Source organism: Pseudoblastomonas marina (assembly GCF_014641655.1).
Lineage (GTDB): Bacteria > Pseudomonadota > Alphaproteobacteria > Sphingomonadales > Sphingomonadaceae > Alteriqipengyuania_A > Alteriqipengyuania_A marina.
The window spans coordinates 673,408-897,839 of the sequence record NZ_BMID01000001.1; the positions used below are offsets into that span (position 1 = coordinate 673,408).

Annotated in this window: 216 protein-coding genes, 3 tRNA genes, 2 pseudogenes and 1 riboswitch (2 of these 222 only partly in view); of the genes and pseudogenes, 104 read left to right on the forward strand and 117 right to left on the reverse strand. The window is 65.2% G+C overall.

All coding sequences use genetic code 11. From position 1 onward, the window contains the following. Positions 1 to 123 carry the beginning of a queuosine precursor transporter gene (locus IEW49_RS03220; protein WP_188641327.1) on the reverse strand. Its footprint begins 609 nt before the window's first position, so 123 of the gene's 732 nt are visible here — the first part of the coding sequence; the start codon lies at positions 121 to 123; its stop codon lies off the left edge, out of view. 61 nt (positions 124 to 184) lie between these two features. On the opposite strand from IEW49_RS03220, the gene IEW49_RS03225 reads away from it, so the two are divergent. Beyond that, a tRNA-Arg gene (locus IEW49_RS03225) sits at positions 185 to 261 on the forward strand. A gap of 11 nt (positions 262 to 272) precedes the next feature. Here the strand turns inward: IEW49_RS03225 and IEW49_RS03230 are convergent. Then, on the reverse strand, positions 273 to 1,244 hold the full coding sequence (locus IEW49_RS03230; protein WP_188641328.1) for an HWE histidine kinase domain-containing protein: 972 nt from the start codon (positions 1,242 to 1,244) through the stop codon (positions 273 to 275). A gap of 188 nt (positions 1,245 to 1,432) precedes the next feature. Between IEW49_RS03230 and IEW49_RS03235 the strand changes: the two genes are divergently transcribed. Beyond that, a complete protein-coding gene (locus tag IEW49_RS03235) occupies positions 1,433 to 2,431 on the forward strand; it encodes an amidohydrolase family protein (protein ID WP_188641329.1) in 999 nt (332 codons plus the stop codon). 137 nt (positions 2,432 to 2,568) lie between these two features. Here IEW49_RS03235 and IEW49_RS03240 read toward each other — a convergent pair whose 3' ends face one another. Then, positions 2,569 to 3,870, reverse strand: a complete 1,302-nt coding sequence (locus tag IEW49_RS03240; protein WP_188641330.1) for a phospholipid carrier-dependent glycosyltransferase — start codon at positions 3,868 to 3,870, stop codon at positions 2,569 to 2,571. 68 nt (positions 3,871 to 3,938) lie between these two features. Between IEW49_RS03240 and IEW49_RS03245 the strand changes: the two genes are divergently transcribed. Next, a complete protein-coding gene (locus tag IEW49_RS03245) occupies positions 3,939 to 6,044 on the forward strand; it encodes an alpha/beta hydrolase family protein (protein ID WP_188641331.1) in 2,106 nt (701 codons plus the stop codon). Positions 6,045 to 6,047: 3 nt separating this feature from the next. Here IEW49_RS03245 and IEW49_RS03250 read toward each other — a convergent pair whose 3' ends face one another. Both IEW49_RS03250 and apaG read right to left on the reverse strand, forming a co-directional pair. Continuing rightward, on the reverse strand, positions 6,048 to 6,806 hold the full coding sequence (locus IEW49_RS03250) for a hypothetical protein (protein WP_188641332.1): 759 nt from the start codon (positions 6,804 to 6,806) through the stop codon (positions 6,048 to 6,050). After that, entirely contained in the window at positions 6,803 to 7,216 is a 414-nt protein-coding gene (gene apaG, locus IEW49_RS03255; protein WP_188641333.1) for a Co2+/Mg2+ efflux facilitator ApaG/CorD, read from the reverse strand. Before apaG ends, IEW49_RS03250 begins: the two co-directional genes overlap by 4 nt. A gap of 150 nt (positions 7,217 to 7,366) precedes the next feature. Here apaG and IEW49_RS03260 point away from each other — a divergent pair, with 150 nt between their 5' ends. From IEW49_RS03260 to IEW49_RS03270, 3 genes are all read left to right on the forward strand, one after another. After that, complete coding sequence (locus tag IEW49_RS03260) at positions 7,367 to 8,029, forward strand: permease (RefSeq protein ID WP_188641334.1); 663 nt, start codon at positions 7,367 to 7,369, stop codon at positions 8,027 to 8,029. Between the two features lie 700 nt (positions 8,030 to 8,729). Next, positions 8,730 to 9,467 carry a hypothetical protein gene (locus tag IEW49_RS03265; protein ID WP_229658061.1) on the forward strand — a complete coding sequence of 246 codons (738 nt, stop codon included), beginning with the start codon at positions 8,730 to 8,732 and terminating at the stop codon, positions 9,465 to 9,467. After that, the gene (locus IEW49_RS03270) at positions 9,464 to 10,171 is read left to right on the forward strand and encodes a hypothetical protein (RefSeq protein WP_229658062.1); all 708 of its coding nucleotides are present in this window, start codon (positions 9,464 to 9,466) and stop codon (positions 10,169 to 10,171) included. Before IEW49_RS03265 ends, IEW49_RS03270 begins: the two co-directional genes overlap by 4 nt. A 10-nt stretch (positions 10,172 to 10,181) precedes the next feature. On the opposite strand, the gene IEW49_RS03275 is transcribed toward IEW49_RS03270, so the two are convergent. Then, positions 10,182 to 10,418, reverse strand: coding sequence for a hypothetical protein (locus IEW49_RS03275; protein ID WP_188641337.1), 237 nt, complete (start codon positions 10,416 to 10,418; stop codon positions 10,182 to 10,184). A gap of 283 nt (positions 10,419 to 10,701) precedes the next feature. On the opposite strand from IEW49_RS03275, the gene IEW49_RS03280 reads away from it, so the two are divergent. From IEW49_RS03280 to IEW49_RS03450, 35 genes and pseudogenes are all read left to right on the forward strand, one after another. Further along, the gene (locus IEW49_RS03280) at positions 10,702 to 10,980 is read left to right on the forward strand and encodes a cold-shock protein (protein ID WP_188641338.1); all 279 of its coding nucleotides are present in this window, start codon (positions 10,702 to 10,704) and stop codon (positions 10,978 to 10,980) included. A gap of 101 nt (positions 10,981 to 11,081) precedes the next feature. After that, complete coding sequence (locus tag IEW49_RS03285; protein WP_188641339.1) at positions 11,082 to 11,594, forward strand: hypothetical protein; 513 nt, start codon at positions 11,082 to 11,084, stop codon at positions 11,592 to 11,594. Positions 11,595 to 11,938: 344 nt separating this feature from the next. Further along, positions 11,939 to 12,310 (forward strand): 30S ribosomal protein S12, encoded by a 372-nt coding sequence (rpsL, locus tag IEW49_RS03290; RefSeq protein ID WP_188641340.1) that lies wholly within the window; start codon positions 11,939 to 11,941, stop codon positions 12,308 to 12,310. 152 nt (positions 12,311 to 12,462) lie between these two features. After that, the gene (gene rpsG / locus IEW49_RS03295; RefSeq protein ID WP_188641341.1) at positions 12,463 to 12,933 is read left to right on the forward strand and encodes a 30S ribosomal protein S7; all 471 of its coding nucleotides are present in this window, start codon (positions 12,463 to 12,465) and stop codon (positions 12,931 to 12,933) included. Between the two features lie 122 nt (positions 12,934 to 13,055). Then, entirely contained in the window at positions 13,056 to 15,152 is a 2,097-nt protein-coding gene (fusA, locus tag IEW49_RS03300) for an elongation factor G (protein WP_188641342.1), read from the forward strand. A gap of 92 nt (positions 15,153 to 15,244) precedes the next feature. After that, complete coding sequence (tuf, locus tag IEW49_RS03305) at positions 15,245 to 16,420, forward strand: elongation factor Tu (RefSeq protein ID WP_188641343.1); 1,176 nt, start codon at positions 15,245 to 15,247, stop codon at positions 16,418 to 16,420. A 146-nt stretch (positions 16,421 to 16,566) separates the two neighbouring features. Next, on the forward strand, positions 16,567 to 16,878 hold the full coding sequence (rpsJ, locus tag IEW49_RS03310; RefSeq protein ID WP_160616657.1) for a 30S ribosomal protein S10: 312 nt from the start codon (positions 16,567 to 16,569) through the stop codon (positions 16,876 to 16,878). Between the two features lie 298 nt (positions 16,879 to 17,176). Next, positions 17,177 to 18,061, forward strand: a complete 885-nt coding sequence (gene rplC / locus IEW49_RS03315; RefSeq protein WP_188641344.1) for a 50S ribosomal protein L3 — start codon at positions 17,177 to 17,179, stop codon at positions 18,059 to 18,061. Between the two features lie 2 nt (positions 18,062 to 18,063). Continuing rightward, complete coding sequence (gene rplD / locus IEW49_RS03320; protein ID WP_188641345.1) at positions 18,064 to 18,690, forward strand: 50S ribosomal protein L4; 627 nt, start codon at positions 18,064 to 18,066, stop codon at positions 18,688 to 18,690. Then, entirely contained in the window at positions 18,683 to 18,994 is a 312-nt protein-coding gene (locus IEW49_RS03325) for a 50S ribosomal protein L23 (protein WP_188641346.1), read from the forward strand. The genes rplD and IEW49_RS03325 overlap by 8 nt, the downstream gene beginning before the upstream one ends. Positions 18,995 to 19,008: 14 nt before the next feature. Continuing rightward, complete coding sequence (gene rplB / locus IEW49_RS03330; protein WP_188641347.1) at positions 19,009 to 19,845, forward strand: 50S ribosomal protein L2; 837 nt, start codon at positions 19,009 to 19,011, stop codon at positions 19,843 to 19,845. Positions 19,846 to 19,848: 3 nt separating this feature from the next. Then, entirely contained in the window at positions 19,849 to 20,127 is a 279-nt protein-coding gene (gene rpsS / locus IEW49_RS03335; protein ID WP_188641348.1) for a 30S ribosomal protein S19, read from the forward strand. Further along, positions 20,127 to 20,504 (forward strand): 50S ribosomal protein L22, encoded by a 378-nt coding sequence (gene rplV / locus IEW49_RS03340; RefSeq protein WP_188641349.1) that lies wholly within the window; start codon positions 20,127 to 20,129, stop codon positions 20,502 to 20,504. Before rpsS ends, rplV begins: the two co-directional genes overlap by 1 nt. A 1-nt stretch (position 20,505) precedes the next feature. After that, complete coding sequence (rpsC, locus tag IEW49_RS03345; protein WP_188641350.1) at positions 20,506 to 21,201, forward strand: 30S ribosomal protein S3; 696 nt, start codon at positions 20,506 to 20,508, stop codon at positions 21,199 to 21,201. Positions 21,202 to 21,215: 14 nt separating this feature from the next. Then, the gene (gene rplP, locus IEW49_RS03350) at positions 21,216 to 21,650 is read left to right on the forward strand and encodes a 50S ribosomal protein L16 (protein WP_188641351.1); all 435 of its coding nucleotides are present in this window, start codon (positions 21,216 to 21,218) and stop codon (positions 21,648 to 21,650) included. Further along, the gene (gene rpmC / locus IEW49_RS03355) at positions 21,650 to 21,862 is read left to right on the forward strand and encodes a 50S ribosomal protein L29 (RefSeq protein ID WP_188641352.1); all 213 of its coding nucleotides are present in this window, start codon (positions 21,650 to 21,652) and stop codon (positions 21,860 to 21,862) included. The genes rplP and rpmC overlap by 1 nt, the downstream gene beginning before the upstream one ends. 9 nt (positions 21,863 to 21,871) lie before the next feature. Beyond that, positions 21,872 to 22,153: pseudogene (gene rpsQ / locus IEW49_RS03360) on the forward strand (30S ribosomal protein S17); the annotation flags it as partial. Positions 22,154 to 22,320: 167 nt separating this feature from the next. Continuing rightward, positions 22,321 to 22,689, forward strand: a complete 369-nt coding sequence (rplN, locus tag IEW49_RS03365; protein ID WP_188641354.1) for a 50S ribosomal protein L14 — start codon at positions 22,321 to 22,323, stop codon at positions 22,687 to 22,689. Beyond that, on the forward strand, positions 22,689 to 23,009 hold the full coding sequence (gene rplX, locus IEW49_RS03370) for a 50S ribosomal protein L24 (RefSeq protein WP_188641355.1): 321 nt from the start codon (positions 22,689 to 22,691) through the stop codon (positions 23,007 to 23,009). The genes rplN and rplX overlap by 1 nt, the downstream gene beginning before the upstream one ends. Beyond that, a complete protein-coding gene (gene rplE / locus IEW49_RS03375) occupies positions 23,002 to 23,583 on the forward strand; it encodes a 50S ribosomal protein L5 (protein ID WP_188641356.1) in 582 nt (193 codons plus the stop codon). Before rplX ends, rplE begins: the two co-directional genes overlap by 8 nt. A gap of 43 nt (positions 23,584 to 23,626) precedes the next feature. After that, complete coding sequence (gene rpsN, locus IEW49_RS03380) at positions 23,627 to 23,932, forward strand: 30S ribosomal protein S14 (RefSeq protein ID WP_160616643.1); 306 nt, start codon at positions 23,627 to 23,629, stop codon at positions 23,930 to 23,932. Between the two features lie 11 nt (positions 23,933 to 23,943). After that, on the forward strand, positions 23,944 to 24,339 hold the full coding sequence (gene rpsH / locus IEW49_RS03385; RefSeq protein ID WP_188641357.1) for a 30S ribosomal protein S8: 396 nt from the start codon (positions 23,944 to 23,946) through the stop codon (positions 24,337 to 24,339). Further along, positions 24,339 to 24,872, forward strand: a complete 534-nt coding sequence (gene rplF, locus IEW49_RS03390) for a 50S ribosomal protein L6 (RefSeq protein WP_188641358.1) — start codon at positions 24,339 to 24,341, stop codon at positions 24,870 to 24,872. Before rpsH ends, rplF begins: the two co-directional genes overlap by 1 nt. Position 24,873: 1 nt before the next feature. Continuing rightward, complete coding sequence (rplR, locus tag IEW49_RS03395; RefSeq protein WP_188641359.1) at positions 24,874 to 25,218, forward strand: 50S ribosomal protein L18; 345 nt, start codon at positions 24,874 to 24,876, stop codon at positions 25,216 to 25,218. A gap of 1 nt (position 25,219) precedes the next feature. After that, on the forward strand, positions 25,220 to 26,059 hold the full coding sequence (rpsE, locus tag IEW49_RS03400) for a 30S ribosomal protein S5 (RefSeq protein WP_229658063.1): 840 nt from the start codon (positions 25,220 to 25,222) through the stop codon (positions 26,057 to 26,059). Positions 26,060 to 26,064: 5 nt separating this feature from the next. After that, positions 26,065 to 26,250: a 50S ribosomal protein L30 gene (gene rpmD / locus IEW49_RS03405; RefSeq protein WP_188641360.1), complete on the forward strand. Its 186-nt coding sequence runs from the start codon at positions 26,065 to 26,067 to the stop codon at positions 26,248 to 26,250. Between the two features lie 72 nt (positions 26,251 to 26,322). Then, positions 26,323 to 26,811: a 50S ribosomal protein L15 gene (gene rplO, locus IEW49_RS03410; RefSeq protein ID WP_188641361.1), complete on the forward strand. Its 489-nt coding sequence runs from the start codon at positions 26,323 to 26,325 to the stop codon at positions 26,809 to 26,811. A 186-nt stretch (positions 26,812 to 26,997) separates the two neighbouring features. After that, positions 26,998 to 28,365, forward strand: a complete 1,368-nt coding sequence (gene secY / locus IEW49_RS03415; RefSeq protein ID WP_188641362.1) for a preprotein translocase subunit SecY — start codon at positions 26,998 to 27,000, stop codon at positions 28,363 to 28,365. Positions 28,366 to 28,396: 31 nt separating this feature from the next. Then, entirely contained in the window at positions 28,397 to 29,047 is a 651-nt protein-coding gene (locus IEW49_RS03420) for an adenylate kinase (RefSeq protein ID WP_188641363.1), read from the forward strand. Between the two features lie 57 nt (positions 29,048 to 29,104). After that, positions 29,105 to 29,755 carry an SRPBCC family protein gene (locus IEW49_RS03425; RefSeq protein WP_188641364.1) on the forward strand — a complete coding sequence of 217 codons (651 nt, stop codon included), beginning with the start codon at positions 29,105 to 29,107 and terminating at the stop codon, positions 29,753 to 29,755. Positions 29,756 to 30,075: 320 nt separating this feature from the next. Then, positions 30,076 to 30,444, forward strand: coding sequence for a 30S ribosomal protein S13 (gene rpsM, locus IEW49_RS03430; RefSeq protein ID WP_188641365.1), 369 nt, complete (start codon positions 30,076 to 30,078; stop codon positions 30,442 to 30,444). Between the two features lie 68 nt (positions 30,445 to 30,512). Continuing rightward, positions 30,513 to 30,902: a 30S ribosomal protein S11 gene (gene rpsK, locus IEW49_RS03435; protein WP_160616633.1), complete on the forward strand. Its 390-nt coding sequence runs from the start codon at positions 30,513 to 30,515 to the stop codon at positions 30,900 to 30,902. 109 nt (positions 30,903 to 31,011) lie between these two features. After that, positions 31,012 to 32,067, forward strand: a complete 1,056-nt coding sequence (locus IEW49_RS03440; protein ID WP_188641366.1) for a DNA-directed RNA polymerase subunit alpha — start codon at positions 31,012 to 31,014, stop codon at positions 32,065 to 32,067. Between the two features lie 99 nt (positions 32,068 to 32,166). After that, positions 32,167 to 32,589: a 50S ribosomal protein L17 gene (gene rplQ, locus IEW49_RS03445; protein ID WP_188641367.1), complete on the forward strand. Its 423-nt coding sequence runs from the start codon at positions 32,167 to 32,169 to the stop codon at positions 32,587 to 32,589. A 93-nt stretch (positions 32,590 to 32,682) separates the two neighbouring features. Then, on the forward strand, positions 32,683 to 34,041 hold the full coding sequence (locus tag IEW49_RS03450) for a serine hydrolase domain-containing protein (RefSeq protein ID WP_188641368.1): 1,359 nt from the start codon (positions 32,683 to 32,685) through the stop codon (positions 34,039 to 34,041). 66 nt (positions 34,042 to 34,107) lie between these two features. Here the strand turns inward: IEW49_RS03450 and IEW49_RS03455 are convergent, their stop codons facing one another. After that, positions 34,108 to 36,264: a sodium-translocating pyrophosphatase gene (locus tag IEW49_RS03455; protein WP_188641369.1), complete on the reverse strand. Its 2,157-nt coding sequence runs from the start codon at positions 36,262 to 36,264 to the stop codon at positions 34,108 to 34,110. 209 nt (positions 36,265 to 36,473) lie between these two features. On the opposite strand from IEW49_RS03455, the gene IEW49_RS03460 reads away from it, so the two are divergent. After that, a complete protein-coding gene (locus IEW49_RS03460) occupies positions 36,474 to 36,668 on the forward strand; it encodes a hypothetical protein (RefSeq protein WP_188641370.1) in 195 nt (64 codons plus the stop codon). Next, positions 36,668 to 37,666 carry a fatty acid desaturase gene (locus tag IEW49_RS03465; RefSeq protein WP_188641371.1) on the forward strand — a complete coding sequence of 333 codons (999 nt, stop codon included), beginning with the start codon at positions 36,668 to 36,670 and terminating at the stop codon, positions 37,664 to 37,666. Before IEW49_RS03460 ends, IEW49_RS03465 begins: the two co-directional genes overlap by 1 nt. A gap of 3 nt (positions 37,667 to 37,669) precedes the next feature. Here the strand turns inward: IEW49_RS03465 and thiL are convergent, their stop codons facing one another. Both thiL and nusB read right to left on the reverse strand, forming a co-directional pair. Next, complete coding sequence (gene thiL, locus IEW49_RS03470) at positions 37,670 to 38,545, reverse strand: thiamine-phosphate kinase (protein WP_188643071.1); 876 nt, start codon at positions 38,543 to 38,545, stop codon at positions 37,670 to 37,672. After that, the gene (nusB, locus tag IEW49_RS03475; RefSeq protein ID WP_188641372.1) at positions 38,542 to 39,000 is read right to left on the reverse strand and encodes a transcription antitermination factor NusB; all 459 of its coding nucleotides are present in this window, start codon (positions 38,998 to 39,000) and stop codon (positions 38,542 to 38,544) included. The genes thiL and nusB overlap by 4 nt, the downstream gene beginning before the upstream one ends. 94 nt (positions 39,001 to 39,094) lie before the next feature. On the opposite strand from nusB, the gene IEW49_RS03480 reads away from it, so the two are divergent. Next, positions 39,095 to 40,180: a DUF2332 domain-containing protein gene (locus IEW49_RS03480; protein ID WP_188641373.1), complete on the forward strand. Its 1,086-nt coding sequence runs from the start codon at positions 39,095 to 39,097 to the stop codon at positions 40,178 to 40,180. Positions 40,181 to 40,183: 3 nt separating this feature from the next. On the opposite strand, the gene IEW49_RS03485 is transcribed toward IEW49_RS03480, so the two are convergent. From IEW49_RS03485 to IEW49_RS03500, 4 genes are read right to left on the reverse strand one after another with little or no spacing between them, the layout of a single operon-like run. Then, positions 40,184 to 41,086: an alpha/beta fold hydrolase gene (locus IEW49_RS03485; RefSeq protein ID WP_188641374.1), complete on the reverse strand. Its 903-nt coding sequence runs from the start codon at positions 41,084 to 41,086 to the stop codon at positions 40,184 to 40,186. Beyond that, positions 41,083 to 41,922: an SDR family NAD(P)-dependent oxidoreductase gene (locus IEW49_RS03490; RefSeq protein WP_188641375.1), complete on the reverse strand. Its 840-nt coding sequence runs from the start codon at positions 41,920 to 41,922 to the stop codon at positions 41,083 to 41,085. The genes IEW49_RS03485 and IEW49_RS03490 overlap by 4 nt, the downstream gene beginning before the upstream one ends. Next, a complete protein-coding gene (locus IEW49_RS03495) occupies positions 41,919 to 42,812 on the reverse strand; it encodes a pirin family protein (RefSeq protein ID WP_188641376.1) in 894 nt (297 codons plus the stop codon). Before IEW49_RS03495 ends, IEW49_RS03490 begins: the two co-directional genes overlap by 4 nt. Continuing rightward, complete coding sequence (locus IEW49_RS03500; RefSeq protein WP_188641377.1) at positions 42,809 to 43,093, reverse strand: BolA family protein; 285 nt, start codon at positions 43,091 to 43,093, stop codon at positions 42,809 to 42,811. Before IEW49_RS03500 ends, IEW49_RS03495 begins: the two co-directional genes overlap by 4 nt. A 53-nt stretch (positions 43,094 to 43,146) precedes the next feature. On the opposite strand from IEW49_RS03500, the gene IEW49_RS03505 reads away from it, so the two are divergent. After that, positions 43,147 to 43,740: a J domain-containing protein gene (locus tag IEW49_RS03505; protein WP_188641378.1), complete on the forward strand. Its 594-nt coding sequence runs from the start codon at positions 43,147 to 43,149 to the stop codon at positions 43,738 to 43,740. A gap of 9 nt (positions 43,741 to 43,749) precedes the next feature. Here the strand turns inward: IEW49_RS03505 and IEW49_RS03510 are convergent, their stop codons facing one another. The 6 genes from IEW49_RS03510 to IEW49_RS03535 all read right to left on the reverse strand — a co-directional run bounded on the left by IEW49_RS03510 (position 43,750) and on the right by IEW49_RS03535 (position 47,181). After that, positions 43,750 to 44,142: a DUF302 domain-containing protein gene (locus IEW49_RS03510; RefSeq protein WP_188641379.1), complete on the reverse strand. Its 393-nt coding sequence runs from the start codon at positions 44,140 to 44,142 to the stop codon at positions 43,750 to 43,752. 94 nt (positions 44,143 to 44,236) lie between these two features. Continuing rightward, complete coding sequence (locus IEW49_RS03515; RefSeq protein WP_188641380.1) at positions 44,237 to 44,911, reverse strand: dihydrofolate reductase family protein; 675 nt, start codon at positions 44,909 to 44,911, stop codon at positions 44,237 to 44,239. A gap of 3 nt (positions 44,912 to 44,914) precedes the next feature. Further along, a complete protein-coding gene (locus IEW49_RS03520) occupies positions 44,915 to 45,400 on the reverse strand; it encodes a VOC family protein (protein ID WP_188641381.1) in 486 nt (161 codons plus the stop codon). After that, on the reverse strand, positions 45,393 to 46,022 hold the full coding sequence (locus IEW49_RS03525; protein ID WP_188641382.1) for a glutathione S-transferase family protein: 630 nt from the start codon (positions 46,020 to 46,022) through the stop codon (positions 45,393 to 45,395). The genes IEW49_RS03520 and IEW49_RS03525 overlap by 8 nt, the downstream gene beginning before the upstream one ends. Positions 46,023 to 46,026: 4 nt before the next feature. After that, a complete protein-coding gene (locus tag IEW49_RS03530) occupies positions 46,027 to 46,806 on the reverse strand; it encodes a VOC family protein (RefSeq protein WP_188641383.1) in 780 nt (259 codons plus the stop codon). 3 nt (positions 46,807 to 46,809) lie between these two features. Beyond that, positions 46,810 to 47,181 (reverse strand): DUF1428 domain-containing protein, encoded by a 372-nt coding sequence (locus IEW49_RS03535; RefSeq protein ID WP_188641384.1) that lies wholly within the window; start codon positions 47,179 to 47,181, stop codon positions 46,810 to 46,812. A gap of 65 nt (positions 47,182 to 47,246) precedes the next feature. Here IEW49_RS03535 and IEW49_RS03540 point away from each other — a divergent pair, with 65 nt between their 5' ends. Further along, positions 47,247 to 47,930, forward strand: a complete 684-nt coding sequence (locus IEW49_RS03540; RefSeq protein ID WP_188641385.1) for a winged helix-turn-helix transcriptional regulator — start codon at positions 47,247 to 47,249, stop codon at positions 47,928 to 47,930. On the opposite strand, the gene IEW49_RS03545 is transcribed toward IEW49_RS03540, so the two are convergent. Beyond that, a complete protein-coding gene (locus IEW49_RS03545) occupies positions 47,927 to 48,805 on the reverse strand; it encodes an oxygenase MpaB family protein (protein ID WP_188641386.1) in 879 nt (292 codons plus the stop codon). The genes IEW49_RS03540 and IEW49_RS03545 overlap by 4 nt on opposite strands. An 86-nt stretch (positions 48,806 to 48,891) precedes the next feature. On the opposite strand from IEW49_RS03545, the gene cobS reads away from it, so the two are divergent. Continuing rightward, the gene (gene cobS, locus IEW49_RS03550; protein WP_188641387.1) at positions 48,892 to 49,884 is read left to right on the forward strand and encodes a cobaltochelatase subunit CobS; all 993 of its coding nucleotides are present in this window, start codon (positions 48,892 to 48,894) and stop codon (positions 49,882 to 49,884) included. A gap of 39 nt (positions 49,885 to 49,923) precedes the next feature. Beyond that, positions 49,924 to 52,035 carry a transglycosylase domain-containing protein gene (locus tag IEW49_RS03555; RefSeq protein WP_188641388.1) on the forward strand — a complete coding sequence of 704 codons (2,112 nt, stop codon included), beginning with the start codon at positions 49,924 to 49,926 and terminating at the stop codon, positions 52,033 to 52,035. Positions 52,036 to 52,110: 75 nt separating this feature from the next. Here the strand turns inward: IEW49_RS03555 and IEW49_RS03560 are convergent, their stop codons facing one another. From IEW49_RS03560 to fmt, 3 genes are read right to left on the reverse strand one after another with little or no spacing between them, the layout of a single operon-like run. Next, positions 52,111 to 53,223 carry a zinc-binding dehydrogenase gene (locus tag IEW49_RS03560; protein WP_188641389.1) on the reverse strand — a complete coding sequence of 371 codons (1,113 nt, stop codon included), beginning with the start codon at positions 53,221 to 53,223 and terminating at the stop codon, positions 52,111 to 52,113. 55 nt (positions 53,224 to 53,278) lie between these two features. Further along, a complete protein-coding gene (gene truA / locus IEW49_RS03565) occupies positions 53,279 to 54,019 on the reverse strand; it encodes a tRNA pseudouridine(38-40) synthase TruA (protein WP_188641390.1) in 741 nt (246 codons plus the stop codon). Then, entirely contained in the window at positions 54,016 to 54,921 is a 906-nt protein-coding gene (gene fmt / locus IEW49_RS03570) for a methionyl-tRNA formyltransferase (protein ID WP_188641391.1), read from the reverse strand. Before fmt ends, truA begins: the two co-directional genes overlap by 4 nt. Before the next feature lie 52 nt (positions 54,922 to 54,973). Between fmt and recR the strand changes: the two genes are divergently transcribed. From recR to IEW49_RS03590, 4 genes are all read left to right on the forward strand, one after another. Further along, complete coding sequence (recR, locus tag IEW49_RS03575; RefSeq protein ID WP_188641392.1) at positions 54,974 to 55,570, forward strand: recombination mediator RecR; 597 nt, start codon at positions 54,974 to 54,976, stop codon at positions 55,568 to 55,570. A gap of 31 nt (positions 55,571 to 55,601) precedes the next feature. Beyond that, positions 55,602 to 56,171 (forward strand): peptide deformylase, encoded by a 570-nt coding sequence (locus IEW49_RS03580; protein WP_188641393.1) that lies wholly within the window; start codon positions 55,602 to 55,604, stop codon positions 56,169 to 56,171. A gap of 142 nt (positions 56,172 to 56,313) precedes the next feature. Further along, on the forward strand, positions 56,314 to 57,672 hold the full coding sequence (locus IEW49_RS03585) for a DNA recombination protein RmuC (protein WP_188641394.1): 1,359 nt from the start codon (positions 56,314 to 56,316) through the stop codon (positions 57,670 to 57,672). Positions 57,673 to 57,716: 44 nt separating this feature from the next. Then, entirely contained in the window at positions 57,717 to 58,352 is a 636-nt protein-coding gene (locus IEW49_RS03590) for a hypothetical protein (protein ID WP_188641395.1), read from the forward strand. Positions 58,353 to 58,374: 22 nt separating this feature from the next. Here IEW49_RS03590 and IEW49_RS03595 read toward each other — a convergent pair whose 3' ends face one another. The 8 genes from IEW49_RS03595 to IEW49_RS03630 all read right to left on the reverse strand — a co-directional run bounded on the left by IEW49_RS03595 (position 58,375) and on the right by IEW49_RS03630 (position 64,304). After that, a complete protein-coding gene (locus tag IEW49_RS03595) occupies positions 58,375 to 58,923 on the reverse strand; it encodes a PilZ domain-containing protein (RefSeq protein WP_188641396.1) in 549 nt (182 codons plus the stop codon). A gap of 123 nt (positions 58,924 to 59,046) precedes the next feature. After that, positions 59,047 to 59,862 (reverse strand): TrmH family RNA methyltransferase, encoded by an 816-nt coding sequence (locus IEW49_RS03600; RefSeq protein WP_229658064.1) that lies wholly within the window; start codon positions 59,860 to 59,862, stop codon positions 59,047 to 59,049. 7 nt (positions 59,863 to 59,869) lie between these two features. Continuing rightward, a complete protein-coding gene (locus IEW49_RS03605; RefSeq protein ID WP_188641397.1) occupies positions 59,870 to 60,142 on the reverse strand; it encodes an HPr family phosphocarrier protein in 273 nt (90 codons plus the stop codon). Between the two features lie 6 nt (positions 60,143 to 60,148). Beyond that, the gene (locus IEW49_RS03610) at positions 60,149 to 60,553 is read right to left on the reverse strand and encodes a PTS sugar transporter subunit IIA (protein ID WP_188641398.1); all 405 of its coding nucleotides are present in this window, start codon (positions 60,551 to 60,553) and stop codon (positions 60,149 to 60,151) included. A 78-nt stretch (positions 60,554 to 60,631) separates the two neighbouring features. Further along, positions 60,632 to 61,549 (reverse strand): RNase adapter RapZ, encoded by a 918-nt coding sequence (gene rapZ, locus IEW49_RS03615; RefSeq protein ID WP_188641399.1) that lies wholly within the window; start codon positions 61,547 to 61,549, stop codon positions 60,632 to 60,634. 40 nt (positions 61,550 to 61,589) lie between these two features. Then, positions 61,590 to 62,009 carry an HPr kinase/phosphorylase gene (locus IEW49_RS03620; RefSeq protein ID WP_188641400.1) on the reverse strand — a complete coding sequence of 140 codons (420 nt, stop codon included), beginning with the start codon at positions 62,007 to 62,009 and terminating at the stop codon, positions 61,590 to 61,592. After that, complete coding sequence (locus tag IEW49_RS03625) at positions 62,006 to 63,601, reverse strand: stimulus-sensing domain-containing protein (RefSeq protein ID WP_229658065.1); 1,596 nt, start codon at positions 63,599 to 63,601, stop codon at positions 62,006 to 62,008. The genes IEW49_RS03620 and IEW49_RS03625 overlap by 4 nt, the downstream gene beginning before the upstream one ends. After that, the gene (locus IEW49_RS03630) at positions 63,588 to 64,304 is read right to left on the reverse strand and encodes a response regulator transcription factor (RefSeq protein ID WP_229658205.1); all 717 of its coding nucleotides are present in this window, start codon (positions 64,302 to 64,304) and stop codon (positions 63,588 to 63,590) included. Before IEW49_RS03630 ends, IEW49_RS03625 begins: the two co-directional genes overlap by 14 nt. Positions 64,305 to 64,600: 296 nt before the next feature. Here IEW49_RS03630 and IEW49_RS03635 point away from each other — a divergent pair, with 296 nt between their 5' ends. Then, positions 64,601 to 66,190, forward strand: a complete 1,590-nt coding sequence (locus IEW49_RS03635) for a phosphoenolpyruvate carboxykinase (RefSeq protein ID WP_188641403.1) — start codon at positions 64,601 to 64,603, stop codon at positions 66,188 to 66,190. Positions 66,191 to 66,260: 70 nt separating this feature from the next. Here the strand turns inward: IEW49_RS03635 and IEW49_RS03640 are convergent, their stop codons facing one another. Further along, on the reverse strand, positions 66,261 to 68,096 hold the full coding sequence (locus tag IEW49_RS03640) for a DUF885 domain-containing protein (RefSeq protein ID WP_229658066.1): 1,836 nt from the start codon (positions 68,094 to 68,096) through the stop codon (positions 66,261 to 66,263). Positions 68,097 to 68,175: 79 nt separating this feature from the next. Between IEW49_RS03640 and IEW49_RS03645 the strand changes: the two genes are divergently transcribed. Beyond that, positions 68,176 to 68,370, forward strand: a complete 195-nt coding sequence (locus IEW49_RS03645; RefSeq protein ID WP_188641404.1) for a hypothetical protein — start codon at positions 68,176 to 68,178, stop codon at positions 68,368 to 68,370. 6 nt (positions 68,371 to 68,376) lie between these two features. Here IEW49_RS03645 and IEW49_RS03650 read toward each other — a convergent pair whose 3' ends face one another. Continuing rightward, a complete protein-coding gene (locus tag IEW49_RS03650; RefSeq protein WP_188641405.1) occupies positions 68,377 to 69,033 on the reverse strand; it encodes an alpha/beta hydrolase in 657 nt (218 codons plus the stop codon). Between the two features lie 100 nt (positions 69,034 to 69,133). Here IEW49_RS03650 and IEW49_RS03655 point away from each other — a divergent pair, with 100 nt between their 5' ends. From IEW49_RS03655 to IEW49_RS03665, 3 genes are read left to right on the forward strand one after another with little or no spacing between them, the layout of a single operon-like run. Beyond that, positions 69,134 to 70,183 (forward strand): cysteine desulfurase family protein, encoded by a 1,050-nt coding sequence (locus tag IEW49_RS03655; RefSeq protein WP_188641406.1) that lies wholly within the window; start codon positions 69,134 to 69,136, stop codon positions 70,181 to 70,183. Next, positions 70,180 to 71,265, forward strand: coding sequence for a cysteine desulfurase family protein (locus IEW49_RS03660; protein ID WP_188641407.1), 1,086 nt, complete (start codon positions 70,180 to 70,182; stop codon positions 71,263 to 71,265). Before IEW49_RS03655 ends, IEW49_RS03660 begins: the two co-directional genes overlap by 4 nt. Continuing rightward, positions 71,265 to 71,594: a 2Fe-2S iron-sulfur cluster-binding protein gene (locus IEW49_RS03665; protein ID WP_188641408.1), complete on the forward strand. Its 330-nt coding sequence runs from the start codon at positions 71,265 to 71,267 to the stop codon at positions 71,592 to 71,594. The genes IEW49_RS03660 and IEW49_RS03665 overlap by 1 nt, the downstream gene beginning before the upstream one ends. 57 nt (positions 71,595 to 71,651) lie before the next feature. On the opposite strand, the gene IEW49_RS03670 is transcribed toward IEW49_RS03665, so the two are convergent. The 3 genes from IEW49_RS03670 to IEW49_RS03680 all read right to left on the reverse strand — a co-directional run bounded on the left by IEW49_RS03670 (position 71,652) and on the right by IEW49_RS03680 (position 74,809). Further along, entirely contained in the window at positions 71,652 to 72,269 is a 618-nt protein-coding gene (locus IEW49_RS03670) for an outer membrane protein (RefSeq protein WP_188641409.1), read from the reverse strand. Positions 72,270 to 72,509: 240 nt separating this feature from the next. Next, positions 72,510 to 73,055: a type 1 glutamine amidotransferase domain-containing protein gene (locus IEW49_RS03675; protein WP_188641410.1), complete on the reverse strand. Its 546-nt coding sequence runs from the start codon at positions 73,053 to 73,055 to the stop codon at positions 72,510 to 72,512. Positions 73,056 to 73,153: 98 nt separating this feature from the next. Next, a complete protein-coding gene (locus IEW49_RS03680; RefSeq protein ID WP_188641411.1) occupies positions 73,154 to 74,809 on the reverse strand; it encodes a tetratricopeptide repeat protein in 1,656 nt (551 codons plus the stop codon). A 219-nt stretch (positions 74,810 to 75,028) separates the two neighbouring features. Between IEW49_RS03680 and parC the strand changes: the two genes are divergently transcribed. Then, complete coding sequence (gene parC, locus IEW49_RS03685; protein ID WP_188641412.1) at positions 75,029 to 77,320, forward strand: DNA topoisomerase IV subunit A; 2,292 nt, start codon at positions 75,029 to 75,031, stop codon at positions 77,318 to 77,320. Positions 77,321 to 77,383: 63 nt separating this feature from the next. Here the strand turns inward: parC and IEW49_RS03690 are convergent, their stop codons facing one another. The 6 genes from IEW49_RS03690 to IEW49_RS03715 all read right to left on the reverse strand — a co-directional run bounded on the left by IEW49_RS03690 (position 77,384) and on the right by IEW49_RS03715 (position 84,481). Further along, positions 77,384 to 77,938, reverse strand: a complete 555-nt coding sequence (locus tag IEW49_RS03690) for a hypothetical protein (protein ID WP_188641413.1) — start codon at positions 77,936 to 77,938, stop codon at positions 77,384 to 77,386. Between the two features lie 207 nt (positions 77,939 to 78,145). After that, positions 78,146 to 78,790 carry a retropepsin-like aspartic protease family protein gene (locus IEW49_RS03695; RefSeq protein ID WP_188641414.1) on the reverse strand — a complete coding sequence of 215 codons (645 nt, stop codon included), beginning with the start codon at positions 78,788 to 78,790 and terminating at the stop codon, positions 78,146 to 78,148. A gap of 29 nt (positions 78,791 to 78,819) precedes the next feature. After that, entirely contained in the window at positions 78,820 to 79,638 is an 819-nt protein-coding gene (gene rsmA, locus IEW49_RS03700) for a 16S rRNA (adenine(1518)-N(6)/adenine(1519)-N(6))-dimethyltransferase RsmA (protein ID WP_188641415.1), read from the reverse strand. Continuing rightward, positions 79,635 to 80,636: a 4-hydroxythreonine-4-phosphate dehydrogenase PdxA gene (gene pdxA, locus IEW49_RS03705; RefSeq protein ID WP_188641416.1), complete on the reverse strand. Its 1,002-nt coding sequence runs from the start codon at positions 80,634 to 80,636 to the stop codon at positions 79,635 to 79,637. Before pdxA ends, rsmA begins: the two co-directional genes overlap by 4 nt. 4 nt (positions 80,637 to 80,640) lie before the next feature. Next, positions 80,641 to 82,005: a peptidylprolyl isomerase gene (locus IEW49_RS03710; RefSeq protein WP_188641417.1), complete on the reverse strand. Its 1,365-nt coding sequence runs from the start codon at positions 82,003 to 82,005 to the stop codon at positions 80,641 to 80,643. A gap of 142 nt (positions 82,006 to 82,147) precedes the next feature. After that, positions 82,148 to 84,481: an LPS-assembly protein LptD gene (locus IEW49_RS03715; RefSeq protein ID WP_188641418.1), complete on the reverse strand. Its 2,334-nt coding sequence runs from the start codon at positions 84,479 to 84,481 to the stop codon at positions 82,148 to 82,150. Positions 84,482 to 84,579: 98 nt separating this feature from the next. Here IEW49_RS03715 and IEW49_RS03720 point away from each other — a divergent pair, with 98 nt between their 5' ends. The 6 genes from IEW49_RS03720 (at position 84,580) to IEW49_RS03745 (ending at position 88,568) form a co-directional block, all read left to right on the forward strand. Beyond that, on the forward strand, positions 84,580 to 86,019 hold the full coding sequence (locus IEW49_RS03720) for a leucyl aminopeptidase (protein WP_188641419.1): 1,440 nt from the start codon (positions 84,580 to 84,582) through the stop codon (positions 86,017 to 86,019). A gap of 55 nt (positions 86,020 to 86,074) precedes the next feature. Further along, complete coding sequence (locus IEW49_RS03725) at positions 86,075 to 86,494, forward strand: DNA polymerase III subunit chi (RefSeq protein WP_188641420.1); 420 nt, start codon at positions 86,075 to 86,077, stop codon at positions 86,492 to 86,494. Between the two features lie 31 nt (positions 86,495 to 86,525). Beyond that, on the forward strand, positions 86,526 to 87,014 hold the full coding sequence (locus IEW49_RS03730; protein ID WP_188641421.1) for a hypothetical protein: 489 nt from the start codon (positions 86,526 to 86,528) through the stop codon (positions 87,012 to 87,014). A gap of 115 nt (positions 87,015 to 87,129) precedes the next feature. Next, positions 87,130 to 87,552 (forward strand): nucleoside-diphosphate kinase, encoded by a 423-nt coding sequence (ndk, locus tag IEW49_RS03735; RefSeq protein WP_188641422.1) that lies wholly within the window; start codon positions 87,130 to 87,132, stop codon positions 87,550 to 87,552. Between the two features lie 90 nt (positions 87,553 to 87,642). Next, on the forward strand, positions 87,643 to 88,035 hold the full coding sequence (locus IEW49_RS03740; protein WP_188641423.1) for a VOC family protein: 393 nt from the start codon (positions 87,643 to 87,645) through the stop codon (positions 88,033 to 88,035). A 95-nt stretch (positions 88,036 to 88,130) separates the two neighbouring features. Then, the gene (locus IEW49_RS03745) at positions 88,131 to 88,568 is read left to right on the forward strand and encodes a nuclear transport factor 2 family protein (protein WP_188641424.1); all 438 of its coding nucleotides are present in this window, start codon (positions 88,131 to 88,133) and stop codon (positions 88,566 to 88,568) included. Here the strand turns inward: IEW49_RS03745 and purN are convergent. Next, positions 88,565 to 89,530 (reverse strand): phosphoribosylglycinamide formyltransferase, encoded by a 966-nt coding sequence (gene purN, locus IEW49_RS03750; protein ID WP_188641425.1) that lies wholly within the window; start codon positions 89,528 to 89,530, stop codon positions 88,565 to 88,567. The genes IEW49_RS03745 and purN overlap by 4 nt on opposite strands. Further along, the gene (gene purM / locus IEW49_RS03755) at positions 89,520 to 90,617 is read right to left on the reverse strand and encodes a phosphoribosylformylglycinamidine cyclo-ligase (RefSeq protein WP_188641426.1); all 1,098 of its coding nucleotides are present in this window, start codon (positions 90,615 to 90,617) and stop codon (positions 89,520 to 89,522) included. Before purM ends, purN begins: the two co-directional genes overlap by 11 nt. A gap of 65 nt (positions 90,618 to 90,682) precedes the next feature. Here purM and IEW49_RS03760 point away from each other — a divergent pair, with 65 nt between their 5' ends. Genes IEW49_RS03760 through IEW49_RS03775 form a run of 4 tightly spaced genes read left to right on the forward strand, consistent with a single transcriptional unit; the run spans position 90,683 to position 93,632 of the window. Further along, the gene (locus IEW49_RS03760) at positions 90,683 to 91,942 is read left to right on the forward strand and encodes a heavy-metal-associated domain-containing protein (RefSeq protein WP_188641427.1); all 1,260 of its coding nucleotides are present in this window, start codon (positions 90,683 to 90,685) and stop codon (positions 91,940 to 91,942) included. Beyond that, positions 91,939 to 92,574, forward strand: a complete 636-nt coding sequence (locus tag IEW49_RS03765) for an HdaA/DnaA family protein (protein ID WP_188641428.1) — start codon at positions 91,939 to 91,941, stop codon at positions 92,572 to 92,574. The genes IEW49_RS03760 and IEW49_RS03765 overlap by 4 nt, the downstream gene beginning before the upstream one ends. A gap of 15 nt (positions 92,575 to 92,589) precedes the next feature. After that, on the forward strand, positions 92,590 to 93,288 hold the full coding sequence (gene epsC / locus IEW49_RS03770; RefSeq protein WP_188641429.1) for a serine O-acetyltransferase EpsC: 699 nt from the start codon (positions 92,590 to 92,592) through the stop codon (positions 93,286 to 93,288). Then, positions 93,285 to 93,632 (forward strand): DUF2794 domain-containing protein, encoded by a 348-nt coding sequence (locus tag IEW49_RS03775; RefSeq protein ID WP_188641430.1) that lies wholly within the window; start codon positions 93,285 to 93,287, stop codon positions 93,630 to 93,632. Before epsC ends, IEW49_RS03775 begins: the two co-directional genes overlap by 4 nt. Here the strand turns inward: IEW49_RS03775 and IEW49_RS03780 are convergent. The 3 genes from IEW49_RS03780 to IEW49_RS03790 all read right to left on the reverse strand — a co-directional run bounded on the left by IEW49_RS03780 (position 93,629) and on the right by IEW49_RS03790 (position 96,226). After that, entirely contained in the window at positions 93,629 to 93,967 is a 339-nt protein-coding gene (locus tag IEW49_RS03780) for a hypothetical protein (RefSeq protein WP_188641431.1), read from the reverse strand. The genes IEW49_RS03775 and IEW49_RS03780 overlap by 4 nt on opposite strands. 150 nt (positions 93,968 to 94,117) lie before the next feature. After that, the gene (locus IEW49_RS03785) at positions 94,118 to 95,209 is read right to left on the reverse strand and encodes a hypothetical protein (RefSeq protein ID WP_188641432.1); all 1,092 of its coding nucleotides are present in this window, start codon (positions 95,207 to 95,209) and stop codon (positions 94,118 to 94,120) included. 108 nt (positions 95,210 to 95,317) lie between these two features. After that, positions 95,318 to 96,226 carry an SDR family NAD(P)-dependent oxidoreductase gene (locus IEW49_RS03790; RefSeq protein ID WP_188641433.1) on the reverse strand — a complete coding sequence of 303 codons (909 nt, stop codon included), beginning with the start codon at positions 96,224 to 96,226 and terminating at the stop codon, positions 95,318 to 95,320. A 188-nt stretch (positions 96,227 to 96,414) separates the two neighbouring features. Between IEW49_RS03790 and glmU the strand changes: the two genes are divergently transcribed. The 6 genes from glmU to IEW49_RS03820 all read left to right on the forward strand — a co-directional run bounded on the left by glmU (position 96,415) and on the right by IEW49_RS03820 (position 103,312). Beyond that, entirely contained in the window at positions 96,415 to 97,782 is a 1,368-nt protein-coding gene (glmU, locus tag IEW49_RS03795; protein WP_188641434.1) for a bifunctional UDP-N-acetylglucosamine diphosphorylase/glucosamine-1-phosphate N-acetyltransferase GlmU, read from the forward strand. A 107-nt stretch (positions 97,783 to 97,889) separates the two neighbouring features. Beyond that, on the forward strand, positions 97,890 to 98,396 hold the full coding sequence (locus IEW49_RS03800; protein WP_188641435.1) for a hypothetical protein: 507 nt from the start codon (positions 97,890 to 97,892) through the stop codon (positions 98,394 to 98,396). A 31-nt stretch (positions 98,397 to 98,427) separates the two neighbouring features. Continuing rightward, positions 98,428 to 98,655, forward strand: coding sequence for a ribbon-helix-helix domain-containing protein (locus IEW49_RS03805; RefSeq protein WP_188641436.1), 228 nt, complete (start codon positions 98,428 to 98,430; stop codon positions 98,653 to 98,655). After that, a complete protein-coding gene (locus IEW49_RS03810) occupies positions 98,652 to 99,017 on the forward strand; it encodes a PIN domain-containing protein (RefSeq protein ID WP_188641437.1) in 366 nt (121 codons plus the stop codon). Before IEW49_RS03805 ends, IEW49_RS03810 begins: the two co-directional genes overlap by 4 nt. 14 nt (positions 99,018 to 99,031) lie before the next feature. Continuing rightward, complete coding sequence (gene glmS, locus IEW49_RS03815) at positions 99,032 to 100,855, forward strand: glutamine--fructose-6-phosphate transaminase (isomerizing) (RefSeq protein WP_188641438.1); 1,824 nt, start codon at positions 99,032 to 99,034, stop codon at positions 100,853 to 100,855. A gap of 93 nt (positions 100,856 to 100,948) precedes the next feature. Beyond that, positions 100,949 to 103,312: a putative bifunctional diguanylate cyclase/phosphodiesterase gene (locus IEW49_RS03820; protein WP_229658067.1), complete on the forward strand. Its 2,364-nt coding sequence runs from the start codon at positions 100,949 to 100,951 to the stop codon at positions 103,310 to 103,312. A 274-nt stretch (positions 103,313 to 103,586) separates the two neighbouring features. Here IEW49_RS03820 and purQ read toward each other — a convergent pair whose 3' ends face one another. From purQ to hmgA, 6 genes are all read right to left on the reverse strand, one after another. Then, the gene (purQ, locus tag IEW49_RS03825; RefSeq protein ID WP_188641439.1) at positions 103,587 to 104,264 is read right to left on the reverse strand and encodes a phosphoribosylformylglycinamidine synthase subunit PurQ; all 678 of its coding nucleotides are present in this window, start codon (positions 104,262 to 104,264) and stop codon (positions 103,587 to 103,589) included. Then, the gene (gene purS / locus IEW49_RS03830) at positions 104,264 to 104,497 is read right to left on the reverse strand and encodes a phosphoribosylformylglycinamidine synthase subunit PurS (RefSeq protein WP_188641440.1); all 234 of its coding nucleotides are present in this window, start codon (positions 104,495 to 104,497) and stop codon (positions 104,264 to 104,266) included. Before purS ends, purQ begins: the two co-directional genes overlap by 1 nt. 99 nt (positions 104,498 to 104,596) lie before the next feature. Then, positions 104,597 to 107,470 (reverse strand): M16 family metallopeptidase, encoded by a 2,874-nt coding sequence (locus tag IEW49_RS03835; protein ID WP_188641441.1) that lies wholly within the window; start codon positions 107,468 to 107,470, stop codon positions 104,597 to 104,599. A gap of 73 nt (positions 107,471 to 107,543) precedes the next feature. After that, positions 107,544 to 108,338, reverse strand: a complete 795-nt coding sequence (gene purC, locus IEW49_RS03840) for a phosphoribosylaminoimidazolesuccinocarboxamide synthase (protein WP_188641442.1) — start codon at positions 108,336 to 108,338, stop codon at positions 107,544 to 107,546. Between the two features lie 115 nt (positions 108,339 to 108,453). Beyond that, the gene (fahA, locus tag IEW49_RS03845) at positions 108,454 to 109,761 is read right to left on the reverse strand and encodes a fumarylacetoacetase (protein ID WP_188641443.1); all 1,308 of its coding nucleotides are present in this window, start codon (positions 109,759 to 109,761) and stop codon (positions 108,454 to 108,456) included. Then, positions 109,758 to 111,044, reverse strand: a complete 1,287-nt coding sequence (gene hmgA, locus IEW49_RS03850; protein WP_188641444.1) for a homogentisate 1,2-dioxygenase — start codon at positions 111,042 to 111,044, stop codon at positions 109,758 to 109,760. The genes fahA and hmgA overlap by 4 nt, the downstream gene beginning before the upstream one ends. 271 nt (positions 111,045 to 111,315) lie before the next feature. Here hmgA and IEW49_RS03855 point away from each other — a divergent pair, with 271 nt between their 5' ends. Then, positions 111,316 to 113,409 carry a TonB-dependent receptor plug domain-containing protein gene (locus IEW49_RS03855; RefSeq protein WP_188641445.1) on the forward strand — a complete coding sequence of 698 codons (2,094 nt, stop codon included), beginning with the start codon at positions 111,316 to 111,318 and terminating at the stop codon, positions 113,407 to 113,409. Between the two features lie 16 nt (positions 113,410 to 113,425). Here IEW49_RS03855 and IEW49_RS03860 read toward each other — a convergent pair whose 3' ends face one another. The 12 genes from IEW49_RS03860 to IEW49_RS03915 form a co-directional block, all read right to left on the reverse strand. Continuing rightward, entirely contained in the window at positions 113,426 to 115,810 is a 2,385-nt protein-coding gene (locus IEW49_RS03860; protein WP_188641446.1) for a caspase family protein, read from the reverse strand. Positions 115,811 to 115,820: 10 nt separating this feature from the next. Next, positions 115,821 to 116,528, reverse strand: a complete 708-nt coding sequence (locus tag IEW49_RS03865) for a hypothetical protein (RefSeq protein WP_188641447.1) — start codon at positions 116,526 to 116,528, stop codon at positions 115,821 to 115,823. Positions 116,529 to 116,587: 59 nt separating this feature from the next. After that, positions 116,588 to 118,219, reverse strand: coding sequence for a tetratricopeptide repeat protein (locus IEW49_RS03870; protein WP_188641448.1), 1,632 nt, complete (start codon positions 118,217 to 118,219; stop codon positions 116,588 to 116,590). A gap of 64 nt (positions 118,220 to 118,283) precedes the next feature. Further along, positions 118,284 to 120,053, reverse strand: a complete 1,770-nt coding sequence (locus IEW49_RS03875; protein WP_188641449.1) for a tetratricopeptide repeat protein — start codon at positions 120,051 to 120,053, stop codon at positions 118,284 to 118,286. Beyond that, complete coding sequence (locus IEW49_RS03880) at positions 120,053 to 122,644, reverse strand: tetratricopeptide repeat protein (RefSeq protein ID WP_188641450.1); 2,592 nt, start codon at positions 122,642 to 122,644, stop codon at positions 120,053 to 120,055. Before IEW49_RS03880 ends, IEW49_RS03875 begins: the two co-directional genes overlap by 1 nt. Next, a complete protein-coding gene (locus IEW49_RS03885) occupies positions 122,641 to 124,224 on the reverse strand; it encodes a hypothetical protein (RefSeq protein ID WP_188641451.1) in 1,584 nt (527 codons plus the stop codon). Before IEW49_RS03885 ends, IEW49_RS03880 begins: the two co-directional genes overlap by 4 nt. A 1-nt stretch (position 124,225) precedes the next feature. Continuing rightward, positions 124,226 to 125,992, reverse strand: coding sequence for a CHAT domain-containing protein (locus tag IEW49_RS03890; protein ID WP_188641452.1), 1,767 nt, complete (start codon positions 125,990 to 125,992; stop codon positions 124,226 to 124,228). A 103-nt stretch (positions 125,993 to 126,095) separates the two neighbouring features. Further along, on the reverse strand, positions 126,096 to 126,803 hold the full coding sequence (locus tag IEW49_RS03895; protein ID WP_188641453.1) for a hypothetical protein: 708 nt from the start codon (positions 126,801 to 126,803) through the stop codon (positions 126,096 to 126,098). A gap of 183 nt (positions 126,804 to 126,986) precedes the next feature. After that, a complete protein-coding gene (locus IEW49_RS03900; RefSeq protein WP_188641454.1) occupies positions 126,987 to 128,339 on the reverse strand; it encodes a trypsin-like peptidase domain-containing protein in 1,353 nt (450 codons plus the stop codon). Continuing rightward, on the reverse strand, positions 128,336 to 129,775 hold the full coding sequence (locus IEW49_RS03905; RefSeq protein ID WP_188641455.1) for a sensor histidine kinase: 1,440 nt from the start codon (positions 129,773 to 129,775) through the stop codon (positions 128,336 to 128,338). Before IEW49_RS03905 ends, IEW49_RS03900 begins: the two co-directional genes overlap by 4 nt. Further along, positions 129,759 to 130,589: a response regulator transcription factor gene (locus IEW49_RS03910; RefSeq protein WP_188641456.1), complete on the reverse strand. Its 831-nt coding sequence runs from the start codon at positions 130,587 to 130,589 to the stop codon at positions 129,759 to 129,761. Before IEW49_RS03910 ends, IEW49_RS03905 begins: the two co-directional genes overlap by 17 nt. After that, positions 130,586 to 131,959 (reverse strand): trypsin-like peptidase domain-containing protein, encoded by a 1,374-nt coding sequence (locus IEW49_RS03915; protein ID WP_188641457.1) that lies wholly within the window; start codon positions 131,957 to 131,959, stop codon positions 130,586 to 130,588. The genes IEW49_RS03910 and IEW49_RS03915 overlap by 4 nt, the downstream gene beginning before the upstream one ends. Positions 131,960 to 132,103: 144 nt before the next feature. Between IEW49_RS03915 and IEW49_RS03920 the strand changes: the two genes are divergently transcribed. The 3 genes from IEW49_RS03920 to IEW49_RS03930 all read left to right on the forward strand — a co-directional run bounded on the left by IEW49_RS03920 (position 132,104) and on the right by IEW49_RS03930 (position 138,342). Then, on the forward strand, positions 132,104 to 133,024 hold the full coding sequence (locus tag IEW49_RS03920; protein WP_188641458.1) for a hypothetical protein: 921 nt from the start codon (positions 132,104 to 132,106) through the stop codon (positions 133,022 to 133,024). A gap of 99 nt (positions 133,025 to 133,123) precedes the next feature. Next, entirely contained in the window at positions 133,124 to 134,590 is a 1,467-nt protein-coding gene (locus tag IEW49_RS03925; protein WP_188641459.1) for a metallophosphoesterase family protein, read from the forward strand. Next, the gene (locus IEW49_RS03930) at positions 134,587 to 138,342 is read left to right on the forward strand and encodes an alpha/beta fold hydrolase (RefSeq protein WP_188641460.1); all 3,756 of its coding nucleotides are present in this window, start codon (positions 134,587 to 134,589) and stop codon (positions 138,340 to 138,342) included. Before IEW49_RS03925 ends, IEW49_RS03930 begins: the two co-directional genes overlap by 4 nt. 7 nt (positions 138,343 to 138,349) lie before the next feature. Here IEW49_RS03930 and IEW49_RS03935 read toward each other — a convergent pair. The 5 genes from IEW49_RS03935 to infA form a co-directional block, all read right to left on the reverse strand. After that, positions 138,350 to 138,424 (reverse strand) — tRNA-Phe (locus IEW49_RS03935). A gap of 76 nt (positions 138,425 to 138,500) precedes the next feature. After that, positions 138,501 to 138,692 (reverse strand): DNA gyrase inhibitor YacG, encoded by a 192-nt coding sequence (locus tag IEW49_RS03940; protein ID WP_188641461.1) that lies wholly within the window; start codon positions 138,690 to 138,692, stop codon positions 138,501 to 138,503. Beyond that, on the reverse strand, positions 138,689 to 139,660 hold the full coding sequence (locus IEW49_RS03945) for a ribonuclease E/G (protein WP_188641462.1): 972 nt from the start codon (positions 139,658 to 139,660) through the stop codon (positions 138,689 to 138,691). Before IEW49_RS03945 ends, IEW49_RS03940 begins: the two co-directional genes overlap by 4 nt. Then, positions 139,653 to 140,228, reverse strand: coding sequence for a Maf family protein (locus IEW49_RS03950; RefSeq protein ID WP_188641463.1), 576 nt, complete (start codon positions 140,226 to 140,228; stop codon positions 139,653 to 139,655). Before IEW49_RS03950 ends, IEW49_RS03945 begins: the two co-directional genes overlap by 8 nt. Before the next feature lie 12 nt (positions 140,229 to 140,240). After that, positions 140,241 to 140,486 carry a translation initiation factor IF-1 gene (gene infA, locus IEW49_RS03955; RefSeq protein ID WP_160616537.1) on the reverse strand — a complete coding sequence of 82 codons (246 nt, stop codon included), beginning with the start codon at positions 140,484 to 140,486 and terminating at the stop codon, positions 140,241 to 140,243. 188 nt (positions 140,487 to 140,674) lie between these two features. Between infA and IEW49_RS03960 the strand changes: the two genes are divergently transcribed. Next, on the forward strand, positions 140,675 to 143,725 hold the full coding sequence (locus IEW49_RS03960; RefSeq protein WP_188641464.1) for a TonB-dependent receptor plug domain-containing protein: 3,051 nt from the start codon (positions 140,675 to 140,677) through the stop codon (positions 143,723 to 143,725). Positions 143,726 to 143,731: 6 nt separating this feature from the next. Here IEW49_RS03960 and IEW49_RS03965 read toward each other — a convergent pair whose 3' ends face one another. From IEW49_RS03965 to IEW49_RS03975, 3 genes are all read right to left on the reverse strand, one after another. Further along, positions 143,732 to 144,178: a hypothetical protein gene (locus tag IEW49_RS03965; protein WP_188641465.1), complete on the reverse strand. Its 447-nt coding sequence runs from the start codon at positions 144,176 to 144,178 to the stop codon at positions 143,732 to 143,734. 162 nt (positions 144,179 to 144,340) lie between these two features. Further along, positions 144,341 to 145,513: a BaiN/RdsA family NAD(P)/FAD-dependent oxidoreductase gene (locus IEW49_RS03970; protein ID WP_188641466.1), complete on the reverse strand. Its 1,173-nt coding sequence runs from the start codon at positions 145,511 to 145,513 to the stop codon at positions 144,341 to 144,343. Beyond that, complete coding sequence (locus tag IEW49_RS03975) at positions 145,510 to 146,493, reverse strand: LLM class flavin-dependent oxidoreductase (protein WP_188643075.1); 984 nt, start codon at positions 146,491 to 146,493, stop codon at positions 145,510 to 145,512. Before IEW49_RS03975 ends, IEW49_RS03970 begins: the two co-directional genes overlap by 4 nt. A 57-nt stretch (positions 146,494 to 146,550) precedes the next feature. Here IEW49_RS03975 and uvrC point away from each other — a divergent pair, with 57 nt between their 5' ends. Both uvrC and IEW49_RS03985 read left to right on the forward strand, forming a co-directional pair. Then, complete coding sequence (gene uvrC, locus IEW49_RS03980) at positions 146,551 to 148,512, forward strand: excinuclease ABC subunit UvrC (protein WP_188641467.1); 1,962 nt, start codon at positions 146,551 to 146,553, stop codon at positions 148,510 to 148,512. A 150-nt stretch (positions 148,513 to 148,662) separates the two neighbouring features. After that, entirely contained in the window at positions 148,663 to 148,917 is a 255-nt protein-coding gene (locus IEW49_RS03985; protein WP_268235612.1) for an energy transducer TonB, read from the forward strand. An 11-nt stretch (positions 148,918 to 148,928) separates the two neighbouring features. Here the strand turns inward: IEW49_RS03985 and IEW49_RS03990 are convergent, their stop codons facing one another. The 5 genes from IEW49_RS03990 to IEW49_RS04010 all read right to left on the reverse strand — a co-directional run bounded on the left by IEW49_RS03990 (position 148,929) and on the right by IEW49_RS04010 (position 154,458). Next, complete coding sequence (locus tag IEW49_RS03990) at positions 148,929 to 150,779, reverse strand: DEAD/DEAH box helicase (protein WP_188641469.1); 1,851 nt, start codon at positions 150,777 to 150,779, stop codon at positions 148,929 to 148,931. A 257-nt stretch (positions 150,780 to 151,036) separates the two neighbouring features. After that, positions 151,037 to 151,312, reverse strand: a complete 276-nt coding sequence (locus tag IEW49_RS03995) for a hypothetical protein (RefSeq protein ID WP_188641470.1) — start codon at positions 151,310 to 151,312, stop codon at positions 151,037 to 151,039. A 224-nt stretch (positions 151,313 to 151,536) separates the two neighbouring features. Beyond that, positions 151,537 to 152,448, reverse strand: a complete 912-nt coding sequence (locus IEW49_RS04000) for an acyl-CoA thioesterase (RefSeq protein WP_188641471.1) — start codon at positions 152,446 to 152,448, stop codon at positions 151,537 to 151,539. 31 nt (positions 152,449 to 152,479) lie between these two features. Continuing rightward, the gene (locus tag IEW49_RS04005; protein WP_188641472.1) at positions 152,480 to 153,322 is read right to left on the reverse strand and encodes a cupin domain-containing protein; all 843 of its coding nucleotides are present in this window, start codon (positions 153,320 to 153,322) and stop codon (positions 152,480 to 152,482) included. After that, positions 153,319 to 154,458, reverse strand: a complete 1,140-nt coding sequence (locus tag IEW49_RS04010; RefSeq protein WP_229658068.1) for a GNAT family N-acetyltransferase — start codon at positions 154,456 to 154,458, stop codon at positions 153,319 to 153,321. The genes IEW49_RS04005 and IEW49_RS04010 overlap by 4 nt, the downstream gene beginning before the upstream one ends. A 195-nt stretch (positions 154,459 to 154,653) precedes the next feature. On the opposite strand from IEW49_RS04010, the gene IEW49_RS04015 reads away from it, so the two are divergent. Further along, positions 154,654 to 155,193, forward strand: a complete 540-nt coding sequence (locus tag IEW49_RS04015) for a hypothetical protein (RefSeq protein ID WP_188641473.1) — start codon at positions 154,654 to 154,656, stop codon at positions 155,191 to 155,193. A gap of 105 nt (positions 155,194 to 155,298) precedes the next feature. After that, positions 155,299 to 156,021: a hypothetical protein gene (locus IEW49_RS04020; protein ID WP_188641474.1), complete on the forward strand. Its 723-nt coding sequence runs from the start codon at positions 155,299 to 155,301 to the stop codon at positions 156,019 to 156,021. Here IEW49_RS04020 and IEW49_RS04025 read toward each other — a convergent pair. Beyond that, positions 156,018 to 156,662 (reverse strand): trimeric intracellular cation channel family protein, encoded by a 645-nt coding sequence (locus IEW49_RS04025; RefSeq protein ID WP_188641475.1) that lies wholly within the window; start codon positions 156,660 to 156,662, stop codon positions 156,018 to 156,020. The two genes, IEW49_RS04020 and IEW49_RS04025, sit on opposite strands and share 4 nt — an antisense overlap. 9 nt (positions 156,663 to 156,671) lie before the next feature. Further along, entirely contained in the window at positions 156,672 to 157,373 is a 702-nt protein-coding gene (locus tag IEW49_RS04030) for a PepSY domain-containing protein (protein WP_188641476.1), read from the reverse strand. A gap of 73 nt (positions 157,374 to 157,446) precedes the next feature. Here IEW49_RS04030 and IEW49_RS04035 point away from each other — a divergent pair, with 73 nt between their 5' ends. Further along, positions 157,447 to 159,129, forward strand: a complete 1,683-nt coding sequence (locus IEW49_RS04035; RefSeq protein WP_188641477.1) for a DUF8614 domain-containing protein — start codon at positions 157,447 to 157,449, stop codon at positions 159,127 to 159,129. On the opposite strand, the gene IEW49_RS04040 is transcribed toward IEW49_RS04035, so the two are convergent. From IEW49_RS04040 to IEW49_RS04090, 11 genes are all read right to left on the reverse strand, one after another. Further along, positions 159,111 to 159,887 (reverse strand): hypothetical protein, encoded by a 777-nt coding sequence (locus IEW49_RS04040; RefSeq protein WP_188641478.1) that lies wholly within the window; start codon positions 159,885 to 159,887, stop codon positions 159,111 to 159,113. The two genes, IEW49_RS04035 and IEW49_RS04040, sit on opposite strands and share 19 nt — an antisense overlap. 61 nt (positions 159,888 to 159,948) lie before the next feature. Beyond that, complete coding sequence (locus IEW49_RS04045) at positions 159,949 to 161,301, reverse strand: serine hydrolase (protein WP_188641479.1); 1,353 nt, start codon at positions 161,299 to 161,301, stop codon at positions 159,949 to 159,951. A 111-nt stretch (positions 161,302 to 161,412) separates the two neighbouring features. Continuing rightward, a complete protein-coding gene (gene lpdA, locus IEW49_RS04050) occupies positions 161,413 to 162,831 on the reverse strand; it encodes a dihydrolipoyl dehydrogenase (RefSeq protein WP_188641480.1) in 1,419 nt (472 codons plus the stop codon). 10 nt (positions 162,832 to 162,841) lie between these two features. Further along, complete coding sequence (gene odhB / locus IEW49_RS04055; RefSeq protein WP_188641481.1) at positions 162,842 to 164,098, reverse strand: 2-oxoglutarate dehydrogenase complex dihydrolipoyllysine-residue succinyltransferase; 1,257 nt, start codon at positions 164,096 to 164,098, stop codon at positions 162,842 to 162,844. 14 nt (positions 164,099 to 164,112) lie between these two features. Continuing rightward, a complete protein-coding gene (locus tag IEW49_RS04060) occupies positions 164,113 to 166,980 on the reverse strand; it encodes a 2-oxoglutarate dehydrogenase E1 component (protein WP_188641482.1) in 2,868 nt (955 codons plus the stop codon). 28 nt (positions 166,981 to 167,008) lie between these two features. Next, positions 167,009 to 167,899 carry a succinate--CoA ligase subunit alpha gene (gene sucD / locus IEW49_RS04065; protein ID WP_188641483.1) on the reverse strand — a complete coding sequence of 297 codons (891 nt, stop codon included), beginning with the start codon at positions 167,897 to 167,899 and terminating at the stop codon, positions 167,009 to 167,011. Beyond that, a complete protein-coding gene (locus tag IEW49_RS04070) occupies positions 167,899 to 168,357 on the reverse strand; it encodes a hypothetical protein (protein ID WP_188641484.1) in 459 nt (152 codons plus the stop codon). The genes sucD and IEW49_RS04070 overlap by 1 nt, the downstream gene beginning before the upstream one ends. Before the next feature lie 22 nt (positions 168,358 to 168,379). Continuing rightward, a complete protein-coding gene (gene mdh / locus IEW49_RS04075; protein WP_188641485.1) occupies positions 168,380 to 169,342 on the reverse strand; it encodes a malate dehydrogenase in 963 nt (320 codons plus the stop codon). A gap of 272 nt (positions 169,343 to 169,614) precedes the next feature. Next, positions 169,615 to 171,564: a putative bifunctional diguanylate cyclase/phosphodiesterase gene (locus IEW49_RS04080; protein WP_188641486.1), complete on the reverse strand. Its 1,950-nt coding sequence runs from the start codon at positions 171,562 to 171,564 to the stop codon at positions 169,615 to 169,617. 132 nt (positions 171,565 to 171,696) lie between these two features. Beyond that, on the reverse strand, positions 171,697 to 172,011 hold the full coding sequence (locus IEW49_RS04085; protein ID WP_188641487.1) for a hypothetical protein: 315 nt from the start codon (positions 172,009 to 172,011) through the stop codon (positions 171,697 to 171,699). Positions 172,012 to 172,141: 130 nt separating this feature from the next. Then, on the reverse strand, positions 172,142 to 173,245 hold the full coding sequence (locus IEW49_RS04090) for a cell wall hydrolase (RefSeq protein WP_229658069.1): 1,104 nt from the start codon (positions 173,243 to 173,245) through the stop codon (positions 172,142 to 172,144). Positions 173,246 to 173,312: 67 nt separating this feature from the next. Then, a riboswitch (cobalamin riboswitch) is annotated at positions 173,313 to 173,523 on the forward strand. 92 nt (positions 173,524 to 173,615) lie between these two features. Between IEW49_RS04090 and IEW49_RS04095 the strand changes: the two genes are divergently transcribed. From IEW49_RS04095 to IEW49_RS04110, 4 genes are all read left to right on the forward strand, one after another. After that, positions 173,616 to 175,523, forward strand: coding sequence for a TonB-dependent receptor plug domain-containing protein (locus IEW49_RS04095; protein ID WP_188641488.1), 1,908 nt, complete (start codon positions 173,616 to 173,618; stop codon positions 175,521 to 175,523). 95 nt (positions 175,524 to 175,618) lie between these two features. Beyond that, positions 175,619 to 176,395: a helical backbone metal receptor gene (locus IEW49_RS04100; RefSeq protein ID WP_188643078.1), complete on the forward strand. Its 777-nt coding sequence runs from the start codon at positions 175,619 to 175,621 to the stop codon at positions 176,393 to 176,395. After that, complete coding sequence (locus IEW49_RS04105) at positions 176,396 to 177,349, forward strand: FecCD family ABC transporter permease (protein WP_188641489.1); 954 nt, start codon at positions 176,396 to 176,398, stop codon at positions 177,347 to 177,349. After that, complete coding sequence (locus IEW49_RS04110; protein ID WP_188641490.1) at positions 177,349 to 178,107, forward strand: ABC transporter ATP-binding protein; 759 nt, start codon at positions 177,349 to 177,351, stop codon at positions 178,105 to 178,107. The genes IEW49_RS04105 and IEW49_RS04110 overlap by 1 nt, the downstream gene beginning before the upstream one ends. Before the next feature lie 53 nt (positions 178,108 to 178,160). On the opposite strand, the gene IEW49_RS04115 is transcribed toward IEW49_RS04110, so the two are convergent. From IEW49_RS04115 to thpR, 4 genes are all read right to left on the reverse strand, one after another. After that, positions 178,161 to 180,332: a M3 family metallopeptidase gene (locus IEW49_RS04115; protein ID WP_373282518.1), complete on the reverse strand. Its 2,172-nt coding sequence runs from the start codon at positions 180,330 to 180,332 to the stop codon at positions 178,161 to 178,163. Between the two features lie 215 nt (positions 180,333 to 180,547). After that, positions 180,548 to 181,258 carry a hypothetical protein gene (locus IEW49_RS04120; protein WP_229658071.1) on the reverse strand — a complete coding sequence of 237 codons (711 nt, stop codon included), beginning with the start codon at positions 181,256 to 181,258 and terminating at the stop codon, positions 180,548 to 180,550. After that, on the reverse strand, positions 181,233 to 182,216 hold the full coding sequence (locus tag IEW49_RS13100) for a lysozyme (protein WP_229658072.1): 984 nt from the start codon (positions 182,214 to 182,216) through the stop codon (positions 181,233 to 181,235). The genes IEW49_RS04120 and IEW49_RS13100 overlap by 26 nt, the downstream gene beginning before the upstream one ends. Before the next feature lie 199 nt (positions 182,217 to 182,415). Beyond that, complete coding sequence (gene thpR, locus IEW49_RS04130; RefSeq protein ID WP_188643081.1) at positions 182,416 to 182,952, reverse strand: RNA 2',3'-cyclic phosphodiesterase; 537 nt, start codon at positions 182,950 to 182,952, stop codon at positions 182,416 to 182,418. A 160-nt stretch (positions 182,953 to 183,112) separates the two neighbouring features. Here thpR and IEW49_RS13105 point away from each other — a divergent pair, with 160 nt between their 5' ends. Further along, positions 183,113 to 183,688, forward strand: coding sequence for a hypothetical protein (locus IEW49_RS13105; protein WP_229658073.1), 576 nt, complete (start codon positions 183,113 to 183,115; stop codon positions 183,686 to 183,688). 66 nt (positions 183,689 to 183,754) lie between these two features. Here the strand turns inward: IEW49_RS13105 and IEW49_RS13215 are convergent, their stop codons facing one another. The 3 genes and pseudogenes from IEW49_RS13215 to IEW49_RS04140 form a co-directional block, all read right to left on the reverse strand. Continuing rightward, on the reverse strand, positions 183,755 to 183,880 hold the full coding sequence (locus IEW49_RS13215; protein ID WP_268235613.1) for a hypothetical protein: 126 nt from the start codon (positions 183,878 to 183,880) through the stop codon (positions 183,755 to 183,757). After that, positions 183,861 to 184,004 (reverse strand): annotated as a pseudogene (locus IEW49_RS13110) (2'-5' RNA ligase family protein); the annotation flags it as partial. The gene IEW49_RS13215 and the pseudogene IEW49_RS13110, both read right to left, overlap by 20 nt. 116 nt (positions 184,005 to 184,120) lie before the next feature. Next, positions 184,121 to 184,705 carry an Hsp20/alpha crystallin family protein gene (locus IEW49_RS04140; RefSeq protein WP_188641492.1) on the reverse strand — a complete coding sequence of 195 codons (585 nt, stop codon included), beginning with the start codon at positions 184,703 to 184,705 and terminating at the stop codon, positions 184,121 to 184,123. 258 nt (positions 184,706 to 184,963) lie between these two features. On the opposite strand from IEW49_RS04140, the gene uvrA reads away from it, so the two are divergent. Then, positions 184,964 to 187,900, forward strand: coding sequence for an excinuclease ABC subunit UvrA (gene uvrA / locus IEW49_RS04145; protein WP_188641493.1), 2,937 nt, complete (start codon positions 184,964 to 184,966; stop codon positions 187,898 to 187,900). Here uvrA and IEW49_RS04150 read toward each other — a convergent pair. The 3 genes from IEW49_RS04150 to IEW49_RS04160 are packed head-to-tail and all read right to left on the reverse strand — an operon-like array spanning position 187,897 to position 191,060. After that, on the reverse strand, positions 187,897 to 188,892 hold the full coding sequence (locus tag IEW49_RS04150; protein ID WP_188641494.1) for an O-methyltransferase: 996 nt from the start codon (positions 188,890 to 188,892) through the stop codon (positions 187,897 to 187,899). The genes uvrA and IEW49_RS04150 overlap by 4 nt on opposite strands. Further along, entirely contained in the window at positions 188,837 to 190,177 is a 1,341-nt protein-coding gene (locus IEW49_RS04155) for an ATP-binding protein (RefSeq protein ID WP_188641495.1), read from the reverse strand. Before IEW49_RS04155 ends, IEW49_RS04150 begins: the two co-directional genes overlap by 56 nt. Then, positions 190,170 to 191,060 carry a DNA-methyltransferase gene (locus tag IEW49_RS04160; protein WP_229658074.1) on the reverse strand — a complete coding sequence of 297 codons (891 nt, stop codon included), beginning with the start codon at positions 191,058 to 191,060 and terminating at the stop codon, positions 190,170 to 190,172. Before IEW49_RS04160 ends, IEW49_RS04155 begins: the two co-directional genes overlap by 8 nt. A gap of 110 nt (positions 191,061 to 191,170) precedes the next feature. Between IEW49_RS04160 and IEW49_RS04165 the strand changes: the two genes are divergently transcribed. Together IEW49_RS04165 and IEW49_RS04170 are read left to right on the forward strand one after the other, a co-directional pair. Next, on the forward strand, positions 191,171 to 192,226 hold the full coding sequence (locus IEW49_RS04165; RefSeq protein WP_188641496.1) for a hypothetical protein: 1,056 nt from the start codon (positions 191,171 to 191,173) through the stop codon (positions 192,224 to 192,226). 43 nt (positions 192,227 to 192,269) lie between these two features. Further along, positions 192,270 to 192,890 carry a TIGR02466 family protein gene (locus IEW49_RS04170; protein WP_188641497.1) on the forward strand — a complete coding sequence of 207 codons (621 nt, stop codon included), beginning with the start codon at positions 192,270 to 192,272 and terminating at the stop codon, positions 192,888 to 192,890. A gap of 46 nt (positions 192,891 to 192,936) precedes the next feature. On the opposite strand, the gene IEW49_RS04175 is transcribed toward IEW49_RS04170, so the two are convergent. The 3 genes from IEW49_RS04175 to IEW49_RS04185 all read right to left on the reverse strand — a co-directional run bounded on the left by IEW49_RS04175 (position 192,937) and on the right by IEW49_RS04185 (position 197,026). After that, the gene (locus IEW49_RS04175) at positions 192,937 to 193,425 is read right to left on the reverse strand and encodes a septal ring lytic transglycosylase RlpA family protein (protein ID WP_229658075.1); all 489 of its coding nucleotides are present in this window, start codon (positions 193,423 to 193,425) and stop codon (positions 192,937 to 192,939) included. A 985-nt stretch (positions 193,426 to 194,410) separates the two neighbouring features. After that, complete coding sequence (locus IEW49_RS04180; RefSeq protein WP_188641499.1) at positions 194,411 to 195,640, reverse strand: argininosuccinate synthase; 1,230 nt, start codon at positions 195,638 to 195,640, stop codon at positions 194,411 to 194,413. Positions 195,641 to 195,733: 93 nt separating this feature from the next. Continuing rightward, positions 195,734 to 197,026 carry an SAM-dependent methyltransferase gene (locus IEW49_RS04185; RefSeq protein WP_188641500.1) on the reverse strand — a complete coding sequence of 431 codons (1,293 nt, stop codon included), beginning with the start codon at positions 197,024 to 197,026 and terminating at the stop codon, positions 195,734 to 195,736. 86 nt (positions 197,027 to 197,112) lie between these two features. Between IEW49_RS04185 and IEW49_RS04190 the strand changes: the two genes are divergently transcribed. Continuing rightward, the gene (locus tag IEW49_RS04190) at positions 197,113 to 197,550 is read left to right on the forward strand and encodes a DUF1801 domain-containing protein (RefSeq protein ID WP_188641501.1); all 438 of its coding nucleotides are present in this window, start codon (positions 197,113 to 197,115) and stop codon (positions 197,548 to 197,550) included. Here the strand turns inward: IEW49_RS04190 and IEW49_RS04195 are convergent. The 6 genes from IEW49_RS04195 to IEW49_RS04220 are packed head-to-tail and all read right to left on the reverse strand — an operon-like array spanning position 197,535 to position 203,192. Continuing rightward, positions 197,535 to 198,314: an SDR family oxidoreductase gene (locus IEW49_RS04195; protein ID WP_188641502.1), complete on the reverse strand. Its 780-nt coding sequence runs from the start codon at positions 198,312 to 198,314 to the stop codon at positions 197,535 to 197,537. The two genes, IEW49_RS04190 and IEW49_RS04195, sit on opposite strands and share 16 nt — an antisense overlap. Positions 198,315 to 198,361: 47 nt before the next feature. Then, positions 198,362 to 198,952, reverse strand: coding sequence for a class I SAM-dependent methyltransferase (locus tag IEW49_RS04200; RefSeq protein WP_188641503.1), 591 nt, complete (start codon positions 198,950 to 198,952; stop codon positions 198,362 to 198,364). Then, on the reverse strand, positions 198,949 to 200,187 hold the full coding sequence (gene rlmN, locus IEW49_RS04205) for a dual-specificity RNA methyltransferase RlmN (RefSeq protein WP_188641504.1): 1,239 nt from the start codon (positions 200,185 to 200,187) through the stop codon (positions 198,949 to 198,951). Before rlmN ends, IEW49_RS04200 begins: the two co-directional genes overlap by 4 nt. A 47-nt stretch (positions 200,188 to 200,234) precedes the next feature. Then, positions 200,235 to 200,723 carry a hypothetical protein gene (locus IEW49_RS04210; protein WP_188641505.1) on the reverse strand — a complete coding sequence of 163 codons (489 nt, stop codon included), beginning with the start codon at positions 200,721 to 200,723 and terminating at the stop codon, positions 200,235 to 200,237. After that, positions 200,720 to 201,217: a transcription elongation factor GreB gene (gene greB, locus IEW49_RS04215; protein ID WP_188641506.1), complete on the reverse strand. Its 498-nt coding sequence runs from the start codon at positions 201,215 to 201,217 to the stop codon at positions 200,720 to 200,722. Before greB ends, IEW49_RS04210 begins: the two co-directional genes overlap by 4 nt. 10 nt (positions 201,218 to 201,227) lie before the next feature. Next, positions 201,228 to 203,192 carry a lytic transglycosylase domain-containing protein gene (locus IEW49_RS04220; protein WP_229658076.1) on the reverse strand — a complete coding sequence of 655 codons (1,965 nt, stop codon included), beginning with the start codon at positions 203,190 to 203,192 and terminating at the stop codon, positions 201,228 to 201,230. An 85-nt stretch (positions 203,193 to 203,277) separates the two neighbouring features. On the opposite strand from IEW49_RS04220, the gene dapA reads away from it, so the two are divergent. Continuing rightward, positions 203,278 to 204,159, forward strand: a complete 882-nt coding sequence (gene dapA, locus IEW49_RS04225; protein ID WP_188641508.1) for a 4-hydroxy-tetrahydrodipicolinate synthase — start codon at positions 203,278 to 203,280, stop codon at positions 204,157 to 204,159. On the opposite strand, the gene IEW49_RS04230 is transcribed toward dapA, so the two are convergent. After that, positions 204,156 to 205,232 carry a succinylglutamate desuccinylase/aspartoacylase family protein gene (locus tag IEW49_RS04230; protein WP_188641509.1) on the reverse strand — a complete coding sequence of 359 codons (1,077 nt, stop codon included), beginning with the start codon at positions 205,230 to 205,232 and terminating at the stop codon, positions 204,156 to 204,158. The two genes, dapA and IEW49_RS04230, sit on opposite strands and share 4 nt — an antisense overlap. An 89-nt stretch (positions 205,233 to 205,321) precedes the next feature. On the opposite strand from IEW49_RS04230, the gene smpB reads away from it, so the two are divergent. The 8 genes from smpB (at position 205,322) to alaS (ending at position 217,046) form a co-directional block, all read left to right on the forward strand. Beyond that, entirely contained in the window at positions 205,322 to 205,804 is a 483-nt protein-coding gene (gene smpB / locus IEW49_RS04235) for an SsrA-binding protein SmpB (protein WP_188641510.1), read from the forward strand. A gap of 127 nt (positions 205,805 to 205,931) precedes the next feature. Further along, positions 205,932 to 206,495, forward strand: coding sequence for a DUF2062 domain-containing protein (locus IEW49_RS04240; protein WP_188641511.1), 564 nt, complete (start codon positions 205,932 to 205,934; stop codon positions 206,493 to 206,495). After that, on the forward strand, positions 206,492 to 208,927 hold the full coding sequence (locus IEW49_RS04245) for an ATP-binding protein (protein ID WP_373282468.1): 2,436 nt from the start codon (positions 206,492 to 206,494) through the stop codon (positions 208,925 to 208,927). Before IEW49_RS04240 ends, IEW49_RS04245 begins: the two co-directional genes overlap by 4 nt. A gap of 91 nt (positions 208,928 to 209,018) precedes the next feature. Then, the gene (locus tag IEW49_RS04250; protein ID WP_188641513.1) at positions 209,019 to 210,512 is read left to right on the forward strand and encodes a DUF4139 domain-containing protein; all 1,494 of its coding nucleotides are present in this window, start codon (positions 209,019 to 209,021) and stop codon (positions 210,510 to 210,512) included. A gap of 11 nt (positions 210,513 to 210,523) precedes the next feature. Continuing rightward, positions 210,524 to 212,152: a DUF4139 domain-containing protein gene (locus IEW49_RS04255; protein ID WP_188641514.1), complete on the forward strand. Its 1,629-nt coding sequence runs from the start codon at positions 210,524 to 210,526 to the stop codon at positions 212,150 to 212,152. A gap of 154 nt (positions 212,153 to 212,306) precedes the next feature. Next, positions 212,307 to 213,374 carry a recombinase RecA gene (gene recA, locus IEW49_RS04260; RefSeq protein WP_188641515.1) on the forward strand — a complete coding sequence of 356 codons (1,068 nt, stop codon included), beginning with the start codon at positions 212,307 to 212,309 and terminating at the stop codon, positions 213,372 to 213,374. Positions 213,375 to 213,486: 112 nt separating this feature from the next. Continuing rightward, positions 213,487 to 214,302: a class I SAM-dependent methyltransferase gene (locus IEW49_RS04265; protein WP_188641516.1), complete on the forward strand. Its 816-nt coding sequence runs from the start codon at positions 213,487 to 213,489 to the stop codon at positions 214,300 to 214,302. 83 nt (positions 214,303 to 214,385) lie between these two features. After that, positions 214,386 to 217,046, forward strand: a complete 2,661-nt coding sequence (gene alaS, locus IEW49_RS04270) for an alanine--tRNA ligase (protein WP_188641517.1) — start codon at positions 214,386 to 214,388, stop codon at positions 217,044 to 217,046. A 3-nt stretch (positions 217,047 to 217,049) separates the two neighbouring features. Here alaS and IEW49_RS04275 read toward each other — a convergent pair whose 3' ends face one another. The 4 genes from IEW49_RS04275 to IEW49_RS04290 form a co-directional block, all read right to left on the reverse strand. Beyond that, positions 217,050 to 217,244, reverse strand: a complete 195-nt coding sequence (locus IEW49_RS04275) for a hypothetical protein (RefSeq protein WP_188641518.1) — start codon at positions 217,242 to 217,244, stop codon at positions 217,050 to 217,052. A 51-nt stretch (positions 217,245 to 217,295) separates the two neighbouring features. Continuing rightward, complete coding sequence (locus tag IEW49_RS04280; protein WP_188641519.1) at positions 217,296 to 219,071, reverse strand: cation:proton antiporter domain-containing protein; 1,776 nt, start codon at positions 219,069 to 219,071, stop codon at positions 217,296 to 217,298. Positions 219,072 to 219,121: 50 nt separating this feature from the next. After that, positions 219,122 to 220,777 carry a bifunctional GNAT family N-acetyltransferase/carbon-nitrogen hydrolase family protein gene (locus IEW49_RS04285; protein WP_188641520.1) on the reverse strand — a complete coding sequence of 552 codons (1,656 nt, stop codon included), beginning with the start codon at positions 220,775 to 220,777 and terminating at the stop codon, positions 219,122 to 219,124. 106 nt (positions 220,778 to 220,883) lie between these two features. Next, positions 220,884 to 222,104 carry an NADP-dependent isocitrate dehydrogenase gene (locus IEW49_RS04290; protein ID WP_188641521.1) on the reverse strand — a complete coding sequence of 407 codons (1,221 nt, stop codon included), beginning with the start codon at positions 222,102 to 222,104 and terminating at the stop codon, positions 220,884 to 220,886. Positions 222,105 to 222,263: 159 nt separating this feature from the next. On the opposite strand from IEW49_RS04290, the gene IEW49_RS04295 reads away from it, so the two are divergent. Then, complete coding sequence (locus tag IEW49_RS04295) at positions 222,264 to 223,025, forward strand: crotonase/enoyl-CoA hydratase family protein (protein WP_188641522.1); 762 nt, start codon at positions 222,264 to 222,266, stop codon at positions 223,023 to 223,025. A 49-nt stretch (positions 223,026 to 223,074) separates the two neighbouring features. On the opposite strand, the gene IEW49_RS04300 is transcribed toward IEW49_RS04295, so the two are convergent. Further along, positions 223,075 to 223,149: transfer RNA gene (locus IEW49_RS04300), tRNA-Val, on the reverse strand. A 77-nt stretch (positions 223,150 to 223,226) separates the two neighbouring features. After that, entirely contained in the window at positions 223,227 to 223,607 is a 381-nt protein-coding gene (cpdR, locus tag IEW49_RS04305; protein WP_188641523.1) for a cell cycle two-component system response regulator CpdR, read from the reverse strand. 132 nt (positions 223,608 to 223,739) lie between these two features. Here cpdR and IEW49_RS04310 point away from each other — a divergent pair, with 132 nt between their 5' ends. Further along, on the forward strand, positions 223,740 to 224,432 hold the 5' portion of the coding sequence (locus IEW49_RS04310) for an N-formylglutamate amidohydrolase (protein WP_188641524.1). 213 nt of this gene lie beyond the right edge of the window; 693 of the gene's 906 nt are visible here — the first part of the coding sequence; the start codon lies at positions 223,740 to 223,742; its stop codon lies beyond the right edge, outside the window.

The following is a 224,432-nucleotide window of genomic DNA, read 5'->3' on the forward strand; positions in this document are numbered from 1 at the left end:
CGGCTTGGCCGCGCCGATCAGGTTCGACAGCAGCAGGATCGCGACGAACGCCGCCATCACATAGGGAAAATAGCGAAATCCGCGCGCACTCTTGGCGTCGATCCGTCGGGGCGTCGTGTCCATAGCTGCGTTAGCTATCGCGGTTTGTGCCCGCGCGAAAGCGCGCTATTGGCGAGGGCGGCGCGCGCCCGTAGCTCATCTGGATAGAGCGCGAGACTTCTAATCTTGAGGCAGCAGGTTCGAGTCCTGCCGGGCGCGCCAGCTTTTCAGGGTCAGGTCACGTCGAGCTCGATACGGCACTCGACCCCTTCGGGCGGGAATTCGAGGCTGGTCGAGGCCTGCGAGGCGAACACGCGCGAGATCAGCACTGTCCCGAAGCCCTCGCCCTTGGTGCCGTCGAGCCGCGGGCCGCCCTGTTCCTTCCACCGGATCGAGGCCGCGCGTTCGGTCCCCTCGATCGTCACCTCGACATGGCCCTCGTCGTTCGAGAGCGCGCCGTATTTGAGCGCGTTGGTGAGCAGCTCGTGGAACACCAGCGCGAGGCCCTGACCGGCCGAATCGCGCAGCACCGGCTCGTTCGAAGCCGCGATCTTCACACGGTCGTCGAGACCCGGGAAGGCGGACAATTCCGCCTCGAGGATGGTGCTGGGCCGGATCGCGGCGTCGGACTCGGCGACCAGCAGCTGGTGGCTTCGCGCGAGCGTCCTGACCCGCCCCTCGAGCGCTTCGGCGAAAGACGGGATGTCGTCGGCCTTCTTCGCCGAAAAGCGCACCATCGACTTGATCGTGGCGAGCATGTTGCGCACGCGGTGGTTGAGTTCCTCGGTGATGAGCCGGAGCCGGGCTTCGTTCTGCTTGGTGTCGGTGATGTCGATCACGTTGCCGATCAGTTTCACCGTCTTCCCGGCATCGTCCTGCAGCGGCCGGCCCGAAGCCCGGATCCAGCGTATCTCGCCGTTCGCGGTCGCGATCCGGCATTCGAACGACCATTCGCGGTTCTCCGCGATCGCTGCTTTCTGCAGCCGGTCGACCCTTGCCCGGTCCTCCTCGACGATGTGATCGAGGAACATGTCGTAGGTCCATTCCGCCAATGTTTCGGAATAGCCGAAGATGCGGTCGTGGACATGGTTGCGGACGGCGCGGCCCGAGCCGAGATCGAGCTCCCACACGCCGATGTCGCTCGCTTCTATCACGAGGCGGAGGTGGTCGGCACTTCGTTCTTCGAACGGTCTGAGGTCGGGCATGGCGGGGTTTCTAATTCAGGCCGATTTGTCTGTCACCATCGGACGAAATGATCTCCTTCGCGACCCGCGACCACCCCCGCCCGGTCGCCAGCCGGATCGGGCATCACAACCGGACCGACCGCTAACGACCCGATTGCAGACAAATCCTTATAGGGTTGATATAGCTTCTGCGCTCAAAGGGGAGTGCCATGAAAGCCTTTATCCCTCTCGCAACACTATGCCTCGCCGGGCCTGCTCTTGCTCAGCAAGCTCCCGTAATCGATATGCATATGCATGTTGAGCCTGTCGGCGATGACCCTCTAGTGAAATATTGTCTGCCACTGCAAGCGGTTGAACCACCGCTTGATCATACCAGGCCCGTTGTAGATCAATATTTCCGAAGTTGGCTCAATCCCACTTGCGAGGAGTTTCTAGAGCCGGTTGCGAGCGACGAAGAGTTGCTGACGACAACGCTGCTTCGGATGAGAGCCAACAATACGATTGCTGTTCTCCAAGGCGAAGCGGATCGAGTGCGTGAATGGATGGAGGCCGCTCCGGGACGCTTTATCCCGAGTCTCAAATTCAGTGTCGGACGCGATAATCATGAAGACGTCTCCTGGGTCAGGGAGGCCTTCGCTAATGGCGGTTTCATAATGCTCGGCGAGGTTGGGAATCAATATCGCGGGGTTGCTCCTAACGATCCAAGAATGGACGCAATATGGGCGATGGCTGCTGAGCTTGATGTTCCGGTCGGGTATCATAGTGGGCTTGGACCGCCGGGAATCACACCGACCCTCTACCCAAACTTTTCAGTAGCTGCCGGAAATCCATTGCTTTTCGACGATGTCCTGAAGCGACATCCAAACCTGCGGATATCAATCCAACACATGGCGATGGGTTTTCATGACGAGCTGAAAATGATGATGTGGACCTATCCGACGCTATACGTTGAATTAAGCGGGCCGATAACCGGATCGGAGGACTTCCACTCCTACCTGAAGGACCTCATCGACGCTCGGCTGGAGAACCGAATCCTATTCGGTGTTGATGCTATGTTTTGGCCTGATCTGCTCGACCAGGCCATCGCGGAAATTGAGAATGCAGAGTATCTCAGCGAAGATCAGAAGAGGAAAATCTTGTTTGAGAACGCGGTAAGGTTCCTGAACCTCAACCGCAACGATGCACTCGAGAGGGCCGTGAATAATTAGCTGACTCAATACCCATGGCTATGTCCGCCAACCACCCATAGTCGGACATTTCGAAGAGGCAGGTGCCCGTTGAAGCGGACTGTCCGTTCAGCACAGGCGCGGGAGCATGGAAACACGGTCGCGCCGCGCCTCCGCCCCTACCGCCACCCGCTCCACCACGCCCAGCGCAGGAAATCCTGGTTGTCGGCCAGCGCGCCCGCGCTCAGCACCGGCCAGAAATAGGCACAGGCGAGCACCGCGCCGATCGTCGCGGCATAGGCGGGCCAGCGCCTGCCTTCGTCCCACCACCGCCCGGTCACCAGCGCGAGCGCGGCCATCAGCGCGAGCGCGGGCAGCAGGTAGTGGAAATAGAACTGGACCGGCTTTTCGGCGATCACCCACAGCCCCATCAGCGCGGCCCAGGCGAGCGGCGGAGCGAGCCACAGCATCTCGCCCGAGCGCACCCAGCGCCAGCCGCACAATGCCAGCGCGGCGAGGCCGAGATACATCGTCACCGGGTTGCCGATCAGCATTATCCCGCGCTGCGCACCGTCGACGACCTCGTAGAGATACCAGATCCCGCGCAGGTTGAAGATCCATTGCCACCACACGCTCTGGTAGGGGTGCTCCTCGACCACGCTCGCCTGCAGCCAGATCATCCGCTGGTGGTGGCCGATCACGTCGAAGGGCGAGAGCGGATCGGTGGCGTAGAAGAAGGCCGGGGCGAAGGTCAGCCAGTAGGCGGCGAGCGGCAGCAGGCCGAGCCACAGCGCGGCTTCGGCGAGCCGCATGCCGGGAACCGCACCGCCTTCCTTCGTCACCAGCCCGCGCGCGCCTTCATCGCGCAGCTTGGCCCACAGGAAGGCCAGCCCGGGCAGCACGAGCAGCGGGGCGACGCTCCACTTGGTGCCGAGCGCCAACCCCATCAGCACGCCCGCCAGCCCGAATTGCCAGCGCGCGCGTGTCGGCTCCCGTAGTCCTCGCACGAAGGCCCATGCGGCGAGCAGCGCGAACCCCGCCATCGGCCCGTCGAGCATGGCGTGGCGGGCATGGACGATCCACAGGAAGCTCGTCGCGAGCAACACGCCCGCGATCACGGTCGTCGCGCGCGAAAAGCTCGCCCACCACAGCAACCGCATGAAGCCGAACAGGCCGAGCACGCCCGAGGCCCACGGCACGATCCGCCAGCCGATCGGCCCATCGCCGAACAGCGCCATGCCGCCCGCGAACAACGCCTTGCCGAGCAGCGGGTGCTCGACATTGGCGGGGGCGACGAGATCGGCCAGCGTGCGCGCGGCGGGGATGTAATGGACCTCGTCGAAATAGGGTTTCGACGGAATGCCGAGCCGGATCGCGGCGAGCACCGCGAAGCCGAAGGCGATGCCCACGCACCACCAGAGCGGATCGGACTGTCGGCGTGCGGGCTGCTCCATCGCGGCCTGCCTATGCAATCGCGCCATGGCTCACAAGCATCTTGGCAAACGGGACCAAGGGGTTATCGTGGCGCGCAGGGGAAGGGGGTCGCAGCATGATCGACAGCGAACGAATCCGGGCGGCTTTCGCCGCGCTTGCGCTCGGGCTCTGCGTCGGGCTCGGCTGGACCGCGCCGGCGCTGGGCCAGCAAGCCGTGGCGGCGGAGACACCGCCGGCGGCAAGCGCTGCGGCGGAGGATGGTGTCGCGCCGTCGCCACCGCGAGCGGTCGACGCGGTCGCGCTGATTCCGACGGCCGATTTCGTCGGGCGCGTGCCGTTCACAAGCCCGACCCTGTCGCCCGACGGAAGCCGGTTCGCGCTGTTCATCGAGGAAGACGAGCGCAACAAGCTGGTGATCTACGACGCGGCGACGCGCCGGCCCAGCCGCGCGATCCTGCTGCCCGAAAACCTGCATCCCTCGCGCCTGCGCTGGGCCGGGCCCGACAAGATCCTCGTCAGCGTCCGCGCGATCACGATCGTCTACGGGGTGTTCCCGGTCCCCGTGTCGCGCCTGTTCGCGTTCGATCTCGCCAGCGGGAAGACCTTCTTCGTCGGGCGCGAGAAGCAGGGGCTGACCGGCGACGACGTGATCTACACCGACCCGGCGGGCGAATTCATCCTGCTGTCTTCCTCGAGCAAGCTGTTCGCTGATGCCGAGGTGCACAAGGTGTTCCTCGACGGGAGCGAGTTCGACGATACCGCCGTGCGGGTGCAGAAGCGCAAGGGCGATTCGGATACCTGGTTCGCCGACAATGAGGGCGTCGTCCGGCTCGGCATTCATTTCAACGGCAAGCGGCGCCGGATCTGGTACCGCTCGAGCGCCGACGACGACTGGGACAAGGTCGCGAGCTTCAAGTATTACGACGATGCGGCCGAATACTGGAACGTCATCTCGATCTCGGCGGGCTCCGATATCGGCTACATCATGGCGAAGGGCGACGGGGGCCGGATCGCGGTCCGCGAATTCGATTTCCGCACCGGCGAGCCCGGGCGGACGGTCTACGAGCACGCCGATTGGGATCTCGAATCCGCCGCGGTCGACAGCGTGCACGGCCTGCTCGCGGTCAGCTACACCGACGATCGCGAGCGGACCGAGTGGCTCCATCCCGAACTGGCGAAATGGCAGGGCGTGCTCGAGGAGGCGCTGGGCGGGGCCCAGGTGACGATCCGCCAGTGGTCGGCGGGGCTCGAACGGATGGTGGTGTGGACCGGGAGCGAGGCCGATCCGGGCGCGCTCTACATCTTCACCCCGGCCGAGATGAAGCTCGACCTGTTCACCAACCTCCTGCCGACGCTCGACCATACCCAGCTGGCGAGGTCGAAGGCGGTGACCTATGCCGCGCGCGACGGGACGAAGTTGCGCGCCTATCTGACCCTGCCGCGCGGGCTCGAGGCGAAGAACCTGCCGCTGATCGTGCTGCCGCATGGCGGCCCGTTCCACGTCCGCGACATGCTGGCCTACCATCCCGAGGTGCAATTGCTCGCCAATCGCGGCTACGCCGTGCTGCAGCCCAATTTCCGCGGCTCCTCGGGCTATGGCGAGGCGTTCGAGAAGCTCGGTTACGGCGAGATCGGGCGCGGCATGCAGGACGATCTCGACGATGCCCGGGCCTGGGCGATCGCGCAGGGCTATGCCGATCCCGCGCGCGTTTGCATGGTTGGCGGATCGTATGGCGGATACGCCGCGGTCTGGTCGGTGGTGCGCAATCCCGATCTCTACGTCTGCGCCGCGAGCTGGGCCGGGGTGACCGACTGGAAGGACATGCTCGATTACGACAAGGACTTCCTCGACCGCCGGGACGGCAAGCGCTGGACGATGATGGTCGAGGGCGAGGTGCGCAAGGGCGACCTCGACGAGGTCTCGCCGCGCGAATTCGCGCGCCGGATCGGCCGCCCGCTGCTGCTCGCGCACGGCAAGAAGGACGACAACGTGCCGTTCAAGCAGCATATCCAGATGATGAAGGCGGTCGACGGCGCGCCGCATGTCGAGGAACTGGTGCTCGACAAGGCGGGGCACTCGCTGGTGCGCCCCGAGGACGAGCAGGCATGGTACGACCGGCTGCTCGCGTTCCTCGCCAGGCACAACCCCTCGGCGCGCAATCCCGCGCCCGTCCCGGAGACCCAGCCCGACGCCGAGGCCGAGCTCGCTAGCGCACCCTGAGGATCAGCTCCCGAACAGCGTGAACGGTTCGCGGCAGAAGCCGCGGCCGTCGGGTGCCGAGCCGAGCGAGCCCGAGACGATGTGGAGCGTATCGCCCTCGCGCCGCACGGTCAGCGGGGCGCGGTCGTCGGGGAGGTAGTTGGAGCTCTCGACCTCGAGCGCGAGCGCGCCGCTCGCAGGATCGTATTCGTAGCTCCCGGCATAATCGCGGCGCGAGCCCATCGGCAGCCAGGTGACGTAGAAGCGCCCGCCCGCCGCGAGCCTGAAATCCACCACCGGCGCGGTGTCGACGGGGCAATCGGCGCGCTCCTGCGTCCACAGCCCGACCAGCGGATCGGCCGCGGCGGAGAACACGGTGATCGGCGCGGGGGCGATCTCGCGCCCGTCGAAAGTCGCGCGCAGCACGATCGCGGTGCCCGAGGGCGCGTCCTTGGCGAGCGTCGCGGTGACGGTCCCGTCGTCGCGCCGCGCGAAGCGGACGAGATCGGGCCGGTCGGCGCTGACCGCGTCGATACAGCCCGGCGGCAGCGGGTCGAAATTGGAGGGGTAGGCGCTCTGCCCGGGCCGCAGTTCGATCGTCTCGCCGGCCTCGACCGAGCGCGGGTTGAGCCACAATATGATCCCCCCGCCATCCGGGTCGGTCGCGCAGGCCTCGGCGCCCGAAAGCGGCGCGGGCGGGAGCGATTGGGGCGTGACCATCGCGGCGGGACAGCCGCCGAGCAGCAGGAGCGCGGACCCGGCGAGCGCCGCGCGGGCGATCACTGCGCGGTTTCTCCGGCTTCGAGCGGGAAGAACGGGATCGCCGCCTCGAACCGCTGTCCGGTCTTCTCCCCGTCGACCACGACGAATGTATATCGCCCCTCCATTGAGCCCCATGGCGTCGGCAGCGGGCAGCCCGAGACGTAATCGTGGCTCTCGCCCGGGCGCAGCACCGGCTGTTCGCCGACCACGCCTTCGCCCTCGACGAGGTTCACCCCGCCGCCCGCATCGGTGATCCGCCAATGCCGCGTGAGCAGCTGCACCGCGCGGTCCGAGTGGTTCTCGACCCGCACGTGATAGGCCCAGAACCAGCGCGCTTCCTCGGGCGCGGACTGTTCGGGCAGGTAGCTGACGGAGACCCGCACGGTAATCCCGTCGGTCATCGCGGCGTGGTCGAAGAAGGAATCGAGCATGGCGCGAAGGTAGCGGGAGAGGGGCGTCGGGGGCAAGGGTGGGAAGCGGGCCGCGCCTCGCCCGCGCGATTTGCCAGCGCCGCGCCTGCGCGCAATAAGAGCACTGCGCCCGCGCGCAACGAGGCGGGATCGCGAAGCGGGAGGGCGGAAATGGACTTCATGAAGATCCTCAAGAGCCTCGAACAGGCGCTCTACGAGGTGATGGTGTGGCTGGTGTTCTACCCGCTCACCATGTGGCGCGTGATCACCCGCCCGGGCGAGATGATGGCCTATGCCGACGACGAGCTCGACGACGAGGACGAGGACCGGTACTCGGACAAGCTCAGCCCGCCGATCTTCCTCGCGATCACGCTCGCGCTGTCGCACCTGCTCGAAATCGCCACCGGCCAGTTCACCCGGCAGGAGGGCTTCCTTGGCGACGAGCGCAACCTGCTCGCCTTCCGCATGATCGTGTTCAGCGTGTTCCCGCTGGTGCTGTCGGTGCGGTTGCTGCGGCGCCAGGGCATCGCGCTCGATCGCAAGACGCTGCGCCCGCCCTTCTACGCCCAGTGCTACGTCGCCGCGCCGTGGGCGTTGGTGAGCGGTTCGGCGGTGCTCGTCGCCGTTTCGCTGCGGGGCGAGACGGTCGAAGCGCTCGGCATCGCGCTCGCCGCGATCGCGGCCGCCTGCGTGTGGTACCTCGCGCTGCAGGCGCGCTGGTTCGCCCGGATGCTCTCGATCGGCATCTGGCGCGGCTTCGGCCTCGCCGTCCTCACCTTCGTCCAGGCGACCGTGCTGGTGCTGCTGCTGGGAACGCTGGTCACCGAGATCTGAGCGGAATTATTTGTTTTCGACCCTCAGACGCCGGGCGGCGGACATCCGTCCGCCTTGACTTCGGCCTGACCGGCCGGCGTGCGGTCGCACGCGTGCGCGCTATCGCGCGCAAATTCTGGACGGACATTGCGAGATAGCGCCAAGCGGACACGACCAAGGCGGTCGCCCGCAGGCCGACCAGGCCAAGGCAAGCCCGACCGGGCGCCCGCAGGTGCCTCGGAGCGTAGCGGAGAGAATAGCACCGAGGATGGACCCGCGGATGCGGGTCCGGAACCAAAAAGACTCTCCCCCACGCCGCGCACCCCCTCGGGCGTTTTCGATCTACCCTCTGTGATGTCGCTGCGGCTGCTGCGGCGCAAACGCGTGAGGTTGAACCGCAATACGCTCAGGTCACCGTTTTAGCTGCAGAGCTTTCCGGTAGCGGCCTTTGCGTTCGTCATCAGCGTGATGCCGCTTCTGGTCGCCGAAACGATGCCGGTTACCTCGGGATCTCTCGGGGTAATGCTGTCGATCATGCTGGCGGTGACGATCTGGTAGCTCGTCTAGGAGGCGCGATGGGTTTCGCACCCCGCCGGCGGGGCTTTTCAAAAATGGATAAGAATATAAGAATATTTCGCATCGACCGATTCGTTCGATCGGGGGAGATGGTTTTATGCATCGATTTGGGAAGATTGTTTCATCTTTCGCATGCGCGGCCTTGGTGGCCGCGCCGCTCGCGGCGGAAGATGCCAGCCAGCTGGTCGACATCAACGGATCGCTTGGCCGGGACGCGGAGCGCGCACTGCAGGATCGCGGCTTCGCGCATATTTCCACGCACAAGAACTCGATGGGCTACATCTACAGCTACTGGTGGGACGAGGCCGATGGCGATTGCGTCCAGGTCGAAGTGTATGATGGCCGCGTGGAATCCATCACCGACGCTTCCGACGAGGATTGCGGCAAGCACGAGGGATCTGATGCCGGAGCAGCCGTGGCGGTGGTTGCTGGCGTTGCGATCCTCGGCGCGCTGCTGGCGCACAAGTCGCACCATCATGACGACGGCAAGCACGCAGAGGATGCGCAGGCGGAATCCGCATACGAGCGCGGTTACAATGACGGGCTCCACAACGCGCCCTATCACAACGCCGCGCGCTCCGATGCCTACTCCAGCGGCTACCAGGCAGGCGTGGACGAACGCAGTGCCAATTTGCGCTATCATTCCGGACGTGGCGGCTATGCGCAGACGGCCCAGTTCGAGGATCTGAGGGATGCCCGGGCCGCGGGCGGAATGTCCGAACTCGAACGGCGCGGATTCCGCCAGGTCGATAATTTCACGTCCGGCAACGCGCGCTATTCGATCCAGTGGCAACCGCAAACGCGCCAGTGCGTCCAGGTGACGATCGCCGATGGCCGGCTGTACGACCTGCGCGATATCCAGCAGCATCCCAAATGTCGGTGAGCGTGAAGATCCGGGCGCACCTGCCGTTCACGGCGCTGGCGGGCGTCGCGGTATTCGCCATGGCGGCGTGTTCCGAACCCGCCGCGGAAGGCGCGGCTCAGGATGCGGCAGCGGGCCGTCAGGCCGCCGCCATTCCCGACAGCCTCGCGCCTTTCGGCGACGGCTATCCCGCGGCCGGGGATCCGTGCCGCCAGCTGGGCGAGAGCGCGGCAACCTCCAACTATCTCGACGACAGCGCGCTGCTGGTCGGCTGCCCGACGCAAGAATCCGCCGAGGCCCTGGGCGGATCGGTGGTCGCGACGATCGACGGGGTCCGGCTGGTCTCGGTGCCTGCGGCGATGGGCGAGAACGGCCCGCCGCCGCCGCCCGACGAACCGGGCGACGCGCTGGTGGAAGGCACGGACTACAACGCCACGACCCAGCTCCCCTGCGGGTTCGGCGGCGCGGAGCCGAACGAGAGCTGCTTCGCCGGCGTCAAGCGCCGATGGGCGGAGGACGGCACCACGCTGGTCGAGGTGAAGAAGCCCGACGGGCGCACCCGCGCTATCTTCGTGCGGGGCACGACCCCCTATGGCGCCGACAGCGCCCAGTCCGACGGCTCGGCGGGATGGGATTTCGCGGTCGCCCGCTCCGGGGACCGGACCACGGTGACGTTCGGCCCGGAGACCTACGTGCTGGTCGACGCCTTCCTCGAAGGCGGCTGACGCGCGAAACTCAGCGCTTCCACAGCCAGTAGAGGATCGCCAGGTTGATCGCCGGGGCGAGGATCGCCGACGCCGGTCCGCCCAGGCCGATCTTGTCGGCGAGGAGGTTCCAGGGCAGGCCCAGCGGGATCAGGAACAAGCCGGAGAGCGGGTCCTGTTCCTGTCCGAACCAGCCGAAGGTGCCCACTGCCAGCAAGGCCAGCGCGATGGCGTAGAGGGCGGCGAACAGAATGACGACGATTTTCACGGTGTGATCCCCCACTGTGGAACGCCCGGGATAGGACCGGGCGGCCCGGGCTGCAATCGAATGGTGGCCCGCAAGCTCGCGGGCAGCTGCCCCAGCGCCCCCCCGAATATACCCCCGCGCCCTCCTTGTATCCCCGTGCGCGCACCCCATCTAAGGTGTAGCTACCAGTCGCGATCGACGGTCCCGAGGGCCAGTTGCCCTCCCTTCTTTCCATTTCGCCTTCTAGCCACCGCGCACAAGCGGTCGCTTCCGGGCGCCTGCGCGAAATCGAAGGAATTTTTCCATGACCGATTTTGGCAAGATCAAGAATTACGACCGCAACAAGGGTTCGGGCACGATCGCCCCCGAAAAGGGCGGCGAGACGCTGTCCTTCGGCAAGGGCGACCTCCAGCAGGAAGCCGCCGAGCCCAGGCAGGGCCAGCGCTACGGCTACGACACCCGCAAGGCCGATGACGGCAAGATGCAGGCGACCAACCTGCACCAGCCCGAACAGGCGCAGCAGGGCAAGGTGCCGTCCGGCCAGGACAGCAAGGACGCCGAGCCCAGCCAGCAGCAGGGCTGATCCGTGACAGGGGGACGGGCGCGCCGCGAGGTGCGCCCGGACTTCCTCGACCGCCTTCACCCCGCCTTTTCGACCCGCCCGCCGACCGCAGGAGACGCGCCATGGACCTCAATGAAATGCTCCACGCCCACCAGGTCGCGGTGATGAAGGCCAGCGCGGCCGGCGACGACCGGGGCCGCGACGATCACTTCGCGAGGGTGGCCGAATATGCCGAGCAGATCCGCCGATTGCGCGGCGTGGCGATGACGAGTGCACCTCAGAAGGGCGCACCGGCGACGGGCGTGCACGTGTCGAGCCCGCAAGTGACGGGCATCGTGCCGTCGCGCGCCGATGGCCCGCCAGACATCATCTACGGGACCTATGCCAGCGAGACCTCCGCATCGTCTTCGAACGCGCAGGACAATGCGTGGGAGAACGAGGGCGGGGCCGTGATCCCGCCGGCCCGCGACGACCCGCCCGAAGCCGGACCGGCCGAGCCCGAACTGCCCGCAGGGGTGACGACGCGGCTCGTGCGCCACTACACTGTCGGGCCCTACGTCTATACCGATCTCGACCTCGCGCTGGCCGAACACATGCGCCGGCTTTCGGATGCGGGCGAAGACGGCGAGGCTTGACCGCGCGGCCTGCTGCGACTAAAGGCCCGCCCATCCGGAGCAGCGTTCGCGCCGCGCCGGTCAGATAGAGCTGAACATTGCCGGTCATGTCCCGGGGCTCCTTGCGCAATGCCAGGGGCTCTTTTCTATTGGGGCGCATCTCCTTCGGGAGCCGCGTTTCGGGGCAGCCGTCAAAGTAACCCGGTGGCCGTGTGGGCCTTGGGTGGAGAGATTCAGCTTGCCGGCCCCGCGTGCCCGCCCGTCGCCTCGTCGACCGGCCCTGCGCGAACGGGTGTCCGAGCAGGCCTTTCTCTCTTCCCGCTGCCCGCTAGTCGCCGCCCTCATACGGTGAAGAGAAAGAATCTATGCCGACGATCAACCAGCTGGTCCGCAAGGGCCGCGAACCGCAGAAGACCAAGTCGAAGGTCCCTGCGATGGAAGCGAACCCGCAGAAGCGCGGCGTTTGCACCCGCGTCTATACGACGACCCCGAAGAAGCCGAACTCGGCGCTGCGCAAGGTTGCGAAGGTTCGCCTGACCAACGGCCGCGAAGTCATCAGCTACATCCCGGGCGAAGGCCACAACCTGCAGGAACACAGCGTCGTGCTGATCCGCGGCGGCCGTGTGCGCGACCTTCCGGGCGTGCGCTACCACGTGCTGCGCGGCGTGCTCGACACGCAGGGCGTCAAGGACCGCAAGCAGAGCCGTTCGAAGTACGGCGCCAAGCGTCCGAAGTAAGGTTTAGGCGCGGCGGCGGCTCTCTCCTCCACCCGGGCACCTTGGCGAAGGTAGCCCCGGGTGGCCGGGTGGGGGAGAGGGCCGGTGCCGCAGGGCGCTCACGCCAAGGTTTTTAGGTCAAGTGAGCGACCACTCCGAAGGAGTTTAGAGATATGTCACGTCGTCGTCGTCCCGAGAAACGGGAAATCCTGCCCGATCCTAAGTTCGGGGATCTGGTGCTTTCGAAGTTCATGAACAACCTGATGCTGGACGGGAAGAAGTCCACCGCCGAGCGGATCGTCTATTCCGCGCTCGACACCGTCGAGGCCAAGGCGAAGGCCGATCCGATCCAGATGTTCCATGACGCGCTGAACAACATCAAGCCGCAGGTCGAGGTCCGCAGCCGCCGTGTCGGTGGTGCGACCTACCAGGTGCCGGTCGAAGTGCGCCCCGAGCGTGCCCAGGCGCTGGCGATCCGCTGGCTGATCTCGGCCGCGCGCGGTCGTGCCGAGACCACCATGAGCGCGCGCCTTTCGGGCGAGCTGATGGATGCGGCGAACAATCGCGGCAACGCGGTCAAGAAGCGTGAAGACGCGCATCGCATGGCCGACGCCAACCGCGCGTTCAGCCACTACCGCTGGTAATACGAAGGCAGGGCGGGGCCGCGCTGCGGTGACGCGAGCGGCCCCCCGTCTTCAAAACGCAACAAAATTTCCCACATGGGAAGGGCCCCGCAAGGCCCATCTCGAGACCAAGGAATTCCATAATGGCCCGCGACTATCCGCTGGAGCGTTATCGCAATATCGGCATCATGGCGCACATCGATGCCGGCAAGACCACCACGACCGAGCGTATCCTCTATTACACCGGCAAGTCCTACAAGATCGGCGAAGTCCACGACGGCGCCGCGACCATGGACTGGATGGAGCAGGAGCAGGAACGCGGCATCACCATCACCTCGGCGGCGACGACCACCTTCTGGTCGGCCGAGGACGGTGAAGGTCCCAAGCACCGCATCAACATCATCGACACCCCCGGCCACGTCGACTTCACGATCGAAGTCGAGCGTTCGCTGCGCGTGCTCGACGGCGCGGTCGCCGTGTTCGACGGCGTCGCGGGCGTCGAACCGCAGTCCGAAACCGTGTGGCGCCAGGCCGACAAGTACGGCGTTCCGCGGATGTGCTTCATCAACAAGCTCGACCGCACCGGTGCCGATTTCTATTACTGCGTCCAGTCGATCATCGATCGTCTCGGTGCGACCCCGCTGGTGCTGTATCTCCCGATCGGCGCCGAAAGCGACCTGCAGGGCGTGGTCGACCTCGTGAACAATCGCGGCATCGTCTGGGAGAATGACGGTTTGGGCGCGACGTTCAATTATGTCGACATCCCCGCCGACCTCGCAGACAAGGCCGCCGAATATCGCGAGAAGCTCATCGAAACAGCCGTCGAGCAAGACGACGATGCGATGGAAGCCTATCTCGAAACCGGCGATGCGCCCGATGCCGCAACGCTCAAGAAGCTGATCCGCAAGGGCACCATGAACCGCGACTTCGTGCCGGTGCTGTGTGGCTCGGCGTTCAAGAACAAGGGCGTCCAGCCCCTGCTCGACGCGGTGGTCGACTACATGCCATCCCCGCTCGACGTGCCGGCGATCAAGGGCGTCAAGCCCGACAGCGACGAGGAAGAGTCGCGTCCGTCGAGCGACGATGCGCCGTTCTCTGCACTCGCCTTCAAGATCATGAACGATCCGTTCGTGGGTTCGCTCACCTTCACTCGCATCTATTCGGGCAAGCTCTCCAAGGGCCAGGTCCTGAACTCGGTGAAGGACAAGAAGGAAAAGATCGGCCGCATGCTGCTGATGCATTCCAACAACCGCGAGGACATCGAAGAAGCGTTCGCTGGCGACATCGTCGCGATCGCGGGCATGAAGGACACGACGACCGGCGACACGCTGTGCGATCCGGCCAATCCGATCATCCTTGAACGGATGGAATTTCCCGATCCGGTCATCGAGCTGTCGGTGGAACCCAAGACCAAGGCCGACCAGGAAAAGATGGGCGTCGCGCTCAACCGCCTGGCTGCCGAGGATCCGTCCTTCCGCGTCACGACCGACCACGAATCGGGCCAGACGATCATCAAGGGCATGGGCGAGCTTCACCTCGACATCCTGGTCGATCGCATGAAGCGCGAGTTCAAGGTCGAAGCGAATGTCGGTGCGCCGCAGGTGGCGTATCGCGAATCGCTCGCCCGCGAAGTCGAGGTGACCTACACCCACAAGAAGCAGTCGGGTGGTTCGGGTCAGTTCGGTGAAGCCAAGGTCGTGGTCACCCCGGGTGAACGCGGCCAGGGCATCATCTTCGAAGACGAGATCAAGGGCGGTAACATTCCGCGCGAATACATCCCGTCGGTCGAGAAGGGCATGCGCGAGCAGGCCGAAACCGGTCACCTGATCGGCTTCCCGATCATCGACTTCACGATCCGCCTGATCGACGGCAAGTACCACGATGTCGACTCCTCGACCGTGGCGTTCGAAATCACCGGTCGCGGTGCGATGCGCGAAGCCTGCCAGAAGGCCGGCATCAAGCTGCTCGAGCCGATGATGAAGGTCGAAGTCGTGACGCCCGAGGATTACCTCGGCGACGTGATCGGCGACTTGAACTCGCGCCGTGGCCAGATTCAGGGCACCGAGTCGCGCGGCAACGCGCAGGCGGTCGAGGCCATGGTCCCGCTGGCGAACATGTTCGGCTACGTGAACGAGTTGCGTTCGTTCACGCAGGGCCGTGCGCAGTACACGATGCAGTTCGCGCATTACGAGGAAGTCCCGAGCAACGTGGCCGAAGAGGTCCGCGAGAAGCTTGCGTAACTAGAAACTAGGGTCTAGGGGCGGCGCCTGATTCAGCGGGCGCCGTTTCCTCCCCGCAGAACTCCCAAATTCAAGACAGAGGTTATTGGAAAATGGCGAAGGAAAAATTCGAGCGTAACAAGCCGCACGTCAACGTCGGCACCATCGGTCACGTCGACCACGGCAAGACCACGCTGACCGCGGCGATCACCAAGGTCCTCGACGCGCCGGTCGACTTCTCGAACATCGACAAGGCGCCCGAAGAGCGCGAGCGTGGCATCACCATCTCGACCGCCCACGTCGAATACGAAACCGACAACCGCCACTATGCGCACGTCGACTGCCCGGGCCACGCCGACTACGTGAAGAACATGATCACCGGTGCCGCCCAGATGGACGGCGCGATCCTGGTCGTGAATGCCGCCGACGGCCCCATGCCGCAGACCCGCGAGCACATCCTGCTCGCCCGTCAGGTCGGCGTCCCGGCGCTGGTCGTGTTCCTCAACAAGGTCGACCAGGTCGACGACGAGGAACTGCTCGAGCTCGTCGAACTCGAAGTTCGCGAACTGCTCAGCGAATACGGCTTCGACGGTGACGACATTCCGATCGTCGCCGGCTCGGCGCTCGCCGCCCTCGAAGGTCGCGACGACAACATCGGCAAGGAGAAGGTTCTCGAGCTGATGAAGGCTGTCGACGAGTACATCCCGCAGCCCGACCGTCCGGTCGACAAGGACTTCCTGATGCCGATCGAAGACGTGTTCTCGATCTCGGGTCGTGGTACCGTCGTCACCGGCCGTATCGAAACCGGCGTCGTGAACGTTGGCGACGAAGTCGAAATCGTCGGCATCAAGGACACCACCAAGACGACCGTGACCGGCGTCGAAATGTTCCGCAAGCTGCTCGATCGCGGCGAAGCCGGCGACAACATCGGCGCCCTGATCCGTGGTGTCGCCCGTGAAGACGTCGAGCGTGGCCAGGTTCTGGCGAAGCCGGGTTCGGTTACCCCGCACACCGAGTTCAGCGCCGAAGTCTATGTCCTGTCGAAGGACGAAGGCGGCCGTCACACGCCGTTCTTCGCGAACTATCGTCCGCAGTTCTACTTCCGCACGACGGACGTGACCGGCGAAGTGATCCTTCCCGAAGGCACCGAAATGGTGATGCCGGGCGACAACGTGACGATCGACGTCAAGCTGATCGCCCCGATCGCCATGGACGAAGGTCTGCGCTTCGCCATCCGTGAAGGCGGTCGTACCGTCGGTTCGGGGGTTGTCAGCAAGATCACGAAGTAATATAGGCCCGCGCGAGCGACGGGGATTCGTCTCCGTCTCGCCGGAATTGCTTCGGTAAAAATTTGAATCGGCAGCCCCGCTCTCCTCCCGAGACGGGAGAGGGCGGGGCCGCTTTATTGTTTGCTCTTTCTCATCGGTAGTTGGACATGGAAGCCCAGAACATTCGCATTCGCCTGAAGGCGTTCGATCATCGCGTACTCGACCAGGCCACCGGCGAAATCGCCGAAACCGCCCGTCGCACCGGCGCCCTGATTCGTGGCCCCATTCCCCTGCCGACGAGAATTGAAAAATTCACCGTGAACCGCGGTCCGCACATCGACAAGAAGTCGCGTGAGCAGTTCGAGGTTCGTACGTTCAAGCGGCTGCTCGACATTGTTCAGCCGAACGCCCAGACGGTCGACGCGCTGATGAAGCTCGATCTCGCCGCGGGTGTGAACGTCGAAATCAAGTTGGCTTGATTTCACGTCTCCGGCGCAGGCCGGAAAGCATGGTCCCCCTGGTCGGACCCTAAACGGACCGGGAAAGTTTCGTAGGTCGCGGTCGCGACCTCAAAGGCCCCCGCCTCGGCGTGGGCCCGGACAACGAGATACCGCCGGATTTATCCGGGCTGCGTCTCCCGTCTCGCTCCACCGCCGATCCCGGCGCGCGAGCACCTAGCCCGGACGGGGCGACGCATCACAATTCGGGCTTTGGGGCCGCAAGGTTCCGCACGCACCTCGGATGGGCCGGGGTGCCTCTGTCAAGGAGACAAGCATCATGCGTACAGGCGTGATCGCGAAAAAGGTTGGGATGACCCGCCTCTTCCAGGAGGATGGCCGGCACGTGCCCGTGACCGTTCTCGCGCTGGAAGGGTGCCAGGTCGTTTCGCACCGCACCTCCGACCGCGATGGCTATTTCGCCCTCCAGGTCGGTTCGGGTGAAGCGAAGCAGAAGAACGTTGCCAAGCCGCAGCGCGAGCATTTCGCGAAGGCCGAAGTCGGCCTGAAGATGCGCGTTGCCGAATTCCGTGTCGAGAGCGAGGAGGGCCTCCTTCCCGTCGGCGCGACCATCACTGCCGATCACTTCGTCGCCGGCCAGAAGGTCGACGTCACCGGTCACACCCAGGGTAAGGGTTTTGCCGGTGCGATGAAGCGTTGGGGCTTCGGTGGTCTGCGCGCCACGCACGGCGTTTCGATCTCGCACCGTTCGCACGGTTCGACGGGTAACCGCCAGGATCCGGGCCGCGTCTTCAAGAACAAGAAGATGGCCGGCCACATGGGTGATCGCCAGCGCACGCAGCAGAACCTCGAAGTGGTTCGCACCGATGCGGAGCGCGGCCTGATTTTCGTTCGCGGCTCGGTGCCGGGTTCGAAGAACAGCTGGATGGTCGTGCGTGACGCCGTCAAGGTGCCGCTGCCCGAAACCGCCCCGTTCCCGGGTGCCATGCGTCGCAACGCCGATGAAACCGCTTCGGAAGAGGCCGATGCCGGCCTGATCGAAAGCGCGGCCGAGCACGAGGTGAACCCCGAAGTCTCCGCCGAGCAGCAGGAAAAGCTGATGCAGCAGCAGGATGCTGGTGCGGATGCCGAAACCGGCGCTGCCGACGACAATTCCACCACGCCGAGCGTCGATAAGGACGCTGGCGCAGGCAAGGAGTCCTGATCGTGAAGGTCAAGATCCAGAAACTGGACGGCGGCAAGGCGTCCGGCGATGTCGAGCTCAACGATGCCGTGTTCGGCGTCGAGCCGCGCGCCGACATCCTGCACCGCGTCGTGACATGGCAGCTCGAAAAGCGCCGCGCCACCGCCCGTCCGACCCGCGAGCGCAGCGATGTCGCCCGCACCGGCAAGAAGTTCGGTCGCCAGAAGGGCGGCGGTGTTGCGCGTCACGGTGACCGCAAGGCCCCGATCTTCATTGGTGGCGGCAAGGCGCACGGTGCCCGCAAGCGCGATTTCGATCCCTCGCTGAACAAGAAGATCCGTTCGCTCGGCCTGCGCATGGCGCTGTCGAGCAAGGCGAAGGACGGCCTCGTGGTCGTCGACAGCCTCGAACTCAAGGATGCCAAGACGAAGGCGCTCAAGGGCCACTTCGACAAGGCCGGGTTCAGCGGGAAGGTGCTGTTCATCGACGGCGAGAGCGTGAACGAAGGTTTCGCGCGCGCCGCCGGCAACCTGCCGGGCGTGAACGTGATGCCGGCGATCGGTGCCAACGTCTACGACATCCTGAAGCACGACACGCTGGTCCTCACCAAGGACGCGGTCGAAAAGCTGGAGGCGCGTTTCAATGGCTAAGAAGCAGGACATCAACGCGCGCCACTACGACGTGATCGTGGCGCCGCACATCACCGAGAAGTCGACGTTGCTCTCCGAGAACAACGCGGTCGTCTTCAAGGTGGCCAACGACGCCACCAAGCCGCAGATCAAGGAAGCGGTCGAGGCGATCTATTCGACCAAGGTGGCGAGCGTGAACACGATCGTGACCAAGGGCAAGAGCAAGCGCTGGAAGGGCAAGCCCTACAAGCGCTCCGACGTGAAGAAGGCGATCGTGCGCCTGGCCGACGGCCAGGACCCGATCGACATCACGAGCGGTATCTGAGGGGCTAGGAAACAATGGCACTCAAGAACTATAACCCGACGAGCCCCGCACGCCGCGGCTTGATCCTCGTGGACAAGTCGCAGCTCTACAAGGGCAAGCCCGTGAAGGGGCTGACCGAGGGCAAGCGCAAGACCGGTGGCCGCAACAACAAGGGTCACGTGACCTCGCGCGGCATCGGTGGTGGCCACAAGCAGAAGTACCGCTTCATCGACTTCAAGCGTCGCAAGTGGGACGTCGAAGGCACCGTCGAGCGGATCGAATACGATCCCAACCGCACGGCCTATATCGCGCTGGTGAAGTATGATGACGGCGAACTCGCCTACATCATCGCGCCGCAGCGTCTGGCCGTCGGTGACAAGGTGATCGCCGCCAAGAAGACCGATACCAAGCCGGGCAACGCAATGCTGCTCAGCGAGATGCCGGTCGGCACGATCTGCCACAACATCGAGATGAAGCCGGGCAAGGGCGGCCAGATCGCCCGTTCGGCAGGCACCTATGTCCAACTCGTCGGTCGCGACCGCGGGATGGTCATCGTGCGCCTCAACTCGGGTGAGCAGCGTTACATCCGCGGCGAGTGCATGGGCACGGTCGGCGCGGTGTCGAACCCCGACAACGCCAACACCAATCTCGCCAAGGCCGGCCGCAATCGCTGGCGTGGCAAGCGTCCGCTTACGCGCGGCGTTGCGAAGAACCCGGTCGATCACCCGCACGGCGGTGGTGAAGGCCGCACCAGCGGTGGCCGTCATCCGGTGACCCCGTGGGGCAAGCCGACCAAGGGTGCTCGTACCCGCAAGAACAAGCAGACGGACAAGATGATCATCCGTTCGCGTCACGCGAAGAAGAAGAGGTAAGCAATGGCTCGTTCCCTACGGAAAGGCCCCTTTTTCGACCTGCATTTGCTGGCGAAGGCGGAAGCCGCGCAGGATGCCGGTTCGCGTGCGGGCCCCATCAAGACCTGGTCGCGTCGTTCGACCATCCTCCCGCAGTTCGTCGGGCTGACGTTCAATGTCTACAACGGTCACAAGTTCATTCCGGTGTCCGTGAGCGAGGAAATGGTCGGTCACAAGCTGGGTGAATTCGCGCCGACGCGCACGTTCCCCGGCCATGCGTCCGACAAGAAGGGTAAGCGCTAATGGGCAAGGCAAAGTCCCCCCGTCGCGTCGCCGATAACGAGGCGCTGGCAACCGGCACCACGATCCGTGGTTCGGCGCAGAAGCTCAACCTCGTTGCCGAGCTGATCCGCGGCAAGAAGGCCGAAGAGGCCCTCAACATCCTCGCCTTCTCGAAGAAGGCGATGGCGAAGGACGCCAGCAAGGTGCTCGCTTCGGCGATCGCCAATGCGGAGAACAACCACAACCTGGACGTCGACGCGCTCGTCGTGGCGGAAGCCTCGGTCGGCAAGTCGATCACGATGAAGCGGTTCCACACCCGCGGTCGCGGCAAGAGCACGCGCATCCTGAAGCCGTTCAGCAAGCTGCGGATCGTCGTCCGCGAGCAGGAAGAGGCGTAAGATGGGTCAGAAGAGCAATCCGATCGGTCTGCGCCTGCAGATCAACCGCACCTGGGACAGCCGCTGGTACGCCGAAGGGCGCGACTATGCGAAGCTGCTCGCGGAAGACATCGAGATACGCAAGCACATCGTGAACTCGCTGCCGCAGGCCGCGATCTCGAAGGTCGTGATCGAGCGTCCGGCCAAGCTGTGCCGCATCTCGGTCTACGCCGCCCGCCCGGGCGTCATCATCGGCAAGAAGGGCGCGGACATCGAGAAGCTGCGCTCGACGCTGGCGAAGATGACCGAAAGCGAGATCAAGCTGAACATCGTCGAAATCCGCAAGCCGGAAGTCGATGCCAAGCTCGTCGCGCAGGGCATCGCCGACCAGCTGATCCGCCGCGTGGCGTTCCGCCGGGCGATGAAGCGCGCGATGCAGTCCGCCATGCGTCTGGGTGCCGAAGGCATCAAGATCGTCTGCGGCGGCCGTCTCGGCGGTGCGGAAATCGCCCGTGTCGAACAGTATCGCGAAGGTCGCGTTCCGCTGCACACGCTGCGTGCGAACATCGATTACGCCGAAGCCGAAGCGCTCACCGCGTACGGCATCATCGGCATCAAGGTCTGGATCTTCAAAGGCGAAATCCTGGGCCACGATCCGATGGCGCACGATCGTCTCATGATGGAAGCCCAGACGTCCGGCGTCCGGCCGGCTCGCTGAGGTAGGTAAGAGCAATGCTGCAACCGAAAAAAACCAAGTACCGCAAGGCGTTCAAGGGCAAGATCCATGGCAACGCCAAGGGCGGCACCACGCTGAACTTCGGGTCGTATGGCCTGAAGGCGATGGAGCCCGAGCGGATCACCTCGCGCCAGATCGAGGCGGCTCGCCGCGCGATCACGCGTCACATCAAGCGCCAGGGTCGTCTCTGGATCCGCGTCTTCCCGGACGTGCCGGTGTCGAAGAAGCCGGCCGAAGTCCGTCAGGGTAAGGGCAAGGGTTCGGTGGAGTACTGGGCCGCTCGCGTGAAGCCGGGCCGGATCCTGTTCGAGCTCGACGGCGTGCCCGGCCCGCTGGCTGCGGTCGCGTTCCAGCGCGCCGCGATGAAGCTGCCGATCAAGACCAAGGTCGTGGCCCGCCTGGGCGACGATTCGCACCTGGGAGCGTCGTAATGGCCAACGCAAAGATCGAAGACCTGCGCACCAAGACCGACGACCAGCTCTCCGAAGAGCTCGTCGAGCTGAAGCGTGAAGCGTACAACCTGCGGTTCCAGTCGGCCACCGGCCAGCTCGAACGTCCTGCGCGCATCAAGGAAGTGCGCCGCGAGATCGCCCGCATCAAGACCCTTCAGGGCGAGCGTACGCGCTCGGCCGAGAAGGCTTAAGGAGGCATCATGCCCAAGCGTATCCTCATCGGTACCGTCGTTTCCGACAAGACCGACAAGACCGTGACCGTCAAGGTCGAGCGCAAGGTGAAGCACCCGCTGTACGGGAAGATCATCCGGCGCACGAAGAACTACAACGCGCACGACGCGAACAACGAATATGTCCCCGGCGACGTCGTCCGGATCGAGGAGACCAAGCCGATCTCCAAGACCAAGACGTGGGCGGTGATCGATCGGGTCCAGGCGTCCAAGGGTGTCGAGATCGAAGCCGATCTCGATGTCAAGGAAGCCAAGCCGACCGGCGCGCCGGAAGACAAGACGACCCATGACAAGCCTGCCGCCGAAAAGGACGAGCAGGACGACGCCAAGGCGGACGCCGAGGCCTGATTTAGACGTAGGAACTGCCGGGCACCTGAATTCATGGGCGTCCCGGCAAGCCAAGAGAAGGAACCGGATCGATGATCCAGATGCAATCCAATCTCGACGTCGCGGACAACAGCGGCGCCAAGCGCGTCCAGTGCATCAAGGTGCTGGGCGGCTCGAAGCGCCGGTTCGCAAGCGTCGGGGACGTGATCGTAGTCTCCGTCAAGGAGGCGCAGCCGCGTGCCAAGGTCAAGAAGGGCGACGTTCACCGTGCGGTGATCGTGCGCACGAAGAAGGACGTCCGCCGCCCCGATGGCAGCGTGATCCGTTTCGACAGCAACGCCGCGGTCCTCATCAACAAGAGCGAGGAGCCGATCGGCACCCGTATCTTCGGCCCGGTGGTGCGCGAACTGCGCGGCCGCGGCTTCATGAAGATCATCTCGCTTGCTCCGGAGGTGCTGTAATGGCTGCCGCGAAGATCAAGAAGGGCGACGAAGTCGTCGTGCTCTCGGGCAAGGACAAGGGCCGCACCGGCACCGTGTCCAAGGTCCTGCCGAAGGAAGGCAAGATCGTGGTCGAGGGCGTGAACGTCGCCACCCGTCACCGCAAGCCCACCCAGGCGAACCCGCAGGGTGGCATCGAGCGCCGCGAGGCCCCGATGCACATCGCGAAGGTCGCTGTGGCCGATCCCAAGGACGGCAAGCCGACCCGCGTCCGCTTCGAAGAGCGCGACGGCAAGAAGGTCCGTGTCGCCGTCAAGTCCGGGGAGACCATCGATGGTTGATTACACTCCGCGCATGAAGCAGCGCTACGACGACCAGATCGTCAAGGCGATGACCGAGAAGTTCGGTTACAAGAACCGGATGGAAGTGCCGAAGATCGACAAGATCACGCTCAACATGGGCGTCGGCGAGGCGAGCCAGGACAAGAAGAAGGTCCAGAACGCTGCCGAGGAAATGGCGCTGATCGCCGGCCAGAAGCCGGTCATCACCAAGGCCAAGAAATCGATCGCCCAGTTCAAGCTGCGCGAAGGCATGCCGATCGGTGCGAAGGTGACCCTTCGTCGCGAGCGCATGTACGAATTCCTCGACCGCCTCGTGACGATCGCGATGCCCCGCATCCGCGACTTCCGTGGCCTGAACCCGAAATCGTTCGACGGTCGCGGCAATTACTCGATGGGTCTCAAGGAGCAGATCATCTTTCCGGAGATCAGCTACGACAAGATCGAACAGGTGCGTGGCATGGACGTGATCGTCACCACCACCGCCAAAACCGATGAGGAAGCGCGCGAACTGCTCAAGCTGTTCGGCTTCCCGTTCCCGGCCGATGAAAAGGCCGACGAGAAGGAAGCCGCGTGAGCGGTTTCCCGAACACTAGCAACGCAAAGAGAGCTTAAGTCCAATGGCGAAACTGAGTTCCATCAACAAGAACGAGCGTCGCAAGAAGCTCGTGAAGAAGTACGCCGCGAAGTACGCGAAGCTTAAGGCGCAGGCCGAAGATGAATCGCTCGACGAAACCGAGCGCCTGATCGCCCGCCTCAAGATGGCCGAGATTCCGCGCAATGCGAATCCGACCCGCGTGCGCAATCGCTGCGCCACCACCGGCCGCCCGCGCGGCTATTACCGCAAGTTCGGCATCAACCGTATCGAACTGCGCGACCTCGGCAACAAGGGCCTGATTCCGGGCCTGACCAAGTCGAGCTGGTGAGGAATCGATAGATGGCTATGACCGATCCCCTGGGTGATATGCTCACCCGCATCCGCAACGGCCAGCAGGCGAAGAAGGACTCCGTCCTCTCGCCCGCCTCGACGCTGCGTGCCAATGTCCTCGAAGTCCTTCAGCGCGAAGGCTTCATCCGCGGCTATGCGGAAGACGACAGCGGCCAGCACAAGGCGCTGCGGATCGAACTGAAGTATTTCGAAGGCGAGCCCGCGATCAAGTATGTCGCGCGCGTCTCCAAGCCCGGTCGTCGGGTGTATTCGGGCAGCAAGGATCTGCCCCGGGTGCGCAACGGCCTGGGCATCACCATCGTCTCGACGCCGCGTGGCGTGCTCTCGGATGCCGAAGCACGCGACCAGAATGTCGGCGGCGAAGTGCTGGCGGAGGTGTTCTGATGAGCCGCATCGGCAAACGTCCGGTTGCGATCCCGAGCGGGGTCGAAGCCAAGATCGACAACGGCACGCTGACCGTGAAGGGCCCCAAGGGCACCCTTTCCATGGGTCTGTCCGACCTCATCGACTACAAGGTCGAAGGCGAGGAGATCCAGGTCAACCCGGCGAACGACACGCAGAAGGCCCGTGCCTTCTGGGGCATGCATCGCACGCTCGTGTCGAACCTCGTCGAAGGCGTGACCGAAGGCTACACCAAGACGCTCGAGATCAGCGGCGTCGGCTATCGTGCTTCTGCGCAGGGCAAGAAGCTCAAGCTTCAGCTCGGCTATTCGCACGACGTCGACCTCGACGTGCCCGAGGGCATCGAGGTGAAGACCCCCGACCAGACCACGGTCGAAATCAGCGGTGCCGACAAGCAGAAGGTCGGCCAGTTCGCGGCGGAAATCCGCGAATGGCGCAAGCCCGAACCCTACAAGGGCAAGGGTATCAAGTATCGTGGCGAGTACATCTTCCGCAAGGAAGGGAAGAAGAAGTAAGATGGCAAAGCTTTCCCCCTTCGAACGCCGCCGCCAGCGTGTCCGTAACGCGCTGCGCAAGAACGGCGGAGGCCGTCCGCGCCTGTCGGTGCACCGCACCGGTATGCACATCTACGCGCAGATCATCGACGACAAGGCCGGCAAGACCGTCGCCGCGGCGTCGACGCTCGGAGCGAAGAAGTCCGGCGCGAATGTCGATGCCGCCACCCAGGTCGGCAAGGATATCGCCGCCGCCGCCAAGAAGGCCGGCGTCACTTCCGTCGTGTTCGATCGCGGCGGGTTCCTGTTCCATGGTCGCGTGAAAGCGCTGGCCGACGCCGCCCGCGAAGGCGGGCTGGAGTTCTAAGATGGCTGACGAAAAAAAGACCGAAGAAAACAAGGCTCCCGAGGGTCCCAAGGACACTCCTGAAGTCGCGCAGGCGAAAGCCAATGCCGGCGTCGTCGAGGCCGAGACCGAGCATGCGGTGAAGAAGGAAGAACCGGCCGTGGCCGATACGCCTTCCGAAGCTGCCGACAACCAGTCGGCCGCACAGGGTGCCGAAGGTCGTCCGCGTGGTCGTGGCGGTCGTGGCGGCAACGATAATCGCGGCGGTGGCCGCGGTCGTGGCGGTCGTGACAACAACCGTCGTGGCGGCCGCGACGAGCCGGATGACGGCATCGTCGAGAAGCTCGTGCACATCAACCGCGTCTCGAAGACGGTCAAGGGCGGTAAGCGCTTCGGCTTCGCCGCGCTGATGGTCGTCGGCGACGGCCAGGGTCGCGTCGGCTTCGGACACGGCAAGGCACGCGAAGTGCCGGAAGCGATCACCAAGGCGACCGCTGCCGCACGCAAGAAGATGATCCGCGTCTCGCTCAAGGAAGGCCGCACGCTGCACCATGACGGCAAGGGTCGTTTCGGTGCGGGCAAGGTCACCGTTCGTTCGGCGCCCGCCGGTACCGGCATCATCGCCGGTGGTCCGATGCGTGCCGTGTTCGAGAGCCTTGGCGTCGCCGACGTCGTGACCAAGTCGGTCGGCACTTCTAACCCGTACAACATGATCCGGGCGACGTTCGACGCGCTGCAGAACCAGAGCTCGCCGAAGTCGGTCGCCCAGCGTCGCGGCAAGAAGGTCGCCGATCTCATGGGCCGTGCCGCCGGTGCGACCAAGGAAGAGGCCGAGGCTGACGCCGCGGCTGTCGTGGAGTAAGATCGATGGCTGCCAAGAAAACCGTCAAGATCAAGCAGATCGGCTCGCCGATCCGCCGTCCCGAAAGCCAGCAGAAGATCCTGCGCGGCCTCGGGCTCGGCAAGATGCACAAGGTGGTCGAACGCCAGGACACCCCCGAGGTGCGCGGCGCGATCGCCAAGATCCCCCACCTCGTCGAGGTGGTGGACTAACCATTCAAGGCGGCCCGGCTATGCCCGGGCCGTTTCCTTCAGCGCGAGACAAGCGAAAGCGAGTGCAGAATTATGAAACTCAACGATCTTCGTGACAACAAGGGTGCCCGCAAGGGCCGGATGCGGGTCGGCCGCGGTATCGGCTCGGGCAAGGGCAAGACCGCCGCGCGCGGCCAGAAGGGCCAGAAGAGCCGTTCGGGCGTCAGCGTGAACGGTTTCGAGGGCGGCCAGATGCCGCTCCACATGCGCCTGCCAAAGCGTGGTTTCAACAACCCGTTCGGCAAGGACTTCGCCGAGGTGAACATTGGCATGGTCCAGAAGTTCATCGACGCCAAGAAGCTCGACGCCAAGAAGGCGATCGACCACGAAGCGCTCAAGGCCGCCGGCCTTGCGCGCGGCGGCAAGGACGGTGTCCGACTGCTCGGCAAGGGCGAACTGACAAGCAAGGTCCAGTTCAAGGTCGCCGGCGCGTCGAAGGGCGCGATCGAAGCGGTCGAGAAGGCCGGCGGTTCGGTCGAGGTGACCGCGCCGAAGAAGGCCGAAAAGGCCGACGCCGAATAAGCATTGCGCATCCCGGGCCTGGTCCGGGATCTCTTCCCCTCGCGCCGCCGCGCCTGTGGATAGAGATCCGGGTTCGAGGCCCGGGATGACGCTTTTTCCCGGGGTAGGGTTCGACAACCGCGACACGGCTCCCTATCTCTCCTGTCCACGCCGGGAGGGCCGGCGAAAATCAGGACCAGATTTCCCATGGCATCACGCGCCGACAACATGGCCAGCGGCCTCAGCCTCGCCAATTTTTCGAAGGCGACCGAACTCAAGCAACGCATCTGGTTCACGATCGGTGCGCTGGTCGTGTTCCGCTTCCTGAGCTTCGTTCCGCTGCCGGGGGTCAACCCGCTCGCGCTCGCCAATCTGTACGAGAACGCCCAGGGCGGCATCCTCGACATCTTCAACACCTTTTCGGGCGGCAGCCTCGAGCGCATGAGCCTCATCGCGCTCGGCGTCATGCCCTACATCACCGCGTCGATCGTCATCCAGATGGCCGCTGCGCTGCATCCGTCGCTGATGGCGCTCAAGAAAGAGGGCGAAGCGGGCCGCAAGAAGCTCAACCAGTACACCCGGTATGGCACGGTCTTCCTGTGCGCGATCCAAGGGTGGTTCATCGCCGCCGGTCTCGAAGCCTTTGCTGCATCGAACGGAATCCAGGCGGTGGTCAATCCGGGCTACATGTTCCGCATCGGTGCGGTCATCTCACTGATCGGCGGCACGATGTTCCTGCTGTGGCTGGGCGAGCAGATCACCTCTCGCGGGATCGGCAACGGCGTCTCGCTGATCATCATGGCAGGCATCGTCGCCCAGATGCCGCAATTCGTCGGCAACATGCTCGAAGGCGCGCGCTCGGGTTCGATCTCGTCCTTCCTGATCATCGGCCTGATCGTGATGATCGTGGTGTTGATCCTCGGCATCTGCTTCATGGAGCGCGCCCAGCGTCGCCTGCTGATCCAGTATCCCAAGCGCGCAAACCAACGCGGGATGATGCAGGCCGACCGTTCGCACCTGCCCTTGAAGCTCAACACCGCTGGCGTGATCCCGCCGATCTTTGCGAGTTCGCTGCTGCTCTTGCCGCTGACGATTACGCAGTTCGCGGGCAACCAGCTCGATGCCGAAAGCGGCGTCGGCGGAGCGCTCGGTACGGTGCTGCTATACCTGCAGCACGGTCAGCCGCTCTACATGCTGCTCTATGCCGCGCTGATCGTGTTCTTCACCTTCTTCTACACTGCGGTGGTGTTCAATCCGGAAGAGACGGCTGACAACCTGAAGCGCAATGGCGGCTTCATCCCCGGCATTCGTCCGGGTAAGCGGACCGCCGACTATCTCGACTACGTGCTGACGCGCATCACGGTGGTCGGCGCGATCTACCTGACGCTGGTCTGCACCGTGCCCGAATACGTCATCGCGCAGACCGGGCTGCCGCTGTTCTTCCTCGGCGGTACCAGCCTACTGATCGTCGTGAACGTCACGGTAGACACGGTCAGCCAGATCCAGTCGCACTTGCTGGCGCATCAGTATGGCGACCTCATCAAGAAAGCGAAATTGAAGGGCCGCCTGCGCTGATGCCGGCGCCGAGACGGAGAGCTTGAGACCGATGGACATCATCCTTCTTGGACCTCCCGGCGCGGGCAAGGGTACCCAGTCGCACCGCCTGGTCGAACGCCACGGCATGGCGCAGCTGTCGACCGGCGACATGCTGCGCGCCGCGGTCAAGGCGCAGACCCCGGTCGGCGTCGAAGCGAAAAAGGTCATGGACCGCGGCGAGCTCGTGTCCGATGCGATCGTTTCCGCGTTGATCGGCGAGGCCCTCGACGCGATGCCAGAAGGGCAGGGCGCGATCTTCGACGGATTCCCGCGCACCGCCGAACAGGCCGACGCGCTCGATTTCCTGCTTGCCGAGCGCGACCGCAAGCTCGACCACGTGATCGAACTCGAGGTGGACGAAGACGCGCTCGTGCGTCGGATCGTGGGCCGCTTCGCCTGTGCCGAATGCGGGACGTTGTATCACGATACGGCCAACCCGCCGAAGGTCGACGGCGTGTGCGACAAGTGCGGCAGCACCGAGTTCAAACGCCGTCCCGACGACAACGAGGAAACCGTGCGCACCCGGATGGCGGAATATCGTGCCAAGACGCAGCCGATCCTCGCTCCTTACGAGAAGCGCGGCATCGTCAGCCGGGTCGACGGCATGGGCGGGATCGACGAGGTCACCCAGGCGATCGAAGCGATCCTGCACGGCGAATGACGCTTTGCCGCGCGTTCGCACGCGGCTAGGCTTGCTCTGACATCACAGGAGAATCGCATGCGTCCCATGATCGCAGCCGTGGCACTCGCCGTCGCTGGCGCCGGTATCGCCGTTCCGACGGCTTCGGCCGCCAATATCGTCCAGCAGGACGAGCGCGGCTTCCGCATCATCCACATCGTCGAGACCGACGCGTCCCCCGCAGCGGTCTGGCGCACACTGGTGGATCCGGCGAAGTTCTGGAACCCGGAGCACTCGTTTTCGGGCGATGCCGCCAATCTTTCGCTAGAGGCTGCACCCGGGGGATGCTTTTGCGAAATCGCCGACCACCTTGGCGTCGAGCACGCCCGGGTGGTCTACATCGAACCGGGCGTCCGGCTCCGCCTGCGCGGCTCGTTGGGGCCGCTCCAGCAGGACGCGGTGACCGGAATCCTGACCTTCGTGCTGCGCGAGCGCGCGACCGGCGGGACGACGATCAGCGTCGAGTATTCGGTCAGTGGCAATTTCCGCGGCGCGCTTCCGCGGCTCGCCGCTGCGGTCGATGCCGTGATTGCCGAGCAGGGCAATCGGCTCGGCGCCGCAGCGCTCGGCAAGGCACCGGCCAAACGCGAAACGAGCGATGCCGAATCCGCACAACCTGACGATGCGGGCGACGAACAGGACGATGATTTCGGCGCCGCCTTCGGCGATACTCCCGAACCGCAGCGCTGAACGACACCGCAGTCGGGACAGGTCGTTTTGACCGGTGCCTTCCTGCGCGATATAAACCGTCCATCGACCGGGAGGCGGCGTTCGCGCCGTCCGGTTGTCGCGCGCCGACGCGCGGCGTTGACAGCGCGCGCGAATCGCACTAAGCGCGCCCTTCACACCGACAGGTTTTCAAAAATGTCCGGCTGGCCCCACCGATTGGTGCCATTGTCGGGCTTTTTCATTTGCGACCGGTCGGTTGTGCGAAAGAGCGTTGAGATAGGGGGCTCGCCAGCCTGAGATAACCTTTGGCGGCCAAACCCCTGTGGAGCATGGAGAAGTAAGTGGCTCGTATTGCCGGGGTCAACATCCCCACCAACAAGCGCGTGATCATCGCGCTGACCTACATCCACGGGATCGGTCGCACGACCGCCGTGGAAATCGCCGACAAGCTGGGTATCGACCGCACCGCGCGTGTGCAGGACCTGACCGATCAGGAAATCCTGCAGATCCGTGAAACGATCGATGCGGACTACACCGTCGAGGGCGATCTTCGTCGTAACACCGCGATGAACATCAAGCGCCTGATGGACCTCCGCAGCTATCGTGGCCTGCGCCATCGCGCCGGCCTGCCGACCCGTGGCCAGCGCACGCACACCAATGCGCGCACCCGCAAGGGCAAGGCCAAGCCGATCGCCGGCAAGAAGAAGTAAGCGCCTCGCCGTCGGCATTGCTGGCGGCAGCAGCTTTCCTTCCTATCTAAGAGACACAGGAACCACACATGGCACGCGAACCAGGACGCATTAAGCGCCGCGAGCGGAAAAACATCTCCAGCGGCGTCGCGCACGTAAACGCCAGCTTCAACAACACGATGATCACGATCACCGATGCCCAGGGCAACGCGATCAGCTGGTCGTCGGCCGGCATGATGGGCTTCAAGGGCAGCCGGAAGTCGACGCCCTATGCCGCGCAGGTCGCCGCAGACGACGCGGGCAAGAAGGCCGCCGAACACGGTGTCCGCACGCTCGAAGTCGAAATCAAGGGCCCGGGCTCGGGTCGCGAAAGTGCGCTCCGCGCACTGCAGGCGGTGGGCTTCACCATCACCTCGATCCGCGACGTGACGCCGATCCCGCACAACGGGGTTCGGCCGTCCAAGCGCCGCCGCGTCTGACCTGAGTTACCGGCGGGCATGCGCCCGTCGATCGAATTCGGATCGGCCGCGGCTCGTATAGAGCCCTGCGGCCGTTTCCACGCCAGAACCAACTCCCAAGGGGAACCCGATGTCCGTCAACACCAAGAACTGGCAGGAACTCAAGAAGCCCGGCAAACTCGACGTCAAGGAAGGCGGCGACAAGAAGCGCAAGGCGACCTTCATCGCCGAACCGCTCGAGCGCGGCTTCGGCCTGACGCTCGGCAATGCGCTGCGCCGCGTGCTGCTTTCGAGCCTGCAGGGTGCCGCGATCACCTCGATCAAGATCGAGAACGTGCTGCACGAATTCTCCTCGCTCGCGGGCGTGCGCGAAGATGTCACCGACATCGTGCTCAACGTGAAGCAGATCGCGCTCAAGATGGAAGGCGAAGGCGCCAAGCGGCTACAGCTCTCCGCCACCGGTCCGGGTGAAGTGAAGGCCGGCGACATCGCGGTTTCGGGCGATATCGAGATCATGAACAAGGATCTCGTGCTCTGTCACCTCGACGATGGCGCGACCCTCAACATGGAACTCACCGCCGACACCGGCAAGGGCTACAAGCCTGCCGTTGCCAACCGTCCGGCCGATGCGCCGATCGGCCTGATCCCGGTCGACTCGCTGTATTCGCCGATCCGCCAGGTGAGCTACAAGGTCGAGAACGCCCGCGTCGGGCAGGAACTCGATTTCGACAAGCTGAGCCTCACGATCGAGACCGACGGCACCGTCACGCCCGAAGATGCGATCGCCTATGCCGCGCGCATCCTTCAGGACCAGCTGACGCTGTTCGTCCACTTCGAAGACGGCATCCCGCAGCCGCAGCCGGGCATGATCGGCCAGGCCGCGCAGCCGGAAGAGAGCGACACCAACCAGCTCAACCGTTACCTCCTCAAGAAGGTCGACGAGCTCGAACTGTCGGTGCGTTCGGCCAATTGCCTCAAGAACGACAACATCATCTATATCGGCGACCTGGTCCAGAAGACCGAAGCCGAGATGCTGCGCACGCCGAATTTCGGCCGCAAGTCGCTCAACGAGATCAAGGAAGTGCTCAGCTCGATGGGTCTGCGCCTCGGCATGGACATCCCCGGCTGGCCGCCGGAAAACATCGAGGAAATGGCCAAGAAGCTCGAACAGGAGCTGCTGGGCTAAACCCTCGCACAGAACCGTCATCGGGCATGGGCCGGACCCGTCAATCCGGCCCGTATCGGGCTACCTCGTACGGGCCCTCTACGAACGAAGGAATGAAATATGCGTCACGGAATTTCGCAGCGTAAGCTTTCGCGCAAGTCGGGCCACCGCAAGGCCCTTTTCCGCAACATGGCGGCCGCGCTGATCAAGCACGAACAGATCACCACCACGCTGCCCAAGGCGAAGGAACTGCGTCCCTACGTCGAGAAGCTGATCACGCTGGCCAAGCGTGGCGGCCTTTCGAACCGTCGTCTCGCGCAGGCTCGCCTGCTCGACGAGACGCAGCTCAAGAAGCTGTTCGACGTGCTGGCCGATCGTTATTCGGACCGTGAGGGCGGCTACACCCGCATCGTGAAGGCCGGCTATCGCGCAAGCGACGCTGCACAGCTCGCGATCATCGAATTCGTCGACCGCGACGAAGATGCCAAGGGCCAGGACAGCGGCCCGGCGATGACCGAAGAAACCGATTTCGAAGACGCGTAAGTCGCGCTTCGCTTGAACAACGGGAAGGGCCGGGCGGAAACGTCCGGCCCTTTTTCTTTGCGCGTGTCGAGCGATCACGTCACAGAGCCTGACATGAAGACCAAAGCTCTCGCATTCGCCCTCATCGCCAGCTCTTCGCTGGTCGCACTGCCGGTCCAGGCCCAATCCCAGCAGGATCAGCTCGACGCTCGATACGACCGCGCGCTGGCCGCGGGCTACAAGGCGCTGTTCCTGTGCAGCGCGATCGCCAATGCCGAACGAAACGGCGCGACGCGCGACGCGCAAAGCGTGCTCGATTGGGAGCTTACGGGTGTACAGCCTCCGCTCGACACGCTGATGGCGGACATGAATTACAACGTTATCCGCGAGATGGGCACGCCGATCTACAAGGTCGAGGTCGAATGGAGCGACGATATGGCGCCACGCGTCGCCGCGCACCGGACGGGCAAGGGCTGCTCGCTGATGCCGATCGGCTACGACAAGCCGATCCCGGTCAATCCCCCGAGCGATTTGGCACCGACCGACATGGTAGTGGCTGCATTTACCGACGATGCGCTGATCGCGGCGGCCGATAGCGCGTTCGCACAGGTTGGTCCGCGTACTACCGCGGTGCTGGTCAGGCAGGGCGGAAGGCTGCTGGGCGAACGCTATGCGGAGGATTTCGGCCCGGCCGTGCCGCAGCGGACATGGTCGGTCGCCAAGAGCATCGCCGCGACACTGATCGGTGCGGCGGAGCACCGCATGGACACATGGCGGAATGCCAGTGCCGGGTTGGGAGCAGAAACCGGCGACCCGCGCGCGACGATCACGATCGACCACCTGCTGCGCATGGCTTCGGGCCGCTTTTCCGATACGCCGGGCAATCGGACCGATCCGCTCTATTACGGCGGCTCGACGGTCGAAGACACCGCGAGCGGATGGCCGCTGGTGCACGAGCCGGGCTCCGTCTTCCGCTATGCCAACAACGACACGCTGATGGCGGTGAGGGCGATCGCGGAGGCGTTTGACACGCATCCGCCGGCCGAGTTCTTCGCCAAGGTGGGAATGGATCACACGGTCGCGGAAACCGACTGGAGAGGCGAATACATCCTGTCTTCGCAGGTCTGGGCGACCGCGCGCGATCTGGCGAAGTTGGGGCAGCTCTATCTCGACGATGGTGTGCTGCCCTCGGGCGAGCGCGTGCTGCCCGAGGACTGGGTCGAATACGTATCCAGCCCCGCCGGACCGCAGCCCGAAGGACGCAGCTGGGGCTATGGCGCCGGATTCTGGCTGTTCAATAACCACGAAGGCATCCCGGTGGACACCTTCTTCATGGCGGGCAATCGCGGCCAATATGTCGTGATCGTGCCGAGCCGCGACATGGTTATCGTCCGGCGCGGGGAGGACCCGACGGGATCGGGTTTCGACATCGAGGCCTTCACGCGCGACGTTCTCGCCGCGCTGGCGGAATGAAAAACCCCGCCGGATCGCTCCGGCGGGGTCCTTCCTGACCGGTCAAGCGGTCGCTGGTTCGATCGATCAACCGGCCGCGAGCGCCGCGAGCAGCAGCAGCGCGACGATGTTGGTGATCTTGATCATCGGATTCACGGCCGGGCCGGCGGTGTCCTTGTAGGGATCGCCCACCGTGTCGCCGGTCACCGCGGCCTTGTGGGCCTCGGAGCCCTTGCCGCCGTGATTGCCGTCCTCGATGTACTTCTTCGCATTGTCCCACGCGCCGCCACCGGCAGTCATCGAAAGCGCCACGAAGATCCCGCCGACGATCACGCCGAGCAGCAATGCCCCGACGGCCGCGAACGCGTTTTCCTGGCCCGCGATCAGGTCGATCGCGAAATAGACCACGATCGGCGCCAGTAGCGGCAGCATCGACGGCACGATCATTTCCTTGATCGCAGCCTTGGTCACCAGGTCGACCGTCTTGGCGTAGTTCGGCTTGCTGGTGCCTTCCATAATGCCCGGATCGTTCGCGAACTGGTCGCGAACGTCGACCACCACGTCACCGGCGGCGCGGCCGACGGCGGTCATGCCCATTGCACCGAACAGGTACGGCAGCAGTGCGCCGAGCAGCAGGCCGACGATGACGTAGGGGTTCTCGAGGCTGAAATCGACGTCAGCTTCCGGGAACAGCTTGGCCAGGTCGGTGGTGTAGGCGGCGAACAGCACCAGCGCGCCGAGTCCCGCCGAACCGATCGCATAGCCCTTGGTCACGGCCTTGGTGGTGTTGCCCACCGCGTCGAGCATGTCGGTCTTTTCCCGCACGCTCTCGTCGAGGCCCGCCATTTCGGCAATGCCACCGGCATTGTCGGTAACGGGGCCGTAGGCGTCGAGCGCGACCACCATCCCGGCCAGCGCCAGCATCGCGGTGGCGGCATAGGCGATGCCCATGAGGCCGGCGAGCTGGAAGGTCGCGATGATGCCCGCCACGATCACGAGCGTGGGCAGGGCGGTCGATTCGAGGCTGATGGCGAGGCCCTGGATCACGTTGGTGCCGTGGCCCGTCTCGGAGCTCTTGGCGATCGAGCGCACCGGGCGATAGTTGGTGCCCGTGTAGTACTCGGTGATCCAGATGATCAGGCCGGTGATGGTGAGGCCGATGACCGAGCACCAGAACAGGTCCCAGCCAGTGAACGCGACGATCTGTTCCGCCGTGCCTTCTTCGGCCAGCGGAGCACCGGGATCGACACCCGAGGCAGCCGCACCGATTTCGGTGCCGATACCGCCGAGCGCGTAGTCGATCACGAACCAGATCAGCGGCACGGCGAGGACCGCGGAAATGACGAAGCCCTTGTACATCGCGCCCATCACGTTCGTGCCGCCCTTGCCGAGCTTCACGAAATAGGTGCCGATGATGCTGGTTACGATGCAGGCACCGCCGATCAGCAGCGGGAGCGCCATCATCGGGGTCAGCAGGTCGCCCAGGATATCGCCGAACAGCAACGCGGTCAGCACCATGGTGACGCCGACGGTCACGACATAGGTCTCGAACAGGTCCGCCGCCATGCCCGCGCAGTCGCCGACATTGTCGCCGACATTGTCGGCGATCACGGCCGGGTTGCGGGGGTCGTCTTCGGGGATGCCGGCTTCGACCTTCCCGACGAGGTCGGCACCGACGTCGGCGGCCTTGGTGAAGATGCCGCCGCCGAGGCGCGCGAAGATCGAGATCAACGAGGCACCGAATGCGAGCCCGACCAGGCCGTAGACGACTGCGTCGCTATCGGCAGCATGACCGCCGGGACCGGTCAGGTACCAGTAGAACACCGCGATCGCGAGGAGCGCGAGGCCCGCCACGAGCATGCCGGTGATCGCACCCGCGCGGAAGGCGAGGGTCAGGCCCTGCTGCAGCCCGCTTTGCGCGGCTGCGGCGGTGCGAACGTTGGCGCGCACCGAGATGTTCATCCCGATGAAGCCCGCTACGCCCGAAAGGATCGCACCGACCACGAAGCCGGTCGTCGGGATCGGTCCGAGAAATACGAAGACCACCCCGGCCACAACCACGCCGACCATGGCGATCGTGGTGTATTGTCGTTTCAGGTAGGCCTGCGCGCCTTCCTGAATCGCCCCGGCGATCTCCTGCATTTTCTCATTGCCGGCACCTGCGCCTAGCACCTGGCGACTGGTGACGAAGCCGTAAACGACCGCCAGCAGACCCAGCACGATGGAAATTTGTACCAATGTCACGAGATTGCGCTCCCCCTTGGAAAACTGTTGCGCATGAAAAATCGGCTCTGCCTTCCCCGACAGAGCCAATCCGAAGTTTGAAACTATATCGGCCAAAAGAGGGAGGGCAAGCCCCATGCGTTGCGCTTTTGCCCCGTTTTGACGCAGCATTTGGCAAGCAACCGCAAGGAATCTTGCTCAATTTCATGGTTTATAATACGTTAAGCGCCATGCAGTCCTTTCTCAAAAAGCTGTTCTTCGTGATGCCGTTCCTGTTCGGGATCGGCTTCATTGCGCCCCTCATTGCGCAGAGCATGGCCGAATTCGGCTGGGAGGCGCCGTGGGGCCTCTCGCTGATCGCGTTCGGTTTGCTGATCGGCGCGCCTTGGGGCCTTTATGCGACCGTGCGGGGAAGGTGGGTCTGATGGACCGTATCGACGATATCGGTATGCGCACCGGTGAGACCGCGCTGTACGATCCGGTACGCGACGATGCCGAGACGCGCCTGGCGATCCCGCTGCGTGCCGGCGACGGGCTCGACAAGCACACGCGCCTGCAATTGCGCAAGGAAGAGCAGCGCATCGCAAAGAAATATATGTCGACCCCGCAGCAGATGCGGATCTACACCGTGATCACGGTCGGTTGCTTCCTGGCGTGGCTCAGCTTCTTCCCGCTGACGATGCTAGATATCTTGCCGGTGTGGCCGTGCTTCATCGCCAGCTGCGTGTTCGCTGCGGGCGGCTACATCACCAGCCACGAGGCGATGCACGACAATATCGGGCGGCGTGGGACCAAGTACCGGTTCTGGAACGAGCTGGTCGGCGAAATCAGCACGATCATCCTGATCTTTCCGTTCTCGATGGCGCGGATGATGCACCTGCATCACCACTATCACTGCAACCATCCCGAGAACGATCCCGACTATACCGACGAAGCGCCGAGCGCGTTCAAGGCCTGGATCAAGACATGGCTCAACCGCCAGCCCGGCGCCGACGGATCGATCCATCATTACAAGCGCGTGCTCGAACGGATCGGGACCAAGGGCGCGCAGAAGGCACTGCGCGACACGATGATGCTGCAGCTGTTTTCGATGGCGGTGTTCTTCACCATGGCGTGGAGCGGCTTTGCGATCGAGGCGGCGCTGCTGTGGTGGCTCCCGCGCCATATCGGCCTCAGTTACATCCGTTTCTGGCTCAGCTGGGCCCCGCACCACCCGCGCGACGGCCATGGCCGCTACGAGAACACGCGCGTGTTCCGGACCTGGTTCGGCAAGACCTGGGTAGGCCACTGGATGTCGATGGGCATGCAGTACCACATCGTTCACCACCTCTATCCGGGCATCCCGAACCACCGAACGAAATACGCCTATTACGAGCTCAAGCCCGTGCTGGAAAAGCGCGGAGTGGATTGCTCGGCGCTCTAGGCCTCAGTGCTGATAGCCGAGGCCTCCGGGTCCCGCATATTCCTCGCCATCTAGTTTCAATGGCACTTCCCCGGCTTCGACGGTGCCGATGCGATGGACTTCGCAGGGTAGCTTCGCCTCGTTCGGCGCTGTGAAGAGCAGTTCGTAATCGTCGCCCCAGCGCATCGCATCGCTGCGGCGATTTTCCGGCGCCGCGATCGGCACGGCCGTGCTGTCTATCGCCAGCGTTGCACCACTCGCAGCGCCCATTCGCCAGGCATCGAGCAGCAAGCCGTCGGAGATATCCATCATCGCGGTGACGATCGGCGCCAGCGCCCGGCCTTCGGATAGCTGCGGCAGTGGCCGACGATAGCTGGTGCTGTCGGCACCCGTCCCTTCACGCAGCTTCTCGAAGCCCATCATCGCCGCGCCAAGCGGTCCGGTGACATAGATCGCATCTCCCGCCTGCGCCCCACTGCGCGATGGGACAGGCGTATGGGTGGCTCGCCCGATTGCGGTCAGCGTCCAGCTACGAGGGGCTCCCTGCGGCATGCTCACCGTGTCGCCACCGAGCAATGGCGTGTCGAACCGCTCGATCGCTTCCCGCAAGCCCGCCAGGAAGCGCTCGTCGTCTTTACCAAGCGCATGGCTGAGCAGGAGCCCGACCGGTGCGGCCCCCTTGGCAGCCAGATCGGATAGGTTCACCGCGACCAGTTTCCACGCAATATCTGCAGGATCCTGCGAAGAAAGCGCATGCACCCCTTCGACCATCGTGTCCTGCGTCAGGACGAGTGTTTCGTTTCCGATTTCGAGGACCGCGGCGTCGTCGTCCAATCCGCGTGCGGCGGGATCGGTCGCGATCGCACGCAACCCCGCAATAAAGTCGAACTCGCCGCTCAGTTGCGTACGTCCTTGGCCACCGCGTCGAGCACGCCGTTGACGAACTTCGCTTCGCGGTCGTCGAAGAACGCCTTGGCCACGTCGATATATTCGCCGATCGCCGCGCCGGTGGGGACGTCGGGGCGGGCCATCAGTTCGTAGGCGCCGCAGCGCAGGATCTGCACCATCGTCTTGTCGAGGCGCGCGATGGTCCAGCCTTCGGCGAGCTTCTCGACCAGCTTGGCGTCGATCTCGTCCTTGCGCGCGATCACTCCGGCCACCAGGTCGTCGAAGAAATCGACGTCGGCTTCGGCATATTCCTCTTCCTCGATCACCTTGCCGAGGCGGTGATGGTGGAATTCGTCGAGCAGCTTGGCCTGCGCGGTGCCCTCCATCTGGTGCTGGTAAAGCGCCTGGACCGCGCCGAGGCGGGCGGCGGAACGGGCGGTGGCGCGCTTGTTGGCGGGGGCATTCATGCTGGAACCTCGATAATCCGGGAGCGCTACCCTATAGGAGCGCGGCAGTTTCGGGCCATGTAGGCCAGCCAGTGGCACGCGACAAGGAGAGTGGATGGACGCCGAGTACAAAGCCATCGATATCGACGCGACCGGGGCAGAAGCGGTGGCGACCGCATTCGAGAACCAGGTCGCCTATTGTCGCTCGAACGGGGCCGACATTACCGCCTGCGTTTGCGAGGGGGTGTACGGCCTGCTCGAAACCTCGCGCGGGGGGATGATGATGGAGCGGGTCCGGCGCTGGGCCGGGCCGCCGCTGGCCGATGCGTTGCCCTTGCGCGTGGCGGGCGGATTGCACGCCCTGCACCTGTCGGGCGAAGAACCGGATCTGAGGCCGCTCTATACCGGCAAGCGCGTGTCGGACGTCACGGAACTGCTGGCCGACGTGATCGAGCGCCACGAGGCGGTGCTGATGCCGTGGCTCGATACCCCGCCGCAGACCAACGAGATCGGACGATCGGCGAATTTCATTGCCGCCATGCTCTGGCTCGCCGAACGGGGGCTGCCCGCGACCTTTGCGCCGTTCGAAATCGGCTCGAGCGCGGGGGCGAACCTCATGCTTCGGCGCTTCGCCTACGATCTGGGCGGAGTGCGCGTGGGCAAGCGCAATCCGGTGGTGGAACTGGCGCCCGAATGGCGTGGGTCTCCGCCGCCCGATCGCGAGATCAGGTTGCGTCGCTCGATCGGGTGCGACATCGCACCGATCGATCTCACCGATCCGGCCGAACAGGCGCGCCTGAAAGCCTATGTCTGGCCCGAATTTACCGAACGGCTGATGCGGATCGACCGCGTGATCGCGAGCGCGATGGAAAGCCCGCCGGGGCTGGTGCAGGCGGACGCCGCCGACTTCGTCGAGGCGCAGCTTGCCGAACCGCGCCGGGAGGGGGAGACGCAGGTGCTGATGCACTCGGTTATCTGGCAATACCTGCCCGACGACAAGAAGGCCCGGATCACCGCGGCGATGGAGGCGGCCGGCGCGAAAGCGACCAAAGATGCGCCGTTGGCCTGGATCGCGGTCGAGGCGAACCGCGATACGCACAAGCATGAGTGCCGCGTGCGCTACTGGCCCGGCGGCGAACAGGAAGTGCAGCTCACCAACGCGCACCCGCACGGTGCGTGGATCGAGTGGGTGGCGCCCTAGTGGTCAGGCCGAAGCGCGGCCCAGAAACGATTCCATCGCCTCGTTGACCGCCTCCGGCGCTTCCCACGGGACGAAGTGCCCGCAATCGGGCACTTGCGCTATGGTAAGGTTGTCGATCACCTCTTCGAGCCCCTCGATGTTCTGCGGAGGGAGGGCGAGATCGTCCATTGCCCAGATCACCAGCGTCGGGATCGCCAGCTTGGGTAGCGGCGGCGGGTTGTAGCTTTCGGGAATCTCGAACGGGGCGTCCATCGGGGGGACGTCGATCGGGCTCGCGCGATACCAGTTGAGCATGCCGAAGGCGGCGTCGCGATCCTGCCAGTCCCGCATCAGCGCGTCGCGCTCTTCCTGCTCCATCGCGGAGGGACGATCCCACTTCACTTCCTTCATCAGGATGCCGACGAGCCCGTGTTCGCGCACCAGCTCGTCGTTGGCGGTGTCGCGGAAGCCGCGCATGTACTGGCTAGAGCGGCGCTGGCCCTCGTCGAGATAGAGCAGCCGCTGGAAAACCGCCGGATGGGGGGCGTTGGCGATCACGGCGCGGGTCACGCGGCCATTCATCTGCCCGCCCAGCGCCACGCCCCAGGCGATCGCGCCCCCCCAATCGTGGCCGACCACGGTGAAACTCTCGACCTCGAGCGCGTCGGCCAGGAGGAAGACATCGCCGATCAGCTTGTCGGGCGTGTAGGCCTCGACCTCCTGCGGCTTCGACGATCCGCGATAGCCGCGCTGGTCGGGTGCGATGCAGCGATATTGTTTCGAGAAATGCGCGATCTGGTGACGCCAGGTGCGGTGGCTCTCGGGAAAACCGTGGAGGAAGATCAGGACCTCGCCATCGCGCGGGCCCTCGTCGACCACGTCGAGTTCGATCCCGTTGGCGAGTTTGACCCGTTGCTGGTGCATCATTTCCCTCCGCTTGCGCCGAGCTTCTCGGCATAGCCCTCTTCCATCAGCGCGGCCATGCGGTCGAAGACCTCGTCCTGGGTCTTGCGCAGTTCCCCCATCCGGCGCTCGGCACCGTCGGATACGATCACCTCGCGCTCACCGGCGGTCACCGCATCGACGATCTCGCGCGCGGCCTTGCCCACCGGCATACCGTTGTCGATTGCTTCGTCGCTGAAGCCGCGCGGCTTGGCATCGGCACCGAGCGCGTTCTTCGAAACGTCGGTCGCGACCGAGCCAGGCGCGATCACGTGGACGTCGATCCCGTGCTGTTTCACCTCGGCCCGCAAGGCATCGGCATAGCCGATCAGCCCGAACTTCGCAGCGGAATAGGCGGTGCGGAGCGGCACGCCGACCTTTCCCGCGATCGAAGAGATGAAGACCAGCTTGCCGCCGCACTGTGAGACCATTTTCGGCAAAATCGCCTGCGTCAGTTCGATCTGCGAGACGAGGTCGATATCGATGATCTGCCGATAGACCTCCATCGAGGTTTCGAGCGCGAGGCTACGCTGCGAGATCCCGGCATTGTTGACCAGCACGTCGATCCGTCCGGCCCAGGCGAGCGCGCGTTCGACGCTGCGCTGCATTGCCTCGCTGTCGCGCACGTCGAACGGAACCGTGATGGTCTCCGCGCCGGTGCGGTCGGCGACTGCGGACAGGCGCTGCAAATCGCGTCCCGACAGGATCAGCTTTGCACCGCGTGCGCCCCATTCATGCGCCAGCGCGCGGCCGATGCCCGAGGAGGCCCCGGTGATCCAGACGACCTGCCCCTCGGCGGTCTTCGCGGGCGTTTCGTTCATGGGTAACTTACCGTCTTGGGTTGGCCGTCGGGGATGGGGATGCGCTCCTCGCTGTCGCCGGGGACGAGAGGGAACCGCTCCTTGCGCCAGTCCTCCCTGGCCTGATGGATGCGCTCGCGGCTGGAGCTGACGAAGTTCCACCACACGTGGCGTTCGCTGTCGAATGCCTCGCCCCCCAGCAGCATGATCTTCGCCCCGGTTGCCGATGCCAGCGCGATGTCGCGCCCCGGTGCGAGGACGTAGAGCCGATAGCGTTCGAGCTCGACGCCATCGGCCTTGGCCGCGCCGTCGACCAGCATCACCGCGCGTTCGTCGGCCTCGCTGTCGACCGGGATGGTGCCGCCGGGCGCGAGATTGATTTCGGCATAGATCGTTTCCGCATGGGTCGTGGTCGGCGCGCTTTCGTCCCACAGCTCGCCCATGATGACTCGCGCGCTCGCCCGGCCATCCTCGATCAGGGGCAGGGCGTCATGCGTTTCGAAGGCGGGGTCGATCTCTTCCTTGCGATCGGGCAGCGCGAGCCAGGTCTGCATCCCGAACAGGCGCGGGCCGCCGTCGCGTTCGTCCTGCGGGCTGCGTTCGGAATGGACGATGCCCTTGCCCGCGGTCATCAGGTTCACCGCGCCGGGGCGGATGGTGGAGAAGGTGCCGAGGCTGTCGCGGTGGTCGATCGCGCCCTCGAACAGCCAGGTGACGGTGGCCAGGTTGATATGCGGGTGCGGGCGCACGTCCATGCCCGATCCCTGGTCGAGCTGCGCGGGTCCGAATTCGTCGACGAAGATGAAGGGACCGACCATGGTCCGTGCCCGCGAGGGCAGCACGCGCCGGACCTCGAACTGGCCGAGATCGTGGGTGACCGGCTCGATCGTCTGGGTGATTGGCATGGTCATGCGCTTTCGCCCGGCGCCAGCGCCTTGACCGACAGCGCGTGGATGCGCTGGCCGGGCAGGTCGCCGAGCACCCGGTTGACGAGCCGCTGGCGTTCTAGCCGAGTCAGGCCTTCGAAGCGGTCGCTTTCGACCAGGATCGAGAAATGCGATTCGCCGCTGCCGTCGTCACCGGCGTGGCCGTGATGCTTTGCGCTGTCATTGGCGATTTCGAGCCGTTCCGGCGCAAGTTCGCGTTCCAGCATGGCGCGCAATTCGCGTTCGATCGGGCCGGTTTGTGTCATGCTTCGTCCTTCAAGGGGTTTTCATTGCACGGAGCGATACCAGATAAAAGGGCGTGCGACGCGACAGGTTCCATGGACGGCATGAAGGTGCCGAGCGGGTGTGCGAGCATCCGACCTGCCGCGAAGCGGGTGAATTTCGCGCTCCCGGCTGGCGCGGATCCAATTTCGACGGACCGGGCGAATATCGCTGGTTCTGCCTCGATCATGTGCGCGAGTTCAACGCCGGTTACGATTTCTTCGAAGGCCTGAGCGCGGAGGAAATCCTTGCCGCGCAATCTCCCTCGGCGGGCTGGGCGACCGGCAGCCGTGCCTTTACTTCGACTGCGGGAGTGGACGGGCTCCCGCGCTGGGCCGATTTCGACGATCCGCTCGACGCGATCGGCGCGCGTGCCCACGGCATCAAGAGCCGGTCCCGGCGCGAGGCAGAAATGGCGCAGGACGGGCGCTTCACCAAGGAAGAGGCCAAGGCGCTCGACGCGATGGGGCTCGGTCTCGATGTCGACCGCCATCGCCTGCGCCGCCGTTATTCCGAGCTCGTTCGGCGTTATCACCCTGACCGCAATGGCGGAGATCGCCGCCACGAGGCGCGATTGGGTCGCGTAGTCGAAGCCTACCAGTTGCTCAGGAAATCCTCCGCGATCGGGTGACGGCCAAGTTCATCCGCCAAGTGCACGGATCACCCTCGAAAGCTTGGTCCGGATATCCTCCGCTGCGGCTTTGAGTTTCCCGTTGTCGATCGCCTGCATCGATGCGAGCGGATCGATTGCCGCCACTTCGACCTCATTTTCGCCCTGCTGCTGAACCACGACATTGCACGGCAGCATCGTCCCGACCTTGTCTTCGATCTGGAGCGCCTCGTACGCAGCTCGGGGATTGCAGGCGCCGAGGATGGTGTAGGCGCGGAAATCCACCCCGAGCTTCTGCTTCAGGGTCTCACGCATGTCGATTCGCGTCACCACCCCGAAACCTTCTTCGGAAAGCGCCTGTTCGGTCCTTGCCAGGGCATCTTCGAACGAAGCCTGGAGCGTGGTGGAAATGTAATATGTCACTGCGTGCCTCCTTGCCCTCCCAATCACCGATCGGCCGGAGTGGTTCCGGTTCGATCGGCGAGCCGGTCAGATCAAGGCCGAAACCCGCCGTGCCTTACCAGCGACCCTCCTTCATCCTTTGCTGGCGTACCGCTTCGGCCTCGCTTTCGATCGGGTCGGGGGCCGTGTCGGGATAGGGCGGGAGTTCGCCGCCCGGGCGATAGGTCGCGATGGTGGTGCCCCGGGGCGTGACCGTATGCGCGGTCATTTCGAGCCGATCGACGGGCGTCCCGGTGCCGAACAGGCGCTTGCCCTGGCCGAGCGTGAGCGGGAAGATCATCAGGATGAGTTCGTCGATCAGCCCGGCGGCGAGGAGGTCGGGGTAGATCGTGCTCGACCCCTGGATCACGAGGCGCGGACCATCGCCTGCCTTGAGCTGCGCGACATTGTCCACCCCAGCCAGCCGGTGGCTGTTCTGCCATTCGAGCTCCGTCTTGTCGCGGGTCAACACGTATTTGTTCGCGCGATCGAAGGCTTCGCCCATCGGCTTGTTCTCGCCTTCGACATACGGCCAATAGGCTGCGAAGATATCGTAGGTCCGCCGACCCAGCAAAAGGTCGTATTCGCCCGAGAACAGCGCGCCGAGCGTTGGCTCGAGCCCTTCGTCCCAGAGCTTGAAGACCCAGCCTCCCTCGTCGAAGCCGCCGGTCGGGTCTTCGTCCGGGCCACCGGGTGACTGCACGATACCGTCGAGCGAGATGAAGGCGGCGCCGGTAATCTTGCGGGGCATGGCCTATTCTCCCGCGATCGCGGCTTCGATCGCCGCATGGTCGATCTTCACCATTTGTTGCATGGCCGCGAAGACCCTCGCGCGCACCTCGGGGTCTTCGTGATCGAGCCCGTCCATCAGCCCGCGCGGAATTACCTGCCAGCGCATGCCGAAGCGGTCGGTGAGCCAGCTGCAGGCCATTGGTGTGCCGTTGTCGCCGAGCAATGCGTCCCAGTAGCGGTCGGTTTCCTCCTGCCTCTCGGTGAAGACCTGCAGCGACATCGCATTGCTGAACGTATCGTCGGTATTGCCGTTCATCGCCATCGCGCGCAGGCCGAGCAGGGTGAGGCCGATCGTCAGGACGTCGCCCGCCTTGCCGCCGGGCCAGTCGCTCGGCGATCTATTGACCGCGTGTACCTCGCTGTCGGGGAACAGGTCGCAATAGAACCGCGCGGCCTCTTCGGCGCCGCTCTCGAACCACAGGCAGAGGGCGACATTCTCGTCAGCCATTGGTCATCTCCGCGTGAAGTTTCGCATCGGCGGCGCGCGCTGCCTTGTAGGCGGCACGGGCCTGGATGCGCTGCTGGTATGCCTTGAAGCCGTCGCGTTCGGGGATTGAGCCGAACATCAGTCCCCAATCGACCTGGCTACCGACATAGACATCGGCCATGGTGAAGCGATCACCGCAGACGAAATCATGATCCGACAGCCACTCGTCGAGCGTGTCGACGACGAGGTCGTAGGTGCCGAACCCCGCCATCGCGCGCTTCTCTTCGTCGACTTCCCAACCCATCGCCTTGGCCGTGACCGCCGCTTCGACCGGCCCGGCAGCGAAGAACAGCCAGCGGAAATAGCTCGCCGCCTCGTGGTCGTTGGGCAGCAGGCCTGAATCGGGGTGAGTATGCGCGAGATAGTGGCAGATCGCTGCCGCCTCGGTCACCACGTGATCGTGGTCGCCGTGATGGTGGACGAGGGTCGGGACCTTGCCCATCGGATTGGCCTTGGTGAGACCCGCCGGTTTTGCGCCCCACTCGACCAGCACGGTTTCGAAATCCGCGCCCGCTTCGATAAGCGCCCAATGAGCGATCGCGCCCCGGCTCATCGGGTTGTGATAGAATGTGAATTGCGCCATCCGCCTAGCTCCCTTTCTTGCCGATCAATGCGAAGAACGCGCCCTGCGGGTCCATGCCGTTGATGATAAATTCGCCCCCGGGAATCTCCATCGGCCCGGTCATGACCTGCCCGCCATGCGCCGTCACGTATTCGGCCGCAGCGTCGATCTCGGGCACTCGCAGGTAATAGACCCATGCCGAAAACGGCATCATGTCCGGCTTCTTCATGATCGCGCCGAGCGTGTAGCCGTTGACCGAGAACATTTCGTAGAGGCCCATCTCGCCCATATCCATCTCGTCGACCTTCTCCCATCCGAACAGGTCGGTGTAGAACGCCTTGGCGGCGGCGGGATCGGCGGTGACGAGCTCGTTCCAGGCGCAATGGCCTTCGCGCGGTTCGTGCTTGGCAAAGCTCTCGCTCACCGCGCCCTCGCTCGTCATCAGGTAGATCGGCACCCCCTGCGGATCCATGATCATCGCGAAGCGTCCGACATCGGGAATGTCGCTCGGCGCCATCAGCACCGAAGCTCCTTTCGCCGTGGCCTGCTCGGCGGCCTTGTCGACATCGTCGACAGCGACATAGCCGGCCCACATCGGCTGGGCCCCGCCGGCGGTCATCTCTGCTGTCAGAGGCATGATCCCGCCGACTTCGACGCCGTCCTTGGTGATGAGGTGGTACTCCATGTCCGGCATGTCGGCGCGGGCGAATTCCCAGCCCAGCAGCGGCCCGTAAAAGGATTTCGCGCCTTCGGCATCGCCGGTCAGCAGCTCGTACCAGATGAAATCGCCATGCTTGTCGTTCATCGCTCAGTCTCCCCCGAGTTCGACGACCGGGGCGAAGCCGCCATAGATCAGCCGCGCACCGTCGAACGGCATCGGGTTCTTCTCCATGTCCATGCGCGGATCGTCGAAATCCTCCGACATCATCTTTTCCATTGCCGCATCGCGAGTCGCCTTGTCGGGCCATTCGATCCAGCTGAACACCACGCTCTCGTTCTCCTCGGCTTTCACCGCCATGCGGAAATCGGTGGTCTTGCCGTCCTTCACGTCGTCGGCCCAGCACTCGACGATGCGGGTCGCGCCCATGTCGACAAAGGCGCTGTCCGCGTATTTCGCATGGTCGATGAATTTCTGCTTGTTGGCGGTGGGGACCGCGATCACGAACCCGTCGATATACATTTGCTCTCTCCCTTTTCCGACTCGCGACTTGCGAAGAATGACCCGCTCAGTTACATAAATCAACAATGAAGTTACAAAAAGAAACTACACTGCACGGCAAGTGGTATGACGACGCGTGCGGAACGGCTTTCGGCATGGAGGTGATCGGTGAGCGCTGGGCGCTGCTGGTCGTCCGCGAGCTGATGTTCGGGCCACGTCGATTTTCCGACCTGCGCGCGAGCCTGCCGGGGATTTCGGCCAAGGTTCTCACCGAGCGACTGGCAAGCCTCGAAGGCGTGGGCGTCGTCGAACGGATCGAGGTGCCACCCCCGACGCCGGCGCGGCTCTACGGGCTGACGGACTGGGGGCAGTGCGCGGAGCCCCTGATCCAGGAGGTGGGGCGCTGGGCCGCGCGTTCTTCGCGGCACGACCCGACATTGCCGCTGTCGCCTGTCTCGTTGATGCTGTCGTTCCGCACCATGCTGGTACGTGAGCGGCTCGCGCCGCTGGAAGGCTCGGTCGGCTTCGATATCGGGGGCGAGACCTTCGTCGCCTCGCTCACCGGGGATCTCCCGATTGTTCGCGGACAAATCGATGGATGCAATGCGATCATTCGCGCCCCTGCGGCAACCATCATTGCCGCGCATGTCTATGGCGACGTCCCACTAGACGAACTCGAGCGCGACGCGGAATTGACGATCGCAGGAGACCGCACGCTGGCGGAACGACTGCTCGCCTGCTTCGAACTCCCGCCCAAGGCCGACGCCTAGTCCGGGTTGCGATACCCGCCGTTCTGTCGGAACGCCCAGCGCAACGTGCGGCCCATCGCCTGCGTGGCCAAGCGGGCAGGCAGGGCGCCGATCCCGGGGCGCTCGAGGCCGAGCATGGCGCGGGCGAAGGGCGGCAGTCGTTCGACAGCAGCAGTCGCGATGGCGCGCTGGACCGCTGCCGGGGCCCTTTCGGGCTTGGCGGCGAGCACCAATTGCGCGACCTCGCGAGCCTGCGCGGAGCCCTCCAGTTCGCGCCGGAAGTCCCGGAACAGCTGTTCGGCTTCGTAACGGCTTTCGGGAACCGGATCGGCATCGAGCATTCGCGCGACGACCGCGAACTGGCGGAAATACTCGTCCTGCGCGGCGCGCGGCATGTCGGGGCGGACGAAGGCGCGATAGGCATCGAGGAAGCTCAGCGCTTCGGCCAGATGGACCCAGGCGAGCGTGCGCGGATTCCGCGCCGAGTAGGGCGTGCCGTCAGGCAACCTGCCGCTGACTTGGCCGTGTATTCGATTGACCCGCGCGATGGCATTCATCGCCTCGTCGCGATGGCCGAAAGTGGTCACTGCGATGAAGCGCGCGGTGCGGCGTAACCGGCCGTGCATGTCGGCCCGGAAGTCCGAATGATCGAGCACGCCCTGCAATGCGTGCGGATGGAGCATCTGCAGCAGCAGTCCGCGCACGCCGCCGACCATCATTCCGACGACATCGGCATGGACCATGCGGATCGGCGAATCGCGCTCGAACAGCGCCTCGTCGGAAGGCGGGACCGGTTGCTGGCCGCCCTCGACGTCATTGAAGGTCGCGCGCACCTGAGACACCAGGCGGCTACGGAACGCTTCGGTCGCGCGGTCGAAGGGGGAAGGACGGGTCATTGAGGCACACAATGCGCGGGTCGAACATTGCTGTCGAGCGGGGATAGCTATTGCGGCCCGCCCCGCGCTTCCCTAACTCGCCCGCCATGACCGAGAGCACCGATAGCAAGCCGACCTCCATGGAAACCACCATTCTCGCCGCTCCCGACACCGAAGTCGACGTGCGCGAAACCTTCGGTATCGATCTCGACTGGAAGGTCCCGGCCTTTTCCAAGGCCGACCAGCGCGTGCCCGATCTCGACGAGGATTACGTCTTCGATCCGCAGACCACCAAGGCGGTGCTCGCCGGCTTCGCGCATGATCGCCGGGTGATGATCCAGGGCTATCACGGTACCGGCAAGTCGACCCATATCGAACAGGTCGCCGCGCGGCTCAATTGGCCGACCGTGCGCATCAATCTCGACGCGCATATCAGCCGGATCGACCTGATCGGTCGCGACGCGATCGTGCTCCGCGACGGGCTGCAGGTCACCGAATTTCGCGAAGGCCTGCTGCCGTGGGCGCTCCAGCACCCGGTGGCGCTGGTGTTCGACGAATACGACGCCGGTCGCCCCGACGTGATGTTCGTGATCCAGCGGGTGCTCGAGCAACAGGGCAAGCTGACCCTGCTCGACCAGAACCGCGTGATCCGCCCCGATCCGTATTTCCGCCTGTTCGCCACTGCCAACACGGTGGGCCTCGGCGACACGAGCGGGCTCTATCACGGTACGCAGGCGATCAACCAGGGCCAGATGGACCGTTGGAACATCGTCGTCGGATTGAACTATCTCCCGCAGGACACCGAGGTCGAGATCGTCTCGGCCAAGGCGCAGGGCGTCGACGAAAAGACCGTCACCGCGATGGTCAAGGTCGCCGACCTCACCCGCCAGGGCTTCATCAACGGCGACATCTCGACCGTGATGAGCCCGCGCACCGTGCTCACCTGGGCGCAGAATACCGCGATCTTCGACGATATCGGTTTCGCCTTCCGCCTCTCGTTCCTCAATAAGTGCGACGAGACCGAACGCATGCTTGTGGCCGAATATTACCAGCGCGTTTTCGGCGAGGAATTGCCCGAAAGCGCCGTCGGCGCAGGTTAAGCTTGGCGAAGGCTGTCTTAAGCTGTTAACACAGCAGTGATGCACGGTTCGACCTACACCGAATCCGGATGGAGACGCTTCTGGCCGTTCGGGCGCCGCCAGCGCGAAGAGCGTGCGCAGTTCGAAGCGCGGCTGTCCGATTACGATCGGCGACTGGCCGAACTCGAGACCGATCTCGAAGGCGGGGCGGGCGGTGCGGCGGGCAAGCTCGCTCCTGCCGGGGGTCACTCATGGGGCTGGTGGATCAAGCGTGGGCTGCTCGCTTGCCTCGCGATCTTCGTGCTGCTCGTCGCCTATCTTGCCATCACTGCGCCACTATCGAAGTCGCTGCAGCCGATCGCTGCGCCGCAGATCACCTTGCTCGCCGCCGACGGCACGCCGATCGCGCGCAACGGGGCGATGGTGGCCGAGCCGGTCAAGGTCGCCGAGCTACCCGAGCACGTCATCCAGCCCTTCCTCGCGATCGAGGACCGGCGGTTCTACGATCATTGGGGCGTCGATCCGCGCGGGATCGGGCGCGCGGTCTTCACCGGCGTGGGCGGGGGCAGCACGATCACCCAGCAGCTCGCCAAGTTCACCTTCCTCACCCCCGAGCGGACGCTCACGCGCAAGGCGCGCGAGGCGCTGATCGCGTTCTGGCTCGAAGCGCGACTGACCAAGGACGAGATCCTCGAACGCTACCTCTCGAACGCCTATTTCGGCGACAACATGTACGGGCTGCGTGCGGCTTCGATGCATTATTTCTACCGCAAGCCGGAGAACCTGAAGCCCGAACAGGCGGCGATGCTGGCAGGGCTGCTCAAAGCACCCTCGCGGCTTGCGCCGACCAAGAATTACGACCTCGCCAAGGAGCGTTTCAAGCTGGTCGTGGGCTCGATGGTCGAGGCAGGCTTCCTGACCGAAGCGCAGGCCGCCGCAATGCGCCCGCCGGCGCTCGACGTCCGGACCGAGCGCGACCTGCCGACCGGCACCTATTTCGCCGACTGGGCGCTGCCCGAGGCGCGGAAATTGTCCGAGGTCGGTTATAATCGCGCGACGATCACGACTACGCTCGATGCGCGGTTGCAGGCGGCCGCCAGGCGAGCGGTCGAACGCGCACCGGGCGGGGCGCAGGTCGCGCTGGTGGCGATGCGTCCCAACGGCGAAGTCGTCGCGATGGTCGGGGGGCGCGACTATTCGCAAAGCGCGTTCAATCGCGTGACGCAGGCCAAGCGGCAGCCCGGCTCGACCTTCAAGCTGTTCGTCTACCTCGCCGCGCTCGAGGCGGGGATGCGACCCACCGACACGATCGACAACCGCCCGATCACCGAGGGTTCGTACCGCCCGCAGAACTCGGGCGAGCGCTATTCGGACGCGATCACGCTCGAAGAGGCGTTCGCGCGCTCTTCGAACGTCGCGGCGGTGCGGCTGTGGCAGAAAGTCGGCGACGACGCGGTGATCGATGTCGCGCGGCGGCTGGGTGTGAGCTCGTCGATCACGCCGGGCGATCCGAGCGTCGCGCTCGGCACCTCGACGATGACGCTGATGGAACTCACCGCGGCCTACGCTGCGGTCGCGGCGGGCGAATACCCGGTCGAACCGCGCGCCTTCCCGGCCGAGGAGAAGAGCTGGTTCGAGCAGTTGACCAGCGGCGGCGGCTTCTCGCGCCGGGTGCAGGACGACATGCAGACGCTGCTGCGTGCAGCGATCAACAAGGGCACCGGGCGTGCGGCGATGCTGCGGGTGCCCAATTTCGGCAAGACCGGCACGACGCAGGACAATCGCGATGCGCTGTTCGTTGGCTTTGCGGGAGACCTCGTAGTCGGCGTGTGGGTCGGCAACGACGACAATTCGCCGCTCGGCAATGTTTCGGGAGGCACCGTGCCGGCGCGTATCTGGCGTGACTTCATGACCGCGGCGCTCGGCGGTCGGGTCGCGCTCCCGTCGCCTTCGCCGGCCCCGGCGGAGGACCCCGGCACCCCGATCGAGCCGCAGGACGTGCCCGATATCGAGGATATCCCGCTCGGCGAGAACGGAGCTCGAATGCGGATCCGCGACGGCGAGGTCGTGATCGAGGGGGATGCCGACGTGCCGATCGATTTCCGCATCGACGAGGACGGGATCCGTGTCGAACCGCGGCGGCGCGAGGAAGAGGCCGCACCCGAACAGTAAAAAGGGCCCCGATCTCTCGGAGCCCATTTTCACCTGTTGCGGTTTTTACGGCCTGCTCTCGTGCAGGACCGGCGGTCAGCCATTGGGTGTGACGAGGTATTTCTCGCCTGTCGCCATCTTGCGATAATCGAGGATCGCATCCTTGGTCAGCATTTCCTCGAGCCCGACCTTCTTCTTGTAGCTGCTGGCGAAGGTCGTGGTGAGGTTGTCGAGCACGCGCTGGCGCATCCGCATGACCGTTTCCATCCCGGCGTTCTGGAGGAACGGCGTCAGCAGCCAGCCCGACAGCGTCCAGCCAAAACCATAGGACGGCGTGAGGGTGGTCGGCCCGAAGTCGAGCCGGCCGTAGATGAACATGCGCTTCGCCTGGTTCGAGCCGTAGCGCGAATATTCGTCCATCTTCGCGACCGCGACCTGCTCCATCGCCTTGAAGCAATGGTCGACCATCTGGCCGCCACCGATCGGATCGAAGCCGTAGAACGCGCCGGTCGCATCGATCGCCTTGCGCAGCTGGTCCATGAAATCGTCGTCGGAGGAATTGACCACCCATTCGGCGCCCTGCGACTTGAGCAGTTCGGCCTGCTCGTCCTTGCGCACGATATTGACCAGCGCGATCCCGTCTTCCTGGCAGATGCGGTTGAGCATTTGGCCGAGATTGGAGGCGCCGACCGTGTGGAGGATTGCGCCCTGGCCATCGGCCTTGGCGTTCTCGACGAAGCCGAGCGCGGTCATCGGATTGACGAAGCTCGATGCGCCTTCCTCGGCGCTGTGATCGCCCAGCGGCAGGCACATCGTGGCGTCGGCGATCGCATATTGGCTGAACGCGGTGCCGGGCACGCAGGCGACACGTTGCCCGACCAGCGCTTGCGCCATCTCGCCGTCGCCCGCAGCGACGACGGTGCCCGCGCCTTCGTTGCCCGCGGGGAGGCGCTGGCCGTGACGCGCCTTCGAACCGGTGTTGAACGGTTCGGGCATGTTGGCGACCACCTTGCCCGGTGAATACTCGGCGTTCTCGAAATCAGCCGCCCCGGTCAGGATCGCGAGATCGGATGGGTTGATCGGCGCGGCCTCCATCTTGACCAGAACCTGATTGTCCTTCGGATCGGGGAAGGTGCTCTCGGCGATTTCGAGGGTGAGGGTACCGTCGCTTTCGAGCGTGGTGAAGAGCTGCTTGCCGGTGGTGGTCATTGGGTTCTCCTTTGCAACTTATGTTAAGGTGCGGTGGGACCGAATACAACCGCAGTCAGGGATATGCGGCCTCGACGAAATACAGCCCCTCGGGCGGTGCATTCAGCCCCAGCGCCTGCCGATCGCGCGCTTCGAGCGCATGGCGCAAATCCTGCGCCGTCCATTGTCCCTTTCCGACCAGCGAGAGACACCCGACCATCGAGCGGACCTGGTGATGGAGGAAGCTGCGTGCCGCGGCGTGGATGTGAACTTCGTTGCCGTGGCGTTCGACGTCGAGGCGGTCGAGCGTCTTCACCGGGCTGTCCGACTGGCAATGGACCGAGCGGAAGGTCGTGAAATCGTGACGGCCGACGAGCGATTGCGCGGCCTCGTGCATCGCTGCCGCGTCGAGTTCGGTCGCGACATGCCAGACGCGGCCGCGATCGAGCGTCGGGCGCGCGCGGCGGTTGAGGATGCGGTAGAGATAGCTTCGCTCCACGCACGAAAAGCGCGCGTGCCAATCATCGTCGACCGTCTCGCACGCGATCACCACGATCGGATCGGGCCGCAGATGCGCGTTGATCGCCTCCATCAGCCGGAACGGCGCGATCTCCTTCGCGATATCGGCATGGACGCGCATGCCGAGCGCATGGACGCCGGCATCGGTGCGACCGGCGGCGTGGACGCGCACCTCTTCGCCGGTGACGCCGTGGATCGCCTCTTCGAGCGATTGCTGCACGCTCGGCCCGTCCTTCTGGCGCTGGAGCCCGAAAAACGGTCCGCCGTCGAATTCGATGGTGAGCGCGAACCGGGTCAAGCGAGCCGGGTCCCTTCGGGGAGGGCATAACCGCGCAGCAGGTCGGCCGTATCCATCGCCGGCTTGCCCGCGCGCTGGATCCGGGTCGGGCGCAGCGCACCGTAACCGCAGGCGATCGTCAGCTCGTCGTCGAGGACCTTGCCGGGGATGCCTTCATGCCCGTGTACCTCCGCGGCGAGGACCTTGAAGCGCTCGCCCTCGTGCTCGAACCATGCGCCGGGGAAGGGTGCGAAGGCGCGGACCTTGCGCTCGAGCGCGACCGCGCCCTCGGACCAGTCGAGCCGCGCCTCGCGCTTGTCGATCTTCTTGGCGTAGGTCGCTTCCTTGTCATCCTGCTCGATCGGCTGGTGCAGGTCGAGGTCGCGCAGCGTGCCGACCATCAGTTGCGCGCCGATCTCGGCCAGTTCCTCGGTCAGCGCTCCGGCGGTCTTGTTTTCGATCGGCACGCGCGCGGTCGCGAGCATCGGCCCAGTATCGAGCCCGGCCTCCATCTGCATGATGGTGATCCCGGTCACGCTGTCGCCGGCAAGAATCGCCCGCTGGATCGGTGCAGCACCACGCCATTTGGGCAGAAGCGAGGCATGGACGTTGAGTGCGCCCTTCGTGGGGATGTCGAGCACCGCCTGCGGCAGGATCAACCCGTAAGCCGCGACCACCAGCAGGTCGGGCTCGAGCTCTGCCAATCGCGCTTGTTCGGCGACATCGCGCAGGCTTTCCGGATGCCGCACCTCGATATGGCGCGTTTCCGCCTCTTCATGCACGGGCGTGCGCTGAAGTTTCTTGCCGCGCCCGGCCTTCCTCGGCGGCTGGGTGTAGGCCGCCGGGATCGTGTGCCCCGCCTCGTCGAGCGCGGCGAGCGTCGGCACCGCGAAATCGGGCGTTCCCATGAAGACGATGCGCATAGCTTTCCCGCGATCCTTTCGCATTGCGTGATCGCGCCCTATCTGTGCCCCCATGGCATCGCAAGAGATCGAAGCGCTGGCCTCGGCCCTGGCGCGGCTGCCCGGCCTCGGCCCGCGTTCGGCGCGGCGCGCAGTGCTGTGGCTGGTCAAGAACCGCGAGCGCGCGCTGCCGCAGCTGGTCGAGACGCTGGCGGCGGTGCAGGACACGCTGGTCGAATGCGAGACCTGCTTCAACGTCGATACCCGCAACCCTTGCGGAATCTGCGCCGATCCCCGCCGCGATGCGAAGTCGATCTGCGTGGTAGAGGACGTCTCGGACCTGTGGGCACTCGATCGCGCGCGGCTGTTCCAAGGTACCTATCATGTGCTCGGCGGGCGGCTATCGGCCCTCGACGGTGTGCGGCCCGAGGACCTCACGGTGGGCGAGCTCCTCCAACGGGTCGAAGCGGGGGGCGTGGACGAGGTGGTTCTCGCCATGAACGCCACGCTCGAAGGCCAGACCACCGCGCATTACCTCGCCGAGCGGCTCGAGGCATTCCCGGTCAAGGTCACGCAATTGGCGCATGGCCTGCCGGTGGGCGGGGAACTGGATTACCTCGACGAAGGCACTCTGGCACAGGCGCTGCGCGCGCGGCGTCCGGTGGATTGAAAGCGCGCCTAAGTGCGACTAAATAGCATCCATGGCTATCCGTGAAATCCTCGAAGTGCCGGATCCCCGGCTCAAGACCGTGTCGACTCCCGTCGAGAAGGACGAGTTCGACGACGATCTGCGCACCCTCGTCGACGACATGTTCGAGACGATGTACGCCGCGCCGGGCATCGGCCTCGCCGCGATCCAGGTCGGCGTGCCCAAGCGCGTGCTCGTGATCGACCTGCAGGAGCCCGACGAAAGCGCTGATGCCGAAGATTGCGGCGACGACGAATGCGGCCACGACCACCGCCCGGTGGTCCGCAACCCTCGCACCTTCATCAATCCCGAAATCCTTGACCCGGCCGAGGAACTGGCGACCTACCAGGAAGGTTGCCTGTCGGTGCCTGACATCTACGCCGACGTCGATCGTCCCGCGACCTGCCGCGTCCGCTACCAGGACCTCGATGGCAATGTGCACGAGGAAGACATGACGGGCCTGATGGCGACCTGCATCCAGCACGAGATGGACCACCTCGAAGGCATCCTGTTCATCGACCACCTCTCGCGCCTCAAGCGCAACATGGCGCTGAAGAAGCTCAGGAAGCTGCAGGCGGCTTGATTCTTTTGGTCATCCCCGGCGCAGGCGGGGATCCAGAGTGAGGTCGTGCCAGGTCGCCGTGGCTTCTCGCCTTCGCGGGAATGACGGGGAAGAGAGTATCGATCCTCTGGCGTTCCGTTTCCGTTCCGCGTAACGTCGGCGCATGGATCCGACCGTTCTCGCTATCATCGCACTTGTTATCGGCCTCGCTCTTGGCGGCGGTGTTGGCTGGTATATCGGCTCGCGCCCGGCCTCCGACCTCAAGGCCAAGCTGGCCGAGAGCGAAGCTACGGGCGCAGCGCGCGAGGAGGAATTCAAGCGGGCAACCAAGGAATTGGGTGAGGCGCAGATCAGAATCGCGACGCTCGAAGCCAACGCCGCCAATTTCGACAAGCAGTTGGAACAGATGCGTGAGGCGCGCGAAGCGCTGGTCGACCAGTTCAAGGCGACCAGCGGCGAGGTCCTGTCGAAGGCGCAGGAGGAATTCCTCAAGCGCGCCGACGAAAAATTCGGCTCGGCAGAGAAGGCCAACAAGGAAGCGGTCGCTTCGCTGTTGAAGCCGGTCAGCGAGCGGCTCAAGGCCTATGAGGAGCAGGTCGGCAGCCTGGAGAAACAGCGCGCCGACGCGTTCAGCGGGCTTCGGACGCAGATCGAGGAAATGCGGAAGGGCCAGGAAGAGGTCCGGCGCGAGGCGCAGCGGCTTGGCAATTCGCTCACCAATGCGCCCAAGGCGCGTGGGCGCTGGGGCGAACGTGCACTGCAGAACGTGCTCGAGCAATGCGGCCTGTCCGAGCACACCGATTTCGACCTCGAACATTCGCTCGATACCGACGAGGGCCGGTTGCGACCCGATGCAATCGTACACGTGCCCGGCCAGAAGAAGCTGGTGATCGACGCCAAGGTGTCGTTGAACGCCTACCAGGCAGCATTCGAGGCCGAGGGCGACGAGGAGCGCGTGCGCCATCTCGACCTGCATGCCAAGTCGATGCGCAGCCACGTCCAGACGCTCGGTTCGAAAAGCTATCAGAGCCAGTTCGACGATTCGCCCGACTATGTCGTGATGTTCGTCCCCGGCGAGCATTTCGTCGCCGCCGCGCTCGAACACGACCCCGAGCTGTGGGATTTCGCATTCCGCAACAAGGTTTTGCTCGCAACTCCTACGAACCTGGTGGCGATCGCGCGCACGGTAGCGCAGGTCTGGCGGCAGGACACGATAGCGCGCGAAGCGGTCGAGATCGGCAAGATGGGCGCCGAGCTCTACGACCGGCTCGCCATCGCCGCCGAGCACATGAAGCGCGTCGGTGGCGGGCTCGAAAGCGCGGTCAAGAATTACAACAAGTTCGTCGGTTCATTTGAGAGGAATGTTCTCTCCGCCGGGCGTCGCTTGCAGGACAAGGGGATCGAGATCGGCAAGCGCGAGATCGAGGAAATTCCCCAGATCGCCGAGACTCCTACCTACACCGCCGAAGACGCCGCGCAGATCGAGGACGGCACCAACGAGGGTCGCGAGGCGGGGGAGTAGTTGCTACCAAGCTCGGGGGGCGCGCAAATCGGGGGAGGTTTTCCGTGAAATCCCTGTGTCTTTCCGCTGTCTTCTCGATGGCGGCGCTTTCCACGCCCATCTCCGCCCAGCAGAGCTATCCGCCGCGCGACGATTGTCGCGGCGATGTGGCGGCGCAGGCTTTTCGCCACACGCTCACCACCGCGGTCGCCAACCGCAATGCGGCGATGCTGCGCCCGCTGGTCGCGCCGGAGGTCGAACTCGATTTCGGAGGGGGCTCGGGCTGGGAAACCTTCGCCGCGCGGCTCGACGATCCTGGTTATGCGCTGTGGGAAGAACTCGATCGCGTGCTGCTGCTCGGCTGCGCGGTCATGAAAGGCGGCGAGCTCACGTTGCCGTGGCACTGGGCGCAGGACTTCGGCGACATCGACTATTTCGAGGCGATGCTGGTGACCGGCAGCGACGTGCCGCTCCGCGCCGCGGCCGCCCCCGAAGCGCTGGTGCGTGCGCGGATCGACTGGGGACTGGTGACGCTGGTCGAGGGCTGGGACCCGGAGGCCGAATATCTCGAGGTCCGCGATGGCCGACAACGCACGGGCTTCATTCGCAGCGATCGATTGCGATCGATGGTCGATTATCGCTTGCTCGCGCGGCCCGGCCCCGAAGGCTACCGGATCGTCGCCTTCATCGCCGGCGACTGAGGCGGCACTGGACTGCTCGGCTTCAGCCCAGCGCGCGCAGTTTCTGAGAGGCGAGGTCGAGCACCTGCAACTGGTTCATGTAGCGCGCGATCACCTCCGGATCGTTGCTCAGGAGATCGGCCAGCTTGTCCAGCTTGTCGGCGATCTGGTGAAGATCGTTGCGCTCCCCGACGGTCGATTTCAGCGTATGGCTGGCGATATGCGCCTTGTCTGCCACCGGGTACACATGTTTCGCCTGCTGGACGATGCGATCGACCTGCTGTTGGTGCTCATGCCCGCTCTTCATCCATGAATCGACCGCGACGCGCCGTTCGAACTGGAAACCGATGTTCTTCTCGCTACGCCGCGTGACCTTGCCCGGGACCGAGAGGTTTCCACGGATAAGCCGACAGGTAGCGCCGGCATCGGGCAAATTGTTGGCTTCGATCAGAGCCCCGCTTTCGGACAGGTTGCGAACCCTCACCGCACCCGACATCGTGTCGGACACCAGCGTTGCCATGACGAAGAGGTTGGTGCGCGGAGCGGCCCGCCGACACATGTCGGGGCGTTCGTACGTGGCAGCGTTATCCATGGGGAGCCTGTTGAGGTTTAGGAATTAAGGTCACCTAGTAACATATCATGTATTTTGCACTAACTCGCCGCAAGGCCCGTTCCCGACTTCTCCTGAACGGTGTCGCGCAAGGCAAATTTAGCGTTATTCGAACGTGTCGAGCACCTCATAGGCGAGCACTGCGGCGGCGATCGCGGCGTTGAGGCTGTCGGCGCGGCCCTTCATCGGCATCGTCACGCGCAGGTCGCAGGCGGCTTCGTAGGCTTCGGGCAGTCCGCGCGATTCGTTGCCGACCATGACGAAGCAGGGTGCGGTAAAAGGAGCGCCGCGATACGGCACGGCGTCGCGCAGCGACGCTGCAACCAGTTGGCCCCCGGTTTCCCCCTCGCCCTGTCGCAACCAGGCGTGGAATTCCTCCCACGGGGCACGCGCGATTCTCTGGGTGAACAGCGCCCCCATACTCGCACGGACGGCCTCGACCGAGAACGGGTCGGCACAATCGTCGACCAGGATCAACCCGCCGGCGCCCACCGCGTCGCCAGTGCGTAGCATGGTTCCGAGATTGCCCGGGTCGCGCAGTGCCTGCGCCACCAGCCAGATATTGGCCGAGGATCGATCGAGCGTGTCGAGCGTCGTGTCAAATTCGGCGAACACCCCGGCGACCGCCTGGGGGTTGTCCTTCCCGGTGACCTTGGCGAGCAGCGCCGGCTCCATCTCGAGCACTTCGCCACCGGCATCCCCTACCGCCGCTTCGAGCGCATCGAGCAGGGGATGGGGTTCGCGACCGGTTGCCAGCGCCAGCAATTCGGGCACGTGGCCGGTCTCGCGCGCATCGGTCAGCAGGCGCAAACCTTCGGCCAGGAACCTGCCCTCGCGCTTGCGCTGCTTCTTTTCGCGCAGCGAGCGCATGAACTTGACGGTGGGATTAGAGAACCCGGTGATGGTGCGCCGCTCGGCCAACGCTGCCTCAGTCCTCGCCGAAGCCGTCTTTGACGAGCCCCACCAGCTTGGCGAGCGCAGCGTCGGAATTCTCGCCGTCGACGCAGATCTCGATCGTGTCGCCGCGCGCCGCGCCGAGCATCATCAGGCCGAGGATCGAACCGCCGCCCGCGCGGGTGCCATCCTTGCCGACTTGCACGTCGAGCCCGTCCGCCAGCTGGCTGACCATGCCGACGAATTTCGCGCTGGCTCGCGCGTGCAGGCCCTTTTCGTTGACGATGGTGACGGTTTCGCAGGGCACTCGGGTTCAGGCTTCCTGCGCGAGGAATTCGCTCGCCACGGTGATGTAATTGCGCCCCGCCTCGCGGGCGGCGGTTACCGCGTCGCCCAATGCCATCGCCTTGCGCGCACCGGCCAGGCGGATCAGCATCGGCAGGTTGGTCCCGGCGATTACCTCGACCTCGCCTTCGCGCATCAGCGAGATGGCAAGGTTGGAGGGGGTGCCGCCGAACAGGTCGGTGAGAATGACGACTCCGGCACCGTCGTTCACGTCCTTCACGCCCTTGGCGATTTCGCGCCGGCGCGCTTCCATGTCGTCGTTCGGTCCGATGCAGACCGTCGCGACGCCTTTCTGGGTGCCGACCACGTGCTCCATCGCCTCGACGAAAGTCTCGGCGAGTTGGCCGTGCGTAACGAGTACGATACCGATCATCAGTGCGTAATTGCTCTAATCCAATGCGTAGGACAGCGGCCCTTAGACCTTTACGGATGTTATGTCAGCCCGGATGTATCAAGGCTGTGGCTGAGTGCCTTCAACCAGCTCTGCGCCGCGCGATTTTAGCGTCCGATGAATGAGTGTCGGGCTGCGTCCGGTGGCGCGAAGCCGCTCGGTCAGCTTGCGCGCGGTGAACACCGAACGGTGGCGTCCGCCGGTGCACCCGAACGCAATCGTGAGGTAGCCGCGCCCTTGCGCCTCGTAGCGTGGCAGCAAAGTCAGGATCAGGTCCTCGATCTGGCCATAGGCGTCGGCGAAAGCCGGGTCGTTCTCGATATGCCGCGCCACCGCCTCATCCTCGCCGGTGAGCGGGCGCAGCTTCTCGTCCCAATGCGGATTGTCGAGAAAGCGCATGTCGAAAACGAGGTCGGCAACCGGCGGTATCCCTCTCGCAAAGCCGAAACTCATCACGCTCAGCGCCATCCGCCGCTCGCTCTTGGGGGAGAAATGCTCGCGGATCGATTGCTGGAGGTCGTGCGGGGTGAACTTGGTCGTGTCGATCACGAAGTCGGCGCGCTCGCGCAGCCGGGCGAGCAGTTCGCGCTCGGCCGCGAGCGCCTCGTGCACGGGGCGCCCCTGCGCCAGCGGGTGCGGTCGTCGAGTCTCGTTATAGCGGCGCTCGAGCTCCTGGCCGGCGCAATCGACGAACAGGAGGGTGACCGAGACGTCGTCGCGCGCTTCGAGAAGGGCGAGGTATTCGAGGAATTTGCGCGGCACGAATTCGCGCGTCCGGGCATCGAACCCGATCGCGACGGCGGAGCTTCCCGGACCTTCGGCGAGCAGATCCTGCACCTGACGCTTGAGGAAACGGAGCGGGAAATTGTCGATCATTTCCCAGCCGAGGTCTTCGAGCTGGCGCAATGCGGTGGTCTTGCCGGCTCCGAGCAGCCCGGTGACCAGCAGCAATTCCAGCTTGTCGTGCGTTTCGCTCATCTTCGCGGGGTGTGGACCTTCGGCGGTGCGATGTGAAGGCCTATCGATCGAGCCCGAACATATCGAGCGCCGCCTCGACCCGCAGCGCGAGCGCGAGCTTGGAAGGATAGAGCCGAATCTCGGGAACGGTGCAGCCGGCGACCCTGCGCTGTTCCGGTCCGAGCGGCAGGCGCGGGGGATCCTTGGCGAGCGTGATCCACAGGCAGGCGGGCGCCCCGACCGGTTCCATCTCGACGATCCCGACATTGCGGATCTCGATCAAGCCTTCGGTTTCGACCGGCGGCGCAGCGTGCAGCCGCCCGTCTTCGGGCGAGACGACCACGCCATCGTCGCCGATCAGCCGCGCACCCCGGTCGATCAGTTCGAGCGCGAGGCTCGACTTGCCGCTGCCCGATGGTCCGGCGATCAAAACCCCGCGCCCGTCGATCGCGACACCGGTGACGTTGGGCAGCTTCTTCATTTGGCCGGAATCCTGAGAACGAAGCGCGCGCCGTTCTCTCCGTCGAGCCGTGCGCCCACTTCGAGCGTGCCGTCATGGGCCCGAGCGATGGTGCGCGCGATGGCGAGGCCAAGCCCGCTGTGACGACCGAAGCCGTCGGGCTCGGGCCGCTGGGTGTAGAAGCGCTCGAATACCTTCTCGCGCAATTCCTCGGCGATCCCGGGGCCGCGATCGCTGACCGCTAGCTGGACCTTGCGATCCTGGCGCGCAACCGTGATCGAGACCGGCGCTCCGCGCGGGGAAAAGGACTGGGCGTTGTCGATGAGATTTTCGATCACCCGTTCGAGCTGGCTCTCGTCGCCCCGGACGGTGAACGGGCCCGGAGTCGAGGCAACCAGCTCGAGCCAGTTCTCGCTGTCGCTCTCGGGCCGGCGGCGCGCCTCCACGATGCGCTCGGCCAAAGCGTGGAGATCGATCACTTCGAACTCGGTGCGGCTGATCTCCGCATCGATCCGGCTGAGGTCGGAAATCTCGGTCACGAGCCGGTCGATGCGGCGCACGTCGGCGCCGATGATGTCGAGCAGCTGGGTGCGCAATTCGGGCTGCTCGACCCGTTCGAGCGATTCCATCGCGCTGCGCATCGAGGCGAGCGGGTTCTTGAGTTCGTGCGCGACATCGGCGGCGAAGCTTTCGACCGCGTCGATCCGGTTGCGCAAGGCCTCGGCCATGTCGGAAACCGCGCGCGCCAGCTGACCGATCTCGTCGCCACGTTCGGGGAGGCGGGGGACGACCACTTCGCGCTCGCGCCCCATCCGCACCCGGCTGGCGGCCGAGGCGAGGTCCTTCAACGGGGTCACGATCGTCCGCGCGAGGAACAGCGCAAGCTGGATCGAAGCGGCCAGCGCGACGAGGATGATCAGTGCGAGTGTCCCGCGCGCATCGCGCACGCTTTGCGTAATGTCGCGTGGATTGGCCGATACGAGCACTGCTTCGCCCGAAAAACCGATCGGGGCCGCGGCCGTGATCACGGGGGTGCGATCCGGTGCGTAGCGCTGGAACACGACGGTGCGTCCAGTCGCGAGTGCGGCGGCGATCTCGTTCCACTGGCTCGCGCTTTCGCGCTGCGGGTCGCGATAGGGGGGGACGGGCTGGGCGCCGAGCAGCGCGTCGGTCGCGCGATCAAGGTAGCCGGGCAGGCGCCTGAAGAAATTGCCGCTATCCGGCGGGCCGAGTGTATAGCCCGGCTCGGCGAGATCGAAGCTATCGGCCACGAGGCGCCCCCGCGGATCGTAGGTGCGGATGCGGGAACGCTGGTCGCGCGCAATTTCGACGATCAGCCGCTCGCGGGCTTCGGCATCGGGGAGCGCTACCAGCGCATCGGACACGATCTCCGCCTCGCTGCGTGCGGTCTCGAACCGTTCGACCAGCAATTGGTTGCGGTAGGAATCGAGATAGAACAGGCTGCCCGCGAACAACGCCAGCGCGAAAATGTTGACGAACAGGATCCGCGCGGTGAGCGGAATGCTGCGCGTCCAGAATAGCGGATCGCGCAGCGGCGCGGCGGGTGCGCCGACCGGCCCGTTCCCGTCCGCTGCTGGGTCAGGCTTCGCCAAAGGAATAGCCCGCCCCGTAGAGCGTTTCGATGGCCCCGAATTCACCGTCGACCTTGCGGAACTTGCGACGCATCCGCTTGATGTGGCTGTCGATCGTGCGGTCATCCACGAACACGTCGTCGCTATAGGCTGCGTCCATCAGCTGGTTGCGCGTCTTGATCAGGCCTGGGCGGGTGGCCAGCGCCTCGAGGATGAGGAACTCGGTCACCGTGAGCGACACGGGCTCACCGTCCCAGGTCACGCGATGGCGATCGGGATCCATGCACAGTCTGCCGCGACGCATCACGCCGTCCTGCTCGGGACGGTCGTGTTCTTCGGGCTGGCCCATGTCGGGTGCCGGTGCGGCGAAATCGGCGCGCCGCAGGATCGCGCGGGCGCGCGCGATCAGCAACCGCTGGCTGAAGGGCTTCGCGATGTAATCGTCTGCCCCCAGTGACAAGCCGAGCGCCTCGTCGCTTTCTTCGTCCTTCGAGGTGAGGAAAATGACCGGCAGGTCGGAACTCTTGCGCAGCTCGCGCAGCAATTCGAGCCCGTCCATCTGCGGCATCTTTATGTCGAGAATGGCGAGGTCGGGCGGATTGCTCCGCAGCGCCTTCAGGGCGCTCGCCCCGTCCGAATAGACGCGCGTGGCGAAGCCCTCGGACTGCAGGGCGATCGAGACGCTGGTGAGGATGTTGCGATCGTCGTCGACCAGCGCGATCACCTTGCGGCCATCGTCGCCATCGGGATTGTCGGGCGTGTCGCTGGCGGTCTCGGTTTCCAAGCGGAAGACATCCTTTTACGTATCTGTTTGGCACAGCCCTAGCGAGGGGGTGTGGAACAGACAATATTCGGGCCTGACTTGTGAGCGTTCACAATGATCCAAGCTGTTGATTCATCGTCCTAACCATCTGGCAATAGGCGCGAATTGACGGAATCACGGGGGTTCTCTATCTGCGCTGGAGACAGTTTCGGCACTACCATGCGCCGGCCGCCTCCAGTCGTTTCGGGAGAATATCCGTGAGTTCGCCTCTTTCCACGCCCCTGTCCGCCCAGGGGATAGTTACCGATGCAACGATCCACGCCAATCTGGACAGCGCCGCGCTGACCCAGCACGCGCTCGACAATGGCGAGGGCAAGCGCGCCAAGCACGGCCCGCTGGTTGTCGAGACCGGCAAGCACACCGGCCGCAGTGCGAAGGACAAGTTCATCGTCCGCAATGCCGAGACCGAAGAGACAGTCTGGTGGGACAACAACGCCTCGATGACGCCGGAACACTTCGCCGCGCTGAAGGAGGATTTCCTCGCCGCGCTGAAGGACAAGGACACGCTCTACGTCGCCGACCTGTTCGGAGGTTCGCAGCCCGAGCACCGCGTCAACGTTCGCGTGGTCAACGAACTCGCTTGGCACAACCAGTTCATCCGCACGCTGCTGGTGCGCCCGACCGCGAGCGAACTCGAAGGCTTCGTGCCCGAGTACACGATCATCGACCTGCCGACCTTCCGCGCCGACCCGGCACGACACGGTACCCGCAGTGAAACGGTGATCGCGGTCAATCTCGAGGAAAAGCTGATCCTGATCGGCGGCACCAAATATGCCGGCGAGATGAAGAAGAGCGTCTTCGGCATCCTCAACTACCTGCTGCCGCCCAAGGGCGTGATGCCGATGCATTGCTCGGCCAATATCGGCCCCGATGGCAAGAGCGCGGTGTTCTTCGGCCTGTCGGGCACCGGCAAGACCACGCTTTCGGCCGATGCGAGCCGCACGCTGATCGGTGACGACGAGCACGGCTGGTCTGACACCGCGGTCTTCAACTTCGAAGGCGGCTGCTACGCCAAGATGATCCGCCTCGATCCCGAATCCGAGCCGGAAATCTACGCCACCACGCGGATGGAGGGCACGGTCCTCGAAAACGTGGTGATGGACGAGAACGGAGAGATCGATCTCGACGACGCCACGCTGGCCGAGAACACCCGCGGTGCCTATCCGCTGTCCTCGATCCCGAACACGTCGGCCGACAATCTCGGCCCGCCCCCGTCGAACGTGATCATGCTGACCGCCGATGCGTTCGGCGTGCTGCCTCCGATCGCGCGTCTCACACCCGACCAGGCGATGTATCACTTCCTGTCGGGCTACACCGCCAAGGTCGCGGGCACCGAGATCGGCGTGACCGAGCCGACCGCTACCTTCTCGACCTGTTTCGGCGCGCCCTTCATGCCGCGCCACCCGAGCGTCTACGGCAACCTGCTCAAGAAGCGTATCGCCGAAGGCGGCGCGCAGTGCTGGCTGGTGAACACCGGCTGGACGGGCGGCAAGTACGGCGAAGGCCATCGCATGCCGATCAAGGCCACCCGCGCGCTGCTCAACGCCGCGCTCGACGGTTCGCTCAACGATGCCGAGTTCCGCAAGGACGAGAATTTCGGCTTCGAGGTGCCGGTCAGCGTGCCGGGCGTCGACAGTGCGATCCTCGATCCGCGTTCGACCTGGGACAATCCGGAAGAATACGACGTGACCGCGCGCAAGCTGGTCCAGCTCTTCGTCGACAATTTCGAACCCTTCGCGGCGCATGTCGACCAGGGCGTTCGCGACGCGGCTCCCGCCGCGGCGTAACGCTTCTCACAAGTTGTGGAGAGGAGGGCCCCGTCGCGGCAACGCGGCGGGGCCCTTTGCATTTCCTTTTTTAGCGTCCGGCGCGTTCGATATAACGCCCGACATTGCGTTCGAGCACATCCATCGGCGCATTGCCGCCAAGCACGACCGCGTCGTTGAAGGCCTTGAAGTCATAGGCATCGCCGAGCGCCGTCCGCGCGCGTTCTCGCTGGTCGACGATGCGGCTGTGGCCGAGCTTGTAGCCGGTCGCCTGGCCGGGCCAACTGCAATAGCGATTGACTTCGCTTTCGACTTCGGCGCGCTTGGAGCCGTTGCGTTCGACGAAGAAGCGTACCGCGCGGTCGCGGCTCCAACCCTTCGCGTGGAGCCCGGTGTCGACCACCATGCGGCAGGCGCGGAAGGCGAGGCTCTGGAGGTATCCGAGCCGCCCGACCTTGAAATCGTCATAGGCACCAAGCTCGTCGGCCAGTTGCTCGCCATAGAGTGCCCAGCCTTCGCTGAACGGGTTGAAGGCGAGGATCGAGCGGATCAGCGGCAGGCGATTCGAATATTCGCCCTCCCAAACATGGCCCGGGATCGTTTCGTGGAAGGTGAGGTCGGCGAGGTCGTATTTGCGGTGCAGGTCGGTGGTGCGGAGGTTGATCCAGAACCGCCCCGGGATCGTGCCGTCCTTGCTGCCCGCCCCGCCGTAGGCGCCGGGCGCGCCGACTTCCTCGGCCGGAGGGATGCGGCGGACTTCGAGGTTGGGATCGACCAGGGTGTTGAAGGCGCGCGGCATCTGCGCCTTGATCCAGTCGATCCGGTCTTCGATGAACGCCATGATCTCGGCACGGCCCGGATCGCCCTCGGCGAATTTGTAGCGCGGGTCCTCGCTCAGGCGCTGCATCCGCTCGCCGACGCTGCCGGTGGTGAAGCCGATTTCGCGCAGGATCGGGTCCATCCGCGCGTGGAGCGCTTCGAGTTCCTCGAGCCCTTGCCGGTGGATCTGGTCGGCCGAAAGGTCGGTGGTCGTGCTCGAGCGCAGTGCCCAGGCGTAGAATTCCTCTCCGCGTGGACGCGAGGAGATGCCTGGCGTCGAGGTGGCTACCGCACTCTCGGCGCGCAATTCCTCGAGCTGCCGCGACAACGCCTCGGCGATCGGTCCGCTTTCGAGGGCCAGCGCCCGATCGGCGTAACCTTCGGCGAGGCCGGCGTTCGCCAGCTTGGGTCGCAGCGTTTCCGCGAACAGCTCGCCCTTGCCGGCGCTGGCGATAGTCTGTTCCATCTGGCCCATCGCCTTGTCGAGCAGGAAGCTCGGCGGGGTGACGCCCATGCCGCGCGCGTCTCGAATGCGCGCCAGTTCGCCATCGAGCACGGTGGGCATCTGCTGAAGCCGCTCGATATAGGCGTCGGCGTCCTGCGCGCTTTCGACCTTGTGGTTCGCATCCATGAAGCGCGGCATGTCGAGATAGGTCCCGACGTTCTGGATCACGACATAGGGCGCGGTCCGCCAGCTGCCGACCGGCACGTCGCCATAGGGCAACGCAAGACCCTGCAGCGCAATGTCGTAAGCGCTGCCGACGACTTCGAGATTGGTGAGCGTTTCGGTGTCGAGCCCGGCCTTGGGAAAGGCGCGGACCCGGTCGAGATCGCTTTTCAGTGTCGCTGCCAACGCATCCTGCCCGGCAGGCGACTGGTCTTCGAGACGACCGCGCAGATAGGCATAGGGTCCCGTGTCGACGCCGAGCGACGTGGCGCGTTCGGGCTCGTGTTCGAGCAGATTGTAGGCGATGTCCTCGAGCAGCGCATCGGCGGAGCCGGGCATGCCGGCGACGAGCGAGCGCGCGCATCCGGGGAGGGTGGCAAGAGCGGTGCCGGCGCCGAGCACGCCAAGCGCCTGGCGGCGGTTCATGTTGGTCATATCCATCGGGCGAGGATGGAACGGCGGCGGCGGCGCGTCAATCGTGGCGGCTTGTTCCGCGCGACGGACGCGCTAAACCTTGCCCATGTCGATCGTGCTTTCAATCGTGATGCTCGCCGCCTTCGCGCTCCTCCTCGCCGCATTCATCGCATGGCGGAAGGGATTGCCCAGGAAGCAGATCGGCCTGCTCCTCCTGCTTGCGCTGGTGATGGCGGTGAACGTCGCGATCTGGACGGTGCCCGATAGCGAGGGCACCGCGCCGATCGACAAGGTCGACTGAGACTTTTTACTTGATCGGGCAATCGGGCGCGAGGCGCATGTCGAGATAGTTGTCGACCGAACGCATCATTTCGTCGAACTCGTTCTCGAAGAAGTGGTTCGCGCGCGGGATCTCGTCGTGATGGATCGTGATGTGCTTCTGCGTGCGGAGCTTGTCGACCAGCTTCTGGACGGCCGAGGGCGTGACCACGGTATCCTGCGCGCCCTGCACGAAGATGCCCGAGGCGGGGCAGGGGGCGAGGAACGAGAAATCGTACATGTTGGCCGGGGCCGCGATCGAAATGAAGCCGCGGATCTCGGGGCGGCGCATCATCAGCTGCATGCCGATCAGCGCGCCGAAGCCGAACCCGGCGACCCAGGTCGTCGAGGCTTCGGGGTGGATCTGCTGAACCCAGTCGAGCGCCGCGGCGGCATCGGACAGTTCGCCGATCCCGTTGTCGAAGCTGCCCTGGCTGCGACCGACGCCGCGCGAATTGAAGCGCAAGGTGGCGAACCCGCGCGCGGCGAAGTCCTTGTACAGTGCCATCGTGATGCGGTCGTTCATCGTCCCGCCCGCTTCAGGGTGCGGATGAAGGATCATCGCCACCGGCGCGCGCGGGCGCGGGGCAGGCTGGAAACGACCCTCGAGACGGCCTTCAGGTCCGGGGAAAATCACGCTGGGCATTGGCAAATCCGGTGCAAAGAGCCTCAGTCGCCGCCGCCCGATCGGACGATTGCGGACAAAAGAGGGTAGGAATGGAAGATGGGCGCTATATAGGTTTTGCATGGCCGAAAGCAATAATAACGACACCGCCGTCTACCTCGACTACGCGGCGACATGCCCGCCACTTCCCGAAGCCGTCGCCGCGATGTGCGAAGGGCTCGCCGGGTGGGCGAATCCCTCGAGCCCCTATGCCTGCGGGCGGGCCGCGAAAGCCGAGCTCGAGGACGCGCGCGCGCGGATCAAGTCTGCGCTGGGATGGGATGGAGAGCTGATATTCACCAGCGGTGCGACCGAGGCGATCGCGATTGTTCTCCAGCGCACCAAAACTCCCCTGACTGCGGTCAGCCCGGTCGAACACGCTGCCGTGTGGCGCTGGTGCAAGGAAGCGAATTATTTGCCCGTCGATGCCCATGGCATCGTCGACCTCGACGGAGCCGACCTGTCCGGCCTGGTCGCGATCCAGCACGTCAACAACGAGACCGGGGTGGTCCAGCCCGTCGCGCGGATCGCGGCAGCGGTGCGCGAGGCGGGCGGGGTGTTATTCTGCGACTGCGCGCAAAGCGCGGGAAAGCTCGCACTGCCCGACGCCGACATGATCGCGATCAGCGCGCACAAGTTCGGTGGCCCGGTCGGGTTCGGTGCGCTGTTGCTCAAGGATTACGGCCTGCTGCACGCGGTCGGCGGACAGGAGCACGGCTATCGACCCGGTACCGAGAATCTCCCGGCAGCCAGGGCGATGGCGGTGGCACTCGAAGCGGGTAATGACTGGCTCCGCGAAGCCGCGAAGCTGCGAGCCAGGCTTGAGGCGGCAATAGAAGATACGGGGGGCGAAATCGTCGCCAAGGCGAGCAAGCGTAGCCCCGCGATCGGTGCCTATCGCATGCCAGGTGTCAGCGCTGCCTCGCAGCTTATCCGCTTCGATTCGAACGGCTTCGCGATCTCCTCGGGCAGCGCCTGCTCTTCCGGCTCGCTCAAGCCTAGCCATGTGCTCGAGGCAATGGGCTACGAGCATTCGCGCGAGGTGATCCGCGTCAGCATCGGTCGCAAGACCACGGAACGCGAGATCGACGCCTTCGTTGAAGCGTGGAAGGCCATGGCCCAGACCACGTGATATATCTCGATTACCAGGCGACCACCCCGCTCGCGCCCGAGGCGCGCGACGCGATGCTGCAATGGCTCGACGGGCCGGGTGGCAGCGGCTTCGGCAACCCGCACAGCCCGCACAAGATGGGACGCGCCGCCGCCGCGGCGGTCGAGTTTGCGCGCGAACAGGTCGCCGCGCTGTTGCCCTCGGGTGGCCGGGTGATCTTCACCAGCGGCGCGACCGAGGCGATCAACCTTGCGATCCGCGGCGCGCTGTCGGCGAAGCAGGGCAGTATCTCGGCCTCGGCGATCGAACATGCCGCGGTGCTCGACACCGCCCGCGCGCTCGGATCGTGCCACATCCTCAACGTCGCCAAGAACGGCCAGTGCAACACCAAGCAGGACCTGCCGCAGGATACGCGGCTGGTCTGCCTGATGCAGGTCAACAACGAGATCGGCACCATCCAGCCCACGGTCGACTGGCATCGCAAGGCCAAGTCGGCGAACGCGCTGTATCTGTGCGACGCGGTGCAGGCCTACGGTAAGATCGAGGTAACCGGGGCCGACATGATCGCGATCAGCGCGCACAAGATCTACGGCCCCAAGGGGATCGGCGCGTTGTGGGTGCGCGACAATATCGACCTGGGCGAGGTGCAGACCGGCGGCGGGCAGGAATACGGCCTGCGTTCGGGCACGCTCAGCCCGTCGCTGTGCGCCGGCTTCGGCGCAGCAGCGGCCGAGGCGAAGGATCGGATGGCGCAGGATGCCGACCACGTCGAAAAGCTCTGGACGATCGTCGCGCAGGCATTCGACAGCTGGCGGCTCAATGGCAGTGCCGAAGCGCGCTGGCATGGCAACGCCAACCTCCAGCACAACGGGATCGACGTCGCCCGCCTGATGTCGGATTGCCGCGAGGTGATGTTCTCCGCCGGTTCGGCCTGCGCGAGCGGTTCGGGCCGGCCCAGCCACGTATTGAAAGCGCTGGGCCTTAGCGACAAGCAGGCTAAGAGTTCGATCCGCCTCGGCTGGGGGCGATACACCGAGGCTGAAGAGCTTGAGCGGGCCTGTGACACGCTGCTCAAGGCCGCGCGCAAACAGGGGATCACCTGATGGTCCGGCTGCGCTTCAAAGAGGGCGACAAGCTCACCGAATATGACGGCGAAAGCGGTCTCACGCTGCTCGATGCGGCGCAGGCGGCGGGCATGCCGCTCGAAGGGACCTGCGAAGGCCAGATGGCCTGTTCGACCTGCCATGTCCTCGTCGCGCGCGAGTGGTTCGCTCGGCTCCCCGAAGCGAGCGAAGAGGAAGAGGACCTGCTCGACCTCGCGGCCTGCGTCGGCCCGACCTCGCGCCTCGCCTGCCAGATCGTGCTGGGCGAAGACCTCGACGGGCTAGAAGTCGCGATCCCCGATGAAAGCCAAGACATGCGCGCCGGTTAGCAAAAAGGCCCGGCGGATTGCTCCCCCGGGCCTCCTGTCTGGCGTCTGCGCCAACTATCAGAAACGATAGGCGACCGTGGCCATGCCTTGGTGGCGTTCGAGGTCCACGCCGAGCGCGGTGCCGTCGAATTCGAGTTCGCCATAATTCGAATAGCGATACTCGACGCGCGCGGTCAGGTTGTCGGCGAGGCGGAATTCGCCGCCCGCGCCGACGCGGAAACCGTCGGCATTCGAGCTGTCCGAGAGCGCGACGCCCGGTGCGGTGTAGTCGAGGTCGAACTTCTGGTTGGTGTAGCCGCCCTTGACGTAGAGGAAGCCGTTGTCGCTGGCGAAGATGCCGGCACGCGCGCCGACATAGATGTCGCGCCCGGCAGTGAACGATGCGGTGTCGCCGGCCACGAGAACATTGGTGTCGTCGACGCCGATGCTGCTTTCGCTCAGTTCGGCCTCGACGCCGAACACGGCGTTGTCGGTCGCGAAATCGTAACCGAGGATGGTGCCGTAGGCGACGCCTTCCTCGCTTTCGCTGTCGGTGCCGTCATCGACCTGGATGCTGTCGACGCCGACGGTGGCGCCGAGATAGGGGCCGGTGAAGGCTTCGCTGCGGTCCTGCGCCAGGGAGGGAGTGGCGGCGAGGGCGGCAACGAGGGCTGCGGCGGAAATATAGGTCTTCATTGGTTACTCCAGTTCTTGTTCTGATTCTCGCGGGGGGGGGGAGGGGGAAGCGAGAACCGTCCCGAAACGACCTTCGAACTGTCGCGCGAATGAACGGAAAAACGATTTGCCGACCAATGGCGCGACCCTGTCGACGAGCGTCTCGAACCAGCGGGACGAACGAGACCGGGAATGGGTTCCACACAAAAAGGGCCGACGCGGCTGAAATGCCGCGCCGGCCCTGATTCATCGGCGAAATTTTCAGGCGTTTTCGGGGACGCGACCCTTCACCCGGGCGATCAGCGCGTCGCTGAAGGCGGGGATATCGTCGGGATTGCGCGAGGTGATCAGGTTGCCGTCTTCGGCGACCTCCTGGTCCACGACATTCGCCCCGGCATTGGCGAGGTCGGTCCGGATCGACGGCCAGCTGGTCACGGTCTTGCCCTTCACCAAGTCCGCTTCGGCAAGCAGCCACGGCGCGTGGCAGATTGCGGCGATCGGCTTGTTCGACATGCCGAATTCGCGGACGATCGCGACGGCGCGTTCGTTCATGCGAAGGATATCGGGGTTGATCTGGCCGCCCGGCAGCAAGAGCGCATCGAAATCGTCACACGACGAAATTTCGTCGACCGTCTTGTCGACCGCGACGCTTTCGCCCCAGTTCTTGTCGTTCCAGCCCGTGATCGAGCCGGCTTCGAGACTGACGACGGTGGTTTCGATTCCGGCATCTTCGAGATTGGCCTTCGGCTTCATCAGCTCGGACTGTTCGAAGCCGTTGGTGGCGAGGATCATTACGCGTTGGGTCATGGAGGTGCTCCTTATGTGCTTTCACCTTCCCAACGGCTGGGGAACACTCGACGTTCCGGCTATGATGCGAGCCGTGTAAGGATTGCGATCGAACCGGTTCACTCTGCCAGCACTGCGGTCTCCCCCAGTGCCCAGCTATTCTTGACGTGGTTGACGAAGAGCGGCCGATGGTTGCGGAAATCGGCTTGGGCATCCGCGCCGAAGTCGCCCGCAGCCGTACGCTGAACTATTCCGGCGATCGCCTTGCGATATAGGGTGCGCGCATAAGGCCCGTTTGCGAAATCGCCTGTTCGGGCGAAGTTGGCGGCGTACCACAGGATCTTTATCCGTTCGGGCAGGTCGGCCTGGAATGTAGCGTCCACCAGCGCCGCGATGCTGCGATAAAGCGTGGCGGCTTCGTCCTTCTTCCCGTTTACGGACATGGCATCTGCGAGGTTCGCAGAGGCGATGGCATAGAGAAGGGATCGCTCTCCGAACGCGGCACGTCTGATCTCCGCGACCCGCAAAAGCCGGCGTTCGGCTTCGCCCGTCTGCTCCAGTTCGGAGAGGGCGACGGCAAGGTTCATTTCGATCGTGGCGCAATCGGGATGGTCTGGTCCAAGGTTCGACTGGCAGATCTCCAACGCGCCCGCATAAGTATCGCGGGCCTCCGCATATTTTTGCGTAGTGAAATAGAGCGCCCCGAGATTGTTGAGGCGGAACGCGACGTAGTAATCGTTTTCGCCCAACACCCGCATAGCCTGGTCCACCGCTGCGCGAAAATAGCGCTCGGCTTCTCCATAGCGGTAGCGGTCCTGCATTATCGTGCCCAGGCCATCGAGGATCACCGCGTAGATGTATTCGGCAGAATTTGCCGCCGCCATCGCTTCATCAGCAGTACCAATCACTTGCGCTTTCTGAACCAGGGCTCTTTCGATCTCGTCGAGAGCCTCCAGCAGCAATTGTTCCTTACGCAGCAGGTCGTTCTTTTCTCCTACGATGATCGCCAATTGTTGCAGCGCAGAACCGATAGAGCGGTGATCCTCCGGACTATTGGCACGAAACAGAGTGATGCTGCGGGAAAGAACCTTCTCGGCTTCGTCATATCTTTCGAGTGCGCCAAGCAGCGTTGCCAGAAGCATGAGCGCCTCGGCAGTTTCCAGACTGGTTGTCCCGAATTTTTCCATCGCGAGGGCGAGCGTTTGACGGGCGATCGGCTCGGCTTCACGAAAAACACCCGCATTGAGCAAGCTATTGGTGGTCTCGATGCCGAGGGTATAGAGTTTCCCCGGATCCGCGTCAGCCATCGATTTCTGGAGGTCGATCATCTGCGCAAAAAGATCCGGATTGCGCGACGTGACGAAACTTTGACGCAGATTGCGTTCGAGATTGACCGTGACCAGGCGCGTGAACGGGTCGGACGGGCCAAGAATGGCAGAATATGTACCGATCGCAGCGCGATACAACGCGCGCGCCTCGTCAAATCGCTGCTGCTGGTCCAGGGTCTGAGCGAGATTGTTCTGCATCCCGGCCTGGGCAAGCGTGGGCTCGGCCGAAAGCTTTTGGGCCAGGGCAAGGCCGCGCCTCGCCACAGCTTCTCCTTCGGGCAAGCGGTTCGGTGCGCGCAGCGAGAACTCGGAGGTCGCCAGGAAAAGATCGAAACACGCTTCTCCCAACGGCGCCTTCTGTTCGCATTCGAAAAGCAGGGGGAGGGTCATGGCAAACGCCGCTTCGCCGTCGCCGCTGGCGAACAGGGCGTCGGCCTCTGCTGGCACGGACCAGCGTTCCTGTGCGTGTATGTTGGTTGGCCCGAAAAGGAGGGATATTGCCCCGAGAGCGAAGATATACCTCATGGCCAGACGTTATCATTCCCGATGAGCAAAGACATCAGACAAAAACTTTCCACGGCTTGCGGACACGGATGTGAACCATTTTCCCCTGTTAGTCTGGTCGAGCAACTTCTTCGGCCCGGACGCAGGGGCTAGGGAATTCCGATGTCTGCTACCGACACCACCGATTCCGATCCGTTCGATGCGATCGTCGACGCGCCGTTCGATAGCGCGCTGTCCGAACGTTACCTCGTCTATGCGTTGTCGACGATCACCGCGCGTTCGCTGCCCGACCTGCGCGACGGCTTGAAGCCCGTGCATCGCCGCCTGCTGTGGGCGATGCGGCAATTGCGGCTCAATCCCGACAGCGCGTTCAAGAAATCCGCGCGCGTAGTCGGCGACGTGATCGGCAAGTACCACCCTCATGGCGATGCCAGCGTCTACGATGCGATGGTCCGCCTCGCGCAGGATTTCGCGCTGCGCTATCCACTGGTCGAGGGGCAGGGCAATTTCGGCAATGTCGACGGCGATAACGCCGCTGCCTACCGCTACACCGAGGCCCGCCTGACCAAGACGGCGATGCGCCTGATGGCCGGGCTCGACGAGGGCACGGTCGAATTCATCCCGACCTACAATGGCGAGGAGCAGGAGCCGGAGATCTTCCCCGGCCTGTTCCCCAATTTGCTGGCCAACGGCGCGAGCGGGATCGCGGTCGGGATGGCAACCAATATTCCGTCGCACAACGTCGCCGAGGTGATCGACGCGACGCTCGAGCTGATCGATAATCCGCATGTTGAGCACGCGCGGCTGATGGAGTTGATGCCGGGGCCCGATTTCGCCACCGGCGGGGTGCTCGCCGAGAGCGCCGAGGCGATCAGCAACGCCTATGAGACCGGCCGTGGCTCGCTGCGCGTCCGCGGGCGCTTCTTCGCCGAAGAGGCGGACAGCGCCGATGATCGCGAGGCGGGGCTCGAGCGCCAGAAGGGCGGCGGCTACCAGCTTGTCATCTCCGAAATCCCCTATCAGGTCGCCAAGGGCAAGCTGATCGAGCAGATCGCACAGGCGATCGCCGACAAGAAGCTGCCGATCCTCGAGGACGTTCGCGACGAGAGCGACGAGAAGATCCGCATCGTGCTGGTGCCCAAGTCGCGAAATGTCGATCCCGACCTGCTCAAGGAAGGGCTCTACAAGCTCACCGACCTCGAGACCCGGTTCGGGCTCAACATGAACGTGCTCGATGCGAGCCGCACGCCGATGGTGATGGGGCTGAAGGAACTGCTCTCGAACTGGATTACGAGCCAGATCGAGATCCTGCAGCGCCGCAGCCAACACCGGCTCGACCAGATCGCCGGGCGGCTGGAGCTGGTCGAAGGCTATATCATCGCATTCCTCAACCTCGACCGGGTGATCGAGATCATCCGCACCGAGGACGAACCCAAGCCTGTGATGATGGCGGAGTTCAAGCTCACCGACCGCCAGGCCGAGGCGATCCTCAACATGCGGCTGCGGTCCTTGCGCAAGCTGGAGGAAATGCAGCTGCGGCAGGAAAAGGACGACCTCCTGGCCGAACGCGAAGAACTCGAGAAGCTGCTCGGCTCGCCCGCCCGCCAGCGCACGCGGCTGAAGCGCGACCTCAAGGCGCTGCAGAAGGAATACGGGCTCGATACCGATCTCGGTGCGCGGCGCACGCTGATCGCCGAGCCCGCCGCCGCGACCGAGTTCAGCATGGACGCGATGATCGAGAAGGAGCCGGTGACGGTGATCCTGTCGCAGAAGGGCTGGATCCGCGGGGCCAAGGGACACCTCCCGCTCGACCAGGAGTTCAAGTACAAGGAGGGCGACGGCCCGGCCTTCCTCCTCCATGCGCAGACGACCGACAAGCTGTTGCTGGTGGCCGACAATGGCCGCTTCTTCACGCTCGGCGCGGACAAGCTCCCGGGCGCGCGCGGCTTCGGCGAGCCGGTGCGCAACACGCTCGATATCGAGACCGAGGCCGATATAGCCGCGCTGATCGTGAGCGATCCGAAAGGCAAGCTGCTGCTGGCCTCGAGCACCGGCAAGGGATTCCAGGCTCCGATGTCAGACCTCGTCTCCGAGACGCGCAAGGGCAAGCAGGTCGTCAATGTCGGCAAGGACGGGAAGCTGGTTGTCGTGCGGCGGATCGAGCCCGATCACGATCACGTCGCGGTGGTTGGCGACAACCGCAAGCTGGTCGTGTTCCATCTCGACGAGTTGAAGGAGCTGTCGCGCGGGCAGGGGGTCAAGCTACAGGGCTACCGCGATGGCGGGCTGGCCGATGCGACCACCTTCAAGCTCGAGGATGGTCTCAGCTGGACGATGGGCGGCAAGGGTGACCGCACCCGGACCGAGACCGAGATCTGGCAATGGAAGGTCGCACGCGGCGGGGCAGGGCGCTTGCCGCCCCAGGGTTTCCCGCGCGACAACAAGTTCGGATAGAAAAGGGGCCGGAGGATTGCTCCTCCGGCCCCTTTCGATTTTCCAGCTAGAAGCGGGTGTCGCTTACTGGCCGCCTTCGGCGGTCATCGTGCCGGTGGTGCCCTGGGCTTCCATCGCGGCCATGATGTCGGCCATCGCGACGAGCGCGACGAGCTTCTGGTCGACCACCGCGAACTGTTCGCGGGTCAGCGCGACCGCGCCTTCGCCGTGGCTGACGACGATGTTGTCGCCTTCGACGCTCTTGATCGCGCCGATCGGCATACCCTTGACGGTGGCGACGTCGGCACCGACGACGAGCGCGGCGTCACGAGCGGCATCGGCCTGCTGCTTGGCAGCCTGGAGCATGCCGACGATCTGCGCCTTGGTGGCGTTGACCGTGGGGCCGTTGTCGCCAGCGCCGAACGCGGCGGTGGGAACGGGAGCCTTCATGCCGTCGACAACGAGGATGGCGGTTTCGCCTTCGACGCTTTCGATTGTGCCGATTTCCATGCCGTCATTGCCGTAGACGGTCGCACCGGCGGTGGCGGTGACGGTCGCACCGGCGTCCTGCGCAAGCGCGGCGCCCGGGACGGCGGCGATGGCAAGAGCGGCGGCAGCGGCCAGCTTGTTGAATTTCATGTCGGATCCCTTCCGTTTGTCAGAACTCTGCCCTTCCCCAGGCACCGAGGGGGGTACGTGGCAATGGGCATGATATGATTGTTGCACCTTCGTCGAGGCACCTTCGCAGCCGAAGCGCGAAAGCCCTATATGTAGGGAGCTTTCCCATGTTGCAACTGCGAGATAGGTTATAGCGGATCGAAACTGAAGCTGGCCTGAAGCGCGCGGTCAGGATTCGGGCACCAGAATCAACACGTCGTCCTCCACCCTCCAGCTGTCGAGGCGCGAGAGGAAATTCATTCCAAGCACGTTGACGTTGCCGATCGCGGGCGAGACCACGACATCGAGATCGCGCGCGGTCACGCTGCCCGCCTCGAGGATATCGATCGTGGCGAGCTGTGCAGGGGCGTTGCCGTTGGCGGTGCGCATGATCACGGGCTGGCGATAAGGGATCGGCTCGACCCGCCCTGCGGCGGCGGCCGCGGTCGAAAGGGCAGTAAGCGTCGCCCCGGTATCGATCAGGAACCGCGCCTGCGCGCCGTTGACCTGGCCTTCGACCCAAAAATGCCCGTCGCGCGACAAAGGGATGCGGGTCTCGCTGCCTTCGACGATTTGCTCGGGCATGCCGATCTGCGGCATCGCGAGGTCGAGATCGGGGTTGAGACGCGCGGCGTTGACGATCGTCAGCACCAGCGCCGCGGCGATCCCGAGATGACCGACCGTGCGCATTGCCGCGCCCCCGCGCCGGGTCGCGAGGCCGAACAGGTTGCCGCCGACCACCAGCAGGATCGAGACAAGTGCCAGCGCGAGCAAGGGCTGCGAGAGCAGGAAATCGCCGGCCGAGGGGAGCGTGATGTCGGAGGGTCCGCGCATGGAGGACAATATAGGCATGCCCGCGCCGATCACGAGAGCTCTTTCGCAAGCGCAACATAATCGGCGACGGAGAGGGTTTCGGCACGACGCGTAGGCTCGATCCCGATCGCCTCGAGTGCGGCGATCGCGCCGGGTACCGATTTGAGCGACTGGCGCAGCATCTTGCGCCGCTGGCCGAAGGCCGCTTCGGTCAGCCGCGAAAGGATCGTCGGGCTTACCTTTTCGGGCATGGTTGTGGGCTCGATATGGACGATCGCGCTCATGACCTTGGGCGGGGGCGTGAAGGCGCTGCGGTGGACCTTCATCGCCAGCGACGCGCGCGAGCGCCACTGCGCGAGCACGGCGAGCCGGCCATAGGTGCCGGAACCTTCCTTCGCGACGATCCGATCGGCGACCTCGCGCTGGAACATTAGTGTGAGCGAGGTCCATGCAGGCGGCCATGCCTTGGCCGACAGCCAGTCGACCAGCAGCGCGGTGCCGACATTGTAAGGCAAGTTGGCGACCACCGCATACGGCGTGTCGAACAGAGAATCGTGATCGACATCGAGCGCGTCGCCCTCGATCACCGTGAGCTGGCCGGGGAAAGCTTCCTCGAGCTCGGCGAGGGCGGGAAGGCACCGGGCATCGCGTTCGATCGCGGTGACCTTCGCGCCGGCGCGCAGCAGCGCCCGGGTCAGGCCGCCCGGGCCGGGGCCGATCTCGAGCACCGGACGTCCCGCGAGATCGCCGGGGACGGCCGCGATACGGTCGAGCAATTGTTCGTCGAACAGGAAGTTCTGGCCGAGCGCCTTGCTGGCAGAAAGCCCGTGGCGGGCGATGACGTCGCGCAAGGGGGGGAGGCCGCTCATCCGCGCCGCGCCGCCATCTCGCCCGCCATCTTCAAAGCGGCGATCGTGGCGCCCGGATCGGCGATCCCCTTTCCCGCTATCGCGAAGGCGGTGCCGTGGTCGGGCGCGGTGCGGATGAAGGGCAGACCCAGCGTCACGTTGACCCCCTGGTCGAAATCGAGCGCCTTGACCGGGACCAGCGCCTGATCGTGATACATGCACAAGGCCGCGTCATAGGTCGTCCGGGCGCGGGGGGCGAACAGGGCGTCTGCCGGGTGGGGACCTGTCACCGACAGGCCGTCCGCTTCGAGCGCGGCGATGGCGGGTGCGATGATGCGAGCCTCCTCGTCACCGAAAGTGCCGTTTTCCCCGGCATGCGGATTGAGTCCCGCGATTGCTAGGCGCGGTCGGGTGAGGCCGAAGTCGCGCTCCAGCGCCGCAGCCACGATCCGTGCGCGCGACACGATCAGGCCGGTGGTGAGGCGCGCGGGAACCTCCGCCAGCGCGACGTGGATCGTGAGCGGGACGGTGCGCAGGCTGGGTCCGGCGATCATCATCGCCACATCGTCGGGGCCGCGCCCCGCGGCGTCGGCGAGGAATTCGGTCTGGCCCGGAAAGGTGAAGCCGGTCGCCGCCAGCTGAGCCTTCGAGACCGGACCGGTGATTACGGCTCCGGCCCGACCGTCTTGCGCCAGTCGGGTCCCCTGCTCGAGTGACGCGCGGGCGATCGTGGCTCCGGCTTCGCTGGGGGAGCCGGGGCCGTAATGCCCGTCCTTGCCCTCGAGAACCGGAAGCGCCGCGTCGAACTGCGCGTCGGTCGCAGACGGATCATCTATTGCCGCGATGGCGAGCTTCAGGCCGCAATGCGCCGCGGCTTCTTCGAGCACCCGGCGTCCGCCGCAGACGAAGAACGGTTGCAGGCTGTGTCGATCGCGTTGCAGCCAGGCTGCCAATGCCAGTTCGGGGCCGATCCCGGCCGGATCGCCCAGCGTCAACGCGAGCGGGACCGGATCGGGCAAGGGATCAACCGCCGACGAGTTCGGTGCCCGAGCCGTAGGTCACGATCGCATCACGGCGCAGGTCGCGCAGGAAGGCCTGCGCGCGCTTCTGGATGCGCTCGTCTTCGAGATCGGCGAGCACCTTGTCGAAATCGGGTGCGGCAGCAACCTGCGGATCGTCGCGGCCGCACAACATCAGCACACTGATCGAGTTGTCGCTCGCCGGGAAGGGGCGCGTGACCTGCCCGAGCGAGAGCGAAAGCAGTTCGCCCTGCAGGCTCGCAGGCAGGTTGCGCGCGGGCACTTCCTGGTTGCGCACGACGTTGAGCCCGAATTCCGCGCCGCCGCGATCAAGATCGCCGCAACCACGAATCGAGCGGACCTTGCCGAGATAGTCGGCCTGGAAAGCCTGGAAGGATTCCTCGGTCAGGCCGGCGGGCAGTTGCGCCGAGATCTGCGCCAGGCTCAGAAGTGCATCTCGCGGATCGGTGGTCAGCACGCGGCGCTTGTCGCGCAGGAGGAGGATCGAATAGCCGCCGGGGACTTCGACCGGTCCAAGCACCTGACCGACCTGCATACCGCGCAGTTTTTCGGCGATCACGGGATCGATCCGGTCGAGTCGGAGCCAGCCCGAATCGCCGCCATTGGCCGCGGTCGAGATCTGCGAACGGCGCGCGGCGATGGCGCGAAAATCGGCGCCCTGCTGGATCGCCTGCACAATCTGCATCGCGGTCTGGCGGACCTGCTGATCGGTTTCGGGCGTAGCCGGCAGTGCGATCTCGCCGTAGAAATATTCCTCTTGACCCTTAGCCGCTTCCTGGCGGGCGATGATCTCGCGAACCTCTTCCTCCGACACGTTGACGAAGGGCGAGACATAGCGCGACAGCAGGCGCTGCCACGCGAGTTCGGCGCGGATCTTGAACTTCAGGGCTTCGGACGAGGTGCCGAACTGGGCGAGGTATTCGTCCATCACGTTGGGGTTCTGGCCGAAATTCTGCTGCGCGACGCGATTGAAGGTCTGCATGACGCGTTCGTCCTCGACCGCCATGTCGTCTTCGGTCGCCTTCTGGATCTGGATCAGCTCGTCGATCAGGCGATTGCGGATCGCCACGCGCAGCTGGTTCATTTCCTCGGGCGCGATCTCTTCATCGCGGCCCAACAGTTCGAGTGCGATCCGACGCTCGATGTCGGTCCCGGTGATGATCGCTCCGCCGACCTTGGCCGAAGCCAGTCGCAGGTCGGGGTTTTGGCCGAGCAGCGTGGGATTGTCGGGAATGTCCAGGCCGCCGACATCGCCGACCTGCGCCGCAGCGGGCTGGGCCGAGAGGGCCATGGCGGCAACGGAAAGGAGCGCGCCGATGAACGGACGAAGCGCGAATTTCTTCATCATGTGGATCTCGATATCATCCAAAATTGCGGTTGCCCGAAGCGGGAAGCGACCCCTGGACGAGCTGGCCGGAGAATCTGCCCGCCGACGGATTAACCGTCGCTGAGCCGTGTGCAAGGCCGGATAGCGGGTTTGACGGCCTTCTTCAATCGAAGCCCAGCCCCAACAGGTTGACGCTGAGGATAAAGGTGTTGCCGCGCACGGCGTCGCCGGTGGTCACGTAATCGCGCCGCCAGGTCAGGCCGAGCTCGAGGCAATCGTCGCGATAGGCCACGCCGAGCCGCGAACGCAGCAGATCGAATCCGTCCGCCGTGAGTGTCGGGTCCTCGTCGCGATCGGTGAGGTTGGCGACCATCGAGCCGAACACCGACCAGTAGTCGAACAGCGCCAGCCGACCGGCGAGACGCAATTCCTCGCGGTCGCGCAGATCCTCGATCGCAAGGTCGACATTGCGGTTCAGCCGCAGGTAGCCGATTTCGAGATAAGTCCGACTGCTGCCCACGACCGCGTCGAATTCATTGCGCCGCACCGCGAAGTTGTCCTTGTCGAGCCGGAACCGATGGGTGACCTTGACGAAATCCTTGTAGCGGATCTCGGTGCGCCCGACGAAGTCGGAAACATTGCCCGACAGCCCGGTGCCGTCGGGCAGGATCGTCTTTTCCTCGCTCAGCCGATAGGATTGGCCAACCGTGGCGAAGATGCGCCAGCCGGGAAATTCAGCGCGCCAGTCGACCCCGTAGGTGAGCCTCACCCCGTCCTCGACCCGGTCGTAACCGGGGAAACGATTGAGCGCGAACAGATTGCTCGTTTCGAGGTCAATCGCACGGCTGTCCTCGTTGGGGATCGCGAGATTGCGCAATTGCGGGCTCGCCACCAGCTGGACCCGCGGCGTGAGCACCTGCGTGCCGCCGAGGAATTCGCCCACGAACGGCCATTTGACGTCGGCCGCCGCGGTGACGATGCCGCGGGTCTGCCATCCCTCGATCCCGCGATAGAGCGCGGTGGGAGTGCTGGCATTGTCGTCCGAATGGTACACGTCGCCCCGCACCAGCGCGGTCAATGTTAACTGCTGCCCCAGCGGGGTAATCCGCCGCCAGTCCCACTGCGCCTTGGCGAAGGCGCGCTGCGTGTCCTGGCCCTCGGGCCGCAGGATGTTGAGCGAGTTGACCTGCAGCGTGACATTGCCGCCGGCGATCGGATCGGCGATCCGGGTGCGAAAATCGACGGCCGGCAGCGCCATCGGAACCTGTCCCTGGTCCTGCCCCGCGCGCAGCGTCTGCGTCGCCCAGCCGGCGAGGGTGAAATAGGTATCCTGCGAGATGTACTCGGCGTTGACGGTCGAGCGCAGCCGGTCCTCCCGGCTGATGTCGTAACGTCGCAGGAAGGTGCGGTCGGACGCGATCCGGGTCGAATGGGTGAGCGACCAGTTCTCATCGAACTGGAACTTGCCGTTGGTGAACAGATAGCCGCGGAATTGGTCGCCCGCCTCGCTGGTGGTGCCGGCGATCGAGCGTTTCTCCGAATAGGTCGCGTATCCGGTCGCCTGGAACGCACCCTGGTCGGTCAGGTGGCGATATTGCGCCGATACCATCGGCGGTGCTTCGGTGTAGAGATAGCCCGAAACGAGCAGGTCCCGGTTCTTGTCGAGCCGCATATAATAGCTGTCGCTGATCTCGATCCCGTTGCTTTCGGAAAAGCGCACGTCGGGGATCAGCACGCCCGATACTGCGCGCCCGTCGGTGGTCACCGACAGGCCCGGCAGCGGAACGAGCCGTGCGCCGAACAGCTCGAGATAGGCTCCGTCGAAACGCAGGACCTGGTCGCTTTCGTCGTAGACGACGCGCCGCGCCGTGATCCGCCAGCTGGGATCCTTGGGGCAGCCGTCCCCGGTCTGGACGGCGCAGGCGGAAAACGCCGCCCGGTCGAGCGCGATATCGCCGTTCGCGTCGCGCTGCGCCTCGGCCGCTGCGAGCCGGCCGCCCTGCGCCAGCACCAGCAACAGGTCCTGCATCGCGCCGGCATCGAGCTCGTCGGTCAGTTCGACCCGGTTGGTGAGCAGCTGGTTGCCTTCGCCGTCGACCACTCGCACATTGCCTTCGGCGACGATCTCGCCGGTGGCTTCGTTCCAGCGCACCAGGTCGGCGCGCACCGAGCGTTCGCCCTGGCGCAGCACCACATTGCCGCGCGCGGTGACGGCAGAACTGCCGGCATCGTATTCGACGCTGTCGGCCTCGAACCCCACGCGGCCTTCACCGGGGTCCGCGATCGCGGGAACCGGAGCGGTCTCGGCATCCTGCAGCTCGAGCGACGGGATCTGGTCGGGAGGCGTTTCCTCGGTTTTGTCCTGCGCGCTCTCGACGCCCGGGGCATCGCCGGATTGCGCCAGCGACTGGCTCGGCCAGAGCGCAAGCGTCGCCACGCCTCCCAGCAATGCGGCATGCCGCACGAAACCTCGCCAATCGCTAACCCGCCGGACCATGGCTTGCCTATCGCACCGCCCGCGCCTAATCGCAATCGTACTTTCGCGAGGCCCCTGGGCCCCATGCGACCCCTGCAGAATCACTCCCTGGAGACCACATGAAAATCCGTTTCGCCGATAGTAGCAGCGACAATTCCGCGCTGCGGATCGTTCCCGTCGCCAAGGACAGCCTGCCCGCTTCCCTGCCGCAGGCGGTTAAGGACGCTGCCGGGCGCGCCCGCTTCGTCGGCAAGGGCGGGCAGGTGCTCGAACTGTTCCACGATGGCGAGCGGATGGCGCTGGTCGGTACGGGGGACGACAACAAGCCTGCCTCCTTCGAGAAGGCCGGCGGCGCGGTCGTCGCGAAATACTGGACCAGCGGTGAAAAGGTGATCGCTCTCGACGTGTCGGAAAGTGGTCTCGATGGCGCGCAGATCGCTTCGATCCTCCTCGGTATGCGCTCCCGCAACTGGCGCCACGAACGCTTCCGCACCAAGCTGAAGGACGACCAGAAGCGCACGCTCGAGACGATCGAGGTCGTCGGCGGTCCCGCCGATTCAGCGGACGCATGGGAAATCGAGTCGGCGGTTGCCGACGGGATGGACCTGACCCGTCACCTCGTCGCCGAGCCGGCCAACACGATCTATCCCGAAACCTTCGTCGATTATTGCCGCGAGGCCTATGCAGGCACGGGGCTCGAGATCACCGTGCTCGATAAGGACCAGATGACCGCGCTCGGCATGGGCTCGCTGCTCGGCGTGGCTCAGGGCTCGGTGCGCGAACCGCGCCTGCTGTGCGTCAAGTGGAGCGGTGGTGCCGCGGACGAGGCGCCGACCGCCTTCGTCGGCAAGGGCGTAACCTTCGATACCGGCGGTATTTCGCTCAAGCCGGGGCCGGGAATGGGCGACATGAAATTCGACATGGGCGGCGCGGGTGCCGTGGCCGGTGCCATGCTGACGCTGGCCAAGCGCAAGGCGAAAGCGAACGTGATCGGCGTTTGCGGGCTGGTCGAGAACATGCCCGATGCCGCCGCGCAGCGTCCGGGCGACGTCGTGACCTCGATGTCGGGCCAGACGATCGAAGTGCTCAACACCGATGCCGAAGGCCGACTCGTGCTCGCCGATGCGCTGCATTGGGTCCAGGTCGAGCACAAGCCTGCGCGGATCATCGATTTCGCCACGCTGACCGGTGCAATGATCATCGCGCTCGGCAGCGAGCATGGCGGACTGTTTTCGAACAATGACGAACTCGCCGAAGACCTGCTCTCCGCGGGTATCGAGAGCGGCGACAAGCTGTGGCGTTTCCCGCTCTCGCCCGCTTACGACAAGCTGCTCGACAGCCCGATCGCGGATATGCAGAACATCGGCCCGAAGGGGGCCGGTTCGATCACCGCTGCGCAGTTCATCCAGCGATTCATCATGGACGACACGCCGTGGGCGCATTGCGATATCGCCGGCATGGTCTGGGCGGAAAAGCCCGGCGCGACCTGGGACAAGGGCGCCACCGGTTACGGCGTGCGCCTGATCGACCGCTTCATTCGCGACACGGTGGAGTCCTGAGCCCCGCGCTGATGTCCAGGAGTCGCCGGGAAATCGGCTGGCGAAGCGAGGCCTGATGCGGGTCGATTTCTACGTTCTCGGCAATGCCGCGCCCGAAAGCATTGTTCCGGGGCTCGCGGCCAAGTCGGTCGGGGCGGGCGAGCGCCTGCTGGTGGTTTCGGCCCAGTCGGCCCAGCGCGCGGCGCTGTCCGACGCGCTTTGGTCGCAGGACGGGTTCCTTGCCCACGGCGAGACGCATCGCGAGCGCCAGCCGATCCTGCTCGGGGACACACTCGATGCGGCAAACGGCGCGAAGCTGCTCTGCCTTGCCGACGGTGAATGGCGCGAGGATCCGGCTTTCGAACGGATCTTCTACCTGTTCGACGACGATCACCGCGATGCGGCCCGGCAGGTCTGGCGCGATGTTTCGGCGCGCGACGGGGTCAAGGCTTATTTCTGGAAGCAGGACGGTGGCAAATGGCGGCAGGGTCCCTGAACTGCTAAGGTCCTAGACGAAGGAGAAAATCATGCGTGTCACTGCCGCATTGCTGGCCGTTTCCCTGCTCGCCGCCTGTTCGGATGCGGGCGAAGATGGCACCAAGGTCACAACGCCGGAAGGCGAGGTGACGATCGACGATACCGAGAACGGCGATGTCCGGATCACGAGCAAGGACGGCAAGTCGGTGTCGATCGACCAGCGCAAAGGCAATGACGCGCAGTGGCCGAAAGGGTTCGCTCCCTATCCCGGCGCGACCGTCACCAGCGACATCGCGATGGGCGGCGACAGCGGATCGGGCAAGATCATCGCCTTCACTTCGGACGACACGCCGCAGCAAGTGGCGGACTTCTATCGCCGCCAGGCCGAAGCGGCCGGGTTCGAAATCGAGATGGAGCTGTCGGTCAATGATGGCCGGATGGTCGCGGGCGAAAAGTCCGACGGGACCGGCTTCGCGATCAACGCTTCGGCCGACGAGGAAGGCACCTCCGCCTCGCTGACGGTCGGCCGCAGCCGCTAACCCTGCCGTCGCGCAGATACGCGACATGCTTGCCCCCTGCGCGCGCGGGCGCTAGGGGCGCGCGCGAGAACAATCTCCCCCTTCGAACTCCAATCGAACATCCAAGGAATTCCCCATGGCGGTTACCCGCACCTTTTCGATCATCAAGCCCGACGCCACGCGTCGCAACCTCACCGGTGCCGTCACCAAGATGCTCGAAGAAGCCGGCCTGCGTGTCGTCGCTTCCAAGCGCATCAAGATGACCCGCGAACAGGCCGAAGGCTTCTACGAAGTCCACAAGGAACGCCCGTTCTACGGCGAACTGTGCGATTTCATGACCTCGGGCCCGGTCGTCGTGCAGGTCCTCGAAGGCGAAGACGCCGTGAAGCGCAACCGCGACATCATGGGCGCGACCAATCCCGACGACGCCGACGAAGGCACGATCCGCAAGACCTACGCCGAATCGATCGAAGCAAATTCGGTCCACGGCTCGGACAGCGACGAGAACGCCGCCAAGGAAATCGCTTTCTTCTTCGACGAAGACGAAATCGTCGGCTGAACTCTTCCGGCACATGCTGGTAACAAACAGGCGGCGCACCCCGACGGGTGCGCCGCTTGTTTCGTTTCGGGGGCACCCCATCTGGCGCGAATGAACCGCAAACCGCGCCTCGACCACCTCACCATCCTCTATACCGACCGCGAGGCAAGCGAGCGGCACTACGGGATCCTTCTGCCCCTGATCGGTTTCAGCTCTCCCAAGCCGGGAATCTGGACCGACGGCGACGGCTTCTGGCTGCAGTTCCAGAAGGCGAAGGCGGAAACGTCACCTTATGAGCGCTACGGCGCGGGATTGAACCACTGGGGCTTCGCTATGGAAACTCCCGAAGCGGTCGAGGAATTGAGGTCTGCCTTGATCGACCAGGGTATTGCCGTTCAGGAGATCCAGGATCTCGGCGGCGCGCGCGCGCTGTTCCTCCCCGATCCCGATGGATTGCGGGCCGAATTCACTTGGTACCCCGAAGGAATGGCGGCGGTGGGGTGACGTAATAAAACTACAATATGCAGCCGATCTGACGCCGTAAATTGCTTGGGTTAATCGATTCGCGCAAAGTTCGTTCGGCTGCTATGCCGAGTCGCATGGTGTGGAAATCCCGACAGGCACTGCGCGTGGTCGACGGTTTTATTGCCGCCGTTAATGCACATGACGCCCGCTCGGCCGCCCAGCTGCTCCATCCCGACGTGACCTATATCGACAGTGTCGGCGGGCGGATCCGGGGCCGCGACGATTGCGCGCTCGCCCTCGAGCGGTTTGCGCATCTCGACGATCTTTTCACGATGCACATCGACAAGAAGACGGTGACCTTGCCCGAGGTCTTGCTGACCGGCTTCACCACGGCGCGCGATCCGCGCCTCGCGAGCAAGACATTGTGGCGCGCGGAAGTGAGGGACGGAATGCTTTACGCCTGGCAGAGCTTCGGACGCGGCAATCCGCCCCCGCTCGCGCGCATGCTGATGCAGAAGCGTCCGGCACCCACCGGCGGCAGCTTCGCCAGCCTGCTCGTCGGAACGCCCTAGAACTCGTCTGCGACCTGCTGCAGCTTCGCCAGGCGCTTGGGCGCGACCGCGGCCCAGCTGCGCGCCAGCCAGTCGTCGACATGATCCCAATCGGTATCGGGCCGGTCGAGCCGGAGCGCGATCCAGCCCGCAGTTCCGTAATAGGCGGGGCGGTAATAGCGCTCTGGGTCGCGCTCGATCAGCGCGTTCATCTCGTCGACCCCGCTCGTCTTGACCAGGAGCGAGATCGCTTCCTCGCCGTGATGGCGATCGCTGAAATAGGCGAAGTATTTGCCGCTCTTGCCCGCCAGCTTCCAGCCCGGCGCACCGTGGCTCGGGCGCTCCTCGGTCTCGACCTGGGCCAGTGCCAGCTCGCGAACGCGCTGCAGCAGCCAGTCCGGATCGTAGCATCGCCCGACATACCGACCGAGCACGCGCGGATAGAGCTGGTGTTCGGCAAATTTCACCCGTGCGGCGAGCGTCTCGGGCGTGTCTTCGGAGCGGATCGCGATCTCGAGCTGGCCGAGCACCGGCCCGTCGTCCAATTCGGGCGTTACCAGGTGAACCGAGCAACCATGCGTCGCATCGCCCGCCTCGAGCGCGCGGGCGTGCGTGTCGAGCCCCTTGTACTTGGGTAGCAGCGAGGGATGGATATTGAGCAGGCGTCCTTCCCAGCGCGAGACGATTTCAGCCCCGAGAATCCGCATATACCCTGCCAGCGCGATGTATTGTGCGCCGCTTTCGCGGATTGCCGCATCCATCGCCGCATCGTGCTCGGTGCGGTCCATTCCGCGATGCGCCAGCGCGAATGTCGGCACATTTTCGTCGCGCGCGAGCGCGAGGCCTTCGGCATCGGGATCGTTGCTCGCGACGAGTACGATCTCGTAGGGGGAATCGTCGAACCTGCTCGCATAGAGCAGCGCGGCCATGTTGGTGCCGGTGCCCGACAGCAGTACCGCGACTTTCGCGCGTTCACGCGTCATGCGTCGCCGACCAGTCCTCTTGCGCCGCCCATGTCCCCTGCGAACCCTTCACCGTGCAGCCACGGGTCCCCTCGGAGATGCGGCCGATCGAGAACACGGTTTCGCGGGCCGCTTCGAGATCAGAGGTTACCGAGGCGACTTCGTTAGCCGCCACCGCCAGCACCATGCCGATGCCGCAGTTGAAGGTGCGTGCCATCTCGGACGGCTCGATATTCCCCTGCGCCTGGAGGAAAGCCATCAGCCCGGGCTGGTCCCAAGCGTCGGCGTCGACGGTGGCGTGCAGGCCCTCGGGCAGCACCCGCGGCAAGTTCTCCAGCAGGCCACCTCCGGTGATATGGGCGAGGGCATGGATCCGGCCGCTGCGGATCACCGGGAGAAGGCTCTCGACATAAATGCGCGTCGGCTCGATCAGCGCGTCGATCAGCAGCCGTTCGTTGTCGAACAGCGCCGGACGATCGAGCTTCCAGCCCTTGTCCGCGGCGAGCCGCCGCACCAGTGAATAGCCGTTTGAATGCACGCCCGAACTGGCCAAGCCGAGCAGCACGTCGCCCGCCGCGACCCTGTCGCCGGTCAGCTGCTCGCCGCGTTCGACCGCACCGACACAGAAACCCGCAAGATCGTAGTCGCCCTCGGCATACATGCCCGGCATTTCCGCCGTTTCGCCGCCGATCAGCGCACAGCCAGCCTGTTTGCAGCCGTCCGCGATGCCCCCGATCACGCGTTCCGCGATGCCGTTCTCGAGTTTCCCGGTGGCGAAATAATCGAGGAAGAACAGCGGTTCGGCGCCCTGAACGATCAAATCGTTCACACACATCGCGACGAGATCGATCCCGACGGTGTCGTGGCGACCATGGTCGATCGCGAGCTTAAGCTTGGTGCCGACGCCGTCATTCGCAGCGACCAGCAGGGGATCGGCGTAACCGGCCGCCTTGGGATCGAAAAAGCCTCCGAATCCGCCGATCTCGCCATCCGCGCCGGGGCGCGCCGTGGCCTTCACCAGCGGGCCTATGGCCTTGACCAGTGCATTGCCGCTTTCGATCGAGACACCCGCTTTTGCGTAGGTGTAACTGTCCTTGTCCGCCGTCATATCCGGCTCCATACGCTTTCGCGCTTGGATTTCCACGCCCCATTGGGCAAAAGCCCACCGGTTCGATGATCTCGCTAGCTTCGCCTCTCCGTATTCCGTCCGTTACCCGCCGTACGATCGTGGTCGTGGCGGCGCTTGCGCTCGCGCTGTGTGGGGTGGCGCTGTGGGCGCAGGTCGAGGGAGAGCGCGGGATCGCGCCGCTCGCCAGCACCGGCGATATCGAGGTCTACGACATCGAGGTCGATACCACCGGATCGGACGGCGACGACGCGCGCGAGAAGGGCTGGATCGAAGCGCGGCGCAAGGGCTGGGCCAAGCTCGGCGGACCCGAGATGTCCGATTCGCAACTCGAAGGCATGTCGAGCGCAATCATCATCCAGCGCGAGCAGATCGGCGCGCGCCGCTACATCGCGACGCTCGGCGTGGTGTTCGATCGCCAGCGCGCCGGGCAGTTCGTCGGCGGGACGCGTGGCGGTTCGCGCTCGGCCCCGCTGCTGACGATCCCCGTGCTCTACACCGCCGGGACCGCGCAGGTGTATGAAGTGCGCGGGCCGTGGCAGCGCGCCTGGGCGCAATATCGGGCTGGCGACAGCCGCATCGACTATGTTCGCCCTTCGGGCTTCGGCGGCGAATCGCTGTTGATTACGGCGGGCAATCCCGCGCAGCGCAGCCGGATCTGGTGGCGTAACGTGCTCGGCCAGTTCGATGCGTCGGACGTCATCATGCCGATGGCCGAGCTCGACTTTTCTTATCCTGGCGGCCCGGTCGACGGGACTTTCACCGCGCGCTACGGCCCCGACAACACCTATCTCTACAGCTTCGAGATGCGCGCCGAGAGCCAGGAGCAACTGCCGCAGATGCTGGCGCGCGCGGTCGAGCGGATGAACACCGCTTACGAAGTCGCGCTCGAACGCGGGCTGCTCAAGCCCGACAGTTCGTTGCAGCGCACGCAGACGATCCCGGCCGAGATCGCCGCGTTGATCGAGGCCGGGCGGCGCGCGCTCAACCCACCGCCGGCCCCGGAACCGACGATCACGCCGGAAGAAACCGATCCCGATGCGCCCGCGCCACGCCAGACCTCGGTGCCTGTCCAGTCCTTCCAGCTCCAGTTCGCCTCGCCCGATGCGGCGGCGATCGACAGCACGCTGGCGGCAGTGCGGGGCGTGCCGGGCGTCGGCAGCGCTTCGATCCGTTCGACCGCGCTCGGGGGCACCTCGGTACTCTCGGTGATCTTCACCGGTGACGAAGACACGCTGCGCTCGGGCCTGCGCGATGCCGGTTTCAATGTCAGCGGCAGCGGCAACCGGCTGACCATATCCCGATGACCGAAAAGGCGCGGCAGATCGCGCTGCCGCTGTCGGCGGCGATGCCGGGCGATGCGCGGCGGATCGTGCTCGGCAACGGGAATCGCGCAGCCGCTGAGGCGCTCCAGGCCCCCGAGGGGTGGCCGTTTCACACCGCCGTGCTCGCCGGACCACCGCGCTCTGGCAAGTCGCTTTTCGCGCGCTGGTTTTCCGGGATGGGAGCGGGCCAGTCGATCGACGATGCCGACCGAATGGACGAGACCGAGCTGTTCCACCTCTGGAATCGCGCGCAGGAGGCCGGGCGACCGTTATTGCTGACCCGCGCAGCAGGTCCGTGGGACATCCGCCTGCCCGACCTGCGCAGCCGGATGGGGGCAGCGCTCCAGCTTGCGATCGCCCCGCCCGACGATGCGATGTTGGCCGAATTGATCGCCGAGCACGCGGCCGCGCGCGGCGTGCCGATGCCCGATGGCGCGAGCGCCTATCTCGTTCCGCGGGCTACCCGCGATTACGCCGCGATCGAGGAACTCGTCGAGACGATCGACCGTCTGAGCCTTGAAAGAAAACAACCCGCAACCCTTGCGATATGGCGCGATGCGCTCGATATCCTGCAGGGTGGCGATCCGGAAGCGGATCAGCCCGACCTGCTCTAGCGAACGGGAGATGCCATGTTCGGCGGCCTGAAAAGCTATCTCGATTCGATCCGCGCGCGAGATCCCGCGCCGCGCTCGCGCGCCGAGATCCTGCTTTATCCCGGCGTCCTCGCGCTCGGTCTCCACCGAATCGCCCATTGGCTCTATGGCGGTGGGCTGTTCTTCTTCGCGCGGTTCGTGAACCATTTCGCGCGCTTCCTGACTTCGATCGACATCCATCCCGGGGCGAAGATCGGCGCGCGCTTCTTCATCGACCACGGCTTCACCGTGATCGGCGAAACCGCCGAGATCGGCGACGACGTGACGATCTACCAGAACGTCACGCTGGGCGGGACCAATCCTTCCAATGGCGAGCCGGGTAAGCGACATCCCACGATCGGCAACGGCGTGATCATCGGGGCCGGAGCGCAGGTGCTCGGCCCGATCACCGTGGGCGACCGGGCGCGTATCGGTGCCAATGCCGTGGTCACCGATGAAGTGCCCGAAGGCGCGACGATGGTTGGCCTCAAGGCACGCTCGACGCTGATGCCGGTGGAGGAATGGGCAAAGGACTTCATGCCTTACGGGACGCCGTGCCGCGAACCGTGCGAGCCCTGCGAACCGAACGAGGGCCACGAGGAACGCCTCGCCGTCCTCGAGGCCGAACTGGCCGAATTGCGCGCCGCCGTCGCGGCGCACGACGACACCACGTCCGGGGCCAAGACCGGCGGATGAATATCGGAACCGGCATGCTGCTCCCGTTCCCGCGCAAGGGCGGACAGATCGGCTTCGAGCGAGACGAGTTGCAGCGCATCCTCGATGTCTACGGACGCATGGTCGCGGCCGGGCAATGGCGCGATTACGCGATGGATTTCGACCGCGAATACGCCGCTTTCGCTGCCTTCCGCCGCGCCGCCGAACGCCCCGAAGCGCGAATCGAGAAACGCCCGGCGCTGCGCAATCGGCAAGGCATGTGGGCGCTGATCGGCGAGCAGGGCCAAGTGCTCAAGCGCGGCCAGGAACTGAGCGGCGTGCTGGCCCCGATCGAGCGGCGGTTGCTGAAGTCGGTCGGCGACTAGAGGCGTCCGTTCGAAACCTGTCTTCGGCCATAGAGGAAGGCGACGGTGATGATGGTCGGGAAGATGAAGCCCTTGAGATAGGAGAGTGGGTGTCGGCCTTCGGTGAAATCGACCGGTAGGTTCCCGAAATGGGCCCAGTATTGCGACGCAACGAGGCCCCCTATGCTGAGCCACATACCCCACAATCCGCCTCGACGACCTGTTACGACCACGAGAAGGCTGAGCGTTATCGCGAGGCGCAGCACCGATTGAATGTGGTCGAAGATCGAGGGACTGCTGGACCCGGCGGACAGGTACAGATCGCACAGAGTGTAGACGTGGTAGAATACGAGCAAGCCAGCCAGAGCCAGGATGACCAGACTCTGGGCAAACCGAAGCTTCCCTTGTCGTGCAGCCGTAAGGACGTTCACGATCTTTAGCTCTCGTGGGTGGCAGAGGGCAGGAGCGGAAGCACCGGCCCTCTGCCACCCCTCGATCCGGTCACGTCAGGCCGCAGCCAGCTCGGTCGCCGGCAGCTTGGCGCGCCAGTCGCTCGGAAGCTTGGTGACGACCGCCTTGCGGATCGGCGACCAGAAGGCTGAGAGCGAGAGCAGCGCCGATCCGATGATCAGCGCCGTCAGCGCGAAGTTCAGTTCGACGAAGCCGAACTCGCGGAACAGGAAGGTCAGCGCGAACAGCACGTAGGCGAGCGCGGAGACCAGCAGCGCGCGGCGATCGACCGCCAGCGCCACGATCCCGAACAGCACGTAGATCGCGAGAACCCCGATCGCGGCGCCGACCCCGGTCGCTTCGCCGTCGGTCACCCCGATCAGTGAGAACAGCGGGTGGGCAAGCATCGGGGCGGCGAGCAGGTGGAGCCAGAAGGCGACGTCGGCACGCCGGGTCTCGCGCCGGGGGTCGGACACGTCCCAGCGCATCGCGAAAGCGAAGATCGCAAGGCCAGCGACGAACACCAGCGCGAGCACGAAGGTTTCGGGCTCACTCGGCTGCACTGCGGCGATGATAAGGCTGATCACGGTCAGTGCGAGCGCCGCAACCAGCGCGGCGATCGTGATCGGGACCATGAACCGTTTCCAGTGCAGCCACGCGGCACCGGCGGTCACGATGCCGACACAGGCGCCGATGATCCCGCCTATCCAGTCTGGGGTGCCGTCGCCCGGTCCGATCGCAGCCACCGCGGCGCCCAGAGTCGCGCCGGCGACGCCGAGTACGAAGGCGAGCAGCAGGATGATGCTGGGCAGCGCCATACGGCGCTTGCGGGTGAAGAATTCGGCCAGCAGCCAGGCAGTCCCCGCGGCGAGCGCGCCACCGAACAGCATTTGCAGCCCGTCGCGCACGACAGTGCCCTCGTCATACGCCCCGCCGATCGCCTGCCCGATCCCGACCGCGGCGAGCAGCATGATGACCACGCCGATCGAAACGAAGATGTCGTTGAAGCCAGTGATGAGGCGAAAATGCTCGGCATCGGCCGGCACGGCGTCCTTCATCGACGCGACATGCGAGCGCAGAGCGCGCGCAGCCTCGTCGCTGATCGCACCCGCTTCGACCGCAGAGCGTAGATCGGTTTCGCTGTACATTGGAAAAACCCTCCCTGTTGGAGCAAGGAGGGTATTCCGAGGTGTATTAGTTTGTCAATACGCCCTTGTGGGCGTCGGTCGAGCGGGGTGGGCCGCCGGTGGGAGCGATCAGCCCTGCTGGGCTTTCTGCAACGCCGCCATGATCGCCATCGATTGTTCGCCGCCATTCTGCGGGACGCTGGCATGTTCGACCTTGGAGATTTCGTCCCAATGCGCGGCGAAACCTTCGACCGAGCGCTCGTCCTCGGGCAGGATGACCGGCGTGTTCATGGTGACGAAGCTCGAGTGGTAGCCACCCGCGCCGGCACCGACGATCGCGTTGGTCGGGGCGTCCTCGCTGACGAGGTAGAGCGCGGCGGGCACGACGTTTTCCGGGCCGAACATCTTCTGCGCCTGTTCGGGCAGGATATCCTCGGTCATCCGCGTCGCCGCGACCGGCGCGATCGTGTTGCACTTGATGTTGTACTTCGCGCCTTCGAGGTAGAGCGTCTTGGTGAGCCCAGCGAGACCGAGCTTGGCGGCACCGTAATTGGCCTGGCCGAAATTGCCGAACAGGCCGGTGCTGCTCGCGGTCATCAGGATGCGACCGTAATTCTGTTCGCGCATGGTCTCCCACACGGCCTTGGTTGCATAGGCGCTGCCGAGCAGGTGGACCTTGACCACCAGCTCGAAATCGGCCGGGTCCATCTTGGCGAAGCTCTTGTCGCGCAGGATGCCGGCATTGTTGATCAGGATATGGACGCCGCCCCACTTGTCCTTCGCCTGCGCCACGAGGTCGACCATCTGGTCGTAATCGGTGACCGAGGCGCCGTTCGCCATGGCGGTGCCGCCGGCTTCCTCGATTTCCTCGACGACCTTGCCTGCCGCGTCCGAGGCACCGGTGCCGTCGCGCGCGCCGCCGAGATCGTTGACCACGACCTTCGCGCCGCGCTTGGCGAGTTCGAGCGCATAGGCGCGGCCGATGCCGCCGCCGGCTCCGGTGACGATGGCGACCTTGTCGGTGAAATCGATGGACATGGGAGGGGCCTTTCGAAAAGTGCTTTACGGGAGGGTCAATCGCGTAGGATCAATCGGGGGCGAAGTGACATGTTCCGAAACGGCTTGCAACAGCGTGTTTCGCGGGGGCCGATGCCGTAGCGGCAAGGCGGTGCGTAACGCGGCGGAATCTATGGAAACTGTCGCGAAATACTGCCATTGCGCAGGCCATGAGCAAGCATGACCTCGCTATAGTCGTCCTCGCCGCGGGCAAGGGGACGCGGATGAAATCGGACCTCCACAAGGTCCTCCATCCCATCGCCGGACGCCCGATGCTCGAGCACCTGCTCGCCAGCGCCGAGGAGCTGGCGCCCAGGCGCCGGGTGGTGATCGTGGGGGCAGGCCGCGAACAAATCGAAGACCAGCTTGGCGAACGCGCGACCTATCGCGTGCAGGAACCCCAGTTGGGGACGGGCCACGCCGTCCAGCAGGCCGAGGACGCGCTCGAGGATTTCGAGGGCGACGTGCTCGTGCTCTACGGTGACGTTCCGTTCGTGAAGTCCGAAACCATGCGTGCGATGACCGAGCGCCTGCACGGCGATGACGAGCCCGCAGTGGTCGTGCTCGGTTTCGAACCCGCCGATCCACTCGCCTATGGCCGCGTCGTAGCGGACGACGACGGCCGCATCTCCAAGATGGTCGAATACAAGGACGCGGACGAGGGCGAACGCGCTTGCCGGTTGTGCAATTCGGGCCTGATGGCCGCGCGCAAGGGCGACATGTTCGAACTGCTGCGCCGCGTCGGCAACGACAATGCGCAGGGCGAATACTACCTCCCCGATATCGTCAATATCGCGATCGCCGACGGGCGGAGCTGCGCCGCCGTGACCGCCGGCGCCGAGGCCGAGGTCGCGGGGATCAACAGCCGCGCCGAGCTCGCCGCGGCCGAAGCGCAGTGGCAGGAGCTCAAGCGCGAAGAGGCGATGGCGGCGGGGGTCACGCTGCGCGCGCCCGACACGGTGTTCTTCAGCTACGATACCGAGATTGCGAACGACGTTACGGTCGAGCCGCATGTCGTGTTCGGCCCCGGGGTCAAGATCGCGCGCGGTGCCCTGATCCGCTCGTTCAGCCACCTCGAGGGCGCGACCGTCGGTGAGGATTGCAAGGTCGGCCCGTATGCCCGCCTGCGGCCGGGGGCGGTGATGGAAAAGGACAGCTTCGTCGGCAATTTTGTCGAAATGAAGAAGGCCACGCTGGGCGAGGGCGCCAAGGCCAGCCACCTGACCTATCTCGGCGACACCACGGTGGGTGAGAACGCCAATATCGGGGCGGGCACGATCACCTGCAATTACGACGGCTATTTCAAATATCGCACCGAGATCGGCGCGCGCGCCTTCATCGGATCGAATTCAGCGCTGGTCGCGCCGGTACGGATCGGCCGCGACGCGATCGTCGCCGCCGGCAGCACGGTCACCCGCGACGTCGAGGATGGCGAGATGCGGATGGAGCGCGCCGAACAGCTGGTTAAACCCGGCTGGGCCGATCGATTCCACGACGCGATGAAGAAGAAGAAGGCCGCCGAAAAGGACAAGAAGTGAGAGCCATCGGGCCACTACTTTGCGTGCTGGCCTTGGCGGGCTGCGATACATCCGACGCGGATAAGTCGGACGCCGAAACCGTGATAGAGACAGGCGAGGAAGGGGCAATGGCCGAGGCCGCGCCGCAACAGGATTCGCCCCTCTCCCAGGCAAACCACCCCACCACCTCGGCCTGCGCCGAAACCGAAGCGACGATCTTCAGCTGCACCATCCGCGACGGACGCACCGTCGCGGTGTGCGTGCAGCGCGACGAGCAGGGCCGCCAATACGCGCAGTACCGTTTCGGGCAGGGCGACGAACCGCCCGAGCTCGCGTGGCCGACCAGTTTCGACGAGCGCGGCATGGAATGGGCCTCGGTGCCTTATTCCGGTGGCGGCGAGGCGCAATTGAGCTTCGCGCGCGGCGACGTCCGTTACGTGATCTACAGCCGAGTGATCCGGACCAATTTCACGCCAGGCGAGCCGAACGATCCCAGGTTCGAAGACGGGGCATATGTCTATCGCGGCGAGCGCCGGATATCCTCTTTGCCTTGCGCCGGCGAAGCTGCCCGCCCGGTCAGCGTCGCGATGGCCGAGCGCTTTGCCGAACAGCAGGACACGCTCTTCACCGATTGACATGATATCATAGCGTGATATCAGCCTGGCCATGCGCACGCTGGTCGAGATTCCCGACGACGATATCAAGTGGCTCGATCGCCGCGCCGAGGAACTCGGCGTGTCGCGCACGGCTCTGGTGCGCGAGGCGGTCGCGCAGATGCGCTCGGGCTCCTCGCGGCGCGCGATCGACGAATATTTCGGTATCTGGCGGGATCGCAGCGATGTCGGCGAGGGGCAGGCATATCAACGCCGTATCCGCAACGGGAAGGGCGCATGACCGGCGTGCTGTTCGACAGCGCGATCCTGGTCGACGCGCTGGTCGGCCTCCCCGATGCGCGGACCGAGCTTATCAAGCATCCGGAGCGCTGGATCACCCGGCTTGGCTGGACCGAAATCCTTGCCGGCGCGAAGGACGATTCCGAGCGGGTCGAAGCCTTCATCGACAATTTCAAGGTCGTCGAGCTGGGCGAGGACGTCGCCCGCCGCGGTGCGTCCTTGCTGCAGCAGAACCCCCAGATGGCACTCGGCGACGCGATCGGGCTCGCCGCCGCGCAGGTCACCGGTCGGATCTACATCACGCGAAACACCCTCGCCTTCCCCCGGGCGATGCCGGGTGTGCGCATTCCCTACACGCTCTGAGAGAGGAATAATCCATGTGCGGAATCATCGGTATCGTCGGCAATCGCGCGGTTGCGGATCGGCTCGTCGACGGGCTCAAGCGGATGGAATATCGCGGCTATGATAGCGCCGGGATCTGCACGCTCGACAATGGCGAGATGATCCGCCGCCGGGCCGAGGGCAAACTCTCCAACCTCGTCGCCGAACTGTCCGACAATCCTGCGCCTGGCGATATCGGGATCGCCCACACCCGCTGGGCCACCCACGGTGCGCCGACCGCCAACAACGCGCATCCGCACGCCACCGAGCATGTCGCGCTGGTGCATAACGGCATCATCGAGAATTTCCGCAGCCTGCGCGAGGAACTGCGCGCCAAGGGGCGCACCTTCGAAAGCGAGACCGACAGCGAAGTCGTTGCGCACATGCTGTCCGAAGAGGTCGAGAACGGCGCCTCGCCCGAGGAGGCGGTCAAATCGGTCCTGCCGCGCCTGCGCGGTGCCTTCGCGATCGCAGTTGCGTTCAAGTCGCATCCCGACATGCTGATCGGCGCGCGGCTCGGCTCGCCGCTGGTGGTCGGATACGAGGACGGCGAGACCTATCTCGGCTCGGACGCGCTGGCGCTAGCGCCGCTGACCCAGCAGATCGCCTATCTCGAGGAAGGCGACTGGGTGGTGATCGAGCGCGACGGTGCGACGATCTACGACGCGGAGAACAACCCGGTCGAGCGCGAGGTCAAGCAGTCGGGCGCGTCGGCCGCGGCGATGGAGAAGGGCGAATATCGTCACTTCATGCTCAAGGAGATCTTCGAACAGCCGACCGTCGTCGCGCAGACGCTGGGATCCTACGTCCGCCAGGAAAACCGCTCGGTCGCGCTGCCGCAGCTCGATGTCGATCTCGGCGCGATCGAACGCGTCACGATCGTCGCCTGCGGCACGTCCTATTACGCCGGACTGGTCGCGAAATACTGGTTCGAACAGTTCGCCCGCCTGCCGGTCGACATCGATGTCGCGAGCGAGTTCCGTTACCGCGAGCCGGTGCTCGAACCGGGCGGATTGGCGCTGTTCATATCGCAGAGCGGCGAGACCGCCGATACGCTCGCCGCATTGCGCCACTGCAAGGAAAACGGCCAGACGATCGGCGCGGTCGTCAACGTACCGACCAGCACCATGGCGCGCGAGGCCGACGTTTTGCTGCCGACCCATGCGGGCCCCGAGATCGGCGTCGCCTCGACCAAGGCGTTCACCTGCCAGCTGGCAGTCCTCGCGGCGCTTGCGGCACATATGGCGGTCAAGCGCGGGCGCCTGTCCCGCGACCAGGAGCAGGAAATCGTCGACCACCTTCTCGAAACCCCGGCCTGCCTCAACGCTGCGCTCGATCGCGACGACGATATCGCTGCGATGGCGCCGCTGATCGCGCCGGCGCGCGACGTTCTCTATCTCGGCCGCGGGCAGGACTATCCGCTGGCGATGGAAGGCGCGCTCAAGCTCAAGGAAATCAGCTACATCCACGCCGAGGGTTATGCTTCGGGCGAAATGAAGCACGGCCCGATCGCACTGATCGACGACAACGTGCCGGTGATCGTCATCGCGCCTTCTGGCCCGTTGTTCGAAAAAACGGTGTCGAACATGCAGGAAGTTTCCGCGCGCGGCGGCAAGATCGTGCTGATTTCCGATGCCGAAGGGATCGCCGAGGCGGGCGAGGGCTGCATGGCGACGATCCAGATGCCGCGCGTCCATCCGCTGATCGCACCGCTCGTCTATGCCGTGCCGGTGCAGCTGCTCGCCTACCACGTGGCCGTGGCGAAAGGTACCGACGTCGATCAGCCGCGAAATCTCGCAAAATCGGTCACTGTCGAATAGAAATGGTTAATCGCCTGAAAATACGCCGGTTTTTTTCGATTGTTTGAGAAGTCCTTTACGCTCCGCTAACGGTTTTTTGCTATCGCGCAGCCTGTGAAGGATCGGGAACACAACTCGGCGAAGCTGCCGCAGAGCCTCTCCTCGCTGGCAGTGCTTGGGCTCAAGCAACCGGCCGGTGAGGGGTGGGAGTGGCTGCGCGGGCTGCAATATGCCTGCCTGCCCCGGATCGCCCTCGCCCGTGTCCTGTTCCATGCCCTGGCCGCCGCCGCGACCGTTTCGGTGTTCTGGAATATCGGCAACCGCTACGCGATCATGGCTTGGCTCGCGGTGCTGGGTGCCGCGGTGTTCTTCAACTGGCGCAAGGACATCGGCATGCGCGATGCCGACAAGCGCCGCGTCAACAAGCAGGAAATCGAGAATCACGCACGCGGCGCGCTTGCGACCGCAGCCGCCTGGGTGGTGCCGGTTGCCGCCTTCGGACCGTTCGCCGGGGTCGAGGCGCAACTCGAGCTGTGGGCGATCATCGTCCTGCTGCTGACTGCCAATGCGATCACGCTTGCGGCGGTTCCGCTCGGGACGGTGCTGTTCGGCCTGCTCGTCGGCACCGTGGCGGCCGCCGGTTTCGGTTACAACGGAATGTGGGAGATGGTCGTGCTGACTGTCGTCTATGTCCCGCTCGTGACCATCGGGACGATCGGCTCTGCGCGCAGCTTCCTGGCGGCGCGGATCGCCGAGGCCGGCGTTGCCGAAAAGAGCGAAGTCGTCTCGATGCTGCTGCGCGAATTCGAGGAAGGCGAGGGCGACTGGCTGTGGGAAATCGACACCGCCCGCCGGGTGCGTTCGGTTTCGCCGCGCTTCGCCTATGCGATGGGCCGCGAATCGAAGGACATCGACGGCCTGCCGCTGGTCCAACTCATCGCTGGCTCGAACTGGGAAAGCGGCCAGTTCCACAGTTCGCTCCACGATCTCGCCGAGCGCCTCAAGCGCCGCAACAGCTTTTCCGACCTGCTGGTCAAGGTCACGATCGACGGTGAAGATCGCTGGTGGGAATTGTCGGGCACTCCCAAGCTCGACGAGAACGGCAATTTCGACGGGTTCCGCGGGGTCGGCTCGGACGTGACCGAGCAGCGCGAGTCCAGCGAGAAAATCGCCTATATGGCGCGCTACGATACGCTCACCGGACTGCCCAACCGTATGTGCCTCACCGAGGCCCTGGGCGGGGCCCTCCGTTTCGCGGCGCAATGGCGCACGCGCTGCGCGTTCCTGATGATCGATCTCGACCGCTTCAAGGCGGTCAACGATACGCTCGGCCACCTGGTCGGCGACAAGCTGCTCGCAATGGTCTCCGAACGGCTGCAGGAACTGATGAGCGAGAACGAGACCTGCGGACGACTCGGCGGGGACGAATTCGCGATCGTCATCCGCGACGCTTCCGACCTTAGCCACGTGAACCGGATCGCCCAGACCGTGATCACGCGGCTTTCGCAGCCCTACGAGGTTGACGATCACACGCTGTTCGTCGGCGCGAGCGTGGGGTCGGCGATCGGCCCCCGCGACGGCAAGACGGTCGAGACGCTGATGCGCAACGCCGACCTCGCGCTGTACCGTTCGAAGGACGAGGGCGGCGGCAAGCACTATACGTTCGAGCCTTCGCTGCACGCATCGGCCGAGGAACGCCGCCAGCTCGAATTCGCGCTACGGAGCGCGCTTGAACGCGAGGAACTGACGCTCAACTTCCAGCCCGTCGTCGACGCCAACAAGGAAAACGTGCTCAGCTTCGAAGCGCTGGTGCGCTGGAACAGCGCCGAACACGGCTTCGTGAGCCCGGGCAAGTTCATCCCGCTGGCCGAGGATACTCGCCTGATCGTTCCGATCGGCGAATGGGTGCTGCAGGAAGCGTGCATCCAGGCGATGACCTGGCCCGACGACATTCGCGTCGCGGTCAACGTCTCGGGCGAACAGCTGCTCGATCCCAATTTCTCGGCTTCGGTCGTCAATGCGCTGGCGGTCAGCGGGCTGGCCCCGAACCGGCTCGAGATTGAAGTCACAGAAAGCATCTTCGTGCGCGACGACAGCGCCGCGCGCACCACGCTCGAGCAGTGCATGGCGCTCGGCTGCGGGGTCGCGCTCGACGATTTCGGGACCGGCTATTCCTCGCTCGGCTACCTGCGCAAGATGCGCTTTTCCACGATCAAGGTCGATCGCAGCTTCGTTCAGGGCGCTGCGGTCGACAATCCGGAAAGTCTCGCGATCATTCGTGCGGTGGTCGCGATGGCCGACAGCCTCGACATGACCACCACCGCAGAGGGCGTCGAGACCGAAGAAGAGCTCGCCATGGTGCGCAAGCTCGGCTGCACCAAGATCCAGGGCTTCTACTACGGCCGTCCGATGCCCGCCGCCGATGCCCGTGCGCTGTTCTCGAACGATCGTACCCCGGCCCAGGGCGCGGCGGCCTGACTTTCTTACCGCACGCCCATCCGGGCGAACGTCACCGCGGCGAATCTCTCCGTTTCGCTACAAGGCCGCTGCGGGCGGGCAGTCGCCCTTGCCTTGGCCTGATTGGACTGCGGACGACCCTCTCGGTCGTGTCCGCCTGACGCTCGATCACGAAATCGGTGCTGGACTGGAGCGCAGCAGCCCACTGACCTGCAACTGCACGCCGCCGCTCATGCCGCGAAGCCAATCGACCCGGATGGGCCGCATCCGGCGTTCTATTGACTGGGAAAAAGACTCAAGCGTCTACGAGTGACCGCACAGCGCTCTCAAACAAGGCTCGACCGTCGGTCCCGCCGTGGGCAGGGTCGATGGCGCGTTCGGGGTGAGGCATCATGCCAAGCACGTTGCCTGCCGCGTTGAGCACGCCGGCGATGTCGCGCGCCGAGCCGTTGCAGTTCTCCAGATAACGGAACGCGACTCGGCCTTCGCCCTCGAGCCGGTCGAGCGTCTCGTCGTCGGCGAAGTAGTTGCCGTCGTGGTGCGCGACCGGAATCACGATCTCCTGTCCCGCCTCGTAACCCGAAGTGAACAGCGATTGCGCGTTTTCGACGCGGAGCGTCGCGTCGCGGCAGACGAAGGTGATCTGCGCATTGCGCATCAGCGCGCCGGGCAGCAGCCCGGCTTCGGCGAGCACCTGGAAGCCGTTGCACACGCCGAGCACCGGTACGCCGCGTTCGGCGGCGCGCTTGACGCTGCGCATGATCGGGCTGTTGGCGGCCATCGAGCCGGACCGCAGGTAGTCGCCATAGGAGAACCCGCCGGGGAGTGCGACGAAGTCGAGACCTTCGGGCAGTTCGGCATCACCATGCCAGACCCGCTTCGGCGCGGTGCCCGATACCTGCTCGAGCGCGACCGCCATGTCGCGATCGCAGTTCGACCCGGGGAAGGTGACGACGGCTGAACGGAACGCCATCAGTCGACCTTCTCGATCCGGTAATCTTCGATCACTGTGTTGGCGAGCAGCTGCGCGCACATCTTGTCGAGTGCTTCGTCGCTGGTGTCGTCGGCGACGTCCATTTCGACCATCCGCCCGATCCGCACATCGTCGACACCGTCGAAACCGAGCCCTTCGAGGGCATGATGGACGGCGCGACCCTGGGGGTCGAGCACGCCGGGCTTGAGGCGGACGAAGATGCGGACTTTCATTGGCGGGGCTCCATCGACTGCTTGCCGCGCCCTGTAGCAGAGCGGCTGCTCAGCGCAATCGGCCCCGGACTCCTGTCCACGCGGCTTTGCACGTCTCGCTCAGTCCGCCGCAGGCTTGGGAACGACCTCGACCTGCACCGCGCGCGCCGGATCGAGATATTCGATCGCCAGCGCCTGGAGCTCCTCGCCAGTGATCGCGAGGGCGACCTCCTTGCCCTGGAGGAACCGCTCACGGTCGCGCGGATTGCGCTGCGCATCGGCGACCAGGCTCATCCAGCTGCCATTGGTCTTGAGCGCATTGTCGTAGTTCTCGAGCAGCGGCTGGCGCGCGCGCTGGAGCAGGTCTTCATCGACCGGCGCGGCGCGCAGGCCCTCGATCGCGGCGATGATCGCCTGGCGGCCCGCCTCGAGCTGCGCTAGCTCGAGCGAGGCGCCCGCGAGGAAAGTCCCGTAATCGGGATAGATGCGCGAGGTGCTGCTCCCGGCGAAGGGCGAATAGGCTTGCCCGAGCTCCTCGCGCAGCGTGTCGGTTAGCACGATGTCGACCACCCGCGCGAGCAACGACAGACGCATGTCGCGCTCGAAGTCGCTGTCGTCGGCGGTCGGCCAGATGAACCGCAACTGCGCCTGGTCGGCCTCGCCGTCGTGCTCGATCACGACCGGCCCGCGGGTCGCGGTGAAACTACGCTCGCGATTGCCGAAATCCTCGCGGAATTCCGCTTCGCGCTGCGGCAGTGCGCCGAATGTCGCGGCGACCGCATCGATCACAGCCGGCGCGTCGAAATCGCCGACCACGCCGATCTCGATCGCGCCGTTCTCGAGGCGATCGCCGATCGCCGCTTCCAGCTGCTCGAAATCGAGTGCCATCAACGCCTCCTTTTCGGGCGCGGTAAAGCGCGGATCGCCGTCGGAAAGGATGCGGCCGATCTCGGTGCCGTAGGCGGCGCTGGGCGTGGCGTAACGCCGCGCGAAGACATCGTCGAGGCCGGCGCGGAACCGCACGACCGGATCGTTGCGGAGGCCCGGATCGACGAGGTATGCGGCCAGCAGCTGGAGCTGCAGTTCGAGGTCGCGCGGCTTGGTGCCGACATAGGACACGAAGGTATCCGAGGTCAGGCCGAAGGCGTTGCCCACGCTCCTTCCCGCGAGCGCGGTCTGCAATTCGTCGAGGGTGAGCGCGCCGAGGCCACCCTGCGTCATCAGTCCGACCAGCTGGGTCTTGAGCGGATCCTCCTTGGTGTCGAGCAGCGATCCACCGTCGATGTTGACCTGGACGAGGATCTGGTCGTCGACGATATCGGTCTGCTTGAGGTTGAGCATCACGCCGTTGCCGAAGCGCAGCGTGCGGATATCGAGCTCCTCGGTCAGCGTGTCGGAGACGACGGCGCCGGGCGTGCCGAAATCGGTATAGGGCCAGACGAGAACGGCTTCCTCCTCGAGCGGTTCGGGCGCGCGGGCGATCGCCGCGTCCCAGGCGGCCCGCAGCGCGGCCTCACCGCCTTCGGGCGCGCTCTTGCCGACGAAGCGGATCAGCGGATCGTCGAGCGCCACCGCATCGCGCTTGAGCGCGGCGAGCACCGTCTCGGGCGTGATTTCGTCGGCGAAACTGTTGAAGCGCGCGAGACCGTCGGCCGGTTCGGAGGGCACGATCTCGCTCTGCACCAGCGCGACCGCCGCACCGTTCAGCGCCGCATTGCTGCGGGTGTCCTGATTGGCGGTAGCGGTTTCGAGCCCGTTGCGGCGATTGGCGACCTGTTCGGCGACTTCGGCCTCGGTAAAGCCGAACGCCATCGCGCGGGTGTATTCGCCCACAACCGCATCGACGCCGCGCTGCCACTCTCCGTCGACGGTCTGGACCACCAGCGAAGTGGTGCGGCCCGCATCGAACACGTCCGAGGTCGAGAAAGCGGCACCGCGGAACGGCGGGTCCTCCGACCGCGCGATCCGCGCGATCCGGCGCGCGATGATGCCGTAGGCGATGCTGCGCAGGGTGTTTTCCTTGCGCCGGACGATCGTGTCGGGCTCGTCGACATAGGCGCCGTGGCGCGAGAAATCGACGATCTCGGGGAGCGAGGGATCGAGGTAGATGTCGGTCAGCCCGGCGCGCGCGGGATCGACCGGGCCGAAATCGGCCTGGTCGACCGCGCCTTCGCGCTGCCAGTCGGAAAACTCTGCCCGGATTTTCGCTTCGACCATCGCCGGGTCGAAATCGCCGACCACGATCAGCGTGGTGGCGGCGGGCACGTATTCGCGCATCCAGAAGGCGCGCAGCCTCTCGGATGTCGCATTTTCGAGGTCTTCGACCGTGCCGGCGATTTCGTTCCGGCTGAGGCGCGAGCCGGGATACGCGAATTCCAGCCCGTCGCGGCCGTTGCGATAGGCGAAATTGTTGCGATCGCGCTTTTCGGCCAGCATCACGCCGCGCTCGCGATCGACCGCCTCGGGCGCGAAGGTGAGTTCGCCGGCGGTCTCGCGCATCAGCATCAGCGCGGTATCTAACAGGTCTTCGCTATTGTTCGGCAGGTCGAGCTTGTAACGAGTGTGGTCGTAACCGGTCTGCGCATTGGTATCGGCGCCGAAGGCCAGCCCCTTGCGTTCGAGCAGCTTGACCATCTCGCCCTCGGGCACGTTGGTCGAACCGTTGAAGGCCATGTGCTCGAGGTAGTGCGCATAGCCGCTTTCGCCCTCGCGCTCGTCGATCGCGCCGGCTTCGATATGCATCCGCACGAGGCCCTGGCCGGCGGGCGTGTCGTTCTGGCGGATGATGTAGCGCATGCCGTTGTCGAGCCGCCCGAAAACGAAGCCCGGATCGACAGGGATATCGCTCTCCTCGAATGCCCAGTCGGAATCGCCATCCTCGGCGGGGGCAGTGACCGAGGCGACGGCCGCCGCATCCTGCGACTGGGCGGTTGCGACGGTGGCAAGGGAGACGAGCGCGGGAAGCGCGACGGACGCAAACAGGTGTTTCAGCATGGTGGTACCATGCCGGAAAGCGCCGTCGGTTCAACCCGCTATGCGATGAACGGCGGCATGGGCCGCCGAACGGCTACTTCTTGGTCGGGCGCAGGCGCGAGCGGGCGTGGCTCATGTCGAGCACCTCGCCCGGGCCGCCATCCTCGTTCTGCAGCAGACCGAGACGGCGGGCGACCTCCTGGTAGGCCTCGCTCTCGCCGCCGAGATCGCGGCGGAAGCGATCCTTGTCGAGCTTCTCGCCCGATTCCATGTCCCACAACCGGCATCCGTCGGGGCTGATCTCGTCGGCGAGGATGATGCGGCTGAAATCGCCGTCCCACAGCCGCCCGAATTCGAGCTTGAAATCGACCAGGCGGATATCGATCGCGGCGAACATCCCGCACATGAAGTCGTTGATGCGGATCGCCATTGCGGCGATGTCCTGCATTTCCTCGTGGCCCGCCCAGTTGAAGCAGGCGATGTGCTCCTCGGCGATCAGCGGATCGCCCAGCGCGTCGTCCTTGTAGTAATATTCGATCAGCGTGTGCGGCAGCGGCTGGCCTTCCTCGATGCCCAGGCGCTTGCAGATCGAGCCCGCCGCGACATTGCGCACCACGACTTCGATCGGCACGATCTCGACCTGGCGGACGAGCTGTTCGCGCATATTGAGGCGGCGGATGAAGTGGGTCGGCACGCCGATATGCGACAGCCGTGTGAAGATGTGCTCGCTGATGCGATTGTTGATCACGCCCTTGCCGTTGATCGTACCCTTCTTCTCGGCGTTGAAGGCGGTCGCATCGTCCTTGAAATACTGGATGATCGTGCCCGGTTCGGGGCCTTCATACAGGATCTTGGCCTTGCCTTCGTAGATCTGGCGGCGACGCGACATGCAGGTGGTCCTCGGCATTCGTGAAACACGACGCCCCGGCGCGCTGGTCTAGCGGGGCCGGGGCGAAGACGGTCCTATACGCGCAAGGGTACGCGAAGGCAATTGAAGGAGGCGCTTAGCCCATCGGGCCGGCCGCGATCCGGCCCCGGCATTCGCCGAAGCCGATCCGTGCCGCGCCGTCCTTTTGCGCATAAGCGGTCATCACGATCTCGTCGCCATTCTCGAGGAAGGTGCGCGTCTCGCCATTGGGCAGCGTCAGCGGTTCCTTGCCGCCATTGGTGATCTCGAGCAGCGAGCCGACGCTGTCGGGCGTGTCGCCGGTCAGCGTGCCGGTGCCGAGCAGGTCGCCGGGGTTGAGATCGCACCCGTTCGAGGAATGGTGGGTGATGAGCTGCGCCACCGTCCAGTACATCGCCGTCATCGGGCCGGTGCTCAGGCAGTGTGGGACCTCGCCATTCTCGCGCATCTTGGCGGTGGAGAGATGGACTTCCATCCGCACGTCGAGCGCACCGGTGGCCTGGTCGTCGTCGTCGAACAGGTAGTCGAGCGGTTGCGGATCGCCTTCGGGCCGGGCGTCCTGCGCGACCCGGAACGGCGCGAGCGCGTCGAGCGTCACGATCCACGGGCTGACCGTGGAGTGGAAGCTCTTGGCGAGGAACGGGCCGAGCGGCTGGTATTCCCACGCCTGCAGGTCGCGCGCCGACCAGTCGTTGAGGATGCCGATCCCCGCGATGTGGTTCTTCGCATCGGCGATGTCGATCGGCTCGCCCAGTGCGTTGCCCTTGCCGACCCAGACCGCCATTTCGAGTTCGTAATCGAGGCGCTTGGTCGGGCCGACGCTCGGCTCATCGGCGTCGGGCGCCTTGGTCTGGCCCTTGGGACGGGTCACCTCGCTGCCCGAGACGCGCACCGAGCTGGCGCGGCCGTGATAGCCGATCGGCACATATTTGTAGTTCGGCAGCAGCGGGTTGTCCGGTCGGAACAGCTTGCCGACATTGGTCGCGTGGTGGATCCCCGTGTAGAAATCGGTGTAGTCGCGGATGTCGAACGGCAGGTACAGTTCGCACTCGCTCGCGCGATAGAGCAGCGGTTCGATCGCCGCCTGCTTGCCGCCGTCGGTCAGCAGCTCGAAGATCGCATGGCGCAGCGTCGTCATTGCTTTCGATCCACAAGCGAACAGCGCATTGAGATTGGGGCGGTTGCCCAACTCGCCGATCTTGCGCGCATCGGCCGCCATGTGGTCGGCCGCGGCCTCGAGGTCGAGGATCATGTCGCCGATCGCGACCCCGGCGCGCTTCTTCGAGCCGCCGCTGGAAAAGATCGCGAAGGGCAGGTTCTGGATCGGGAAATCCGGGTGGTTTTCGCTGCCGAGAACCCAGGAACGGGCGTCGAGATCGTGGGTGTGGTCGGTGATAACAGTCATGGAAGCTCCGCTTTGGGGAAGCCGGTCCAGCAATCGTCGTAATCGGATTGCCGGCCGGGCAGTTCGCACGCCTGCCGCGCCAGCCTGAAGGGCCAGCGCGATTCGAACATGAAGGCAAGCGTGTCGTCGATCTTGTGAGGTTCGAGGTCGGCCTCCATCGCCTTCTGCGTCGAATGCGCATCGGGCCCGTGGCCGTTCATCTGGTTGTGGAGCGAGGCCCCGCCCGGGGCGAAGCCGCCGCCTTCCTTGGCATCGTATTCGCCGTGCACCAGCCCCATGAACTCGCTCATAACGTTGCGATGGAACCAGGGCGGGCGGAACGTGTCCTCGGCCACCATCCAGCGCGGCGGAAAGATCACGAAATCGCAATTGGCGGTGCCGTGGATCGCGCTCGGGCTGGTGAGGACGGTGAAGATGGAAGGATCGGGATGGTCGAAGCTGACCGTGCCGATCGTGTTGAAACGCGCGAGGTCGTAGCGACAGGGCGTCGTGTTGCCGTGCCATGCGACCACATCGAAGGGCGAATGATCGAGCGTCACGGTCCAGAAATGGCCCTGGTATTTCTGGACCACGGTGAAGGTGCAATCGCGATCCTCGTACCACGCTACCGGCGCTTCGAAATCGCGCGGATTAGCAAGGCCGTTGGCGCCGATCGGGCCGAGATCGGGCAGGCGGAACGGCTCGCCGTAATTCTCCGCAACGTAGCCTGCGCTCGGACCGTCGACCGCAACAGCGAAGCGCACGCCGCGCGGGATCACCGCGATATGGCCGGGCGGCACGTCGAGGCGGCCGAATTCGGTGGTGAGGTGCAGCGTGCCCTGCTGCGGCACGATCAGCATTTCGCCATCCGACACCTGCAGTGCGCGATCCTTCATCGAGGCGTTGCAGCTATAAAGGTGCACGCCGAGCCCGTCGCAGGCGGCGACGTCGCCATTGGCGCAATAGGTCGTCATCCCGTCGATGAAATCGACATCTCCGTCGGGCTGGGCGAGCGGGTCCCAGCGCATCCGGTTGGGGTCGGCGATGCCGCAATCGAGTGGCGAGCTCAGCCAGCGTGTGCCGACTTCTTCGGCCTTGCGCATTTTCCCGTGCGCGGCTGTGGGCCGCATCCGGTATAGCCACGAGCGTCGATTCTCGACGCGTGGGGTGGTGAAGGCGGTGGTCGAGAACTGTTCGGCGTAGAGGCCGAAGGCCGGCTTTTGCGGACTGTTGCGCCCGACCGGCAGCGCGCCATCGACCGCCTCGGTGGCGAAGTGATTCAGGAATCCCGTCTGATAGTCCACGTGCGTGCAACCTCTCTAGCCTGTCAGAGGTTCCTAATGCCGCGCCAGACCGGTGCTGGCCAGAGATAATTTCAATTGAAACCAGTTTGGGTGCGCCGACCGGTTCGGTTTCACTGCGCTACCTAACGCTGCCGTTCATCGGTCGATCGATTACATCTGTCGATAACGAACGTCGTTGGTCGAACCGGCCGCGCCAGCGACCGACCACATTCGTAATCGGCGAGCGGGACAAGGGGCATGTGGGGGACACACATGGGAGAGAACGAGAATAATGAAGACCCTGACCAGTACGCTCGCGCTTGCCGTCGCCTGTGCCGCCTTTCCGGCCCACGCGCAGGAAACCAGCGACGCTCCGCCTCCGGAACCGACGGAAGCGCCCGCGTCCGCCGCCGACGACACGACCGCGCAGGTATACACCCCGGCCGATTTCACCCGCTACGCGCCGAGCAACGCGCTCGACATGCTCAACCGCGTTCCGGGGTTCTCGATCCGCGGCAGCGACCAGCAGCGCGGGCTCGGCCAGGCGACCGGGAACGTGCTGTTCAACGGCGCGCGCCCGTCGAGCAAGTCGGACGATATTTTCGCCCAGCTCTCGCGCATCCCGGCGGGGAACGTCGCCCGGATCGAGATCGTCGACGGCGCGACGCTCGAGATTCCCGGCCTTTCGGGGCAGGTCGCCAATGTCGTGTTCCGCGCCGACGAGCTGAAGGGCCAGTTCCGCTGGTCGCCGCAATTCCGCACCAATTTCACCGATCCGTTCCTGACCCGAGGTTCTGTTTCGGTGTCGGGCAGGACAGGCGAGCTGGCGTATGAATTCGGGCTCAACAACAACAATAGCGGCCGTGGCGGTGCAGGCGGCGAGACGCTGATCCTCGATGCGGGCGGCAACGTCACCGAAGTGCGCGACGATGTCGTCCTGTCATATTACGACAGCCCGCAGGTCTCGGCGAACCTGACCTGGGATCCGGCGGGCGACACGATCGCGCATCTCAACGGTTCGTACCAGCGCGTCTACCAGCGCTTCCACGAGGACGGCTTCCGCACCGGCGGAGGTCTGCCCGATCGCGACCGCTTCGTGCGCGATCGCAGCGACAGCTGGAATTTCGAGATCGGCGGCGACGTCGAGTTCGGGCTCGGGCCGGGAAGGCTCAAGTTGATCGGCCTGCGCCGCTTCAACGACCAGCCTTCGCAGACTACCATCACCACCGACTTTCTCGACGCGACGCCGAGCGACGGCATCCGCTTCACGCGCGACGGGCAATCGGGCGAGACGATTGCGCGCTCCGAATACAGCTTCCCTCTGTTCGGCGGCGATGCGCAGATCGCGACCGAGGCGGCGTTTAACACGCTCGACAACGTCTCGGGCCTGTTCACGCTCGACCCGGCGAGCGGCGAATTCGTCGAAGTCCCGTTCCCGGGTGGGACCGGCGGCGTGTCCGAGGATCGCTACGAGGCGATGGCGAGTTTCGGCCGGTCGCTAACCGACAAGCTCTCGTTCCAGCTCACCGCCGGAGCCGAAAACTCGACCATCACGACCACCGGGACGACGATGCAGACGCGCGAATTCACCCGACCCAAAGGGACCTTCACCCTGTCGTGGAACCCGTACGAGGACCTCTCGATCTCGGCCAAGGTCAGTCGCCGAGTCGGGCAGCTGTCATTCTTCGATTTCCTCGCCCGGGCGAACCTCAACGACGGGACCGGCAATGCCCGCAACAACGATCTGCGGCCGCAACAGGACTGGTCCTACGAGGGCGAAATCAACAAGCAGCTGGGCGAATGGGGCTCGACCCAGTTCCGATTCATCGTTCGCGACGTCGAGGACTATGTCGACATCGTGCCGGTGACCGGTGGCGAAGCGGTCGGCAATATCGACAGCGCCTGGGCGCGGGCCGTGGTGTGGAATTCGACCATCACCTTCGACCCCATCGGTCTCAAGGGCGTGCGCGGCGACTTCGTCTTCGTGTGGCAGGAATCGCAATTGCGCGACCCCTTCACCGGCGAAGCTCGGCAGTGGAGCGGGTTCACCGACACCCAGCTCAACATCGGCCTGCGCCACGATATCCCGGGCAGCGACTGGGCCTATGGTTTCAGCGCGAACTATTCGCACAACCAGCCCCGTTATCGCAGCGACCAGCAACAGCGCGATTGGGAAGGTCCGACTTTCGCCGACGTGTTCGTCGAGCACAAGGACGTCTTCGGGCTGCGCGTGAGCGCCTATATCGCCAACATCTTCGACGCGCGGCAGTATCGCGACCGCACGGTCTACACCGGGCTACGCGACGCGAGCCCGGTGCTGTTCGAGGAACGCCGCGACCGCCTGATCGGGCCGATCTTCGGCTTCAACATCAACGGGTCGTTCTAGAAGGTCGTTCGGGCGCCTACTGGTCGGTGGCGGGCGGGATGCCGAATTCATACCGCACCGCGCCCGTCGCCGACGCCTTGCCCACCGTGCCCGAGCGCGAGGCTCCGCCGAAGATCGAGGCGATGATGTCCTCGACCGCGATCCCGCGCGACGGGCCCGAACGCAGGGTGGAGGCGGCGAGTGTCATGCCTGCGGTTTGCGCCTCGCGTTCGGAGGCCGCCTCGAGCACGGGGCCCTGTCCGAGCCGGGCGAAGCTGACCGCGGTGCCGTCGCCCGCTTCGGACACCAGCACGATCAACTCGTCCTGCAGCCGCTGGGCTTCCATCGCCTTGGCGAACTGGATGTGGAACGTGCCCTTCCGCCCTGGCGGATAGCGCGTATCGGTGCGATCGCGCAGCGCCGAGCGCCAGTAGATCGCCCCCGAGGAGGTGAAATAGAGCGGGTTGACGTAGATTTCCTCGTTCGAGACGTTCTCGATCTCGACCGTCAGGATGTCGCATTTGCGGAAGATCCGCCCGTCGGAGGTCGCGAAGCCGCTCTCGCCGAGCGGGCGAGACAGCGGCGAAACCTGCTCGCGGCCCAATCCGGCGTCGGGGGGAACCCTGCAATTGCCCTCGGCGTCTACCGGATCGTCCTGCCGCAGCAGGTGGAACCGTATCGCGACCTTTTCGGCCGGGTTGTCTTCCTGCGTCCCGAGCCCGTCATTCGAGGCCAGCACCTTGCGCAATTTATGAAACCGCGCGGCGCGCACGATCGCCGGGCCGAGCACGCCCGCGACTTCGTCTTCGCCCCCACGTGCGATCAGTTCGCCAAGGTCCATCGTGCCGTAATCGGTCACCCGCGTCCCGGCCTCTTCCATCGCCAACAAGTCGCCGTCGAGACGAAAGGCCAACTCGGCCTCTTCCCCGGGAGCAACGAAGGTCGCGCCGAGCGGACCAGGTTCGGTTTTCGCAAACCATTCGAGCGCGACCTTCTGCGCGGGCGTGGGATTGCTCGGCGGTGCGGGCCGTGCAACGCGGAACGAGACGTCGACCGGGCGCTGGGCGACCGTCGCAATCAGTTTGGCCTCCCTGCTGAAACGATCGCCATCTGCATCGCGGATATCCTGCCATTGCGCGGCGTCGATGCCGTTGAAGGACACGGGGACGAGCTTGGCGGTGAAAGCGGTGGTGCTTGCGACCTGGCCGTAGAGCAGCACCTTTTCGCCTTCGCCGCGAACGCTCGACAAGGCGATGATCGTGCCTTCGGTCACGCCCTGAAAAGCGCCGGCGCTCATTTCGAGGCTCGCGACCGCCATCGTCTCGGCCTCGAGGTCGCGCCGCGGCTTGGTGACGAGCCAGCTGTCGCGCCGTTCATCGCTGGCCGATTTGAGCAGCCCGCCGAGGATCGGGCGGTCCAGATCGCCGTCGAACAGCGGGCGCGGCGCCTTCTTCTCGTATTCCGAAAAGTTCGAACCGACCCGCGCGGCGAGGTCGCGATAGGTCACGACCTGCGGATTGGAGAGGTTGGCGAAGCTGTAGGCGGTCAGGATGCCGAGCGTCTTTTGCTCTTCGCGCGGCCAGAAACCGGGCGCACGCTCCTGCTTTGCCTGGATCGCGGAGGGCGCCGCCATCATCGCCACGAACGACCCCCAGCCGGGCTTGCCCTTCGAGGCTTCGACCGCGAGGTCCTGGACGAAATCACCATCGCCCATATCGGCGAATTTTGGCTCGGCGAGCAGGCCGGCGGGCGGCAGGTCGCTGTCCTCGCCCGCATTGCGCATCGAATCGCCAGAATGGCAGTAATCGGCGAGATAGGTGACGTTGCCGCCCTTGGCGCGGATCGCGTCGATCGCGGCACCGATCTCGTCGTCGGTGATCGCGCCCGGGAGGCGTTTCTCGCTATCGCCCGGCGCTGGGTCGCGCACGTCGAGCGGGATGAAGATCTCGTCGAGCCCGTCGGGCTCGTTGCCCGCGACCATTTCGCGCTGCTGGTAGCCGTGGCCGGAGAAGGTGATCAGCACTTCGTCGCCCGGCCGCGTCGTCAGCGCCAACTGCTTGAGCGCGCCGAGGATGTTGTCGCGGGTCCCGATACCGTCGGGGACGATGTCGGTCTCGAACAGCTCCAGCCCGCGCTTCTGCTCGCGCAGTTCGGCGCTCGGCGGATCGGTCAGCAGCGTGATGGCGTCGCGCGACACGCCTTCGTCGAGCAGCTTCTGCGTGATCATCACGGCATCGTTGTAGGCCCCGACCAGCGGCTTCCACTGGATGACCTGATACTTGCTCGGATCGTAGCCGACATTGCCGATGACGAGCGCGCGTATCCGGCCTTCGGGTTGGCCGTCGTCCTGCGCGGTAAGTGCTCCGGGTACCAAGAGCACCGAGAGCGTGGCGAACACCGCGACCATCCGTCGAAGAAACATTCCAATCCCCCTAGTTCGAAACCACCAGCGTCCTTGTCCACACGCGATCCCGATTGAGCAATTCGAGCCGGTAATTGCCCGTCGAGGTCGGCGTCCAGCGGCATACCAGATCGGCTCCGCGCTCTCCACGACCGGGTGCATCGCGGCAAACTTCGCGGCCCGCCTCGTCGCGCACCACCATTTCGAGGCGGGCATCGCCGTCGCCCCGGACGCGGACGAGCGCGGGCCGCCCCCCTTCGGCGCGGGCGCGCATGACCAGCCGCCCGCTGCCTTTCAAATCGTGCGTGTAGACGATTGCCTGGGGCAGGAACCCCTTCGACTCGGAAGCGATCATATCGAGGATTCGTTGGAGGATGTCCGGATCGTCGTCGGCCAGCACCCGCGCTTCGGCGAGCAGGGTGAGCGGTTCGATGATCGGGAAGTCCTCGCGCTCGACCTGCCCGATCTCGAGCGTTGCGTCATCCGCAGCGGCGAGCACGATGTTGGAATTGGCAAGGATTTGTGCCGCGACGATCAGTGCTTCGGGGTCTTCCTGCGCGCGCGCCCACGCGACCAGGTCGCGCACCAGAGCGGCGGTTTCGATCCGCTTGGCGGCATCGCCGGCCTCGTCGGTGCCGATGTCCGCCTCCGCCACGGGGATGAGGGCGGAGGCGGGAGCTATGGCTGCAGAACCGAAGACAAGCCCCAGCGCAACGAGACGGGAGATGGATCGACGCATCGGCTTGAAGGTTCCTCGGCTCTGCATGGGATTGTTGTGACGCATGGCGCGCGCGCGCACTACGGATGAATTCTGACAGCTCGTCGGTCGACGCCCCTTTCGCTATAGCGCCATGCCGCGCCCACCTGCTGGAGGAAGAGCGGGCGGTAGCCGCGCAATTCACGCTGCGCCTCGTTATCGAACGATGTGTAGCTGTCGATCCGGTTCTTCGCGCCCGAGGCTGCGCGCGCGTAATAGGTCCACGCGGCCGGATGCAGTCCGAGCCGTTCGTCCATCATGGTGGCGGCGCGGCGATCGGTGTCGATGCGCAGCGGGTTGGCACTGCCGAACATGCCGGATGTCTGTGCGCTGGCGGCCGCAAGCTGGGACAGCGCATCCTCCGGTCGTTTCAGACGCAGCTTCGCTTCGGCGAGAAGGAAGCGTAGGTCGAGAAAGGCCGTGTGCCACGGCACCATGCGCTGCCATTCGACGATCCCCTGGGAAAGCTCCGCCTCGGCCTCCTCGATCCTTCCCTGTTCGAGCAGCAGACGGCCCAGCCCCATCCGCAGATAGGCGCGGCTCAGATCGGCGAACGCGGCATCGAACCCGGTCGCCGCATCGGCTTTCGCCAGCGCACCGCGATAGAGCGTTTCGGCTTTCTCGGGCGCACCGTTCTTGGCGAGGTGTTGCGCCAGCGTCGAAAGTGTCTCGATATTGTCCGGGTCGGCAATATAGGCCTCGACCAGCAGCGGCTGCGCCTCGTCGCTCCTGCCCACCTGTTCGAGCAGCCGACCGAGACGCACGCGAAGCGGCAGGCCCAATCCGTCTTCTACGGTCCGATCGCCAGCAAGCTCCATTGCGCGTTGCATCAGTGCGATGGCGCGCTCCGTCTCGCCGACCGCTTCGGCGAGAACGGATCGTTCGACGAGCAGCGAAACCACGAATTCGAAATCGTCCGAGGCATGGACAGTCGACAGGGCTATCGCGTTGTCGAGTGCTTGCCCCGCAGCCTCGAACATTCCCTGTCGCGCGAGGTTGCGGCCGAATGCGGCATAGTCGCCGGCCAGAGTCGCGCCTTCCCCCGAAACCGCCTCGGTCGCGGCGATCCGCATCCGGTGCATGGCCTCCGCACGCGCATATTGCTGGCCGGTGGTCTCGATATTGTAGATCAGGTCGTCGATCTCGCGGCGCAGGCGCGCATAGGTATCCGGCAATCCTGCGACGAGCGTGTCGAGCATCCGGTCCGTCAGCGCATCGCCCTCGACACGCTTGCCCTGTGCGTAGAGATTCCCGCCCAATTCGCGATAGGCAAGCGCGAGCGCGAGGTGATCGCGCGGCGTCGCTGCCTCCAGCACGGACTTCGCCTTATCGAGCCAGGGCTGCGCGGAGACGATGGCGGGGCATGGCTTTTCGCAATCGAGATTGTCGCTGGTCGGCCCTTCGACCGCGCGCGCCATCGCGATATAGGCGGTGGCGCGGCGCGGATCGTCCGCAGCCAGGTGGGTTTCGGCGAGGGTGACTGCGCGCTCCGCGTAATCGGTTCGCGCCTCGCGCCGGCTCCAGCTTTCCCCCGCAGCCCAGGCGAGGACCTCGAGGCACGCCGCGCTCCCGAGCGCCGCGGCTTCGCAGTCGGCGATCACGCGTTCTTCGAGCGCCCCGACGACCGATGGCAATTGTCGTTGCAGGGCGCGCTGTGCGGCTGCGTCCGGCACAGGGTAGGCCTGCTCCTGCGCCATGGAGGGCGATGCAATCAGCAAGAGGAGTGCAAGGACAGGACTAGCGCGCATTGCCCACCTCCCAGGCGATCCTGACATGGCGCGCGAAAACCGGGGCAAACCGCGCGAGTTCGGCCTGGGCGCCGCGATCGAAGCCCTCGTAACTTTCCATCCGCCGCACCGCTCCGCGGGTGGCCGTGGCGATCGCGCCATAGGCTTCGCCTGGATCTCGACGTCCCAGCAGTTCGGCCTCGACTGCGAGCGCCTCGATCCGTGCAAGATTCGTTTCATCGGCGACCTGCGCGAACATAGCGCGCGCCTCGCGCATCCTCGCATGGCCAGCCGTCGGCTGGCGGAAACGGATCAGGGCCTTACCCCATTCGTGGAGCGCCTGCGCCCGTTCGGGGGAGGCCGAGGCGCCGATCGCTTCGTCGAAAGCTTCGGCGGCGCGCGCGAACCGCGCCAGCGACGCGTCCTTCTCGTCCAGCGCGGCGTCGACCGCTGCAATCCTCGACTGCAGGACCGCGTGGTCGAGCCCGACGGGGAAGGGAGCGAGATAGGCGAGTGCGGTGGCATAGGCTTCGCGTGCCCGGGCTAGACGGCCGCCGGCTTCATCGACCCGGCCGACCTCGAGCAGCGTGTCGGCGGTTGCGGGATGGGCCTTGCCGACCGTTGCCGTCAGCATCGCGAGCGCTCGCGAATAGGTTTGCGCGGCCTCGTCGAGCCGCTGCTGGCGTTGCAGTGTCCCGGCAAGCCGCTTGAGCGCCCGCGCGACCAGCGGGCTTTCCTTGATCTTCGCGGCGGCGGCGCGCGTGACGATATCGCGATAGATTTCCTCGGCCGCAGCGGGCTCGCCGCGGCGTTCGTGCAATTCCCCGCGGTCGAGCATCAGCCGGACCGCGACCGGCTCGAACGGCAACCCCATGCGCGCGTCGAGGCTCCGTTCGATCGCCTCGAACACGGTTTCGGCCTCGTCGAGCCGGTTGGCACCGAGCAGCGAGCGGGCATAGGCGGCCTCGGCTTCGAGCGGCAGCTGTTCATAGGCCTCGAACCATTGGGCGAGGATCGCGCGTGCCCTGGCGACCTGATTCTCGGCATCGGCCGGGCGGCGCATATCGGCGTAGAGTTCGGCCAGCTGGAGCGCGAGGTCCCCCTTGGCCGCGGCATCGAAATCCCACGTTTCGTCGGCCAGCGCCGCGGCCTTTTCGAGTGCTGTCTCGGCCTCGGAATAACGCCGCTGGCTGCGGTAATTGTCCGACAGTCGGAAATAGGCGGCGATCAGCTCCCACGGCACCTCGCCACCCTCGGCCTCGTAGATCGCCACCGCGCGCTCGCGCAGCGTGCTCGCGGCACGGATGTTCTCGAGCCTCTCGGTCAGCTCGAGGCGCATCGCCACCGGTGCGATCGCTTGCGCCGCCTCGAGCGACGGCTCATCTCCGGCAGAAAGGAGTGCCGCGAATTCGAGCACGTCCTTGTTGTCGCGATAGAAGCGCCCGAGCACGGCCGAGCCGAGCGACAGCGGGGCGCAATCGTCGCGGGCTTCTTGACGGCAATCGACCACCGCCCCCGACTGGGCCTGCATCGCGGCGAGGATGTCGCCCCGGTCGGCCGCGACCTGCGCTTCGGCGGCGAGCGCGAGATCGGGATCGTCGGCGAAACGAGTCCGAAGCTCGGCCCACAGGGCGGCAGCCTTGTCTTCTGCCCCGTCCCCGGTTTCGACAGAAAAACTGTAATCGGGTTCGGCCCGGAAGGCCGCAGCCGATTGCGCGGTGGCAGGAGCCGGGAGCGTGATTGCCACCGGCCCGAGCATTGCCATCATCGCACGTCGCATCACTGCGCCTCCTCGATCGCCCACGCGATCGCAACCTGGTCGCGAAACAGGGTCGCGAGGCTGCGCATCTCACGCTGCGCCGCGGCGTCGAAATCGTCGTAGGATTCGATCCGCGCGAGCGAGCCGCCCACCGCTTCGCGCAGCAACGAGCGCGCCGCCGCGAGATCGCGCCCGGTTTCGCGTTCGAACATGGCGAAGTAATAGAGGATCGCGAGGCGATTGGCGTCGGTCCGGGTGAAGCTCAGACCCGCCCGGCGGGCGGCTTCGTCGAACCACTGCCGCGCCGCCGCGATATCGCCGCGCCCGGCCTCGGCGCGCGCGCGGATCGTGGCTAGTCCGGCGGCGACATCGGCGAGGCGCGCATCGCCCTGCGCAATGTCCCACGCGATTGCGACATCGTCGATCGCCTCGCCGAACCGCCCCAGCGAAAACAGCGCGCTGGCCCGTGCGGCGCGCACGCGCGCGGTGAGCGCAACGTCTCCTTCGGGGCGAGCGGCGACGATCTCGAGCACGTTGTCGGCCAGTTCGAGCGCGGTTTGGGGACGATCGAGCAGTTCGGTCATCCGCCCAAGATTGAGCGCTACCTGTGCGAATAGATCGAAATTGATCGGCTCTTGCAACTGGAGGATCTCCACCGCCCTGATGAACGAGCGCGCGGCTCGCTCGCCTTCGCCGGTCTGCAGCAGCGCTAGGCCGAGATTGTTGTAGGCGACGCCGGTCAGCGGGTTGTCGTCCCCGACGAGCGCGCGAATGATCGTCAGCGCCTGGTCGAACGCGGTGGTGGCATCGCGCGCGCGGCCCGCGCTGACATAGGCAAGCCCCAGCGCATCGAGCGTACGTGCGGTGATCGGGTGCTCGCCGAAGGTCGCGCGCATCTGCGGCAACAGAGCTTCGAGGACCGCGATCGCTTCATCATAGCGGCGCCCCGCGGTGAGGACCTGGCCAAGCGCTTGCTGAAGCTTGAGACGGGTCGTGGGCAGGGCTTCGGGGTTGCCGGCAATAGCGTCGCGCACGAGCCGTTCCGCCTCGTCGATCCTGCCGAGCGAGGCGAGCGCCTGGGCTTCGATATCCGTGAAGTTGAGCCGCATGAGCGGCGGGATGTCGAGCATCGTGGCGGCGCGGATGAGCGCCAGGCTGCGCTCGTATTCACCGGCCTGTAGATAGGCCGCGGCAAGCAACTGCATCGGTGCGAAACGGGTGTCGGGCTGGTCCTCCAGCATGCCCAACGACCGTTCGAGCGGCACGATCGATTGCTGCACCCTGCCGCCCTGCTGCAACACTGCTCCACGCACGAACAGCGCGAGGCCGAGTTCGGGCGACGGATCGGCAAAACTCGCCTCCGCGATCGCGACGGCAAGTTCGGCGAAGCTGCGTCCCTGTTCGAGCTCGTTGAGTGACGAATAGGTCAGCCCCGCCAGCGCAACGAGTGTCGCACATGGTCCGAGCTTCGCCGGGTCGATCGTGTCGGGGCTGTTCGCGGCGATGCAGGCCTTGCCGACCGGATCGAGCAGCGCGATCGCCTCGGTAAAGCGACCCGCGTAGAAATGCTCCCAGAACGACGGCGGCACCGGAAACTCGCCTTGTCCGGCGACTTGTGCATCGGCACCCTTCCGCACCGAGGCGAGCAATGCCGCGATCTGCGACTGCATCCCGGAATCGGGCCCGTAGACCCGATCGACCATGCTCGTGACACGTTCGAGCAGCTCCTCGGCGGCGGCGAATTCCGATTTCTCGATCAGCGCGATCGCCTTCATCCGCAGCGCGTCGGCGAGCAGCCATTCCACTTCGCTACGGCCTTCGAGCTGGGCGATCAGCGGAGTAAGCAAGCCGATGGCTTCGTCTGCCCGCTCGAGCCGGGTCAGGGCGTTTGCGACCACCGTACGCGCCTCGATCGTCTTGTTCGAAGTCTCGCCCAGCAATTCTGCAAAGGCTCCGGCGGCGCTACGAGCCTGGTCGAGGCTACCCTCCGTGTCACCCTGGACATAGAGCACTCGGGCGTAATTCACCCGCAGATCCGCCGCGAACAGCGGGTCGGCCTCGATCGGCAACGCCTTTTCATACAGCGCGCGCGCGCTGGCCGGATCGTTGCGGGTGAAGCGCGAGAGAGCAAGCGCGCCAAGAAACGGTGTCAGCTCCGGATTGTCTGCTTCGAACAATTGCCGAGCGATCGCCAGCGCCGGCTCGAGCTCGGCCTCGGCGTCGTCGTTCCGGCCCAGTTCGAGCAGCGCCTGCCCACGTGCCAGTCGCGCATAAGCCTCGATGTCGGTGTCCTCGCCGAACGTCTCGCGCGCGACGAATGCCGCAGCCTCACCGAAGCGGAGTGCATCGACGGTCTCGCCCACCTGCTGCGCGAGCTGGGCGGCGACCATCAACAGCAGTGCGCAGGGCGCAAGCGCCTCGGTGTTCGGCTGGGGCCCGGCTTCGGCAATGCAGGACTCGACTTCGGTTGCGGCAAGAGAGGCGCTCGAGACGGGATCGCCCGCTCCCATCGCCGCCTCGAGTGCGGGAGACGGCTGGCGCAATTCCTGTGCCTCGGCCTGACGAGGCACGGCGAGCAGGATCGCGCAGGCCCACAGAGCGCTCGTCCTCACGAGACGGGATTCCCGAGCTGCCACGCGGCTTGGACCTGACCGATGAACACGGGGCGATGCTTGGCAGCGCTGCGAAGCCTAGCGGTGTCGGAGCCGGCCTCTTCCGCGATGATGGCCTGCGCCCCGGAAGCGGCCGAGGCGAAGAAGGCATGCGCCAGGCGCGGGCGGGGCGAAGCCTCGAGATAATAGGTGCCCAGCATGCCTGCGCTGGCAACGCGTTGGGGATGTGCTTCATCCCACGTCGCCGCGATGCTGCGCCATGCGTCGGCGAATTCGCGATCGATGATCGCCCCTTCGCCGTTCTCGCGAGGCGAGCAATAGCGGTACCCGATCTCGCGCACCGGCACGAGCGGGTAGTTCCTGCCCTTGAAGATCAGGTCGATCTCGAGCGCCCGCGCAAAGGCTCCTTCGGCACCTAGGCAGTTGCCCCGCGCAAGTTCGGCTTCGCCTTGGCCGGCGAAGAATTCGGCGCCGTCGGGCGGGTAGAAATCGCCCACCACGGTGAACCGGTTGTAGCTTTCGGATAGCTCGCGCCGAGCGGTCTCGAGGTCGCCGCCAGCCAGCGCGGCGAGCCCGAGCTCGCCGAGCGCGCGGGCAAGCCTGACATTGACGGCGTACCACCCCTCGTCGTCGAGTGCGCCGGCCGCCGCTTCGTCCTCGATCACCGCGCGATCGTCGCCCACCAGCCGTTCGAGGATCGGCATCGCCTCGTCGAGCCGCCCCTGCAGACGCAGCAATCGCGCTAGCAACAGGTCGGTTTCGCGGTCTCCCAGGCCCGAGCCGAAGGCGCGACGCAGGCTATCGTCGGCCTTGTCGTAGCGGCCCTGCTGCATCAGGGCCCAGCCGCGAAACTTGTCTTCGATGCCCGGATCGAGCCCGTGAACTCCGGAATCGAGATAGGCGATCGCGGTTTCGCTGCGCTGGCTCCGAATGAGCGAACGCACGAACGCCCGCGACCAGGCCGGATCGGCCTTCTTGGCGCTCGCGCCGCGGTCGAACAGCAGGCGTTCGAACAGCACGGCGGCAGTGGAGTAGAGCTGCGATTGCGCATGTTCGAGTGCGAGCGCGGCGATCTCGCGCGTCGCTTGGTCGCCGCGCGCGGCGATGTCGCGCTGCGCCCAGTAATCGTAGAACGGGACCGAGCGCAGGTATTCCTCGTTGCGGCCGACTTCTTCGGCGGCAGCCCTCAGGACCTGCAGCGGATCGTCGGGCGCGGCTTCACCGGTGAAGAAGTGGAAGACCACCCGCGCACTGGTTTCGGCGATGCGCGATTGCCCCTGCTCGGCGGCGAGCGCGAAGAGGTCGAGGAACGGGCCGGCGCAGTGCATCGCGAACAGGGGCTCGGTATCGGGCGACCAGTCGGGCCGTTCGGCGCATTCGCCGGTGGCTTCGATCGCGACAGCCTTGGCAGTCGCGAAATCTCCCGCCGCCGCAGCTTCGGCAAGGGCGGGCGGGGTCGGATGCCAGTCGATGAAATCGGCCGCGGCAGTCGGAGCGGCAAGCGAGAGCGAGAGCAGCGTCCCGGTCAGGAGCCGGGCAGCGACGCCTGACCAAGAGCCCGTTGCGCCGCCGAGATCCACTTCATGCCCCCGGTTCGCCGACCAGCGTGAAGGGGGCCCAGAAAACCGGGTTGACCATGGTGAAGTCCGGGTAGTTGCGGACTTCCTGCATCGCGGTCTGCAGGGCACGGGCGCGGCTGGCGACGTCGCCGTCCTGCAGCTGGCTGAAGGTGTTCTGCATCAGCAGCGAGGTTGCGCGGTCGCTCACCGCCCAGTGGCTCACCATCAGCGAGCGTGCTCCGGCGAACAGGAAGGCGCGGGCGAGGCCAGACAGGCCTTCGGCACCCGGTTCACCGCTGCCAGCCGCAGTATTGCAGGCCGACAGCACGACGAGGTCGGCGGCGAGGTTGAGCGCGGCGGCTTCGGAGGCGGTGAGAAGACCGTCGTCCATCTCGCTTTTCGCGTCGGCGCTTGGCGGAGTGAAGACGAGTCCCGGCTCTGCCACGCTGCCGACCTCGGTCGCGAGCAGGCCGTGGGTCGAGAACACGACGAAGCGTGCCTGCTCGATTTCCTTGCTCTGCTTGACCGCGCTTTCGGTCGCCTGGTCCCCGGTGACGATCTTCGCTGCGCTGCCGAAAGTCTTGCCGAGATTCTCGAGCTCGATCTTGGCATGCGGGAGCTTCGACAGGCCGCGCAGCGCTTCGGTGTCGGCGAGCTGGCCATCATATGCCTTCTCGGCATCGCCGGCGTTCTCGGTGGTGGCGGGGTTGCCGGTCAAGGTCGGTGCGCCGTAACCCGCAAGCGCCACTCCGGCGCGCGCGGTTCGGGCGTAGTTGGACGATCCCGAAGCGGTCTCGCAGCCCGGGTGGGCATCTTCGGCACGCGCGATCAGCAGGCAGCGCAGCGCACGCAGGCTCGAGACCGAGGGCAGTTCGGCGAGCGCGTAATCGTCGATCAGCCAGTCGGTTCGCCGCAAGGCATTGGCATCGTCGTCGCGACCTTCGGGGGCGCTCGTGACCAGCAGGCCCAGCGGCAATGCGGTGAGTGCGCCGCTGACCTGGGTCAGTAGCACTTCCTTGCCCCCGATCGTGTCCTCGAGCGGGGCGATCAGTTCGGAATAGATCCGGTAGGCGAGCTTCCGGTCGAACGGGCGCGCGGCATAGGACACCAGCGTGCCCGCATCGGTCTGTTCCTCGCCCTCGGTCTGGTCGATCACGCCGCCCGAGCGGGTGTCCTTCACCCCCATGCTCGAGCGCAAGGTGGCGACCGCCTCGGCAAGCGCCTTCTCGTTCATCGCTTCGGAGCGGATCCAGTCGGCCTTGTCGCGGGTCAGGCCCCAGACATAGGACGCGTCGTCGGCGACGAGCACGACCAGCATCGCCTCGTCTTCGTTGAGCAATGCCTGAGCCTGCGCGATCGCGAGCGGCTTGGGCCGGGTCAATTCGAAATATTGCGGGAAATCGGTGTTGATCCGGTCCTCGATCGCGGTGACTTCCTCGCGCACGCTGCGACGGCGCTCGGCGAGTTCGCGGCGCTGTTCCTCGCTGACCTGGTCGCCGCGCTCGATCAGCGCGGTGAACTGGCGATCGATCGCCTGCAGTTCGGCGAGCTTCTCGTCGCGCTGCTGTTCGAGTTGCGCGAGCGCGTTATCGCCAGCGGAAAAGCGCGCGGTGACCTTGTCGACCGCGGCGGCGGCGCTGGAAATCTGTGCGTATTGCGCCGCGACGAAGGCCTCGGAGCGCAATTCCTCGGGCGGCGGGACCGGTTCGATCTCGATCTCCCCGGGATCCTGCGCCGCTATCAGCAGCGGGGCGAGGGGCAACAGGGCGTAGCGGGCGAGACGGTTCATCGATCGGGTTCCCGTACTGGGGATGGTCATGGGCCGCCCGGAGCAGCGGCAGGATGGGGGGAAAGGGCACCGCTCGAATGAACGGCGCCCCTTCCGGTTCGGCTCAGTTGGTCAGCAGCTGGACACCCGAGCCCGAGCCGCCATGGTTGATCAGCTGGACGCGGAACGGTCCGGTCCAGGCCGGGTTGACCTGGCAGCGCATGACCACGTTGTGGCTCATGTCCTGGCACACGAGGTAGCCGTTCTCGTCGAACACCTTCATGTCGACCGGGGTCGCGCTGTCGCGGCGTGCGGCAACCAGCAGCGGTTCGCCGCCGCGGGCGTTGAAGTCCACGTTCCACGCGGTCGAACTCGGGACCCAGCGGCTGATCGAGATCGGGCCGTTGGTCGCGCCCTTGGCTTCGGCCGAGCGGGTGTCCTCGATCATCGCGAGCAGGTCGTCGTCGTCGATCGCGAGCGCGGCGGCTTCGTCGAGCAGGGTGTCGGCGGTGACCGCCGCAGCAGCCTTGCCGGTCTCGGGCTTGGCATCGCCCTCGGCCACGATCTCGCCGGTATTGTCGCTGCTGCGCAGCGAGATACCCTTGAGGATGCGCGCGGCGACGAGCATCGCCTGCGGATCTTCGGCGGCACGGGCATATTCGGCGAGGCGATAGCCGAGCGCGGCCTTTTCGACCAGCTTCCCGCTTTCGTTCAGCTCGCCCGCGTCTTCGCCGACATTGGTGCCGGATTTGTCCTGCGCCACGACGGGGGCAGATGCGAGCACGGTTACGCCGAGTAGCGCGGCCATCACCTTGTTGTTCACGTACTTCATTCCAACTTACTCCTCACAATGTGGCGGCGAAACTCTTTGCGTCGCCCCAAAATTGGCTGATCCGTTCGACCAGGTGGCATGACTATGCCGGGTGATCGGGATCATCGACACTGACAACTTCTTATAGTTTGCGAAATCTCCCCTCCTTCGACTTGCTTTGTCTTGCATGGATATCGCGCCGCGTCACTGGCGGAGCGGAATCTGAATCAAATTGTTGCCGCGCGCGACGAACAGGGTCGCGCTCCCGGCCACGTTGCGCAGCGCCTCGGACAGGTCGGCCGCGCTCGCCACGCGCTCGCCGTTGACGCCGATCACGAGGTCGCCTTCGGCAAGCCCCGAGCGTTCGGCCAGCGAGCCGGACTGGACCGATGCGACCACGGCACCGCGAACCTGTTCGGGAAAGCCGTCGCCCGCCCGCTTGTCGCGGAAGGTTGCACCGAGCGCGGCGAGCGAACCGCCTCCGCCGCCTTGGCCGCCCTGCGGTTCGCCACCGCGCGGGGCTTCGGCGACCTCGACCCGGCGCGGTTCGGCGACCCGCAGGGTCAGGCGCTGCGTCTGCCCGCCGCGCCTAATGCCGAGCGCGACTTGCGTCCCCGGCGCGGCGACCCCGATGATCGCCGTGAGATTGCCGGGCGTGTTGATCGTGCGGCCATTGGCCTCGACGATCACGTCGCCCTGCCGCAACCCGGCCTCGGCTGCGGGGCTGCCGGGTTCGACCCGCTCTACCAGCGCGCCGCGATTGCTGGTGCCCGACCGGGCGTCGATCGGCGCGATGCTCACCCCGATGCGACCGCGCCGGACCTCGCCGTCGTTGCGCAATTGGGCGAGCACTGCGAGTGCCATGTTGATCGGCACCGCAAAGCCGATCCCGGCATTGTCTCCGCCGCGCGAATAGATCGCGGTGTTGATCCCTATCAGACGGCCACGCGAATCGATCAGCGCGCCGCCGCTATTGCCGGGATTGACCGCCGCGTCGGTCTGGATGAAATCCTCGATGCCGTCGCCGATCCCGCTGCGCCCGGTGCCCGAGATGATGCCCATCGTCAGCGTCTGGTCGATCCCGAAGGGATAGCCGATCGCGAAGGCGAGGTCGCCCGAGCGCAGCAGCGAGCTGTCGGCAAGTTCGATCGGACGCAAATCGCGCGCTTCGATCCGCAGCAGTGCGATATCGGTCTGCGGATCGCGCCCCACGACCGTCGCGTCGTAGATCCGGCCGTCGGACAGCTCGATCCTGACCGAGGTCGCATTCTCGACGACGTGGTTGTTGGTCACGACCTCGCCGCGCGCGGCATCGACGATCACGCCCGAACCATTGCCGGAGGCCTTGGGCTCGGCACCCGGGCCTTCGCGCGGATCGCGGCCCATGGTGAGCACCTTGACCACCGAGCGCGAGGCTTCGGCGATCTGCGGGGCATAGGAATAGACCCCGCGATCCTCGTCGAACGGCACCGGCGTGGCGGTCTGTGCGATCGCGGGGGCCGACAGGGCAAGGGCGGAGACACTCGCGGCAAGCGCGATCAGGCGGCGAACGGTCAATGGCTTCTCCCGGTGGATGGTAGGCTATCGGAACCGGCGACTGCCGGCAGGATGATGTCGAGCCGGAATCCGGCGGCAAGATTGGTCGCGCGCACGTCGCCGCCCGCGCGCAGCGCGACGGTCTTGACCAGCGCGAGGCCGAGCCCGTGACCGCTGGCTTGGCCGAGCGCGTCGCTGAAACCCGGTTCGAAGATCCGGCGGATCGTGTCCTCGGGCACGCGCGGCCCGTCATTCTCGACCGCGATACGAACCTCGCCGACGGCCTCGGCCACCGAACAGCGCACGGTCGAACCTGGCTCGGCGAACTTGATCGCATTCGACAGCACGTTCTCGAGCATCCGGTCGAGCAGGTCGCCTACCGCGCGGGTCTGCGCGGGGGAGAGGTCACACTCGAAGGTGAGCTCTTTCTCGTCGGCGAGATAGGTGAACATATCGTCGACCAGTGTGCGCAGGCGTTCGTCGACGCGGACGATCGACTGGGCGCGTGGGCTGACCTCGGCATCGATGATGCCGAGCAGGGTGCGGCAGCGTTTGTCGACCAGCGCGAGGCGCGCATCGGCAGCCGCGAGGCGTTCCTCCTGTGCCTCGTCGCCGTCGATCGCCTCGAGATGCTTGCGCGCGACCATGACGGGCCCGCGCAAATCGTGCGCGACGTGGCGGTGGAGGCGGCCGAGCCCCGCGATCATGTCGGCCGACCGTCCGAGCAGTGCGTTGAGATGGTGAGCGAGGAGGCGGAACTCGGGACGCGGATCGTCCTCGTCGGCGCGCTCGGAAAAGCGGTTGGCATCGGCGCGATCGAGCAGCGCGTTGAAGATATCGAGCCGCCTGCGCCAGCTGCGCGCGAGATAGGAGGCGAGCCCGATCGAGAGCAGCAGGAAGGCAAGCGCGATCCCGGCCGCGAGCAGATAGGCCGAGCGCACGAGCTTCGGATCGCGGCTGACCGTGCGACCGAGCAGCAGCTGCGTCCCGTCATCGAGTTCGCGCGTGACCACCATCGCCTCGCCGCCATCGGCCTGGCAGGCAACCTCCTTCGCCAGAGCGATGCGGTTGGAAAGCCCGCGCGGCCAGTCGACCCCGTCGGTGCCGATCGTATCTCCGCCGGGGCGGCGCAGCAGGGCGACGGCGCGCTGGCGCTCGCCGCTGTCGCACAATCCGCCGTCGCTGCCTTCGAGCGCGCGGATCCGCACGAGCGTTTCGACCTCCGCCGCGCGTTCCTCGGGTCGGAGGTCTCGAGGCAGACTGTCGAGCTTGCTGGCGAGAAGCGCGGCGTCGGCTTCGGCGCGGACCAGTGCGGTTTCGCGCGCGCTTTGCGAGACCAGCTGGAGCAATCCGAAGGTGAGTGCGGCGAGCGCGAGGGCGGCAAGCGCAGCGACCACCAGCCAGGTACGCAGCGGGAGCCAACCCTGGAGCGCGCCGCGTTCATCCAACGCCGCCATCCGCCGTTTCGTCTCCGGCCGCCAGATTGGCGAGGTTGCGCAAGGCGAAGCCCTGCGACCAGATATTGACCACCAGCGGGTGATAGGCCTCGGGGATGGCACCGCATTGCTTCTTGAGGCTGCGGCGCAGACGCTTGATCGCCTGGTCGACCGTATTGGCGTATTCCTCGGGGATGTGGCTCCAGCCTTTGCCGATCCAGCAGCGGTCCCACAGCATTGACTGACTCAAGGGATTGCCCTGTTCGCGGTGGAGTTCGACGAGGATGTCGGTCTCGCGCGTGGTCAGCGCGATCGGTTCGCCATGGATGCTTACCACGCGCGCCTGCTCGTCGATCGCGAGCGGGTAGATCGACCATTCCTCTTTCGCCTTGGCGGGCTTGCGTCCGCGCAATTGCGCGGCGACGCGGGCGACGAGCTCTTCCGGGCTGGCGGGCTTGGGGATGTAATCGTCGGCCCCGCGCGCGAGCAGGCCGTGGATCCGCTGGTCCTCTCCGCCGAGCAGCGAATAGACCAGCACCGGCGTATCGGCCGGGGTGGCGAGGCCTTCCCCCGCACGGATGCGGTCGAGCACTTCGAGCCCTTCGAGGCCCGGATTGATCCGGTCGAGCAGGACGACGTCGTAGGTCGTGGCCGCGAGGCGCTCGATCGCGTCCTCGCCGGTCGTCACGAGGTCCACCGTGCCGAATCCGGCAGCATCGAGCGCGTCGCGGATTTCCTCGCCGATCTCGTCTTCGAGCACCAGAGCCCGGGCATCGGCAAACAGTTCGCCCGTGCGCGCGGCCACTTCGCGGTCGAGGGTGGCGGCGGCGCTCATAGCGGGCCCTGCGGGAAGCGCTTCTGGTCGCCGGGGCGACGTTCCTGCGATGCGCGCGCGGTCAGCGGCAGGGCGACGTGGAACGTTCCCATCCCTTCGCGCTGGATGCGCAGCACTGCAACATCTCCCCCCATCGACCCCACCCTGGCCTGGAGCGACCCTAGATCACCCGGTTGCTGGCCGTTAACTGCCAGAATTATATCGCCTTCGTAAAGCCCGTAGAGCTGGGCGAGCGAACCTTCCTCGACCGAGTCGATCACGATGCTGCCGTCCCGCTCTGAAAACGTGGCGCCGAAGGTGCGATTTTTCCCAGAGGTATCAACGGGGTAAAGCGAGAGTGTGGCGACACGACCGCGCTCGCCGGCACTCGGGTCGTCTTTCCCCAACGCGACCTGTTCGATCCGCCTTGTCCCGTTTCGGATCAAGGTGATGGCACGCGTTTCGCCAGGTCGCGAATCGAGCAGCGCGAGCGACAGGTCGCGCGCGAGCCGAAGCTTACGCTCGCCGATCGCCAGGATGATGTCGCCGATCTTCATCCCGGCCTGCGCCGCGGCGCTGCCGGGCAGCACTTCGTCGATCAGCAGGCCTTTCTCTCCGTCGGCTCCCAGGGCGGCCGCGATTGCGGGATCGGCGCTCGACACCTTCACGCCCAGCGCGCCCCGGTCGACCTCGCCCTTCGCGGCGAGTTCGGGCACGATCCGCGCCACGAGTTCGGCCGGTATGGCGAGCGCGATCCCCATGTCGAACAGCGTTTCGGGCGGGGTGGCGGTGTTGACGCCGAGGACCCGGCCCTGTTCGTCGATCAGCGGCCCGCCGCTATTGCCGGGATTGAGCGCGGCATCGTGCTGGAGGAAATCGACCGGCCAGGCCGCATCGTAGGCCCGGTCGTATCCGCTGACGATCCCGGCGGTCACCGAGAAGCGCTTTCCCATCGGGCTGCCCAGCGCAAAGACCTTCGTCCCAAGCCCCGCTTTCGATCTAGGCGCGAGCTTGAGCGGGATCAGCGGTTCGTCGGGTTCGATCCTGACGACCGCGAGGTCCGTGCGCGGATCGCGCCCGACCACGGTGCCCGTGAAAGTACGACCGTCGGCGAAAGATACGCGGACCGTGTCGCCCTTGGCCCGAGCGACGACATGGGCATTGGTGACGATCAAACCCGATGCATGTGCGACGAAACCGCTGCCGTCGGGATCGTCTTCCTCCGCGCCATAGGAGATCGTCACCACCGAGCGCATGGCGATGTCGATCACGGACGGTTCACGCGCGGTGACCTCCGCGTCGGACGCGTCGAGCGTCGCGGCCTTGATGGGAAGCGGTGCGCACAGGGTAGGCAGCATCGCAAGGCTCCCCAGCAAAATGTTGATTTTCATCGATTGGTCCCTCGAATTGACAGGGCTTCGCTATGCCGGGCGGGACCAGGCCGGTCGATGTACGAAATCAGACAGGCGGGCGATTGGCTTGCGTGACGGCGGACTTCGCGTAGAACTGCGACCGATCGGTTCGAGGGGGACAGGATGGCGGAACAGGCGGCTGCGACCGGGGCGCGAAAGAGCGCGAACTTCTTCCAGATTTTCATCGAGGTGTTCTCGATCGTGGCCGCGCTGTTGCTGTTCGCTTCGGCCTATATCCAGTATCGCCTGTTCGCCTCGCTCGACCTGCCTTTCTTCCTCGTCGCCAGCACCGAGGACATCCTGCTCGGCGGGTTCTCGATCCTCGCGACGACGCTCGACCAGTTCCTCCGGATGGCATTTTGGCTCGCGCTGCCGACCCATCTCGTGGTGTTCGCGGCGATCATTCTCCTTTCTTTCGCCACCTGCCGCCTGCTGGGCTGGAGCGGGTGGTGGAGAAGGGTCGCGGTCGTGGCGCTATTGACCGCGCTGGTGCTCGGCTTGCGCGCGATGCTGGCCGATTCCTTCCCGCTTCACGGTAATGCGAACACCGTCCAGGACTGGATTCGCGGCGCGTTCGGCCCGGTCGATGCCAACGGCCCGCTCGGCATGTGGAGCTTCATCCTGCGCCTGCTGGCCTGGACAGCTTTGGCGCTGGTGCCAGTGGCGCTGCTGTTCCGGGTGATCGGCCGGCGCGAAGGTACGCGCCCCGGCTGGCGCGAGGTCTTCGCCTTTGCGCGCAGTCTCGGCGAACCGACGCTGTTTCTGGTCTTGCTGCTGCTCGTGGCGGGATCGGTGCCGCCGGCGATCTACCAGAGCTTCAGCTGGGGTAAGGGCAAGGTCACCGAGATCACCCCCGAAGCCGCGCTCACCGGTTGCGAGGGTGGCGAGCTGTTCGTGGTCTGGTCGGGTTCGAAGGCAGAGGTTCTGCGTTGCTTTGCTGCCTCGGGCGAGCGCGATTTCGTCGTCCTGCGCGGCGAGCACACGGTGATCGAGCTCGAGCGCCAGAACGTGCGGGGCAGCACGCTCGAACGCATCGAACCCTGATCGGCTGCTGCGCCCGATCGTAGTTAACGCGACCCTTACCAATCTACTCATATACCCCCGGTGCCGGACAGAGGCCGGCCGCTGAGGGGGAAATCGTCGATGACCGTGCGCCATGTCGTCCTGTCGGATCTGCATCTGGGGGCGAAGGAAAGCCTGCTCACCCATCTCGACCATCGCGGGGAGGTCGCGCGCGATCCCTCCGACGTGATGTGCCGACTGGGCGAGGCGCTGCGCGCTACCGTCGCTCCGCTATCCGACGGCGAGCCGGTGCAACTGGTGCTGATGGGCGATGCGCTCGATCTCGGGCTCACGCCGTTCGGAACGGTCAGCCGCGCATTCCTCCACCTGGTCGATGCGCTGTGGCCCGAAGGCGAGCCGCAGGTCTTCTCTCGCGACATCCTCTGCATCCCCGGCAATCACGATCACCATCTGTGGCGGATGGCGCAGGACAGGGCCTTCGTCGATGCTATCGCCGCTGCGCCCGAGACGGATATCCCATCCGACATTCCCCACGTATCGCGCGCCACCGGCAACCCGACCTATCGCTGCGAGCTGATGGAAGCGATCCTGACCAAGCGCGCACATATGCGCGGCGCGAGCGTGCGGATCGCCTACCCGAATTATGCCGTAGCCAATGAAGATTCGAGCCGTGCCGTCGTCTTCCACCATGGCCATTATATCGATGCGATGTACCGCACCCTCTCGCGCTTGCGCGCATGGATCGCGGGCAGCGACCCCAAGGGCGAGACGATCGCCCAGATCGAGGCCGAGAACGGCGCCTGGGTCGATTTCCTGTGGTCGAACCTCGGGTCCTGCGGGGAGTGGGGCAGCGAGGCCGATACGCTTTACGAAACCATGCTCGATGCCGGCGCGAGCCACGATTTCGCCGAGGCGCTCGCCCTGCGCGTATGCGGCGATCTCGGCACGAAGATGGGGGTGCGCGGGGATACCGAGATCAAGTACGGGGTCACCGTCGAACAGGCGATCCGTGGGATCGTCGACCTGACTGCAGGCCGCACCGCGCAATCGCAGCGCGACGGCTATGCCCATGTTCTGTCGCGCGGCGAGGTGGACGATCTCGGCTGGTTCATGTCGGGCCCGGTGGCGAAGCAGCTCGAGCAAGAACTCGGCCGCGTGCCCGAGAACTGCTCGCTGGTGTTCGGTCACACCCACAAGCCGTTCCAGGATCAGGTGAAGGCCGACGGCTTCGCCAAGCCGCTCGGCGTCTACAATACCGGCGGCTGGGTGCTCGACCAGCCGACTCTGATGGCGACGCAGGGCGGCGCGGCGATGTTCGTCGACGATCGATTGGGAGTCGCCAGTCTGCGCCTGTTCAACGATTGCGTCGGCGGGCGGATGCGCGGGGTGCATGCCGCGGGTTGCGGGATGCGCACGCGTGAAGACGCTGCGCTGGTGACGCGGTTGCAGGTGCAGGTCGAGGCCAATCGCGCGGGCTGGGATGCCTTCACCGCCGCCACGAAGAACCGGATCGAGCGCGGCAGCGCCGAGACAGTGGAGCGCTTCCTCGACCGCGAGCACTGTGTGCTGAAGGAGGCGGCCCAATGAACGCGATCACCAAGTTCCCGCGCGCCGCGCGCCTGTCGCGTCATATCGACCATGCGCAAGATGCCTACGAGATCGTCGTCATCGGCTCGGGTTACGGCGCGGGCGTCGCGGCCTCGCGGCTGGCGCGCGCAGGGCGCGAGGTCTGCTTGGTCGAGCGCGGGCGCGAAATCCGCCCAGGCGAATATCCGGAGAAGCTCGGCGACGCGCAAGATGCGATGCAGGCGAATACCAGGCGCGGCCGGCTCGGCGACCCGAACGCGATGTTCGAGATGCACGTCAACGACGACCTGTGGGCGCTGGTCGGCTGCGGGCTCGGCGGTACCTCGCTGATCAACGCCAACGTGTCGCTCGAGATCGAACCGCGCCTGCTCGAAGCCGGGCACTGGCCGCAGGCCTTCCGCGACGACCCGGCGATGCTCGAACCTTTCTACGACCGCGCGCGCGAAATGCTCGGTGCCAATCCGTACCCGGCCAGTCGCGCCGAGCCGAACAAGCTGGCGGCATTGCGCGAGGCGGCGGAGAAGCTCCAGCAGAAGCATTACCGTACGCCGATCAACGTCAATTTCGCGGACAAGACCAATCGCTTCGGCGTGCCGCAACCGGCCTGCAACGACTGCGGCAATTGCGTCTCGGGCTGCAATGTCGGCGCGAAGAACACCACGCTGATGAACTACCTGCCCGACGCCGCGAACCACGGCGCACAGATATTCACCGAAGCGCGTGTCGATTGGGTCGAGCGGGACGGCGAAACCTGGATAGTCCACCTCGAAAACGGTCGCAGTATTTCTGCACAACACGTTGTTCTGGGAGCAGGAACACTCGGTTCCACCGAAATACTCTTAAGATCGAAAGCACGCGGGCTGAAGCTCTCCGATCGTCTTGGCACAGGTTTCTCGGGCAATGGCGACGTGCTCGGCTACAGCTACGACAGCTACTGGAAGACGTCGAAGGACGATGACGGCAACGTCACCAGTGCGCCGGTCAATGCGATCGGCCATGCCAGCGACGCCGTGCCCGATCAGGGCGCGCCGGGGCCGTGCATTACCGGCGTGATCGACATGCGCGACTGCGCCGACGTCGGGCGTGGGCTGGTGGTGGAGGAAGGCGTCGTGCCCTCGATCATCGCTCCGCTGCTCGCGCCTGCGTTCTTCTTCTGCGAGGCCAATGGCGGCAATTTCGCACGCTTCGGCATCGACGAGATCAAGCCGCGGCTGATGGACGCCAAGGATATGGGGCTCTCGTTCCAGTCCGATCCCGGCGCAATCGGCGAATGGGCCTATAAGGGCCCGGTCTCGCGCCTTCAGACCTTCCTCGTGATGAGCGTCGAAGAGGGACGCGGTACGCTCGAGCTCGACAACGACCGATTGAAGATCGACTGGCCCAAGGTCGGCGAAGATCCCTCGATCGTCCACGACAACAACGTGCTTGCACAGGTCGCCGGCGCGATGTCTGGCCAGTTCTTCCCCAACCCGCTCTGGACCGATCCGCTGGGCAAGAAGCTCGTCACGGTCCACCCGGTCGGCGGCTGCGGAATGGGCGACGATGCGGCCCACGGCGTGATCGACCATGCCTGCCGCGTGTTCACCGGCGAGGGCGACTCGACCTATCGCGGGCTTTACGTCTGCGACGGCGCGGCGATGTCCGGGCCCGTCGGGGTCAACCCGCTGCTTACGATCACTGCCGTTGCCGAACGGGCGATGGAATTGATGGCGCAGCGCGAAGGCTGGCAGATCGACTGGACGATGGGCGAAGAAGCCCCGCTGCCCGCGCTCGAGGCCGAAGCTCCACAACCCGAGGCCGACAAGCCTCATCCGAAGCATTTCGCACAAGTCCACCAGCGCATCGCGCACCTCGTCGACGAGAGCGTGCTGGCCAAGGTCGCGCATGCGGTGGCGGGGATCGAGCACGCCGCATCGCAGGGCGCGCTCGACGAGGCCAAGCGCGCGGTGAAGAAGCTGGTGATCGAGTATCCCGACCTGATGAGCCCGCAATTCGGCTTTACCGAGCGTATGGCAGGGTTCGTCAGCGCCGAAGGGTTGGGCAATCCCTGCTGCCCGGGCGAGCGCATCTCCGACGATTTCGCCGCCGGTGCCGCCTGGGGCGAGAGCGAGGGGACCTCCTGCGCCTTCGAACTGACCGTTCATACCGACGACCTCAATGCGCTGGTCTCGCGCCCCGAGCACCAGGGTGTGCTGACGGGCGAGGTTGCCTGCGATCTCGTTTCGCCTGCACCGATGAAGGTTCGAGATGGCCGCTTCAACCTGCTGACCGTCGATCCCGACTGCCCCGAGCGCTGGCTGATGAGCTATGTGATGGTGCTCGAGCGCGAAGGTGGCGAACCGGTGCACTTCCACGGTTTCAAAACCTTGCAGCAGCGCAGGGGCTCCGATCCCTGGACCGACCTCACCACGCTGTTCCTGACGATCAGCGAAGGCGAGGACGGAAACGGTGCGGTGCTCGCCAAGGGAATCCTCAAGCTCGAGCTCACCGACCTGATGTGGCAGGCGAAGAGCTTCGCCCTGCCGTGCCAGGACAATCTCGCCGGCCATCTGATCGACCGGGTCCCGGCGGCGAAGGACGCCATCGCCGAATATTTCCTCGCCAAGTTCGCGGCGCTGTTCGGCCTGTCGAGCTTCCAGGCCTATGGCGGCATGCTCGCCACGCTCAACGACTTTCCCGCCAAGCAGGCGGAGGACCTACGCCATCGCACGCTCGATGCGCCCGCGTCGGAGCGGCATGTCGTGCCGACGGCGGACGGCTGGAACGTCGCATTGACCCGTTACCAGGGCGGCGCGAAGGGGCCGGTGTTGCTCGCGCCGGGTTTCTCGGTGAAGGCGTCGAGTTTCGCGACCGACACGGTGGCGCGCAACCTCGTCGAGGAGCTCTGCGCCGCCGATTACGACGTCTGGCTGTTCGACTATCGCGCCAGCGCCGATAGCGGGAATCCGCTCGATCCGCCCAAGCCCTTCACGATCGACGATATCGCGCAGCACGACTGGCCCGCCGCGGTCGATTTCGTGCGCGCGCGGACCGGCGCGGAGAGCGTGCAGGCGATGGCGCATTGCGTGGGCTCGATGAGCCTGCTGATGGCTCTCGCCGCCGGCCACGTATCGGGCATCCGCTCGGTGGTCAGTTCGCAACTTACGCTGCATCCGGTGACCGACTGGATGAACTACCTGAAGGCCGATATCGGCACCGCCAAGCTTATGGGGCAGGTTGCACAGCTCGGCGGGCATATCGGCTTCGCGCCCACGGGAACCGAGCTCGACTACGAGATCGACGCGGTCGCCTACAATTTGCCGGTACCTGAAGGGCAGGAGTGCAAGAATCCCGCCTGCCGCCGCGTCTTCGGCATTTTCGGTCCGAGCTACGACCATGCGCAGCTCGGTCACGCCACCCACGTCGCGATCGCTTCCATGTTCAGCGATATTTCGCTGAAACCTTTCGACCAACTCTCGGCGATCATGCACGAGGGCAAGGTTGTCGATGCGGCAGGCAAGGACGTCTATCTAGGAACCGAGAATGTGCATCGCATGGCGCTGCCGATCACCTTCCTTTCGGGCGCTAACAACCAGATCTTCTATCCCGAAGGCGCGCAGCGCACGCGGGCCTGGTTGGCGGCGCACAACGATCCGGCGCTCTACGAGCAGATCGTGATCCCCGATTACGCCCATATGGACCTGTTCATCGGCCGCGATGCCGCGCGCGACGTGGCGCCGATCATCGTCGGGGAGCTCGACAGGTTCAATTGAGGGGAAATGGTGCCCAGGGGCGGAGTCGAACCACCGACACGACGATTTTCAGTCGTCTGCTCTACCACTGAGCTACCCGGGCATTCCGTCGTCTGGTGCACAAGTCACCGCGTTCGGAAGGCGCGCCTATGGCGTGGCGCAGACGCTTTGGCAAGGGGTCAATCGTCGCTTTCTTCGCCCAAGTTCCCCGGCCCGATGCTTTCGGGATCGACCGGCTCGGCGGGCACCGCATAACTATCGGTCAACCAGGCGCCCAGGTCGCGGTCGCGGCAGCGCTTCGAACAGAAGGGGGCGTGCTCCGCGACGCGAGGCTTCTTGCAGATCGGGCAGCGGCGGACGGGCGTGTTCATGGGGAGATCGCCTGCGCGAATCCGCCCTCGATCGCAACCGCCGGATCGATTTTCCAGCGGATTTCCCGTCCCGTCCGCCGCGCGAGTTCGTCGCGCCATTCGTCGCGGAAAAGCGGTTGCAGCGCCGGATGCGCGGTCAGCAGCAACGCGCCGGGCTGCTCGACCGTCTCGGCCCGGCGGAACAATTGCCGGATTGCCGCGCGGGTGCGGCGGAATTGCGCGCGGTGGAGGATCGAGGGGCCGGTCACGCGGCTGACGATCTGGACGAAGCCGAAGCCGTTGATCCCGGTCCGCTCGTGGCGATATCCGCCGAGCGCTGCGCCCAGCGCTTCGTCGACCGCCTTGCGATCGGCCTTCGCGGCGAGGGTAGGAAAATCGATCCCGATCGAGCCCGACAGGTCGAGCAGCCGCAATTGCCGCGCCAGCGCTCCGATCGCGGCGAGCGCGAGTTCGCGCGGCGGCAGCGTCCCGTCGATATCGATCAGCGTCATCGCCGGCGTCGCGCTGAACAGCAGGCTGCCACCGTCGAATTCGGTCGTGCCCTCGAAGGCGGATTGCAGGATGTCGTCCCAGCCCTCGACCGGGAAGCGGCGGACCTCCTGCACTTCGTGACCGTCGGCCTTGAGGGCGTCGATCGCGCGCCAGTCGCGTGGGGCTTCGTCGGTCACGATTCCTTGCGCCGGCTTGCGCCGACCACGCTCGCCGATGGCGGCGCGGGTGATTTCGATAGTGATCGTGCTGCCTTCGGTGGCGGAGGCGGGCAGGCGCTGAAGGAGCACCTCCTCGCCCCGTGCGGTCTCGGCGACGGCGCGCGATGCGCCAGCGCGACGCTTGGCGACCCGGCCCTCGATTCGTGCTCCGGCTGCTAGGCGCTCGTGCCAGTCGAGCTTCGCCGCGACGATTTCATCATGTTCGACGCATACCAGCCGCGTCTCGCCGATCCCGCGCTCGGCATACCACTCAGCCAAGGGGAAAGCCCGCCGATCTGAGCAGCGCGCGCGTTTCGAAAAGCGGCAGGCCCATTACCGCCGAATGGCTGCCGCGGATCCACTGGACCAAACCTTCGGCCGTGCCCTGGATCGCGTAGCCGCCGGCCTTGCCGTGCCATTCGCCGCTGTCGAGATAGGCGGCGATCTCGGCGGGTTCGAGGGCCTTGAAGCGAACCACCGTCTCGTTGAGCTTGTGACGGAGCGTGCCGTCCGGATAGCGAAGGGCGACCGAACTCAGCACAAGGTGGCGGCGGCTCGACAGCGCCTGCAGGCAGGCCTGAGCGGTGTCGAGATCCTCGGCCTTGGGCAGTATACGGCGTCCCATCGAGACCACGGTATCGCCCGCCAGCACATGAGCATCGGCGCGCGCGAGCGCCATCGCCTTCTCGCGCGCCATGCGGATCGCGTAGTCCTTCGGGCGTTCGTTCGGCCCCGGCGTTTCGTCGATTTCGGCGGCAGCGATTTCGCTCGGCTCGATCCCGAGCCGCGCGAGCAGTTCGCGCCGCCGCGGGCTGGCCGAGGCGAGGACGAGCTTCATGTCGCTCATCCCGCTGCTATCTTACTGGGGGCCAGGTCCGCCGCGACCCGGCATGAAGCGATAGGTGATCCGACCCTTGGTCAGGTCGTAGGGCGTCAGTTCGCAGAGCACTTCGTCGCCCACCAGAACGCGGATGCGATTCTTGCGCATCTTGCCCGCGGTGTGGCCGAGGATTTCGTGTCCGTTCTCGAGTTCGACGCGGAACATGGCGTTGGGAAGTAGTTCGACGACTTTCCCACGCATTTCGAGGAGTTCTTCTTTCGCCATTAACGGCTCGTTCCGATGAGGTTTCGCATGGCGCGCGGCATAAACGCCACAACGTCAAAAGAAAAGGGCGCATCGCTGAGACATTTTGCGACTTGCTGCGTACCTCCACCGTCCCCAAGGCCATGCCGGCGGGGCACTGCGTTCGTCCCGACCGCGCTCGCGGTCGTTTTCATAATTGGAGCAAAGCCTTGCGTTCCCTGATCGGCCTTCCCCTCATTGCCCTGATCTGCGCCCCCACTTCTGTCATCGCGCAGGACGCCGAAGGCGAGGATGCCGTCGCCGCGGCGGATGCAGAAGTCGGCGATAGCTGTGCCGAAGACATCAATTGCATCGTCGTCTCGGCCGAGCGACTGCTGGGGCAGGTCGATGCGGCGCAGGAACCGATCCAGACGCTCGACGAGGCCGATATCGCGGCCTACGGCGCAGGCTCGATCGCCGAACTCGTCCAGCAGCTCGGCCCAACGGTCAGCTCGGGCGGCGCACGCGGCGGCGGACCCCCGGCCATCCTGCTCAACGGCGTGCGCATCTCGGGCTTCCGCGAATTGCGCAACTTCCCGCCCGAAGCGATCGAGCGCGTCGAGGTCCTGCCCGAGGAAACCGCGGTCCGCTTCGGTTTCTCGCCCAACCAGCGGGTGATCAACTTCATTCTAAAGGACAATTTCACCGCCAAGACGGTCGAGATCGAAGGCGGCGGGCCGTTCCAGGACGGCTTCACGCGCGGCGAACTCGAAGCCAGCGCGCTGAATATTTCGGGCAGCACAAGGATCAGCCTCGCGCTCGAGGCCGAGGCGCGCCAGCGGATTACCGAGGCCGACCGCGACCTGCCGGTCGCCGATGGCTCCGAGGACCGGCTGGCCGGTGATCCGGATCCGGCCGAATTCCGCACGCTAGTGCCCGAGAGCGACGAATTGTCGCTCAACGGAACGGTCGCTGTCCCGATCGGGGAGGGCGGCAAGGACGGCTCGCTCTCGGTCAATGGCACGCTGTCGCGCAGCAGCTCGCGCTCGCTCGCGGGGCTCGACACCGTTACCCTCACCGATCCGCTCGGCAACACGCAGGTCCGCACGCTGTCCGATCCGCTCGAGCGGCGAACCCGCAACGTCACCGCGCAGATCGGGAGCGCGTTTTCGACCAATATCGGCGACTGGCAGCTGAGCCTGACGGGCGACGGCACCCATACCGAGGGTTTCACCCGGATCGATCGTCGCGCCGATGTCGGTATCCTGCAGGCGCAGGCGCTGGCCGGGACCCTTGCGATCGACGGTGTGCTGCCGGGGCTCCCCCTCGCGGGGGTCGATTTCGCCAATAGCAAGACCAACCGTCTCGATACCGACGCAACGCTGATCGGCCGCCCCTTGCTCCTCCCCGGCGGCGACCTGTTGGTAACGCTGAAGGGCGGCTTCACCTATAACGACATCCGCAGCGACGACACGCGCAGCGGGCTGGGCGAGACCTTCCTCGACCGCACGCGCTTTTCCGGCGGGGTGACGCTGGGAGTCCCGATCACCAGCGTCGACGAAGGCTTCGGCGATTTTCTCGGCGACATCACGCTCGATCTCGGGGCCTCGATCAACGATTTGTCCGATTTCGGTTCGCTCTATGCCTGGTCGAGCTCGCTCAACTGGCGCCCGATCGAGGCTGTCGGCTTCACCGCGACCTACCAGTACCGGCAGGAAGCCCCGTCGCTGACCCAGCTGGGCAGTCCGCTGACCGAGAACTTCAACACGCCCGTCTTCGACCTCGCGCGCAACGAGACGACGCTGGCGACGGTGATCGGCGGAGGTAATCCGGACCTCCTGCGCGAGACCCAACGCGACTGGAAATTCGCCTTCAACTACAATCTTCCCTTCATCGAGAACGGGCGCTTCCAGGTCGAATATTTCACCAATGATTCGGACGACGTGACCGCGGGCTTCCCGACGCTCACGCCCGAGATCGAGGCGGCTTTCCCGGGTCGCGTCTCGCGCGACGCGACCGGGCGTCTGCAGGAGCTCGACCTGCGCCCGGTGACCTTCGCAGAGCGCAATTCGGAATCGCTGCGCTTCTCGCTCAACCTCTCCGGCCCGTTCGGGTCGGCTTTCCCCGAGGGGGAAGAACCGGCGGCACAGGGCCGTCGCGGCGGTCCTCCCGGCGGGGGATCACAGGCGCGCGGTGGTGGTGGCGGCCAGGGCGGCGGAATGTTCTCGCCCGAGCGGATGCAGCAATTGCGCGACCAGCTTTGTTCGGACGATCCCGAAGAATTCCTCGCCCGCCTCAAGGCGGCGGCGGAAAGCGAAAATCCGCCATTCCCGCCGCAGATGCTGGCGCGGCTCAAGAACGATGCCGGCGAGCTCGACCCGCAGCGAGTCGAATTCGTGCGTCGCCAGTTCTGCCGCGCCGGCGATGGCGAGAGCGAAGGTACGCCGGGCGCCCCCGGTGGCCCCGACCGCGAACGCCTCGCCGCGATCCGGCAGGAGCTGTGCTCGCTCAGCCCGTCCGATTTCCTCGAACGCCTCAGGGCCGAGGTCGCGCGTGCCGAGAGTGGCGAGATCGCGGAGGGCGATCGCCCGGCGATCCCGTCCTTCATCCTCGACCAGATCAAGGACGAGAATGGCGAGATCGACCCCGAGAAGGCCGAACAGTTGCGCCAGCGCATCTGTGCCGCCGGTCCGGGGGGTGAGGGCGGACAACGCGCCGAAGGCGGCGGTGGCGGTGGCCAGCAGCGGTCACGCGGCGGGCGTCGCGGCGGGGGTGGTTTTGGCGGCGGCGGTGACGGGCGCGGGCGGTTCTTCGCCAACGCCGACTACACGCTGCGGCTCGAGGACGAGGTGCTGATCGCCCCGGGCGGGCCGTTCCTCGACCTGCTCGACGGCGATTCGATTGCGGGCGGTGGTAGCCCGCGCCATGAATTCCGCGTTTTCGGCGGGGCGTTCTATCGCGGCTTCGGCAGCTTCCTGAGTGCGAACTACACCGGCGAGACGCGCGTCGACGGCAGCGGCCTGCCGGGCAGCACCGACCTGTTCTATGGCGAGCAGTTCACTCTCAATGCGCGCTTCTTCATCGATTTCGACCAGCGCGAGAGCATCGTTGCGGCGGTGCCCTTCCTCGAAGGGTCGCGCTTCTCGTTCTCGGTGTCGAACATCTTCGATTCTCGCCGTTCGATCGTCGACCAGAACGGCGATGTGCCCAATGCATTCCTGCCCGATCGGCTCGATCCATACGGTCGCTCGTTCGAGATCGATTTCAGGAAAGCGTTCTAGGGCCGCTCAGAACCCGCCGAAATAGTCGTCGCTCGCGCGATAGGGGTCGTTCGTCTTGCCCGACGAGCGACCCTTCGCGACACATGCGAGGTCGTGCACATCGCTGGCGAAGGTGCGTTCGGCCAACGGGTTCTCGATCGTGTCGCGGCTGGCATTGGTAATCGGCTTGCGATCGATATCGAAAGCCCGCAGCGACAGGACCGTCAGGGTGCCGCTGCTGCAATCCGCACTCATCCGGTAGATGACGTAGTAGACCTCGCCGTCCTTGCCCTGGCCGTACATGTAGCCGACGAACATATCGAAGGTGACGGGTGTGGTGTCTGTGCGGAGCGTATCGGTGTCGACGAAGCCGATCGTCTCTCCGGTCTTGGCGAATTCGTGCCATTCCTCGGCAAGCGCCGGGGTTGCGACGAGCATCAGCGAACAGGCCAGTCCCTTCACCATTCGGAGCATGGATATCCTCCATTCACAACGGCGAAGCGATTAAGCGCCTGTTTGGCCGATCCGTCAAACTGGGCGCGAGAAGCCTCTGTAAAGCATTGAAACAAAGCGATGTGCCATAGTCCGAGTGAACCGTTGGCAGGTTGAAGGCCAGCCCGCGACTCGTACGGTTGCTCAGAGGCTGTCGCCCGCCGCCACCCCGCTCGCCCAGGCCCACTGGAAATTGTACCCGCCGAGCCAGCCGGTGACGTCGACCGCCTCGCCGATCGCGTAGAGACCGGGCACGCGCTTCGCTTCCATCGTCTTCGAGGAAAGCTCTGCGGTGGCGATCCCGCCGATGGTGACTTCGGCCTTGGCAAAGCCTTCGCTGCCATTGGGATGGAAGGTCCAGCGCGCAAGCCGTTCCTGCGCCGCGCGCAAGTCCTTGTCGGGGACATTGCCGAATTCGGTCTCGATCGCGAGCTTGTCGGCGAGGATGTCGGCCAAGCGCTGGGGCAGCAGGTCGCGCAAGGTCGATCGCAGCGTGGCGCGCGGCTGTTCGCGCTTGCGCTCGAGCAGCCAGTCGCCCTCCTGTTCGGGGAGGAAGTCGATGGTGACCGGATCGCCCGGATACCAGTAGGACGAAGCCTGCAGGATTGCCGGGCCCGACAGCCCGCGATGGGTGAACAGCGCGGCCTCGGGAAACCGGCCCTTGCCCGCGCTGGCGACCACCGGGGCGGAAACGCCGCTGATCTCGCGAAACAGCACTTCCTCGCCGCCGAGCGTGAGCGGGACGAGAGCGGGGCGCGGTTCGACCACCTTGAGCCCGAACTGGCGCGCGAGATCGTAGGCGAAGCCGGTCGCGCCCATCTTGGGGATCGAGGGACCGCCGGTGGCGATCACGAGCGCATCGGCTTCGTAGTTGCCCGTTTGCGTGGCTACGTTGAAGCGACCGTCATGCGTGACCTCTTCGATCTCCTCGCCGCAGCGGACCTCGACATCGCCATTCGCGCATTCCGCGAGCAGCAGGTCGACGATCTGCTGAGCCGAGCCGTCGCAGAACAGCTGGCCGAGCGTCTTCTCGTGCCAGTCGATCCCGTAGCGTTCGACCAACGCGAGGAAATCTCGTGCGGTGTAGCGGGCGAGGGCGGACTTGGCGAAATGCGGGTTGGACGAGAGGTAATTGGCCGGGCCCGCGCCGATATTGGTGAAATTGCACCGCCCGCCGCCCGAAATCAGGATCTTCTTGCCCGGCCTGGTCGCGCGTTCGAGCACGAGCACGCGCTTGCCGCGCTGGCCCGCGCGCGCCGCACACATCAGTCCCGCCGCGCCTCCGCCGAGCACGATCGCGTCGTAACGATCGCTCACGAGGCGAGCGCTTCGGCGGTCAGGCGCAGCGAGGTTTCGCGCGCCTGCGGCTCGTAGGTCGCGCCGGCGACGATGATCTCGTCGGCCTGCGTGCGCTTGACGAAGTCTCCGATCTTCTCGCGCACCATGTCGGGCGTCCCGACCGCGCTGGCCAGCGAGACGTGTTCGACGATCCGCCGCTCCATCGGGCCGAGGCTTTCGCGATAGCCGTCGACCGGCGGCGGGAGCTTGCCCGGGCTGCCGGTGCGCAGCCGCACGAAGCTCTGCAATTGCGAGGAGGCGAGCCGCTCGGCTTCGTCCGCTTCTTCTGCCGCGAAGACGTTCATCGCGACCATCACATGCGGCTTGTCGAGCCGCTCCAACGGCTTGAAATCGCGGCGATAGATCGCGAGCGCATCGTCGAGATGATCGGGCGCGAAATGCGCGGCGAAGGCGTAGGGCAGGCCGAGCGCGGCCGCGAGCTGCGCGCCGTAGAGGCTCGATCCCAGCGCCCACATCTCGATATCGGCGCCGAAGCCGGGATTGGGGCGCAGCGAGATGTCCTCCTGCCCCGAGAAATAGGCCGCCAGCTCCATCACGTCCTGCGGGAAATCGCCCGCCGCTTTCATCAAATCCTTGCGGAAGGCCTGCCGGATCCGCCCGTCGGCCCCGGGGGCGCGACCGAGGCCGAGATCGATCCGGCCGGGGAACAGCGCATCGAGCGTGCCGAACTGCTCGGCGATCACGAAGGGGTTGTGATTGGGCAGCATGATCCCGCCCGAACCGATCCGGATGGTCGAGGTCGCATGGCCGATATGCGCCAGCACGACCGAGGTCGCGGCGCCGCCGATCCCTTCCATCGCATGGTGCTCGGCGACCCAGAACCGCTTGTAGCCCGCCTCCTCTGCGACGCGCGCAAGGCCGGCGGCGGCTTCATAGGCTTCGGAAAGGGTCCCGCCTTCGCGGACGGGGACGAGATCGAGCACGGAAAGTTCGGTCATGCCGCAGAACATGGTGTGCGCCTTGGCTTTTTCCATGGAGAATCCTACTTGGCTGGCATGTCGCGCTCGAAAGCCGGATCCCCCCACGACCCGAGAGGCAAGGAACGCTTCAACGAGGAGCGCGCGACCTATACCGTCGCCAGCGCGCAGCCCGATCTCGAAGCCGGGATCGCCGCGATCCGCGAGACGGTGAAGACCTTGAAGCCGCGCCCCGGGGTCTACCGCATGCTCGATACGCGCGGCGACGTGCTCTATGTCGGCAAGGCGCGCAGCCTCAAGGCGCGAGTCGCCAATTACACGCAGGTGAAGGGGCTCTCGAACCGGCTCCAGCGGATGGTCAGCCAGTGCCGCGCGATGGAGATCGTGGTGACGAACTCCGAGGCCGAGGCGCTGTTGCTCGAGGCGCAGCTGATCAAGCGCTATCGTCCGCCCTTCAACGTGCTGCTGCGGGACGACAAGAGCTTCCCCTTCATCTTGCTGCGCGCCGACCACGCCTTCCCACGGATCCAGAAGCATCGCGGCGCACGGCGGGCTAAGGGCAATTACTACGGCCCCTTCGCCAGCGCCGGATCGGTCAACAAGACATTGAACGCGCTGCAGAAGCTCTTCCTTCTGCGGAGCTGCAGCGACAGCTTCTTCAACAATCGCGACCGGCCCTGCCTGCTCTACCAGATCAAGCGCTGCTCGGCCCCCTGTGTCGGGCGGATCGACGAGGAAGGCTATGAAAAGCTCGTCGGCGAGGCGAAGGACTTCCTCTCGGGCAAGTCCAGCGCGGTGCAGGCCGATATCGAGAAACAGATGGCGAAGGCCGCCGAGGAGCTCGATTTCGAGACCGCGGCGATGCTGCGCGACCGGCTGCGCGCGGCGACCTTCATCCAGGGTTCGCAGGCGATCAACGCGCAGGGGGTGGGCGATGCCGATGTCTTTGCGCTCGCGACCAAGGGCGGGCAGATCGGGGTGCAGGCGTTCTTTATTCGCGGCGGGCAGAACTGGGGCCACCGTACGTTCTATCCCAAGAATACCGGCGAGGTCGACGAGGGCGAGGTGCTCGCCGACGTGCTGCTGCAATTCTACGAGGAAGTGCCGCCGCCGCGCACGATCCTGGTCGATCGCGAACTCGAAGAGCAGGAACTGCTGGCCGAGGCGCTGGCGGAAGGGGCCGGGCACGCGGTCGCGATATCGATCCCGCAGCGCGGGGCGCGGCGCAAGCTGATGCAACAGGCGCAGCGCAACGCCACCGAGGCGCTCGAACGGCGGCTGGCAGAGACCGGCACCAAGGCCAAGATCAATCGCGAATTGGCCGAATTCCTCGAACTCGACGAACCGCCGCAGCGGATCGAGATCTACGACAACAGCCATATCCAGGGCGCGAAGGCCGTGGGCGCGATGGTGGTCGCCTCGCCCGAGGGCTTCGAGAAGAGCCAGTACCGCAAGTTCAATATCAAGACCGCGCAGACGAACGACGATTTCGGAATGATGCGCGAGGTGATGGAGCGCCGCTTCCGCAACCTTGCCGAGCATCCCGATGGCGAGGAGGGCAAGTCGAACAGCCACGAGACCGTGTGGCCCGATCTCGTGCTGATCGACGGCGGCAAGGGGCAGGTCTCCAGCGTAATGAGCGTGCTGGAAGGGCTCGGCATTGCCGACCAGGTGCCGGTAATTGGCATCGCCAAGGGTCCGCATCACGGCCGCGAGGGGCGCGAAGTGTTCCACTTTCCTGACGGTCGCGAGAAGACGCTGCCGACCAATTCGCCGGTGCTGTTCCATGCCCAGAACCTGCGCGACGAGGTCCATCGCTTCGCCATCGGCGCTCACCGCGCCAAGCGCAGCAAGGCGATCACCGCCAGCCCGCTCGACGAGATCCCCGGCATCGGCCCCTCACGCAAGCGCGCGCTGCTGCTCGCCTTCGGCACCGCCAGCAAGGTCCGCGCCGCCGCGCTCGACGATCTGAAGCGCACCCCCGGCATCAGCGAGGGCGTTGCGCAGAAGATTTACGACTTCTACCACGCGGGCGGGTGAATCGTGGCAAAGGTTAGAGGGGTGCGGTTGATGTCTAGTTTCTTGAGGTTGGCCGCTGCAGCGCTTCTCGTCAGTGCCTGCGCGACCAGCTCAGCTGCCCCTCGAGACGAGACTGACGACAAATCTCGCGAGGCCTCGATCACGAACGACATGGAGTGGCTTCGAAAGTCCTACCAGTCGCGGCCGCGCAATCTGAGGCGGGGCGTGAAGGGCACCGTGAGGATGCTGATCACGGTGAGGCCGTCCGGCAAGGTTTCCAAATGTGTGATCATACGCAGCAGCGAGAATGCTGCGCTCGATAGCTATGCCTGCCGAAGCGTCGTTCGATACGGGAAATTCGAGCCGGCGCTCGATGCCTCAGGCACGCCCATCGAAGACACCGTTGTCCTCGCGTTGATGGTCTAGCGAAGCGTCGCTTACGAACGCGGCCCCTTTTCGCGTTTCCATTTGCCGGCGAGCGACTTGCCGCTTGCACCTTCGGACTTGGGCTTGCCCTTGAACTTGCCGCCGTCGGGATTGCCTTTGCCCTTGGCGGAGTCCTTCCCCTTGAAGTAGCCTTTTCCGCCCTTGCGGTGCGGCTTCACGAAGCCCTTGCCGCCGCGCGGGCCGCCCTTGAAAGTTCCCCGCGGGCCGCCCTTGTTGCCGGCACCGACCTGTGGGCCTTCGGGGGCCTCCTCGATCGCGATCGCGTCCTGCTCGTCCTCGCTCGAAGCGGTGCGGGCGAGGGCGTCCTGGAATTTGGGAGCCACGTTGCGCGGCACCTGGAACCAGCTTTCGTGCGTGCCGATCCTGATCGCGCCGATCTCGTTGCGGGTGATGTGCCCGCGGCGGCACAGCAGCGGCAGGATCCAGCGCGGCTCGGCGTTCTGCTTGCGGCCAACCTCGATCTTGAACCACACCGTGTCCTCGAAGCCGGGACGGTGGGCGTCCTTCTTCGCTTTTTCGCGTGCTTCTGGCGTGTTGGCGAGCAGCTCTTCGGGTTCGGGCATCTTGGCGCGGTGCGAGTGGATCAGGGCAGCCGCGATATCTTCGGCCGACATGGTTTCCATCAGCGTCGCAGCCAGCTTGCGGTCATCCTTGGTGATCTCGCTGGTATCGGTGATCTGCCCCATCATCCGTTCGCGATCCTTTTCGCGGATCGCTTCGGGGGTGGGGGCGTCGGTCCACTCGGCGGTAATCTTCGCGCCGCGCAGCATGCCGTCGACCCGGCGGCGGCGGTTGAACGGCACCACCAGCACGGCGGTGCCCTTCTTGCCTGCGCGACCGGTGCGGCCCGAGCGGTGCTGCAGCGTTTCCGCATCGCGCGGAATCTCCACGTGGATCACGAGGCTGACGCTGGGGAGGTCGATCCCGCGCGAGGCGACATCGGTGGCAACGCACACGCGGGCGCGGCGATCGCGGAGCGCCTGCAGCGCCTGGTTGCGTTCCGACTGCGAATGCTCGCCCGACAGGGCGACGACGCCGAAGCCGCGCTCCTGCAACGTGGCGTGGAGGCGGCGGACGCTGTCGCGCGTGGCGCAGAACAGGATCGCGGTTTCCGCCTCGTGGAAGCGCAGCAGGTTCACCACCGCATTCTCGACTTCGGACGGCGAGACGGCGATGGCCTGATAGGCGATGTCGCCATGGCCGCGGTCCTTGCCCGCCAGCGAAAGCCGCTCGGCATCGGTCTGGTAGCGTTCGGCGAGCCGCACGATCGCAGGCGGCATGGTGGCAGAAAAGAGCAGTGTCCGGCGCTTGTCGGGCGTCGCGTCGAGGATTTCCTCGAGATCGTCGCGGAAGCCCATGTCGAGCATCTCGTCGGCCTCGTCGAGTACCACGCCGATCAGGCCGGAGAGGTCGAGCGCGCCGCGTTCGAGGTGATCGCGCAACCGGCCCGGCGTGCCGACCACGATCGCGGGTCCGCCGCGCAGGTTGCGGCGTTCCTTGCTCGCATCCATCCCGCCGACGCAGGTCGCGATGCGCACGCCTTGCTGGCCGTAGAGCCAGCCCAGTTCGCGGCTGACCTGAAGCGCGAGTTCGCGGGTGGGCGCGATGACGAGCGCGAGCGGGCGCTCGACCATCGGCAGGCTGCCGAGTTCGGCGAGCAGTTCATCGGCCAGCGCGAGGCCGAAAGCGACGGTCTTGCCCGAGCCGGTCTGTGCCGAAACGATCAGGTCGCGGCCCGCGACATCGGGCGCAATCACGGCGGACTGGACGGGGGTTAGCTCGGTATAGCCGCGCTCGGTCAGGGCTTGGGCGAGGGGCGGCTGGACGTTTTCGAAGGACATGGTGCTCACAGGGGAAACGGCACCGGCGCGCGGTGCGGGGAGGGATCTGGAATGCGGGGTCGCGCCGGAGGGGCGCCGATGCAAAAAGGCACGCCAGCCCTATGGCCAGCGGCGACATGCGCGCCCCTTAGCGGATTAAACCCGGTTTGGCTTCCCTAAAAATTGTGCAGCTGCGAAGGTGGTCGTCGGCCCGCGGGGCGGAAATGGAAAAGGGGCCGCGGATCGCTCCGCAGCCCCCTCGAGGTATGGCGCGTGCTTCAGCTCAGCGCCTTGATGCACTGGCCCTGGTTGCGCGCGCCGACGAGGTCGAGCAGGCCGAGGTCCTTGAGCGCCTTGCAGACGCTGACGGCATCGCCGTCCTTGAACAGTTTCACGCAGGTGCCGACCGACACGCCGATGGCATCGGCGAGACCGGAATTGCAGGCCTTGGCGGCGGCGTTGCTGCCACCCGGGTTGGCGTGCAGCGTGGTCGGCGCCACCGAGAACGACATGGCCATCGCCAGCGATGCTGCATAGGCAAAGAGTTTCTTCATCGAATTTACTCCTCCAAGAGGGGCAATTCAGGCTGCCCCATTCCCTGCGTCCCGAATAGATCAACGTAATCCGGGAGTTGGAGAATGGTAAATGAGTGATTACCGAATCTAGCCGAAGTATATGAATGGCAATAAAAATACTTTCGATTGCCACTCTAGTCATTGAAAGAACTGGTTTCTAAACGGAAACATTGTTTCGCGACTCGGGGTGGCTTCGAACCTTGTCAGTCCTTTTTTCGCATCTTGCGGATCACGCCTTCCTGCGCGACGCTGGCGACGAGCTCGCCGTTCTCGGTGAAGATCTTCCCGCGATTGAACCCGCGCCCGCCACCGCTCCACGGGCTGTCGGTGGCATAAAGCAACCACTGGTCGACCCGCGCCGGGCGATGGAACCAGATCGCATGGTCGAGGCTCGCGCCCTTCAGTTCGTTGCGCCACCACGAGAGCCCGTGCGGGAGCGCGCTGGTACCGAGCAGCATGAAGTCGCTGGCATAGGCGAGCGCGGCGCGATGGAGCGACGGATCGTCGGGCATCTGAGCTACCGCGCGAAACCAGGTGTGGCTCACCGGGTCCTTCGGCTCCTTGCTCTGCCAATGCGGCGCATCGACGTTGCGCAATTCGATCGCGCGCGGGCGCAGCATGTAGCGGCGGGCGTTCTCGTCCTTGAGGGTGTCCGCCATTTCGCGCCGGATTTCCATTTCGGGGCGAAGCTCCTCGGCATGCGGCACCTCGGGCATCGGCGCATCGACATGCTCGAGGCCCTCCTCGGGGCGCTGGAAGCTCGCGGCGAGGTTGAGGATCGGCGTGCCCTTCTGCTTGGCGACGACGCGGCGGTTGGAAAAGCTGCGCCCGTCGAACTGGCGGTCGACCGCAAGCTCGATATCGTAATCCTCGCTCCCGCCGCGGAGGAAATAGGCGTGGAGCGAATGCGGCGCTCGGTCGTCCTCGACCGTCATTTCCGCCGCGCGCAGCGCCTGCGCGATCACCTGCCCGCCGAACACCCGGCCGATCCCGTCGCCCTTGCGCGGCCCGCGATAGATGTCGTGTCCGACGGTCTCCTCGGGGGTCAACAGCGTGACCAGCCGTTCGACCAACGTTTCGGGGGAGGGCGGGGTGGCTTCGTCTGCGTCGCTCATGCGGATCACATGTGGCGCGGGCGGGACGAGGTCAAGCGGACTTCATTCGCCGCAAGGCGCGCCATGCCATCGCCTTGGCGCGATTGCGCGCAGGCCAGCGGCCCGGTGCGCGCGGGGTCAATCCGATCCCGCGCAGCATCCGGTTGAATGCGCGTGCATCGGCCTCGGCGAAGCTCCATTCGGATCGCCAGGTGATCGACAGCGAGATCGACGGCGCACCGCCATTGCGCACGAAATGCGGTGCCATGACCGGGACGTAGAGCGCCTCGCCCGCGTCGAGCGCGAAGGTGTGCCCCTCGTCGATGAAGCCGTCCTGCCAAGTCAATTCGCGCCCGCCGCCGGTGTGATAGGCCTCGTGCGCGGTATCGGGCGCGAAGCGCGGATGGCCGGCGGGAAACTGGGTCATCGCCTTGCTGCCTTCGAGCTGCAGCAGGATGTTGTGCTCGGGATCGAAATGGTAGGGCGTCACCGCGTCGGGGCTCGACACGAAGATGTATCCCTGCGGCTTGAGCATCGCCCCGGTCGCCGCCTCGATCGGCGCGCGCAGTTCTTCGAGCAGCCCGGCCACGAGATCGCGATAGGCGGGCACCTGTTCGATGTTCTTGAGCACCGCCCAGCTGCGGACCTCGTCGATCCGGCGGATCGTCTCGCCGATCGAGAGACCGTTCGCGGGCGGCTTGTCGTCGACGCCGATCGGCACGTCGCCACGATTGTATTCGACGCTGGCGGCCGGCAGTGTCTCGCCGAGCCGTGCGAGCGCCTCGCGCTCGAGCAGGGCGTGGCGATCGAGCGCGTGGACCAGCTTGTGCGGCGTTTCGGGATAGCATTCGGCGAAGCTGCGCTGTGCCTCGTCGGGAAAGATTGCCTGCGTCATGCGACCGTTCCCTCGAATGCGAGGAGCGCGCCGAACAGCGCCTGACGGGCGGCTCCGCCGATACCGATGCTGTAGCGCGCGATCCGGCGGCGTTCGCGCCACATGTGATCGATCATCGGGTGATCGGCGCTGGCACAGCTATCGACCCAGTCGATCGCCGGGTCGGACAGGCTGTCGAGGTTCTCGACCTGCAGCAGCACGCCGGGGGAGAAGCGCGCGAATTCCTCGTCGAATGCCGTCTTGTAGGAGAACGCACCCGGCGGCGTGTAAAAGCTGGCGAGCATCGCGATCGGTGCGCCATCGAGCCGCAGCGTCCGGCGCTCGAGCTTGCCGCAGGCCGCGGCGCCGTGCAGCGCGCGGGTGAAGATCGCGGCCTTGTCGGGATCGTTGGCGGTGGCGCTGCCCTGCTTGCCCTTCCAGCCCGCCGCCTCGAGCGCGAGGAAGGCCGCGATCCACGCCTGCAGATCGCTGTCGTCGCGGAGGAATTCGGTCTCCACCGCGCCGCATTCCTCGAGCCGCCGCCGCTGGCGTCTCAGCTCCTTGCGTCGCTTGGTGGAGAGAACCTCCTCGAGATAGGCCTGCGGCTCGAGCGCCGACGCGAGCATGGCGCGTTCGACGACGTGCACCCGGCGCCCGGCGCGATGTGATCGCGCAAGGCATGCCTCGAGTTCGTCTGCGAGCGCGGTTTCGAGCGGCATTCCGGCGAGGTGGACGAACATCGGCAGCGCTCCCGCGCTGTCGAGCCATTCGAACAGGGCGGGCCAGAAGACGGCTTCGCATCCCGCGCGCACCAGCGGAGCGCCGAGGAAGCAATTGGCATGCATCCAGTTGCGCCAGTGCGGTATCGGGCGCCCGTAATAGCCCAGCTCGCGCTTGAGGGGGAGCAGGCCGAGCGCCTGCCCGTCCGCATCCTCGAGCCAGAACACCATGACCTCGCCCTTCGGATCGAGCGCCTCGAGCGATGGGAACAGGTGCCATTCCTCGAAAAAGGGGTTGGGCTGCGTGGCATGCGCGGCAAGGTCGCGCAACTGCGCACGCTGCGGAAGTCCGAAGTCGCGCCAGGCGAGCGCGTGCGAGCGCATGCCACCTCGCGATGGCTGCGCCGCCGGTGTGCCGAGCGCTGGATCGTGCTGCATCACTCGCGGTTCCTTCGCGCGATTTCATAGCACCGAAGCGCAAATCTTTCGCTAATGCTGTCGTTCAGACTAAACCTGACTTTTCTTAACAATGTCTGTCAGCGCAATTCAGCGTCGCCTCAAGCCCGGTCCTCTAGAACGGCAATCGAAGGTCGCGGGATATCTCCCCCGGCCAGCTGTGAAGGAGGCAGAATAATGAACAACTATAGCAAAGCCCTGCTCGGTACCGCTGCGGCTGGCGCAATGACGATGGGAGCGTTCGCGACCCCGGCTCAGGCGCAAAGCACCGAGGAAATCATTGCCGGTGCCGTGATCATCGGCGGAATCGCCGCCGTGCTCGGCGCGTTCGACGACGACGACGACGATCGCTATTACCGCGGCCAGCGCTACCGCGACGATCGCTACCGCGACGATCGCTACGCCCGCCGCGGCAACGGTCGCCAGGCGGTCGAGCAGTGCGTGCAGATCGCCGAGAACCAAGCGCGCCGCGCCGGTTATCGCTACGCCGACGTCTATGAAATCTACGATGTCGACCGCAAGCGCGACGGCTGGAAGATCAAGGGCCGCATCGCGGTCGAAGGGCAGCGCGGCTACCGCGGCGCACGCTACGACCGCCGCGATCGCTACGACCGCCGCGACCGACGTCGGGTGCGGGACGAAGGCAAGTTCTCCTGTGAAGTCAGCTACGGTCGCGTCCGCGATCTCGACTTCAGCGGAGTGCGCGGGCTGCGTTAAGGGTCGCACAGTCCGGGCATGAGGTGGGCGGTTCAGTCTGGTGACAGGCTGGATCGCCCATTTTTCGTTCCTACATGGAGTTTACCCAAGAGGAGGGCCGGGTAGATGACCAAGACCAGTTCCGCCGCCGCCATCATGGCGATCTTCTCCATGCTGGCGACGCCCGTCGCGGGTGCCGAGCGCGCGCGCGGCCCGGGGCAGGTCCAGCGCCCGGTCGAAATTGCGCCCGCCACAGGCGAGGCGGAACTGAAGCTCGAGCGCCATCGTCGCTATCGCTGGAGACGCGACCGCGGGATCGACGCAGGCGACGTGATTACCGGCATCCTGATCCTCGGCGGGATTGCTGCGATCACCGATGCGGCGCGCGATGCCGAACGCGACCGGCGCGAGCGTGACGAGCAATACGAGCGCGAGCGCGATTATCGCGGCCGGGACTACGACCGCGATTATGCCGAGCGCCGCGATGCCGATCGCTATGCGAGCGAGGTGTCGCCCTCGCAGGCCGCCGAAGCCTGCGTCGACGAAGTCGAACAGCTCGGCGAAGCGCAGCAGCCGGACCTGATCCGCCGGGTCGGCGAGGGCTGGCGGGTCGAGGGACGGATGGACGACGGCGCGCCCTATTCGTGCGAGATCGGCCCCGATGGCCGGGTCCGCGAGATCGGGCGGCGCGCCTCCGTCAGGGCACCTTATGCTGTCGAGGACGACCTGCAGGCCGATTTCGATTACGCCGCCGCGCGCGAGCGACAGGGCGAATACACCTATCGCATGAAGCAGACCGGCGATTCCGGTGAATTTGAAGGCGAAATCGATGGAGACCTGGGCGGCTAGTCGTCGCGCAAATCTCCCTCGGCGCCGCTATGCGAGGGGAGCGACAGGCCGAAGCGGATCGCGGCGGCGCGCAGCCCAAAGCCCGCGACCACCGCCACCGGCCAGACGAGCGCGCGATCGAAGCCGAGCGCGAGCCCCGTCGCGCACAGGCCCGCCGCCAGTGCGGCTGCGGTGACGTAAAGCTCCGGGCGCATGATGATCGAAGGACGGTTGGCCACCACGTCGCGGATGATCCCGCCGACGCAGCCGGTCACCACCCCCATCACCGCCGCCGGGATCGGTGCGACGCCGTAGGCGAACGCCTTGGCGCTGCCGAGCACCGCGTAGGAGGCCAGGCCCATCGCGTCGGCATATTCGAGCCCGTCGCCTTCCCACCAGCGCGGGGGCGTGAACCAGGCGAGCAGCGCGGTCGCGAAACAGACCGGCGCGACCCATGGATCCTGCATCCAGAAGACCGGGGCCCCGATGAGCAGGTCGCGCACCGTGCCGCCGCCGACGCCGGTCACCAGCGCGAAGAACGCCATCGTGACGAAGGTCTGGTTGAGCCGTGCCGCGACCAGCGCGCCGGTCAGCGCGAACACCGCCACCCCCACCAGGTCGAGCCAGTCGAGCATCGGGGTGAGGATCTGGTCGGGGGTCATGCGCCTTGCCTATTTGGGGACCTTGATCCGCGCCTTGCGCCGGCGGAACATCAGGATGCAGCCGAGGATCGCACCGAATGTGGCGAGCGTACCGAAGATCAGGATGATCGGATGGTTGCTCGGTTCACGGGTCTCGAGGTCCATGATGTGGAGGCCCCACATGAAATCGAACCAGCGCCACCAGCGCGTCCGCACCGCCTCGATCTTGCCGGTATCTCGCCCGACATAGACATAGGTCCCGTCCTCTAGCGCGACCCGCCACACCGGCTGCGGCCGGCGGAAATCGAAGGGCACGTCGTCGGCCTCGTAGAAGGTCGCGCTGGCGAAATCATCGCCGCCTTCGATCCGTTCCTCGACCAGCATCCGCGCGGCAATCTCGTTGAGTGGGGCGATCCGCTCCCCATCCTCGCCGTAGCGCTCGACCGAGCCGTCTTCGTAGTTGAGGGTGGTGACGACTTGGTCGCCGTCCATCGCCAGCGAGACCGAGCGTACGGGCCGCTCCGAGGTGGGGACCGTGACCGATGTCGTGCTGCCGGCGGGCAATGCCTGCTGCTCGACCGGAACGCGCAGGTCCTCGCCGCGCACTTCCTCGAACGGCTTCAGGACCATGAACAGGCCGGTGGCGAGCCACATCAGGATCGGGACCCCGACGAGCCAGCCGAGCCAGATGTGCCAACGGGCGAATTTCTGCATCCAGAGACGTTTTGCCATGGCGTTCCTTTGCGTGACTCGCATTCAGGCGCAAGCTACACGCGGCGACAATCAACGAATGTGGAGAGATACGATGCCAATCAGCCCGAAATCCGCGGCGATCCTGCCCCTCCTGCTCGCGACCGCGGCCTGCGCCGCCATGCCGATGCAGGATGCCGGCACTTCGACCAGCGCCGAGGCCGGCTACGACCTGCGCGCGCAGTACGACAAGCTGGCCGAGATCCGCATGGCGCCCGAAACCGGCTATCTCACCGCCGAGGAGCGCGACGTCGTCAACCTGCTGATCGACGCCTCGACCTACATGGACGCGATCTACCTGCGCCAGCGCGGCGCCGACCTGCCGGCGGTGCGCGCGGCGATCGCGCGCAGCAAGCGCGGCGACCGCGACCTGCTGCTCGCCATGTTCGACCGCAATTTCGGCCCGTGGGACGAGGTTGCCGAACTGCACCCGTTCTGGGGTGCCGACGAAATGCCGCTCGGCGCGGGCTTCTACCCCGCCGACATGACCAAGGCCGAATTCGACGCCTACCTTGCCGCCAATCCCGGCCAGCGCGACGACCTGCTGAGCCCCTATACGGTGGTGAAGCGCGACGGCGACCGGCTGGTCGCCGTGCCGTATTCGGTCGAATACGCCGAGTGGCTGAAACCGGCTGCGGCGCTGCTCGATCGCGCCGCCGCGCGGACGTCCAACCCGAGCCTCAAGAAATTCCTCAGCCTGCGCGCCGACAGTTTCCTGTCGGACGATTACTTCGAGAGCGAAATGGCGTGGATGGACCTCGAGGGCACGCCGATCGAGGTCGCGATCGGTCCGTACGAGGTCTATACCGACCGGCTCTACGGCACCAAGACCGCGTTCGAGAGCTTCGTCACGCTGAAGGACCCGGACGCTTCGGCCGCGCTGGCGAAATACAAGAACTACCTCCGCGACATGGAAGGCAACCTTCCGATCGAGGACCGCTACAAGAACTTCACCCGCGGCTTCGAGAGCCCGATCGCGGTGGCCGACCAGGTCCATGGCGGCGGCGACAACGTGCCGGGCGTGCAGACGATCGCCTTCAACCTGCCCAACGACGAGCGCGTGCGCGAGGCCAAGGGCGCGAAGAAGGTCATCCTGTCGAACGTGCTCGGCGCCAAGTTCGATCGCATCCTCGACCCGATGGGCGCGGTCGTGCTCAAGCCTGCACAGAACCGGCTGGTGATGAAGAAGTACATGGAAGCGAACACGCTATTCCACGAACTCGCGCACAGCCTCGGCCCGGGCACGATCACGGTCGACGGCCGCGAGACGACCGTCAATGCCGAGCTCAAGGAACAGTATTCGGCGCTCGAGGAATCGAAGGCCGACGTGATGGGGATCTGGAATATCCTCTACATGATGGAGAAGGGCGAGCTGCCCGCGGCCGAGAAGCCGCAGCTGTTCTCGACCTATTTCACCGGGCTGTTCCGTTCGATGCGGTTCGGCACCGAAAGCGCGCATGGGCGCGGGGCCAAGCTGCAATACGGCTACCTCAAGGCCAAGGGTGCCTTCGCCTGGGATGCGGCGGCGCAGCGCTATACTGTCGATTACGCGAAGATGGAGCAGGGCATCCGCGACCTGCTGCACGACCAGCTGATGCTGCAGGCGACCGGCGATTATGCCGGTACGGTCGCCTTCTTCGACCAATGGGCGCAGCTCGATGCGGCGGCCGAATCGCGCTTCGCGGCAATGGGCGAGATCCCGGTCGACATCCGCCCGGTCTATCCCGACGAGATCTGATCGCCGGTCGGGTCCCCGCCTTGGCGGGGGCCCGGCTGGTTGCCGGCCAGCCATAGCGCCAGCGCCAGTCCGAGGATCGCCGCCGCGCCGTATCCCACCAGCGGGGCCGGATAGACCGACAATGCGGCGGTGTAGAAGAACCCCGCCATCGTCCCGGCGATCGCGAAGCGTGGTGCGCGGTCCATCGAGTGGTCGAGCGCAATGAGGACGAGCGGCGCGAGGCTCGCCGCCACCAGCAGGACCAGCCACAACACGCCGCCGCCGGCGGCATCCAGATAGACCTGCTCGACGAACTCGACCGGCGGCAGCACGCCGCGCTTGTGCGCCCAGATCGCCGCCAGCAGCGCGGCGATCGCGACCAGCGAGGGCTTGGTATCGCGCGTGGCGAGCGCGACGCCGATCCCCGCCCCGCCAACCGCCAGCGCGAGCGAGGCGTCGGGCTGTGCGACGGCGGCCGCGAGCGCTGCCACCGACAGGCCGAGCTGCCAGCGCCAATCCATCTTCGCCGCCAGAACGGCGAGCGCGGGCAAGGCGAGCAGCGAGGCGTTTAGCCCGATCGGTCCCGCCCCGATCCAGCGATGCACGCCGTTGAGTTCGGGCCCCGCCAGCAGCGGCAGGAATAGCAACGCGACGAAAATCACCGCGGCGGCATCGGGCTGCACCCTGGGGAGCGGGGCAAAGTGCACCAGCGCCAGCGCGGCCAGCAGGCAGCCGGCATTGATCGCGAGGTAGTGCGTCGGCGCGCCCTGCGCCGCCATCCACGCCAGCCCCGACGCGATGGGCAGGGCGAGCGCGAGGAGGGCGGCCGGGCGCAGCGGATTATTCCTTCGCGCCGTCGATTTCCTGGCCGCCCTGGAACAGCGTGATCGAGATGACCTCGCCGCTATCGTCGCGGTTGAAGCGCACACGGGCGTCGACCACCTTCAGGAAGAAGTGATCGGCCTCCTCGCCGGGGAAGAGCTGGAAAGCGGGCTGGTTGGTCGCCTGTGTCATCAGCTTGCCGTCCTCGACGAACATGCGGATCTTGAATTGCGGTGAAAGAGCGAACGTGCCCTCGTATTGCGGCAGCGCAGCGGTATCGACGCTGCCTTCCACCCTTTCGCTCGCGAGGACGACCTCGCCGCCGCGCGCAAGGTCCATCAATTGCTGGCCCAGCGCGCCGGCCTGTCCGCCATTGATGTTGGCGAGCACCACAACCGTGATCGCGTCTTCGGGATCGTGCATCAGCATCGCGTTGAAGCCTTCGATCCCGCCGCCGTGCCACACCATGCGACCGTCGTCGTTCTCGGTGACGAGCACCCCGAGACCGTAGGTCGCCTCGCCCATCGCCGGCACGCCCGGCGCGGTCATCGCGGCGAGGCTGTCCGACGAGAGAACCTGGCCGCCGAACAGGCCGCGCTGCCATTTGAGCAGGTCGTGTGTGGTCGAATAGAGCGCGCCCGCGCCGGTGGGGATCTCCATGTTGACGTAGTCGGCGTTCTTCGGGCCGCCTTCCGAAGGGAAATAGCCCGAGGCACGCCTGGCGACGATATCGGCAGAAACGTCGATCGCCGTGTCGTCCATGCCGAGCGGATCGAAGATGTTGGCCTTCACGAAGTCGGCGTAATCCTGGCCGCTCACCTCCTCGACGATGGTCGAGAGCAGGACGTAACCCGAATTGGAATATTCCCACTTTTCGCCCGGCGCGAATTCGAGGGGTTCATCGGCGAACATCGCGGTCAGCTCCGCGCGTGTCGTCGGAAGGTATTTCTGGCGCGCGAAGGCGTCGAGGCTGGTGACGTTGGCGAGCCCCGACGTGTGCTGGAGCAGGTGCCGCACGGTGATCGCGTCCCACGCCGCGGGCGCATCGGGCAGGTAGGTCTTCACCGGCGCGTCGAGCGTCAGCTTCCCCTGTTCCTGCAGCAGCAGGATCGAGGCGGCGGTGAACTGCTTGGTGACCGAGCCGATCCGGAACTTGGCCGCGGGCGTGTTGGCGATATCCCATTCGAGGTTGGCGCTGCCATAGCCCTTGTCGAGCAGGATCTCGTCCCCCTTCGCGACGAGGACGGCGCCCATATAGGCACCGGTGTCGGCCTCGGCCGAGACGACCTCGTCCATCCGCTCCGGGTCCTGCGCAAGCGTCGGCGTGGCGAAAGCCAGCGCAAAGGCGGCGGTGGCGGCAAAACGTAACATGATTCTCTCCCTAGGTGCAGTAGTTGCCTAATACACCCGGGGTGGGCATGCAAGCCGCTCGTCACCCCGAACCGTCAACGGGGTGACGATAAAACGTCTCGATTTTCTCGGTTAGACGTGGATCGGCTTGCCCTGCACCGCCATCGCCGCTTCCTTGATCGCCTCGGAATGCGTCGGGTGAGCGTGGCAGGTATAGGCGATGTCCTCGCTCGTGGTGCCGAATTCCATCGCCACCGCCGCTTCGGCGATCATCGTGCCGGCGGGCACGGCGATCGCCCACACGCCCAGCACGCGGTCGCTTTCGGCTTCGGCGATGACCTTCACGAAGCCGTCGCCTTCGTGATTGGTCTTGGCGCGGCTGTTGCCCAGCATCGGGAACTTGCCGACCTTCACGGCCTTCTTGTCGCCACCCATCTTCTCGATGGCTTCCTCGGTCGTCAGGCCCACGCCCGCGATTTCGGGCCAGGTGTAGACCACGCTGGGAATGATCGCGTGGTTCACGATGCCCGTCTGTCCGGCGATGTTCTCGGCCACGGCGATGCCTTCGTCCTCGGCCTTGTGCGCGAGCATCGGGCCGGGAATCACGTCACCGATCGCCCACACGCCGTCGACGCGGGTGCGGAAGTCGTGGTCGGTCTCGATCTGGCCGCGCTTGTTGGTCTCGAGCCCGATCGCGTCGAGGCCGAGCCCGTCGGTGTTGGGCTTGCGCCCGATCGACACGAGTACGCAATCGGCCTCCATCGTCTCCTCGTCGCCGCCCGCGGCGGGTTCGAGCGTGAGGGTGGCCTTCTTGCCCTTGACCGAGACGCCGGTGACCTTGGTCGAGAGCTTGAATTCGATCCCCTGCTTCTTGAAGATCTTGCGCGCTTCCTTGCGGATGTCGCCGTCCATGCCGGGCAGGATTTCGTCGAGGAATTCGACGCAGGTGACTTCGGCACCGAGGCGCCGCCAGACCGAACCAAGCTCCAGCCCGATCACGCCGCCGCCGATGACGACCATCGTCTTCGGCACCTTGGGCAGTTCGAGCGCGCCGGTGCTGTCGACCACCACGTGCTTGTCGTTGTCGACCTCGACCCCCGGCAGCGGGGTGACCGACGAACCGGTCGCGATCACGATGTCCTTGGCGGTGACCGTCTCGTCGCCGACCTTGACCGTGTGCGCGTCCTGGAACGTCGCATAGCCCTTCTTCCAGTCGACCTTGTTCTTCTTGAACAGGAATTCGATCCCGCCAGTCAGGCCCTTCACCGCGTCGCGGCGCTGGTTATGCATCTGGTCGAGATTGAGCTTCGGCGTCACGTCGATGCCGAGTTCCTTCATCGCGCCGTTCTTGGCCGCGTCGAAATACTCGCTTGCGTGCAACATCGCCTTCGACGGGATGCAGCCGACATTGAGGCAGGTCCCGCCGAGCGTCTCGCGGCCTTCGGCACAGGCGGTCTTCAGCCCGAGCTGCGCGGCGCGGATCGCGGCGACATAGCCGCCGGGGCCGGCACCGATGACAAGGACGTCGTAATCGTAGGAATGGTCAGCCATGGGTCTTTCCTCAAAGGTCGATCAGGATCCGGGTCGGATCCTCGATCGCTTCCTTGATGATCTTGAGTGCGGTGACGGCTTCGCGGCCGTCGATCAGGCGGTGGTCGTAGGACAGCGCGATATACATCATCGGGCGGATCACGATCTCGCCGTTCACCACCACCGGACGGTCCTCGATCCGGTGGAGGCCGAGCACCGCGCTCTGCGGGGGGTTGATGATCGGGGTGCTCATCAGCGAGCCGAACACGCCGCCGTTCGAGATGGTGAAGGTGCCGCCCTTCATATCGTCCATCGTGAGGCTGCCGTCGCGCGCGCGTTTGCCGAAATCGGCGATGTCGAGCTCGATCTGGGCGAAGCCCTTCTTGTCGACGTCGCGCACGACCGGGACCACGAGGCCGTTGGGCGCGCTGACCGCGACCGAGATATCGACGTAATCGTGGTAGACGATCTCTTCGCCGTCGATCTGCGCGTTGACGCTGGGCACGTCCTTGAGCGCGAGGTGCGCGGCCTTGGCGAAGAAGCTCATGAAGCCCAATTTGATGCCGTGCTTCTTGGCGAAGGTGTCCTTGTACTTCTCGCGCGTCTCGATGACCGCGGTCATGTCGACATCGTTGAAGGTGGTGAGCAGCGCAGCGGTGTCCTGCGCGCTCTTGAGGCGCTTGGCGATGGTCTGGCGCAGGCGGGTCATCTTGACGCGCTCTTCGTTGCGACCGCCGGCCGGGGCCGAAGCCGCCGGTGCGGGCGCGTCCTGGCTTTGCGACGGGGCGGGCGCCTCGCGCTTGGCCTTGGCCGCGGCGAGCACGTCTTCCTTGGTCAGGCGGCCGTCCTTGCCGGTGCCCTTGACGCTCGACGGGTCGATCCCGTGTTCGAGCACCGCGCGGCGCACCGCAGGCGAAAGCGCGGCGGCATCGAAATCGGTGCCGGTGACCTCGCCGGTCGAATTGGGGACCGCGTCCTGCTCGTCGCCGGTGTCCTTGGGAGCGTCCTTCGCGGGCGCGTCGGCCTTCTTCGCGGGCGCCGTGCCGGAGCCGCCTTCCTCGACGGTCGCGATAACTGCGCCGACTTCGATCGTGTCGCCTTCCTCGGCCTTCAATTCGCCGATCGTGCCGGCGACGGGCGAGGGCACCTCGACCGCGACCTTGTCGGTCTCGATCGAGACGATCGGCTCGTCGACGGCGACGGCGTCACCGGGCTGCTTGAGCCATTCGGCGATCGTGCCTTCGGTGACGGATTCACCCAGCGAGGGGACGGTAATGTCGGTGGCCATGTGCTGGTCTTTCCTCAGACTTTGGGCAGGGAGGGCGGGCAATCGAGTTCACGCTGGGCGGCTCCGCCGTCGGCGCAGCCCAATGCGATGGTGAGCAGGGCGTCCTGCTGCACCTTGTGGCGTCCGGCGAGGCCGGTGGCGGGCGAGGCGGCTTCCTCGCGCCCGGCATAGCAGGGGCGCATGCCCTCGTGCCCGGCTTCGTGGAGCGCCTGCTCGATCTTCTCGGCGACGAAGAACCACGCGCCGTTGTTGCGCGGCTCTTCCTGGCACCACACGACTTCCTCGAGATTGGTCATGCGCTTGAGGCGCACGGCGAGCGGTTCGCCGGGGAAGGGATAGAGCTGTTCGATGCGAACCACCGAGACGTCCTCGCAGCCCAACTCCTCGCGCTTCTCGAACAGGTCGTAGGAGACCTTGCCCGAACACAGCACCAGCCGCTTGATCTTCGTGTCGTCGATCTCGACCGGGTCGGACTTGATCCGCATGAAGTGGCTTTCGCCGAGGAACCCTTCGCGGCTCGACTTGGCCTTGGGATGCCGCAGCAGCGACTTGGGCGTCATGATCACGAGCGGCTTGCGGAACGGACGCAGCATCTGGCGGCGCAATACGTGGAAATAATTGCACGGCTCGGTGATGTTGCAGACCTGGATGTTGTCGTTCGCGCACAGCTGGAGGAAGCGCTCAAGGCGCGCGGAGGAATGCTCCGGTCCCTGGCCCTCGTAACCGTGCGGCAGCAGCATGACGAGCCCGTTGGCGCGCTGCCACTTGACCTCGCCCGAGACGATGAACTGGTCGATCATGATCTGCGCGCCATTGGCGAAATCACCGAACTGCGCTTCCCACAGGACCAGCGATTTCGGATCGGCCATCGCATAGCCGTATTCGAAGCCGAGCACGCCGTATTCGGAGAGCGGGCTGTCGAGCACGGTGAAATCGCCGTGCGGCACGGTCTCCAGCGGGACGTACTTCCGCTCGTCCTTCTGGTCGACCCAGACCGCATGCCGCTGGCTGAAGGTGCCGCGGCCCGAATCCTGGCCCGACAGGCGCACGCCGAAGCCTTCGGACAGCAGCGAGCCGAAAGCGAGCGCCTCGGCGGTGGCCCAGTCGAAGCCTTCGCCGCTTTCGAACATCTCGCGCTTGGCATCGAGCACGCGGCCGAGCGTGCGGTGGATGTTGAGGTCGTCTGGCACGGTGGTGAGCGTGCGGCCAAGGCTGTCGAACAGCTTGCCCTCGATCCCGGTATGGACGTTGCGGCGCGCGGTCTCCGGATCGGCGGGCTTGTGCAGGCCCGACCAGCGACCGCCGAACCAGTCGGCCTTGTCGGGGGTGTAGTTCTGCCCCGCCTCGAACTCGTCGGCGAGCTTGGCGGTGAAGGCGGCCTCGTCTTCCTTGAGGAAATCCTCGTCGATCACGCCTTCCTCAACCAGCCGCCGGGCGTAGATATCCGACACCTTGGGGTGCTGCTTGATCTTCGCGTACATCAGCGGCTGGGTGAAGCTCGGCTCGTCGCCTTCATTGTGGCCGAAGCGGCGATAGCACCACATGTCGATCACGATGTCGCGGCCGAATTTCTGGCGGTATTCGATCGCCAGCTTGCAGGCGAAGGTCACCGCTTCGGGATCGTCGCCGTTGACGTGCAGGATCGGCGCCTGGACGCCCTTGGCGACGTCCGAGGGGTAGGGGCTCGAACGCGCGAATTGCGGGCTCGTGGTAAAGCCGATCTGGTTGTTGATGACGAAGTGGATGCAGCCGCCGGTATTGTAGCCGCGCACGCCGGAGAAACCGAGGCATTCCCACACGATGCCCTGTCCCGCGAAGGCAGCGTCGCCGTGGATCAGCACCGGGAGCACCTGCTGGTGCTTGACCAGGTCGTCGCGGATCGCCTGCTGCGCGCGGACCTTGCCGAGCACGACCGGATCGACCGCCTCGAGGTGGCTGGGGTTGGGCACGAGGCTCATATGGACTTCGATGTCGTCGAAGCCGCGATCGGTGCTGGTGCCGAGGTGGTACTTGACGTCGCCCGACCCGCCGACCTCGTCGGGGGTGGCCGAGCCACCGGAGAACTCATGGAAGATCACGCGATAGGGCTTGCCCATCACGTTGGAGAGCACGTTCAACCGGCCGCGGTGGGCCATGCCGTAGACGATCTCGTTGACGCCGTAGGCGCCGCCATACTTGATCACCGCCTCGAGCGCGGGGATCATGCTTTCGCCGCCGTCGAGGCCGAAACGCTTGGTCCCGACATATTTCTTGGCGAGGAATTCCTCGAACTGCTCGCCGCGCACCACGGCCGAGAGGATCGCGCGCTTGCCCTCGGGCGTGAACTCGATCTCCTTGTCCTTGCCTTCGAACTTGTCCTGCAGGAAGCGGCGTTCCTCGACATCGGCGATGTGCATGTATTCGAGGCCGATGCGGCCGCAATAATTGGCCTGCAGCGTGCGCAGCAGCTCGCCGATGGTGACCCATTCGAAGCCGAGATTGCCGGCGAGGAAGACTTCCTTGTCTTCCTGCCCGGCGAATTCGTGCCATTCGAGCGTCAGGTCCTTGGGCAGTTCGTGCGTGGTGAGGCCGAGCGGGTCGAGATCGGCCGCGAGGTGGCCGCGCACGCGATAGAGCCGCACCAGCAGCATCGCGCGCAGCGCGTCGCTCGCCGCCGCCTCGACCGAGCGCGCATCAGCAGGCTTGCCCGCCTTCTCCAGCGCTTCCTTCACCTTGATCTGCATCGCGGTGGGATCCAGCGCCTGGGTCAGCTCGTCCTCGGTCTCCCCGCCGACCAGCGGCCAGCCGCGTCGCTGCCAGGACGGCCCGGCCTGCGGTTCGGCAGCCGGATCGCCCGGATCGCCCGGGTCGCTCGGCGTGAAGTCGTGGTTCTCGTTGCCCATGCGGGGAGTCTCCGAGGGAGGAGGAAGGTTAGGCGAGTTCTTTCAGCATCGCGTCGAGCGTGGTGCCGAGCTCGCTGGGCGAGGGCGAGACGCGGATGCCCGCATCTTCCATCGCCGCGATCTTGTCGTCGGCGCCGCCCTGGCCGCCCGAGACGATCGCCCCGGCATGGCCCATGCGGCGGCCCGGAGGCGCCGTGCGGCCCGCGATGAAGCCGACCATCGGCTTGCGGCGCCCCTTGGCGGCTTCCTGCTTGATGTATTCGGCCGCTTCCTCTTCGGCGCTGCCGCCGATCTCGCCGATCATGATGATCGACTTGGTCGCGTCGTCGTCGAGGAACAGGTCGAGCACGTCGATGAAATTGGTGCCGTTGACCGGGTCGCCGCCGATGCCGACCGCGGTGGTCTGGCCGAGGCCGACCTGCGTGGTCTGGTGCACGGCTTCGTAGGTCAGCGTGCCCGAACGCGAGACCACGCCGACGCTGCCCTTCTTGAAGATGCTGCCGGGCATGATGCCGATCTTGCATTCATCCGGGGTCAGCACGCCGGGGCAGTTCGGGCCGATCAGGCGCGACTTCGATCCTTCGAGCGCGGCCTTGACCTTGACCATGTCGAGCACCGGGATGCCCTCGGTGATGCAGACGATCAGCGGAATCTCGGCGTCGATCGCCTCGCAGATCGCGTCGGCGGCGAAGGGCGGGGGCACGTAGATGCAGCTCGCATCGGCGCCGGTCGCTTCCTTGGCTTCCTTGACGGTATTGAAGTTGGGCAGGCCGATATGCGTCGTGCCGCCCTTACCGGGAGTCACGCCCGCCACCATCTGGGTGCCGTAATCGAGCGCCTGCTGGGTGTGGAAGGTGCCGGTGTCGCCGGTCATCCCCTGGGTGATGACCTTGGTGTTCTTGTTTACGAGGATGGACATCAATTGCTCTCCATGCGGGTTCCCACGGCGAGGCGCAGGCTGGGTTCTTTTCTGGAGCCGGTGGGTGCCATCTGCACCGCGCGGCCTTCGGCGAAAAAGCTGATTTCGCCGTCCTTGTTCGGTTGGGGCAGCTTCCCACCCCAAGCGGATTTGAACTGTTCGAACGCCTTCAGATTCTTGATCCGGGCGATCACGATGCACGCACCTTCGCCTTCAAGCGCGCTGAGCATGATGATCGGTGCACGTTCGAGATGGCCGAAGATGATAGGTCCGTCTTCGATCTCGCCGCCATCGCCATTTGACATGGTGGCGCGCTGCCAACCGGCCGCTGCGAGCGCAGCGGGATCGATCGAGCCGGTCTCCGTGACGGCAAAGCAATCGTTGTAGCTCTCGTACACTTCGCCGAGCTCGGCCACGCGCATCTGTCCGCTGGCCGGAGCAACGAAAAGCGCAGCCATCGCTGCGGCAGCGGCGGCGCGCTTAAGCAAGGCTGCTATCCAGCCCCTTGCACGCCTCGAGCAGTTCCTCGACCGCGTCGGTCGAGACCTTGAGGTTGCTCTTCTCTTCGTCCGACAATTCGATCTCGATCACCTCTTCGGTGCCGCCCGCGCCGATCACGGTGGGGACGCCGACGTAAAGACCGTCGAGGCCGTATTTGCCTTCGACATAGCTGGCACACGGCAGGATGCGCTTCTGGTCGCCGAGATAGGCTTCGGCCATCGCGATCGCGCTGGTGGCGGGGGCGTAATAGGCCGAGCCATTGCCGAGCAGGCCGACGATTTCGCCGCCGCCCTTGCGGGTGCGGTCGACGATTTCATCGATGCGGCCCTGGTCGACGCCCTTGATCTTGGCGAAGTCGTTGACCGGGATGCCGTTGACGGTGGTGTAGCTGGTGACCGGGACCATGGTGTCGCCGTGGCCGCCGAGCACGAAGGCGTTCACGTCCTTCACCGAGACGTCGAATTCCCACGCGAGGAAGGTCGCAAAGCGCGCGCTGTCGAGCACGCCGGCCATGCCGACGACCTTGTTGTGCGGCAGGCCGGAGAATTCGCGGAGCGCCCAGACCATCGCGTCGAGCGGGTTGGTGATGCAGATCACGAAAGCGTCGGGGCAGTTGTTCTTGATGCCTTCGCCGACCGCCTTCATCACCTTGAGGTTGATGCCGAGCAGGTCGTCGCGGCTCATGCCGGGCTTGCGCGGCACGCCCGCGGTGACGATCACCACGTCGGCGCCGGCGATGTCGGCATAATCGTTCGAACCGGTGATCTTGGCGTCGAAGCCCTCGACCGGGCCGCACTGGCTGAGATCGAGCGCCTTGCCCTGCGGCATGCCCTCGGCGATGTCGAACAGGACGATGTCGCCCATTTCCTTCTTCGCTGCGAGGTGGGCGAGGGTGCCTCCGATCATGCCGGAGCCGATGAGCGCGATCTTCTTGCGTGCCATAGTGGGTAGGCCAGTCCTTCCGCCGCGGGTCAGGCGAGGGTGAAGGGGGCTTCCGGCCCGTCCCGCGAATGGGCGAGGCCCCGAGATTTGCGCGCGGATTACCGCCCGATCCGGGCGAAAGCAACCGCCTTCGCCCGACTATCTTTGCAACTGGTTTGCAATAGCAAGAAGAGGTTTCGCGGGCGTCCGATCTGGCAACGGGGCGCACGGCATCGGGTTCCGGACAGGCCTGGTCCGGCGCGCGTCATTCGGCAGGATGTGTGCAGGTCGCGTCAGCTTGCGACGCGCTGGTCCTGGTCGGTCGTCTGTTGCTCGCGGGCGAGCAGCATCGTCGCCAGGTAATCGGGCACCGCGCGGCTGAAGTAATAGCCCTGGCCGAGCGTACAGCCGGCCTCGCGCACCGTGCGGACCTGTTCGATCGTTTCGATCCCCTCGGCGACGATCTCCATCTCGAGCGTGCTGCCCATTTCGGAGACCGCGCGGATGATCGCCTCGCTCTTCTTGCCGACATGGCTGCCCGAAACGAAGCTGCGATCGACCTTGATCTTGCCGAACGGATATTTGTGCAGATAGGCGAGCGACGAATAGCCGGTCCCGAAATCGTCGAGCGCGAAGCGGACCCCGGCCTGCGAGAGCTCGGCGATGAAGGCTTCGGTCGTCTGGTCGTGGTCGACCAGCACCGATTCGGTGATTTCGAGTTCGAGCCGGTGCGGATCGAGCCCCGCTTCCTTGAGCGCGGCGAGGATTCCCAGCGCGGCGCCGGGCGTGCGGATCTGCAGTGGCGAGAGATTGACCGCGAGCGTGACATGTTCGGGCCAGTGCGCCGCGATTTGCGCGGCCTGTGCGAGGATCCAGTTGCCCAGCGTCACGATCGCGCCGGTCTCCTCGGCCACCGGGATGAATTCGTCGGGCCGCATTTCCCCCTTTTCGGGGTGGAACCAGCGCACCAGCGCCTCGAAACAGCGAATCCGGCCGGTCTCGAGGTCGACGATCGGCTGGAAGAAGATCGACAATTCGTCGCGCTGGACCGCTTGGCGCAATTCGGCCTCGATCTCGCGCCGGCGCACGAGGTCGCGGTTCATCGACGGATGGTAGAACGACATCTGGTTCCGGCCGTTGACCTTGGCGTGATACAGCGCGAGGTCGGCCGCCTGCAGCAGCGGCTCGAGGTCGCTGGCGTCGTCGGGCAGCATCGCGATGCCCATCGAGGCCCCGATCTCGATCCGCTCGCCGCGGAAGCGATAGGGCCGGGTAAGCGCGTCGAGCAGCTTGACCGCCATCTTCTCGACCTCGTCGCGGCGATCGGCTTCGAACGCAACGATGAATTCGTCGCCGCCAAAGCGCGCGATCGTCGCGGTTCCGGGTGCTTCCTCGCGCAGGCGCCGCGCGACATTGGCGAGGACCTTGTCGCCGACCTGGTGGCCGAGCGTGTCGTTGACGAACTTGAAGCGGTCGAGGTCGACCCACACCAGCGCCAGCTTGCGGTCGTTCGCGATGTCCATCAGCGCGGCGGTCAGGTGGTGATTGAGACCGGCGCGGTTGAGCAGCCCGGTGACGATGTCGGTCCGGGCGAGCTTCTCCATCTTGTCGGCCAGGCGGCGACTCGTCTCGGCCGCGGTGATCGAGCGCTTGAGCACGTCGAACACGTCCTTGATGATCGACACCATCGCCGGGATGCAGAGCAGCAGGCCCAGCGCGGTCATGAGCAGCGGCAGGCTGCCGACATAGACGCAGGCGGCGACGACCGGGAGCAGCGACAGGCAAAGCTGGCCGATCGCGATCACCGGTCGCCCGGCGTTTCGCGCGGCGATGCCGACCCCATAGACCGCGGCATTGGCGAGCAGCATCAGCTGGATTGCGGTGCCGAAATCCATCAGGATCGCGTAGGCGGCGATGATGCCAGTCAGGCCGGAAAAGGCGAACGCGCCGATCTCGTAGACCACTTCCATGCGGCGCGGCGCGACGAATTTCATCTTCGGCAGCGCCAAGCCGAGCGCGATCCGGAACACCGCCACCAGCAACAGCACGGCCGTCAGGAGGGTGAGCGTCCGGTCCTGCGTCACATAGGCCCCGACCGAACTCGTCGCGACGCCGTTGCAGGCCCCGATGATCAGGCTCGACGGGCGCGCGTAGAGCGTGTCGACCAGCGTCTTCCGAATACGCGAGTCAACCGCGGTGCTGCCCCGCCATCTGCGCCAGTAGGATTCGAGTGCGCTTACCATCGGAAGCCTGTTTCCATCACCGGTCGGCTATGGCAGCGAACTTTCAAACAATAGTTAATGTGGGTCTGCGCCCAAGGCCTAACGCGGCGTTTCACGCTCAAGATGGCACTGCGCGATTTGGTTAACGCGGCACTAGGCTTCGCGGCGGGCGTCGTCCTCGCGAGCCGCGACGGCTCCCGCCATCCGCGCATCGAGCAGGCGGCAGATTCCGAGCCAGTGGTCGTAAGTCTCTCGATCGCCGCGGAAAAAGGCGTCCTCGGCCTTTTCCCGAGCGGCATCGGCAGCACCGAGGCCGTGGCGCGCGAAGTGCTTGAGCGCCGCGCGCAGCAGTGCGTCGCTTTCGGCGGTGGCGGCGCCGTCGTTCGCGGCAAAAGAAGATATCTGCGTACCGAAGAACCGGTCGAGCGAGCGGCGCCCGCCCTTTGCAGCGCTGAATCGGATCGTCAAAATCTATCTCCTGGCACGTCCGGGCCGCGCTCGCCTTAATGCGAATCCGGCGGGTCGGGTGCGTTGGAGAATCGCCTAGCCTCAAGGCCTGAAGCCTTCGTCTCGCGGGATGGTTAAGCGGCCATTTACCCTAATCTTCGGAGGGCTTGGCGGCAGGCGTGCGCCAGCGTCCGCTGTCGCGATATTCGGGGCGTACCGTGCCACCCCCGGGCAATCGGTCGTCGCGCGGGGCGGGTGACGCCGAGGGCGCCGGCGCGGGGTCTCCGGGGCGCCGGTCGAGCGCACGCGGCGCGGGCGGCAGGCGGTCGTCGGTTTGCGGGGGCGCGGCCGAAGCAGGCGCCACTTGTGGCAGGTCATCGAGCGGGTCGGGCATCCGCGAATCGTTCGCCCGGACCGCCGAGATGGTCGGTTCGTCGCCGCGATAGTTTGTTGCGAAGGCGCGCAGTCTGCCGGCGCTGCCGGGCAGGACGTAGAAACGGTGCGCGCCGATCACCGTCAGCGTCGCGAGCCGGGGCGCCCAGTACGGGTTCACCGCCAGCGTGTGGTAATGCGTCGCAAGCCCGGCCGGTGCATGGACGTAGCCGCTTAGCGCGGCGCGGGCGATGTCCTGCGCCTTGTTCCAGGCCGAGCGCGAGGGGCGCCGCGCGAGGCTCCCGTCGCAGGTGAAGCTGAACTGGCACCCGGTCTTGCGCGTGCTGCCTTGGAACACCACCCCACAGACCGAGCCCGGCCAGGAGGCATGTTTGACCCGGTTGAGCACGACCTGTGCGACCGCGCGCTGGCCGCTGTCCGATTCGCTCGCGGCTTCGTAATAGATGGCCTGCGTGAGGCAGGTCAGCGCGCGGCGTTGGTCGGTCGCCGATCCCGCGCGACGGAAGGCGGCGGCGATGGCGGAGGGAGCGGAAGTGGCGCCTTCGCCCCCGGCGTCGGGAGCCGCCACGCTGTCGGCCTCGAGGTAGTAATAGGCCGACCCAGGGAAGTTCCAGCCTTCGCGCTCGAACGGCATCCGCGCGACCACCGGGCCGCTGCCCCCAGCGGGAATTTCGGTCACCGCGCCCCAGCGCATGTCCATGTCGGTCGTTGCGGCCAGCGCGGGGACGCCGATCGCCACCAGCAGCGCGAGCCCCCAGCGCGGATCGATCCGGCGGCGCGCGGCCTTGCGCCGGGCCGCAATCTCGGCCCGCCGCATGGCGATATCGACCCGGTCGCGGGGCCCTGTAACGCGCGCATCCATGCTGCCGCCTTAGCCCAGCTAAGTTAACATTGCAGCGTCTCTTGTGCGCTGCGGAAGGCGGCGCTAATCGGGGCCCAGCGTCATAGGTTGTCCCGCGCCAAGGAAGACTTGGGGCCGGACCGAAGAGGGAAGGAGGTGCGAAACCTCCGCTGCCCCCGCAACTGTGACCGGGGAGGCCGTTCCCGAGATGCCACTGCCGCGTGCGCCTGCACCGGTGGGAAGGCGGGAAAGGCCGGCGATCCGGGAGCCAGGAGACCTGCCTGCGACGTGTCGTTCCGCGGCCGGGCGGGGTGTACCGGAAGCAGGCGAGAGCCGCGATCTTCGCGCGCTTTCCGTCATGAGCGATATGTTCGCGAATGACGGAGGAATAATGCGTAAATTTCTGTTTTTGTTGAGCGTTTCGGCGCTACTTCCCAGTATTTCCCAAGCGCAGGAAAGCGCGGCACCGCTCGTCGAGAGCGATGGCGCGGACGAGGATGCGCGCACGCTCACAATCACCGGCGACGGTTTCGCGGCGAGCACCGAGCTGACCGGCGAGAGCGTCTCGATCCTCACGCGCAGCGAGATCGAAGAAGTGCAGGGTGCCGATATCGTCCGCGTGCTGACCCGCACGCCGGGCGTAGCCGCGAGCCGCAATGGCGGGGTCGGCAGCTTCACCGGCATACGGCTGCGCGGGGCCGAGGCAGAACAATTGCTGGTGCTGGTCGACGGGGTGCGGGTGGCCGATCCGGCAGCGCCTGGTGCGGGATTCGATTTCGGGAACCTACTGCCCGGCACGGTAGGCCGGATCGAATTGCTGCGCGGATCGAACTCGACGATCTGGGGCAGCCAGGCGGTCGGCGGCGTGCTGCTGGTCGAAGGGCGCGAGTTCGACGGGGCGGAGGCGAGCGTCGAATACGGCGCACGCGATACGCTCTATGCGACCGCCGCGCTCGGGCTCGAAGGCGAGCGCTACGGGCTGACCTTCTCGGGCGGCCATTACGACACCGAGGGGTTTTCCTCGGCCGCCGCCGGAATCGAAGCCGACGGCTACCGCCAATGGCAGGCGGGCGCTCGCGGTCGCTTTGCGCTGACCGACACGCTCGACGTGGTCGCCAGCGCGCGCCATGCAGACAGCCGGCTCGAGATCGACGGCTTTCCTGCACCCGCGTTCACGCTCGCCGACACCGCGGGGTTCCAGGAAACGCGCGAGAGCAGCGGACGGATTGGCCTCGACTATGGCGGAGAAAGGCTGAACCTCACGGCGTCGTTCTCGCTCTCCGACACCGACCGCGACACCTTCGATCCCGGCTTCGGCACCGAACCGAGTTTCTCCACACAGGGCCGCAGCGAGCGTGCCGAACTGCGCGGGCGCTATTTCCTCAAGCCCTATGTCGTCGCGATCGCCTTCGGTGGCGAGGCCGAGTGGAGCCGCTTCTCCTCGAGCTTCGATCCGCAGCAGGACGCCGAGATCGTCGGCGCCTATGCCCAGCTCGAATATCGGGTGCGGCCCTTGGTGCTCAATCTCGGCGTCCGGCGCGACGAGCATGACCGCTTCGGCGGCGCGACCAGCCTTGGTGCCGATGCCGCCTGGTTGCTCGGCGATGGCTGGAGCGTGAAGGCCAGCATGGGCGAGGGCTTCAAGGCGCCGACGCTGTTCCAGCTCTATTCGGACTACGGCAACGCCGCGCTCGAGCCCGAACGCAGCGTCAGTTACGATATCGGAATCGAGAAGGGCGCGCGGCGTTCGGGCCGGTTCCATTTCGCCGTGACCGCATTCCAGCGCGACACCGAAGACCAGGTCGATTTCGTGTCGTGCTTCGGCGTCACCGGCGGGATCTGCACCGATCGCCCGTTCGGCACCTACGACAATGTCGGGCGGGCCCGCGCGCGCGGCGTCGAAGCCGAAGCGACCGTCGGCCTGTGGGCGAAATTCGAGGCCGGCGCGGCCTACACCTATCTCGAGACCGCGAACCGCACGCCGGGTTCGGCCAATTTCGGCAACCGGCTCGCGCGCCGTCCCGACCATGCGCTGACCGTGTGGGGCGACTGGCGCACTCCGCTCGACGGGCTGACGCTCGGGTTCGACATCCGCATGGCGTCGGAAAGTTTCGACGACGCAGGCAATTTCAACGCGCTCGACGGCTACGCTACCGCCGACCTGCGCGCACGCTACGATCTCGGCCCGGTCGAACTGTTCGGCCGGATCGAGAATGTGGGCGACGCGCAATACCAGACCGCCGCCGGCTACGCGCAGGCCGGGCGCGGCGCGTTCGTCGGGGTGAGGGCGGGCTATTGAGGATTGCTTTCGCCTCGCCGTCCCCGCGCAGGCGGGGATCCAGGGCGGCCTGGCGCGCGCTCCTACTCTGGATTCCCGCCTGCGCGGGAATGACGATGGGGTGTGTGGAGGTACCGCAACCGGAAACCGAAGAACTCCGCATCGTCAGCCTCAACCCCTGTTCCGACGCGATCCTCGCCGAGATCGCGCCCGACAAGCTCGCTGCGGTCTCGCATTACAGCCACGATCCCGCCGCCAGTTCGTTGGACGTGCGCGAGGCGCGCCGCTGGCCCGCCACGGCTGGGACGGTCGAGGAGATTGCCGCGCTCGATCCCGACCTCGTGGTCGCCACGACCTTCCTCCCGCCCGCCACCGCGCAGGCGCTCGAGCGGCTCGGCTACCCGGTCGCGCGGATCGGGATCACCGCGACGGTCGAGGAAAGCATTGCCCAGATCCGCGAGCTGGCGGCGCTGGCCGATGCGAAGGATGCGGGCGAAGCGCTGGTCGCCGAAATCGAGGACGCGCTGGCCGCTGCCGAAGGTGCGGGCGATCCAATCCCCGCGCTGGTGTGGCAGGCGGGCGGGATCGTTCCGGGAGAGGGGACACTGATCGTCGACCTGCTCCGCCGCACAGGTTTCGCCCACGCCGCCGCCGCGCGCGGGCTGGGGCAGGCCGACCGGCTCGGGCTCGAAGCCGTGCTCGCCGATCCACCAGCGCTGATCCTCGCCGCCGGTTCGCCGACCGCGGAGGAAGACCGCGCGCTGTTCCACCCGGTGATCGACAGCGCGGGCATCGAGCAGCGGCGGCTCGCCTCGAACCTGCTCTATTGCGGTGGTCCGACGATCATCCGCGCGGCCGAGCGGTTGCGGGCGATCAGGGAGGGTATCGGCTGAATGCGCCGCCCGGTCCCGATCCTCCTGCTTGCCATCGCCCTCGCACTGCCGCTCTCGCTGCTGGCAGGGAGGGTCTGGCTCGATCCAGCCACCACACCCAATGCAACGGTGATCCTAGCCGAATTGCGCCTGCCGCGCGGGGTGCTCGCGTTGGTGGTGGGCGCCGGGCTAGGCGCGGCGGGGGCGGCGATGCAGGGCTATCTGCGCAACCCGCTCGCCGATCCGGGCCTGTTCGGGATCGCGCCAGGCGCGGCGCTCGGCGCGGTGCTGAGCTTCTGGCTCGGCTATGCCGCGCAGCCCTACGCGCTTCCGGCCTTCGCGCTGGTCGGCGCGGGCGGGGCGATGGCGCTGCTGTCGCTGATCGCGGGACGCGGCAATTCGGTGTTGCTGTTCACGCTTGCGGGAATGATGATCGCCAGCCTCGCGGGTGCGCTGATGAGCCTCGCGATCAGCCTTGCCCCCAATCCGTTCGCGATGAGCGAGATCGTGACCTGGCTGATGGGCGCTTTGACCGATCGCAGTTGGAGCGATGTCTGGCTCGCCGCGCCGTTGATCGTGATCGGTATCGCGTTGTTGCTGCTCGCCGGGCGCGGGCTCGATGCGCTGACGCTGGGCGAGGAAGCGGCGCGCAGCCTCGGGATGGAGCCGCGCGCGCTGCAATGGCTGCTGATCGGCGGGGTGGGCCTGACCGTGGGGAGCGGCGTGGCGGTCGCCGGGATCATCGGCTTCGTCGGGCTGATCGTGCCGCACCTGGTGCGCCCGCTGACCGATCGTCGACCGTCTTCGCTGATCCTCCCGAGCGCGCTCGCCGGCGCGCTGCTGGTGCTCGTGGCCGACATGCTGTGCCGCATCCTGCCGCTGGCGAGCGAGTTGCGGCTCGGGATCGCGCTGAGCCTGATCGGCGCGCCCTTCTTCCTTGCGCTGTTGCTGCGCATCCGCCGCGAGACCGTGTGATGCTGTGCGCGGACAATATCACGCTCGGCGATCGCCTGGACGGGGTATCTGCCGGGATTGCGCCGGGCCGGATCACCGCGATCTGCGGCCCGAACGGGGCCGGCAAGTCGAGCCTGTTGTCGGTGCTCGCGGGCTTGATCGCGCCAGATGCTGGCGCCGCCGAGCTGGACACGACGCCGATTGCCGACCTTTCGCCGCGGGCGCGGGCGCGCGCGATCGGTTACCTCCCGCAAACGCCCGAGGTGGCGTGGGACGTCACCGTCGAGACGCTGGTCGATCTCGGTCGCTTGGCGTGGCGCGGGGGGCCGCTGGCGAAGCGCCGTAGCGGTGGCGCCGATGATGCCGCCGCGATCGAGACCGCGCTCGATGCGATGGAGTTGCAGGATTTGCGCACCCGTCCGCTCTCGCGCCTGTCGGGCGGCGAGCGCAGCCGGGCGCTGATGGCGCGGGTGCTGGCGGGTGCGCCGCAGTGGATCCTCGCCGACGAGCCACTCGCCAATCTCGACCTTGCGCACCAGCTCGCGCTGCTGCGGCTCCTGCGCCGCGAAGCCGATGCCGCGCGCGGCGTGGTGCTGGTGATGCACGACCTTGCGCTGGCGATGAACCATGCCGACGAGGTGCTGGTACTCGACGAGGGGCGCCGCGTCGCGCTGGGCGAGCCCGAAACCGCGCTCTCCGAAAACGTGCTGCGCGAGGTCTGGGGCGTCGATGCCCGCTGGGTCGGCGAGCCGGGCAGCCGCGCGCTGGCACTTCGCTAGATACGAAAAGGGCGGACCCGCGGGCCCGCCCTTCGTTCCGGTTGCGATGCGGCTTACTGGCCGCTGTCGCCGACTTCGGCCGGGCCGTCATCGGCCACTTCGCTGTCGACCGCCTCGTCGCCACCCGCGAGCAGGCCGCGCGCTTGCAGCATCGGGGTGACGTCGGGCTGGCGGCCCGCGAAGTTCTCGAACATCTTGAAGTAGTCCATCGTCCCGCCGCGGCTGAGCACGGTCTTGCGATAGTGATCGCCGTTGGCGCGCGTCAGCCCGCCATTGTCGAGGAACCACTTGCGGCTGTCGCGATCGAGCATCTCGGTCCACAGATAGCTGTAGTAACCGGCGGAATAGCCTGCCGGCGAGCTGAAGATGTGGTTGAAGTAGGTGCTGCGATAGCGCGGCGGGACGAGGTCGATCTCGAGCCCCAGTTCGGTCAGCGACTGGCGTTCGAACGCGTCGACCTTGGCCGGCGTGTCGAGCGCGGCGGCTTCGGCCGGCGACAGCGCGGCCCACTTCATGTCGAGCAGCGCCGCAGTCACGACTTCACCGAAATCGTAGCCCTGGTTGAACTGCGCCGCAGCCTCGATCTTGTCGATCAGTTCGGCCGGGATCGTCTCGCCGGTCTGGTAGTGCTTGGCGTAGTTCGACAGCACCGAGGGATAGGTCGCCCACATCTCGTGGACCTGGCTCGGATACTCGACGAAGTCGCGCGCGGTCGCGGTGCCCGACAGGCTTTCGTACTTCTGGTCGGCGAAGAAGCCGTGCAGCGCGTGGCCGAATTCGTGAAACGCGGTGTTGACCCAGTCGAAACTGACCAGCTGCGGCTCGCCCGCCGGGGCCTTGGGGATGTTGAGCACGTTGTAGATCACCGGCTTCGTGCCCCAGAGATAGCTCTGGTCGACGAAGTTGCTCATCCACGCGCCGCCGCGCTTGGACGGACGCTGGAACGGATCGAAGTAGAACAGGCCGAGTTCGCTGCCGTCGGCGTCGAACACGGTGTAGGTCCACACGTCTGGGTGGTAGACGGGCAGGTCGGTGCGACGCTCGAAGGTCAGGCCGTAGAGCTTTTCCGCCATGTAGAAGATGCCGTCCTCGAGCACCTTGTCGAGCTGGAAATACTCCATCACGGCGTCTTCATCGAGCTCGTAACGCTCGGCCTTCACCTTGTTGGCGTAGCGATACCAGTCCCACGGCTGGACGTCGAAATCGCCACCTTCGGCTTCGATCATCTCGTTGAGCAGCGCGGCTTCGCGGCGCTGGGTCGCGGCCAGCGCGGGGACCATCTGGCCCATGAAGTCGAGCGCTGTGTCGGGCGTCTTCGCCATGCGATCGTACATGGTGTAGCTGGCCCAGTCGTCCTCGCCGAAGATCGCGGCCTTCTCGGCGCGCAGTTCGGCGATCCGCGCGATCAGCATCCGCGTGTCGATATCGGTCGTGCCGTCGGCGCGGTTGTAGCTGAGCTTGAACAGCTTCTCGCGTGTGGCGCGGTTCTCGAGGCTCGGCAGGAGCGGCTGCTGCGTCGTGTTCTGCAGCGCGATCGCGAACTTGCCCGGATAGCCTTTCTCGGTCGCGAGATCGGCCGCGGCCTTGATGTCGCTGTCGGACAGGCCGGCGAGTTCCTCGCGGGTGTCGACGATCAGCGGCTGTTCGCTCATCGCGGCGCGCGCGGTCTGGCCGAATTCGGTGGTGAGGGTCGAAAGCTCGGTGTTGATCTCCTTGACCCGCTCGACCTGGGCGTCGGTCAGCAGTGCACCGGCGTGGACCATGCTGTCATAGGTGTTCTCGAGCAGGGTCGCGTCCTCGGGCGTCATGCTCATCGCGGCGCGGTTGTCGTAGACCGCCTTCACGCGGGCGAAAAGTTCGGGATTCAGCGTGATGCTGTCGCCATGGGCCGACAGGCGCGGGCTGATCTCGGTGTTGATCTCGTCGAGCCGGTCGGTGGTGTTCGAACCCGACACGGCGAAGAAGACGCGGCCGACGCGGCCGAGCATGCGGCCCGACTTCTCGAGCGCGACGATGGTGTTGTCGAAGGTCGGCGCGGCGGGATTGTCGATGATCGCCTGCACTTCGGCCTTCTGGATCGCCATACCCTGCTCGAAGGCGGGGATGTAATCGTCTTCCGAAATCTTCGTGAAATCGGGGGCGAGGAAGGGCAGGTCGCTGTCGGACGCGAAATAGCCGGTGCCTTCGGGGATGTTCACGGCGGTGACGCCGGTGTCGCCGTCGATCGTGGCGGTGGTTTCGGTGCTGTCGATGCCGCTGCCGTCATAGGTGGCGCAGCCTGCAAGCAGCGCGGCGGAGGCGGTGGTGGCGAGTAGGCGGTAAAGCAAGAGATTCTCTCCTGGAAATTGGACGGACGAAATGTAGGGGTCCGTCGCTTGTTAGATGGTCGCGCTTGAACCGCAGATGTCCGACGGATTCAAGGGTAAAGCTCGGCGCGGGCTCAGCCCGACTGTCTCGAAACGCCGTTCTCGCCCGCCTGCGCCTTGGCGCGCGCGGCTTCGGCGGCTTCCATGATCGCCTGGCGGTTGACGGTGACGATGCGCGGGCGGGAGCCGGGTTCGTCTACGACGAGCCACAGCGAACCGAGTTCGAAGAAGCCGCCCTTCTGTTCGGGGACGACGGTCATCTGCGACAGGTCGATCCGCTGGAGCATCGCCATGGTCGCGCCGTCGAAGACCTCGTCGAACACCGCGTCGACCGTCTGCGGGTCGGCGAGAGCGCGCCGATTGCCGTCATTGTCGATGTAGATCAGCGGGATGTCGACCTCGCGCAGCATGCGGGCCTTGTCGCCACTGCCGGCGGCATCGCGGATCGACGCGATCGCGCGTTCGAACTGGCTTGGGCTGGTGCCGGTGGCACAGGAAATCGCGCCACCCTCGGCCTGGTCGTGTGCCCGGTCGAAGGCGATGTCGCGTTCTTCCTGGGCCTCCCAGACGACGAGCAGGCAGTCGTCGGCATGGGCGACGATCTGCTCGACCACTTCGGCGTCGGTTTCGGGGACGGAGGCAGCGACAGCGGGGAGGTCGGTCCCCTCTTCGCCTTTCCGCATCTCGTCGACCACCCCGCAGGCGGTCAGCGAGAGCGCAGAAAACGTCACGAAGACCGAACCGGTGTATGAACGCCAATCACGACTGTTCGCGAGGATCTTCATAGCTCGCCTGTTCGAAGATGGCGACGCGCCGCTCGCTGCGGAATTCGAGCCCGCGCGCCTTCTTGCCCGCAGCAGTGGTGTAACGCAGTTCATCGGCGATCGTCTCGTAATCTCCGGCGGCGATCGCGGCATTCAGGCGCGGCGATTCCTGCGCGGATACGTTTCCTTCTCCGACATTGTAGACGAGGTCGAGCAGCGCGTCGAATTCGTGCTGGTAGATCGGCAGGTCGCCGACGAGGCGGCGGACGCCTTCCTCGGCAATCGCGAGATCGTCCTCGAGGAAATCGAGTACCCGGTCGTAACTGATCCGGTCGCCGACGCTCAGCCCGTCCTCGGAGCGAATGAGGTGGCCGACCCCGACGGTCGGGTAGCCGGCGACGTCGCGATAGACGGTCTGGCGCACGCCTTCCTCCTCGATCAGGGCCTGCTTGAACGCGTCGCTCGCGCCGATCTTGGCGGCGTGGACGCGATAGCGGGTCGCGTCGACCGAGACGTCCTGGATCACCGGCACCGACTTGGTGCGGAGTTCGGGCCCGGTCGCCGCGACGGTGCTCAGCGTCATCGCGCCGAGCCCCATCATCAATGCCGCGCGCTTGCGGCCCGATTTGCGCGGCTTGACCCCGAAGGTCTTCTGCGCGGCCGCGCGGGCGCGCTGCAATTCGCTGCGGTGGCGATAGCGTTCGCCAAGGTCGCGCACCATGTTGTGCGCCTTGGTCTTGGGGCGATTCGCACCCGACGCATTGGCCTTGTTGGCCTCGTCGAGCGAGGTGTCGATATCGCGCAGCAGCTTGTCGAGCGCCGCCTTGCGCCGCGCCTTCTCGTCATCGGACCGCGCCGCGGTGGCGGGGCGATTGACGGAGGCTTTCGTCGGGGAATGGGTCGGTTGACCGCCCAGTCTGTCCCGCGACGCGGGGTTGAGGGGATCGCCACCCGAGGTGGCGGATTCGATATAGGACATCGGGTCGTATCTTTCTGTCTGCGTGGGAGCCCGAGCGCCCGCCCTGCCGGCGGCGCATCGAGGCCTCCTGTGCTCTTGTCTGTTCAACGGATGGGGAGGGGCATCGGTCCTCGCTTCGTCGTGCGAGTCCGTGCGGTGGTCGCTATTCGCTTGCTGCCCTGCGGCGCGGAAAAGCGATCCTCCAGCCTGAGGAATGTCTTTAGTTTACAAGCCGATACTGTACGACGGGTGTATAGACCGCGCCGCTTTCGGCGAGCTGGCTTTCATACAGGACGAAGCGTTCGACCGGCCATTCGGGGGCGGTGAGCCGCCCGTGGCGTGCGAGCCAGCCGTCGATCGGCCCGCTCGAGGCGTTCAACCGCGCGATCGTGACATGCGGCACGAACTTGCGGGTTTCGGGGGGCAGTCCGGCCGCGCGGCAGGCGCGCTCGACCCGGCGTTCGAGGATGGCGAGCCCTTCGCTCGGCTCGAACGCCGCCCACAGCGCCGAGGCGCGGCCCTTTCTCGCGAAATGCCCGACCCCGCGCACCTGCAGCGCGAACGGCCCGGCGCGCACCTCCGAAAGTGCATCGGCAAGGTCGTTCGCCTGCGGGCTGTCGACCTCGCCCACGAAGCGCAATGTCAGGTGCAATTGCTCGTCCCCCTGCCACCGCGCCCCGTCGAGCCCCTCCATCGTATCGATCAGGACATCGCGCAGGAACTCGGGCGGACGAAGGGCGACGAACAGGCGGTGCATCGGGATCACCTAAGCCCAGCCTCCGTGAACGTCCAATCCCGTGTCGCGGAAAGCCGGGGCAGGCCCGCGCGTCGCCTGGATATGCTATGGACCCATGCGCGGAGTCGCAAAGGCTTCGCCACCTCGATCGGGTCGCGCTTCAATCGAAGGGAAGTCGATCATGAGCGGATGCACAGGCCAATGCCGCGAGCGGGAATATCGATACAAGAAGGACCGGGCTGAACGGATCGTGATGCAGGTCAACGAAAACGTCCGTGTGATTCCGGGCGAAAACGAGAGCCAGCAGGAGGCCGAGCAACGCTGTCGCGACGCAGTTCGACCCACCGCCGACGAACGGGAAGCGGCGGCCCGGCGTGTGCTCGCCCAGTATCCTGAGACCGAGCGCCAAGTCTGTAGCGCGGAGGGCGATGAGACCGGGGGGCGGTGCAAATGCCTCTTCGGCCGTTGGGGGGAATTTCTTCCCGAGGACGAGAGCCGGGTCGTCGACGGCCAGACCGTGACCGAAGAGAAATGGGAAGCGCGTCGTATCCACGCGACCTTTGAACGCGGCGACTGCAAGTTCCGGGTGTGGGGCCACGTGCAGGTGAAGGTCCGCGAGCGGTTCGGGATTTGTCTCGACAAAGAGCTTCACGAAAAAGTCGCCTACATTCCCGAATGGGGCGTGGACCTCGACGACGAACGTCTCGCACATCTCTCCCAGGCGTCGCGGGAAAAGATTCTCGCCAAGCTCGGCTGAAGCACCCGACCGGCGCGGGGGCAGTCCGTCCCTCTCGGGCGGATCCCCGCACCCGCGGCGGGCTCGTCAGAAGAGCTGGATGGCCCGGATCGACTGCTGGCTTCCGATCAGCAGGTGAATAGGTCCCTCGACGAGGTTGGCCACAGGTGAAGTTGGCGCATCGTGGCCGGGATCGGTCGACCGCGCCAACATAGCGTAAGGTCAGGTGCAACTGCTCATCCCCCCGCCATCGAGCGCCCTCGAGTCCCTCCGTCGTATCGATGAGGGCGTCGCGCACGGGCTCGGGCGGGCGCAGGGCGACGAACAGGCGGTGCATGCGGATCAGGTCGGCCCAGCCTCAGTGAACGTCCAACTTCGTGGAGCGGAATGTTCCGGTGGCGAACCAAATGGGCGGCCCTCACGGGCCGCCCACTGAGGGTGGTTGCTATGCGCTCAGGCGTCTTCGTTTTCGCGCTTCTTGTTCTTCTCAGTCTGGTTCGAGGATTGGTCCTCTTGGTCGATCAGCGCCTGCTCGGCGCGGTTGTCGCCCGTGCGCTTCTTCCCGCCGCCGAGTTCGATCTTCCGACCGCGGGCCTTCTCTTCGCTCTTGGGCAGGGTGATCGTCAGCACGCCGTCTTCGAAGTCGGCCGAGATCTCTTCCTCGTCGACATTCGAAGGCAGGGTGATGCTGCGTTCGAACCGTCCGTAGCTGCGCTCGCGATAGCCGGTCCCGTCGTCGTCGCGCTGGCTTCTCTTTTCGCCGGAGATCGTCAGCACGCCCTCATTGACCGTGATATGGATGTCGTCGCGCTTGACCCCCGCCAGCTCGGCGGTGATCTCGATCTGGTCGTCGTCCTGATGGATGTCGAGCATCGGGCTGGTCATGGTGGCGGTCGTGCCGGTCCCGTCGCCGTCCTGCTCGAACAGGTCGTCGAACAGGCTGTTCATCTGGCGATGCAGGTCGAACAGCGAGCCGCCGCCGAGGCGCGAGCGAGGTGTCATGCCGCGGCGATAGGGGGTGAGGTATCGGAATGCCATGCTGTCTTCTCCTTTTGCTATGCGCCCCCCGGCACGCCGGAAATGGGGAACAGACGCGCCTGGAGCCGCCGTTGATGTCGGGTGCAAAACGCATGACCGCGCCACGGTGTTCCGGACGGCGCAGCGGTTTGGGAGGTGTCGCGTGCCCTGTCTGCCATCGCCGTTTGCAATCGACCGGCCTGCACCCACATGGGCGTCGGATACCCCAGCATCGTCGCCCCTTGACCTGCGCGAACAATTCAGGAACACGCATCCCCCATGGCCCTTACCAAGATTTCCGTCAAAGGCGCGCGCGAGCATAATCTCAAGGGCGTCGATATCGACCTGCCGCGCGATGCGCTGATCGTCATCACGGGCCTGTCCGGCTCGGGCAAGTCGAGCCTCGCTTTCGACACGATCTATGCCGAGGGACAGCGGCGCTACGTGGAATCGCTCAGCGCCTATGCGCGGCAGTTCCTCGAGATGATGCAGAAGCCCGATGTCGAGCATATCGACGGGCTCAGCCCCGCGATCTCGATCGAGCAGAAGACCACCAGCCGCAACCCGCGCTCGACCGTGGCGACGGTCACCGAGATTTACGACTATATGCGCCTGCTGTGGGCGCGGGTGGGGGTGCCCTATTCGCCCGCCACCGGAGAGCCGATCGAGGCGCAGACGGTCTCCAACATGGTCGACCGGGTGATGGAATTGCCCGAGGGCACGCGGCTCTATCTGCTCGCGCCGGTGGTGCGCGGGCGCAAGGGCGAATACCGCAAGGAGCTCGCCGAATGGCAGAAGGCCGGCTTCACCCGCGTGCGGATCGACGGCGAGATGTACGCGATCGAAGAGGCCCCCGCGCTCGACAAGAAGTTCAAGCACGACATCGAGGTGGTGGTCGATCGTCTTGCGGTGAAGGAGGGGCTGGAAACCCGCCTCGCCGACAGTTTCGAGACCGCGCTCAAGCTCGCCGAGGGGCTCGCCTATGTCGACCTCGCCGATGGCGTGGTGCCGGGGCGCGAGGATGAAAGCGAGAGCGGCGGCGCGATGAAGGGCGCGGGCATTCCCGCCAACCGCATCGTGTTCTCCGAGAAATTCGCCTGCCCGGTCTCGGGCTTCACGATCGAGGAGATCGAGCCGCGGCTGTTCTCGTTCAACGCGCCGCAGGGGGCCTGCCCGACCTGCGACGGGCTGGGCGAGAAGCAGCTGTTCGACCCGCAGCTGGTCGTCCCCAACGAGGCGCTGACGCTCAAGAAGGGCGCGGTGGTGCCGTGGGCCAAGTCCAACCCGCCGTCGCCCTATTACATGCAGGTGCTCGCCGGCCTCGCCGCGGCTTACGATTTCGACCTCACCACGCCGTGGAGCGAGCTGAGCGAGGAGGCGCGCAGCGTGATCCTTCACGGCACGCGCGGCAAGCCGGTGCCGCTGACCTTCAAGGACGGGCGCAAGCAGTACACGGTGAAGAAGCCGTTCGAGGGCGTGATCGGCAACCTCAACCGCCGGTTGATGCAGACCGAGAGCACGTGGATGCGCGAGGAGCTGTCCAAGTTCCAGACCGCGCAGCCCTGCGAGACCTGCGGCGGCAAGCGATTGAACGAGAAGGCGCTGGCGGTGAAGATCCCCGGCCCGCCCGAGGTCGACAACGGCACGGTCGATATCGCCACGCCCACGAAGATGAGCGTCGCCGCGGCGAAGGACTGGTTCCTCAAGCTCGACGATCATCTCAACGAGCAGCAGTCGCAGATCGCGCGCGCCATCCTCAAGGAGATCAACGAGCGGCTGGGCTTCCTCGACAATGTCGGGCTCGACTACCTCAACCTCGATCGCACCTCCGGCACGCTGAGCGGCGGCGAGAGCCAGCGCATCCGCCTCGCCTCGCAGATCGGCTCGGGCCTCTCCGGCGTGCTCTACGTGCTCGACGAGCCCAGCATCGGCCTCCACCAGCGCGACAACGACCGGCTGCTCGAAACGCTCAAGCGCCTGCGCGATCTCGGCAACACCGTGATCGTGGTCGAGCACGATGAAGACGCGATCCGCCAGGCCGATCACGTGGTCGATCTCGGCCCCGGCGCGGGCGTGCGCGGGGGCGAGGTGGTGGCGCAGGGCACGCTCAAGCAGGTGCTCAAGGCCAAGAACTCGCTCACCGCGGACTACCTCACCGGCCGCCGCGAGATCTCCGTCCCGAGCGAGCGCCGCAAGGGCAACGGGCACAAGCTCACCGTCCACGGCGCGCGCGCGAACAACCTCCAGGACGTCACCGCCTCGATCCCGCTCGGCACCTTCACCTGCGTCACCGGCGTCTCGGGCTCGGGCAAGTCCTCCTTCACCATCGACACGCTCTATGCCGCCGCCGCGCGGCACCTCAATGGCGCGCGCGTGGTCGCGGGCGCGCACGACAAGGTCACCGGGCTCGACCATTGCGACAAGGTGATCGAGATCGACCAGTCGCCGATCGGCCGCACCCCGCGCTCCAACCCCGCGACCTATACCGGCGCCTTCACCAATATCCGCGACTGGTTCGCCGGCCTGCCCGAAAGCCAGGCGCGCGGCTACAAGCCCGGCCGCTTCAGCTTCAACGTCAAGGGCGGCCGCTGCGAGGCGTGCCAGGGCGACGGGCTGATCAAGATCGAGATGCACTTCCTGCCCGACGTCTACGTCACCTGCGAGGAATGCGGGGGCAAGCGCTACAACCGCGAAACGCTCGAGGTGAAGTTCAAGGGCCACTCGATCGCCGACGTGCTCGACATGACGGTCGAGGACGCGGAAACCTTCTTCAAGGCCGTCCCCCCGATCCGCGACAAGATGCACATGCTCAACGAGGTCGGGCTCGGCTACGTCAAGGTCGGCCAGCAGGCGACCACGCTATCGGGCGGCGAGGCGCAGCGCGTGAAACTCGCCAAGGAGCTGAGCAAGCGCAGCACCGGGCAGACGCTCTACATCCTCGACGAACCGACCACCGGCCTGCATTTCGAGGACGTCCGCAAGCTGCTCGAAGTGCTCCACCGGCTGGTGGAGCAGGGGAACAGCGTGGTGGTGATCGAGCATAATCTGGATGTGATCAAGACGGCGGATTGGATACTGGACCTTGGGCCGGATGGCGGTGTGCGCGGGGGTGAGGTTGTGGCGGAGGGGACGCCGGAAGAGGTGGCGAAGACCAAGGCGAGTTATACGGGCCAGTACCTCCAGCCGATGCTGGAACGGACAGTCGTAACGCGCTAGAAATACGTTTCGACATACCTTGGAAGAAATCGAACGAGATCTTCATAGGCCTTAAAATCGGCCTCTGTGAAACCCAAGTCTCGTAGCTTATTGGCCTCTTTACAGTTTCTCCGCGCTGTTGCAGAAAATTCGAAGAGATGTCTCTCTCGTTCGGTTAGATTATAGTTACGAATGGAATAAAATTCTTCGTCTCTCAATAAGAAAGGGAGGCGCCTTTTCACGATTTTCTTGAGCTTCTTTGCAACTTCCGCATTTGCGAACGTTCCTCCATATGTAAGCATACGGCTACTATCACGGTAATCCACTCTAAATATCGGTAGCCACAAGCCATCGGTTCGTCCGGCAAAGGAGTTTTGGAACGCCTTTGTCAAAATCTTCGAAACTGCCATGGAAAAATTGGCTTCTTCAAGGTCTCCATGAGCGACGTCATCTGAAAACGCGCCAAAAATTTCACTGATATCTTCTTGCCGTTCTTGGCCTGACATATCTCTCAGCCTATCCGGCAAATCAGAACATACAGTAACAAAAAAGCTAGAGTTTATAACTGCTTTAGATCCAATTTTAACAATATCTTCGATGATATCATCATTTAACCCAGTGTCGTAATCGAGCCAGGTTACCGCCAATTTCTCGTGTAGGTGATCGTCTATGTAGCGACCGACCCTTCTGTTTTGGACGTCTATAAGCGCAAACGGGCGGTTGTAGTTGCCACGACGTGCCATCGTCTCATTCCACTCGCAACTGACGAGATCAGAAATTCCCAAGAATCGGTGGACCATCGCAAAATCATAAAATTTTGCTCCGCCCATACCTATATAACGAGACGAAGAAATTTCCACTCCAGTTTCTTTGAGAGATTCCAAATAATCTAGAAGAAGACGCCGCTCCGTTTGCTTGGCTGGCCTCAAGTCATAGGCAATGAATTTTGCTGTAGACCTAGGCATCGTAGCCAACCCGATTTTTAAGAAAATACTCGAAAGTTCGGCGTCCAACGTCTGACCCCGACATCCGCCTTTTCCCTAGATACTCTCGAATCGCATCGACCTTTTCTAATTCGGCGTCGTATTGGATCCGAATGGTTTCTGGACCTTTTTTTTGCGGAATCTTGAACTCAGTCTTTTTGCTAAGAGACATCTTCAAAGCGGTGGTGGAGCTTCCCGATATAGTGGCGACCTCACTGCGTGAAACTTTCGTTCCTTCATTATCATACCGCCTATCCAAGAAGCCTGTTACCTGTCTGCCGACAGACACCATTTTCTTACGTGCTTCTTGCCATACTTCGCTCTCGCGATTGATCGCTCCTTTAGTTGTGGTCCACGGCAATTTTTCTGGATCTGACGCTACGAAAAAGACAAATCCTACGAAAGGCCTATGCTTTGGTTGAAATAGCGGTAGCTCAGGACTTCCCGACCAGCCAGTAAGTGCGCTCTTGTCGGCAAAAAGGAGTGCTCGACCATTACAAAAAATTGTCCATCCAGCCTTGTCGTCAACAAAAAAGCCACGGGCATCGGGCGTGCCAACACCAGCGACGATGTTGCAAGAAACTCCATCCATTTCGAAGGTGTCAGACGAGACGTTCTCCCCAACAGATAGGCCAAAAGGCTCGATCTCTTGTTTGTTCACGAATATTCGTACTACTTTTTTCAAAAAAAACTCGTAAGCGCGCTGCATCTTTCGTATGAGTTCGCCGATGAATAAGCCATCAGATATTCTGCGTTTCACTTCAGGGTATAGATCTTTAATTGAAATAGTTGTGCCTGTAGATGCAGGTGCCTTCTTGCCTTTCTCGATATCTATTACCCAAGGATTTCGCTTATCGGATTCCCATTTGTCGACATGTAGATCAGTCGAGAAGCCACCCTCCGCGTGCTTCGAATTTATCTTAATGTGATTCCCGATTTTGAAAATTGCTCTCTTCAGCCCTACCCCATATACGCTGAGACGATCATCGGGGTGTCGTTCGTTGCTGGCGCGGCCGAATTGGAAGACATGGTCACGTGCTGAGGTGAAGCTGATTCCAGTTGAATCATCGCTTATCTTGACCTCGTTCCCGTCGATCTGGATATCGATTTTGGCAGGCGGCCTACTTATTTTTCCTTCTAAGACCTTTACGTAGCCAGCGGCGCTACTGAGATCCTTTGAGAAGTTTGCTAAAACGGAATTGATTGAGTTATCGACCAGGTCCAGAAAAGCGTCCGCCAGCGGAATATCTCTCGTCAAAAGTGAAATGAATAGACGTTTTTCTGGATTGGCTTTTGCCTCAATTGTTTCAGCCATTACCCTGTCCTTCTTTGAAATGTCTCGGGCGTTTAGTTACTGCCTCGGTCGGAACAGGCGTTCGGACTGGTATGTCCGGTCGCTCTGGAAGTTTGTTTTGTACCGCCTTTGAGAGTCTATCTCTCGCTATGTCGACATATTTCTCTTCCAAATCTGAACCGATAAACCTTCGGCCCAGTGTGATGGCTGCCGCTCCGGCAGTCCCCGATCCCATATAAGGATCTACAACCAAGCCACCTTTAGGGGTTAATGAAGTAATTAATCGCTTAGCTAATGCCAGTGGGAACTGGCATGGGTGTTCGGTTTTTTCGACATGCTTAGCTTTGACGTTAGGAATGTCCCACACGTCACCTGGATTTTTGCCCAACGGATTACCGCTGTATTGACCTCGTTGAGGGCCTTTATAGTGCCTTTTCCCCGGATACTTTTGAGGAACCCGAACTGCATCGAGATCGAAAAAATAATCGTTCGTTTTCGTAAACCATAATACCGTTTCGTGGCGACCACTAAATCTCCGTTTGGCGTGGGTGCCGTGACCAAACGTCCACACGATCCTGTTGCGGAGGGTCAAGCCTAGCTGATTGGCGAAGACATCATAGACTATATAGTCGAGTGGTTGGATCGAACCTTGATCGACAAAGTTACCGACCTGCCAACAAATTGAACCAGCGGACGAGGTTACGCGAACCGCTTCGGATGCGACCCGCATGAGTTCTCCCCGAAATTCGTCAACGCTGGAATGACGATCATACTCTTTGCCGACGCAGTATGGAGGCGAGGTCAGAACCAAGTCTGCTGCGGAGTCAGCTAACGTCTTCAGCATCCCAACCGCATCACCGTGACGTAGGTCTGACCCACGCGTTTCACTTTTCGCTACCATCATCGATGCTTACTAGCTCGTGTCTGGAAGATCCAGCAAGAACCGTTCTGTCCTACACGGCCTTTCGGGTATAATTAGTCCGGTTCCCCAACGTCCCCGTACGAGGTGAACCGATGAACGCCCCCACCACCATCACCCCAAACCTCCCCGCGCTGCTCTCGGGCTTGCCGGAGGACGATCCGCGCAAGCCTTGTGTCGAGTTCACGCGCGAGGTGCAGGTCGTGTTTCTCGAGGCGCTGGCGGTGGTCGGGTCGGTGCGGGCGGCGGCGCGCAAGGCGCGGGTGTCGCACCAGACGGTCTATCGCGCGCGGCGGGCCTGTGCCGATTTCCGGCGGTGCTGGGAGGCGGCGCAGTTGCAGGCGCTGGCGCGGGCGGAGGACGTGCTGGCGTGTCGCGCGATCGACGGGGTGGAGGAGACGGTCTTCTACCATGGCGAGGAGGTCGCCAAGCGGCGGCGCTACGATGGGCGGCTGCTGCTCGCCCATATCGGGCGGCTCGACAGATTGTCCGAGCGCGCCGAGGTGCGCGCGCTGTCGGAGGAGTTCGACGCGGCGATGGCGGCGTTCGGGGCAGGGGAGCCCCTACCGGGGGTGGAATTGCCGGGCACCGGCACTCGCGAACCGGCCGACTCGCGCGAGGGCGGCGAGGGCGATCCGGCGGCGGCGAGCGGGGGCGAGGGCGCGGATTGCGGCACCTCTCCGACGGGCGCAGGGCCATCCGGTAAAAAAGGTCCTGGACAGTGTAACACCCGGTCCATCGCCCTCGATGCGATGCGGCGGCAGGACTGGGCCTCGCCCGCCTTCTGGGCACCGGTGCAGTGGCGCGATCCCGATTGCGACAAGGGCTGGCGCGCGCGGGTGGCGGAGATGCTCGAAGCGCGCGAGGCGGCGGGAGAAGCGGCGGGGGACCCGGTGGTGTTCGAGCTGCTCGCCGAGCCCGCGCCCGAGCCCGACGACGCGGACGGCGCACCGCAGGACGCCACGCTCGAGACGCTGCAGGCCTGCATCGAACAGCAGGTGCTCGCCTTCGAGCGCGGGACGCCCGAATGGTGGCTGGTCGATGCCTGGGGTCACATCCGCCAGGACGTGCAGGCCGAATGGGCGCGCGACGTGGTGGAATGCGCTGCGGATGAGGCGGAAGCCGGGGGTTGCAACATTGCTGTCACATGAATAGCACCGTCGGCGGGACTGAAATGGCCGGGGAGAAAAGCGGATGGCCAGCCGCGCATTCGACGTGAAACCGCTCTTCGCGGAACCGTACTTCGTGACCAGCATCGCCGATGCGATCACGCCCGAGCAGGTCAAGCTGCTCAAGGGGCTCGAGATGGTCGACAACCAGACCAACAAGATCTCGAAGGACCTCTACATCTTCAAGCGCAAGGAGCTGCGCTCGATCGCCAAGGCGGTGCAGGAGGCGCTCGACACCTATGCCAAGGAGGTGATGGGGCTGACGCAGAAGCTCTACGTCACGCAGAGCTGGACGCTGGTGAACCCGCCGGGGGCAGGGATGCACGGGCATTCGCATTCGAACTCGATCGTGTCGGGCTCGCTCTACTACGCCGCGATGCCCGATCCGCCGGCGAACATGATCTTCGAACGGCACACCGCCTACCAGCAGCTCGAACTGGGGCCGAACAACGGGCAGGTGAACGTCTACAACACGCTCAAGAACGCGGTGGTGCCCAAGCAGGGCGACCTGCTGCTGTTCCCGAGCAAGCTGCAGCATTACGTCGAGCCCAACCAGTCGCAGATGCCGCGCTACTCGATCGCGTTCAACGCCTTCATCAAGGGCAAGCTGGGATCCTTGCGCGACGTGTCGGAGCTGACGCTCTAGCGGCTCGGGGGGAGAACGCGCGGGGAGGGCGCGCGGCGTGGGCGCGCTAGTCGACCAGCGCGAGCTCGACCAGGCCGTGGCCGCGCCCGACCAGGCCGAGTTCCTCGGCCGCGGCGCGCGAGACGTCGATGATCCGGCTGCCGTGGAACGGGCCGCGATCGTTGACCCGCACGACCACGCTCGCCCCGGTGCGCGGATTCGTGACGCGCAGGCGGGTGCCGAAGGGCAGGGTGCGGTGCGCGGCGGTCATCGCGTACATGTCGAACGGCTCGCCGCTGGCGGTACGGCGCCCGTGGAACTTGCGCCCGTAATAGGAGGCGGTGCCGCTGCCGATCGCGGTCTCGTCCTCGACCACCTCGATCGGCGGGTCGATCTCGGTCACGTCGACCGCGCCGTCGGCGGGTTCGGGCGTGGTGTCGGGTTCGGGGACCGAGGGAAAGCTGTCGGCGAAGCTCGGCGGTACGTCCTGCACCACCGGTTCGGACACGGCGTCCTGCGACACCGCCGCCGAGCTCGACCAGGTGAGGGCGAGCATGGCGGCCAGCCAAGTGGCGCGGCGCAGGGGTTTGCGGGTCCCTTCCATCGTGGCCGGGTTATACAGCGCCGAACGGCTCAGGAGTCGCGATGTGCCACCGTTTTGCCGCAATTTGCCGTCGTCCGGTCGCGATTCCGGGCGGCAAAGAACGGGAAATTGCCGATCCGCCCCTCGAGAATCGCGGCGCCAGTGTGACTCGGGTCCGGAATGACAAACGGGGCCGGCATTGCTGCCGACCCCGCTCTCGCCGACGTCTCGTTCCGGGGGGAACGCATACGCCGAAGCATGTTGCCCGTTGGCCGAAACCGCGGGGCTCGTGCGTCCGGCGCTCGCGCCGGGAACCGGTTCCGTCGGGCGGGGAGTTCCGGTCCACGAGCCTGAGGCTCGCTTTCCTTCACTGCCACCACCCGGCGGTTCCGAAGCCTTCACATCCGTAGCGGTCTCGCGATATCCGCGGTTCCGGCAATCCACGAGGGATTGCGTTTCACCCGACTTTTCCCTTCCGGTTCCGTCGGTGCCGAAGCACCCCGGTTTCCCGGAACTTGCGGTCTTCGCTCGGTTCGGCTCGCGCCTCCCTTTGCTCCGACCTCGCGTGACCGGATGATCCGGCCAAACCGTAACGAGCCACTCGCAGCATCTGCGGTTCGTCTTGATCAAACCCGAAGGTTCGTTCGCGACGTGTTTTCCGACGCTACCGCGGGCTCAGCCACGGTACCGGATGGTTTCAACGGAATTCCGCTTTCCTATCAAGCCTTTCGGCCTTCAAGTTCCGACGGGTTCCTCCGCCTTCCGATGACTTGAAACTGCGCCGGGAAAGCGATTCGTTCAAGCTGTGCAAGCCCGACTTATCGACATTCCACACTTTTGGCTGTGGACAACGGTGGATAAGTAATGACAAGCGTGGATTGCATTTGGTGCAACAATATTATAAGTGCGCCGCCAATTCCGACATATTTGCCGAGTCGTGGTGAGTTCGATCCTGAATTCAGCCGCGCCGGTCGCGCGCACCCAGCAGTCGCAGTCGCAATGCATTGAGCTTGATGAAGCCCGCCGCATCCTGCTGGTCGTAAGCGCCGGCATCGTCTTCGAAGGTGACGTGGGCCTCCGAATAGAGCGTGTCGCGCGACTTACGCCCGACCACCATCGCATTGCCCTTGTAGAGCTTGAGCCGCACGGTGCCGTTGACGCGCTCCTGGCTCAAATCGATCGCCGCCTGCAGCATCTCGCGCTCGGGGCTGAACCAGAAACCGTTGTAGATGAGTTCGGCATATTTCGGCATCAGCTCGTCCTTGAGATGCGCCGCGCCGCGATCGAGCGTGATCTGCTCGATGCCTCGATGCGCGCGGGCATAGATCTCGCCGCCGGGCGTCTCGTACATGCCGCGCGACTTCATGCCCACGAAGCGGTTCTCGACCAGGTCGAGCCGGCCGATCCCGTGCTTCCGACCGAGATCGTTGAGTGCGGCGAGCAGAGCAGCGGGGCTCATCGCCTCGCCATTGAGCGCGACGCCGTCGCCCTTCTCGAAATCGATCTCGATATATTTGGGCGTGTCGGGCGCGTCCTCGGGATGGTCGGTGCGCGAATAGACGTAGTCGGGCGTTTCCTCCCACGGATCCTCGAGCACCTTGCCCTCGGACGAGGTGTGAAGGAGGTTCGCATCGGTCGAGAACGGGCTCTCGCCGCGTTTGTCCTTGGGCACCTGGATCTGGTGCTTTTCGGCCCAGTCGATCAGCGCGGTGCGGCTGGTGAGGTCCCATTCGCGCCACGGGGCGATCACCTTGATGTCCGGATCGAGCGCATAGGCGGACAGTTCGAAGCGCACCTGGTCGTTGCCCTTGCCGGTCGCGCCATGGGCGATCGCGTCCGCGCCGGTCTCGTGCGCGATCTCGACCAGCCGCTTGGAGATCAGCGGCCGCGCGATGCTGGTGCCAAGCAGGTAATCGCCTTCGTAGCGGGCATTGGCGCGCATCATCGGGAAGACGAAGTCGCGGACGAATTCCTCGCGCAGGTCCTCGATGAAGATGTGTTCGTCGGGAATGCCCATCGCGCGCGCCTTGGCCCGCGCCGGTTCGATTTCCTCGCCCTGGCCGAGATCGGCGGTGAATGTCACGACCTCGAGCCCGCGCTCCTTCATCAGCCATTTGGCGATGACGCTGGTATCGAGGCCGCCCGAATAGGCGAGGACGACGCGGGAGATGGGCTTGGTGTCGGTCATCGCGCGCAGCTAGCAGCGGCGCGGTTCCTGGGCAATCTTTCGCATGCCGACGGGTGCCGGGATACGACGCGCCGCATTCGAAGCCGCTCGTCCTTACTCCGCCGCGTCGCGCAGTTTCGGATCGAGGCTCCATTGCGGCGCTTCGTCCGCGTCGCGCAGCCGGGCGCTTTCTTCGTACATCCAGTCGCGGGTCATCGGGATCGCGGCGCGGTCCTTCACATAGAGGATCTGCCAGTTGACCATCGTGCCGTGACGGAAGCTCTGTTCGGCGCCGGCGAGGTAGTAGAGCCACATGCGGTAGAACTGCTCGTCGTAGAGCGAGACGATCTCGTCCTTGTGGAGGACCGTGCGGTTGTACCATTCCTCCAGCGTGTGGCTGTAGTGGAAGCGCATCGCCTCCACGTCCATCACCTGCCAGCCATGCTTCTCGCTCTCGCTCACCAGTTCGGACAGGGCGGGAATATAGCCACCGGGGAAGATGTACTTTCGCGTCCATGCATCGGTCGTGCCCGGAGGTCCGGCGCGGCCGCAGCAATGGCTGAACATCACCCCGTCGGGCTTCAGCAGGCGTGCGGTATGCTCGTAGAATTGCGGGTAGTGGATCGTGCCGACATGTTCGAGCAGCCCGACCGAGCAGATGCGATCGAACCGCCCGCCTACCTCGGCCTCGACGTCGCGATAGTCGCACAATTCGAATTTCACGCGGTCCGCCACGCCCAGCGCCTCGGCGCGCTCCTTGCAGAATGCGATCTGGTCGGGCGCGAGGGCCACGCCCAGCACGTCGACGTCGTAATGCTTGTGCAGATAGAGCGCGAGCCCGCCCCAGCCGCAGCCGATATCGAGCACCTTCATGCCCGGCTTCAGGTTCAGCTTGGCCGCGATATGCGCCTTCTTGTCGAGCTGCGCCTGCTCCAGCCTGTTCGCCGGGTCGCGGTAATAGGCCATTGTGTACTGGCGGTCCTCGTCGAGGAACAGCTCGTAGAGGCGGCGGGTGAGGTTGTAGGTGTGCTCGGCATTCTTGCGCGCTTTGCCGCGCAAATTGATCCCGTCGAATTTCGCCGCGGCCTTCTGCAGGAACTTGCGCAGCTTGCCCTGGGCGTGGGTAGCATCGTCGCCGATCTTCTTCGCGTTGCGGGTGAAGAACAGGATCAGGTCGCGGATATCGTGCGGTTCCTCGACCACCAGCCAGCCCCACATGAAGGCCTCGCCCGCGCCCAGTTGCGGGTAGCGGGCGATATGGCCCGCCGCGCGCTTGTCGGTCAGGCGGAGGCGGATCGGCTTCTCATCCTCGCCCGATCCGTAGGAGTAGGACTTCCCGTCATGATCGGTGACGGTGAGGCGACCTTCGGAGATCAGCCGATTGAGCAGTTTATCGAGTAGCCACATATGTCATATGTTTATGCCAGTTGCCCGATCTGGCAATAGAATAGAGCGGACGTCCACAGCGGCGCCCACCGGGAAGGAGCGTTCGGATGGCGAACAAGACCACGCAGACCGAGGCGAGCGTCGAGGAATTCATCGACACGATCGATCATGAGCGCAAACGCGAAGAGGCCCGCGAACTGCTCGCGTTGTTCGAGCGCGTGACCGGCGAACGACCGAAGTTGTGGGGCCCTTCGATCATAGGGTTCGGCGAATATCACTACGAATACGACAGCGGGCGCGAGGGCGACTGGATGCGGACCGGTTTCAGCCCGCGCAAGGCGAAACATTCGCTCTACCTGATGGGCGGCTATTGCGACGAGGCCGAGGCCGAGCGGCGCAAGGAGAAACTCGATCGGCTGGGCAAGTGGTCGCGCGGCAAGAGCTGCCTCTACATCACCAAGCTCGACGACGTGGACATGGACGTGCTGGAGGAGATCGTCGCCGACGACTGGGAGACGATGAACGCGCTTTATCCGCCGGCCTGATCCGTCGCGCTGCGGTCGCGCGCGAGGAACATCACGTCGCGATCCTGCGACAGGACGTGCTGGCCCGAATCGATATAGAGCGTCTCGCCCGAAGCAAGCGTTCCTTCGGCGAGGAACAGCGCGGCGTCCGCGACCTCCGTGATATCGGTCTTGCGTTCGAGCAGGTTCATCCGGTGCGAGACTTCGGTCTCTGCCTCGTCCTGGTCGTGGCTCGGCAAGATCGCGCCGGGCGCAAGCGCATAGACCCGGTCGTCCGAACCGCGATGCGCGATCGCGAGCATCCGCATCGCCGCGGCGACCGCGTGCTTGCTCATCGTGTAGCTGAAGAAATCGGGATTGGGGTTGGCAAGCTTCTGGTCGGTCAGCTGGATCACGCGTCGCCCGGCGCTGCTCTTGGCATGTTCGAGAAAGGCCTCCGCCATCCGCACCGGTGCGAGGGCGTTGACGTGCATGGCGTGCTCGAAAATCGTCGGGTCGACCTTGTCGTAACTGTCGCGCTCGAACACGCTCGCGCAGTTCACCAGAACGCGCCAGTCGGGCAGGCGTTCGGCTAGCTCGTCGATCATCTGAACTGCCGAACCGCTATTGGCGAGATCGCGCTGGATGATTTCGGCCGAGGGCAATTCGTCGGCGAGCGCCTGCGCTTCCTCTTCGGAGGTGCCGTAATGGATCACGACGTGCCACCCGGCTTCGGCGAAACGACGGACGATCTGCGCGCCGATGCGCTTGGCACCGCCGGTAACGAGGACGGATGGCTTGTTCATGGGCAGCGGCAAAGCACACATGGGTGCACTTGGCTAGCCTTGGCGACCTAGCCGCGCCGAACCGTCAGCGCATACCAGTCGCGCCGCACGCCATCTGCGCCCTTGCCGCGATATTTCTCCGCTGCATCAATGACAAAGGCTGCATCCCGATAGATGGCCTCGAGCCACTCGGTAGCGGGGAAGTTGGTGAGCCGGCCGAGCGGATCGCGTGCCTCGCCGTCGCCGAGCTTGTAATTGGCATAGTGCCATCCTCCGGGGCGTAACGCTTTCCGGATCCGTTCGAGGATGTCGGGGAGCTCGGCCCGCGCGACGTGCAACAGGCAGGCATGTGCCCAGACGGCGTCGTAGGTTTCGATCGCGTCGAGCTCGTCGAATCGCATCTGCCGGGCCTCGACGCCGAACCGTTCCTTCGCCTTGCGGATCAGCGCCGATGTCGCGTCGGTTGCGTCGAGATCGAACCCGCGCTCGATCATGCGAGCGGCATCTTGACCCGTGCCGCAACCGAGTTCGAGAATACGCGCTCCGGGGGCGAGCCGGTCGAGAAAGCCGTCGAGATGGACGCTGTGCGTGGTGCCGAAACTGAATGCGAAACGAGGAGCGTTGGCCTCGTACCAGGCCAATGTCTCCGCGTCGCTCAACCGGCGGCCGCCGCGGCAGCCTCGCGGTCGCGCTGGGCGCGACTCTTCTTTTCGGCGGTCGTCTTCAACTGGCCGCAGGCGGCGTCGATATCGCGCCCGCGCGGGGTGCGGACGGGCGCGCTGATACCGGCCTCGAACACGATGCTCGAGAAAGCCCTGATCCGTTCGGGAGTCGAGCACTCGTAAGGCGCACCGGGCCAGGGGTTGAACGGGATCAAATTGACCTTGGCCGGCAGGTCGAACTGGTTGATCAGGCGGACGAGTTCACGCGCGTCGTCGTCGCTGTCGTTCTTGTCCTTGAGCATCACGTATTCGAAGGTGATGCGGCGCGCATTCGAGGCTCCAGGATAGTCGGCACAGGCCTGCAGCAGTTCCTCGATGCCGTACTTCCTGTTGATCGGCACGATCTCGTCGCGGACCTTCTTGGTCACCGCGTGGAGCGAGACGGCGAGGTTGACGCCGATCTCCTCGCCGCAGCGTGCCATGGCGGGCACCACACCGCTGGTCGAGAGCGTGATCCGCCGCTTGGAGAGGGCGAGCCCTTCGCCGTCCATCACGATCCGCAGCGCATCGCGGACATTGTCGAAATTGTAGAGCGGTTCGCCCATGCCCATCATCACGATATTGGTGAGCAGTCGGCCGTCGGCGCGGTATTCGGATTCGCTTTCCTCTTCGGCGAAATCCATCTTGCCCTTGGGCCATTCGCCCAGCGCATCGCGCGCGAGCATGACCTGGCCGACGATCTCGCCCGGGGTGAGGTTGCGCACGAGGCGCATCGTGCCGGTGTGGCAGAAGCGGCAATTGAGCGTGCAGCCCACCTGCGAGGAAACGCACAGCGTGCCGCGGGTCTCATCGGGGATGAAAACCATCTCGTATTCGTGGCCGTCGGCTGTCTTGAGCAGCCATTTGCGCGTGCCGTCGGACGAATGCTGCGCCTCGACCACGTCGGGCCGGGCGATCACGAAGCGCTCGGCGAGCCAGGGGCGCATGGTCTTGGCGATATCGGTCATCGCCTCGAATTCGGTCTCGCCGCGATGGTAGATCCAGTGGAACACCTGCTTGGCGCGCAGCTTGGACTGCTTGGCATCGAGCCCGGCGCCCGCGAACAGGTCCATGATCTGCTTCTTGGTGAGGCCGAGCAGGTCGATGCGGCCATCGGCGCGCGGCGTGATCTCGCGCGCGACGGGAACGGGGTCGACCTGCCCCGGTATGGCCATGAGGTTCGTGTCTGCCATGGGAAGGCGCGATATAGGGACGGCTATCGGGTTTGGCTAGCGTCGCGTCATCGCGTCCTGGCGCAACCCACCGTCGCGGCATCGATGGCGGTGGCGGCCCCCGACAGGTCGTAGCGATCGGAGAAGCGAGTGCCGCTCTTGTCGGTCGCAGTCACCCGCATCGAGTTGGCCAAGCGCATCGCGGCGATCACTGCGGCGTCCATACGCTTGTGGCGGGCCCACGCATCACCGCCGCCGCCGACGAGTTCGAAACTGTCGCGCCCGACACGCAGGCGGATCACTCCGCCGTCGCGAACCTCTCGCGACAGGCGGAAATGAAGCTGGTTGCGGACCCCGCGATTCGGCCAAGTCCCGACGCTTGCGAATGGTTCGAAGCGGCGCTGTCGATCGCTAGGCTCGGCTGCGGCGATGGCATAGCAGCGCGGCACGCGCGGATCGCGGAACGCGCCCCAGCTGTCGAACACGCCAAGGCTGTCGCGCGCCATGGCCGGGACCGCGAGGAGCACCATGGCCCCGAACACGGCGAACCCCTTCATGCGGCGTTCTCCCGCGCCGGGTATTGGATCGCCACGATCTCGTATTCCTTCTCGCCGCCGGGCAGGAAGACAGTGCGCAGATCGCCGACCTCGGCCCCTTTTAAGGCCCGCGCGAGTGGGCTCGACCAACCGATCCGGCCTGATCCCGCATCCTGTTCGTCATCACCCACCAGCGTCACGACCCGCTCGTCATCGTGCTCGTCCGCCAGCGTCACGGTCGCGCCGAAGAACGCGCGGGTGCGATCGGGCTGGGCCGAGGGATCGACGACGCGCGCATTCTTCATCCGGCGCGCGAGGAAGGCGAGCTCGCGGTCGATCTCGCGCATTCGCTTGCGGCCGTAGAGATAATCGCCGTTCTCGCTGCGATCGCCATTGCCGGCAGCCCAGCTGACGATCTCGACGATCTCGGGCCGTTCCTTCGACAGCAAATGGTCGTAGCGCGCCTTTAGAGCCGCCAGGCCAGCGGGCGTAATCGGATGTCCGTCATGTTTCACCCTCGAGGCTTTAGCGCGAAGGAACCGGCCTTCCAAGGAAGCGGCTGGGGGTACGCGGCGTGCCGTATCGCGCCTGCTCGGGATAGAGCTGCTCGTAGGCCACTGCATTGCCGAGCACGCGCTGGACGTAGTTCTTGGTCTCGAAGAACGGGATTTTCTCGATCCACTCCTCCCACGAAATCTCGCCCTTGCGCGGATCGCCATTGCGCTCGATCCACTGGATCGCGCGACCCGGGCCGGCATTGTAGCCGACCAGCGCGAGCGGGTAGCTGCCGCCGAAACGGTCCATCAGCTGCGCGAAATAGGCGTTGCCGAGCCGCATATTGTATTGCGGATCCTCGAGCAGCGCGTTGCGCGAATAGGTCACGCCGAGATTGCGCGCGGTGTCCTGCGCGGTCCCCGGGATCAGCTGCATCAGTCCATAGGCATTGGCATGGCTCAAGGCCTTGGTCGCGAATTCACTTTCCTGCCGCGAGATCGCGTGGACCATCGTCCAGTAGGAATTGATCGGCGTGTCGAGCTTTGGATAGCCGACGCGCTCGAACCCGGGCACGCCATTGGCCTGCGTCGCTGCGCCGAGATGAACCGCCAGGTCGCGGCGGCCGAGTTCCTGTGCGAGATCGTAGACCATCTGCGCCCTGGTCGGGGTATCGGCCCACTCGGCGAGCTCGGTCAGGAAGTAACGCGTGTCGCGCCAGTCGAGCCCGCCGCGCGCGGCTTCCTTGACCGCCTGCACCAGCGGCATGGCGGCGAAGCGGACGCGTTCCTGCTCGGTCGGCTGCGGGGTAGGGGGCGCGGCAATGGTCGGGAACTCACGGCCAAGGCGTTCGAGCGCAAGCTGGCCGTAGAACATGTCGGGATATTGCGCGGCCATTTCGTAATAGCGATTGGCCTCCGCCTGGTTGCCCGCACGCTGCGAAGCGAAGCCGGCCCAGTAGAAACCCTTTGACCGGGTCGGCGCAGTCTTGGCTGCGGCACCGTAGCGATAGAATAGCGGCGCGGCACCCGCGGGATCGTCGAGCTGCCACATCGCGCTCGTCCCTCCGAGCCACACCAATGAGGTGTAGTCGTCGCGGATCGAGTAGCTCATGTCGCTGATATCGGCATCCGGGGCGAAGGCTTGGTCGACCTTCTGCGCAATCCGGAAGGCAGAGGAAGCACCGCCATCGCGCGCCACTTCGAGCACTTCGGCGAGCCACAACTCGCCGTCGAGTGCGGGAGCCGTCATGGTCGGTGCATTGGCGAGCAGGGCCACTGCGGCCGATTGCTGGCCGTTGCGGCGCCACTGGCGGGCCTGGTTGTAGAGATAGCCGGGATCGCTGCGTGCATTTGCAGGCACGTTCAGTCCGATATCCTGCGGCTCGGAACCCTGGATGATCGCCAGTCGCGCCATGTAGAGATCGCGCTTGGCCGGCGAGACGAAGCTGATCGCACGCGCCGCGGCCTCAGTGCTACGCTGCCACAGGAGCGCGTCCATCCGCATGTCGTGATCGGCCTGCGTGAAGCGCGAACCGAACAGGCCGGACAGATACACTTCGGTGACCGAATTCATCTCTCCGCCGCGCCAGGATTCGCGTGCCCAGCGAAACGCTTCGTCGCGCCCGAGCTGGCCGAGCGCCATCGCGTAGCGCGCCTTGGCGGTGTTGGTCAGCGGCGGAAACCGGTCGTGGAAAGCGACGAGGCGCGCGGCGGGAACCGCCTGCTTGTCGAGTGCGCGTTCGGCGCGGCGCTGGATCAGTTCCTGCCGCGGGAGTCCCGGATTGGCCTCGATGAAGTTGGCGTACGTCTCGAAGCCGTAACCTTCGCTCTCGGTCAGGTTCTTCCACTGGCGCAGCGCCTGCGCCATGGCTCCGGGCTGCTGCGCTTCGACGCGCTCGCGCATTTGGTCCCAGCGATCGGCCTGCTGCGCATTCGCAGCCCCCCCGGCCAGTACGAGGGGAAGAGCGGCGGAAGCGAGCAATATGCGACGTATCATGCTGGACATCGTAGTGATTCCCTCCTTATCGCACGCTGAACGCGCGACCGTCCGGTCCGTTTCCGCGACGATACGAGGTAATAGCATGTTTTCCGGTTCGATTCCCGCCTTGGTGACGCCCTTCAAGGACGGCAAGTTCGATGAACAGACCTATCGCCGCCTGATCGACTGGCAAATCGAGCAGGGCAGCAGCGGGCTGGTGCCCTGCGGGACGACCGGCGAGGCATCGACGCTGTCGATCGAGGAACATCATCGCGTGGTCGAAGTCTGCATCGACCAAGCCGCCGGGCGCGTGCCCGTGATCGCGGGCTGCGGCAGCAACGATACCCAGAACGCGCTCGCGCATATGCGCTTCTGCAAGGAGGCGGGCGCCGCTGCGGGCCTGTGTGTCGCACCTTATTACAACCGCCCGAGCCAGACGGGCCTGATCGCGCATTTCAGCTATCTCGCCGAGAATTCGGACCTGCCGATCGTGCTCTACAACGTGCCGAGCCGGACGGTCACCGATATCGAGGACGAGACGGTGGTCGAACTGGTCCGCAAGTATCCCGACCGGATCGTGGCGATCAAGGATGCCAGCGGCGACCTGTCGCGGGTGGCCGACCACCGCATGGGCCTCGACAAGGATTTCTGCCAACTATCGGGCAATGACGAATTGTGGCTCCCGCATTCGGCAGCGGGCGGTTCGGGCTGCATTTCGGTCTCGGCGAATGTGGCACCGGCGCTGTGCGCCGAATTCTACGAGGCGATGGCGGCCAACGATCTCGTACGCGCACGCGAACTGAACGACCGGCTCTTCCCGCTGCACTACGCGATGTTCTCCGACGCCAGCCCGGCACCCGCCAAATACGCGCTCAGCCGCGTCCACGACTGGGTCAATGACGAGGTCCGCCTGCCGATCTGCCGGGCGAGCGACGCCGCCCGGAAAGCGGTCGACGAAGCGCTGGAGCATGCCGGGCTGGTCTAGATGACCTCGTCCTCGTCGAGCTGCGGTGCCGGGGGCAGCGGCGGTTCGCTCGCCGCCAGCGCCTCGATGATGCTGCCGGCATGTTCTCCGACCCGGTCGAGCCGGTCGATCTCGGCAATATGGAACATGGCATCGCCCTGATTGACCACCGGCAGCGTTGCATGGCCGATGATCACCCCTTCGATCGGGCTGACAATTTCGACTCCGTCCTCGCCGAACAACCCGCCCACCACCGCCAGCAAGCTGCCCTTGCGCACCACGTCGCCCGACCTGCGGACCCGGCGTGAAACACCGCCGCGCGGTGCTCGCACCCAGGTCGACCGGTTCGCGCGCATGGGAACGTCGACCGCTTCGAGACCGTCGGACTCGTCGATCATGCCGATATGCGCCAGCACCCGAAGGACGCCCTTCACCCCAACCTCGATCGCGAACCGGTCGAAGCGCAGCGCCTCTCCAGCTTCGAGCAATAACATCGGCGTGTCCCGCTCGGCTGCCAGCGCGCGCATCGATCCGGGGCGCAGCGGGCTTTCGATCGTGATCGGCGCACCGAACGCCATCGCCAGCTCCGAGAGATATGGACTGTCGGCCGCGATCCGCACCTGCGGCAGGTTGTAGCGATGGACCGCGGCGGTGTGCATGTCGATGCCCAGCGCGCAGCGATCGATAACGTGGGTGAGGAAGCAATGCGCGAGTTGCGCCGCGAGGCTCCCGTTCTCGTGACCGGGAAAGCTGCGATTGAGATCGCGGCGGTCGGGCAGGTAGCGGCTGTGCGCGGCAAAGCCGTAGATGTTGACTGCAGGTGCGAGGATCAGCGTTCCCGCCATCTCGTCTGGCAGGAGATGGTCGAGCAATCTCTGGATGATTGCTGTGCCGACGATCTCGTCGCCATGGATGGCCGCGCTCACGAACACGGCTGGTCCCCTCCTGTTGCCGTGCAGCACTTTGAGAGCGAGCGAGGATTCGAGCCCGGTGACCTGCTGGCTGACGGGAATCGAAAGGATCTCGGAAGTGCCGGGCGTGATCGTTCGATCGTGGATGACGAACGGCTCCGGCGGTCTGGCAATCGTTTCCATCGCCCCGTTCTAGCCATGCTTGCCTGCTTTTGAGCAAGCGAAATCGGGGCATTGGCCTTTTGCGCGCGAGCGCCTACATCGCGCACCCCATGGCCCGCCCGACACCCAAGACCTTCGACAAGCAGAAAACCGTCGCCGACAACCGGCGCGCGCGGTTCGACTATTTCATCGAGGACACGTTCGAGGCGGGGATCGCCCTGCAGGGGACCGAGGTGAAGGCGCTGCGCGGTGGCGAGGGCTCCATCCGCGAAAGCTATGCCGAGGTGCGCGACGGCCAGGCCTGGCTGATCAACGCGAACATTCCCGAATTCAGCCACGGCAACCGTAACAATCACGAGCCCAAACGGCCGCGCAAGCTGCTGCTCCATGCGCGCGAGATCGAGCGCATGGTCGGCGCGGTCGAGCGCAAGGGTATGACGCTGATCCCGCTCTCGATCTATTTCAATTCGCGCGGGCGGGCGAAGGTCGAACTCGGACTTGCCAAGGGCAAGCAGGCGCAGGACAAGCGCCAGACCATCAAGGAACGCGACTGGAAGCGCGACAAGGCACGGCTGCTGCGCGACCGGGGCTGACCGGACGTTGCCGGGGCGCGACGATTGTCAGGCCCCGACCCTTGAAGAAAAACCTGTCGAGCGCCATTGGCATTTGAACGATTGCGGTGCGACACCGCGCCCAAGCGCCGTTAACATTACCGGAAGTATGACCGTCAATTCCATGTCCTCGCGTTTCAACCGCTGGCTCAAGCGCAATAGTCCTTCGCGCGAATCGCTCGAGGGCAATCGCTGGGTCGGATTCGCTGCCCGGCGACCGGAATTGTGGCGCCTGACGCGGCGCTCGGTGCCGCGGGGGGTCGCGATCGGATTGCTTGTCGGGATCTTCGCGCTGGTCCCCGGCGTGCAGATGATCGGCGCGGCGCTGATGTGCGTGCCGACCCGCGGCCATATCCCGTTGGCCGCGGCGATGACCTTCCTGTCGAACCCGTTGACCACGCCGTTCATCGTCGGACTGGCGCTCGAGGTCGGCAGCGGGCTTGGCTACAACAGCGACATCCGCGTGTTCCGCCAGCTCTATAATTCGAGCGCGAGTATCGGCGAATGGCTTTCTTGGCTGGCCTCCGATGCCGCGCCGGGCATGGTGGTCGGTCTTGCCGTGATCTCATGCATTGCCGCGGCCATCGGGTATCTCGTCTCCTCCTTCATCTGGACGCGGGTGGTCAATCGTCGGCGTCGGCGGCTGCTGGCCGACCGGAGGAACGGGGGGTGAGGGCGCTGGCCCTCGCGTCGCGGCCGCCGGCCGTCGTTTCGGCGATCGTCGCGACCGGCCTGCTGTTGAGCTGTCTCGCGCTGTGGCTGGCGACCGGCAGCGCGGTCGTTGTAGGCACCTATCTCGGCGCGGTCGTCGTCCTTGGCGGGGCGGGTTGGTTGATGTTGCGCGATACCCAGGTCGATGCGCTCGAAGCGATCGCCATGCCCGACTGGTCGGTCACCGTCGCGGCGATCGACCAGGCCGACCTCGCGATCGCGATCACCGATCGGGCCGGGCGCCTGACCTGCGCAAATTCGCTTTATGAAGACAATTTCGGCACCGCCAAACCGCCGCCCACGCTCGATGCCGACCAGCCGTCGCGTGACGCGCTGCTGCGCGCTTCGCGCGATGCCTGGCGCGATGGACGCGCCGATGCGGGAATCATCCGCTCGGGGGCGGAAAGCTGGGCCGCAGAGCTCGAGCGCGCTGGGCGGGGCGAGGATTACCTGATCTGGCGATTCCAGCGGCAGGCCTCGCCCGACCTCATCGAGGCCGCGATCGCTGCGCTGCGCGGGAAGCTGGGCCGCGCGCTCGATCGTGCGGGCATCGCTGCGGCGATTGTCGATCCCGACGGGTTCGTCATCGCGAACAGCGATGGCTTCGCGCTGCGCGCGACTGGAGAACCGGCGGACGATCTCGCACACAAGGAGTTCGTCTCCTACTTGCGCCAGGACGAGGAGGACCGGATCAGCTGGGCGCGCGAAGGCAAGGGCGGCGCACCGCTGACAATGTATTACATGCCGGTAACCGATCCGGACCTCGCCGATCATGCCGGTGCCGATGCCCATCCCTCGCTGATGCTGCTCGTCGATAGCGGGGTCGGGCTTGGCGGCGGTGGTGGCGACCTGGCCGCGGCAGTGCCGAATCTCGAGGCGCTGCTGGGGCAGCTTCCGCTGGGACTCGCGATGGCCGATCGCGACGGGCTGTTCCTGTTCGCCAATCCGGCCTTCATGCGCGCGGCCGGGAAGGAGGGCGAGCTTCCGCCGCCATATCCGTCGGACCTCGTGGTGCAGGAGGACAAGGGAGCACTGGCCGATGCGGTGCGCCGCTTCGCGCAGGGCCCCACCACCAGCGGCGACGTCGCCGTGCGGCTTTCGGCCCAGCCCGAGGAACCGGTCTCGCTCAGCCTTGCCGGGGTCCGCGGGCTCGGCGACGCGGCGGTGCTGCTGGGGCTCACCGACACCTCGGAGGAATTGCGCCTCAAGCGGCAGATCGCGCAAGCGACCAAGATGCAGGCGGTCGGCCAGCTGGCGGGCGGGGTCGCGCACGATTTCAACAACGTGCTGACCGCGATTTTGGGGATCTGCGACCTCATGCTGCTGCGCCACACGCCGGGCGACAGCGATTACGACGATATCCAGCAAATCCGGGCGAATTCGAGCCGTGCCGCCTCGCTCACCCGGCAATTGCTCGCTTTCTCGCGCCAGCAGACGCTACGCCCCGAAGTGCTCCAGCTGCCCGATGTGGTCAGCGAAATCTCGCAGATGCTCAAGCGTCTCATCGGCGAGAAGATCCGGCTGCAAGTGACCCACGACCGCAATCTCGGGCGGGTCCGGGCCGATCCTTCGCAGCTCGAACAGGTGATCGTGAACCTCGCGGTCAATGCGCGCGACGCGATGCAGTCGAAAGGCGACGGGCGCGGCCAGCTGCGCATTTCAACCAAGCGCGTGACCGCCGCCGATATCCGCGCGATGCGCTCGGAAATCGTGCCGGTCGGCGATTATACCGTGCTGATCGTGTCGGACACCGGGACGGGCATCGCACCCGACAAGCTGGGCAAGATTTTCGAACCGTTCTTCACGACCAAGGAGCAGGGCAAGGGCACCGGGCTCGGCCTCTCGACCGTCTACGGCATCGTCAAGCAGTCGGGCGGCTTCATTTTCGCCGACAGCGAGCTTGGGAAGGGTACGACCTTCTCGGTCTACCTCCCGGTCTATCACGAAACTGCCGAGGCGCGCCAATTGCGCGAAGCCGCCGCAAAGCCCGCTGCACCACAGCGCGAATGGGCCGGAGGCGGGCGGATCCTGCTGGTCGAGGACGAGGATCCGGTCCGCGCGGTGGCCGAACGCGCGCTGACCCGCCAGGGCTACGAAGTCGTCACCGCTGCCGATGGGGAGGACGGGCTTGAACACTTCCTCAAGCACGACAAGTTCGATCTTGTCGTCAGCGACGTCGTGATGCCGATCATGGACGGCCCTGCGATGGTGCGGAAGATTCGCGAGAAGCGAGCAGACCTGCCGATCCTGTTCATGTCGGGCTATGCCGAGGAACAGCTCCGCAACGAGATCGACATTTCCAACATGCACTTCCTGCCCAAGCCGTTCTCGGTCGCGCAGATCGCCGACAAGGTGGCGAATGTGCTGGCGGAATCGAACGCCGGCGAAGGCTAGTGTCAGAAGCCGACTGAAACTCGGGAATTTCCAATCCCTTGGAATTGTGCAATCCACTAGCCCGACTCGGTTCTGGGGAGGAAGTGATCGCATGAAATTCCACAGCATTCTTACCGTCCTGCTGGCCTCGGCCGCGATCGCGACACCGGCAATTGCGCAACAGGCCGATGCGTCCGATCCGTCCCCAGACCGTACCGCGCAGGGCGACGTCGCTGTCACCATCTACCAGGACGGGAACGCGCTGGTGCAGGACGTGCGCCGGCTCGACATTCCGAGCGGGCGGACGCGGATCGAATTTCCCGATGTTTCGGCTCAGATCCGTCCCGCCACGCTCAGCTTCGAGGCGCCGGGCACCGCGATCGTCGAGCAGAATTTCGATTTCGACCTGCTGACGCCGACCAAGCTGATGGAAAAGGCGATCGGAAGCACCGTCACACTGGTCCGCACCAACCCGGCGACCGGGCAGGAAGTGCGCGAACGCGCCGAAGTGCTCTCGACCGCGGGCGGTGTGGTGGTGCGAATCGGCAACCGGATCGAGGTCTTGCGCGATGACGGCCTGCCGGTGCGCGTCGTATTCGACCAGGTCCCGCCCAATTTGCGCGCGCGCCCGACGCTTTCGGTCACGCTCGACAGCAACCGCGTCGGCGCGCGCGATGCCTCGATACGCTACCTCACGCCGGGGCTGGGCTGGGAAGCCGACTATGTCGCGCTGTTCGACGAAGCCAGCGGCACGGTCGACATGCAGGGCTGGGTCACTCTGACCAACAATACGGGGACGACCTTCCACAATGCCGATACGCTGCTGGTGGCGGGCAACCCGTCGCGCGCTGGCCAGCGCACGCGCAGCGACATGGTGCGTCCGGGCACGCAGACCGCCAGTCGCGAGAGGCTGGGCGATTATTATCTCTACCCGCTCGACGAGCGCACCACGATCGCCAATGCGCAGACCAAGCAGGTGAGCTTCCTCGACGTTTCGCGCGTCCCGGCGCAGCGGGTCTATTCGATAGGCACCTCGTGGCTGCGCTCGGACGACGATTTCCGCCCTGCGGCGACCGCGATCGGTTTCAGCTCCAGCCGCGACGGCGGGCTGGGCGATGCCTTGCCTGCCGGCACGGTGCGCTTCTACCAGCGCGATGCCGCGGGCAATCCGCAATATATCGGCGAGAACCGCATCGGGCACACGCCGATGGGCAGCACGTTGTCGCTCGTCACCGGCGATGCCTTCGACGTGTTCGTGAAGGCCGAGGTCGCAAGCCGTGAGGAGATTTCGGCGGACGAATACGAACGCACCGCGCGCTATCGCGTGATCGAGGACGGCGAGGTCGTGCGAGAAGTCGAGGTCGACGAAGAGGTCGAGTATTTCCGCACCACGATGCGCTACACCTTCACCAACGCGAAGTCCGAACCGGTGACGGTGCAGATGATTCAGTACGGGCTCGATCAGTATTGGTGGGCGCGCGATTTCCGCGTCGTGTCCGAGGATGTCGAGGGCGAACAGCTCAATGCCGACCGCCGGCTCTACAGCGTGCAAGTGCCGGCCAATGGTGAGCGGGTAGTGCGCGTGACATACGAGACCAAGTTTTAAGGGGCAGGGCGATGCGCCTCTTGCTTCGAAAAACCAGCCTCGGGGCGATAACGGCGGTTCTCGTCGCCGGTGCGCCGGTGCACGCGCAGGATCGCGCGATCGTCGATGCGTCCGAGCCGAGCGAAATCGATGTCACGGTCTATCGCGATCCCGACCGCCAGTTGGGCCAGCAGCTCGATCGGCAGCTCCCACGCGGCTTCGCGATGATCTCGGAGACGCGCACCGTCACGCTGCCGCCCGGCGAATCTCGCATCCGCTTCGAGGGCGTTGCCGAAGGCATGGTCGCGGTTTCGGCGATCGTTACCGGCCTGCCCGGCGGAACGATCGAGAAGAACCGCAATGCCGACCTGCTGAGCCCGGGCGCGCTGGTCGACGGCACGCTTGGCAATCGCGTCACCATGACGCGCACCGATCCGGCGAGCGGTAAGGTGCGCAGCGAGGACGCGATCGTCCGCACCCGCGCCGATGGCGGGCTCGTCCTCGAGACCGGGGACGGGTTCGAGGCGGTGCGCTGTTCGGGCCTGCCTGAGAAACTCACCTTCGATCGCGTACCCGACGGGCTCTCGGCGCGGCCGATCTTTTCGATCGACACGCGCGACGATCGCGGCGGGACCTACACGGTCACGCTGTCCTACCTTTCCTGGGGCTTCGACTGGGAAGCGAGCTATGTCGCGACCCTCGACGAAGGCGGCGACCAGGACGCGGTCAGTTTCGATCTCACCAGCTGGCTGACGATCCTCAACGATAACGGCCAAAGCTTCGACGGTGCAGACCTGATGGCGGTTGCGGGCAGGCTGAATGTCGTCAGCGATTTCCAGCGTCTGGCATCGCCGCCGCGCGCCACCCCGCTGCGTCTCGAATGCTATCCGATCGGCAGCACCGCAACGGGTTCGCCGATCCCACGCTACGATGATTACTACGACGATCGAATGATCACTGTCACCGGCGCGCGCTTTGCCGAGGCCGCGCCGCCGCCTCCACCTCCACCACCGATGGCGCCGCCGCCACCACCTCCACCCCCGCCACCCATGGCCGCCGAGGAAAATCTCGGTGACCTGAAGCTTTACCGCGTGCCGTTCGCGGTCGATGTGAAGGCGCAAAGCCTCAAGCAGATCGCATTCCTGCGCGAAGAAGGCGTCAAGGGACGCCTCGCCTACGAGTTCGATTGCGGGCCCTGGCAATGGAGCGAACGTCCGCCCGAGGGTGCGCGCATCCTGCTTGAGACCGAGAACGAAAAGGGCAGCGGACTTGGCGTCGCCTTGCCGACCGGGACGGTCGCGATCTTCGAACGCGGTCCGCGCGGCGAACTGCTCGTCGCCGACCGCAATCTGCGCGACTACGCCGTGGGGCAGGACGTCGAACTGACGATCGGCGACAGCGCGCAGGTGTTCGGCCAGTGCCACGGGACCGGCGGCGCGGATCCGCGCAAGGGCGGGCCGCGCGGGACCCCGATGCGCGCCACGCTCACGAACGCGAATCCCTTTCCGGCTATCGTGCGCGTCCGCCTCGGCTGGCCGTCGCAGTGGCGTTTCGAAGGGATCGAGACCGTGTTGGACGACGGCCAGCGAGTCGTCGAGATATCGGTTCCGGCCAACGGATCGCGCGAGTTCGACTGGCGGGTACGGCCGGTCGCAGACTGACCCAACTGCTTGTTCCAGGGACGCTGCTGAAGCCCGGCTTTCCGGTCGGATAGGAAAATTTCTGTTCCACACTTGTTCTTTTGGAACAAACTGCGTACACAGGCTCCCGTTGAAGAGTTGATACCGACCCTAGCGAACCGACGGAGACCATGTCATGGCAGGTACGAATTTGAAGCTCGTGGACAAGGATAGCAACGTGGACCGTCAAAAGGCGCTGGACGCCGCACTCGCGCAGATCGATCGCGCCTTCGGCAAGGGGTCGGCGATGAAGCTCGGCTCGCGCGAGGCGATGAACGTCGAATCGATTTCCACCGGTTCGCTCGGCCTCGATATCGCGCTCGGCATCGGCGGCCTGCCCAAGGGCCGCGTGATCGAGGTCTACGGTCCGGAAAGCTCGGGGAAGACGACCCTGGCGCTGCATGTCATCGCCGAAGCGCAGAAGAATGGTGGCACCGCAGCCTTCGTCGATGCCGAACACGCGCTCGATCCGGTCTATGCCAAGAAGCTGGGCGTCGATATCGACGAGTTGATCGTCTCGCAGCCCGATACCGGTGAGCAGGCGCTCGAAATCACCGATACGCTGGTGCGCTCGAACGCGGTCGACGTGCTGGTGGTCGACTCGGTCGCCGCGCTGGTGCCGCGCGCCGAGATCGAAGGCGAGATGGGTGACAGCCATGTCGGCCTTCAGGCGCGCCTGATGTCGCAGAGCCTGCGCAAGCTCACCGGTTCGATCAACCGTTCCAAGTGCATGGTGATCTTCATCAACCAGCTGCGCATGAAGATCGGCGTGATGTACGGCAACCCGGAAACCACCACCGGCGGCAACGCGCTCAAATTCTACGCCAGCGTGCGCCTCGACATCCGTCGTACCGGCCAGATCAAGCAGCGCGACGAGGTCGTCGGCAATTCGACCCGGGTGAAGGTGGTCAAGAACAAGGTTGCCCCGCCGTTCAAGCAGGTCGAATTCGACATCATGTATGGCGAGGGAATTTCCAAGATCGGCGAGATCCTCGATCTCGGGGTCAAGGCCGGCATCGTCGAGAAATCGGGCGCCTGGTTCTCTTATGACAGCGTGCGCATCGGCCAGGGCCGCGAGAACGCCAAGGACTTCCTCAAGGAAAATCCCGAGGTCTGCGCCAAGCTCGAGGCGGCGATCCGCGGCAAGGAAGACGAGGTGGCCGAGGAAATGATGACCGGTCCCGACGCCGACGACGCCGAATAATTCCTTACTATCCTTTCGAACGGCCGGCGCTCTTCCGAGGAGCACCGGCCGTTTTCGTTTGGTTTTCAACCGCGCGGCTTGCGTCGTGTCATCGTCCGTCTAGGTTCGACCCATGACGAGCAATGCAGACTGGACCGGCCGCGTCGGCGCGAGCTGGGCGGAGAACCACCGTCTCACCGATCGGGCACTGTCCGGGCTGACCGGGCAATTGCTCGATGCGATCCGCCCGCTCGGTGGCCGCCGTATCGTCGATATCGGGTGCGGTGCGGGGGAGCTGTCGCTCGCGCTGGCCCGCGAACGTCCTTCGGCCAAGGTGATCGGCCTCGATATCTCGGCCGACCTGATTGCGGTGGCGCGCGAGCGGGCGGCCAACCGCGACAATCTCGAATTCACGGTTGCCGATGCGCAGGTCTGGCGGGCTGGCGATTTCGATCCCGATCTGCTCGTTTCCCGCCACGGGGTGATGTTCTTCGCAGATCCGGCGGCCGCGTTCGTCAACCTGCGTGAGGGAGCCCAGCCGGGCGCTCAGCTTTGTTTCTCCTGCTTCCGTGCACCCGAGCTCAATCCATGGGCGAATGAGGTGGCGGAAATGTTCGATCGCCCGCAATCGGCCGCGATCGACGAGCCGGGCCCCTTTGCCCTTGCCGATGCCGAGGCGGTTCGTGCGCTGCTCGAACAGGCCGGATGGGACGACGTGACCCATCGTGCGGTGGACTTCGCCTTCATCGGCGGGAGCGGTCCCGAAGCGCTCGACGAGGCGGTCGAATTCTTCACCCGCATCGGTCCAGGCGCCCGGGCCATCGCCGAGCGCGAAGGCAGCGAGCGCGAAGCGGCGCTGTTGCGGCTGCGCGACTGGCTTTCGCGGCGACTTCATGGCGATCTGATCGCCTTGCCAGCGGCGGCCTGGATCGTCACCGCGCGAGCCTGACCCCAGGCGGGGCGAAGATCCCGATGGGGGCAGGGGGCGCAAGCCGCTTGTCGCTGCGGCGCTCTCCCCCTAATCGGACTCGCATGCAATCGACCAACGACATCCGGCAGTCCTTCCTCGACTATTTTGCCGCCGCCGATCACGCCGTGCGGCCGTCCTCGCCGCTCGTCCCGCACAACGACCCTACGCTGATGTTCGTCAATGCGGGCATGGTGCCGTTCAAGAACGTGTTCACCGGGCTCGAGACCCCGCCTGCACCGCGCGCCACCAGCGCGCAGAAATGCGTTCGCGCCGGCGGCAAGCACAACGACCTCGACAATGTCGGCTATACCGCTCGGCACCATACGTTCTTCGAGATGCTCGGCAATTTCTCGTTCGGCGACTATTTCAAGGAACAGGCGATCGAGCATGCCTGGACCCTGCTGACGAGCGAATGGGGACTCGCCAAGGACCGCCTCACGGTTACCGTCTATCACACCGACGACGAGGCGCGCGCGCTGTGGAAGAAGATCGCCGGCCTGCCCGATGAGCGCATCATCGACATCGCGACCAAGGACAATTTCTGGGCGATGGGCGATGATGGCCCGTGCGGCCCGTGCTCGGAAATTTTCTGGGACCACGGCGATCACATCGCCGGTGGCCCGCCGGGATCGCCGGAGGAGGACGGTGACCGCTTCGTGGAGATCTGGAACCTCGTCTTCATGCAGTTCGTCCAGTCGGGCGGCGAGATCGACGGTGCTTTGCCGAGCCCCTCGATCGATACCGGCATGGGGATCGAGCGCATCGCCGCAGTGATGCAGGGCGTGCACGACAATTACGATACCGACACGTTCAAGGCGCTGATCGGCGCGTCCGAAAGCCTCACTGGCGTTGCGGCCGAGCGCGAACGTCAGGCAAGCCATCGTGTTATCGCAGATCACCTCCGCTCTACCAGCTTCCTGATCGCCGACGGCGTGCTGCCCTCGAACGAGGGGCGCGGTTACGTGCTGCGCCGGATCATGCGCCGCGCGATGCGCCATGCGCACCTGCTTGGCGCGAACGAGCCGCTGATGCACCGTCTGCTCCCGGCGCTCGTCACCGAAATGGGCCAGGCCTATCCCGAACTGACCCGCGCGCAGGCGCTGATCGCAGAGACGCTCGAGCGCGAGGAAACGCAGTTCCGGCGGACGCTCGACAAGGGCCTCAAGCTGCTCGACGAGGCGACCGGTGATCTGGGAGAGGGTGACGAACTGCCGGGCGAGACCGCGTTCAAGCTGTATGACACTTACGGCTTCCCATACGATTTGACCGAAGACGCACTCCGCAGCCGCGACATCGGGGTCGATCGCGCAGGCTTCGATGCCGCGATGGCGCAGCAGAAGGAAGCGGCGCGCGCGGCATGGAAAGGTTCGGGCCAGGCTGCCGACAGCGAAGTCTGGTTCGATATCGCCGAGCGCGAGGGCGGCACCGAGTTCACCGGCTACAATGCGACCGTAGGTGAGGGCCAGGTCGTCGCGATCGTCAAGGACGGCGCAGAGGTAAGACAGGCAGGCGAGGGCGAAGAGGTCGTCATCCTCACCAACCAGACCCCGTTCTACGGCGAAAGCGGCGGCCAGACCGGCGATGCCGGTTCGATCACCTCGTCCGATGGTCTCAAAGCCGAAATTTCGACAACGACCAAACCGCTCGGTCGTCTCCACGCGCACCATGCGACGATCCGCGCCGGCAAGGTCGAGGTCGGCGACGAAGTCCATCTTGATGTCGACGCCGAGCGACGCGAAGCGATCAAGGCCAATCATTCGGCCACGCATCTCGTCCATGCCGCGCTGCGCAACCGGCTCGGCGAGCACGTCACGCAGAAGGGCTCGCTGGTCGCGGCGGACCGGCTGCGGTTCGATTTCTCGCATCCCAAGCCGCTGTCGGATGAGGAAATCGCCGACATTGAGGCCGAGGTGAACGCCGAGATTCGGCACAACGAGAAGGTCGGCACGCGGCTGATGAGCCCCGACGACGCGGTCGAGGCGGGTGCATTGGCCCTGTTCGGCGAGAAATACGGCGACGAGGTGCGCGTTCTGTCGATGGGGCGTTCCGACTGGCAGGGCTCGGGGCGCAATTATTCGGTCGAGCTGTGCGGCGGTACCCATGTCGACGCGATGGGCGATATCGGCCTGTTCCGGATCGTGTCCGAATCTGCAGTCAGCTCTGGCGTGCGCCGGATCGAGGCGCTGACTGGTGAGGCCGCCAGGAAGTGGCTGGTCGCGCGCGAGGAGGCGCTGAAAGCGGTTGCCGGAACGCTCAAGACGAATCCGGAAGAGGTTGAAGCGCGGGTCGCCGTACTGGTCAGTGAGCGCAAGGCGCTCGAACGCGAGCTCGCCGATGCCAAACGCGAACTCGCACTCGCCGGGGGCGGCGGTCAGGCCGAGGCGCCCGCCGACGAGACGATCGGCGACGTGACTTTCAGCGGCAAGGTGATCGAGGGGCTCGATCCGAAGGAATTGCGGCCGCTACTCGATCGTGAAAAGGCGCGGGTCGGATCTGGAGTCGCGGCCGTGGTCGCGGTCAATGACGGTCGGGCGGCATTCGCCGTCGCCGTGACCGACGATCTCACCGCTCGGTTCGACGCCGTCGCGCTCGTGCGCGCGGGCGTCGAAGCGCTTGGCGGGAAGGGTGGCGGCGGTCGCCCCGACATGGCGCAGGGCGGCGGCCCCGATGGCGGCAAGGCCGACGTAGCGCTCGATGCGGTACGCCAGGCGCTCGCCGGCTAATCCTCAGACGCGATTACGGCTCTTGCCGGCAATGTCGGTCTGCGAACCGGCGGGAATATCCTTGCCGTCGCTGTTGGCTGGTTTGTCGGCGTCGCGGCTGGGCGGCTCTACCGTCGACTGCGGATCGGCCACGTTCTGCGGCTTGAACTTCTCGTCGTTGGGGGTCGGCTTGGTCGGGTCTTTATCGGGGTTGGACATGAATTCTCTCCTTTTCCCACCAACGGGTGGGGCGGAGATAAGGTCCGAATCCTAGCTACCCCTTAGGCTGCTCGAGCGCAGGCGCGGTTTTGTTTCCAGTTCGCCCTCGCGCATGATCTGCTCGCGCAGTTCGTCGCGCTTTTCGTGAATCGAGGCGATCACCGGACCCATCGCGACTCCGAGATCGACCAGCACCGCTTCGGACAATTGCAGCGAGCTTTCGAGAGTTTCGGGCACGGCGTGGCTCGCGCCCGCCTTGTAGAGCGCGATCGAGTGCTCCTCGTCGCGCGCGCGGGCTATGATCGGGAGGTCGGGATGCGCCTTGCGCAGCTTCTTCACCATGCGCTGCGCGAGCACCGGTTCGTCCATGGTCAGGATGACAGCCGGCGCGGTTTCGATGCCGAGCCGGTCGAGCGCATCGCCGCGGATCGCATCGGCGAACACGGCATCGTAGCCCTGCTTGCGGTAATAGGCGATCAGATCGGCATCGGCGTCGATCGCGACATAGGACTGGTCGTGCGAGGTGAGCATGTCCGCTACGAGCCGGCCGACGCGACCGAAGCCGACAATGATCGTCCGCGGAACGGCGTGATCGACCTCGCCGGGGAGCCGGTCGAGCGATTCGGGGACCTCGATCCGGCGTGCGACCAAGCGGCCGAGCCGCGCGAGCAACGGCGTAACGGTGAGCCCGATCGCGCAGACGATCTGCCAGAACTGTGCGGTACCGGGCTGGATCAATTGCGCGCTGGTCGCCGCGGCGAGCACGATCAGCGTGGTTTCCGACGGGCTCGCCATCAGGATCCCGGTCTCGGCCGCGGTACCTCGGCGCGCCCCCATCGAGCGCAACAGGAGCCCGGTTAGAATGGCTTTGAAGACGAGCACCAGCACGACCGCGAGCAGGACTTCCCCGATGATCTCGCCGATCACGCGCAAATCGATGCTCATTCCAATGGTGAGGATAAAGATTCCGAGCGCGAGCCCCTTGAAGGGTTCGGTGATGGTTTCGACCTCGCCATGATATTCGGTTTCGGCGATCAGGATGCCCGCGATCAGTGCGCCGACGATCGGCGACAGACCTACTGCGGCGGTCGCGAGCGCTGCGGCGATCACCACCAGCAAAGTAGCGGCAAGGAAGTTCTCGGGCTGCTTGGTCCGTGCGGCCTGAGCAAACAGTCTGGGCAGGAGGAAGCGTCCCCCGATCATGAGGACTGCGATGACCGCCGCGCCCTGCCACAGCAGCGTGACGACCGAGGCACCGTCCTCGGCGCTCGCGGCAGGGCCGAGCACGCCGAGCAGGAAAATGATCGGGACGAGCGCGATATCCTCGAACAGCAGCATCGACAGCGCGGCACGCCCCACCGGCGTCTTGGTGCCCGCGATCGGCAGGCACAGCGCGGTCGAGGACATCGCGAGCGCGAGGCCCAGCGCGATCGCACCGCTCCAGTATTGGCCGATCATCGCCAGCGCAGCGGCCATGATCGCGCCGCCGATCAGCAGTTCGAGCGAGCCAAGTCCGAAGACCAGCTTGCGCAGGCTCCATAATCGCCCAAACGACAATTCGAGACCGATCGAAAACAGCAGCAGGATGATGCCGAGCTCGGCGAAAGGCTCCAGTCGCTCGGGATCCGAAATGGTGACGAAATCGAGCCACTTGTAATCGAAGGCGAGCGCGCCGAGTCCGTAGGGACCGACGAGCACGCCAACGAGGATGAACCCGATCACCGGGGTGATGCGGAAGCGGGTGAAGACCGGAATCACGATCCCCGCCGCGCCGAGGATCACCAGCGCGTCGTTCAGGGCAGGGGAGGCGAAATTGGCTTCGGCCATGACGAGTCTCTAGGCGAGGGCGCGGCGCCGTGTCACGCGCCGATACCGGGTTAGCCCCCGCCCGGTCCGGTCGGGCCGAGCGGCTCGCGGCGCGGGCGCGGCTTGCCCGGGTGCTTGCCATCCTCGTCCCACTCGATGCGGTAAAGATCGAACCGGCGATCGGCGAGGTTGCGCACCGTGCCTTCGGCGCGTGCCCAGCTGAGGTCGGCGAGGTTGATGTCGCTGATCGTCAGCGTCTCGACGTTCTCGGTTGCCTCGGCCGCGATCCCGTCGCGCGCGAAGGGGAAGTCGCAGGGGGTCAGGATGCAGCTCTGCGCATACTGGATGTCCATATTGGCGACATTGGGCAGATTGCCGACATTGCCCGAGAGGACGACGTAGCACTGGTTCTCGATCGCGCGGGCTTGCGCACAATAGCGCACCCTCAGGTAACCCTGGCGGCTGTCGGTGCAGAACGGTACGAAGATTATCCGCGCGCCCTCGTCGGCGAGGCGGCGCGTCAGTTCGGGGAATTCGCTGTCGTAGCAGATCTGCACCCCGATCGGACCGCAATCGGTCTGGATCACCTCGACGCTGTCGCCGCCCTTGATATTCCACCAATAGCGCTCGTTGGGCGTGGGATGGATCTTCTCCTGCACGTGGACCGAACCGTCGCGCAGGCAGATATAGGCGATGTTGTGGATGTCGCCGTCTTCCATTCGTGTGGGATGCGAACCCGCGATGATGTTGATGTTGTAGCGCATCGCCATGTCGGAAATGTCGCTGCGCAGGCGTGGCGTATATTCCGAGAGCCGCTCGATCGCCTCGACGGGCGAGAGCTCCTTCTCCTCGAAACTGAGCAGCATCAGCGTGAAGAGCTCGGGAAAAACGATGAAGTCGCTTTCGTAATCGCTCGCGACATCGACGAAATACCGGATCGCTCGCAGGAACTCGTCGTAATCTGCCACCGCGCGCGCCTGCAACTGGCAAGTCGCGACGCGCACTGCCTCGACCCCGCGCGGCAGGCGCATCTTCACCGGCTGATCGCGCTCGACATAGGGGTTGCGCCACACCATCATCACGGCGTTGGCGGCTGACGCCTTGTCCTCGGGCAGGTAGTTTTCCATCACCCGCTCGGGCTCGAACCCGTTGGCGAGCTGGAAACGCAGTACCGGATCGTGGAGCTTTCCGGCCTGGACCTGCTCCAAGTAATCCTGCGGTCCGTCCACCTTGCGGCGGTTGCGGCGGTAGTGCGGCATCCGCCCGGCGAAGACGATTCCGGTCAGGTCGCGATCCTCGGCCAGCGCACGGCGTTCCTCGTAGAGCCGGCGCCCGATCCGCACACCGCGTACCTTGGGATCGACACACATTTCATAGCCGTAGAGCCAGTCGCCGGTCGGATCGTGGCGGCTGCCATAGCCGTTGCCGGTAATCTCGTCCCAATCGTGCGGCTGGAAGGCGATCGCCTCGGCGAGCTGCATGGTCGCGCAATAGCCGACCACTTCGTCGTCGAGCAGCGCGACGAAGCAGCCCTCCCTGAAGTTGTTGATCTGCCCCCGGATCTCGCCGTGAGTGTAGGCCGGCATGTCCTCGTAAACGCGTCGGACGAGGTCCGCGATGCCGCGGATGTCCTTGATCATCGCGTTGCGGACTTCGAGCCGGCGCCGTCCGAACTTCTCGGTGCCCTTGCGGCGGGTGATGCGCTTCTTCTGCGGTTGCTTGGCCATGTGTCCCCGTCGCTTGTCTCTGCCGCAAATGCAAATCGGGGCCGGCGCGAGCCGACCCCGATGAGATCCAGCCTTGCTAGCTCAATGAGCCAGCCGCGTTTGGGTTTCAGCCCCAGTTCGCCATTTCGGCTTCGAGGCCGCTTACGATCGCCTCGAAGAACTGTTCGGTCGTCATCCAGTTCTGGTCCGGGCCGATCAGCAGCGCGAGGTCCTTGGTCATGTTGCCGTTCTCGACGGTCTGGATGCAGACCCGCTCGAGCGTCTCGGCGAACTTCACGACGTCGGGCGTATTGTCGAATTTGCCGCGATACATCAGGCCGCGGGTCCAAGCGAAAATGCTGGCGATCGGATTGGTCGAGGTTGCCTTGCCCTGCTGGTGCTGGCGGTAGTGACGCGTCACCGTGCCGTGCGCGGCTTCGGCTTCGACCGTCTTGCCGTCGGGGGTCATCAGCACCGAGGTCATAAGGCCGAGCGAACCGAAGCCCTGCGCCACGGTGTCCGACTGGACGTCGCCGTCGTAATTCTTGCAGGCCCAGACGAATTTGCCGCTCCACTTCATCGCCGCGGCGACCATGTCGTCGATCAGGCGGTGTTCGTAGGTGATGCCGGCCTCGGCGAACTTGTCGGCGAATTCCTCGTCGAAGACCTGCTGGAACAGGTCCTTGAAGCGACCGTCATACTTCTTGAGGATGGTGTTCTTGGTCGAGAGGTAGACCGGCCAGCCGCGATCGAGGCCGTAATTCATCGAGGCGCGCGCGAAATCGCGGATCGAATCGTCGAGGTTGTACATCGTCATCGCGACGCCCGGGCTCGGGAATTCGAACACCTCGATGTCGATGTCCTTACCGTCTTCGCCATTGAAGACCATGCGTAGCGTGCCCTTGCCCGGGATCAGCGTGTCCTTCGCGCGATACTGGTCGCCGAAAGCGTGACGACCAACGACGATCGGGTCGGTCCAGCCGGGCACGAGGCGCGGCACGTTGTCGATCACGATCGGCTCGCGGAAGACCACTCCGCCGAGGATGTTGCGGATCGTGCCGTTGGGGCTGACCCACATCTTCTTGAGGTCGAACTCCTCGACGCGGGCTTCGTCGGGCGTGATCGTGGCGCATTTCACGCCGACGCCGTACTGCTTGATGGCGTTGGCGGCATCGACGGTGATCTGGTCGTCGGTCGCGTCGCGGCTCTCGATCGAGAGGTCGTAATATTTGAGGTCGACGTCGAGATAGGGCTGGATCAGCCGCTCGCGGATCCACTGCCAGATGATTTTCGTCATCTCGTCGCCGTCGAGTTCGACGATCGGGTTCGCTACCTTGATCTTCGCCATGATTGTCCTGTCTGTTCGGGAGGGTGCTTGTGTTGCGCGCCTCTTAGCAGAGGGCGTGTGCGGTGCAAGGAGAGCGGCCAGACAGGGCGGGGCTGGACACAATCGGGACGGATCGCCAAACGTCTTAACCAAACGATTAAAACACGAGAGGCGCAAGCAATGAGCGAAGAAGTCCTGGTCGAGAAATCCGATGGCGTGATGGTGGTGACGATCAACCGCCCCGAAGCCAAGAATGCGATGAACAAGAGCGCGGCAGAATCGATCAGCGCAGCGATGGACGATCTCGAGGCCGACGACGCAATCGCAGTCGGCGTTCTGACCGGCGCGGGCGGCACATTCTGCTCGGGGATGGATCTCAAGGGCTTCCTCAAGGGCGAATCGCCGTTCGTCGAGAATCGCGGCTTCGGCGGGTTGAGCCAATGGACCCCGAAGAAACCGCTGATCGCGGCGGTGGACGGCTATGCGCTGGCGGGTGGCATGGAACTGGCGTTGTCCTGCGATCTGATCGTTGCCAACGACAAGGCGCAGTTCGGCATTCCCGAGGCCAAGCGCGGTCTCGCAGCGGCGGCGGGGGGGCTGATCCGGCTCCCGCGCCAGATGCCGTGGCGAATCGCGATGGAGCTCGCGCTGACCGGCGATTTCATCAGCGCGGCACGCGCATACGAACTCGGTTTCATCAATCGGGTGAGCGAAGGGCCTTCGCTCGACGCGGCAAAGGAACTCGCGGCAAAGATCGCTGCCAACGGGCCGCTCGCGCTGGCCGCGTCGAAGGGCGTGATCCGCGATTCGCATACGTGGACCGACGACGAGATGTGGACCAAGCAGCAGCAATATGTCGCGCCGGTCTTCATCAGCGAGGATGCGCGCGAAGGTGCCGCGGCCTTCGCCGAGAAGCGCAAGCCCGAATGGAAGGGGAAATAGGCGGCCGGAACGAAAAACCCCGCCACATGGGCGGGGTCTCGTTCTCGAATGGTGGGCGTAGGAAGAGTTGAACTTCCGACCCCTGCGATGTCAACACAGTGCTCTACCACTGAGCTATACGCCCACACTATCGAGCTGTCCCGCTCGTCGCGGGAGGCGGCCATTTAGCGAGCGTCCCGTGCTTCCGCAAGGGACTAATCGTCAGCCATTGGCCTTTTTCGAATTCTCGAACAGGCGTTCGACTTCGAGCACCAGGTCGCGCAGGTGGAACGGCTTCGACAAAAGCTTGGCCTGCGGCGCTTCCTTGGCCGCTTTCAGCGTGACCGCGGCGAAGCCGGTGATGAACATTACCTTGGTGCGCGGGCTGATCTCGGCGGCGCGCTGGGCCAGCTCGATGCCGTCCATTTCGGGCATCACGATATCCGAAAGCAGCAGGTCGAAATGCTCTTCCTCAAGCTTCGGGAGCGCGTCGGTGCCCCGATCGACCGAAACCACCTCGTAGCCGGCTTTCTCGAGCGCCCGGTGGAGATAGGCGCGCATCGCCTCTTCGTCTTCGGCCAGCAGGATACGGATATCGGGCATTTCACTTCCTTTGCACGGGCGAGATCGTCCCCCGGATCGCGACGCACATACACACATGGTCTTAAGAAAAGCCAGCGGTGTCATGGTTTCGGAAGTTTGACTGTCCCCGGCTGGGACGGCAGTAACTGGTCGATGCAGGACAAATATTCCCCGCCGGAAAAAACGGCGTTCCGGCTCGAAAACGCCACCACCGCCAATGTGCCGGTGCTGATCGCGGTGCCTCATGGCGGACGCGATTATCCGGCCGCCCTGCGGGACGCGATGCGCGATCCTGCCTTCACCATGAAGCGGATCGAGGACCGTCACATCGACCTCATCGGCGAGCGCGTCGCGGCGCAAACCGGAGCACCGCTGCTGGTCGCCCGCACACCGCGCGCGATGATCGACCTCAACCGTGCCGAAAGCGACGTCGATTGGGGCATGGTGACGGGACCGAAGCCCGACCTGAACCGGGTTTCGCGCCACGGCCATCGCGCACATAGCGGGCTGGGCCTGATCCCGCGCCGCCTCCAGGGATTGGGAGATATCTGGCGCAGGCCTATGGAAGCTGGTGAAATTGAGGCCCGGCTGGAGACGGTCCATCGGCCCTATCACGCGGCACTCGGGGATGCGTTGCTGTCGATTCGCCAAAGGTGGGGGGCGGCCCTGCTGCTGGACCTGCATTCGATGCCGCCGCTGCGGTCGAGCGGGAGCTGGGCGCCGGCGAAATACGTGATCGGCGATCGGTTCGGTGCGTCGTCCGACGCCGCGCTACCAGCGGCGGCCTTCGCTTATTTCGCGCGCGAAGGCGTGCCGGTCGCGCACAACCGGCCCTATGCCGGGGGC

Excerpts from the sequence above, each read along its gene's own strand:
- mdh (WP_188641485.1), bottom strand. The coding sequence starts at position 169,342 with ATGGCACGCAAGAAGATCGCGCTCATCGGCTCCGGCATGATCGGAGGC.
- parC (WP_188641412.1), top strand. The coding sequence starts at position 75,029 with ATGTCTGCTACCGACACCACCGATTCCGATCCGTTCGATGCGATCGTC.
- IEW49_RS03675 (WP_188641410.1), bottom strand. The coding sequence starts at position 73,055 with ATGACCCAACGCGTAATGATCCTCGCCACCAACGGCTTCGAACAGTCC.
- IEW49_RS03860 (WP_188641446.1), bottom strand. The coding sequence starts at position 115,810 with ATGTTTCTTCGACGGATGGTCGCGGTGTTCGCCACGCTCTCGGTGCTC.
- IEW49_RS03555 (WP_188641388.1), top strand. The coding sequence starts at position 49,924 with ATGCACGGTTCGACCTACACCGAATCCGGATGGAGACGCTTCTGGCCG.
- IEW49_RS04280 (WP_188641519.1), bottom strand. The coding sequence starts at position 219,071 with ATGGCCGAAGCCAATTTCGCCTCCCCTGCCCTGAACGACGCGCTGGTG.
- IEW49_RS03930 (WP_188641460.1), top strand. The coding sequence starts at position 134,587 with ATGAACGCGATCACCAAGTTCCCGCGCGCCGCGCGCCTGTCGCGTCAT.
- infA (WP_160616537.1), bottom strand. The coding sequence starts at position 140,486 with ATGGCGAAAGAAGAACTCCTCGAAATGCGTGGGAAAGTCGTCGAACTA.
- IEW49_RS04230 (WP_188641509.1), bottom strand. The coding sequence starts at position 205,232 with ATGGAAACGATTGCCAGACCGCCGGAGCCGTTCGTCATCCACGATCGA.
- rpsE (WP_229658063.1), top strand. The coding sequence starts at position 25,220 with ATGGCTGACGAAAAAAAGACCGAAGAAAACAAGGCTCCCGAGGGTCCC.
- rplX (WP_188641355.1), top strand. The coding sequence starts at position 22,689 with ATGGCTGCCGCGAAGATCAAGAAGGGCGACGAAGTCGTCGTGCTCTCG.
- IEW49_RS04140 (WP_188641492.1), bottom strand. The coding sequence starts at position 184,705 with ATGGCATTCCGATACCTCACCCCCTATCGCCGCGGCATGACACCTCGC.
- IEW49_RS13100 (WP_229658072.1), bottom strand. The coding sequence starts at position 182,216 with ATGTCCTATATCGAATCCGCCACCTCGGGTGGCGATCCCCTCAACCCC.
- IEW49_RS03720 (WP_188641419.1), top strand. The coding sequence starts at position 84,580 with ATGAAAATCCGTTTCGCCGATAGTAGCAGCGACAATTCCGCGCTGCGG.
- IEW49_RS03585 (WP_188641394.1), top strand. The coding sequence starts at position 56,314 with ATGGATCCGACCGTTCTCGCTATCATCGCACTTGTTATCGGCCTCGCT.
- fusA (WP_188641342.1), top strand. The coding sequence starts at position 13,056 with ATGGCCCGCGACTATCCGCTGGAGCGTTATCGCAATATCGGCATCATG.
- IEW49_RS03925 (WP_188641459.1), top strand. The coding sequence starts at position 133,124 with ATGACCGTGCGCCATGTCGTCCTGTCGGATCTGCATCTGGGGGCGAAG.
- IEW49_RS03580 (WP_188641393.1), top strand. The coding sequence starts at position 55,602 with ATGGCTATCCGTGAAATCCTCGAAGTGCCGGATCCCCGGCTCAAGACC.
- rplR (WP_188641359.1), top strand. The coding sequence starts at position 24,874 with ATGGCAAAGCTTTCCCCCTTCGAACGCCGCCGCCAGCGTGTCCGTAAC.
- rlmN (WP_188641504.1), bottom strand. The coding sequence starts at position 200,187 with ATGGCAGACACGAACCTCATGGCCATACCGGGGCAGGTCGACCCCGTT.
- IEW49_RS03230 (WP_188641328.1), bottom strand. The coding sequence starts at position 1,244 with ATGCCCGACCTCAGACCGTTCGAAGAACGAAGTGCCGACCACCTCCGC.
- IEW49_RS03520 (WP_188641381.1), bottom strand. The coding sequence starts at position 45,400 with ATGGCTGACGAGAATGTCGCCCTCTGCCTGTGGTTCGAGAGCGGCGCC.
- IEW49_RS03995 (WP_188641470.1), bottom strand. The coding sequence starts at position 151,312 with ATGAAGAAACTCTTTGCCTATGCAGCATCGCTGGCGATGGCCATGTCG.
- IEW49_RS03480 (WP_188641373.1), top strand. The coding sequence starts at position 39,095 with ATGGACGCCGAGTACAAAGCCATCGATATCGACGCGACCGGGGCAGAA.
- IEW49_RS04295 (WP_188641522.1), top strand. The coding sequence starts at position 222,264 with ATGAGCGAAGAAGTCCTGGTCGAGAAATCCGATGGCGTGATGGTGGTG.
- IEW49_RS03985 (WP_268235612.1), top strand. The coding sequence starts at position 148,663 with ATGGAGTGGCTTCGAAAGTCCTACCAGTCGCGGCCGCGCAATCTGAGG.
- IEW49_RS13215 (WP_268235613.1), bottom strand. The coding sequence starts at position 183,880 with ATGTTGGCGCGGTCGACCGATCCCGGCCACGATGCGCCAACTTCACCT.
- IEW49_RS04100 (WP_188643078.1), top strand. The coding sequence starts at position 175,619 with ATGGGGTGTGTGGAGGTACCGCAACCGGAAACCGAAGAACTCCGCATC.
- IEW49_RS04010 (WP_229658068.1), bottom strand. The coding sequence starts at position 154,458 with ATGCAGCACGATCCAGCGCTCGGCACACCGGCGGCGCAGCCATCGCGA.
- IEW49_RS04265 (WP_188641516.1), top strand. The coding sequence starts at position 213,487 with ATGACGAGCAATGCAGACTGGACCGGCCGCGTCGGCGCGAGCTGGGCG.
- secY (WP_188641362.1), top strand. The coding sequence starts at position 26,998 with ATGGCATCACGCGCCGACAACATGGCCAGCGGCCTCAGCCTCGCCAAT.
- rpsS (WP_188641348.1), top strand. The coding sequence starts at position 19,849 with ATGGCTCGTTCCCTACGGAAAGGCCCCTTTTTCGACCTGCATTTGCTG.
- IEW49_RS04195 (WP_188641502.1), bottom strand. The coding sequence starts at position 198,314 with ATGAACAAGCCATCCGTCCTCGTTACCGGCGGTGCCAAGCGCATCGGC.
- sucD (WP_188641483.1), bottom strand. The coding sequence starts at position 167,899 with ATGTCCATCCTCGTAAACAAGAACACCAAGGTCATCACCCAGGGGATG.
- IEW49_RS04070 (WP_188641484.1), bottom strand. The coding sequence starts at position 168,357 with ATGGCTGCGCTTTTCGTTGCTCCGGCCAGCGGACAGATGCGCGTGGCC.
- IEW49_RS03875 (WP_188641449.1), bottom strand. The coding sequence starts at position 120,053 with ATGCGACGTGCGATGATGGCAATGCTCGGGCCGGTGGCAATCACGCTC.
- apaG (WP_188641333.1), bottom strand. The coding sequence starts at position 7,216 with ATGCTCGATTCCTTCTTCGACCACGCCGCGATGACCGACGGGATTACC.
- IEW49_RS04155 (WP_188641495.1), bottom strand. The coding sequence starts at position 190,177 with ATGGCTGAAACAATTGAGGCAAAAGCCAATCCAGAAAAACGTCTATTC.
- IEW49_RS03695 (WP_188641414.1), bottom strand. The coding sequence starts at position 78,790 with ATGCGCGGACCCTCCGACATCACGCTCCCCTCGGCCGGCGATTTCCTG.
- IEW49_RS04250 (WP_188641513.1), top strand. The coding sequence starts at position 209,019 with ATGAAATTCCACAGCATTCTTACCGTCCTGCTGGCCTCGGCCGCGATC.
- fmt (WP_188641391.1), bottom strand. The coding sequence starts at position 54,921 with ATGCGCATCGTCTTCATGGGAACGCCCGATTTCGCGGTGCCGACGCTC.
- IEW49_RS03485 (WP_188641374.1), bottom strand. The coding sequence starts at position 41,086 with ATGATGCACCAGCAACGGGTCAAACTCGCCAACGGGATCGAACTCGAC.
- IEW49_RS03655 (WP_188641406.1), top strand. The coding sequence starts at position 69,134 with ATGGCCGAAAGCAATAATAACGACACCGCCGTCTACCTCGACTACGCG.
- IEW49_RS03895 (WP_188641453.1), bottom strand. The coding sequence starts at position 126,803 with ATGAAGTACGTGAACAACAAGGTGATGGCCGCGCTACTCGGCGTAACC.
- smpB (WP_188641510.1), top strand. The coding sequence starts at position 205,322 with ATGGCCCGCCCGACACCCAAGACCTTCGACAAGCAGAAAACCGTCGCC.
- IEW49_RS03855 (WP_188641445.1), top strand. The coding sequence starts at position 111,316 with ATGAAGACCCTGACCAGTACGCTCGCGCTTGCCGTCGCCTGTGCCGCC.
- IEW49_RS03240 (WP_188641330.1), bottom strand. The coding sequence starts at position 3,870 with ATGGCGCGATTGCATAGGCAGGCCGCGATGGAGCAGCCCGCACGCCGA.
- IEW49_RS04080 (WP_188641486.1), bottom strand. The coding sequence starts at position 171,564 with ATGGTAAGCGCACTCGAATCCTACTGGCGCAGATGGCGGGGCAGCACC.
- IEW49_RS03515 (WP_188641380.1), bottom strand. The coding sequence starts at position 44,911 with ATGCCCCGCAAGATTACCGGCGCCGCCTTCATCTCGCTCGACGGTATC.
- IEW49_RS04255 (WP_188641514.1), top strand. The coding sequence starts at position 210,524 with ATGCGCCTCTTGCTTCGAAAAACCAGCCTCGGGGCGATAACGGCGGTT.
- IEW49_RS03710 (WP_188641417.1), bottom strand. The coding sequence starts at position 82,005 with ATGATGAAGAAATTCGCGCTTCGTCCGTTCATCGGCGCGCTCCTTTCC.
- rplB (WP_188641347.1), top strand. The coding sequence starts at position 19,009 with ATGGCACTCAAGAACTATAACCCGACGAGCCCCGCACGCCGCGGCTTG.
- IEW49_RS03725 (WP_188641420.1), top strand. The coding sequence starts at position 86,075 with ATGCGGGTCGATTTCTACGTTCTCGGCAATGCCGCGCCCGAAAGCATT.
- IEW49_RS03450 (WP_188641368.1), top strand. The coding sequence starts at position 32,683 with ATGAAGACCAAAGCTCTCGCATTCGCCCTCATCGCCAGCTCTTCGCTG.
- recR (WP_188641392.1), top strand. The coding sequence starts at position 54,974 with ATGGCATCGCAAGAGATCGAAGCGCTGGCCTCGGCCCTGGCGCGGCTG.
- IEW49_RS03610 (WP_188641398.1), bottom strand. The coding sequence starts at position 60,553 with ATGATCGGTATCGTACTCGTTACGCACGGCCAACTCGCCGAGACTTTC.
- IEW49_RS03535 (WP_188641384.1), bottom strand. The coding sequence starts at position 47,181 with ATGTATATCGACGGGTTCGTGATCGCGGTCCCCACCGCCAACAAGCAG.
- rplQ (WP_188641367.1), top strand. The coding sequence starts at position 32,167 with ATGCGTCACGGAATTTCGCAGCGTAAGCTTTCGCGCAAGTCGGGCCAC.
- rpsK (WP_160616633.1), top strand. The coding sequence starts at position 30,513 with ATGGCACGCGAACCAGGACGCATTAAGCGCCGCGAGCGGAAAAACATC.
- alaS (WP_188641517.1), top strand. The coding sequence starts at position 214,386 with ATGCAATCGACCAACGACATCCGGCAGTCCTTCCTCGACTATTTTGCC.
- IEW49_RS13105 (WP_229658073.1), top strand. The coding sequence starts at position 183,113 with ATGAGCGGATGCACAGGCCAATGCCGCGAGCGGGAATATCGATACAAG.
- IEW49_RS04045 (WP_188641479.1), bottom strand. The coding sequence starts at position 161,301 with ATGTTACGTTTTGCCGCCACCGCCGCCTTTGCGCTGGCTTTCGCCACG.
- IEW49_RS04290 (WP_188641521.1), bottom strand. The coding sequence starts at position 222,104 with ATGGCGAAGATCAAGGTAGCGAACCCGATCGTCGAACTCGACGGCGAC.
- rplC (WP_188641344.1), top strand. The coding sequence starts at position 17,177 with ATGCGTACAGGCGTGATCGCGAAAAAGGTTGGGATGACCCGCCTCTTC.
- IEW49_RS03965 (WP_188641465.1), bottom strand. The coding sequence starts at position 144,178 with ATGCTCCGAATGGTGAAGGGACTGGCCTGTTCGCTGATGCTCGTCGCA.
- IEW49_RS04000 (WP_188641471.1), bottom strand. The coding sequence starts at position 152,448 with ATGAGCGACGCAGACGAAGCCACCCCGCCCTCCCCCGAAACGTTGGTC.
- IEW49_RS03975 (WP_188643075.1), bottom strand. The coding sequence starts at position 146,493 with ATGACCGAACTTTCCGTGCTCGATCTCGTCCCCGTCCGCGAAGGCGGG.
- IEW49_RS04165 (WP_188641496.1), top strand. The coding sequence starts at position 191,171 with ATGAACGCCCCCACCACCATCACCCCAAACCTCCCCGCGCTGCTCTCG.
- IEW49_RS03260 (WP_188641334.1), top strand. The coding sequence starts at position 7,367 with ATGGACTTCATGAAGATCCTCAAGAGCCTCGAACAGGCGCTCTACGAG.
- IEW49_RS03545 (WP_188641386.1), bottom strand. The coding sequence starts at position 48,805 with ATGACCCGTCCTTCCCCCTTCGACCGCGCGACCGAAGCGTTCCGTAGC.
- cobS (WP_188641387.1), top strand. The coding sequence starts at position 48,892 with ATGACCGAGAGCACCGATAGCAAGCCGACCTCCATGGAAACCACCATT.
- IEW49_RS03835 (WP_188641441.1), bottom strand. The coding sequence starts at position 107,470 with ATGCTGAAACACCTGTTTGCGTCCGTCGCGCTTCCCGCGCTCGTCTCC.
- rplO (WP_188641361.1), top strand. The coding sequence starts at position 26,323 with ATGAAACTCAACGATCTTCGTGACAACAAGGGTGCCCGCAAGGGCCGG.
- IEW49_RS03790 (WP_188641433.1), bottom strand. The coding sequence starts at position 96,226 with ATGTCCATCGATTTCACCGACAAGGTCGCCATCGTCACCGGAGCCGGC.
- IEW49_RS03690 (WP_188641413.1), bottom strand. The coding sequence starts at position 77,938 with ATGAAATTCAACAAGCTGGCCGCTGCCGCCGCTCTTGCCATCGCCGCC.
- IEW49_RS03760 (WP_188641427.1), top strand. The coding sequence starts at position 90,683 with ATGATCTCGCTAGCTTCGCCTCTCCGTATTCCGTCCGTTACCCGCCGT.
- IEW49_RS04095 (WP_188641488.1), top strand. The coding sequence starts at position 173,616 with ATGCGTAAATTTCTGTTTTTGTTGAGCGTTTCGGCGCTACTTCCCAGT.
- IEW49_RS03950 (WP_188641463.1), bottom strand. The coding sequence starts at position 140,228 with ATGAGCGACATGAAGCTCGTCCTCGCCTCGGCCAGCCCGCGGCGGCGC.
- odhB (WP_188641481.1), bottom strand. The coding sequence starts at position 164,098 with ATGGCCACCGACATTACCGTCCCCTCGCTGGGTGAATCCGTCACCGAA.
- IEW49_RS03765 (WP_188641428.1), top strand. The coding sequence starts at position 91,939 with ATGACCGAAAAGGCGCGGCAGATCGCGCTGCCGCTGTCGGCGGCGATG.
- rpsN (WP_160616643.1), top strand. The coding sequence starts at position 23,627 with ATGGCGAAACTGAGTTCCATCAACAAGAACGAGCGTCGCAAGAAGCTC.
- IEW49_RS03990 (WP_188641469.1), bottom strand. The coding sequence starts at position 150,779 with ATGTCCTTCGAAAACGTCCAGCCGCCCCTCGCCCAAGCCCTGACCGAG.
- lpdA (WP_188641480.1), bottom strand. The coding sequence starts at position 162,831 with ATGGCTGACCATTCCTACGATTACGACGTCCTTGTCATCGGTGCCGGC.
- IEW49_RS03460 (WP_188641370.1), top strand. The coding sequence starts at position 36,474 with ATGCAGTCCTTTCTCAAAAAGCTGTTCTTCGTGATGCCGTTCCTGTTC.
- IEW49_RS04060 (WP_188641482.1), bottom strand. The coding sequence starts at position 166,980 with ATGGGCAACGAGAACCACGACTTCACGCCGAGCGACCCGGGCGATCCG.
- rpsJ (WP_160616657.1), top strand. The coding sequence starts at position 16,567 with ATGGAAGCCCAGAACATTCGCATTCGCCTGAAGGCGTTCGATCATCGC.
- IEW49_RS04005 (WP_188641472.1), bottom strand. The coding sequence starts at position 153,322 with ATGACGCAGGCAATCTTTCCCGACGAGGCACAGCGCAGCTTCGCCGAA.
- IEW49_RS03620 (WP_188641400.1), bottom strand. The coding sequence starts at position 62,009 with ATGAAGAAGCTGCCCAACGTCACCGGTGTCGCGATCGACGGGCGCGGG.
- rpmD (WP_188641360.1), top strand. The coding sequence starts at position 26,065 with ATGGCTGCCAAGAAAACCGTCAAGATCAAGCAGATCGGCTCGCCGATC.
- dapA (WP_188641508.1), top strand. The coding sequence starts at position 203,278 with ATGTTTTCCGGTTCGATTCCCGCCTTGGTGACGCCCTTCAAGGACGGC.
- rpsC (WP_188641350.1), top strand. The coding sequence starts at position 20,506 with ATGGGTCAGAAGAGCAATCCGATCGGTCTGCGCCTGCAGATCAACCGC.
- IEW49_RS03890 (WP_188641452.1), bottom strand. The coding sequence starts at position 125,992 with ATGAACCGTCTCGCCCGCTACGCCCTGTTGCCCCTCGCCCCGCTGCTG.
- IEW49_RS03465 (WP_188641371.1), top strand. The coding sequence starts at position 36,668 with ATGGACCGTATCGACGATATCGGTATGCGCACCGGTGAGACCGCGCTG.
- glmU (WP_188641434.1), top strand. The coding sequence starts at position 96,415 with ATGAGCAAGCATGACCTCGCTATAGTCGTCCTCGCCGCGGGCAAGGGG.
- IEW49_RS03800 (WP_188641435.1), top strand. The coding sequence starts at position 97,890 with ATGGCCGAGGCCGCGCCGCAACAGGATTCGCCCCTCTCCCAGGCAAAC.
- IEW49_RS03280 (WP_188641338.1), top strand. The coding sequence starts at position 10,702 with ATGACCGATTTTGGCAAGATCAAGAATTACGACCGCAACAAGGGTTCG.
- purM (WP_188641426.1), bottom strand. The coding sequence starts at position 90,617 with ATGACGGCGGACAAGGACAGTTACACCTACGCAAAAGCGGGTGTCTCG.
- IEW49_RS03560 (WP_188641389.1), bottom strand. The coding sequence starts at position 53,223 with ATGACCACCACCGGCAAGCAGCTCTTCACCACGCTCGAAAGCGACGGT.
- IEW49_RS04285 (WP_188641520.1), bottom strand. The coding sequence starts at position 220,777 with ATGGCCAAGCAACCGCAGAAGAAGCGCATCACCCGCCGCAAGGGCACC.
- IEW49_RS03595 (WP_188641396.1), bottom strand. The coding sequence starts at position 58,923 with ATGGATAACGCTGCCACGTACGAACGCCCCGACATGTGTCGGCGGGCC.
- IEW49_RS03420 (WP_188641363.1), top strand. The coding sequence starts at position 28,397 with ATGGACATCATCCTTCTTGGACCTCCCGGCGCGGGCAAGGGTACCCAG.
- rplN (WP_188641354.1), top strand. The coding sequence starts at position 22,321 with ATGATCCAGATGCAATCCAATCTCGACGTCGCGGACAACAGCGGCGCC.
- purN (WP_188641425.1), bottom strand. The coding sequence starts at position 89,530 with ATGACGCGTGAACGCGCGAAAGTCGCGGTACTGCTGTCGGGCACCGGC.
- ndk (WP_188641422.1), top strand. The coding sequence starts at position 87,130 with ATGGCGGTTACCCGCACCTTTTCGATCATCAAGCCCGACGCCACGCGT.
- IEW49_RS04040 (WP_188641478.1), bottom strand. The coding sequence starts at position 159,887 with ATGGCGGCGCAGGGCGCGCCGACGCACTACCTCGCGATCAATGCCGGC.
- IEW49_RS03775 (WP_188641430.1), top strand. The coding sequence starts at position 93,285 with ATGAATATCGGAACCGGCATGCTGCTCCCGTTCCCGCGCAAGGGCGGA.
- IEW49_RS03665 (WP_188641408.1), top strand. The coding sequence starts at position 71,265 with ATGGTCCGGCTGCGCTTCAAAGAGGGCGACAAGCTCACCGAATATGAC.
- rplP (WP_188641351.1), top strand. The coding sequence starts at position 21,216 with ATGCTGCAACCGAAAAAAACCAAGTACCGCAAGGCGTTCAAGGGCAAG.
- IEW49_RS03540 (WP_188641385.1), top strand. The coding sequence starts at position 47,247 with ATGAAGTTACAAAAAGAAACTACACTGCACGGCAAGTGGTATGACGAC.
- IEW49_RS03920 (WP_188641458.1), top strand. The coding sequence starts at position 132,104 with ATGGCGGAACAGGCGGCTGCGACCGGGGCGCGAAAGAGCGCGAACTTC.
- IEW49_RS03285 (WP_188641339.1), top strand. The coding sequence starts at position 11,082 with ATGGACCTCAATGAAATGCTCCACGCCCACCAGGTCGCGGTGATGAAG.
- IEW49_RS04190 (WP_188641501.1), top strand. The coding sequence starts at position 197,113 with ATGGCGAACAAGACCACGCAGACCGAGGCGAGCGTCGAGGAATTCATC.
- IEW49_RS03715 (WP_188641418.1), bottom strand. The coding sequence starts at position 84,481 with ATGGTCCGGCGGGTTAGCGATTGGCGAGGTTTCGTGCGGCATGCCGCA.
- IEW49_RS03325 (WP_188641346.1), top strand. The coding sequence starts at position 18,683 with ATGGCTAAGAAGCAGGACATCAACGCGCGCCACTACGACGTGATCGTG.
- nusB (WP_188641372.1), bottom strand. The coding sequence starts at position 39,000 with ATGAATGCCCCCGCCAACAAGCGCGCCACCGCCCGTTCCGCCGCCCGC.
- rpsH (WP_188641357.1), top strand. The coding sequence starts at position 23,944 with ATGGCTATGACCGATCCCCTGGGTGATATGCTCACCCGCATCCGCAAC.
- IEW49_RS04025 (WP_188641475.1), bottom strand. The coding sequence starts at position 156,662 with ATGACCCCCGACCAGATCCTCACCCCGATGCTCGACTGGCTCGACCTG.
- IEW49_RS03525 (WP_188641382.1), bottom strand. The coding sequence starts at position 46,022 with ATGGCGCAATTCACATTCTATCACAACCCGATGAGCCGGGGCGCGATC.
- IEW49_RS03645 (WP_188641404.1), top strand. The coding sequence starts at position 68,176 with ATGTCGATCGTGCTTTCAATCGTGATGCTCGCCGCCTTCGCGCTCCTC.
- IEW49_RS03740 (WP_188641423.1), top strand. The coding sequence starts at position 87,643 with ATGAACCGCAAACCGCGCCTCGACCACCTCACCATCCTCTATACCGAC.
- rplF (WP_188641358.1), top strand. The coding sequence starts at position 24,339 with ATGAGCCGCATCGGCAAACGTCCGGTTGCGATCCCGAGCGGGGTCGAA.
- IEW49_RS03425 (WP_188641364.1), top strand. The coding sequence starts at position 29,105 with ATGCGTCCCATGATCGCAGCCGTGGCACTCGCCGTCGCTGGCGCCGGT.
- IEW49_RS03235 (WP_188641329.1), top strand. The coding sequence starts at position 1,433 with ATGAAAGCCTTTATCCCTCTCGCAACACTATGCCTCGCCGGGCCTGCT.
- IEW49_RS03730 (WP_188641421.1), top strand. The coding sequence starts at position 86,526 with ATGCGTGTCACTGCCGCATTGCTGGCCGTTTCCCTGCTCGCCGCCTGT.
- rplE (WP_188641356.1), top strand. The coding sequence starts at position 23,002 with ATGGTTGATTACACTCCGCGCATGAAGCAGCGCTACGACGACCAGATC.
- IEW49_RS03670 (WP_188641409.1), bottom strand. The coding sequence starts at position 72,269 with ATGAAGACCTATATTTCCGCCGCAGCCCTCGTTGCCGCCCTCGCCGCC.
- IEW49_RS03915 (WP_188641457.1), bottom strand. The coding sequence starts at position 131,959 with ATGAAAATCAACATTTTGCTGGGGAGCCTTGCGATGCTGCCTACCCTG.
- IEW49_RS03785 (WP_188641432.1), bottom strand. The coding sequence starts at position 95,209 with ATGTACAGCGAAACCGATCTACGCTCTGCGGTCGAAGCGGGTGCGATC.
- IEW49_RS04120 (WP_229658071.1), bottom strand. The coding sequence starts at position 181,258 with ATGAAGATCCTCGCGAACAGTCGTGATTGGCGTTCATACACCGGTTCG.
- IEW49_RS03805 (WP_188641436.1), top strand. The coding sequence starts at position 98,428 with ATGCGCACGCTGGTCGAGATTCCCGACGACGATATCAAGTGGCTCGAT.
- purQ (WP_188641439.1), bottom strand. The coding sequence starts at position 104,264 with ATGGCGTTCCGTTCAGCCGTCGTCACCTTCCCCGGGTCGAACTGCGAT.
- IEW49_RS04210 (WP_188641505.1), bottom strand. The coding sequence starts at position 200,723 with ATGAAGGGGTTCGCCGTGTTCGGGGCCATGGTGCTCCTCGCGGTCCCG.
- fahA (WP_188641443.1), bottom strand. The coding sequence starts at position 109,761 with ATGACTGTTATCACCGACCACACCCACGATCTCGACGCCCGTTCCTGG.
- epsC (WP_188641429.1), top strand. The coding sequence starts at position 92,590 with ATGTTCGGCGGCCTGAAAAGCTATCTCGATTCGATCCGCGCGCGAGAT.
- IEW49_RS03745 (WP_188641424.1), top strand. The coding sequence starts at position 88,131 with ATGGTGTGGAAATCCCGACAGGCACTGCGCGTGGTCGACGGTTTTATT.
- uvrC (WP_188641467.1), top strand. The coding sequence starts at position 146,551 with ATGTCGCGCTCGAAAGCCGGATCCCCCCACGACCCGAGAGGCAAGGAA.
- purS (WP_188641440.1), bottom strand. The coding sequence starts at position 104,497 with ATGAAAGTCCGCATCTTCGTCCGCCTCAAGCCCGGCGTGCTCGACCCC.
- IEW49_RS03865 (WP_188641447.1), bottom strand. The coding sequence starts at position 116,528 with ATGCGTCGATCCATCTCCCGTCTCGTTGCGCTGGGGCTTGTCTTCGGT.
- purC (WP_188641442.1), bottom strand. The coding sequence starts at position 108,338 with ATGTCGCGTCGCCGCCAGATCTACGAAGGCAAGGCCAAGATCCTGTAT.
- IEW49_RS04240 (WP_188641511.1), top strand. The coding sequence starts at position 205,932 with ATGACCGTCAATTCCATGTCCTCGCGTTTCAACCGCTGGCTCAAGCGC.
- rsmA (WP_188641415.1), bottom strand. The coding sequence starts at position 79,638 with ATGAGCGGCCTCCCCCCCTTGCGCGACGTCATCGCCCGCCACGGGCTT.
- IEW49_RS04160 (WP_229658074.1), bottom strand. The coding sequence starts at position 191,060 with ATGATGGTAGCGAAAAGTGAAACGCGTGGGTCAGACCTACGTCACGGT.
- IEW49_RS04035 (WP_188641477.1), top strand. The coding sequence starts at position 157,447 with ATGCCAATCAGCCCGAAATCCGCGGCGATCCTGCCCCTCCTGCTCGCG.
- rpsG (WP_188641341.1), top strand. The coding sequence starts at position 12,463 with ATGTCACGTCGTCGTCGTCCCGAGAAACGGGAAATCCTGCCCGATCCT.
- IEW49_RS04275 (WP_188641518.1), bottom strand. The coding sequence starts at position 217,244 with ATGTCCAACCCCGATAAAGACCCGACCAAGCCGACCCCCAACGACGAG.
- thpR (WP_188643081.1), bottom strand. The coding sequence starts at position 182,952 with ATGCACCGCCTGTTCGTCGCCCTTCGTCCGCCCGAGTTCCTGCGCGAT.
- IEW49_RS04090 (WP_229658069.1), bottom strand. The coding sequence starts at position 173,245 with ATGGATGCGCGCGTTACAGGGCCCCGCGACCGGGTCGATATCGCCATG.
- rpmC (WP_188641352.1), top strand. The coding sequence starts at position 21,650 with ATGGCCAACGCAAAGATCGAAGACCTGCGCACCAAGACCGACGACCAG.
- IEW49_RS03245 (WP_188641331.1), top strand. The coding sequence starts at position 3,939 with ATGATCGACAGCGAACGAATCCGGGCGGCTTTCGCCGCGCTTGCGCTC.
- glmS (WP_188641438.1), top strand. The coding sequence starts at position 99,032 with ATGTGCGGAATCATCGGTATCGTCGGCAATCGCGCGGTTGCGGATCGG.
- IEW49_RS04105 (WP_188641489.1), top strand. The coding sequence starts at position 176,396 with ATGCGCCGCCCGGTCCCGATCCTCCTGCTTGCCATCGCCCTCGCACTG.
- IEW49_RS04110 (WP_188641490.1), top strand. The coding sequence starts at position 177,349 with ATGCTGTGCGCGGACAATATCACGCTCGGCGATCGCCTGGACGGGGTA.
- IEW49_RS04030 (WP_188641476.1), bottom strand. The coding sequence starts at position 157,373 with ATGGCAAAACGTCTCTGGATGCAGAAATTCGCCCGTTGGCACATCTGG.
- rapZ (WP_188641399.1), bottom strand. The coding sequence starts at position 61,549 with ATGAGCGAAACGCACGACAAGCTGGAATTGCTGCTGGTCACCGGGCTG.
- IEW49_RS04015 (WP_188641473.1), top strand. The coding sequence starts at position 154,654 with ATGAACAACTATAGCAAAGCCCTGCTCGGTACCGCTGCGGCTGGCGCA.
- IEW49_RS04185 (WP_188641500.1), bottom strand. The coding sequence starts at position 197,026 with ATGTGGCTACTCGATAAACTGCTCAATCGGCTGATCTCCGAAGGTCGC.
- IEW49_RS03530 (WP_188641383.1), bottom strand. The coding sequence starts at position 46,806 with ATGAACGACAAGCATGGCGATTTCATCTGGTACGAGCTGCTGACCGGC.
- IEW49_RS04220 (WP_229658076.1), bottom strand. The coding sequence starts at position 203,192 with ATGATACGTCGCATATTGCTCGCTTCCGCCGCTCTTCCCCTCGTACTG.
- uvrA (WP_188641493.1), top strand. The coding sequence starts at position 184,964 with ATGGCCCTTACCAAGATTTCCGTCAAAGGCGCGCGCGAGCATAATCTC.
- IEW49_RS03810 (WP_188641437.1), top strand. The coding sequence starts at position 98,652 with ATGACCGGCGTGCTGTTCGACAGCGCGATCCTGGTCGACGCGCTGGTC.
- IEW49_RS04170 (WP_188641497.1), top strand. The coding sequence starts at position 192,270 with ATGGCCAGCCGCGCATTCGACGTGAAACCGCTCTTCGCGGAACCGTAC.
- IEW49_RS03440 (WP_188641366.1), top strand. The coding sequence starts at position 31,012 with ATGTCCGTCAACACCAAGAACTGGCAGGAACTCAAGAAGCCCGGCAAA.
- IEW49_RS04180 (WP_188641499.1), bottom strand. The coding sequence starts at position 195,640 with ATGACCGACACCAAGCCCATCTCCCGCGTCGTCCTCGCCTATTCGGGC.
- rpsL (WP_188641340.1), top strand. The coding sequence starts at position 11,939 with ATGCCGACGATCAACCAGCTGGTCCGCAAGGGCCGCGAACCGCAGAAG.
- IEW49_RS03910 (WP_188641456.1), bottom strand. The coding sequence starts at position 130,589 with ATGAGCGCCGCCGCCACCCTCGACCGCGAAGTGGCCGCGCGCACGGGC.
- rplV (WP_188641349.1), top strand. The coding sequence starts at position 20,127 with ATGGGCAAGGCAAAGTCCCCCCGTCGCGTCGCCGATAACGAGGCGCTG.
- cpdR (WP_188641523.1), bottom strand. The coding sequence starts at position 223,607 with ATGCCCGATATCCGTATCCTGCTGGCCGAAGACGAAGAGGCGATGCGC.
- IEW49_RS03940 (WP_188641461.1), bottom strand. The coding sequence starts at position 138,692 with ATGAACACGCCCGTCCGCCGCTGCCCGATCTGCAAGAAGCCTCGCGTC.
- recA (WP_188641515.1), top strand. The coding sequence starts at position 212,307 with ATGGCAGGTACGAATTTGAAGCTCGTGGACAAGGATAGCAACGTGGAC.
- IEW49_RS03500 (WP_188641377.1), bottom strand. The coding sequence starts at position 43,093 with ATGACACAAACCGGCCCGATCGAACGCGAATTGCGCGCCATGCTGGAA.
- IEW49_RS03640 (WP_229658066.1), bottom strand. The coding sequence starts at position 68,096 with ATGGATATGACCAACATGAACCGCCGCCAGGCGCTTGGCGTGCTCGGC.
- IEW49_RS04175 (WP_229658075.1), bottom strand. The coding sequence starts at position 193,425 with ATGCTCGCCCTCACCTGGTCGAGCTCGGCGGCGGTGTCGCAGGACGCC.
- tuf (WP_188641343.1), top strand. The coding sequence starts at position 15,245 with ATGGCGAAGGAAAAATTCGAGCGTAACAAGCCGCACGTCAACGTCGGC.
- IEW49_RS04020 (WP_188641474.1), top strand. The coding sequence starts at position 155,299 with ATGACCAAGACCAGTTCCGCCGCCGCCATCATGGCGATCTTCTCCATG.
- IEW49_RS03490 (WP_188641375.1), bottom strand. The coding sequence starts at position 41,922 with ATGAACGAAACGCCCGCGAAGACCGCCGAGGGGCAGGTCGTCTGGATC.
- IEW49_RS03650 (WP_188641405.1), bottom strand. The coding sequence starts at position 69,033 with ATGCCCAGCGTGATTTTCCCCGGACCTGAAGGCCGTCTCGAGGGTCGT.
- IEW49_RS03905 (WP_188641455.1), bottom strand. The coding sequence starts at position 129,775 with ATGGCGGCGTTGGATGAACGCGGCGCGCTCCAGGGTTGGCTCCCGCTG.
- IEW49_RS03495 (WP_188641376.1), bottom strand. The coding sequence starts at position 42,812 with ATGACCATGCCAATCACCCAGACGATCGAGCCGGTCACCCACGATCTC.